The 230,686-nt window shown below is 67.3% G+C and carries 185 protein-coding genes, 1 tRNA gene, 1 other RNA gene and 1 pseudogene (2 of these 188 only partly in view); 86 read left to right on the top strand and 102 right to left on the bottom strand.

Annotated features, from left to right (window positions below; translation table 11 throughout):
- The 3 genes from BUF17_RS06920 to BUF17_RS06910 all read right to left on the bottom strand — a co-directional run.
- On the bottom strand, positions 1-1,503 hold the 5' portion of the coding sequence (locus BUF17_RS06920; RefSeq protein WP_073626879.1) for a hypothetical protein. 126 nt of this gene lie to the left of the window's left edge; the window shows 1,503 of its 1,629 coding nt (coding positions 1-1,503); the start codon lies at positions 1,501-1,503; its stop codon lies beyond the left edge, outside the window.
- A 79-nt stretch (positions 1,504-1,582) separates the two neighbouring features.
- Positions 1,583-2,536, bottom strand: coding sequence for a glycosyltransferase family 2 protein (locus tag BUF17_RS06915; protein WP_073626877.1), 954 nt, complete (start codon positions 2,534-2,536; stop codon positions 1,583-1,585).
- Positions 2,537-2,696: 160 nt separating this feature from the next.
- Complete coding sequence (locus tag BUF17_RS06910) at positions 2,697-6,953, bottom strand: glycosyltransferase (protein WP_073626875.1); 4,257 nt, start codon at positions 6,951-6,953, stop codon at positions 2,697-2,699.
- 1,357 nt (positions 6,954-8,310) lie between these two features.
- On the opposite strand from BUF17_RS06910, the gene BUF17_RS06905 reads away from it, so the two are divergent.
- Positions 8,311-11,619 carry an autotransporter domain-containing protein gene (locus BUF17_RS06905; protein WP_084564168.1) on the top strand — a complete coding sequence of 1,103 codons (3,309 nt, stop codon included), beginning with the start codon at positions 8,311-8,313 and terminating at the stop codon, positions 11,617-11,619.
- A gap of 86 nt (positions 11,620-11,705) precedes the next feature.
- Here the strand turns inward: BUF17_RS06905 and BUF17_RS06900 are convergent, their stop codons facing one another.
- Complete coding sequence (locus tag BUF17_RS06900) at positions 11,706-12,536, bottom strand: aldo/keto reductase (protein ID WP_073626871.1); 831 nt, start codon at positions 12,534-12,536, stop codon at positions 11,706-11,708.
- Between the two features lie 381 nt (positions 12,537-12,917).
- Here BUF17_RS06900 and BUF17_RS06895 point away from each other — a divergent pair, with 381 nt between their 5' ends.
- Positions 12,918-13,871 carry a LysR family transcriptional regulator gene (locus tag BUF17_RS06895; RefSeq protein ID WP_073626869.1) on the top strand — a complete coding sequence of 318 codons (954 nt, stop codon included), beginning with the start codon at positions 12,918-12,920 and terminating at the stop codon, positions 13,869-13,871.
- Between the two features lie 43 nt (positions 13,872-13,914).
- Here the strand turns inward: BUF17_RS06895 and BUF17_RS06890 are convergent, their stop codons facing one another.
- The 3 genes from BUF17_RS06890 to BUF17_RS06880 all read right to left on the bottom strand — a co-directional run bounded on the left by BUF17_RS06890 (position 13,915) and on the right by BUF17_RS06880 (position 17,952).
- The gene (locus tag BUF17_RS06890; protein ID WP_073626867.1) at positions 13,915-14,535 is read right to left on the bottom strand and encodes a hypothetical protein; all 621 of its coding nucleotides are present in this window, start codon (positions 14,533-14,535) and stop codon (positions 13,915-13,917) included.
- A gap of 69 nt (positions 14,536-14,604) precedes the next feature.
- Positions 14,605-15,987: a GGDEF domain-containing protein gene (locus tag BUF17_RS06885; protein WP_073626865.1), complete on the bottom strand. Its 1,383-nt coding sequence runs from the start codon at positions 15,985-15,987 to the stop codon at positions 14,605-14,607.
- Positions 15,988-16,224: 237 nt separating this feature from the next.
- Positions 16,225-17,952, bottom strand: a complete 1,728-nt coding sequence (locus BUF17_RS06880; RefSeq protein ID WP_073626863.1) for a cation:proton antiporter domain-containing protein — start codon at positions 17,950-17,952, stop codon at positions 16,225-16,227.
- A 295-nt stretch (positions 17,953-18,247) separates the two neighbouring features.
- Here BUF17_RS06880 and BUF17_RS06875 point away from each other — a divergent pair, with 295 nt between their 5' ends.
- The 4 genes from BUF17_RS06875 (at position 18,248) to BUF17_RS06860 (ending at position 23,665) form a co-directional block, all read left to right on the top strand.
- Positions 18,248-19,741 carry a carboxypeptidase M32 gene (locus tag BUF17_RS06875; RefSeq protein WP_073626861.1) on the top strand — a complete coding sequence of 498 codons (1,494 nt, stop codon included), beginning with the start codon at positions 18,248-18,250 and terminating at the stop codon, positions 19,739-19,741.
- Positions 19,742-19,930: 189 nt separating this feature from the next.
- Complete coding sequence (locus BUF17_RS06870; protein ID WP_084564166.1) at positions 19,931-21,229, top strand: multidrug effflux MFS transporter; 1,299 nt, start codon at positions 19,931-19,933, stop codon at positions 21,227-21,229.
- Positions 21,230-21,246: 17 nt separating this feature from the next.
- Positions 21,247-22,644, top strand: coding sequence for a guanine deaminase (guaD, locus tag BUF17_RS06865; protein ID WP_073626859.1), 1,398 nt, complete (start codon positions 21,247-21,249; stop codon positions 22,642-22,644).
- Positions 22,645-22,672: 28 nt separating this feature from the next.
- The gene (locus BUF17_RS06860) at positions 22,673-23,665 is read left to right on the top strand and encodes an antibiotic biosynthesis monooxygenase (protein ID WP_073626858.1); all 993 of its coding nucleotides are present in this window, start codon (positions 22,673-22,675) and stop codon (positions 23,663-23,665) included.
- Positions 23,666-23,690: 25 nt separating this feature from the next.
- On the opposite strand, the gene BUF17_RS06855 is transcribed toward BUF17_RS06860, so the two are convergent.
- From BUF17_RS06855 to BUF17_RS06830, 6 genes are all read right to left on the bottom strand, one after another.
- Positions 23,691-24,866, bottom strand: a complete 1,176-nt coding sequence (locus tag BUF17_RS06855; RefSeq protein ID WP_073626857.1) for an iron-containing alcohol dehydrogenase — start codon at positions 24,864-24,866, stop codon at positions 23,691-23,693.
- Between the two features lie 28 nt (positions 24,867-24,894).
- Positions 24,895-25,728 (bottom strand): ABC transporter permease, encoded by an 834-nt coding sequence (locus BUF17_RS06850; RefSeq protein ID WP_073626856.1) that lies wholly within the window; start codon positions 25,726-25,728, stop codon positions 24,895-24,897.
- A gap of 14 nt (positions 25,729-25,742) precedes the next feature.
- Complete coding sequence (locus BUF17_RS06845) at positions 25,743-26,612, bottom strand: ABC transporter permease (protein WP_073626855.1); 870 nt, start codon at positions 26,610-26,612, stop codon at positions 25,743-25,745.
- A 4-nt stretch (positions 26,613-26,616) separates the two neighbouring features.
- Positions 26,617-27,714 carry an ABC transporter ATP-binding protein gene (locus tag BUF17_RS06840; protein WP_175563632.1) on the bottom strand — a complete coding sequence of 366 codons (1,098 nt, stop codon included), beginning with the start codon at positions 27,712-27,714 and terminating at the stop codon, positions 26,617-26,619.
- Between the two features lie 92 nt (positions 27,715-27,806).
- Positions 27,807-28,976: an ABC transporter substrate-binding protein gene (locus BUF17_RS06835; RefSeq protein ID WP_084564162.1), complete on the bottom strand. Its 1,170-nt coding sequence runs from the start codon at positions 28,974-28,976 to the stop codon at positions 27,807-27,809.
- 79 nt (positions 28,977-29,055) lie between these two features.
- Positions 29,056-30,417 carry a glutamine synthetase family protein gene (locus BUF17_RS06830; RefSeq protein ID WP_073626853.1) on the bottom strand — a complete coding sequence of 454 codons (1,362 nt, stop codon included), beginning with the start codon at positions 30,415-30,417 and terminating at the stop codon, positions 29,056-29,058.
- Between the two features lie 89 nt (positions 30,418-30,506).
- Between BUF17_RS06830 and BUF17_RS06825 the strand changes: the two genes are divergently transcribed.
- Positions 30,507-31,367, top strand: coding sequence for a helix-turn-helix transcriptional regulator (locus tag BUF17_RS06825; RefSeq protein ID WP_210215401.1), 861 nt, complete (start codon positions 30,507-30,509; stop codon positions 31,365-31,367).
- Between the two features lie 13 nt (positions 31,368-31,380).
- Positions 31,381-32,181, top strand: coding sequence for a carbon-nitrogen hydrolase family protein (locus BUF17_RS06820; RefSeq protein ID WP_342185831.1), 801 nt, complete (start codon positions 31,381-31,383; stop codon positions 32,179-32,181).
- Here the strand turns inward: BUF17_RS06820 and BUF17_RS06815 are convergent.
- The gene (locus BUF17_RS06815; RefSeq protein WP_073626850.1) at positions 32,163-34,058 is read right to left on the bottom strand and encodes a glycoside hydrolase family 15 protein; all 1,896 of its coding nucleotides are present in this window, start codon (positions 34,056-34,058) and stop codon (positions 32,163-32,165) included. The two genes, BUF17_RS06820 and BUF17_RS06815, sit on opposite strands and share 19 nt — an antisense overlap.
- A 460-nt stretch (positions 34,059-34,518) precedes the next feature.
- Here BUF17_RS06815 and BUF17_RS06810 point away from each other — a divergent pair, with 460 nt between their 5' ends.
- Positions 34,519-35,472 (top strand): phosphate acetyltransferase, encoded by a 954-nt coding sequence (locus BUF17_RS06810; protein ID WP_073626848.1) that lies wholly within the window; start codon positions 34,519-34,521, stop codon positions 35,470-35,472.
- Entirely contained in the window at positions 35,469-36,695 is a 1,227-nt protein-coding gene (locus BUF17_RS06805; RefSeq protein WP_073626846.1) for an acetate/propionate family kinase, read from the top strand. The genes BUF17_RS06810 and BUF17_RS06805 overlap by 4 nt, the downstream gene beginning before the upstream one ends.
- On the opposite strand, the gene BUF17_RS06800 is transcribed toward BUF17_RS06805, so the two are convergent.
- A complete protein-coding gene (locus tag BUF17_RS06800; protein ID WP_084564158.1) occupies positions 36,660-37,541 on the bottom strand; it encodes an IclR family transcriptional regulator in 882 nt (293 codons plus the stop codon). The two genes, BUF17_RS06805 and BUF17_RS06800, sit on opposite strands and share 36 nt — an antisense overlap.
- 158 nt (positions 37,542-37,699) lie before the next feature.
- Between BUF17_RS06800 and BUF17_RS06795 the strand changes: the two genes are divergently transcribed.
- The 8 genes from BUF17_RS06795 (at position 37,700) to BUF17_RS06760 (ending at position 52,256) form a co-directional block, all read left to right on the top strand.
- Positions 37,700-39,154, top strand: a complete 1,455-nt coding sequence (locus tag BUF17_RS06795) for an NAD-dependent succinate-semialdehyde dehydrogenase (protein WP_073627250.1) — start codon at positions 37,700-37,702, stop codon at positions 39,152-39,154.
- Between the two features lie 67 nt (positions 39,155-39,221).
- A complete protein-coding gene (locus BUF17_RS06790; protein WP_073627248.1) occupies positions 39,222-39,644 on the top strand; it encodes a hypothetical protein in 423 nt (140 codons plus the stop codon).
- Between the two features lie 199 nt (positions 39,645-39,843).
- Positions 39,844-41,271 (top strand): aldehyde dehydrogenase family protein, encoded by a 1,428-nt coding sequence (locus tag BUF17_RS06785; RefSeq protein WP_073626844.1) that lies wholly within the window; start codon positions 39,844-39,846, stop codon positions 41,269-41,271.
- 233 nt (positions 41,272-41,504) lie between these two features.
- A complete protein-coding gene (locus BUF17_RS06780) occupies positions 41,505-42,806 on the top strand; it encodes a UDP-glucose dehydrogenase family protein (protein ID WP_073626842.1) in 1,302 nt (433 codons plus the stop codon).
- A 338-nt stretch (positions 42,807-43,144) separates the two neighbouring features.
- Positions 43,145-44,422 carry an NHLP bacteriocin system secretion protein gene (locus BUF17_RS06775; protein WP_073626840.1) on the top strand — a complete coding sequence of 426 codons (1,278 nt, stop codon included), beginning with the start codon at positions 43,145-43,147 and terminating at the stop codon, positions 44,420-44,422.
- A gap of 126 nt (positions 44,423-44,548) precedes the next feature.
- Positions 44,549-46,744: an NHLP family bacteriocin export ABC transporter peptidase/permease/ATPase subunit gene (locus BUF17_RS06770; RefSeq protein ID WP_073626839.1), complete on the top strand. Its 2,196-nt coding sequence runs from the start codon at positions 44,549-44,551 to the stop codon at positions 46,742-46,744.
- Between the two features lie 91 nt (positions 46,745-46,835).
- Positions 46,836-49,667: an NHLP bacteriocin export ABC transporter permease/ATPase subunit gene (locus BUF17_RS06765; RefSeq protein WP_210215400.1), complete on the top strand. Its 2,832-nt coding sequence runs from the start codon at positions 46,836-46,838 to the stop codon at positions 49,665-49,667.
- A gap of 177 nt (positions 49,668-49,844) precedes the next feature.
- Complete coding sequence (locus BUF17_RS06760; protein WP_073626835.1) at positions 49,845-52,256, top strand: phosphoketolase family protein; 2,412 nt, start codon at positions 49,845-49,847, stop codon at positions 52,254-52,256.
- A 64-nt stretch (positions 52,257-52,320) separates the two neighbouring features.
- Here the strand turns inward: BUF17_RS06760 and BUF17_RS06755 are convergent, their stop codons facing one another.
- The 3 genes from BUF17_RS06755 to BUF17_RS06745 all read right to left on the bottom strand — a co-directional run bounded on the left by BUF17_RS06755 (position 52,321) and on the right by BUF17_RS06745 (position 56,970).
- The gene (locus BUF17_RS06755) at positions 52,321-53,259 is read right to left on the bottom strand and encodes a 2-hydroxyacid dehydrogenase (protein WP_073626833.1); all 939 of its coding nucleotides are present in this window, start codon (positions 53,257-53,259) and stop codon (positions 52,321-52,323) included.
- A 238-nt stretch (positions 53,260-53,497) separates the two neighbouring features.
- Positions 53,498-55,798 (bottom strand): Orn/Lys/Arg family decarboxylase, encoded by a 2,301-nt coding sequence (locus BUF17_RS06750; RefSeq protein WP_073626831.1) that lies wholly within the window; start codon positions 55,796-55,798, stop codon positions 53,498-53,500.
- Positions 55,799-56,022: 224 nt separating this feature from the next.
- Positions 56,023-56,970 (bottom strand): hypothetical protein, encoded by a 948-nt coding sequence (locus BUF17_RS06745; protein ID WP_073626829.1) that lies wholly within the window; start codon positions 56,968-56,970, stop codon positions 56,023-56,025.
- A 296-nt stretch (positions 56,971-57,266) separates the two neighbouring features.
- Here BUF17_RS06745 and BUF17_RS06740 point away from each other — a divergent pair, with 296 nt between their 5' ends.
- From BUF17_RS06740 to BUF17_RS22855, 3 genes are all read left to right on the top strand, one after another.
- Positions 57,267-57,623 carry a hypothetical protein gene (locus BUF17_RS06740; RefSeq protein WP_210215411.1) on the top strand — a complete coding sequence of 119 codons (357 nt, stop codon included), beginning with the start codon at positions 57,267-57,269 and terminating at the stop codon, positions 57,621-57,623.
- A gap of 95 nt (positions 57,624-57,718) precedes the next feature.
- Positions 57,719-58,003, top strand: a complete 285-nt coding sequence (locus BUF17_RS06735) for a hypothetical protein (RefSeq protein WP_073626825.1) — start codon at positions 57,719-57,721, stop codon at positions 58,001-58,003.
- Positions 58,004-58,093: 90 nt separating this feature from the next.
- Entirely contained in the window at positions 58,094-58,267 is a 174-nt protein-coding gene (locus tag BUF17_RS22855) for a hypothetical protein (RefSeq protein WP_175563630.1), read from the top strand.
- Positions 58,268-58,298: 31 nt separating this feature from the next.
- Here the strand turns inward: BUF17_RS22855 and BUF17_RS06725 are convergent, their stop codons facing one another.
- Positions 58,299-59,240: a LysR family transcriptional regulator gene (locus BUF17_RS06725; protein ID WP_073627246.1), complete on the bottom strand. Its 942-nt coding sequence runs from the start codon at positions 59,238-59,240 to the stop codon at positions 58,299-58,301.
- A gap of 240 nt (positions 59,241-59,480) precedes the next feature.
- Here BUF17_RS06725 and BUF17_RS06720 point away from each other — a divergent pair, with 240 nt between their 5' ends.
- Both BUF17_RS06720 and BUF17_RS06715 read left to right on the top strand, forming a co-directional pair.
- Positions 59,481-60,413 (top strand): ring-cleaving dioxygenase, encoded by a 933-nt coding sequence (locus tag BUF17_RS06720; RefSeq protein WP_073626821.1) that lies wholly within the window; start codon positions 59,481-59,483, stop codon positions 60,411-60,413.
- Positions 60,414-60,550: 137 nt separating this feature from the next.
- A complete protein-coding gene (locus BUF17_RS06715; protein WP_073626819.1) occupies positions 60,551-61,201 on the top strand; it encodes an alpha/beta hydrolase in 651 nt (216 codons plus the stop codon).
- Positions 61,202-61,277: 76 nt separating this feature from the next.
- On the opposite strand, the gene BUF17_RS06710 is transcribed toward BUF17_RS06715, so the two are convergent.
- The gene (locus BUF17_RS06710) at positions 61,278-62,180 is read right to left on the bottom strand and encodes an SDR family oxidoreductase (RefSeq protein ID WP_073626817.1); all 903 of its coding nucleotides are present in this window, start codon (positions 62,178-62,180) and stop codon (positions 61,278-61,280) included.
- Between the two features lie 358 nt (positions 62,181-62,538).
- Here BUF17_RS06710 and BUF17_RS06705 point away from each other — a divergent pair, with 358 nt between their 5' ends.
- Positions 62,539-62,913: a winged helix-turn-helix transcriptional regulator gene (locus BUF17_RS06705; RefSeq protein WP_073627244.1), complete on the top strand. Its 375-nt coding sequence runs from the start codon at positions 62,539-62,541 to the stop codon at positions 62,911-62,913.
- Positions 62,914-62,922: 9 nt separating this feature from the next.
- Here the strand turns inward: BUF17_RS06705 and BUF17_RS06700 are convergent, their stop codons facing one another.
- The 4 genes from BUF17_RS06700 to BUF17_RS06685 form a co-directional block, all read right to left on the bottom strand.
- A complete protein-coding gene (locus BUF17_RS06700; RefSeq protein WP_073626815.1) occupies positions 62,923-63,345 on the bottom strand; it encodes an OsmC family protein in 423 nt (140 codons plus the stop codon).
- 364 nt (positions 63,346-63,709) lie between these two features.
- The gene (locus tag BUF17_RS06695; protein WP_244530789.1) at positions 63,710-64,540 is read right to left on the bottom strand and encodes a heme ABC transporter ATP-binding protein; all 831 of its coding nucleotides are present in this window, start codon (positions 64,538-64,540) and stop codon (positions 63,710-63,712) included.
- Positions 64,537-65,652 carry a FecCD family ABC transporter permease gene (locus tag BUF17_RS06690; protein ID WP_073627242.1) on the bottom strand — a complete coding sequence of 372 codons (1,116 nt, stop codon included), beginning with the start codon at positions 65,650-65,652 and terminating at the stop codon, positions 64,537-64,539. The genes BUF17_RS06695 and BUF17_RS06690 overlap by 4 nt, the downstream gene beginning before the upstream one ends.
- Before the next feature lie 74 nt (positions 65,653-65,726).
- A complete protein-coding gene (locus BUF17_RS06685; protein WP_175563629.1) occupies positions 65,727-66,755 on the bottom strand; it encodes a heme/hemin ABC transporter substrate-binding protein in 1,029 nt (342 codons plus the stop codon).
- Between the two features lie 432 nt (positions 66,756-67,187).
- Between BUF17_RS06685 and BUF17_RS06680 the strand changes: the two genes are divergently transcribed.
- Positions 67,188-68,372 carry a GGDEF domain-containing protein gene (locus tag BUF17_RS06680; RefSeq protein WP_175563628.1) on the top strand — a complete coding sequence of 395 codons (1,185 nt, stop codon included), beginning with the start codon at positions 67,188-67,190 and terminating at the stop codon, positions 68,370-68,372.
- A gap of 25 nt (positions 68,373-68,397) precedes the next feature.
- On the opposite strand, the gene BUF17_RS06675 is transcribed toward BUF17_RS06680, so the two are convergent.
- Positions 68,398-69,117, bottom strand: a complete 720-nt coding sequence (locus BUF17_RS06675) for a protein phosphatase CheZ (protein ID WP_175563627.1) — start codon at positions 69,115-69,117, stop codon at positions 68,398-68,400.
- Between the two features lie 187 nt (positions 69,118-69,304).
- Here BUF17_RS06675 and BUF17_RS06670 point away from each other — a divergent pair, with 187 nt between their 5' ends.
- The 3 genes from BUF17_RS06670 to BUF17_RS06660 all read left to right on the top strand — a co-directional run bounded on the left by BUF17_RS06670 (position 69,305) and on the right by BUF17_RS06660 (position 72,170).
- Positions 69,305-69,691, top strand: coding sequence for a response regulator (locus BUF17_RS06670; RefSeq protein WP_073626807.1), 387 nt, complete (start codon positions 69,305-69,307; stop codon positions 69,689-69,691).
- Between the two features lie 59 nt (positions 69,692-69,750).
- A complete protein-coding gene (locus BUF17_RS06665; protein WP_139282438.1) occupies positions 69,751-70,860 on the top strand; it encodes a hypothetical protein in 1,110 nt (369 codons plus the stop codon).
- 635 nt (positions 70,861-71,495) lie between these two features.
- Positions 71,496-72,170 carry a response regulator transcription factor gene (locus BUF17_RS06660; RefSeq protein ID WP_073626804.1) on the top strand — a complete coding sequence of 225 codons (675 nt, stop codon included), beginning with the start codon at positions 71,496-71,498 and terminating at the stop codon, positions 72,168-72,170.
- A 720-nt stretch (positions 72,171-72,890) separates the two neighbouring features.
- On the opposite strand, the gene BUF17_RS06655 is transcribed toward BUF17_RS06660, so the two are convergent.
- The 7 genes from BUF17_RS06655 to BUF17_RS06620 all read right to left on the bottom strand — a co-directional run bounded on the left by BUF17_RS06655 (position 72,891) and on the right by BUF17_RS06620 (position 82,239).
- The gene (locus BUF17_RS06655) at positions 72,891-73,469 is read right to left on the bottom strand and encodes a transglycosylase SLT domain-containing protein (protein WP_139282452.1); all 579 of its coding nucleotides are present in this window, start codon (positions 73,467-73,469) and stop codon (positions 72,891-72,893) included.
- Complete coding sequence (locus tag BUF17_RS06650; protein WP_175563626.1) at positions 73,420-74,628, bottom strand: flagellar hook-length control protein FliK; 1,209 nt, start codon at positions 74,626-74,628, stop codon at positions 73,420-73,422. The genes BUF17_RS06655 and BUF17_RS06650 overlap by 50 nt, the downstream gene beginning before the upstream one ends.
- A gap of 341 nt (positions 74,629-74,969) precedes the next feature.
- A complete protein-coding gene (locus tag BUF17_RS06645; protein WP_073626798.1) occupies positions 74,970-76,349 on the bottom strand; it encodes a hypothetical protein in 1,380 nt (459 codons plus the stop codon).
- Positions 76,350-76,951: 602 nt separating this feature from the next.
- Positions 76,952-78,355, bottom strand: a complete 1,404-nt coding sequence (locus BUF17_RS06635; protein WP_073626794.1) for a flagellar motor protein MotB — start codon at positions 78,353-78,355, stop codon at positions 76,952-76,954.
- A gap of 8 nt (positions 78,356-78,363) precedes the next feature.
- Positions 78,364-78,981, bottom strand: a complete 618-nt coding sequence (locus BUF17_RS06630) for a hypothetical protein (protein WP_073626792.1) — start codon at positions 78,979-78,981, stop codon at positions 78,364-78,366.
- Positions 78,978-80,615: a flagellar basal-body MS-ring/collar protein FliF gene (gene fliF, locus BUF17_RS06625; RefSeq protein WP_073626779.1), complete on the bottom strand. Its 1,638-nt coding sequence runs from the start codon at positions 80,613-80,615 to the stop codon at positions 78,978-78,980. Before fliF ends, BUF17_RS06630 begins: the two co-directional genes overlap by 4 nt.
- 286 nt (positions 80,616-80,901) lie before the next feature.
- Positions 80,902-82,239: a flagellin N-terminal helical domain-containing protein gene (locus tag BUF17_RS06620; protein ID WP_073626777.1), complete on the bottom strand. Its 1,338-nt coding sequence runs from the start codon at positions 82,237-82,239 to the stop codon at positions 80,902-80,904.
- A gap of 299 nt (positions 82,240-82,538) precedes the next feature.
- Between BUF17_RS06620 and BUF17_RS06615 the strand changes: the two genes are divergently transcribed.
- Positions 82,539-85,259: an O-linked N-acetylglucosamine transferase family protein gene (locus tag BUF17_RS06615; protein WP_073626775.1), complete on the top strand. Its 2,721-nt coding sequence runs from the start codon at positions 82,539-82,541 to the stop codon at positions 85,257-85,259.
- 281 nt (positions 85,260-85,540) lie between these two features.
- Here the strand turns inward: BUF17_RS06615 and BUF17_RS06610 are convergent, their stop codons facing one another.
- The 17 genes from BUF17_RS06610 to motA form a co-directional block, all read right to left on the bottom strand.
- Positions 85,541-86,368, bottom strand: a complete 828-nt coding sequence (locus tag BUF17_RS06610) for a flagellar type III secretion system pore protein FliP (RefSeq protein ID WP_244530810.1) — start codon at positions 86,366-86,368, stop codon at positions 85,541-85,543.
- A 248-nt stretch (positions 86,369-86,616) separates the two neighbouring features.
- Entirely contained in the window at positions 86,617-87,117 is a 501-nt protein-coding gene (locus BUF17_RS06605; protein ID WP_073626771.1) for a flagellar basal body-associated FliL family protein, read from the bottom strand.
- Between the two features lie 246 nt (positions 87,118-87,363).
- On the bottom strand, positions 87,364-88,065 hold the full coding sequence (locus BUF17_RS06600; RefSeq protein WP_073626769.1) for a flagellar basal body L-ring protein FlgH: 702 nt from the start codon (positions 88,063-88,065) through the stop codon (positions 87,364-87,366).
- Positions 88,062-88,679 carry a MotE family protein gene (locus BUF17_RS06595; RefSeq protein WP_139282437.1) on the bottom strand — a complete coding sequence of 206 codons (618 nt, stop codon included), beginning with the start codon at positions 88,677-88,679 and terminating at the stop codon, positions 88,062-88,064. The genes BUF17_RS06600 and BUF17_RS06595 overlap by 4 nt, the downstream gene beginning before the upstream one ends.
- Complete coding sequence (gene flgI / locus BUF17_RS06590) at positions 88,676-89,797, bottom strand: flagellar basal body P-ring protein FlgI (protein ID WP_073626767.1); 1,122 nt, start codon at positions 89,795-89,797, stop codon at positions 88,676-88,678. The genes BUF17_RS06595 and flgI overlap by 4 nt, the downstream gene beginning before the upstream one ends.
- A complete protein-coding gene (gene flgA / locus BUF17_RS06585; RefSeq protein WP_084564150.1) occupies positions 89,797-90,381 on the bottom strand; it encodes a flagellar basal body P-ring formation chaperone FlgA in 585 nt (194 codons plus the stop codon). The genes flgI and flgA overlap by 1 nt, the downstream gene beginning before the upstream one ends.
- A gap of 15 nt (positions 90,382-90,396) precedes the next feature.
- Positions 90,397-91,191 (bottom strand): flagellar basal-body rod protein FlgG, encoded by a 795-nt coding sequence (flgG, locus tag BUF17_RS06580; RefSeq protein ID WP_073626765.1) that lies wholly within the window; start codon positions 91,189-91,191, stop codon positions 90,397-90,399.
- Positions 91,192-91,228: 37 nt separating this feature from the next.
- A complete protein-coding gene (fliE, locus tag BUF17_RS06575) occupies positions 91,229-91,579 on the bottom strand; it encodes a flagellar hook-basal body complex protein FliE (protein ID WP_073626763.1) in 351 nt (116 codons plus the stop codon).
- Entirely contained in the window at positions 91,579-91,998 is a 420-nt protein-coding gene (gene flgC / locus BUF17_RS06570) for a flagellar basal body rod protein FlgC (protein ID WP_073626761.1), read from the bottom strand. Before flgC ends, fliE begins: the two co-directional genes overlap by 1 nt.
- Positions 91,995-92,429, bottom strand: coding sequence for a flagellar basal body rod protein FlgB (gene flgB / locus BUF17_RS06565; RefSeq protein ID WP_073626759.1), 435 nt, complete (start codon positions 92,427-92,429; stop codon positions 91,995-91,997). The genes flgC and flgB overlap by 4 nt, the downstream gene beginning before the upstream one ends.
- Before the next feature lie 94 nt (positions 92,430-92,523).
- Positions 92,524-92,982 carry a hypothetical protein gene (locus BUF17_RS06560; RefSeq protein WP_073626757.1) on the bottom strand — a complete coding sequence of 153 codons (459 nt, stop codon included), beginning with the start codon at positions 92,980-92,982 and terminating at the stop codon, positions 92,524-92,526.
- A gap of 1 nt (position 92,983) precedes the next feature.
- Entirely contained in the window at positions 92,984-94,048 is a 1,065-nt protein-coding gene (gene flhB, locus BUF17_RS06555; protein ID WP_073626755.1) for a flagellar biosynthesis protein FlhB, read from the bottom strand.
- Positions 94,049-94,105: 57 nt separating this feature from the next.
- Positions 94,106-95,140, bottom strand: coding sequence for a flagellar motor switch protein FliG (locus BUF17_RS06550; RefSeq protein WP_073626753.1), 1,035 nt, complete (start codon positions 95,138-95,140; stop codon positions 94,106-94,108).
- 38 nt (positions 95,141-95,178) lie between these two features.
- The gene (gene fliN, locus BUF17_RS06545) at positions 95,179-95,424 is read right to left on the bottom strand and encodes a flagellar motor switch protein FliN (protein ID WP_428977631.1); all 246 of its coding nucleotides are present in this window, start codon (positions 95,422-95,424) and stop codon (positions 95,179-95,181) included.
- Positions 95,425-95,631: 207 nt separating this feature from the next.
- Positions 95,632-95,934 carry a hypothetical protein gene (locus BUF17_RS06540; RefSeq protein WP_084564148.1) on the bottom strand — a complete coding sequence of 101 codons (303 nt, stop codon included), beginning with the start codon at positions 95,932-95,934 and terminating at the stop codon, positions 95,632-95,634.
- The gene (locus tag BUF17_RS06535; protein WP_073626749.1) at positions 95,915-96,844 is read right to left on the bottom strand and encodes a flagellar motor switch protein FliM; all 930 of its coding nucleotides are present in this window, start codon (positions 96,842-96,844) and stop codon (positions 95,915-95,917) included. Before BUF17_RS06535 ends, BUF17_RS06540 begins: the two co-directional genes overlap by 20 nt.
- A 2-nt stretch (positions 96,845-96,846) precedes the next feature.
- Positions 96,847-97,734: a flagellar motor stator protein MotA gene (gene motA / locus BUF17_RS06530; protein WP_073626746.1), complete on the bottom strand. Its 888-nt coding sequence runs from the start codon at positions 97,732-97,734 to the stop codon at positions 96,847-96,849.
- A gap of 151 nt (positions 97,735-97,885) precedes the next feature.
- Between motA and BUF17_RS06525 the strand changes: the two genes are divergently transcribed.
- The 21 genes and pseudogenes from BUF17_RS06525 to BUF17_RS06425 form a co-directional block, all read left to right on the top strand.
- Complete coding sequence (locus BUF17_RS06525; RefSeq protein WP_073626744.1) at positions 97,886-98,674, top strand: DUF1217 domain-containing protein; 789 nt, start codon at positions 97,886-97,888, stop codon at positions 98,672-98,674.
- A gap of 4 nt (positions 98,675-98,678) precedes the next feature.
- Positions 98,679-99,404, top strand: coding sequence for a flagellar basal-body rod protein FlgF (gene flgF / locus BUF17_RS06520; protein ID WP_073626742.1), 726 nt, complete (start codon positions 98,679-98,681; stop codon positions 99,402-99,404).
- 65 nt (positions 99,405-99,469) lie between these two features.
- Positions 99,470-100,825: a flagellar protein export ATPase FliI gene (fliI, locus tag BUF17_RS06515; RefSeq protein WP_073626739.1), complete on the top strand. Its 1,356-nt coding sequence runs from the start codon at positions 99,470-99,472 to the stop codon at positions 100,823-100,825.
- Between the two features lie 162 nt (positions 100,826-100,987).
- Entirely contained in the window at positions 100,988-102,199 is a 1,212-nt protein-coding gene (locus tag BUF17_RS06510; RefSeq protein WP_073626737.1) for a flagellar hook protein FlgE, read from the top strand.
- A gap of 58 nt (positions 102,200-102,257) precedes the next feature.
- Positions 102,258-103,667: a flagellar hook-associated protein FlgK gene (gene flgK, locus BUF17_RS06505; RefSeq protein WP_073626735.1), complete on the top strand. Its 1,410-nt coding sequence runs from the start codon at positions 102,258-102,260 to the stop codon at positions 103,665-103,667.
- 2 nt (positions 103,668-103,669) lie between these two features.
- Positions 103,670-104,695 carry a flagellar hook-associated family protein gene (locus BUF17_RS06500; protein WP_073626733.1) on the top strand — a complete coding sequence of 342 codons (1,026 nt, stop codon included), beginning with the start codon at positions 103,670-103,672 and terminating at the stop codon, positions 104,693-104,695.
- Positions 104,696-104,714: 19 nt separating this feature from the next.
- On the top strand, positions 104,715-105,062 hold the full coding sequence (gene flaF, locus BUF17_RS06495) for a flagellar biosynthesis regulator FlaF (protein ID WP_073626731.1): 348 nt from the start codon (positions 104,715-104,717) through the stop codon (positions 105,060-105,062).
- The gene (gene flbT / locus BUF17_RS06490; RefSeq protein WP_073626729.1) at positions 105,059-105,478 is read left to right on the top strand and encodes a flagellar biosynthesis repressor FlbT; all 420 of its coding nucleotides are present in this window, start codon (positions 105,059-105,061) and stop codon (positions 105,476-105,478) included. Before flaF ends, flbT begins: the two co-directional genes overlap by 4 nt.
- Before the next feature lie 67 nt (positions 105,479-105,545).
- Positions 105,546-105,962: a flagellar hook assembly protein FlgD gene (gene flgD, locus BUF17_RS06485; protein WP_073626727.1), complete on the top strand. Its 417-nt coding sequence runs from the start codon at positions 105,546-105,548 to the stop codon at positions 105,960-105,962.
- Positions 105,963-105,964: 2 nt separating this feature from the next.
- Positions 105,965-106,231, top strand: a complete 267-nt coding sequence (fliQ, locus tag BUF17_RS06480) for a flagellar biosynthesis protein FliQ (RefSeq protein ID WP_073626725.1) — start codon at positions 105,965-105,967, stop codon at positions 106,229-106,231.
- A gap of 176 nt (positions 106,232-106,407) precedes the next feature.
- Complete coding sequence (gene flhA, locus BUF17_RS06475) at positions 106,408-108,507, top strand: flagellar biosynthesis protein FlhA (RefSeq protein WP_073626723.1); 2,100 nt, start codon at positions 106,408-106,410, stop codon at positions 108,505-108,507.
- Entirely contained in the window at positions 108,504-109,259 is a 756-nt protein-coding gene (locus tag BUF17_RS06470; protein ID WP_073626720.1) for a flagellar biosynthetic protein FliR, read from the top strand. The genes flhA and BUF17_RS06470 overlap by 4 nt, the downstream gene beginning before the upstream one ends.
- 19 nt (positions 109,260-109,278) lie before the next feature.
- Positions 109,279-109,677 carry a hypothetical protein gene (locus BUF17_RS06465; RefSeq protein WP_073626718.1) on the top strand — a complete coding sequence of 133 codons (399 nt, stop codon included), beginning with the start codon at positions 109,279-109,281 and terminating at the stop codon, positions 109,675-109,677.
- 59 nt (positions 109,678-109,736) lie between these two features.
- A complete protein-coding gene (locus tag BUF17_RS06460; RefSeq protein ID WP_073626717.1) occupies positions 109,737-110,354 on the top strand; it encodes a rod-binding protein in 618 nt (205 codons plus the stop codon).
- A 9-nt stretch (positions 110,355-110,363) separates the two neighbouring features.
- Positions 110,364-110,786 (top strand): flagellar protein FlgN, encoded by a 423-nt coding sequence (locus BUF17_RS06455; protein ID WP_244530786.1) that lies wholly within the window; start codon positions 110,364-110,366, stop codon positions 110,784-110,786.
- Positions 110,786-111,280, top strand: coding sequence for a hypothetical protein (locus BUF17_RS06450; protein WP_073626715.1), 495 nt, complete (start codon positions 110,786-110,788; stop codon positions 111,278-111,280). Before BUF17_RS06455 ends, BUF17_RS06450 begins: the two co-directional genes overlap by 1 nt.
- 509 nt (positions 111,281-111,789) lie before the next feature.
- Entirely contained in the window at positions 111,790-114,597 is a 2,808-nt protein-coding gene (locus BUF17_RS06445; RefSeq protein WP_073626713.1) for a hybrid sensor histidine kinase/response regulator, read from the top strand.
- Entirely contained in the window at positions 114,594-115,064 is a 471-nt protein-coding gene (locus BUF17_RS06440; protein ID WP_073626711.1) for a chemotaxis protein CheW, read from the top strand. Before BUF17_RS06445 ends, BUF17_RS06440 begins: the two co-directional genes overlap by 4 nt.
- A gap of 13 nt (positions 115,065-115,077) precedes the next feature.
- Positions 115,078-115,455, top strand: coding sequence for a response regulator (locus BUF17_RS06435; RefSeq protein WP_084564146.1), 378 nt, complete (start codon positions 115,078-115,080; stop codon positions 115,453-115,455).
- 40 nt (positions 115,456-115,495) lie between these two features.
- Complete coding sequence (locus BUF17_RS06430) at positions 115,496-116,686, top strand: protein-glutamate methylesterase/protein-glutamine glutaminase (RefSeq protein WP_073626709.1); 1,191 nt, start codon at positions 115,496-115,498, stop codon at positions 116,684-116,686.
- Positions 116,683-117,540: pseudogene (locus BUF17_RS06425) on the top strand (CheR family methyltransferase); the annotation flags it as partial. The gene BUF17_RS06430 and the pseudogene BUF17_RS06425, both read left to right, overlap by 4 nt.
- Positions 117,541-117,919: 379 nt before the next feature.
- Here the strand turns inward: BUF17_RS06425 and BUF17_RS06420 are convergent.
- Positions 117,920-119,215: an amidohydrolase family protein gene (locus BUF17_RS06420; RefSeq protein WP_073626705.1), complete on the bottom strand. Its 1,296-nt coding sequence runs from the start codon at positions 119,213-119,215 to the stop codon at positions 117,920-117,922.
- A gap of 158 nt (positions 119,216-119,373) precedes the next feature.
- Here BUF17_RS06420 and BUF17_RS06415 point away from each other — a divergent pair, with 158 nt between their 5' ends.
- Positions 119,374-120,354, top strand: a complete 981-nt coding sequence (locus BUF17_RS06415; RefSeq protein ID WP_073626703.1) for an aldo/keto reductase — start codon at positions 119,374-119,376, stop codon at positions 120,352-120,354.
- 28 nt (positions 120,355-120,382) lie between these two features.
- On the opposite strand, the gene BUF17_RS06410 is transcribed toward BUF17_RS06415, so the two are convergent.
- Positions 120,383-121,003: a glutathione S-transferase family protein gene (locus BUF17_RS06410; protein WP_073626701.1), complete on the bottom strand. Its 621-nt coding sequence runs from the start codon at positions 121,001-121,003 to the stop codon at positions 120,383-120,385.
- A gap of 294 nt (positions 121,004-121,297) precedes the next feature.
- Between BUF17_RS06410 and BUF17_RS06405 the strand changes: the two genes are divergently transcribed.
- A complete protein-coding gene (locus BUF17_RS06405) occupies positions 121,298-122,104 on the top strand; it encodes a class I SAM-dependent methyltransferase (protein WP_073626699.1) in 807 nt (268 codons plus the stop codon).
- A 113-nt stretch (positions 122,105-122,217) separates the two neighbouring features.
- On the opposite strand, the gene metW is transcribed toward BUF17_RS06405, so the two are convergent.
- Positions 122,218-122,838: a methionine biosynthesis protein MetW gene (metW, locus tag BUF17_RS06400; RefSeq protein WP_073626697.1), complete on the bottom strand. Its 621-nt coding sequence runs from the start codon at positions 122,836-122,838 to the stop codon at positions 122,218-122,220.
- An 86-nt stretch (positions 122,839-122,924) separates the two neighbouring features.
- On the bottom strand, positions 122,925-124,133 hold the full coding sequence (metX, locus tag BUF17_RS06395) for a homoserine O-acetyltransferase MetX (RefSeq protein WP_073626695.1): 1,209 nt from the start codon (positions 124,131-124,133) through the stop codon (positions 122,925-122,927).
- 356 nt (positions 124,134-124,489) lie between these two features.
- Between metX and hisC the strand changes: the two genes are divergently transcribed.
- Positions 124,490-125,605 carry a histidinol-phosphate transaminase gene (hisC, locus tag BUF17_RS06390; RefSeq protein ID WP_073626693.1) on the top strand — a complete coding sequence of 372 codons (1,116 nt, stop codon included), beginning with the start codon at positions 124,490-124,492 and terminating at the stop codon, positions 125,603-125,605.
- Positions 125,606-125,652: 47 nt separating this feature from the next.
- Positions 125,653-126,600: a prephenate/arogenate dehydrogenase family protein gene (locus BUF17_RS06385; RefSeq protein ID WP_244530785.1), complete on the top strand. Its 948-nt coding sequence runs from the start codon at positions 125,653-125,655 to the stop codon at positions 126,598-126,600.
- Between the two features lie 9 nt (positions 126,601-126,609).
- Here BUF17_RS06385 and BUF17_RS06380 read toward each other — a convergent pair whose 3' ends face one another.
- On the bottom strand, positions 126,610-127,680 hold the full coding sequence (locus BUF17_RS06380; RefSeq protein ID WP_073626691.1) for a DUF2125 domain-containing protein: 1,071 nt from the start codon (positions 127,678-127,680) through the stop codon (positions 126,610-126,612).
- Positions 127,681-128,080: 400 nt separating this feature from the next.
- On the opposite strand from BUF17_RS06380, the gene dnaK reads away from it, so the two are divergent.
- From dnaK to BUF17_RS06350, 6 genes are all read left to right on the top strand, one after another.
- On the top strand, positions 128,081-129,985 hold the full coding sequence (gene dnaK / locus BUF17_RS06375) for a molecular chaperone DnaK (RefSeq protein ID WP_073626689.1): 1,905 nt from the start codon (positions 128,081-128,083) through the stop codon (positions 129,983-129,985).
- Between the two features lie 137 nt (positions 129,986-130,122).
- The gene (gene dnaJ, locus BUF17_RS06370) at positions 130,123-131,259 is read left to right on the top strand and encodes a molecular chaperone DnaJ (RefSeq protein ID WP_073626687.1); all 1,137 of its coding nucleotides are present in this window, start codon (positions 130,123-130,125) and stop codon (positions 131,257-131,259) included.
- A gap of 268 nt (positions 131,260-131,527) precedes the next feature.
- Positions 131,528-132,121, top strand: a complete 594-nt coding sequence (locus tag BUF17_RS06365; RefSeq protein WP_210215399.1) for a class I SAM-dependent methyltransferase — start codon at positions 131,528-131,530, stop codon at positions 132,119-132,121.
- 357 nt (positions 132,122-132,478) lie between these two features.
- Positions 132,479-133,051: an ATP-dependent protease subunit HslV gene (gene hslV / locus BUF17_RS06360; protein ID WP_428977628.1), complete on the top strand. Its 573-nt coding sequence runs from the start codon at positions 132,479-132,481 to the stop codon at positions 133,049-133,051.
- Positions 133,052-133,141: 90 nt separating this feature from the next.
- Entirely contained in the window at positions 133,142-134,446 is a 1,305-nt protein-coding gene (hslU, locus tag BUF17_RS06355) for an ATP-dependent protease ATPase subunit HslU (RefSeq protein ID WP_073626683.1), read from the top strand.
- Positions 134,447-134,874: 428 nt separating this feature from the next.
- Entirely contained in the window at positions 134,875-135,828 is a 954-nt protein-coding gene (locus tag BUF17_RS06350) for a DUF1402 family protein (RefSeq protein WP_073627224.1), read from the top strand.
- Between the two features lie 34 nt (positions 135,829-135,862).
- Here the strand turns inward: BUF17_RS06350 and BUF17_RS06345 are convergent, their stop codons facing one another.
- The 8 genes from BUF17_RS06345 to BUF17_RS06310 all read right to left on the bottom strand — a co-directional run bounded on the left by BUF17_RS06345 (position 135,863) and on the right by BUF17_RS06310 (position 147,340).
- Positions 135,863-136,531, bottom strand: a complete 669-nt coding sequence (locus BUF17_RS06345) for a potassium channel family protein (protein ID WP_073626681.1) — start codon at positions 136,529-136,531, stop codon at positions 135,863-135,865.
- A gap of 228 nt (positions 136,532-136,759) precedes the next feature.
- Positions 136,760-138,394: an ABC transporter ATP-binding protein gene (locus tag BUF17_RS06340; protein ID WP_073626679.1), complete on the bottom strand. Its 1,635-nt coding sequence runs from the start codon at positions 138,392-138,394 to the stop codon at positions 136,760-136,762.
- A 178-nt stretch (positions 138,395-138,572) separates the two neighbouring features.
- Positions 138,573-139,748 carry an ABC transporter permease gene (locus tag BUF17_RS06335; protein ID WP_073626677.1) on the bottom strand — a complete coding sequence of 392 codons (1,176 nt, stop codon included), beginning with the start codon at positions 139,746-139,748 and terminating at the stop codon, positions 138,573-138,575.
- Positions 139,749-139,752: 4 nt separating this feature from the next.
- Positions 139,753-140,856, bottom strand: coding sequence for a microcin C ABC transporter permease YejB (locus BUF17_RS06330; RefSeq protein WP_073626675.1), 1,104 nt, complete (start codon positions 140,854-140,856; stop codon positions 139,753-139,755).
- Positions 140,857-140,928: 72 nt separating this feature from the next.
- Complete coding sequence (locus BUF17_RS06325) at positions 140,929-142,842, bottom strand: extracellular solute-binding protein (RefSeq protein ID WP_073627222.1); 1,914 nt, start codon at positions 142,840-142,842, stop codon at positions 140,929-140,931.
- A gap of 20 nt (positions 142,843-142,862) precedes the next feature.
- Positions 142,863-144,833, bottom strand: a complete 1,971-nt coding sequence (locus BUF17_RS06320) for an extracellular solute-binding protein (protein ID WP_084564242.1) — start codon at positions 144,831-144,833, stop codon at positions 142,863-142,865.
- A gap of 254 nt (positions 144,834-145,087) precedes the next feature.
- A complete protein-coding gene (locus BUF17_RS06315) occupies positions 145,088-146,410 on the bottom strand; it encodes an MFS transporter (RefSeq protein ID WP_175563623.1) in 1,323 nt (440 codons plus the stop codon).
- A gap of 297 nt (positions 146,411-146,707) precedes the next feature.
- Entirely contained in the window at positions 146,708-147,340 is a 633-nt protein-coding gene (locus BUF17_RS06310; RefSeq protein WP_342185829.1) for a c-type cytochrome, read from the bottom strand.
- 225 nt (positions 147,341-147,565) lie between these two features.
- On the opposite strand from BUF17_RS06310, the gene BUF17_RS06305 reads away from it, so the two are divergent.
- Both BUF17_RS06305 and BUF17_RS06300 read left to right on the top strand, forming a co-directional pair.
- Positions 147,566-148,345, top strand: a complete 780-nt coding sequence (locus BUF17_RS06305) for a 3-deoxy-manno-octulosonate cytidylyltransferase (protein WP_073626671.1) — start codon at positions 147,566-147,568, stop codon at positions 148,343-148,345.
- A gap of 94 nt (positions 148,346-148,439) precedes the next feature.
- Positions 148,440-149,333 (top strand): prephenate dehydratase, encoded by an 894-nt coding sequence (locus tag BUF17_RS06300; protein WP_073626668.1) that lies wholly within the window; start codon positions 148,440-148,442, stop codon positions 149,331-149,333.
- A gap of 124 nt (positions 149,334-149,457) precedes the next feature.
- Here BUF17_RS06300 and hemF read toward each other — a convergent pair whose 3' ends face one another.
- A complete protein-coding gene (hemF, locus tag BUF17_RS06295) occupies positions 149,458-150,366 on the bottom strand; it encodes an oxygen-dependent coproporphyrinogen oxidase (protein ID WP_139282449.1) in 909 nt (302 codons plus the stop codon).
- Positions 150,367-150,871: 505 nt separating this feature from the next.
- Here hemF and BUF17_RS06290 point away from each other — a divergent pair.
- On the top strand, positions 150,872-152,779 hold the full coding sequence (locus BUF17_RS06290) for an ABC transporter ATP-binding protein (protein WP_073626666.1): 1,908 nt from the start codon (positions 150,872-150,874) through the stop codon (positions 152,777-152,779).
- Here the strand turns inward: BUF17_RS06290 and BUF17_RS06285 are convergent.
- On the bottom strand, positions 152,760-153,224 hold the full coding sequence (locus tag BUF17_RS06285) for a tRNA (cytidine(34)-2'-O)-methyltransferase (RefSeq protein ID WP_073627214.1): 465 nt from the start codon (positions 153,222-153,224) through the stop codon (positions 152,760-152,762). The two genes, BUF17_RS06290 and BUF17_RS06285, sit on opposite strands and share 20 nt — an antisense overlap.
- Positions 153,225-153,738: 514 nt before the next feature.
- Here BUF17_RS06285 and petA point away from each other — a divergent pair.
- From petA to BUF17_RS06270, 3 genes are read left to right on the top strand one after another with little or no spacing between them, the layout of a single operon-like run.
- Entirely contained in the window at positions 153,739-154,314 is a 576-nt protein-coding gene (gene petA / locus BUF17_RS06280; protein WP_084564142.1) for a ubiquinol-cytochrome c reductase iron-sulfur subunit, read from the top strand.
- A 14-nt stretch (positions 154,315-154,328) separates the two neighbouring features.
- Positions 154,329-155,597 carry a cytochrome b gene (locus tag BUF17_RS06275; RefSeq protein WP_073626664.1) on the top strand — a complete coding sequence of 423 codons (1,269 nt, stop codon included), beginning with the start codon at positions 154,329-154,331 and terminating at the stop codon, positions 155,595-155,597.
- Positions 155,598-155,602: 5 nt separating this feature from the next.
- On the top strand, positions 155,603-156,553 hold the full coding sequence (locus BUF17_RS06270) for a cytochrome c1 (RefSeq protein ID WP_084564240.1): 951 nt from the start codon (positions 155,603-155,605) through the stop codon (positions 156,551-156,553).
- A gap of 114 nt (positions 156,554-156,667) precedes the next feature.
- On the opposite strand, the gene recN is transcribed toward BUF17_RS06270, so the two are convergent.
- The 21 genes from recN to mscL all read right to left on the bottom strand — a co-directional run bounded on the left by recN (position 156,668) and on the right by mscL (position 181,708).
- A complete protein-coding gene (gene recN, locus BUF17_RS06265) occupies positions 156,668-158,338 on the bottom strand; it encodes a DNA repair protein RecN (protein WP_073626662.1) in 1,671 nt (556 codons plus the stop codon).
- Between the two features lie 189 nt (positions 158,339-158,527).
- Entirely contained in the window at positions 158,528-159,385 is an 858-nt protein-coding gene (locus tag BUF17_RS06260; RefSeq protein WP_073627208.1) for an outer membrane protein assembly factor BamD, read from the bottom strand.
- A gap of 461 nt (positions 159,386-159,846) precedes the next feature.
- Positions 159,847-160,818 (bottom strand): UDP-3-O-acyl-N-acetylglucosamine deacetylase, encoded by a 972-nt coding sequence (lpxC, locus tag BUF17_RS06255; protein WP_073626660.1) that lies wholly within the window; start codon positions 160,816-160,818, stop codon positions 159,847-159,849.
- A gap of 363 nt (positions 160,819-161,181) precedes the next feature.
- Entirely contained in the window at positions 161,182-162,954 is a 1,773-nt protein-coding gene (ftsZ, locus tag BUF17_RS06250; protein ID WP_073626658.1) for a cell division protein FtsZ, read from the bottom strand.
- 179 nt (positions 162,955-163,133) lie between these two features.
- Positions 163,134-164,456, bottom strand: a complete 1,323-nt coding sequence (ftsA, locus tag BUF17_RS06245) for a cell division protein FtsA (protein WP_073626656.1) — start codon at positions 164,454-164,456, stop codon at positions 163,134-163,136.
- Positions 164,453-165,346, bottom strand: a complete 894-nt coding sequence (locus BUF17_RS06240) for a cell division protein FtsQ/DivIB (RefSeq protein ID WP_244530807.1) — start codon at positions 165,344-165,346, stop codon at positions 164,453-164,455. The genes ftsA and BUF17_RS06240 overlap by 4 nt, the downstream gene beginning before the upstream one ends.
- Positions 165,343-166,266 (bottom strand): D-alanine--D-alanine ligase, encoded by a 924-nt coding sequence (locus BUF17_RS06235; protein WP_073626652.1) that lies wholly within the window; start codon positions 166,264-166,266, stop codon positions 165,343-165,345. Before BUF17_RS06235 ends, BUF17_RS06240 begins: the two co-directional genes overlap by 4 nt.
- A 103-nt stretch (positions 166,267-166,369) precedes the next feature.
- Positions 166,370-167,335 carry a UDP-N-acetylmuramate dehydrogenase gene (murB, locus tag BUF17_RS06230; protein ID WP_073626649.1) on the bottom strand — a complete coding sequence of 322 codons (966 nt, stop codon included), beginning with the start codon at positions 167,333-167,335 and terminating at the stop codon, positions 166,370-166,372.
- Complete coding sequence (gene murC / locus BUF17_RS06225; protein ID WP_073626647.1) at positions 167,335-168,753, bottom strand: UDP-N-acetylmuramate--L-alanine ligase; 1,419 nt, start codon at positions 168,751-168,753, stop codon at positions 167,335-167,337. The genes murB and murC overlap by 1 nt, the downstream gene beginning before the upstream one ends.
- Positions 168,750-169,883: a UDP-N-acetylglucosamine--N-acetylmuramyl-(pentapeptide) pyrophosphoryl-undecaprenol N-acetylglucosamine transferase gene (locus BUF17_RS06220; RefSeq protein WP_073626645.1), complete on the bottom strand. Its 1,134-nt coding sequence runs from the start codon at positions 169,881-169,883 to the stop codon at positions 168,750-168,752. The genes murC and BUF17_RS06220 overlap by 4 nt, the downstream gene beginning before the upstream one ends.
- On the bottom strand, positions 169,880-171,034 hold the full coding sequence (locus BUF17_RS06215) for an FtsW/RodA/SpoVE family cell cycle protein (protein WP_073626643.1): 1,155 nt from the start codon (positions 171,032-171,034) through the stop codon (positions 169,880-169,882). Before BUF17_RS06215 ends, BUF17_RS06220 begins: the two co-directional genes overlap by 4 nt.
- The gene (murD, locus tag BUF17_RS06210; protein WP_073626641.1) at positions 171,034-172,446 is read right to left on the bottom strand and encodes a UDP-N-acetylmuramoyl-L-alanine--D-glutamate ligase; all 1,413 of its coding nucleotides are present in this window, start codon (positions 172,444-172,446) and stop codon (positions 171,034-171,036) included. The genes BUF17_RS06215 and murD overlap by 1 nt, the downstream gene beginning before the upstream one ends.
- Before the next feature lie 10 nt (positions 172,447-172,456).
- Positions 172,457-173,539, bottom strand: coding sequence for a phospho-N-acetylmuramoyl-pentapeptide-transferase (gene mraY / locus BUF17_RS06205; protein ID WP_073626639.1), 1,083 nt, complete (start codon positions 173,537-173,539; stop codon positions 172,457-172,459).
- A 7-nt stretch (positions 173,540-173,546) separates the two neighbouring features.
- The gene (locus tag BUF17_RS06200) at positions 173,547-174,974 is read right to left on the bottom strand and encodes a UDP-N-acetylmuramoylalanyl-D-glutamyl-2,6-diaminopimelate--D-alanyl-D-alanine ligase (protein WP_073626637.1); all 1,428 of its coding nucleotides are present in this window, start codon (positions 174,972-174,974) and stop codon (positions 173,547-173,549) included.
- On the bottom strand, positions 174,971-176,449 hold the full coding sequence (locus tag BUF17_RS06195; protein WP_073626635.1) for a UDP-N-acetylmuramoyl-L-alanyl-D-glutamate--2,6-diaminopimelate ligase: 1,479 nt from the start codon (positions 176,447-176,449) through the stop codon (positions 174,971-174,973). Before BUF17_RS06195 ends, BUF17_RS06200 begins: the two co-directional genes overlap by 4 nt.
- Positions 176,450-176,543: 94 nt before the next feature.
- Positions 176,544-178,295: a peptidoglycan D,D-transpeptidase FtsI family protein gene (locus BUF17_RS06190; protein ID WP_073626633.1), complete on the bottom strand. Its 1,752-nt coding sequence runs from the start codon at positions 178,293-178,295 to the stop codon at positions 176,544-176,546.
- A 10-nt stretch (positions 178,296-178,305) separates the two neighbouring features.
- On the bottom strand, positions 178,306-178,839 hold the full coding sequence (ftsL, locus tag BUF17_RS06185) for a cell division protein FtsL (protein WP_073626632.1): 534 nt from the start codon (positions 178,837-178,839) through the stop codon (positions 178,306-178,308).
- Between the two features lie 3 nt (positions 178,840-178,842).
- A complete protein-coding gene (rsmH, locus tag BUF17_RS06180; RefSeq protein WP_073626630.1) occupies positions 178,843-179,880 on the bottom strand; it encodes a 16S rRNA (cytosine(1402)-N(4))-methyltransferase RsmH in 1,038 nt (345 codons plus the stop codon).
- Positions 179,877-180,338, bottom strand: coding sequence for a division/cell wall cluster transcriptional repressor MraZ (locus BUF17_RS06175; RefSeq protein ID WP_073626628.1), 462 nt, complete (start codon positions 180,336-180,338; stop codon positions 179,877-179,879). Before BUF17_RS06175 ends, rsmH begins: the two co-directional genes overlap by 4 nt.
- Before the next feature lie 428 nt (positions 180,339-180,766).
- Positions 180,767-181,155: RNase P RNA component class A (rnpB, locus tag BUF17_RS06170), an RNA gene on the bottom strand.
- A 103-nt stretch (positions 181,156-181,258) separates the two neighbouring features.
- Positions 181,259-181,708, bottom strand: a complete 450-nt coding sequence (gene mscL, locus BUF17_RS06165) for a large conductance mechanosensitive channel protein MscL (RefSeq protein WP_073627206.1) — start codon at positions 181,706-181,708, stop codon at positions 181,259-181,261.
- Positions 181,709-181,982: 274 nt separating this feature from the next.
- Between mscL and BUF17_RS06160 the strand changes: the two genes are divergently transcribed.
- From BUF17_RS06160 to BUF17_RS06145, 4 genes are all read left to right on the top strand, one after another.
- A complete protein-coding gene (locus tag BUF17_RS06160; protein ID WP_073626626.1) occupies positions 181,983-185,576 on the top strand; it encodes a NahK/ErcS family hybrid sensor histidine kinase/response regulator in 3,594 nt (1,197 codons plus the stop codon).
- A gap of 111 nt (positions 185,577-185,687) precedes the next feature.
- Positions 185,688-187,808, top strand: a complete 2,121-nt coding sequence (ligA, locus tag BUF17_RS06155; protein ID WP_073626624.1) for an NAD-dependent DNA ligase LigA — start codon at positions 185,688-185,690, stop codon at positions 187,806-187,808.
- Positions 187,809-188,025: 217 nt separating this feature from the next.
- Positions 188,026-188,670, top strand: coding sequence for a hypothetical protein (locus BUF17_RS06150; RefSeq protein WP_073626622.1), 645 nt, complete (start codon positions 188,026-188,028; stop codon positions 188,668-188,670).
- 277 nt (positions 188,671-188,947) lie between these two features.
- Positions 188,948-189,994: an AI-2E family transporter gene (locus BUF17_RS06145; protein WP_073626619.1), complete on the top strand. Its 1,047-nt coding sequence runs from the start codon at positions 188,948-188,950 to the stop codon at positions 189,992-189,994.
- A gap of 135 nt (positions 189,995-190,129) precedes the next feature.
- On the opposite strand, the gene BUF17_RS06140 is transcribed toward BUF17_RS06145, so the two are convergent.
- The 7 genes from BUF17_RS06140 to BUF17_RS06110 all read right to left on the bottom strand — a co-directional run bounded on the left by BUF17_RS06140 (position 190,130) and on the right by BUF17_RS06110 (position 196,193).
- On the bottom strand, positions 190,130-191,647 hold the full coding sequence (locus BUF17_RS06140; protein WP_073626617.1) for an alpha/beta hydrolase: 1,518 nt from the start codon (positions 191,645-191,647) through the stop codon (positions 190,130-190,132).
- A gap of 68 nt (positions 191,648-191,715) precedes the next feature.
- Complete coding sequence (locus BUF17_RS06135) at positions 191,716-192,165, bottom strand: RrF2 family transcriptional regulator (RefSeq protein WP_073627204.1); 450 nt, start codon at positions 192,163-192,165, stop codon at positions 191,716-191,718.
- Positions 192,166-192,405: 240 nt separating this feature from the next.
- Entirely contained in the window at positions 192,406-192,978 is a 573-nt protein-coding gene (locus tag BUF17_RS06130) for a GNAT family N-acetyltransferase (protein ID WP_073626615.1), read from the bottom strand.
- A gap of 121 nt (positions 192,979-193,099) precedes the next feature.
- Positions 193,100-193,175, bottom strand: a tRNA-Phe gene (locus tag BUF17_RS06125).
- 190 nt (positions 193,176-193,365) lie between these two features.
- Positions 193,366-193,896, bottom strand: coding sequence for a DUF2937 family protein (locus BUF17_RS06120; RefSeq protein WP_073626613.1), 531 nt, complete (start codon positions 193,894-193,896; stop codon positions 193,366-193,368).
- 201 nt (positions 193,897-194,097) lie between these two features.
- Positions 194,098-195,078: a WD40 repeat domain-containing protein gene (locus BUF17_RS06115; protein WP_073626611.1), complete on the bottom strand. Its 981-nt coding sequence runs from the start codon at positions 195,076-195,078 to the stop codon at positions 194,098-194,100.
- Between the two features lie 8 nt (positions 195,079-195,086).
- A complete protein-coding gene (locus BUF17_RS06110; RefSeq protein ID WP_073626609.1) occupies positions 195,087-196,193 on the bottom strand; it encodes a CobW family GTP-binding protein in 1,107 nt (368 codons plus the stop codon).
- Positions 196,194-196,378: 185 nt separating this feature from the next.
- Between BUF17_RS06110 and BUF17_RS06105 the strand changes: the two genes are divergently transcribed.
- Positions 196,379-196,912 carry a YbgC/FadM family acyl-CoA thioesterase gene (locus BUF17_RS06105; protein ID WP_084564140.1) on the top strand — a complete coding sequence of 178 codons (534 nt, stop codon included), beginning with the start codon at positions 196,379-196,381 and terminating at the stop codon, positions 196,910-196,912.
- Here BUF17_RS06105 and BUF17_RS06100 read toward each other — a convergent pair.
- A complete protein-coding gene (locus BUF17_RS06100; protein ID WP_073626607.1) occupies positions 196,909-197,976 on the bottom strand; it encodes an acyltransferase family protein in 1,068 nt (355 codons plus the stop codon). The two genes, BUF17_RS06105 and BUF17_RS06100, sit on opposite strands and share 4 nt — an antisense overlap.
- 337 nt (positions 197,977-198,313) lie before the next feature.
- On the opposite strand from BUF17_RS06100, the gene tolQ reads away from it, so the two are divergent.
- The 10 genes from tolQ (at position 198,314) to BUF17_RS06050 (ending at position 208,973) form a co-directional block, all read left to right on the top strand.
- Positions 198,314-199,027, top strand: a complete 714-nt coding sequence (gene tolQ / locus BUF17_RS06095; RefSeq protein WP_073627200.1) for a protein TolQ — start codon at positions 198,314-198,316, stop codon at positions 199,025-199,027.
- Position 199,028: 1 nt separating this feature from the next.
- Positions 199,029-199,481 (top strand): protein TolR, encoded by a 453-nt coding sequence (gene tolR / locus BUF17_RS06090; protein ID WP_073626605.1) that lies wholly within the window; start codon positions 199,029-199,031, stop codon positions 199,479-199,481.
- 3 nt (positions 199,482-199,484) lie between these two features.
- Positions 199,485-200,555, top strand: coding sequence for a TonB C-terminal domain-containing protein (locus BUF17_RS06085; RefSeq protein WP_073626603.1), 1,071 nt, complete (start codon positions 199,485-199,487; stop codon positions 200,553-200,555).
- A gap of 116 nt (positions 200,556-200,671) precedes the next feature.
- Complete coding sequence (gene tolB / locus BUF17_RS06080) at positions 200,672-202,078, top strand: Tol-Pal system beta propeller repeat protein TolB (RefSeq protein WP_084564238.1); 1,407 nt, start codon at positions 200,672-200,674, stop codon at positions 202,076-202,078.
- Between the two features lie 157 nt (positions 202,079-202,235).
- Positions 202,236-202,727, top strand: coding sequence for a peptidoglycan-associated lipoprotein Pal (gene pal / locus BUF17_RS06075; protein ID WP_073626601.1), 492 nt, complete (start codon positions 202,236-202,238; stop codon positions 202,725-202,727).
- Positions 202,728-202,918: 191 nt separating this feature from the next.
- Positions 202,919-203,563 (top strand): LysE family translocator, encoded by a 645-nt coding sequence (locus tag BUF17_RS06070; RefSeq protein ID WP_073626599.1) that lies wholly within the window; start codon positions 202,919-202,921, stop codon positions 203,561-203,563.
- Positions 203,564-203,942: 379 nt separating this feature from the next.
- Positions 203,943-205,073: a tol-pal system protein YbgF gene (gene ybgF, locus BUF17_RS06065; protein ID WP_073626597.1), complete on the top strand. Its 1,131-nt coding sequence runs from the start codon at positions 203,943-203,945 to the stop codon at positions 205,071-205,073.
- 5 nt (positions 205,074-205,078) lie between these two features.
- On the top strand, positions 205,079-206,503 hold the full coding sequence (gene tilS, locus BUF17_RS06060) for a tRNA lysidine(34) synthetase TilS (protein WP_139282435.1): 1,425 nt from the start codon (positions 205,079-205,081) through the stop codon (positions 206,501-206,503).
- Between the two features lie 140 nt (positions 206,504-206,643).
- Positions 206,644-208,569 (top strand): ATP-dependent zinc metalloprotease FtsH, encoded by a 1,926-nt coding sequence (gene ftsH / locus BUF17_RS06055; RefSeq protein ID WP_073626593.1) that lies wholly within the window; start codon positions 206,644-206,646, stop codon positions 208,567-208,569.
- A 155-nt stretch (positions 208,570-208,724) separates the two neighbouring features.
- Positions 208,725-208,973 carry a DUF1272 domain-containing protein gene (locus tag BUF17_RS06050; RefSeq protein WP_073626591.1) on the top strand — a complete coding sequence of 83 codons (249 nt, stop codon included), beginning with the start codon at positions 208,725-208,727 and terminating at the stop codon, positions 208,971-208,973.
- 89 nt (positions 208,974-209,062) lie between these two features.
- Here BUF17_RS06050 and BUF17_RS06045 read toward each other — a convergent pair whose 3' ends face one another.
- The 8 genes from BUF17_RS06045 to betB form a co-directional block, all read right to left on the bottom strand.
- Complete coding sequence (locus BUF17_RS06045) at positions 209,063-209,869, bottom strand: DeoR/GlpR family DNA-binding transcription regulator (RefSeq protein WP_073626589.1); 807 nt, start codon at positions 209,867-209,869, stop codon at positions 209,063-209,065.
- A 113-nt stretch (positions 209,870-209,982) separates the two neighbouring features.
- A complete protein-coding gene (locus BUF17_RS06040; protein ID WP_084564131.1) occupies positions 209,983-211,368 on the bottom strand; it encodes a M16 family metallopeptidase in 1,386 nt (461 codons plus the stop codon).
- 5 nt (positions 211,369-211,373) lie between these two features.
- Positions 211,374-212,882 carry a M16 family metallopeptidase gene (locus BUF17_RS06035; protein WP_244530780.1) on the bottom strand — a complete coding sequence of 503 codons (1,509 nt, stop codon included), beginning with the start codon at positions 212,880-212,882 and terminating at the stop codon, positions 211,374-211,376.
- A 662-nt stretch (positions 212,883-213,544) separates the two neighbouring features.
- Entirely contained in the window at positions 213,545-214,390 is an 846-nt protein-coding gene (locus BUF17_RS06030; RefSeq protein WP_073626585.1) for a hypothetical protein, read from the bottom strand.
- A gap of 253 nt (positions 214,391-214,643) precedes the next feature.
- Positions 214,644-215,117: a signal peptidase II gene (lspA, locus tag BUF17_RS06025; RefSeq protein ID WP_073626583.1), complete on the bottom strand. Its 474-nt coding sequence runs from the start codon at positions 215,115-215,117 to the stop codon at positions 214,644-214,646.
- A gap of 186 nt (positions 215,118-215,303) precedes the next feature.
- Positions 215,304-218,222 (bottom strand): isoleucine--tRNA ligase, encoded by a 2,919-nt coding sequence (gene ileS, locus BUF17_RS06020; protein WP_073626581.1) that lies wholly within the window; start codon positions 218,220-218,222, stop codon positions 215,304-215,306.
- Positions 218,223-218,531: 309 nt separating this feature from the next.
- Complete coding sequence (betA, locus tag BUF17_RS06015; protein ID WP_073626579.1) at positions 218,532-220,211, bottom strand: choline dehydrogenase; 1,680 nt, start codon at positions 220,209-220,211, stop codon at positions 218,532-218,534.
- Between the two features lie 33 nt (positions 220,212-220,244).
- Positions 220,245-222,353, bottom strand: coding sequence for a betaine-aldehyde dehydrogenase (betB, locus tag BUF17_RS06010; RefSeq protein ID WP_073626577.1), 2,109 nt, complete (start codon positions 222,351-222,353; stop codon positions 220,245-220,247).
- A 633-nt stretch (positions 222,354-222,986) separates the two neighbouring features.
- Here betB and BUF17_RS06005 point away from each other — a divergent pair.
- The 5 genes from BUF17_RS06005 to BUF17_RS05985 all read left to right on the top strand — a co-directional run bounded on the left by BUF17_RS06005 (position 222,987) and on the right by BUF17_RS05985 (position 230,489).
- Entirely contained in the window at positions 222,987-223,967 is a 981-nt protein-coding gene (locus tag BUF17_RS06005) for a choline ABC transporter substrate-binding protein (RefSeq protein WP_073626576.1), read from the top strand.
- A gap of 135 nt (positions 223,968-224,102) precedes the next feature.
- On the top strand, positions 224,103-224,954 hold the full coding sequence (gene choW, locus BUF17_RS06000; protein WP_073626574.1) for a choline ABC transporter permease subunit: 852 nt from the start codon (positions 224,103-224,105) through the stop codon (positions 224,952-224,954).
- Positions 224,955-224,978: 24 nt separating this feature from the next.
- Complete coding sequence (choV, locus tag BUF17_RS05995) at positions 224,979-226,214, top strand: choline ABC transporter ATP-binding protein (protein ID WP_073627194.1); 1,236 nt, start codon at positions 224,979-224,981, stop codon at positions 226,212-226,214.
- 452 nt (positions 226,215-226,666) lie between these two features.
- Positions 226,667-228,598, top strand: a complete 1,932-nt coding sequence (locus BUF17_RS05990) for an acetoacetate--CoA ligase (RefSeq protein WP_244530779.1) — start codon at positions 226,667-226,669, stop codon at positions 228,596-228,598.
- A gap of 463 nt (positions 228,599-229,061) precedes the next feature.
- Positions 229,062-230,489 carry a methyl-accepting chemotaxis protein gene (locus BUF17_RS05985; RefSeq protein WP_175563621.1) on the top strand — a complete coding sequence of 476 codons (1,428 nt, stop codon included), beginning with the start codon at positions 229,062-229,064 and terminating at the stop codon, positions 230,487-230,489.
- A gap of 94 nt (positions 230,490-230,583) precedes the next feature.
- Here BUF17_RS05985 and BUF17_RS05980 read toward each other — a convergent pair whose 3' ends face one another.
- Positions 230,584-230,686, bottom strand: partial view of an ABC transporter ATP-binding protein gene (locus BUF17_RS05980; protein WP_073626570.1) — the end only. Its footprint extends 1,760 nt past the window's final position; the window shows 103 of its 1,863 coding nt (coding positions 1,761-1,863); its start codon lies beyond the right edge, outside the window; the stop codon is at positions 230,584-230,586.

Raw genomic sequence — 230,686 nt, 5'->3', positions numbered from 1 at the left:
CCCGGGATAATCCTTCAGGTTCTCGAAGCCCCAGATCGGCCCCTCGAACGCGCGGATCGCGGCTTCCATCCGCGGCCTGAGCGTGCCCTCGGAATCCGGGCGCACGAGGTTGCTGTTCGGCGCGATCACCTGCACGCCGGCCGGAAGATCCGGGATGAGATAGGAGAAGGCCCCCGGGTCGAGGAACACCACCAGCGCGCCCGGCTCCACCGGCGGGAGGCTGATTTCGACGGCGTGGACGCTCGGGCGCGATCTGTCCCACCACGGATAATGGGTGCGCCACACGGTGGCGATCCCGACCACCACGACGGCGGCGATCCCGATGCAGGCCATCACGCGCCGGGGCAGCCAGGCGGCGACGGCCGCGCAGACCAGCACGCCGGAGAAGCACTCTATCAGCGCGCTGTAGCGGTAGATCGCGAACATCGCCTCCCACAGCCCGTAGGCGATGAAGAGCGCGAGCGCGAGCAGGCCGCCCGCCCGCCGCGAGGGTGGACCGGCGCGGCGGAGGCCGCCGAAGACGACCGACGCGAGCAGGGCCAGCATGGCGAGAAGCGCAAGCAGAAGCCGCGCGTCGCGCATGGCGAGTTCGATCGCCTGGTTGGAATAGGTGAACGCCCACAGCGCGGGGAAAAGCAGCGCGTGCGTCCAGGTCTGCGGCTTGAAGCGGTCGTCCGACCAGCGTCCGGCGGCCACCCAATCGGAGCGGAACACGTCGTTGAAGGCCGGGAACACCGGGTTTCCGGTGAGCTGATAGATATGCCACCACCACCAGCCGGCCACCGCGAAGGCGGCGATCACGCCGGCGAGGCCGAACACGAAACCGGCGGCGATGCCGGTGCGCCAGCGCGGCAGTTCGGCGACGATCACCGCCACGAACAGGCCCACGAACAGCGGCAGCGAGGTCAGCTTCAGCCCCACGGTCGCCCCCGCCAGAAGGCCGGCGAGGGCCACGGTCCACACCGGCAGGGCGGGGCGGTCGCGCAGCGGCACGCAGCCGAACCACACCGCAAGCCCGGCCAGGAACGGCAGGCCCTGCGGGATCTCGCTCATGGTGGTGCCGATGGTGGAGAAGCTCGCCGAGCCGGTGACGCCGAACAGCGCGGCCGCGCCCGCCAGCACGTCACGCAGCGGCCAGGACTGCGGCAGCACGCGCCGCCCCACCAGATAGACCAGGAGCGCGGCCACGGCATAAGGCAGCGCCATGATGACGTGCAGCACGGCGGGATGGTCGTTCAGGGCCTGCGTCAGCAGGAAATAGAGCCCGTCGAGGCCGGGGAAGAAATAGCTTTGCAGCCCCGCCGCCGCGATGTCCTGCGGCCGTCCGCCGGAGACGAGCGCGAAGCCGTTATAGCGGTGATAGATGCGCAGATCCGGCGTGCCGTCACCGCCGATATAGAGGCCGAACAATCCGAAGAAGAGAAGGTAGAGGCCAAGCCAGGCCCATGTGGCCGGTGCGATGCCGCCGGAGCGCGGGGCGGCGGAGGGGCGAGGCGTGGTCATCGGTGGGTCCGGAGGTTTCGGCCGGCCTCGGAGAGGCGCGCGACGGGCGATGCGGCGAGAGGCTTTGCAGCCGGAAAGGTCAGGGCTTGCGGCCGGGGGGCGGCACGGCGAGATAGGCGAGGGTCTTGGCCTCGCGCCGGCCGCGCGACACGCCATCGAGCACCAGCCCCGCATTCAGCGCCAGGAGGCTTGCGAGCGCGAGGCCCATGGCGAGCACGGCCGTCGGCAGGCGCGGCACCAGTCCGGTCCGGCCGAACTCCAGCACCACCGGAACGCCGAACGCCAGCGCCACGAGAAACACGACGAAGGCGATGGTCGAGAAGAATTGCAGCGGCTTCTCCTCGCGGATCAGATGGCTGATCAGCCAGAGGATTCGCAGGCCGTCGCGATAGGTCCTGAGCTTGGAGGTCGACCCTTCGCCGCGCTCGCGGTAGCGCGTCGGGCGCTCGCCGATGGGCAGGTCGAGTTCGAGCGCGTGGACGAGGAGTTCGGTCTCGATCTCGAAGCCGCTGCTCTTGACCGGGAACGACTTCACCATGCGGCGCGACATCGCCTTGTAGCCGGACAGCATGTCGTCGTTGCGCTTGCCGAACACGGCGCTGACGAGGCCGGAGAGCAGGCGGTTGCCGAACTTGTGCCCGCGCCGGAACGCGGCGTCGCCGACCGCCTCCCGGGCGCCGTTGACGATGTCCATGTTGTCGTTGACGAGCGTCTCGATCAGCAGCGGCGCGGCCTCGGCCTCGTAGGTGTCGTCGCCGTCCACCATCACGTAGATGTCGGCGTCGACGTCGGCGAACATGCGGCGGACCACGTGGCCCTTGCCCTGCCGCGTCTCGCGCCGGACGACGGCGCCGGCTTCCTCGGCAATCCGCACCGTCTCGTCGGTCGAATTGTTGTCGTAGACGTAGATCGTCGCGGTCGGCAGGCTGCGGCGGAAATCGCGCACCACCGCGCCGATGGCGGCTGCCTCGTTGTGGCAGGGGACCAGCACCGCGATGCTGTGGCTGGCGGCGATCTCGGCGATGGTGGCCATGACGTCCTCGAACTCAGAGATTGCTCCCCGGGGGCGGCGGGGTGCGCTGGCGGGCCGGCGGCACTGTCCGCCGCCGACCGTTCGCTGTCCCGGCATCAGCCATGCCTGACCGGCGCGGTCAAGCCCGGCGGGCCGGCGCGCCGGCCCGGGGCGAGCGCGCTCAGGAAATCAGCTCGAGGACGTGGCCGATGAAGCGGTCGGGGGTGAACGCGCGGGCGCGCTCGGCGGCCCGCGTGCCGATCTCGATCCGCTCCTCGTCCTTCTGCGGCCGCAGGATGGCGGCCGTGCGCATCGTCAGCATCTCCAGCGAATCGTAGAGGAAGCCGTCCTCGCCGTCGGTGATGATCTCGCGCGCACCGCCCGCATTGAGGGCGAAGGCGACGCAGCCGGCCGACATCGCCTCGGCGATGGCGATGCCGAAATGCTCCGCGAGTTCCGGATGCTGCTTGAGGTTCTCCTCGAGCCCGGTGCCGTGCCAGTAGATCGCGGCATCGCGGTAGAGCCCGGCGAGCTCGCTGTTGGAGCAGTTGACGTGGAACACCACCGGTAGGTCGGCGGCCATCGCCTGCAGGCCGTTGAGATAATCCATGTGTTCCGGCCCCGGGGTGGAGGAGCCGGCGAGATGGAATTCCACGTCGCCGCCGACGCGCTGCGCCAGCGAGCGGAACGCCTCGATCAGCAGGTCGTGGCGCTTGGCATGTCCGCCGACGAAGAAACGCCCGACGGTCAGGATCATCCGCTTCTTCTTCGCACGCGCGTCGCCCTCATAGGGCGGCACGGGCGGATAGAGGATGTCCGTGCGCACCATCGGCAGATTGTATCGCTGCATCCCCTGGAGCACGTTCCTGCGGGTGAAGTCGGAATTGACGAGCACGGCGCGGTAGCCCGTCAGCAGCGCCGGATCCGGCGTGCCGTCGGCCGGCAGCGGGAACGGGAACTGGCAGTGATAGTAGCTGTCGCGTGCCTGGGCCGGGATCGGCGGCGTGACGTGGTTGCCCATCACGACCTGGATATCGAACTCCGGCTCGTCGGGCAGGTCGAGTTCCGTGACGATCCGGCAGCCCGAAAGATCGAGGCCGAACACGCACGCGAGGTTCGTCAGCCGCAGGTGGCTGTAGGGATGCGGGGTCGCGATCGTGACGTTGAAGCGGGTGCTGAGCGCATCGGCCAGCGTCAGAAGATAGCGCTCGCCGCCGCCGGGCGTGAGATTATAGGGCGTATAGATCAGCGCGCGCCGGGCATCAGCGGGCGGCGCCGGGCGCTGCCGGGTCGCCGGGGTGAACAGCGCCCGGCCGGCAGCGAGGGTCTCCGGGCTGCGGTCTTCCAGGTAGTCGCCCCAGCGCGACAGGAACTTGCCGCGGTTGAGATCGCCGAGCGCCCGCTTGCGCGCCGAGGGGATCGCCTTCTCGTCGGTCGAATAGCCTTCGAGGTGAATGACCGTGACCGAGGGGATTAGCCAGACTTCCTGGCCGAGCGCGGCGAGCTTGAAGCAGAAATCGGTGTCTTCGTAATAGGCCGGCTCGAACGCCAGGTCGAAGCCGCCTGCATCGAAGAAGCTGTCGCGGTGGACGAGCAGCGCCGCGGCGGAGATGTAGTCCACCGCCTTGGCCGGCATGTTGCGGATCGCGGCCGCAGGCTTGCCGCGCAGCGAGCGGGCGGGAATGCCGCTCGGGTCCATGTTGCCGCCGGCTTCCTGGATGGTGTCGTCGGGGAACAGGAACACCGGCCCGACGGCGGCGGCCTTCGGGCGCTCCGTCAGCGCGGCGTGAAGGCCGGTCAGCCAGCCTTCCGGCACGAACACGTCGTTGTTGAGCAGGCACAGGAACCGGCCGCGCGCGTGCTCGGCGATGATGTTGTTGGCCTCGCCGAAATAGCGGTTCACCTCGAGCTGAACCAGCCGCACATCGGGTTCCAGCACGCGCAGCGGCTCGAACTCGGCCCGCCGGCTGCCGTTGTCGGCGATCAGGATCTCGTAGGTGAGGCCCTCGGTGTGTTCCCAGATGTGCTCCACGCACGTCCGGGTCATGTCGGCGGCATTCCAGTTGATGATGAGGATCGAGACGTCGGGGCGGTCGCCCCCGCTCCAGCGCCGCGCCTTGGCGCGCAGCTCCTCGAGCGGGCGGTCGAGGCGCAGTTCGTCGGGAATGCGCGCGCCGTTCGCCCGCGCGTTGACGAAGCTGTCGAGGGCGGCGGCGGTGACGTCCGCCGCCGTCCGCCATGAACTCGGATGCCACTCCGCGGCGATGCGGGCCTCGGCCTTGGCCAGAACATCCGGGTTCAGGACCGCGCGGCTCATCACCCGGTAGGCATCGTCGTCGTCGAGCGGGTCGAAATACCAGGGGAGGTTGCCGGCATATTCGCGGATCGGCTCCAGGCCCGACGAGATCGGCACCTTGCCGTAGGCGAGGGTGTCGGAGATCGACAGACCGTAGCCCTCGCTCAGCGTCGGGAACACGGTGAACAGGCACAGCCGGTAGAGATCGGCGAGTTCGGCGTCGGCCACGTCTTCCAGAATGGCGATGCGGCCGGCCTTTGCGAGCGCAGCGACGTTCTCGTCCGTGGTGCCGAGGCGAAGATCGTCGCGGCCGACGAGCACCAGCATCGGCACCTTGTCCGCCCCGAGGGTCTCGACCAGGCGGCGCCAGAGCCGCGGCAGCATCGCCTGGTTCTTGCGCTTGTCGATGGTGCCGACCGAGAGCGCGTAGGGCACGGTCACGCCGGGGCGCAGCGGCTTCGCGGCCTCGGGCACGGGCACGAGGCTCGGCCCGAACGGAATGGTGACGATCGGCTGCCGGCGCGCGATCTTCATCTCGCGGGCCCACGCTTCGATCTGGTGACGCACGAAATCGGTCGAGACGAACAGCGTGCTCGCCTTGCGGGCGACCGCGTCCATCCAGAGCGTGAAGCCCGCGTTGAACTCGGGGGAAACGAACTCCGGCTCGTCGATCGGGATGATGTCGTGGACGAGAACGCTGAAGGTGAGGCCGTTGCGCACCAGCCGCTCGATCAGCTCCACATAGTGGGCGTTCCAGATCACCCCGGTGAAGAGCACATGGTCGCCCGGGGCGGCCGACATGCCCTGGACGGGGATGCCGTCGCAGACCTTGCGCAGTTCTTCGATCGCCGGACCCGATCCGCGCCAGTTTCCGGCCGAGACCTGGGCGAGGCCCGCGCCGCCGGCCGTGGCGATGGCGGGAAGCCAGCGCGGCCGGGGCCGGTCCTCGACGCCGCCGCGGAACAGCTCCGCCGTGACGCGGCCGACGCCGGTGAGATGGCTGTGGTCGGACAGCCAGTCGATGGTGTCGCCCATGAAGAACCACAGCACCGGCTCGCGGCCCGCCGGCGACGTGGCGGCGGTGGCCGGGGCGGGAAGGGCGACGCGCGGCGGCGGGGCCTTCAGCCGGGCCAGGTTCGCGGCGGCCCGCAGGGCCCACCGCGTTTCGTGGACGAGGCCGGGATTGTTGCGCGCGAACCCGCGCAAGATCCGCGCGATGGCGGGAAAGCTGGTGGAGGCGGTGCGGACCGGGCGGGTGATGCGCCAGCTCACCGAGGCGCGTGTCGCATCGAGCACGGCGTGGGCCTCGGCGGCGGCACGCAGCGCCTCGTCCGCCCGCGACTGGGCCAGAGCGAGCTGGCGCTGGATCTGGCGGCTGGCGATGGCCGCCTCGCTCGCGCGCCGTTCCGCGGCCATGCTCCGCTCGGCGGCGACGCCGAAGGCGGTTTCGTAGAGCGAGCCGAGCCGGGCGAACAGCCGCTCGAGGCCCTGCAGGCCTTCGCCGCGCGCGGCCTCCGCAAGGGCCTGCAGGCCCGGTGGCACGGTGCCGACCGGCACGACGGCGAGGCCACGGCCCACGGGGAAGGCGGCAGGATAGGCGGCCAGCAGTGCCCGCCAGGCGGCGGTGCCGGGGGAGCCGGCCGACGACGAGGGAGCCGGCGCGATGTGCGCGACGAGCGCAACCGCATGGGGCGAAAGCGCGTCGCCGAGGGCTGCGATCTGCTCCTCCGCCGAGAGGCCATTGCCGGCGCCGTCCACCAGCACGAGGTCGACGGTGCCCGCCGTGGCGGAGACGTCGTCGGGCGTCTCGATCAGGTGCAGCCGGTCGCCGAGGCGGTCGGCGAGCCAGTGGGCGCGTGCGCCGCGCGAGGCGGGCGCGATGCGGCCGGCCTCCGGCGGGCAATAGAGCGTGGCCGCAGGCGTCCTGTCCGCGAGCATCGCGACCACGGTCGTCGGCTCCGGCAGGAAACTGACGATGCCGCGCGGCGCGAGGTGGGAGGACAGCCAGAGAACGAACGGGACGTGGGCATCCCAGGCATCGCCGACATAGCCGGAGGGCAGCGAGCCGGCGCAGGAAGACAGAACGTCGAGCAGGACGACCAGTTCGTCGTTGGTAACAAGGTGCTGATCGGAAGAAGACATCAGAAGCAGGGTCTCTCGTGTCGCCGACGAACCGGCCGGGGGAGCGCGGACGCTGGGGACGAAGGACGATCCGGGCGCCAAGTCAAGACCGTCGAGGACTTTTGGTTTCGAACGGCGAGGAAACGGCGCTGAAGGAACGCCCGCGGGACGGGGGTAAAGCGAAGGGCCGCGCCTTCGGGCGCGCCGCCCGTACCGGAACCTCGGCCGCAGCTCTTCCGGCAGAAGGCGGAACGGTTCCTCCTCGTCACGGCCAGTGCCCGAGACCGGCACCGCCGCCTGCGGCCGGCCTCGTCCGATCGCTCGATATCATTCCTGCGCCGTTCTTCGGGAAAACGCGACACTCTGGTCCGCTGGCGGACGTTCAAGCTGCAACCCATGCCCCGATCCTATCCGCTGCGTCTCCCGGTCACCAAGACGTTCGATAGATTTCACGCGCAAGTGTGGGGTGATAGGTGCGATATCGCAACAGTCTCGGAAATCCGCACGCGTTTCCCGGCGGGGCCGGTTTTTGACGTCGGGCGGGCTTTTCGCCCTCGCGGAGGCGGAAAGGCCGGGCGGAAGGCGGCCTGTCACGCTCGGATGGCCCGAATCCGGCCTCCGGCACCCTCGTCGTTCTACCGGTGAGGGCAATTCCGGCGCCTCTTCAATTTTGAAGCTAAATAGGGTGGCGGTCAGTTGAAAGAATTTGAAAGAAAAGAAACATTGTGAAAAAATGAGGAGGCACCCGTCGATTTTCACTGAGATTGACATTGCAGGGGGTTCTTATAAGGATGCCTCTGGGGCGATACACTGTGTCTTGGGGTGCAGGGTCTTTTATATGGACGTTGAAGGACGCGGGGGCGTTCCCCGGCCGCATGGCGGCTGCGGGGCTTGATCGTCGGACATGATGAATGCGGCCGTCCCGGTGCAGCGCGAGCCGTCGCGCCGGGCAACGGTGAGGCATGTCCGCGGCGCGGCCGGCGGGCGAGATCGTTCGTCCGCATGTCGCCCGGCCGGTTTCCGGTTCTGCCGGCCAGTCGTCTGGGTCGTCCAGACAAGGTCAGTCTGGACGAGAGCGCTTTCCGATCTGATGGAATCATCAGATCGACAGGAAATCGCTCCAGATTCAAAGGTTTGAGCATATCGTTGCCGTTCAGATCGGTTCGATCTGAACGGGATATGCTCTAGGTGCTTTCGACCAGGATCCCTCGGATCAAGGTCGTTGAGGCCAACGTCATTGGGCGCATGTCGCCGGGCCTGCGGGCTGCCGTGGCGACGTCCATTCATTGAGCATCCGTTCTTCGAACGGCGGGAAGGCGATGCGGCGCTTCTTCATGGGGGCATGAGGAAGCGCCGTTGTTGAAACTGGAGGCGGGGAATGCGCTCTATTCTACTGGCTGCTTCGCTGGCTTTGCTGTCCACGACGGCAATGGCCCAGACGGCGGGGCCCACCTACACATCCGTCTGGGATCTCGGCGACAGCCTGTCCGATACCGGCCGCACCTATGCCCGAACCAAGTACCTGAGCGGCCTCAAGGATGGGGCCGGCAACGCCTGGGAGCAGGTCAAGAGCCTGTTCGGTGGTTCGGCCAATCTCAGCCAGGACAGCATCACCCAGCCCGTCGGCAACCTTTACTATCAGGGCCGGTTCTCGAACGGACGGGTCTGGGTCGAGTATCTGAACTCGATGAACGGCCTGACCTACAATGCCGACCACAACCTCGCCTGGGGCGGCGCGGTGACGGGAACGGCGACCGACTCCAAGATCTACCTGGTGATCCAGCACCTCGAGCAGCAGGTCGGGCAGTTCACCGACAAGGTGAAGGGCACCGAGAAGTGCTTCATCTTCTGCGTCGGCGACAAGGCGCTGTCCACGTCCGAATATGGCGACCATCCGCTGGTGACGCTGTGGATCGGCGGCAACAATTTCAGACAGGTGATCGAGGATACCAGCTTCAACGACAGTCTGAGAACGTTCATATCGTCCAACACGACGTCCATACGGACGTATCTCAATAAGAAGGGTGACGATACTGCGTTCACCGACTTCCTGAACACGATGTACACGGGAACGACGCTGGGCGGTAAGCTGCTCGTCGAAAAGACCGATATCGTCAAGAACGTTCCGGACGACCTGCGCAAGATCAATTCGGCCATCGCTGGGCGGAACGACATCGCGTCCCAGGGCGTGACCTACTACGTGCCGACCATCGCCGACGTCAGCACCACCCCGAAGATGCTGCTTCAGGACGCCGACACACGCTTCGTCCTGAGCTCCGCGGTGAAGGATACCAACCGCTCCCTCAAGGAAGCGCTGTACGATCTGTCGGACGAGTTCTCGAAGGCCAATTCCAAGACCCGCCTCGTCATCGTCGACACCGCGGCGCTGCTGGACGAGGTGACCGCCGATCCGCAGGCGTTCGGGTTCGTCTATTCGAACAAGAACTGCGTCGATTCCGAGACCGGCAAATACACCAACGGCTGTTCGGCCGACAATGTCGGCGACTATCTCTACTGGGACCAGTTCCACCCGACGACCAAGGCCCATGAGATGGTCGCGGTCTACGCCCAGACCACCGACTGGCTGGAATACGGCGCCACCGTCAACCTGACCCAGCCCTATGTCGCCAATATCGAGATCCGCAACCAGACCTTCTCCGGCGTGATCAACGGGACCGGCTCGATGATCAAGAAGGGCGAGGCGGAGCTGACGCTGGCCGGCCTCAATTCCTATTCCGGCGGCACGCGCATCGACAACGGCACCATCCGCATCACCACCGACGAGAATCTCGGCGCCCGCTCCGGCGTGCTGACCATGCAGGGCGGCGGCATCGCCACCGGCGTGACCATGGCGATGACGCGCAACGTCGTCGTCAACAAGAGCGTCTCGATCGACAGCCCCTATGGCGGATCGAATTTCGGCGGCACGTTCACCGTGGATTCCGGCGCCGTCATGACGCTGCGCGACAACACGATCTCCGGCACGGGCGACATCCTCAAGAACGGCGCGGGCACGCTCGACATCCGCTCCGCCGTGACCGATGCCCGCACCCTCACCCAGGTCGACAGCGGCCTTCTCAAGATCAACGCCGCCGGGAACTACGTCACCCAGCAGCTCGTGGTGAATTCCGGCGCCTCCCTTGGCGGTTCCGGCACCATCGTCGGCACGGTGGTCAACAACGGCCAGCTGGTGCCCGGCAATTCCATCGGCACGCTGACCATCGTGGGCGACCTGATCCAGGGCGACAGCGGCGTGTACGGCCTGGAGGTCGATACCGCCCGCAGCGACAATCTCGTGGTGACCGGCAACATCGTGCTCGACGGCACGGTCAACATCATCACCGATCCGACGGACAAGCTGGACGGCCAGACCTTCACCATCGCGCGAAGCGAGGGGTCGGTGTCGGGCGAGTATGACGAAGTGACGGATCTGAGCCCGTTCCTGTTCGAAACGCTGCACTACGACCCGAATTCCATCAGCGTTTCGTTCACGCGCGACTTCACTGCCCCGGCCACGACGGCCAATGAAGCCGCAGTCGGCGCCTATCTGAACGGCATCTACCTGCCGATCGACCAGGGCGATCTCGACAACGTGTTCTATGCCCTCGACAACACCGTCACGGCCGCGGCCGGCGCCAAGGCGCTGCAACTTCTGTCGGGCGAGACCCTCGGCAACGGCATGACCGCCGATGCCCTGCAGCGCGGGCAGTTCACCCGGGCGCTGGAAGACCGCATCGCCGGCCGCCGCTTCGGCATCGGCCAGAGTGCCGTCACGGCCGCCACCACCGTCCAGGCGACCGGAGGGGCCGCCTCGGGCCTCGCGGGCGCGGTGCAGGCGGCGGATGCGCCGGATTCACGGTCGGTCTTCACCGGCGTCTCGACCTGGGCGCGCGTTCTCGGCGGCCCGGCCTTCGTGCGCGGCACCGGCGCGTTCGACATGACGAGCGTCGGCGTGCTCGTCGGCGTCGACAAGTCGTTCGGGGATTCGCTCATCGGCATGAGCCTTGCCTACGGCAACTTCAATGCCGACGGCAACGACGGCTCCAGCACCAGCGCCGACACCTACGGCGTGTCGCTCTACGGCTCGCTGCAGAACGGCCAGTGGTTCGCCGACGGCACGCTGTCCTACAACTATGCCGACTATTCCACCGAGCGTCAGATCACGTTCGGGACGCTGTCCCGCACCGCGATCGGCTCGCCGATCGGCAACGACCTCTCCGCCTCGGTCAAGGCCGGCGCGCATCTGTCGTTCTCGCAGATTATGGTGGAACCGAGCCTCGGCTTCGACTGGTACCGCATCGACCGCGGGTCCTTCTCGGAGTCGTCCGCCGGATCGGCGGGTCTCAGCGTGCGGTCGCAGACGATGGACCTCTACATGCCGTCGGTCGGGGCGCGTCTCGCCACCCGCTTCGAGGCCGGCGCCTTCACCATCACGCCGGAGATCGCCGCCCGCTACTACTACAATTTCGGCGATACCGACGCGAAGACCCAGGCGTCGCTGATCGGCGCGCCCGCGGGCTCGTTCGAGGTCGAGTCGGCCGGAATCGGGCGCAATATCGGCGTGCTCTCCGCCGGCATCGCCGCGGAAACCGCGCAGAATCTGCGGCTGACCGGCCAGTACGAACTGGCGGTGAGCGGCAGCTCCACCGCCCACACGTTCTCGGCCGGCTTCAAGTACACCTGGTAACGGCCGGGAACACAGGCAGGCGGCCTCCGGGCCGCCTGCCTTTCTTCGCGAAGGGGGATATCCGCGTCGGTTGCGCCCGGGATCCGTCAGAACGCCGCGGTCATCGGGTTGGGGCCGATGCGGCCGTCCTGCGCATCGAGCGCGGCGATGGCGGCGAGGTCCGCCTCGTCGAGCTTGAAGCCGAACACGTCGAAATTCTCCACGATGCGGCTCGGCGTGACCGATTTCGGGATCACCACGAGGCCGCTGTCGATGTGCCAGCGGATGATCACCTGGGCCGGGGTGCGGCCGTGCTTGGCGGCGATGGCGGCGATGGCCGGATCGGCGAGGAGGGTGCCCTGGCCGAGCGGGCTCCAGGACTGGGTGACGATGCCGCGTTCGGCGTGGGCCGCGCGCAGGGCCTTCTGCTGGAAGCGCGGATGCAGCTCGATCTGGTTGATCGCCGGCGTCACGCCGGTCTCCGCGATGATGCGGTCGAGATGCTCCACCTCGAAGTTCGACACGCCGATCGACCGGGCGCGTCCCTCTTCCCGCAGCCGGACGAGCGCCCGCCACGTATCGACGAACAGGCCCTTGCGGGGCGCCGGCCAGTGGATGAGGTAGAGATCGACATGGTCGAGCCCGAGCCGCTTCAGGCTCGCGTCCGCCGCCTTCAGCGTGGCGTCGAAGCCCTGGTCGGCGTTCCACACCTTGGTGGTGACGAACAGATCGTCGCGCGGAAGGCCGGCGGCGCGGATGCCTTCGCCCACGCCCGTCTCGTTCTCGTAGATCGCGGCCGTGTCGACGTGCCGGTAGCCCGCCTCCAGCGCCGTGCGCACGGCGGTGACGGCGACGTCGTTCGGGGTCTGCCACACGCCGAGCCCGACCTGCGGGATCGCGCGGCCGTCGTTGAACGTCAGATGAGGTTGCGTTGTCACGGATGTCTTCCTGAATGCTGTCGCAGTGGCGCGTGGGGGAACGGAAACCCGGCAGGGCGCAAGCGCCTCGCCGACGAGCCCGCACCGCCGGGAATGCCGCGAGGCGGCGTGATGGTCATGGCCGGGTGCCGGCGAAACACGCGAAGACCGTTCGCTTCGAACGGTGCGCGTGGCCATCGCCCCCCGATGGCGCCGCCGTCCCGCACTGGAACTTAACACCTGCATCCGGGAAGGAAACGGCCTCGACCTGAACGAAGCGTTGAGGAAAATTCAATGATACGGTCTTGAATTGCGCGAAAAACGGCCCATCACGCGGCATCGCGCATCGATCGCGCCCCATGTCTTCATCTTTCTTCAATGTCGCGGATATCGGAAGACGCCATGCTCCCCCTGTCCAGAACCGACCTCGGCGATCTCAGCGTGTTCATGGAGGTTGCGCGCTGCCGCAGCTTCACCAGGGCGGCGTCGCTGCTGGACGTTTCGACGTCCGCGCTCAGCCACGCGGTCCGCAATCTCGAAACCCGCCTCGGGGTGCGGCTTCTCAACCGCACCGCCCGCAGCGTCACGCTCACCGAAGCCGGCGAACGGCTGCTGGCACGCCTCGAAGCGGGCTTTCGCGAGATCGGCGAGGCGGTGGAGGATCTGAACCTGTTCCGGGAGGGGCCGGTCGGGCGGCTGCGCCTCAACGTGCCGAACGATGCCGCCCGGCTGATCCTGGCGCCGATCCTCGCCGACTATGCCCGGCAGTTCCCGGGGGTGAGCCTCGACATCATGGTGGACAACGCCATGGTCGACGTCTTCAGCGCCGGCTTCGATGCCGGCATCCGCTACGGCAACCGCGTGCCGCAGGACATGGTGGCGGCGCCGCTCGGCCGCGATCTCGCGTGGGTGACGGTGGCGAGCCCGTCCTATCTCGCCGCGCGCGGCCGCCCGCGGACGCCGGAGGACCTCCACCGCCATGCCTCGATCGGGCTCCGGCTCGGCGACGGCAGCCTCTATCACTGGGAACTCGGCGACGGCGAAAGCGCCCGCACGGTCGACCTGCGCAGTTCCATCGTCGTGAACGAGACGCAGCTCGCCATCGATGCGGCCTTGCGTGGCGCCGGCATCGCCTATTGCCTCGCCGCCCACGTCCGCGCCGAACTGGCCTCGGGCGCGCTCGAGCGCGTGCTGCCGGAGTGGACCTCCTACGGCCCCGCATTCCACGTCTATTATCCGAGCCGGCGGCAGGTTCCGGACGCGCTGCGGCGGCTGATCGAGCTTGCGCGCGTGGAAATGAGCCGGCTCGACGAGGCGACCGCCGCCGTGCTGGCGGCACCGGCCCGGCCGGGCTGACCTCCCGTCACGCTTGCGGTATCCGCCGGTCCGTGCCGCCGGCCTATCGCGCGGCGGCGCACCGCTTGGGGCCGAGGCGCTCCAGGGTCAGCGTCTTGAAGTCGAACACCGAGCGTTCCATCACGACCGGCCGCTGGTTCTGGGCCTTGAGCTTGTCGTAGTCCGGGCAGGTCTCGGGCGTGCCCTCGCCGACATAGAGCAGCAGCGTCACGTCGGTCGGCTTGATGAGCGGCCATTCGCGGTCGACATAGCGCGCCTGCCACACCGTGGCGCCGGTCGCGATGTCGCGGATGGTCAGCGTATTCGGTGCCGTGGGCGCCATGTCGTCGACAATCACGAAGCCGCGCGCCGCACCGAGCAGCCGCACGCCGTCGGCGGGGCCTGCGATGGCGATGTCGTCGGGACCGAGCCTCGTGCTGCAGAGCGTATCCCGGTCGGTCGGCTTGCGCGCGATGATGGTATCGCCGCCCTTGCCGTCCGCGGGCGGCGCGGCCACGACCGCATAGGGGCCGCTTTCGACGCAGCGCACGCCCGGCGGCAACCGCAGGGCCGCTTCCGCCGAACCCGCGGCCGAGGCCAAGGCCGCGACGGCGGCGAGGGTGGCGAGCGCGAAACGGGCGAAGCCGCGCGGCGTGACCGTGCGCGAGGGGAGCGGAATCGGCATGGCGATAGACCTTTCACGTCGTCGGGCGAAGCCGGCATCCGGTCGCGGACGCCACGGGCCTGCCTCGGCTCAGGACAGGGCGATCGCCTGTGCCGTCGCCGTCCGGTTGCGGCCCTGCTGCTTCGCCGCATAGAGCGCCTTGTCGGCGAGATCGATCAGATGAGTGTAGTCCGGATGGCCGTCGAAGGTCGCGGCGCCGATCGACACGGTGACGCGCCAGTCCGACCCATCCGGCAGGTTCAGTGTCTTCCTCTCGAGCGACTGCCGTATGCGCTCGGCGATCTCGATGCCCGCGGCGGCATTCGTCTCGATCAGGGCGATCAGGAATTCCTCGCCGCCATAGCGGAACACGAAGTCGCTGAGGCGCACGGTATCGAGGATCACGTCGGCGACCTGGCGCAGCACGAGGTCGCCGACCGAGTGGCCGGCGCCGTCGTTGATCCGCTTGAAATGGTCGACATCGAGCATCAGCAGGGTGAACGGCGCGCCGCCCTTGATCGCGATCGCGGTCTCGCGGCCGAGGATCGAAGGCAAAAAACGCCGGTTCAGGGTGCGTGTCAGCGGATCGCGGCCGCTTTCCAGGCCGGCGACGCTTTGGAACAGCTCGCCCAGCAGGAACTTGATCTCGTCGACCATCGTCTGGAGGCGGCTCGTCAGCGCCGACAGCGGTGGCCCTCCCGCCTCTCGCGCCTCCGCGATCTTGGGCAGCAGCACGCGGTCGATGTTCTGGAGGTTGGCGTTGATGGTCTCGAGCGACGGCGATCCCTGGAACATCAGCCCGGCACGGTGGTGCACCCAGAGCCCGAACGGCGATGACCCGATCGGGGGCAGGGCGCCGCCGGCGCCGCCATTGCCGAGCAGGCTGAACAGGATCGACTGGCTCCATTCCATCAGCGCGGCGCGCTGGCTCTCGCGATCGACGGTGCTGTCCTGGCCGATGGCGAACAGGCGGAAGGCCTCGTCCACCTCGGCACCCTGCGTGCTGACCGAGACATAGGCCTCGCCCATCAGGCACATGGCGTCGTCGATGCGGCTGTTGAGCAGTCCGAGGGCGCTCGCCAGTCCGTCGCGGTCGAGCGGGCTTGCCACGAGATCCGCCGCGAGGGCGTTTTTCAGGAACATCGTTCCCTTCATGACGAGGTGGGCCGGCAGCCGGACGCGCGCATGGATCGCGCCGATCGCGCGCTGATGCGCCTCGAAGGATACCCGATCGCCGTCGGGGTCAGAGGCCAGAAGCTCCAGCAGCCATCGCCGAAGGCCCGGCTTCAGCCGTTCCTGCACCATGGCATGGCTCAGGAACGCCGATCCCTCGGCGTCCTGCATGAAGGTGCCGTAGAACAGGTCGACCAGCGCATCCGCGTTCTCTGCCGCGATCCCGGCGAGAACGGATTGCGGATCCTGCGCGGCGGCGGTGGATGCACCGGCCGGATGATCGTCGGATATCTGGTCCATGATCTATCGGATAACCGTCTCTCGGGCGTGCCTCAACCCACCCGTGTTTGCCGCTGGTCCGATACCGCTCGCCAGCATTGCATGGCGGGGGGCGTTCTGCGCGGGAGGCCCGCGGCCGCGGGCCATGCGGCGGTTCAAGCGCCGCGTCTGTTGTGAGGGTTCGTGGCGACAAACCGCCGCCGGTTCAGGAAGTTGAGAGCCGGACGCTGCGTCCCGGCCGCTCGGGTGTGGCGCACGTCAGGCCGTCTCGGCGCGGTTCATGGCGCGCCGTTCGGTCGCCATGCGGTCGATGGCCGCGCGCAACGCCGGGTGGCGGGTCATGAACTGGTTGAAATCCCGCCGGTCGAGAACCTGGAACTGGCAGAAATCGACCGCGGTCACGTCGGCGGTACGCCGCTCGCCGGAGAGAAGCGCCATTTCGCCGAAGATCGCTCCGGCCTGGAGGGGAATGCGGTGGTCGCCCACCTGCACCTCCACCGCACCCGAGGAGATGAAATACATCGCGTCGCCCCGGTCGCCCTTGCGGATCACGCGCTGCCCGGGCGAGGCGGATTTCGGCCGGAACAGCAGCAAGAGCGAATCCTGATCGTGCTCGTCGATCAGCGACAGCATCGGGAACGTCTTGATGAGTTCCTCGATCTCCAGCTTGCGGGCATGTTCCCGCTCCTCGCCGCGGGCCTTGTTGCGCGCGAGGTCCTTCTCAAGCGCGTGGAAGCGCTTTTCGCCGAAGAAGGGCTTGCCGGGTGCGGGGGCGAACCGCTTCTGCAGCATTCCCGTGACGAAGAACACTGCCGGGTTGAGGATGATCGACAGGATGGAGCCGGCGAGCACGAGGTCGCGGCCCTCTGGCGGCATCAGGCCGTAGGAGATGCCGAGGGCGAGCAGGATGAACGAGAACTCGCCGATCTGGGCGAGGCCGGCCGAAACCATCAGGCCGGTCGAGACGGGATAGCCGAGCGCGAGCACGATGCCGAACGCGATCACGCCCTTGCCGACGATGATGAGCGCGAGCACGCCCAGCACCGCATCAGGCTCGCGGATCAGGATCGAGGGGTCGAACAGCATGCCGACCGAGATGAAGAACAGCACCGAGAAGGCGTCCTGCAGCGGCAGGGAATCGGCGGCGGCCCGGTGGCTGAAATGGGACTCGCTGAGCACGACGCCGGCGAAGAACGCGCCGAGCGCGAAGGACACGCCGAACACGGCCGCCGAGCCGTAGGCGATGCCGAGGGCGATGGCGAGCACGGAGAGCGTGAACAGCTCGCGCGAGCCGGTGCGCGCGACCCGGGCGAGGATCCATGGCACCACCTTCGGGCCGAGGGTGATGGCGAGGGCGGCGAAGGCGGCAACCTTGCCGAGCGTGATGGCGATGGTGAGGAGGATCGGCTGCGCGTCGCCCGCAGCGCCGTGGCCGGCAGCCCCGGCACTCTCGTGGCCGCCGAGCACGCCGGCGAAGGCCGGCAGCAGCACCAGCGCCAGCACCATGGCGAGGTCTTCCACGATCAGCCAGCCGACCGCGACGCGGCCGTTCGCCGTATCGACCAGGTTGCGCTCCTCCAGCGCCTTCAGAAGCACGACCGTGCTCGCGACCGAAAGGCTGAGGCCGACGACGATGCCGGCACCGAGGCTCCAGCCCCAGGACAGGCACATGCCGATGCCGAGCAGCGTCGCGAGCAGGATCTGGCCGACCGCGCCCGGGACCGCCACCCCGCGGACCGCGAGCAGGTCGGCGGCCGAGAAGTGCAGGCCGACGCCGAACATCAGGAGGATGACGCCCATCTCGGACAGTTCGCTCGCCAGCCCGGCGTCCGCCACGAACCCGGGCGTGAACGGTCCCATCATCACGCCGGCGATCAGGTAGCCCACGAGCGGCGGCAGGCGCAGCCGGTCGGCGATATAGCCGAACACGAAGGCGAACACGAAGCCGATGGCGAGCATCGCAATGAGAGTGACGTCGTGATGCATTGGCCGGTTCCCGGAACGTGATGCGCGTCGCCGCCTGCCAGGCCGGCTCCGGTCTGAATGCCGCCTGAAGGCCGTCGTCGCAAGGGCATCGCCGGCGTCGCGGCCATATTTTCGCCGCTTCCGGCGACAACGCGGTCCGTCGTTGCAGTTCTGCGTCGCCTCGCGGCCGCGAACCGGCCGGAGCCGTTTGGAAATTGCCGGCGGGAGCCGCGGCGGTCACAATCGCGGGCGCGAATCTTTTCTCAGGCATTTCCACCAGAACGCCCGCCTCTGCGAACGGACCGGAACGAACGTCATGACCGCCTATCAGGATCTTTCGGACCATTTCGGCCGGATCGCAGCGGTGTCGGATGCCCTCGGCATCCTGCAATGGGACAACGACGTGATGATGCCGGTCGGTGCCTCGGCCCGGCGTGGTGAAAGCCTCGCGGCGTTGAACGTGCTGCGTCACGGCATGACGACCGATCCGCGTCTCGGCGACCTGATCGCGTCGGCGGAGGCCGATACCGGCCTCGGCGTCTGGGAGCGGGCGAACCTGCGCGAGATCCGCCGCATCTGGACGGTCGAGACCGCGCTGCCGGCCGATCTCGTCGCCGCGTCCGCCCGGGCCGTCGCCGCGTGCGAGATGGCGTGGCGCCAGGCGCGCGCGGCTTCCGACTTTCCGGCCCTGCTGCCGCGCCTTGCCGAGGTGCTGCGCCTCCAGCGCGAGATCGCGGTCGCCAAGGGCGAGCGGCTGGGGCTCTCGCCCTATGACGCTCTCCTCAACGACTACGAGCCCGGCGGTCGCTCGGCGGACATCGATCTCCTGTTCGACGATCTCGCCGCCTTCCTGCCGGGCTTCACCGCCGAGGTGATGGAACGGCAGGCGCGCCGGCCGGCCGATCCGCCGCTCGAAGGTCCGTTTCCGGTGGAAACCCAGCGCGCCCTCGGCCTCAGGATGATGGCGGCGCTCGGCTTCGACTTCACCCGCGGACGGCTCGACGTCTCCACCCATCCGTTCTGCGGCGGCGCGGACGACGACGTCCGCATCACCACCCGCTACGACGAGGCCGATTTCGCGAGCGCGCTGATGGGCGTGCTGCACGAGACCGGTCATGCGCTCTATGAGCAGGGTCGCCCGGCGGCCTGGATGGCGCAGCCGGTCGGCCGCGCCCGCGGCATGAGCATCCACGAGAGCCAGTCGCTGCTGATGGAGATGCAGGCCTGTCGCAGCGCCGCGTTCCTGGCGTTCGCCGCGCCCGTGCTGCGCGAGGCGTTCGGCCGCTCCGGCCCCGCGTGGGAGGCGGAGGCGCTGCGCCGGCGGTTCACCCGCGTCGCGCCCGGCTTCATCCGCGTCGAGGCCGACGAGGTCACCTATCCCGCCCACGTCATCCTGCGCTACCGCATCGAGAAGGCGCTGATCGCCGATCAGATGCCGCTCTCCGAACTGCCGGCGGCCTGGAACGCCGGCATGGCGGCGCTTCTCGGCATCGTCCCGCCGAACGACCGACTCGGCTGCCTGCAGGACGTGCACTGGCCGAGCGGTGGCTGGGGCTATTTCCCGACCTACACCCTCGGCGCCATGACCGCGGCGCAGCTGTTCGATGCGGCGCGGCAGGCGGACCCCGGCATCATGGAGGCGATCGCCGGGGGCGATTTCGGCCCGCTCGTCGGCTGGCTGCGGACCCATGTCCATGGCCTCGGCTCGCTCTACGAAACCCCCGAGCTGCTGACCCGCGCCACCGGCCGGCCGCTCGACGCCTCGGTGTTCAAGGCGCATCTCCATCGGCGTTATCTCGACGAGGCCTGAGCCGGCTCATCATCTGCGGCGGAGATTCGATTGGACGGCGCCAACGTCGCGTGCCTAGACTGCCCCACGGCGAAAGCGCTTTCCGTCCGGATCGTGGTTCGCTCCGGACGATACAGGCTCTGCACGTACAGGCGCCGGACATACAGGCTCATGGCGCCATGGGGATGGCGCCGCGCTGGGGGGAACCGCATGGCGACAGAGCACCCCTCCGCCGGGGCCGCTGCGGCCTCGCCGGAGGTCCGGGTGACCGGCGGCGGCGACGCGGATGGCGTGCCCGCTGCGGTCCCGGTCAAGGCCGGCCGCCTGATCGTGCTGTTGCTGGCGCTCGTGCCCTTCAGCCAGATCCCGCTCGATGCCTATTCGCCCGCCCTGCCGCAGATGGTCGAGGCGCTGAATGCCAATCCGACGCTGATCCAGAACACGGTGACGGCCTACATGCTCGGCATGAGCTTCGCGCTCGTGCCGGCGGGGCTTCTCGCGGATGCGTTCGGGCGGCGCGTGGTGGTGCTCGCCGGCATGGTCCTGCTGATCGCGATGAGCGCGGCCTGTGCGCTCGCCGCCAGCGCGGAATGGATGCTCGCCTTCCGCTTCGTCCAGGGCCTCGGCGGCTCGGTCTGCCTCGTGGTCGGCTATGCCATCGCGGCGGACGTTTTTCGCGGCGCGAAGCTCACCTCGGTCGTCGGCCTGCTCGGCGCCGCCTGGGGGCTCGCCCCGGTGCTCGCCCCTGCGGTCGGCGGCCTGCTGGTCGACGTGATGTCGTGGCGCATGATCTTCGTCCTGATCGGGGCCATGGCGGCGGTGGTGACGGTCGCGGTCTATTTCGGCCTGCCGGAAACGCTGGCGCCCGCGCGCCGCACGCCGGTCGATCTCCGCAAGACGCTGTCGGTCGCCGGCACCGCGCTCTCCAACCGCAGCTTCGTCTGCTACACGCTGGTGTTCGGCGCGATGGCGAGCGCGCAGCTCGTCGTCGGTGTCGTCGCGCCCTTCCTCTATCAGGACGGCCTCGGCTTCTCGCCCGCCGGCTACGGCATCGTCGCCTTCCTTCTGGGCGGCGCCAATCTCGCCGGGGAACTCGGCTGCTCCTATTTCGCGGGCCGCGCGACGCCGCGGCGGCTGGGGTTCGCCGTGTTCGGCGTCTATATGCTCGGCGCCCTGGCGCTGTTCCTGTTCGGGCTGGCGTGGGGGACGGAGATCGTCTCGCTGTCCCTCGGCTGCGCGCTGGTGCTCGCCGCGTGCGGTCTCCTGTGCCCGCTGATGTATGGCATGACGCTCGGTCTGTTCGACCGCAATCTCGGCCTGATCGGCGGCATGACCACGGCGGCCTGCTACTTCATCGTGAGCGGGGCGATGGCCGTCGCCGCGGCATTGCCGGATCATTCGCCGGGGCCGATGGGCGGACTGTTCGTCGTCCTCGGCATCGTCGCCGGCGGGCTCCTGTTCGCGGGCCTGCCGAGGGCCGCTTCGCACCAACAAGCAACGACACCTTAACGGGGACATTCAGCGTCATGGGCGCCACCGGCATTCGCGGCACGTTCTTCGACTTCATCGACGATCCGTGGAAGCACCTCGGCCGCGAACAGGACGCGGCCCGCTTCCACGCCGACGGCCTGCTCGTCGTCGAGGACGGCATCATCACCGATTTCGGCGCCTACGATGCCGTGGCGCCCCGCCACGCGGGGCTGGAGATCACCGCCATCGAGGGGCGGATCATCCTGCCGGGCTTCATCGACGGCCACATCCATTTCCCGCAGACCCGCGTGCTCGGCGCCTATGGCGAGCAGCTCCTGCCGTGGCTGCAGAAGTGGATCTTCCCCGAGGAGCTGAAATACAAGGACCGCAACTACGCCCGCGACGGCGCCAAGCGCTTCTTCGACCTCTTGCTCGCCTCCGGCACCACCACCTGCCAGGCGTTCACCTCGAGCTCGCCGGTTTCCACCGAGGAATTCTTCGAGGAAGCGACCCGGCGTAACATGCGCGTCATCGCCGGCCTGACCGGCATCGACCGCAACGCGCCCGATGATTTCATCGACACGCCGGACAATTTCTATCGCGACAGCAAGGCCCTGATCGCGCGGTATCACAACAGTGGCCGCAATCTCTATGCCGTCACGCCGCGCTTCGCCTACGGCGCCTCGCCGGAATTGCTGCAGCGCTGCGAGCAGCTGAAGCAGGAGCATCCGGACTGCTGGGTCAACACCCACATCTCGGAGAACCCGGCCGAGTGCCGCGGCGTGCTGGAGCAGCATCCCGGCGCCGAGGACTATCTCGGCGTCTACGAGAAATACGGGCTCGTCGGGCCGAAATTCTCCGGCGGCCACGGCGTCTGGCTGTCCGACGGCGAGTTCAGGCGGATGTCGGCGAGCGGGGCGGCGGTGGTGTTCTGCCCGTGCTCCAACCTGTTCCTGGGTTCCGGCCTGTTCCGCATCGGCCGTGCCACCGATCCCGCGCACCGGGTGCGGATGTCGTTCGGCACCGACATGGGCGGCGGCAACCGCTTCTCGATGCTCAACGTGCTCGACGACGCCTACAAGGTCGGGATGTGCAACAACACCCTGCTCGACGGCAGCGTCGATCCCTCGCGGCAGGACGCGGCGGAGGCCGAGCGCAACAAGATGTCGCCCTATCGCGGCTTCTGGTCGATCACCCTCGGCGGGGCGGAGGGGCTCTATCTCGACGACCGGCTCGGCAACTTCAATCCCGGCAAGGAGGCGGACTTCGTCGCGCTCGATTGGAACGCCGGCCCGATGGCGCAGCCGTGGCACCAGTCGCTCGTCGTCGGCGACGGCGGGCCGAAGACGGTCGAGGAGGCGGCGGATCTCTTGTTCGCCGTGATGATGGTGTCGGACGAGCGCGCCGTCGACGAGACCTGGATCATGGGCAAGCGCCTCTACAAGAAGAGCTGAGCGCGCCGCCGGCGCGAGGGAGGCCGCCATGACCGAAGAGATCGCCGCGACGGGCACCCCGGATCCGGGCGCGCCCGTCGCGCTCGTGGTCCAGCGCCGCATCGCCGAAGCCGGCTATGCCCGCTATGCCCATTGGCTCGGAAAGGTCGCGGAACGGCTGGCGGGCTGGCCGGGCTTCGAGGGGCAGGAGGTGATCCCGCCGACGCCGCCCGCCCAGGTGGACTGGGTGGCGGTGCAGCGCTTCGCCAATGCCGCAGCGGCACGCGCGTGGCTGCAGAGCCGGGACTGCGCGGCCCTGGTGGCAGAGGTGCGCGACCTCTTCGTCGGCCAGGAGGACGTGCATCTCCTGACCGACGCCGGACCGCGGCGGGAGGCCACCGCCTCGCTGGTGATCTCGTTCAACGTCGCGCCGGAGCACGAGACGGAATTTCTGGCCTGGCAGCGCGAAATCCAGGCCGTCGAGGCCGACGTGAAGGGCTTCCTGCGCCACAAGATCGAGCGCCCGGTGCCCGGCGTGCACGACGAGTGGATCATCATCCTGTCGTTCGACAGCGACGCCAACCTGACGGCGTGGCTGGACTCGCCGCTGCGGAAGCGGCTGATCGACAAGGGCGCCCGCTTCAATGCGGACATCAATCTGCGGCGGACGAGCTACGGCTTCGATTTCTGGTTCCAGGGCCAGGACGGCAGGCGGCCGAGCAAGGCGGCGACCTTCAAGAACAACCTGCTCGTTCTGCTGGTGCTCTATCCGGTGGTCTATCTCTGGGGCTTCTTCGTCTCGACGCCGCTCCTGACCGGCAAGGGCATGCCGTTCTGGCTGGCGCTCTTCATCGGCAACCTCGTCAGCACGCAGCTGCTCGGCTGGTGGGCGGTGCCCGCCGCCTTCCGGGCGTTCGGCTGGTGGCTGGCGCCGGAACCCGGCCTGAAGCGCGACATCCTCGGCTATGCCGTGCTCGCCGCGCTTTATGCCCTCTCGATGGCCGGCTACGCCGCTCTGCTCGCGTGGAACTGGGGCGGCTGAGGCCGCGCCAGCCGTGACCCCGTTCTTACAGCCGTCCCTCGATCGCGTCGTCGAGGAGGCGGGCGGTGTTGCGGGCATCGAGCGGGACCGGGTTGCCGCCGGCACAGGGATCGGCGAGCGCCATCTCCACGATCCGCGGACGGTCGATCTCGCCGAGGCCGAGATCGGCCAGCGTCTCGGGAATGCCGAGTTCGGTTCTGAGCGCCAGGATCCAGTCGATCACCGCGCCGCCGTCGTGGGACGGCAGGTCGAGGAGGCGGGCGAGGTCGACGAGCTTCGGCTCGATCGCCGGCCGGTTGAACGCCACCACATAGGGCATCAGCACGGCGTTCAGCAGGCCGTGGTGGGCATCGTGCAGCGCGCCGAGCGGGTGGGCGAGGGCGTGGATGGCGCCGAGGCCCTTCTGCAGCGCCACGCAGCTCATGCCCGAGGCGATCAGCATCTGCGCCCGCGCTTCCATGTCGGTGCCGTCCGCGACCGCCCGGGTCAGGAACAGCTTGACGAGGCGCAGCGCGTTGAGGGAGAGGCCCTCCGCCATCGGATGGAAGCTCGGCGCGCTGTAGGATTCGAGCGCGTGGGAGAGCGCATCCATGCCCGTCGCCGCCGTGATCGCGGCCGGCAGGCCGACCGTCAGGCCGGGATCCATGATGACGATGTCCGGCATCATGCACGGGTGGAAGATGATGACCTTGCGCTGGCCCGCGGTGTCGGTGATGACCGACGAGCGGCCGAGCTCGGAACCGGTCCCGGCGGTGGTGGGGATCGCGATCACGGGCAGGAGGTGCGAGGTGTCGACGCGCTTCCAGTTGTCGCCCACATCCTCGAAATCCCACAGCGGCCGGCTCTGGGTGGCCATCAGGGCGATGGCCTTGGCGGCGTCGAGGCCGCTGCCCCCGCCGAGCGCCACCACGAGATCGTGCCCGCCCTCTTTCAGAGCGGCGACGCCCGCCGCCACGTTCTCGCCGGTCGGGTTCGGCTTGACGTCGCTGAACAGCGCGGCGTCGAGGCCGGCGGCGTTCAAGCGTGCCATGATGTCGGCGACGAGCGGCAGCCTGGCGAGGCCCTGGTCCGTCACCACCAGCGGGCGGCGGGCGCCCAGCTCGGCGATCGCGGCCGGCAGGTCCGCGATCCGGCCGGCGCCGAAGCGCACCGTGGTCGGAAAGCTCCAGTTGGCGGAAACGAACGGCGTAAAGGCAGTCATGACGTCCTCTCGGTCCGGCCGGGCCGGGTCATTCAGCGGGGGCGAGCCGGTTGCGGCGGGCGGCGCGGCGGCGGACGATGTCGGCCACCACCACCAGCACGATGGCCGGGATGCAGTTCAGCGTGGCGAGCGCGGGATAGATCGGCGACGAGCCGACGGCGATCCCGCTATAGACGAAGGTGGGCAGCGTGCGGATGGTGCCGCCGAGGCTGTAGGACACGTAGAAATTGCCCCACGACAGCAGGAAGGCGAAGCTCGCGGCGGAGAAGATGCCGGGCCACAGCAGCGGCAGCGTGATCTCGCGGAACACCACCCAGCCGCTGGCGCCGGCATCGCGCGCGGCGTCCTCCAGCGTCTCGTCGAAGCCCCACACCTGCACCGCCACGATCACGAGCGCGAAGGGGGTGATGTAGACGATGTGGCCGATGACGATGGTCGGCAGGCCGTTGGAGAAGCCGAGCCACTGCCCGAGCACCGAGAACCACAGCAGCATCACCACGCCGAGGAGAAGCTGCGGAAAAAGCAGCGGCGCGAACGTCAGCGCCCGGAATGCCTGCTGGAAGCGGAACCGGAACCGGATCCAGGCGATCGCCCCGGCCGTGCCCAGCACCGTGACGAATACGGTGGAGATCGCCGCGACCATGGCGGAGTTGGTGAGCGCGGGCAGGAAGTCGGGCTTGGCGAGCAGCGCCCCGTACCATTCGGTCGACCACGTTTCGATCGGCAGCGTCAGCATCCGGCTGCCGGTGAACGAGAACACAACCAGGGTGACGATCGGCACGTAGAAGAACACCAGAAGCAGCGCGACCGAGCCGACCAGCACGATGTCGATGAGGGCGCTCTTGAAGCGGTCTGAAACCATGTGCGCGTCCTCCCTCAGGGCCGGCCGGTGCCGCGGCGGCGCAGCGCGACCACGGCCGAGAGCGCCAGCGACAGGGCGCCGATGGCGATGAGCACCAGCGTCAGCGCCGCGCCGAGCGGCCAGTTCACCCGCGTCTCGAAGCTCTGGCGGATCAGTTCCGAGGCGAGCGGCGCCGTGCCGCCGCCCATCACCTTCGGCTCCAGGAAGGCGCCAAGGCTGAGAACGAACACCAGCACCGCGCCGGCATAGAGCCCGGGCTTCGCCAGCGGCAGCGTGATCTCGAAGAACGTCCGGATGCGCGATGCGCCGGCATCGTAGGCGGCGAGCTGCAGGTCGCGGTCGATGCGCACGAGCGAGAGATAGAGGGTGAACACCGGGTAGACCGCGAGATTGTAGACCATGCCGATCAGGGTCGCGGTCGGGGTGAACAGCAGGTTCGTCATCTGCGGCGGGAAGCCGACATGGGCGAGCGCCCAGTTGAGGACGCCGTTGCGGTCGAGCACCAGGATCCAGCCGAAGGTCTTCAGCACCGCATCCGTCAGGAAGGCGAACGTGATGAGGATGGTGACGTGGCGGCGCACCGACTGCAGCCGGGTCGCCAGCGCATAGGCCACCGGCAGCGCGATCAGGAGCGAGAGCACGACGCAGACGACCGCCATCCACACGGTGCGCAGCATCACGATCCAGTAGGAGGGTTTGCCGAAAACCTCCCGCCACACCGTCAGGTCCCACGTCCATACCAGCCGGTAATAGCGCGTGGTCTGGAAGGTCAGAACGCCCGTCATGGCGAGCGGCACCAGGAAGAACATCACCATCAGCAGCGCGAGCGGCACGGTGGTGCCGATCAGGGCCGGGTCGCGCCAGGATTTCGGTTCGACGCGCATCGGCTCACTCCTGCAGGATGAAGCAGTCGGCGCGGTCGAAGCCGACGGTGACGGCGTCGCCCACCTGGGCGGGCAGATTGGGCGTGCCGGAAAGGTCCATCACCACGGGCACCGCGTGGCCCTCGACGCGCACCCGGTAGAGGATCGAGGCGCCCTTGATGAAGAATTCCTCGACGACGCCGGAAAGCGTGGCGAAGGGCGCTGGCGCGCCGGCCGTCACGAAGCGCATTGCCTCCGGCCGCACCATCAGGAGGGCGGAGCCGCCGGCCACCCGCGGGGCGACGCGGTCACCCGGCACGGTGGGATCGGCGGCCTCGATGGCGGGCGAGCGGAATGCCGTCGAGCCGTCGGCTTGCCGTGCGATCGAAACGGGGAAGAGGTTGGTGTCGCCGATGAAGCCGGCGACGAATGCATCGACCGGGCTGTAATAGATCTCCGAGGGCGTGCCGACCTGCAGCACGTTGCCGGCGCGCATCACGCAGATGCGGTCGGCCAGCATCATCGCCTCTTCGAGGTCGTGGGTGACGAGCACGAACGAGGTGCCGAGATTGCGGTGCAGGTTCTTCAATTCCGCCTGGAGCGACTTCTTCAGCTTGGCATCGAGCGCGCTCATCGGCTCGTCGAGCAGGAGCACGCTCGGGCGCGAGACCAGCGCGCGGGCAAGCGCCACGCGCTGCTGCTCGCCGCCGGAAAGCTGCGCGGGATAGCGGCCGAGATAGGCCGGATCGAGGTGCATCAGCGCGAGCATGGCGCGGATGCGCTCGTCCGCCTCGCGCGCCGGCACGCCGGCGAGCTTCAGGGGAAAGCCGATATTGTCGCGCACCGTCTTGTGGGGAAACAGCGCGAGCTTCTGGAACACCATGCGCGTCGGCCGCCCGGCCGCCGGCACGCCGGCCATGTCGGCGCCGGCGATGCGCAGGCTGCCTTCCGTCGGGGCCTCGAAGCCGGCCACGATCTTCAGAAGCGAGGTTTTCCCGCATCCCGAGGGTCCGACGAGCGCCACGAACTCGCCGGTCCCGACGTCGAGCGAGACCGAGTGGAGCGCGCGGAAGGTGCCGTAATCCTTGACGATCCCGGTGGCTTCGATGATGGGGGTCTGCAACGGGCAATCCCTCTGGTGCTGCGGCCTGGTTCGAACGAACGGCCCGCCCGCGGCTGCAAGGCCGATGCGGGCGGGCCGGACGGCGCGGGAGATCAGCGGGCGGCGAGTTCTTCCTGCCAGATCGCCAGCATCTCGTCGACGTTCGGTGCGATGGTGTGGAACATGCTGTTGTCCCAGGCGTGCCACATGTAGTCCATCTGCAGCGCCGACTTCTGCTCGGGCGTGAACAGCGCCTCCGCCTTCTGGTTCGGCACCAGATTACAGGTCGCCTCGGTGATGGCGAGCTTCACCTGCACGTCCGGCGAGACGATGTACTTCAGGAACTTGTCGGCGACGCCGGCCGGCTTGCCGTTGTCGGTGAGGCCGGTCGCCTCCATCCAGATGATGCCCTGCTTCAGGCCGTCCTTCGGCTCGGGCACGATCGACTGGATGTAGTCGTGTCCCTGCAGGCGCAGCGACGAGGTGCAGTAGGTGCCGCCGCCGACGAGGCAGCGGAACGAGCCGTCGATCAGGCCCTTCTGCGCGACCGCGAGGTCGGCGACGATGGCGCGGGTGTTCTTGAAGGCCGCGCGCAGCACCTTGCGGACCTCGTCGAGCGCGTGCTGGTCGAGTTCCTTGTAGGGATCGACGCCGGCATAGAGCGCGAGCGGCATGATCGGCCAGTCGCCCCAGTCGAGCAGGCAGATCTTGTCGCGGTAGGCCGGATCGAACACCGGCGCGTAGCTCGACCAGGTCTCCAGCTTGTCGAACTTGGTGTTGACCGTCGGGCCGACCCAGCCCCAGCGGGTCGGCAGGCCGGTGGTCTTGCCCTCGAACTGGAGCGGGGCGAACGGCGCGCGGAACTGCGGGTAGAACTCGGCATTCTGCTCGGCGAAGCTGGCGTCGTCGATATAGCGGGCGATGCCGGCCGGTCCCATGCGGGCGATCCAGGGACCGTCCGACGACACGAGGTCGAAGTCGCGATAGGCGCCGGCCGCGAGCTTGGCGAAACCGCCGGCCGAATCGGTGATCAGGTCGACCGAGATCGAGACGTCGTTGGCCTTCTGGAACGGATCGAGGATGGCCGGGGAATTGTAGCCCTCCCAGCACATGTAGTTGATCGTCTCGGCCGCCGCGGCGCTGCCCCGGCCGAAGCCCGGCAGACCCGGCAGCGCGCCGCCCGCGGCAAGGGCGGCACCGGCGCCGAGACCCCTCAGCATGGTCCGGCGGGAGATCGGCCCCATCGATGCCGGACGCATTCCCTTCGATTGATCCTGTGTCATCGTCCTGTTCCCTTCTCGTCTCTGCAAGGTGGTCTCTGGCAAGGCCGTGTGGGCTCTCGTTGGAATCCGGTCGGGGCGGTCACACCACCTCGAGATAGCGGGCGATCTCCCACGAACTCACATGGCGGCGATACTCGGCGTCCTCGAAGCGGCGGGCCGCGGCGAAGGTGTCGACGAAGGCATCGCCGAAGAGGGCGCGGGCGGGGCCGGAGGCCGCGAAGCGGCTCGCGGCCTGGCCGAGGTCGGTCGGGAAGGCCGCCGAGGGTTCGGGCGGCATGGCATAGAGGTTGTCGGTGCGGCCAGCCGGCGGCTCGATCTCGTTGCGGATGCCCCAGAGGCCGGCGCCGAGGCACATGGCGAACGACAGGTAGGGGTTGGTGTCGGCGGAGGGCACGCGGAATTCCATCCGGGTCGCGGCCGGCGTGTCGTTGATCACGCGCACCGCCGCTGTTCGGTTCTGCACGCCCCAATTTGCGGCCGTAGGCGCCCATGCACCGGGCACCATGCGCTTATAGGCGTTCACGGTGTGGCTACACATGGCGAGAAAATCGGGCATCAGCGCCAGAAGGCCGCCGATGAAATGACGCGCGGTCCGGCTCAGTCCGTCGGGGTCGGAACCGTCGTGGAACACCGGCCGGCCGTCGCGGTCGACGAGCGAAACATGCAGGTGGCCGGACTGGCCGGAGAGGGCCGGCGACAGTTTCGACATGAAGGCGACGGTGAGGTCGTTGCGCAGGAAGAAACTGCGGGCGAAGTTCTTGAACAAGACTGCGTCGTCGGCGGCCTTGATGCCTTCCGCGTAAGTCAGCGGTGCCTCGAAGCAACCGGGGCCGAGTTCGGTGTGGATCGCGTCGATGGCGATGCCGAGCGTCGTCATGGTCTGCCGCAGGCCGTCGATCAACGCGCCATGGCGCGTCGCCGTCTGGAGCGAATAGGTGCGGTTGGCCTTGGCGAAGAAGTTGAGGTCGCTGAAATTCTTGGCGCGCAGGCTGTCCGGGGTCTCGTCGAGCACGAAAAACTCGAACTCGAACGCCGAGAGCGCCCGGAGGCCCAGGGCATCGAGTTCCGCCAGCATTCTCAGGCACTGGTTGCGGGCGGAGAGCGCGCCGAACGCGCCCTCGAAATCGGCGATCACCACCGCGGCCCGGTCGGCGAACGGGTAGCGCCGCACCGTGTCGGGGAAAAGCTTGGCGGGCCGATCGATATAGGCGCCGGAATCGTAAGTCTTTTCAGCGGTATCCCAGCAATAGAGCACCTCGCAGAACGGATAGCCGTCCTTCGCGAGCTTCACCGCCTTGGCGGCGCCGACCTGCTTGTGGCGGAACACGCCGTCCGGGTCGATGAGGCCGAGATGCACGTCTTCGGCGCCGAGCGCGTCGAGCCGCGCGCGCAGTTCTGTCGCTGCCTCGTCCCGCTCCGGTTTCGAGTTGCCGTCGGCCATCGGATCGCTTTCCCACATCACGTCGCGAGAACAGGCTAGGATGGGCGAACGAGCCTATGAATATCCCCCGAGATATAGACCGCGAAAAAATGTTTCCTCTTGAAACTGCTCGTTCCGTCTCTGCCCCGCTGGAAGTCCGGTCCACAGGGACCGTGCTGGCGGACTGGAACCGCGCGACCGGCGAGGCGCTGGAGACGTTGCAGACGCCTGCCTTTCCGCGTGCCCTGCAGACGGCTCTCAAGACCGTGATCGCCTACGACATCTCGATGGTGTTCGCCTATTCCGGCCGGGAGAAGCCCATCTGCCTCGACCACAACATGGAGGCCGAACGTGCCGCCACGGTGATCGAGGACTATATCCGCGGCCCCTACCTGCTCGATCCGTTCTATGCCGCCGCCGTCGGAACGGAACGGCCGGGGGTCATCCGCCTCAAGACGCTCGCGCCCGACCTGTTCTACAATTCGGAGTACTTCAAGCGGCACTATGTGCGCACCGACATCCGCGACGAGGTGGGGTTTCTCGTTCGTCCTTCGCCGGGCGCGGCGCTCGTCGTCAGCGTGACCCGCCCGATCGACCGGCCGGCCTTCTCCGCCCGGGACATGCAGATTTTCCAGGCCGTGGAGCCGGTGGTCCGCCGGCTCGCCGAATTCCACTGGCGTGACGTCGCGGCGCGGTTCGGGCCGTCGCCCGGCCCGGCCGGCGGCGGCCTGAAGGACGGCCCCATCGGCGTCGCGCTCGACCAGATGGCGGACGGCCGCCTCACACGGCGCGAAATCGAGATCACCGCGCTCGTGCTGCGCGGCCATTCGAACGCGTCCATCGCCGACCTGCTGAAGATCAGCGCGGGCACGGTGAAGATCCACCGCCGCAACATCTATCAGAAGCTTGACATCTCCAACCAAGCCGACCTGTTCTCGCGCTTCATCGGCCATCTCGCCCAGATCGGGTGAGCCAGCAGGGAACGTGAACGTGCTGATCGCGGTGTTGCAGATGCAGACGAGCCCCGGCGAGCCGGCGGAGAACCTGGCGGCGATCGCCCGGGCCGCGCGCGCCGCGGCGGCATTCGGCGCGGATCTCCTGGTGACGCCGGAGATGAGCCTCACCGGCTATGCCATCGGCACCGACGACATCGCCCGCCTCGCCGAGCCGCGTTCGGGCGCCATGATCGGGGCGGTGCAGACCATCGCCGAGGAAACCGGCGTCGCCGTGGTCGCCGGCTTTCCGGAGCGCGAGGGCGGGGCGGTGTTCAATGCCGCCGCTCTCGTCGCGCCCGGCGCCGAGCCGATTGTCTATCGCAAGGGGCACCTCTACGGCGACGCGGAACGCGCGGCGTTCGCACCCTCGGCGGCGCCCCCGGCGGTGTTCGCCTTTCGCGGCTTCAGGGTCGGGATGCTGATCTGCTACGACGTCGAATTCCCGGAAATGGTGCGCAGCCTCGCGCTCCAGGGCGCGGAACTCGTGATCGTCCCGACCGCACTTCCGGCGGGGGCCGCCTCTCGCCGGGTGTCGAAAAGCGTCATCCCCGCGCGCGCGCTGGAGAACCACGTTTTCGTGGCCTATGCCGGTCTCTGCGGCGACGAACGCGGCACCGCGCTTGAAGGCGGCTCCGCGATCGTCGGCCCCGACGGCGAGGATCTCGCCCGGGCGGGGGCCGCCGAGGCGCTCCTGTTCGCCCGCGTCGAGCCCGGCCGCTACGACGAGGCCCGGGCGGAAAACCCGTACCTCGCCGACCGCCGGCCGGATCTCTACCGGCTCGCAGACTGAAGCGTCTCGACCGGCGTGTCCGGATCGACAGCCGCTGCCACCGCCTCCACGACGACGGGCGGCTTCACCTCGGCAGGCTCGCCGGTCGCGACGCGCTCCTCTGCGGGCCCGGTGCGGCGCGCGAGGTTCAGAGCGGTGTTGATCAGCCCGATGTGGCTGAAGGCCTGGGGGAAATTGCCGAGCATCCGCCCCGCCACCGGGTCGTATTCTTCCGACAGCAGCCCGACGTCGTTGCACAGCCCGCTGAGGCGCTCATAGAGCCGCTGCGCGTCGCCGTAGCGGCCGAGCAGCACCAAGACGTCGGCGAGCCAGAAGCTGCAGGCGAGGAACGCGCCTTCGCCGGGCGGCAGACCGTCGTCGACCTCATGGGTCTCGTAGCGCAGCACCAGCCCGTCCTGGACGAGGCGGCTCTCGATGGCGCGCACGGTTCCGATCACTCGCGAATCGTCCGGCGGCAGGAAGCCCACGAGCGGAATCTGCAGCAGGCTGGCGTCGAGCACGTTGGAGCCGTAGGCCTGCACGAAGCTGCCGATTTCCGGATCGAACGCCTTGGCGCAGACATCGGCATGGATCTCGTCGGCAACCTTGCGCCAGCGCGCCGACAGCGTCCGGCCGAGCTTGGAATTGGAGGCGAGCCCTGCGGCACGGTCGAACGCGACCCAGGCCATCACCTTGGAATGGGTGAAGTGCTGGCGGCCGCCGCGCACCTCCCAGATGCCCTCGTCCGGCTCGCGCCAGACCTTTTCGAGGAAATTGAGCGTGACCTCGCTGAGTGCGCGCGTGCGCGGGTGCGGGGGGAGCCCGCCGCGCTGTGCCTGGGCGAGCGCGTCGGCCACCTCGCCGTAGACGTCGAGCTGGAGCTGGTCGGCGGCGGCGTTGCCGATCCGGACCGGGCGGGAACCGCCGTAGCCGGCGAGCCACGAGACCTCCCATTCGAGCAACTGGCGCTCGCCGGCGACGCCGTACATGATCTGCACCTGCTCCGGGGCACCGGCGACGGCGCGCATCAGCCACTCGCGCCAGGCCGAGGCTTCCTCGTAGTAGCCGAGCTTCATGAACGCCATCAGCGTCATGGTGGCGTCGCGCAGCCAGCAGAACCGGTAGTCCCAGTTCCGGGTGCCGCCGAGCGCTTCGGGCAGCGACGTGGTGGCCGCGGCGACGATGCCGCCGGTCGGCATGTAGGTCAGGGCCTTGAGCGTGATCAGCGAGCGCTTCACGGTCTCGGTCCAGCGCCCGACGCCCGGGCAGCGCGCGGCGAACCCGCGCCAGTAGGCCTCGGTCGCGAACAGGGCCGCCTCGACGTCCTGAGACCCGGGGCGCGGGCCATAGGAGGTGCCGTAGGTCACGGCGAAGGGCACGCGGTCGCCCTCCATCACCATGAAGGTGCCGGTCGAGTGCATGTCCTCGCCGGTGAGATGAACCGGGGTTCGCAGCACGAGGAGGTCCGGGCCGGCCACCGCGTACGTGACGCCGCCCTCCTCGTTGGTGACCCACGGAACCGTATGCCCGTAGCCGAACCGAACGACGAAGTCGGTCTCGAACTCGACATGGCCCCGCACGCCGACGACGATGCGCATCACCGTCGACGAACCGTCGGCGAGCGGCATGAAGTCGATCAGCGTCGCGACGCCGGTGTCCGTCTCGAACGTCGTCTCGAGAATGAGCGTGTCTTCCCGGTAGCGCCGGCTGATGCGCGCGTCGCCAGCGGTCGGCGCGATGCGCCAGCGGCCGTTTTCCGGCGTGCCCAGCAGCGCGGCGAAGCACGCCGCGGCATCGAAGCGCGGAAGGCAGAGCCAGTCGATGGAACCGTCACGCGAGACGAGCGCGGCAGTCTTGCAGTCGCCGATCAAGGCATAGTCTTCGATGGGCGAAGTCAACGGAATCCTCGCGGCATGGTTCGGGGTGGGAAGGACCGTCCTGCCGCGGCTGTCAGGCACCCGTGAAGCGCGGAGGCAGTCCGTTGAGCAGGAGAAACGTCTGAACGAGCGGATCGTTTCATGGTCCGGCGGCGAAATCGCGTCGGCAAAGCGGCATCCTCGTTGCCGCCGCGTCCGTGTCACCCCGTCGGGATGCCGGCTCGCTGCATTGTGATGTCAGGCGGGGTGCGGGCGGGAGCGCCGTAAGGAGGCATCGGCCATGTGCTTTTGCAAAAATCAATGTCGCCGCCGGATTTTGACGTAGCATTACAGGATGCAGGCTGGCCCCGTGCCTCGGGTCGCCTGCGGCGCGGCGCCCGGCCGCGCACCCACGATACACGCTGCCAGGGGGCGGGATTCGCCTCCACCGTGCCGGAACCGGTTTCCGGCCGTCGCCGCAGCCCGGCAGGAGAGCGAAGCCATGACCGCGACCAAAGGCGCCGAGCGCAAGCACGACCATTATGCGAGCCTCGTGGCCCGGGCACGTTCATTCGGCGCGCTGCGAACGGCCGTCGCCCATCCGTGCGACGAGTCCTCGCTGCGCGGTGCGCTGGAGGCGGAGGAAGCCGGCCTGATCGATGCCGTCCTCGTCGGACCCAGGGCCCGGATCGAGGCGGTGGCCGCCGCCTGCGGCCTCGACCTTTCCGGACACGAGATCGTCGACACGCCCCACAGCGTCGCCTCGGCCGCCAAGGCGGTGGAACTCGTGCGGCGCGGCGAGGCGGCGCTCCTGATGAAGGGCAGCCTGCACAGCGACGAGCTTCTGGCCGAGATCACCGCCAAGGAAACCGGCCTGAGGACGGGCCGGCGCATCAGCCACGTCTTCATCATGGACGTGCCGAGTTATCCCGAGCCGCTGTTCATCACCGACGCGGCGGTCAACATCTTCCCCGATCTCGAGGCGAAGCGCGACATCGTCCAGAATGCCATCGACCTGCACGTCGGCCTCGGCCTCGGCCGGCCGCGCGTCGCCATCCTGTCCGCCGTGGAGACGGTGACGCCGCGCATCCCGAGCACGATCGAGGCGGCGGCGCTCTGCAAGATGGCCGACCGCGGCCAGATTTCCGGCGGCGACGTGGACGGGCCGCTGGCGCTCGACAACGCCATCAGCGAGGACGCGGCCCGGATCAAGGGCATCGTCTCCCCCGTCGCGGGGCGGGCGCAGATTCTCGTGGTGCCGGACCTGGAAGCCGGCAACATGCTGGCCAAGAACCTGAGCTTTCTCGCCGGCGCGGATGCGGCGGGCGTGGTGCTCGGCGCCCGGGTGCCGGTGATCCTCACCAGCCGCGCCGACAGCCTGCCGACGCGGCTCGCGTCCTGCGCGGTGGCCGGGCTCTACGCCCACAGCCTGATGCAGAAGGGTATCGCCTCGTGACCGAAGCGCTGTTCGTCATCAATGCCGGCAGTTCCAGCATCAAGTTCAAGCTCTATGGCGTCGCCGGCGGCGATCTCGACCTGATCCTCGGCGGCGCCTTCGACGGCATCGGCTCGAAGCCACGCCTCAAGGTCCGCGATCACGACGGCGCGACGCTGGTCGAGCGCAGCTACGAGACCGCCGAGGTGCCGGATGCCGAGGCCGCGCAGCACGCCGTTTCGGACTGGCTGATCCCGCATATCGGCGACCTCCGCATCGTCGGCGTCGGCCATCGGGTGGTCCATGGCGGCCCGACCTACTCCCATCCGGTGCTGGTCGACGACGCGGTGATGAAGACGCTTGAAAGCTTCATTCCGCTGGCGCCGCTGCACCAGCTTTCCAATCTCGATCCGATCCGGGTGCTGCGGCAGCGCCGGCCGGACCTGCCGCAGGTGGCCTGCTTCGATACGGCGTTCCATCGCGACCACCCGGAACTCGCCGACCGCTTCCCGCTGCCGCGGGAACTCTATGACGAGGGCGTGCGCCGCTACGGCTTCCACGGGCTGTCCTACGAATATGTCCACGGTGCGCTCGCGGCGGTGGCGCCGGGGGTGGCGGCCGGGCGGGTCGTCGTCGCCCATCTGGGCTCGGGCGCATCGCTCTGCGCCATCGACGGCGGCCGCAGCATCGAGACGACGATGAGTTTCACCGCGCTCGACGGCATTCCGATGGGAACGCGCACCGGTTCGCTCGATCCCGGCGTGGTGCTGCACCTGATCGAGCAGAAGGGCATGAGTGCCGCCGAAGTCGGCCACATGCTCTATTACGAAAGCGGGTTGCTGGGCCTGTCCGGCATCAGCAACGACGCGCGCGACCTTCGGGCCAGCGCCGCGCCGGAGGCGGCGATGGCGCTCGATTTCTTCGCGCTGAAGGTGGCGCAGGCGATCGCCAGCCTGACCGTGTCGCTCGGCCGGCTCGACGGCCTCGTCTTCACCGCCGGCATCGGCGAGAACGATGCCGACATGCGCGGCCAGATCGTCGGGCGGCTCGGCTGGACAGGGCTTGCGGTGGACGACGCCGCCAACCGCGCCCACGCTCGCAACATCGAGGCAAAGGGCAGCGCCGCCCCGGTCTTCGTGATCAGAACCGACGAGGAGCTGATGATCGCGCGCCACACGCTGCGCCTGTTGCGGCAGGCGGCACCCGTCTCAGGCGCGGTTTCCGGGGCCGCCGAGGCGCCCTGAAAGGTCGTCCGCAATCGCACGGACCTGCGCGCCGACCTCGGCGAGCCGGCCCGGCGTCGCCTCGCGTTCGAGCAGGCTGACCGCGACGCCGGCAATGGCCTTGCCGGAGAAGTCCGCGACCGGTGCGCCGAGGCAGACCATGCCCTCGCGGATCTGGCCGTCGTCGACGGAATAGCCGCGCGCCCTGGCCGCCGCGAGTTCGGATTCGAGTGCCTTCAGGGATCCGACGCTGCGCGGCGTGAGCGGTGCCGGCCACGACCCCGCGAACAGATCGGAGAGTTCGCCCGGGGCGAGCGTCGACAGCATCGCCTTGCCGGTGGCCGCAAACGCCGCGGGCAGCCGCATGCCGATGCGGAAGGTGAACCCCAGCGGCGCGGCGCTGTTGCAGCAGGCGAGATAGATCACCTCGCTGCCCTCGCGCACGCTGAGGGTGATCGTGTAGGCCTCGAAGCCGGGCCGGCCCTCGAACAGGCGGCGGAACTCGCCCACGAGATCGAATTGCGCGAGGAAGCCGCTGGCCCAGTTCATCAGGTGCGGGCCGAGACGAAGCGTGGCCTCCGTCGTCCGCGCGAGGAGGCCGAGATCGACCATGGCGCCGATCAGGCCGTGGGCGGTGCTGCGCGGCAGCCCGAGCGCCCGGGCGATTTCTGCTGCGGTCGGTGGCGCGGGCGCGGCGGTCACGAGATCGAGGATGCGAACGGCACGCCGCAGGGCCGGTGCGGAATCGGCCGGTGCGGAGTCGACCTGTGCAGGTCGCGCGGCCGCGCTGTCGCCGGACGCCCCGCGGTCGCCAGAAGTCTGGTCTCCGGAAGTTCCGCCCCGGGAGGGCGTCTCGATCTCCGTCATCGCCGTGACGTCCTTCGGATTGTTCTTGTAGTCCCGGCTGCGAGCCGTGCACGGACGGCTCGCGCCCGTGCTTGACAGGGGAACGGAAAAGGCCGAACGTTCAATCAGTAGAACATAGTTCAACTAATTGAACAATGGCGATCTTGAAGGAGGATGCGGTGGTGCAACTCGCAAATCCGGCGCTGCTGCGCGACGGCGGACTGATCGACGGGGCGTGGCGGCAGGCCCGCAGCGGCGAGACCGTCGCGGTGACCAATCCGGCCGACGGCAGTGTGGTCGGGCCGGTGCCCCGTTTCTCGGCCCAGGAAGTGGAACAGGCGATCGAAGCCGCCGAGGCGGCGTTCGGGCCGTGGTCGCAGCGCGCCGCGCGCGAGCGCTCGGCCATCCTGAAGCGCTGGTTCGAGCTGATCGTCGCCAACGCCGACGACCTCGCCGCCATCATGACGGCGGAGCAGGGCAAGCCGCTGGCCGAAGCGAAGGGCGAGATCGTCTACGCGGCCTCGTTCATCGAGTGGTTCGCCGAGGAAGCCAAGCGCGTCTATGGCGACGTGATCCCCGCGCCGCAGACCGACAAGCGCCTGATCGTGCTGAAGCAGCCGGTCGGCATCTGCGCCGCGATCACGCCGTGGAACTTCCCGGCGGCGATGATCACCCGCAAGGCCGCGCCGGCACTGGCCGCCGGCTGCGTGATGATCGTGAAGCCGGCGGAGCAGACCCCGCTCACCGCGCTCGCCATCGGCCAGCTCGCCATCGAGGCCGGACTGCCGGCGGGCGTGCTGCAGATCGTGACGGGCGAGGCCCGCACCATCGGCGGCGTGCTGACGGCGAGCGACAAGGTGCGCAAGCTCTCCTTCACCGGCTCGACCGAAGTCGGCCGCATCCTGATGGCGCAGTGCGCGCCGACCATCAAGCGCGTCAGCCTCGAACTCGGCGGCAACGCGCCGTTCATCGTGTTCGACGATGCCGATATCGAGGCCGCCGTCGTCGGCGCCATCGCCTCCAAGTACCGCAATGCCGGCCAGACCTGCGTCTGCGCCAACCGTCTCTACGTGCAGTCGGGGATCTACGATGCCTTCGCCCGGCGCCTGGCGGAGGAAGTCGCGAAGCTGCCGGTCGGCGCGGGCACGGAAAAGGGCGTGCTGATCGGGCCGCTGATCGACGACGACGCCATCGCCAAGGTGGAGCGCCACGTCGAGGATGCCGTCTCCAAGGGCGCGCACATCGTGCTCGGCGGCAAGCGCCATCCGCTCGGCGGCACCTTCTACGAGCCGACGGTGATCACCGGCGTCACCCCCGACATGGTGGTGGCACGCGAGGAGACGTTCGGGCCGGTGGCGCCGCTGTTCCGCTTCGAGACCGAGGAGGAGGTGATCGCCATGGCGAACGACACCGAGTTCGGCCTCGCCGCCTATTTCTACACCGAGAACGCCCGGCGGACCTGGCGGGTGGCGGAAGCCCTGGAATACGGCATGGTCGGCCACAATACCGGGCTGATCTCCAACGAGGTGGCGCCGTTCGGCGGCGTCAAGCAGTCCGGCATCGGCCGCGAGGGCTCGAAATACGGCATCGAGGAGTACCTGGAGATCAAGTATCTCTGCTCCGCGGTGCGGTGAGCCCGCATTGACAACGCCGCCGCCCGCGCCGATGGATGCACGCGGGCGGCGACGGGAGACGATGACGATGTTCATGAAGGACGGCGTGGAATATCGCTTCCACCACATGGGCATCCCGGTGACCGAGCCGCGGCCGGGCGAGCGCTACAGCGCGCTGTTCGGCATGTACACGCGCGACAGCGACTGCCGGCTGATCCGCGCCCAGTGGCATCGCTTCGAAGAGACGAGCCCGCTGCATCCCCTGCTGCGGACCGTGCCCCACCCGGCCTTCAAGGTCTCCGACCTCGCGCGCGCCATCGAGGGAATGACGCTGCTGCTCGGACCCTACGAGCCGATCGCCGGCTTCCACGTCGCGATCGTCGAGGATGGCGGCATTCCGATCGAATTCATCGAGACCGAGCTGACCGACGACCAGATCTGGGCGAAGGCCGAGACCGAAAGCATCCTCTACGCCGACAACCCGCGCGCCGCTCCCGTGGCCACGGGCTGATCCTTTTTCCCGCTTGGGTCGTGCACGCCCGTGAAGCCGACCTGGACCGGGCGAGGGCGGCCATGCCGGAATGCGGTATTCCCGCTGTCACCGTCCTTATGCAAAGCTCCGATATCGTAAGCCGCCTTTCCGAATCCTTCTTCCCCGGCCGGAAGCCCGGGAGCGGCGCGATCGAACCGACTGATTGAGAGGTCCCGCGATGCGGCACGCACTGGAATTCTACATCGACGGCGAGTGGGTGGCTCCGGTCCGGCCGGCAACGCTGGACGTGATCGATCCTTCGACCGAGCAGCCGTTCGCCACGATCTCGATGGGCTCCGCCGCCGATGTCGACAAGGCGGTCGCCGCGGCCAAGGCGGCGTTCCAGACCTTCTCCATGACGACCAAGGAGGAACGGCTCGACCTCCTGCGCAGCATTCTCGACGTGTTCCGGCGGCGGGTCGACGAGTTCGGCGAGGTGATCTCCCGCGAGATGGGCGCGCCGCTCGCCTTCTCGAAGGAAGAGCAGGCCGGCGTCGGCATCGCCCATCTCTCCCAGACCATCAAGGCGCTGGAGGCGTTCGACTTCACCTACATGCAGGGCTCGACGCTGATCGCCCACGAGCCGGTCGGCGTCGTGGCGATGATCACGCCGTGGAACTGGCCGATCAACCAGATCACCTGCAAGGTCGGGCCGGCCATCGCCACCGGCTGCACCATGGTGCTGAAGCCGTCCGAGATCGCGCCGCTCGATGCCCTGCTGTTCGCGGAGGTGATGCACGAGGCCGGCGTGCCCAGGGGCGTGTTCAACCTCGTCAACGGCGACGGGCCGTCGGTCGGGCAGGTGCTCGCCGGTCATCCCGACGTCGACATGGTTTCGTTCACCGGCTCCACCCGCGCGGGCGTGATCGTGGCGCAGACCGCGGCGCCGACCGTCAAGCGCGTGCACCAGGAGCTCGGCGGCAAGTCGCCCAACATCGTGCTGCGCAGCGCCGATCTCGTGGCCGCGGTCTCCCACGGTGTGGTCCGGTGCTTCGAGAACAGCGGGCAGTCGTGCAATGCGCCGACGCGGATGCTGGTGCCGGCCGAGCGCATGGACGATGCCATCGCCGCCGCGGCCGCGACGGCGGCCAAGTTCAAGGTCGGTGCACCGGCCGATCCCGAGACCGATCTCGGCCCCGTGGTCAGCGAGGTCCAGTTCGACAAGATCCAGGCGCTGATCCAGGCCGGCATCGACGAGGGCGCCGAACTGGTGGCCGGCGGTCCCGGCCGGCCGGCTGATCTCAACCGCGGCTATTATGTGCGCCCGACCGTGTTCGCGCGCGTGACCAACGACATGCGCATCGCGCGCGAGGAGATCTTCGGCCCGGTGCTGTCGATTCTCGGCTACGAGACCGTGGATGAGGCGGTGGAGATCGCCAACGACACCGTCTATGGCCTCGCCTCCTACATCCAGGGCGACCTCGAGGAGGCGCGTGCGCTGTCGAAGCGGCTGCGCACCGGCGTCGTGCGCATCAACCGCTCGGCCTGGGACGGTGCCGCGCCGTTCGGCGGCTACAAGCAGTCGGGCAACGGCCGCGAATACGGCAAGTTCGGCATCCACGAGTTCCTGGAGATCAAGGGCGTCGTCGGCTGGGACGGAGTCTGAGAATCCCGGGCGCCGGTCGCGCTGGAGGCCCGGCGCATCGGCGCCGGGCGTGCTCGCCCCGTTGCCGGAACCGCGGCGTGCGTCCGCCATTGTAGTCCGGCCCGGGCAAGCGGGTGTCAGCCCGGGCCAACGTACCGCACGTCCTCCGGGATTCGCGCGATGCGTCCATTCCACAACCAGGCCCCGGCCTCTCTCCGGCCGGGAGACCCTCGAACCAACGGCAGTCTCCTGCGATGCGTATCGTCATGATTGGGTCTGGCTATGTCGGGCTGGTGTCCGGCGTGTGCTTCGCCGATTTCGGCCACACGGTCGTGTGCGTCGACAAGGACGCCGCCAAGATCGACGCCCTGAAGACCGGCCGCGTTCCGATCTTCGAGCCCGGTCTGGAGGATCTGCTCGCCAAGAACGTGCGCGACGGCCGTCTGTCGTTCACGACCGAAATGAAGGAGGCGGTGGCGGCCGCCGACGCGGTGTTCATCGCCGTCGGCACCCCGTCGCGCCGCGGCGATGGCCATGCCGATCTCACCTATGTCTACGGTGCCGCCCGCGAGATCGCCGAGGCGGTAGACGGCTTCACCGTGGTGGTGACGAAATCGACCGTGCCGGTCGGCACCGGCGACGAGGTCGAGCGCATCATGGCGGAGGCGAATCCCGCCGCGGATGTCGCTGTAGTGTCGAACCCGGAATTCCTGCGGGAAGGCGCGGCGATCTCGGACTTCAAGCGCCCCGACCGCATCGTCGTCGGCAGCGACGACGAGCGGGCCGTCGAGGTGATGCGCGAGATCTACCGGCCGCTCTATCTGAACGCCGCGCCGCTGTTCTTCACCACCCGGCGCACGGCGGAACTGATCAAGTATGCCGCCAATGCGTTTCTCGCGATGAAGATCACCTTCATCAACGAGATCGCGGATCTCTGCGAACAGGTCGGCGCGGACGTGCAGCAGGTGGCGCGCGGCATCGGCACCGACAACCGCATCGGCGCGAAGTTCCTCCACGCTGGACCGGGCTATGGCGGATCCTGCTTTCCGAAGGACACGAACGCGCTCGTCAAGACCGCCCAGGACCACGGCAGCCCGATCCGCCTGATCGAGACCACCGTTGCCGTCAACGAGACCCGCAAGCGCGCCATGGGCCGCAAGATCATCCAGGCTTCCGGCGGCAGCGTCCGCGGCAAGACGATCGCGATCCTCGGGCTCACCTTCAAGCCGAACACCGACGACATGCGCGACGCGCCCTCGCTCTCCATCATCCAGACGCTTCAGGACGCCGGCGCCTCCATCCGCGCCTACGATCCAGAGGGGATGGATCAGGCGAAACCGCTTCTCGCCGACGTGGCGTTCTGCTCCAGCCCCTATGAAGCGGCGCGCGGCGCCGAGGTGGTGGCGATCGTGACGGAGTGGGACCAGTTCCGCGCGCTCGATTTCGCGCGTCTCAAGACAGAGGTCGCCGAACCCGTGCTCGTCGATCTGCGCAACGTCTATCCGCCGGACGAGGTGTTGCGCCACGGCTTCCGCTATACCGGCGTCGGCCGGTAGAACACATCCCGTTCAGATCGAACCGATCTGAACGGCGAGGATATGCGTGAGCCTTCGAATCCGGAGCGATTTCCGATCGGTCGGAAAGCGCTCCGGTTCCGGTCGTCTGGACGGTTGCGCGGCCTGCGCGGACGGTTATCCTCTCACTCGGGGGCGCGGCGCACCTTTCGAACGGATGGCACGTCCGATCGCGAGGGGATTGCACCGATATTCAACGGTTCAGGCATATTCTCGTTCTTCGGGCCGCTTCGGTCCGAACGGAATTTGCTCTATGGGGGATGGCGCCGAGGGGGAAGCGGGCCATCCATGGATAACGGCATGCCGAGGCGGGGGCTCGCATGAGCGAGACGGCACGTTCAGACCAGTCGCTGTTTCGCAAGGAGGCGCTCGACAGGCTGCGCACGCCTGAGCAGGTCGACCGGCTGATGCATGTCGTCGGCCCGACCGGCTGGGTGCTTTTGCTGTCGCTCGCCTTCGTGCTCGGCTGCGCGGTCTACTGGAGCGTCGCCGGCCGCATTGCGACCTATGTCGAAGGCCGCGGCATCCTCGGGCCCGCCTTCGGAGAGCGGCGCGAGGTGGTGGCGCCGGCCGCCGGCATTCTACGGCAGGTGCTCGTCAAGACCGGCGACACGGTGAAGACCGGCCAGCTCCTCGCCAAGGTCGAGATGCTCGACGCCTCCGAAATGCAGCAGGACGCCCAGCGCACGCTGAAATCGATCGAGAACGAGCGGGCCCGGCAGGCGGCGTTCTGGACGTCGTTCATCGCCACCCAGACCTCGGATTTCGCCGCCCAGAAGGCGAGCCTCCAATCCCAGATCACCTGGGCGCAGCAGCAGATCGACGGCCGGCAGCAGATCCTGAACTCGTTGACCGACCTGCAGTCGCGCGGGCTCGCGACGGAAATCCAGGTGGAGAGCGCGCGCGACGACCTGATCAGCGCCTCCGCCAGCCTCGACGGCGCCAAGGTGCAGCTCCAGCAGCTCCAGGCCAAGCAGCTCGACCTCGAGAACCAGCGCATGACGGCGATGAGCGGGTTCGATGACCGCATTCTCCAGGCGCAGGAGCAGCTTGCCAACGCCAAGCTGCGGCTGGACCAGGGCGGCCGCATCCTTGCCGACATGGACGGCGTCGTCGTCGAGCGTGACGGCCAGATCGATGGGGCGGTAGAGCCGGGCTCGCCGATCCTCGCGATCCAGGCGCAGCGCACCGACCTCGAAGGCGTGTTCTTCGCCGAGCCGCTCCACGGCAAGGACATCCGCGTCGGCATGGCGGCGAACGTCGCGCCCTCGACCGCGCAGCCGGAGCGCTATGGCACCATCCGCGCCAAGGTGGTCTGGGTCAGCCCGCAGCCCCAGAGCATGAGTGCGGTCAATCTCCAGCTCGGCAACGCCACGCTGGCCCAGTCGCTCGTCGGCGACACCCCGCCGATCTCGTTCGGCGTGGTGCTGGAGCGCGATCCCTCCACGCCTTCGGGCTTCGCCTGGACATCGGGAAAGGGGCCGCCGACGGCCATCGAGACGGGGACGCTCGCCACGGCCAACGTCGCCATCCGCGAGGATGCCCCGGCGGTGCTCGTGATCCCGGCCCTGCGGCGGCTGGCCGGGCTCGATCAATGACGGCACGGATCGAGGCGATGCGGCCTGCCGCCGGAAGCCCGGCGCCGGATGATATGGCGGAGGGCCGGCCGTCCGCGCGCCCCGCGACTGGCGAAGACTTGCCGCCGGCGGGTGGAGATGCCGTCCATGCCGGCTGATCTGCGCCGCCTGCTGCCGTTCCGCCGCCGCGTGCGAACGCCGACCGTGCTGCAGATGGAGGCGGTCGAGTGCGGCGCGGCCTGTCTCGCCATGGTGCTCGCCCATTTCGGCCGCTGGGTGCCGCTGGAGGAACTGCGCGTCGCCTGCGGCGTCTCGCGCGACGGCTCGAACGCGCTCAACGTCGTCAAGGCGGCCCGCAGCTACGGCCTCGAAGCGCATGGCATGAAGGTCGACATGCAGGGGCTCGGCGCGCTCGCCCTGCCGGCGATCGTGTTCTGGGAGTTCAACCATTTCGTCGTGGTCGACGATGTGGCCGGCGACAAGGTCCACCTGAACGACCCAGCCCTCGGCCGGCGCACCATCAGCCGGCAGGCGTTTTCCGAAAGCTTCACCGGCGTCGCCATCGCGCTGAAACCGGGTCCCGATTTCCGCCCCGGCGGGAGACGGCCGCAACTGATCGGGGCGCTGCGCCGCCGCCTCGACGGCTCGCGCGATGCGTTCGCCTACATCGTGCTCGCGACGCTTCTTCTGGTGCTGCCCGGCATCGCCATCCCGGCGCTCACCAAGACCTATATCGACCAGTTCCTGGTGGACGGGCAGACGAGCTGGGTGCGGCCGCTCCTGATGCTCTATATCGCCGCCGGGGCGGTCAGCCTGGCGTTGACCTGGCTTCAGCAGCGTTACCTGCTGCGGCTCCAGGTCAAGCTCGCCGTCATCATGACCGGCCGCATGCTCTGGCACATGCTGTTCCTGCCGGTGGACTATTTCACCCAGCGCTTCGCCGGCGACCTGTCGAGCCGGCTGCAGGCCAATATCCGCGTCGCCCGCACGCTGTCCAGCGACCTCGCCATCAACCTCGTCGGCATCCTGACGCTGGTGCTCTACGCAGCGATCATGCTGGCCTACAGCCTGCCGCTCGCCGGGATCGTGGTGGGATTCGCCGCGGTCAATCTCGTGCTGATGCGCATCGTCTGGGTGCGGCTCGACAATTCGACCCAGCTGCTCGCCCAGAGTTCGGCACGGCAGGCCTCCGTGGCGATGAGCGGGCTCGCCGCCATCGAGACCATCAAGGCGACCGGTTCGGAGGGCGACCTCTATGCGCGCTGGGCCGGGTTCCAGGCCCGGTTCGTGTCGCTCTCGCAGGAGATCGGCTTCGAATCGCGCCTGCTCGGCGTCATGCCGGGTTTCCTCACCGCCATCGGCAATCTGACGGTGCTGACCTATGGCGCGGTGCAGGTGATGGAAGGCCGGCTTTCCGTCGGCGACCTGATCGCATTCCAGGCGCTGGCCGCGAGCTTCAACGGCCCGGTCGGTAACCTCGTCGGCCTCGGTTCCGTGCTCCAGACCGCCAAGGCTGACCTGCAGCGCATCGACGACGTGATGAACTATCCGGCCCGCCTTCAGCCGGGCGAGCGGCCGCAGGGAGAAACGCCGGCCGATCTTCGACTGGCGGAGGTGAGGCTCGCCGGGCTCGTGGAACTGCGCAACGTCACCTTCGGCTACAGCCGCCTCGCGCCGCCGCTGATCCAGGACCTGAGCCTGACGGTCCAGCCGGGCTCGCGCGTGGCGCTGGTCGGCCTCAGCGGGTCCGGCAAGTCGACCGTGGTCAAGCTCGTCGCCGGGCTCTACCAGCCGTGGAGCGGCGAGATCCGCGTCGACGGACGCCTCGTGCAGGACATCGACCGGCGGGTGCTGACCGGCTCCATCGCGGTGGTCGACCAGGAGATCACGCTGTTCGCTGACACCATCCGCGAGAACATCGCGCTCTGGGACCCGACCATCGACGACGTCGCCATCGAACAGGCGCTGACGGATGCCTGCCTGCGCGACCTCGTGCGCCAGCGCGAGGCCGGCATCCGTTCCGAGGTGACGGAGGGCGGACGCAATCTCAGCGGCGGCGAGCGCCAGCGCCTCGAAATCGCCCGTGCGCTGGTGCGCGCACCGAGCGTGCTCCTGATGGACGAGGCCACGGCCGCGCTCGACCCCATCACCGAGAAGGCCATTGACACCAATATCCGGCGGCGCGGCTGCGCCTGCCTCATCGTGGCGCACCGGCTGTCGACGATCCGCGACTGCGACGAGATCATCGTGCTCGACCGCGGTAGGGTGGTGCAGCGCGGCACACACGACAGCCTGAAAGCCGAGGCGGAGGGAGCCTATGCCAGACTCATCGCCGCCCAGTAACGAATTGCCGCCGGCCGGCCGGCTCCCGGCCGACAGGACCGCGGAAGACGGATTTCCGGAAAGTTTCGCCGCCGCGCCGCGTTCGCCGACGGTGTCCCGTGCCGTGTGCATCAGCCGGGCCGACGGCTTCTGGCGGGTGGACGCCGGCGGCGTCGACCTGTTCGCGGTGCGTCCCGGCGCGTCGGCGGCCTATGGGCCGTGGCATCCGCTCGGCCGCGTCGAACCCGGCGAGGCGTTCGGCGGCCTTGCCCCGCTGCCGGCGACGCTCGACCATCTCGACATCCTGGCGGTGCCGCTTCCCGGCACGCGGCTCGCCGACATGGCGCGGGATTGCGGCGACGGCTCGTTCGCCGCATTCGACGACTGGATCGTGCGGCTGTCGGAACTCGCCCGGCTGCCTCTGCGGCCGCGCGACGTCGCGGGCCTCGGCGCATTCGCCGGATCGGCCCCCGCGCCGGCCGGCACCACGCTCTGCGCCGCACGCGGCCTCGTGTGGCTTGCGGCCTCAGGGCCGGTGTCGGCGTTCGGGCAGCAACCGGTGGATGCCGCCGTGCCGCTTGCCCTCACGGGCCGGGTGTGGGCGCGGATCGCGGCCGACTGCACGGTGCGCGCCTGGACCTCGGCGGGTCTTGCCGTGGAAGGATTGCTGGAAGCCGCCGCCGGCCGGGCCGTCGTGGACGCGCTCACCCGTCTCGACGCGGAGCTCGACCGCGCCGTGGAGGGATCGGCCGCGGCCTTCCGGGGACGGGACGCCGCGGCGAAGCAGCGCCTCAAGGCGGCCTCGTCGCATCTTGCCTCGACGCTGCATCCCGGGAGCGCGGGGAGCGGCGACGAGGGCACGGGCGATGCGCTGCTGCGCTGCTGCATCCGGGTTGCCGCGCGCGACGGCATCGTGCTCGACGCGCGAGGTTCCGCTTCTCCGCGCGATGCCGACCTTGACGCTGCCCGGACCATCGAGGCGCGCGTCGAGCGGATCGCCCAGGCGGCCCGCGTGCGGATGCGGCGCGGCACCCTCTCCGAGAGCTGGTGGAAGGGCGATCACGGCTCGTTCGTCGCGGTGCGGGGTGACCGGCCGGTCGCCGTGCTGCGGGTCGGCCGCGGTTACCGGCTCGTCGAGGCGGATGGACGCAGCGAACGGGTGGATGCGGCCGTTGCGGCCGATCTCTCGCCGTCTGTCTACCTGTTCTATCGCCCCCTGCCGCCGACCGCGATCAACGGCTGGGGCCTGCTGCGTTTCGCGCTCAAAGGCAGCGTCCGCGAACTGGCCGTCATCCTCGCTGCGGCGAGTGCCGCCGCGCTGCTGGCTCTGATCACGCCCGTCGTTTCCGGCGCGATCTTCGACACCATCGTGCCGCGCGGACAATATGCGCAGCTCGGGCAGGTGACCGTGGTGCTCGCGGGGGCGGCGATCGCGACCCTCGGTTTCGGCATCGCCCAGGCACTGTCGCAGCTTCGCGTGCAGGGGCGCCTCGACGCCGTGGTGCAGTCTGCCGTCTGGGACCGGCTTCTCAACCTGCCGGTCTCGTTCTTCCGCGACTACGAGGTCGGCGACCTGACGAGCCGGGCGATGGGCATCAATTCGCTCAGCAGCCAGCTGACCGGCGCCACGATGAGTTCCCTGTTCGGCGGGGTGTTCTCCGTCGTCAGCTTCGGCATGATGCTCTACTACCAGTGGAAGTTGGCGCTGATCGGCTTCCTGTTCGCGGCGGTGACGGTGGGCGGCAGCGCCGTGTTCGCGCTCGTCCAGCGCAGCCAGCAGCGCGAACAGCTCGCCCTGCGTGGCCAGATGTCCGCCCGCGTGTTCCAATACATTTCGGGGATCGCCAAGATCCGCTCGGCGGGCGCCGAGAGCTTCGCCTTCTGGGACTGGGCGGGCCGCTTCGCCCGCGACATCGGCTTCCAGCGGCGCAGCGGCACCATCGTCTATTCGCAGGCGCTGTTCGGCACCTTCATGCTGCTCGCCTTCCAGGTGCTGTCGCTGATGATGTTCGCGTTCTTTCTCGACAAGATCAGCATGGGGTCGTTCGTCGCTTTCAATTCGGCGTTCGGCCAGTTCTTCTCGGGCATGTCCAGCCTCGCCGGGGCGGCGGTCACCGTCTACGGCCTCGCGCCGCTCTACGAGCGCACCCGGCCGATCCTGCAGGCGGTGCCGGAGATCGACGGCGCGAAACTCGATCCCGGCGAACTCTCGGGCCGTATCGCCCTCGACCATGTCTCGTTCGCCTATCCCGCGACAGAGCGCGGCGGAGCGGGCCGGCCGATCCTCGACGACGTGAACCTGAGGATCGAACCCGGCGAGTTCGTCGCGGTCGTCGGCGCGTCGGGGGCGGGCAAGTCCACGCTGCTTCGCCTGCTGCTCGGGTTCGAGCGGCCCGTTCAGGGCAGCGTGAGCTTCGACGGGCGCGACCTCGCGACCCTCGACCCCGGCGCGGTGCGCCGGCAGCTCGGCGTGGTCCTGCAGAACGGCCAGATCCTGCCGGGCTCCATCTTCGACAACATCGTCGCGAACGGACCGTTCGATCTCGACGACGCGTGGCGTGCTGCCCGCGTCGCGGGACTCGAGGACGACATCCGTGCCATGCCAATGGGCATGCAGACCATGATCAGCGAGGGCGCGGCGACATTTTCCGGCGGCCAGAAGCAGCGCCTGATGATCGCCCGCGCGGTGATCCGCCGGCCGCGAATCCTCTTCCTCGACGAAGCCACCAGCGCCCTCGACAACGCGACCCAGGCTCAGGTCTCCGCGGCGCTGGAACAAATGCGCACCACGCGCATTGTGATCGCACATCGCCTGTCCACCATCGTGCACGCCGACCGGATCGTCGTGCTCGACGGCGGCCGCATCGTGCAGGAAGGCCGCTATGAGGACCTTGCCGCCGCGCCGGGCCTGTTCGCGGCGCTCGCCCGGCGCCAGACAGCCTGAAGCGGCATCGCCGGACATCGCCCGGCTGGTTCTCGCCCAAACGTGAAGGCCCGGGGCTTACCGGCTTCGATTTTGCGTTCCATCATCGAACGGTCGCCCGGATTGCGTTTAGTAGCGGGGCCCGCGCGTTCTCACCGCGGTCGAGACAATCATCATCGGCGCAGCAGGGAGACTTTCATGAACGTCCAGACGCACACCGCGGCGTCCGCCGCTGACGGATCGACGCTCGACGATGCGGAACTGGCGCTGATCGACCGTTACTGGCGCGCGGCAAACTATCTTTCGGTCGGCCAGATCTACCTGCTCGACAATCCGCTCTTGCGCGAACCGCTCGATATCAAGCACGTCAAGCCGCGGCTTCTCGGGCACTGGGGTACCACTCCCGGCCTGAACTTCATGTATGTCCACCTCAACCGTGTCATCCGCCGCGACGATCTCGACATGATCTTCATCTGCGGCCCCGGTCACGGCGGCCCGGCGGTGGTGGCGAACGCCTATCTCGAAGGCACCTACACCGAGACCTATCCGCGGGTGACGGAGGACGAGGACGGCATGCGGGTGCTGTTCCGCCAGTTCTCGTTCCCCGGCGGCATCCCGTCCCACGCCGCCCCGGAAACGCCGGGCTCGATCCACGAAGGCGGCGAGCTCGGCTATGCCGTCGCCCATGCCTACGGCGCCGCCTTCGACAATCCCGACCTGATCGTCGCCTGCGTCGTCGGCGATGGCGAGGCGGAGACCGGGCCACTCGCTGCCTCCTGGCACTCGAACAAGTTCCTCAATCCGGTTACCGACGGCACGGTACTGCCGATCCTGCACCTCAACGGCTACAAGATCGCCAATCCGACGGTCCTCGGCCGGATGCGCGATGACGAGGTCGAAGCGCTGTTCACCGGCTACGGCTACCATCCGCTGTTCGTCGAAGGCCATGAGCCGGCGGACATGCACCGCAAGATGGCCGCGGCGCTCGATCAGGCGCTCGACGAAATCCGGACGATCCGCGCCAGGGCGCGCGACGAGGGCGTGAACGAGCGGCCGCGCTGGCCAATGATCATCCTGCGCAGCCCCAAAGGCTGGACCGGCCCGAAGACCGTGGACGGCAAGAAGACGGAGGACTTCTGGCGCTCCCACCAGGTGCCGCTCTCCGGCCTCGCCGGCAATCCCGCCCATCTGGAGGTTCTGGAAGGCTGGCTGCGCAGCTACCGGCCCGAGGATCTGTTCGACGATGCCGGCCGGCTGGCGCCCGAACTCGCCGCCATCGCGCCGGAAGGTCCGCGGCGCATGAGCGCCAATCCGCACACCAACGGCGGCGTGCTGAAGCGGCCGCTGCGCCTGCCCGATTTCCGCGCGCTCGCCGTCGACGTGCCGGCGCCCGGCCGCACCGTCGGGGAAGCGACGCGGGCGATGGGCGCCTACCTGCGCGAGGTGTTCCGCCTCAACGCCGACGCCCGCAATTTCCGCCTGATGGGGCCCGACGAGACCGCCTCGAACCGCCTCGACGCGGTGTTCGAGGTGACCGACCGCGTCTGGCTGGAGGACACCATCCCCGAGGACGTCCACCTCTCGCGCGATGGCCGGGTGATGGAGATCCTGAGCGAGCACCTCTGCCAGGGCTGGCTCGAAGGCTATCTGCTGACAGGGCGCCACGGGCTGTTCTCGTGCTACGAGGCGTTCATCCACATCATCGACGCCATGGTGAACCAGCACGCCAAGTGGCTGAAGGTGACGCGCGACCTGACATGGCGGCGGCCGGTCGCCTCGCTCAACTACCTGCTCACCTCCCACGTCTGGCGGCAGGACCACAACGGCTTCTCGCACCAGGATCCGGGCTTCGTCGACCACATGGTCAACAAGAAGGCCGACATCGTGCGGGTCTATTTCCCGCCGGACGCCAACTCCATGCTCTGGGTCACCGACCACATCCTGCGGACGTGGGACCGCATCAACGTGGTCGTCGCCGGCAAGCAGCCGGAACTGCAGTGGCTGACCATCGACGAGGCGGCGCGCCATTGCGACGCCGGCATCGGCATCTGGGACTGGGCTAGCAACGACCACGGCCATGAGCCCGACGTGGTGTTCGCCGCGGCCGGCGACGTGCCGACGTTGGAGGCGCTCGCCGCCGTCTCGCTGCTGCGCGAGGAACTGCCGGAACTGCGCATCCGGTTCGTCAATGTCGTCGACCTGATGACGCTGCAGTCGCCGAGCGAGCATCCCCACGGACTGGCGGAAGCAACCTTCGACGGGCTGTTCACCACCGACAAGCCGGTGATCTTCGCCTATCACGGCTATCCGCAGCTGATCCACCGGCTGACCTACCGCCGGCACAATCACCGCAACTTCCATGTCCACGGCTATCGCGAGGAAGGCACCACCACGACGCCGTTCGACATGGTGGTGATGAACGGGCTCGACCGGTTCCACCTCGCCATGCATGCGATCGACAGCGTGCCGGGCCTGGCCGTCCGGGCGGCGCCGGTGCGCCAGCGCTTCCGTGACCGGCTGATCGAGCACCACGACTATATCCGCGCGACCGGCGAGGACATGCCGGACATCTCGAACTGGGTCTGGCCCTACGGCGCCGGGCAGAGCTGAGCGGGATGGCGTGAAAAGGCGGGAGAGAACGAACTCTCCCGTCCCCGGCGCTTCTCCCGCCGGATCATACCACCGGGGTCGGCAGCGGCTCGCCGGCGAAGTGGGCGTCGAGATTGGCGAGCACGAGGTCGCCCATGGCGCCACGGGTTTCCGCCGTCGCACTGCCGACATGCGGCGCGAGCACCACGTTGGAGAGATTGATCAGTGCCTGGGGAACCTTGGGCTCGGCCTCGAACACGTCGAGCCCGGCGCCGGCGATGCGCCCCTCGATGAGGGCGTCGATCAGGGCATGCTCGTCCACGAGGGAGCCGCGCGCGATGTTGACCAGCGCGCCCGTCGGGCCGAGGGCATCGAGCACCGCCGCATCGACGATGTGGCGGGTGGACGGCGATGCGTTGGCGGCGACGATCAGGACGTCGGAGGCAGCCGCCAGTTCGGTGACGGTGGGGTGATAGGCATAGGGCACATCTGAAACAGGCGTGCGGGTGCAATAGGCGATCTCGCCGCCGAAGCCCTCGAGCCGGGCGGCGATGGCGCGGCCGATCCGGCCAAGGCCGAGGATGCCGTAGCGGCGCCCGGAGGCGCGGGTCGCAAGCGGGAATTCGCCGTTCAGCCACCGGCCGGCGCGCACGAAGCGATCGGCGGAAACGAGCCGGCGCGACAGCATCAGCATCAGCGCGACCGCGAGGTCGGCGACGTCGTCGGTCAGCACGTCCGGGGTGTTGGTGACGCGGTAGCCGCGGGCGCGCGCGAGGTCGAGATCGACCTTGTCGAAGCCGACGCCGTTGATAGCCACGATCTCGAGCGCGGGAAGCTGTGCGACGAGGTCGTTGCCGATGCCGGTGCTGCCGCCGGTGACCACGCCGCGGATGCGGGGTGCGACATCGCGCTGAAAGGCGGCCTTTTCGCCGTTGCCGGCGGGGCGATGAACCGTGAAGCGCTGTTCGAGCGCGCGCTCCTGGGCGGGCAGCAGCGTCGACAGAAGGAGGATATCGGCAGGCATCCGGGACGAACTCCGTGACGGGCGTCTGGCGCGACCGCACGGGTTCGTCGCCCGGTCGATGCGCTCTCAAATCCGGCGCCATAACGCGGCGCCGCGAGCCTTCCGTCCGGAATTCTCCGGAAACCGGAAGGGCGCACACCTTACAATGGATTGCCGTCTTGCGAAGGGGGGCGCGTTCATCGTTCTGGCGCCTCCCCGGCTTGGTGGATCGCTGCGGACGGCGGGCGCCCGATTGGGATCAGGACAGGCACCAGACGCGGTAATTGCCGTCCTCGACCACGGAACCTTCCAGTTCCTTCGCGAAACCCGGAAAGGCGCGGCCCCAGCTTTCGAGGGCGCGCAGATAGGACAGCCACGGTCCGTCCGCCGGGCCGAAGCTCTCGCCCGGCATGATGATGGGGATTCCGGGCGGATAGGGGATGACGCCGACGCCGGCCACCCGGTCGGCGAGGGCGTCGATCGGCAGCAGCTCCGCCTTGCCGGCCATCAGCCGCGCTGAGGCGCGCCGGGGCGGCATCCGGGGCTCGGGCAGGGTGGAGAACGCCAGTGCCTGGCGGCGGTCGATCCGCGTCGCGCGCATGTGCGCGAACATCTCATCGCAGAGATCCTTCAGCCCCATGCCGGCATAACGCTTCGGCGCCTCGGCGACGATGTGCGGCAGGGTCTGCTTCAGCGGCTTGTTCCCGTCATAGTCGAGCTTGAAGTCGAGCAGCGTCGACATCAGCGTGCCCCACTTGCCCTTGGTGATGCCGAACGAGAACAGGCACAGCACCATGAAGTCCGTCGTACGCGAGGGAATGATGCCGTAATTGTGCAGATAGGCGCTCAGCACCTCCGCCGGGATGCCGGTCTCCTCGAACTCGCCGTCGTCGCCCATGCCGGGGGTGAGGATGCCGGCCTTGATGGGGTCGAGCATGCACCAGCCGTCCGGCAGGCCGTCGAAACCGTGCCAGGCATCGCCGGGGTGCAGGATCCACGCCTCGGCATCGGTGGCGAGGAATTCCGGCGGAGCCTCCTCGAACGGCACAACGGTGCCGTCTTCGCCGCGGACGGTCGGTGCGTTCCAGGGCCGGAAGAACCAGTCGCCGCGGGCCTCGAACGCACGGTGGGCGCGGGCCAGCGCCTGCCGGAAGGCGATGGCTTCGAGAATGACCTCGTGGGTCAGCGCGTGCCCGCTCGGCCCGTCCATCATCGCCGCGCCGATCTCGTTGGAGGCGATCAGGGCGTAGAGCGGCGAGGTGGTCGTCTGTGCCATGTAGGCTTCGTTGAAGCGGGTGTGCTCGATCGGGTCGCGGCCGTTGCGGACGTGGATGTAGGAGGCCTGCGACAGGGCGGCGAGCAGCTTGTGGGTCGAGTGGGTGGCGAACACCGTCGGCCCGTCGGCCGGGTGGTCGGCGGGATCGCCGCGCATGGCATAGCGGTTGTCGTAGAGCGGGTTGAAGCGGGCATAGCCGAACCACGCTTCGTCGAAGTGGATGCGGTCCACGATGCCGTCGAGCCGCCTCTCGACTCCGGCGGCGTCGTAGCAGAGGCCGTCATAGGTGCAGTTGGTGACGACGGCATAGACGGGATCGTCGTCGCTCGCGAGATGGCGCAGGGGATGGGCGGCGAGCCGCTCCGCGATGGTCTCCGGTTCCAGCTGTTCAGGCGGGATCGGGCCGATGATGCCGTAGCGGTTGCGGGTCGGCACGAAGAACAGCGGAATGCCGCCCGACTGGATCAGCCCCTGTTCGATCGACTTGTGGCAGTTGCGGTCGCACAGGGCGAACTCGTTGTCGGCGACCAGCGCGCCCATGATGGCGCGGTTCGAGCCCGAGGTGCCCGTCAGGCCGGAATAGCTGAGGTGGGCGCCGAACACGCGGGCGGCATATTGCTCGGCCTCGCCGATCGGGCCGGAATGGTCCATCAGCGAGCCGAGCTGCTCGCGCTCGATGCCGGTGTCCGTGCGGAAGATGTTCTCGCCGAAGAAATCGAAGAACGCCCGGCCTGAGGGCGTCTTGGTGAAGGCGACGCCGCCCTGGTGACCCGGCGCGGCCCAGGAATATTCGGCGGTGTCGGCATAGTCGAGCAGCGCCTTGGTGAAGGGCGGCAGCAGGTCCTCACGATAGCGCTTCACCGCCGCCATGATGCGCCCGGCGATGAAGGACGTGGTGTCTTCCAGCATCCAGACATATTCGTTGGCGAGCTGCATCACCTCGACGGTGAGATCCTCGCCGCTGGTGCGGTCCTCCATCAGGATGACGGGGATTTCGGCGTTGCGGGCGCGGATGGTGCGCAGGAGGTCCATGCCGTCCTCCTCGCTCAGGCCCTCCTCGCGCTCGCGCGTCCAGTCGAGCAGGATGGCGTCGAGCGACGGGTCCGACACGATGGCGGCGCGCCCATCCTGGTAGGTCACGGCTTCAACGACTTCGATGCCGCGGCTTTCCAGCTCCTCGGAAAGGGCGCGGACCGCCCGCCCGCCGACGCTCGACGGCATCGCGAGCGTGTCGTCGACGATCAGAACCTTCGGCTTGTGCAGCTTGATGGTGCGGCCGAGCATCTTGTCCTGCCCTCGTCAGGTCCGTCGCGGCCGTTCGCGGGCCGGCGGGCGTTTCCATGTGGTTCCCGGCGGATAGCCCCGATTTGCATCGGTGTCGTGACAGTCGTTCAACAAGCCAAGAGAGCCCACGGGAGCAAGCCCCGTGCAGATCCGATCCACCACAACGCCCGGGTTGTCCCGGCGCGCCGGCTGTCCTGTGAACGGGGATCGGGGAGGCCGAAACGTCAATCGGCTTCGTGGCCGGTGGCGACGAGCGCGGTCGCCAGGCTGTCGGTGAGAATGGCGAACGCGTTGGCGAAGAAATCGCTGATCGCCTCGATCAGAAGCGGCTGAAGCACGATCGACCCCGCGGCTGATCCCCGCGCGATCAGCCCGGCTTCCTCGCCGGCGCGCAGAACCCCGAGGACGTGGCTGCGCGAGACCGAAAAGCGTTGGGCGAGGGCGGCGATGCTGATGCCGGCGCGGATGCCGCCGGATTCGACGCGCGCCGCAGCCGCCTCGGCCGAGCCGTCCTGGGGCGGGACCGACAGGACCAGCGAGACCGCGATCATCACGCCCGAATCACGTTCCGCGAACGCCCACAGCGTCGGGGCTGCATCGAGCACGCGGAAACCGGCGAGAAACCGCTCCACCGTCGCGCCCACGAAGGCGGCCAGGAACGCGTCGTCGTCGATCAGGGCGATGGTCGTGTCGGCGTTCGGCACGAGGGGGCGGATCGCGGTGAACAGTTTCCGCCAGCGGTCGCGGTGGATCGACACGAGCCGGTCGGTTGCCGACAGAGCCTTGATGCGCTTGTCCGGCGTCGGCCGCGGCTCGACGAGACCGAGGAGCTGCATGGTGGCGAGCACCGCCCCGGCGCGTCCCGGGCTGCAGATGTTCTGTTCCGTGCACAGCGCCTTGAGGCGCCCCGTCGTCAGCCCGACCTTGCTGTTGTCGAGCTTCCACTCGAAATGCAGGTGGAGTACGAGAATGGACAGCAGGAACCGGCCACGATCGTTGAGGATGCGGTTGAGAAGCCAAGAACCGCGGAATTGATTGACGAGAGTGGTGGCGCCGGCCCGCATCGCCTGATCGAAGCCGGGATCGGCGCGGAACCGCAGCTTCCGGGCTTCGATCGTCGGAAAGAGCGGGGTGTCGACGGTTGGGGCGGCAGCGCTGTTGGGAGTCGTCATAGAGTGATGGCGGCCCTGTACTACCGTTATCCGGTCGCCCCGGCGTTCCTGCGCGGGACCCGGACGACGGGCTGGCACCGAACCGGGCCTGCACCAGGGGCAGCTCCGGATTCGATCAATGTTCGCCATTGTAACGGCCTCGCCGCAGCCGTAACAGCCGAAACAGGCCGCTCGAGCGCCGATAGATGCCAATTCCGATCACAGTCGAGGGACACATGGCAATCTGGACCAAAAATCGGGACTCCGGTGCACGGGGAATTCCCGGCTTGCGAGCGCGGCGCCTGACGGCTGCGCGGCTGGCGAGCACTGCCTTCGCGATCTTCGGCCTCGCGGCGACCTCCTTCGGGGCGGTGCTGGTGAGCGCGGGCCCGAGCGCCGCGGTGGTGTATTGCACCGGCCCCGGCTACCCCGCGGGCTGCGTGGTGCGGCCTGCCGCGCCTGCGGCGCGCGCCGCCGTCCACTGCACGGCGCCCGGCTATCCTGCGGGATGCAAGGGCGGAGCGCCTGCGGCCCGCGCCACGGTGCACTGCACCCGGCCCGGCTATCCGGTTGGCTGCACCGGCGGCGCCGGTGCGCGCGGCGTCGGTGCGCCGGGCGTCGGTGTCGAGCCGTACAATCGCGGCGGCCCGGTCAACCGCGTCGGCGTCCGCTGATCTGCGGAGGGTGCCCTGTGGCACCCGCCTGTCCCGACCGGGCCAGCGGATCGCCGCTGGCGGGCCGTTCCTTATAGAGAATCAGGAGAGTTCCCATGACCTTGCGTGTCGTCGTTCTCGCTGCGGCGGTGGCCGCGATCATCGCTCCCGGCGCTGCGTTCGCCGACGCCGCCTCGGCCGGCGCGTGCGCGCAGAAGCTGGCGCCCGATGCCCGCCAGATCTATGACGCGACCGCGCCGCAGGTGACGCCCGGCGTCGACCTCAAGTCCGTCGTCACCACGGCCACGAAGAAGCTGGCGATGGCCGGCACCATCAGCCGTGGCGATGCCCGCTCTTCGGCGATGTCGGCGGTGCAGTGCCTGCAGCAATTGCAGAAATAACGTCGTTGCGGGAATAATGTCCGCTTAGCGGGCCGCCATCGCTCTCCTATGGGGGCGGTGGCGGCCCGCTGCATGTCGGGATCCTCGCTCATGGCCGCCATCGGATGCCTCGCCCCGCTGTTCCTGCTCGTCGGGGGTGCGCTCCTCGGCCATATCATGGCCGGCGCTGTGGGCGGCCTCTGGGGGGCGGGCCTCGGTTTCGGCTCCGGTATCGTGGTGCTCGGCGGTTTCCTCTGGCTGAGCGCCAAGATGAAATCCGGCTGATCCCGTCGGAAGCCGCTTCAGCCGGCCGTGTTCATTCCGCCGGTCGCGGGCCGTAGCCGTCGCGACTGCGACCCTCGATGACGGCCCGAAAGGCCCCGATCTCGGCGGCGAGAAAGTCGAGCAGGGCGCGGACGCGGGCCGCGTGGCGCAGGTCCGGGTGGGTGAGCAGCCACAGATCGGCCGAGAACGCCGGATCCGGTGGCGCAAGCCGCGTCAGCGACGGCCGGACATCGGCGATGAAGCAGGGCAGGTGGCCGATGCCGATGCCGCCTTCCACCGCCTCCGCCAGCCCGAGCACGGTGTTGACCTTGTAGGCCACCCGGTCCGGCGCGATGGCCGCCTTCACGAATTTCACCGCCTTCAGCGATCCCATGTTGTCGCCGAGCGAGACCCAGCGGCAGCTCGCCAGCATGTCCTCGTCCACGGCCTCGGGCATGGGAAAGTCGCTCGCCCGGCCATAGAGCGCCCAGGCGATCCGGGCCGCCCTGCGGCCGACGAGGGTGTCAGGCGGCTCGTCCGTCGCCCGGATCGCCACGTCGGCGTCGCGCCGCGACAGGTTGAGCGCCTGGTTGTCCAGAACCACGTCGAGCCTGATCGCGGGAAACGTGGCGAGGAAGCGCGCGAACAGCGGCGTCAGCAGATGGATCAGCAGCGAGTCGTTGGTGGTGACGCGCAGTTCACCGGCCGGCGCCGGCTCACGCCCCGCTAGGCGCCGGACGACTCCGGTAACGTCGCTGTCCACGCGCTCGGCAAGCGCCGCGATCTCCTCGCCGGCCGACGTCGGCACGTAGCCGGTGCGGCGGCGCTCGAACAGCGGCACGCCGAGCGCCTGCTCGATCTGGCCGAGGCGGCGAAACACCGTGGAATGGTTCAGGCCGAGGCGACCGGCAGCAGCCGGGAGGCTTCCCGCCTCCGCGACAGCCTTGACGAGCCGTAGGTCGTCCCAGGCAAGCGGCTTGAAGGTCTCGGTCATGCTTCGCTCCATTCCTGTTTCCGGCCAGCGGATCGGCGAGGGCGCTGCGTGGCATGACAGGCCGGCCGTTTGTGCCTGCAATGTTGAATGGCGCATCTGCAGGATCTGTATTGCAGGAATGCAATGAGTTTGCCATGGCAAATCGCGGCGATCGGCTTATTTCTAGGCTCAGTTCAACACGGGATGCACAGACGGCCGGAGATACTCCCGGGTTCTGCGCAGCCAAGCGGAGGTTTCGCCATGAGTCACAACGGTATTCACCACGTCACTGCGATCGCCGGAAATGCGCGTCGCAACCTGAAATTCTACACGGGGACGCTTGGACTGCGTCTGGTGAAGAAGACGGTCAATTTCGACGATCCCGGCACCTATCATTTCTATTTCGGCGATGAGACCGGTCAGCCGGGAACCATCCTCACCTTCTTCCCGTGGGATCACGTCGCGCCGGGCCGTCTCGGCATCGGCGAGACCCAGGAGACCGTGTTCCGCGTGCCTGAGGGCTCGATCGGATACTGGACCCAGCGCCTCATCGAAAAGGGCGTGTCCCATAGCTCGCCGGAGCGCCGGTTCGGCGAGACGGTGATCTCGTTCAAGGACCCGGACGGTATGCGGCTCGCGGTCGTCGGCGTTCCCGGCATCGAGGCGGAGCCCGCGTGGAGCAACGGCGACGTGCCGGCGGAGCATGCGATCCGCGGCTTCCACAGCGTCAGCCTGCTTCTGGAGGATTCCGCGCCGACCGGTGCGATCCTGACGGACGTGCTCGGTTTCGCCGAGGCCGCCCGCGAAGGCACGCTGGTGCGCTACAAGGCCGGCGACACCGCCATAGGCGGGATCGTCGACATCCGGGTGGCCGGCGGGTTCCTGCCGGCGCGGATGGGCGGCGGCTCGGTCCATCATATCGCCTTCCGCGCCGCCAACGACGCGGCCCAGGCGGAAATGGTCCGCAAGCTGCGCGAGAACCACCGCATCGCGACCACGGAACAGAAGGACCGCAACTACTTCCGGTCCGTCTATTTCCGCGAGCCCGGCCGGGTGCTGTTCGAGATCGCGACCGACGAGCCCGGCTTTGCCGTGGACGAGCCGGTGACGACGCTGGGTCAGGCCCTGAAGCTGCCGACCTTCCTCGAAGGGCACCGCAGCCACATCGAGCAGGTGCTGCCGGAGCTCGCCTGAGCGGTTTCGCCTCTGGTTGCCGGCGCCGGGATTCACCCCGGCGTCGGTCCCATCGGACGAACCTGTCGCGATGAAAGTGACGCAGCCGACCGGTCGACATTCTACCGGCGGCTGCCCACGGAAAAGGGAGACTCGCCATGAGCCTCGGGACTGATCGAACCGGCGGCGCCGACACGACGCTTTCCTTCGTGCACCGCTTCCTCCCCGCGGACAAAACCGGGCGCCCACCGCTGCTGCTGCTTCACGGCACCGGTGGCGACGAGAACGACCTCGTCGATTTGGGTCGCGCGCTCTCGCCGGGATCGGCGCTGGTGTCCCCGCGCGGCAAGGTGCTGGAAGGCGGAATGCCGCGCTTCTTCCGCCGCCTCGCCGAGGGCGTTTTCGACGAGGACGACGTCCGCCGTCGCGCCAGCGAACTGGCGGATTTCGTCACCGAGGCTCGCGAGGCCTATGGCCTCGGCGCCCCGGTGGCGGTCGGCTTTTCGAACGGCGCCAACATCGCGGCGGCGCTGATGCTGCTGAGGCCGGGCGTGCTCTCGGGGGCCGTGCTGCTCAGGGCGATGGTGCCCCTCGCCAAGCCACCGGTCGCCGATCTCGCGGGAACGCCGGTGCTGCTCCTCTCCGGCGCGATGGACCCGATCGTGCCGGCGGAGAACGCCGCCCGGCTCGCCGGAATGCTGGCGAATGCAGGCGCGGTGGTCGACCATCGCACGCTGCCGGCGGGCCACGGCCTTTCGCAGGCCGATCTCTCGCTTGCCACCGGCTGGCTCGCCAAACGGCCCGGCTGACGGGCCATAGCGGATGAAACGAGGGCCGGCGGGATATCTCTCCCGCCGGCCCTTTTGTGCCTTGCGGCGGGGAACGTCAGGCGGCGGGCAGGAAGGCCGCCTTGTTCGCCTCGAAGAACGCGCGCAGCGACTGGGGTTCGCGGCCGGTGAGCTGCCGGACAGCGTCGGTCACCTCCGAGGCGCGCCCGACGCGGGTGTTGACGTCGAACGATACCAGGGCGCGAACGAAGAAATCCGGGAAGCCGGCGCCGGCGAGCCCCTTGGCGAGGTCGTCGTCGGACACCTGGATGACCACGACCGGCTTGCCGAACACCTCGGCGGCAAGCGCAGCGATGCCCTCCGTCGTCAGTGCCTCCGGACCGGTGATCGTGTAGATCCGGCTTTCCGGATCGCTGGACGCTAGCGCCGCCGCGGCTGCCCGCGCGCAGTCCTCGCGGGTCACGTGGGTTACGAGCCCGTCGCCGGCCGAGGTGAACCACTGACCGGTCGCAAGCGCATGGGGGAGCGACAGCAGGAGGTTGTCCGAATACCAGGTGTTTCGCAGGATGGTCCAGCCGAGGGTGCTCGCTGCCAGCGCCTGTTCGGTGCCGTAGTGGTCGCCCGCGAAGGTGACCGGCGAGCCGGGTTCCGGATTCGGCAGCGAGGTGTAGACGACGTGCTTCACGCCCGCCGCTTCCGCCGCCGCGACCGCTGCCTTGTGCTGGCGCAGCCGCAGGCCCGGCTCGGCGAGGGCATCTGTGGAAATGAGCAGCAGGCGGTCCGCACCGGCGAGCGCCGAGGCCACGGCGGGGTCGTCGAAATCGACGCGGCGGGTCTCCGCTCCCTTCGCGGCGAGATCGGCGAGCTTCTCCGGAGAGCGCGATCCGGCAATCACCTTGCGGCCCTGTTCGAGCAGCAGCTCGACGACTCGCCGGCCGAGCTTTCCACCCGCACCGGTGACGAGCAGGGTTTCGGTGCCGGACTTCTGGGTTTCGGACATATGGTTCTTCCTCGGGTTCGCGCAGCCGGCAATCGAGGCCGGCGATGTCGATGCTCTCCGTTCGGCCCGCCGCACGAGCGTTTTCTCCCGGAGCGGTGCTGGTCTCAAAAAGAGAGTAGCGCTAAAATGATCAATGCCGCTTGCCTGTAAAGAAGGCAGTCTTGCGGGAGATAGTTACCTCGAGGGAACCACCATGAACCGAACCGCAGGCGCCGCCCGGCTCAAAACCGAGGCGGGAACATCCGGAGTTCGGGGCAGGGCGGGGGTGCGGCCGGTCGAAGCCGTCGAAACCACTGGAAACCGCGCGGACCCGGTAGCGCCGGCCGTCGATTTCGCCTCTCGTCTCACCGTCAAGTCCGTGCGGGAAGGGTGGCGGGAGAAATATCCCCACTATACCAACTGCCCGACGCGGGACGTGCTCGACCAGATCAGCGACAAATGGAGCACGCTGATCATCGTCACCCTGGCAGAGCGGCCGCGCCGGTTCGGCGAGCTTCGCCGGGAGATCGACGACATCTCTCAGCGCATGCTGACGCAGACCCTGCGCGACCTGCAGCGCGACGGGCTGGTGGCCCGGCAGGTGTTCGCGACCACGCCGCCGAGCGTCGAGTACAGTCTCACCCCGCTCGGGCGCTCGCTGCTGGAGCCGCTCGTGGGTCTGATGCACTGGGCGGAAAGCCGCCACGGCGAAATCCGCGCCGCGCGCGATGCGTTCGATCGCGGCGCGGAATGAGGCGTGGGCTCAGACCAGCGCGGCGTCGAGGGTGATCTCGGCTTTCAGCAGCTTCGACACCGGGCAGCCCGCCTTCGCCTTGCCGGCGAGATCGGCGAACGTCGCGGCGTCGGCGCCGGGCACGTTGGCACGCAGGGTCAGATGGACGGCGGTGATGGAGAAGCCGTCATCGACCTTGTCGAGCGTGACTTCGGCGGTGGTCTCCATGGACTCGGCCTTGAAGCCGGCCTCGCCCAGGATCAGAGACAGCGCCATGGTGAAGCAGCCCGCGTGGGCGGCCCCGATCAGCTCTTCCGGATTGGTGCCGGGCTTGCCTTCGAAGCGGCTGGCGAAGCCATAGGGGTAGCTCGCCAAAGCGCCGCTTTCCGTGGAGATCGCACCCTTGCCGTCCTTGATGCCGCCCTGCCAGACGGCGGATCCGTGCTTCTTCATGCTCGTCGTCCTGTCCTGATTTTCGAGGAAAGATGCCCGACTTCGGGTTCGTGCGGGCGACGGGAGGACCGCCACGACAAGGGTGACGGATCCGTGGGCGCAGCGTGGGAGCCCGGCTTTTTCCCGCAGCCGGCAAGAGCATATCCCGTTCAGATCGAACCGATCTGAACCACAAGCGCTCCAACCGTGCCGGTGGCGTCTCGCGCCGGGGCTGCATCCACGCGCGGATTGCACCCCGCCTTGCCGGACTCGTCAAGCCACGGTTCTGCGAACGCGCGACCGGCGAGGCGGTTCCCCCGGCGGCGCAGATTCGTCCTGTCGGGTATCCACGCGGGTGAAACGGCAAGCGGCGAAGGCGGTCCGGTCAGGACTGGAGCCGGCGGGCAATCTGCGGCAGCACGAAGGGACGGCCGTCCGGCGGCACCGTGGAGGGTGGCAGATGGACGGCGAACACCGTCCGCAGCAGGTCGAGCGTCAGCACGTCCGCCGGCGGGCCTTCCGCCGCCTTGCGGCCGTCGGCGATCACCACCATCGCGTCGGCATAGCGGGCGGCGAGGTTGAGATCGTGCAGCACCACGACGGTGGTGCCCCCAGCCGCGGCATGGTCGCGGGCGACATCCAGCACGCGGAGCTGGTGGGCGAGGTCCTGCGCCGCGGTCGGCTCATCGAGCAGAAGCACGCCCGGCCCGTGAAATCGCTCCCCGGCCCAGGACTGGCACAGCACCCGGGCGAGCTGAGCCCGCTGCCGTTCGCCGCCGGACAGCGCGTCGTAGAGCCGGTCGGCCTTGTCCCCGAGATCGACATGGTCGAGGGCGCGATCGATCATGTCCTCGGCGTCGTCCCGGGTCATGACGAAGCCCGGAACGGTGATGCCGAGGGCCGCGATTTCGCGCACGTTGAAGGGAAAGGACAGGCTGGAGGACTGCGGCAGCACGGCGCGCCTGGCGGCGGCCCGGCGGGGCGCGAGACCGGCAAGCGGCTCGCCGTCGATCAGAACGTCGCCGCCGCTGGGGCGATATTCGCCGGCGAGCTGCTTCAGGAGCGTCGATTTCCCTGCGCCGTTCGGGCCGACGATGGCCGTGAAGCTGCCGGGTCGGGCGGCGAAGTCGATGCCGTCGAGCACGGCGCGACCGCCACGCAGGAAGCTGACATTGCGCGCCTCGATCATCGCCGGGGGTTGGTTCGCGGAGATCACAGCAAGCCCCCCCGCCGGTTCATCAGGAGCCACAGGAAGAACGGCGCGCCGATCGCGGCGGTGACGATGCCGATCGGCAGTTCTGCCGGCGACACCAGGATCCGGGCCGCGGCGTCGGCGAACAGCAGGAGCGCGGCGCCGGCAAGTCCCGCGCCCGGCAACACCCAGCGGTGGTCGGGCCCGGTCGCAAGCCGCACGAGATGCGGCACCACGATGCCGACGAAGCCGATCACGCCCGACAGCGCAACCGACGCCCCGACCGCGCAGGCCGCGGCAACGATGGCGATCTTCTTCGCCCGCTCGATGGCGACGCCGAGATGCACGGCCTCCGCCTCGCCGAGCAGCAGCGCATTGAGCGGCCGTGCCACCAGCGGCGCGGCCACCGCCGCGACGATGAAGAACGGCAGCGCCGCGGCGATCTTCGGCCACGTCGCGCCGCCGAGGCTACCGAGGGTCCAGAAGGTGATGTCGCGCAGAGCCCTGTCGTCGGCCTTGAACACGATCAGTCCCGACAGGGCGCCGGCGAAGGCGCCGATGGCGACGCCGGCAAGCAGGAGCGTCGCGACCGAGGTCTGCCGCTCGCGGGTGGAGAGCGAATAGAGCAGCATCGTCGATCCGAACGCGCCGACGACGGCGGCGATCGGCACGGCCTCGTTGCCGAGGAAGCCGACCACCGGCGCGAGCAGTCCGCCACCGAGCGCGATCACGGCGACCGCGGCGAGGCCGGCGCCGGACGAGGCGCCGACAAGGCCGGGATCGGCAAGCGGATTGCGGAACAGGCCCTGCATCATTGCGCCGGTGACAGCGAGGGCGCTGCCGACGAGCAGCCCGAGCACCGTGCGCGGCAGGCGGATGTCGAGAAGCACCAGCCGCTCGCGCGCGACCGACGGCGCCACTTCGCCATCCGCGACAAGGGATGCGAGGACGCGGGGCAGGGCGTCGAGCGATATTCCCGTCGGACCGACGGCAACGGACAGAACGATCGCGACGCCGAGCAGGGCGGCGGCGACCGCGATGCCGAGCCGGGCGCGGCCGGACCGATCCCCGCGTCTTGTCACCCTTCCCGTTCGTCCGGCGGGTTTCGGGCGGGCAGGACGGCCGTTCGCATCCATCGCGGTGGCGGACGCCTGCGGAGAAGAAGGACGCCGCTCGGCGCCATCCTGGCGGGCATCGGCGCGCGCGACGGTCATGGCGTGTCTGCTGTGCAGGCGGGGTCGAGCGCGTGGCACAGTTCCAGCGCGGCCTCGGGGGTGCGCGGGCCGAAGCCCAGCAGCGCCAGCCCGTCCACTTTGATCAGCCGTTTACCCTCCGCGGCGGGTACCATACGGAAGGCCGGCATGGCGAACACCTCGTCGGCGGAAGCGCTCGCCTGGGCATGGGCCATCATCACCACGGCATCCGGTGCCGCCTCGACGATCGCCTCTTCCGTCATTCCCTTGTAGCCTTCGACGCCGGCCGCGACGTTCTCCGCGCCCGCAAGCCGGATCGCGGCGTCGGCGGCGGTGCCGGAACCCGCGACCATCGGCTGCCCGTTGCGCAGCGACAGTACGAACATGACGCGGACCGGCTTGCCGACCTTCGCCCGCGCAGCCGCGAGACGTTCGAAGCCGTCCTGCACATGTTTGGCGAGCGCCTCGCCCTTGTCCTTTTCCCCGATCACGTCGGCGATGAAGCGGATGCGGCTTTCGACGGCCTCCGGTGTCTTGGTATTGTCGATGATGACCATCGGCACCGTGGAGGAGGTGAGGACGTCCACCGCCGGCGGCGGGCCGACATCGCCCTCAGCCACGATCAGCGTCGGTGCTTCGGCCAGAACGCCCTCCGGCGCCAGGGAGCGCAGATAGCCGACATTGTCCTTGGTCTTCAGCGCTTCCGGCGGATAGAGGCTGGTCGAATCGACCGCAACGATATTGCCGCCGTGACCGAGCGCGTAGAGGATTTCGGTGACGGTGCCGCCGACCGAGACGATGCGGCTGGTGTCGGCGATCTCGACGGTCCGGCCACGACCGTCCGTGACGGTCTCTGCGGCCCAGGCGGGCGCTGTTGCGAGCGGTGTGAGGGCGGTGGCCGCGACGACGAAGGCCATTCCCACCAGCCGCCCGGACCGGCGACGCCCGCGGCGGGCGGTGGCAGCGCCGATGCCGGCAGCCGTCGCTCCGGGAAACTGGCTTGCCGCCATCGCGTGCGCAAGGAAACCGCTGCTGCTGCTACCCATGGGGAACTCTCGATCCGTTGGTCCTGCCGCCGGCAGCCGTATGCCCGCAGATGTGCGTGCCTCGCTCGGCGGCGGGATAATCATGGCTTACGGCTCCGGAGGAGGTCCGGATTGCCGAAAGGCGTTCCTCACTCCTAATCGCCTCACGCGCCCCGTGCAACATTTCTGCAAATCATTCGCAACTACTTAGAGAAGGTATAAACAGGGGCGCGGCTTTGGCTGGATGACGGCATTATATTGCCGGGAAACGCGCGCGAACGCCGGGCGGGCATCCTCATGCGATTTCGGCAGGGCAGCCCAACATGACCTAAATTTAACGCGGAATTCCGCCGCGATGCGCCAAGATCGTGCGCTTGGTCTCATGCGGTGCGCTGCGCACCTCGAGGTTCCGGGATGCGACTGGACTACTTCACCTTTGCGTTCACCGGCCTGTTGATCGCCGTCCTGATGGGCGGCGCGATGCTGGTATCGGCGCGCCACAGCAAGGATGGTGCCGCACTCGGCTGGTGGGGGGCAGGCTACCTGACGAACGCGCTGGCGATCGGCCTGTTCGCGATCCGCGGCAGTGTGACCGAGGCGGCCGTGATCATCGGCGCCAACGCACTGCTGCTGTCCGGATCGGCCTTCATCTGGTGCGGTTTGCGACGGTTCGAAGGCCGTCCTGAATCCTTTTGGGTGGGGCCGCTGGCGGTTCTGGTCTGGCTCGGACTCTGCGCCGTTCCGGCCTTCTACGCCTCCATCGCCGCGCGGGTCATCGTTGCGTCCCTGTTGGCGGCCCTCCTGTCGGCGATGTGGGCGTTCGAGCTGTGGCGGGGGCGCGACGAGCGGTTGCCGTCGCGCCGTCCGCTGATGGTGGTGGCCGCCCTTCACGCCACCTGCATGGTCGTGCGCATCGGCTTCGCGATCGACGGCCATCTTCCGTCGATCGAGGGAAGCGTCGACGTCTCGCACGTGAGCCAGGCCGTCGATCTCTCAATGGTATTCTTCGCCGTGATCGGCGGGCTGCTTCTCGTCTCGATGAGCAAGGAGAGAGCCGAGCGCGTCCAGCGCGACATAGCCCGGGTGGATGGGCTGACGGGCGTCCTCAATCGTGGAACGTTCACTGCAGAGGGAGGGCGCCTGCTGGCGACGGCGCGTCGTGCCGGAACGTCGGTTGCGCTCGTCGTGTTCGACATCGACCGCTTCAAGCGGATCAACGACACCTTCGGCCACCCGACCGGCGACCGCGTCATCCGCCGCTTTGCCGCCTGCGCCACCGAATCGCTGCGCGAGGGCGACATGCTCGGCCGCATCGGCGGTGAAGAATTCGCGGTGCTGCTGGCCGGCGCGGCACCGCAGGAGGCGATGGCCGTTGCCGAACGGATCAGGACCGCGTTCGCCGTCGCGACCCGTGAGCACGACGGTCCTGCGGCGACGACGGTGAGCGGCGGCGTTGCCTGCGCCCGGGCTCAGGACGCCGACCTGGCGGACCTTATGATGCAGGCTGATCGCGCGCTCTATCGTGCCAAGCGAATGGGACGGGATCGCATCGTCGCCGATACCACGATTGTGCCCATCGGGCCGACGACCGAGGCAGGCGCCGCACCCGTCCGGCCGCGGCCCGATTCGGTGGCCTGATCACGGCCGCGCGGAGCGACGATGATCAGGAAAACAGCGAGTCGATGTCGTCCTGGGACACGACGTCCTTGTCGGTGATCAGCGCCGGCCCGTTCAGCAGGGCCTCGTCGCCGGTGCGCTGGCCGAACGCCGTGGCGCCCTCCGGCTGCTTGTCGTCGTCGACGCCCCAGATCTCGATCATATGCTCGATGCGCTCTTCCACGAAATGGAGCAGCCGGACAACCTTGCTGATGCGCTGGCCGGTGATGTCCTGGAAGTTGCAGGCTTCGAAGATGCGGATGACCTGATCCTGGATCGCGGCAATCTCGCCCTGGTGCTCCTCGCTGACATGCTTGGAGATCCGGGCGGCCGCCTCGTCGATCCGTTCAGCGGCGCTGAGGATCGTGTCCGTCGCGCTTTCCGTGTCCGATACGACGGCATCGAGCTCGTCCGTGGCCCGGCTGAAGGATTCTGCTTCCTTGTCAGCACGAAGCGTCACGATCTCGTAGCGCGTCTTCTGGATCGCGTGCTGTATCTGCTCGATGTCCAGACGCAGCGAATCTTCTCCGCTACGCAATAACGCCTCGCGATCGCGCTTGCCGATCTGCTCGGTAAGCTCGCGCAACTCCATCAATTCCTGAAAGATTCGACCAAGGTGATCGGAAACCAGGGTACGTATCTCGGATTCGACGGATCGGCCGGGGGCGCCAAAACCCTCCTGGATCCCAAGAGTTTCGACGCGAAACGGTCTGCGGCCGCCCGACATTCCTACCCCCGCAGTTTCATCCATCCCATAGAAGGACAGCTTATCGTTGACCCGATTCCCGGGGAAGCCCTTATCGTGGTGCCATGCAAGCCTCAAGCAAGATTAGGCGGGCTAAAACTAGAGCGTTCATGCTGGTGATCGCTTCGTCATGGGAGCTTTGCCTGCTGAGCGCTTTCGGAGCGTGCCAATGGCCCTTGATCATTCGATGCCCATCCTCGTGGTCGACGACTATAAGACCATGATCAGAATCATACGTAACCTGTTGAAGCAGGTTGGCTTTGAGGACGTCGACGAAGCGTATGACGGGTCCGAGGCGCTTGCCAAGATGAAGCAGCGCACCTACGGGCTCGTGATTTCCGACTGGAACATGGAGCCGATGACGGGCTACGAACTCCTCCAGCGGGTTCGCAGCGACGAGGCTCTCAGCGAGACGCCGTTCATCATGGTGACCGCCGAGGCGAAGTCGGAGAACGTGATCGCCGCCAAAAAGGCCGGCGTGAGCAACTACATCGTCAAGCCGTTCAATGCCCAGACCTTGAAGGGCAAGATCGAGAACGTCTTCGAAAAGGCATGACGTGCCAGCGGCACGGGAAGCTCCGGAAGGGCGTCCGCGGACGCCTTGACGGGTCCTCCGTGCAGCCGGCGCGTGGCCGCGCCGGGTCTCTCCTTCCCTACGCCTTGCATTGCGTCCTGCTTCTTGTGGGTTCCGCCGGGTTTTCGCCGGCGTTCTCCGGCTTCGAACGCGACGCTGTCGCCGCTCGTCCGACGCTTCGTGACAGGCAGCCTGCGGCAGCCGTGGTGTATCCGTCGAGCGGCGAAAGCCGGCATGTTCTCGCCGTCGCCGCGACGGGAGGCCTCGCGACACCGGACGTTATTCCTGCCCCCGACCGTTATCCGGTCGAAGAAGAGCTTTCCGCCATTCTGGAAATGACGCCGGCGGACCGGAATGTCGTGTCCGAACTTCCATCCGGTTCGCGGCTCTCGGTCGTGGCATCCTCTTTCTTCGTGGGTGCCGGCGGCCCTGACTGCCGCCGTTTCTCATATGTCTATGAAGGTGTCGGCGGCGTGACCGCGGCCGTCGAGGGAGAGCGGTGCCGCTATTCCGCCGGCGTCTGGTTCGCGAGCCGGTCGGACCGGCTGCTGAACCCAACCGATGCGGAATCGGAGGGCGCAGCTGCGGACATGCCGGCAGAACCGTCGTTCCGCCCTGTCGGAGCGGCGGGACTGGTCCAGCCCGACCCGGGTTGGGGCGACGCGGTTCCGCCGGCCGGGCCGGTCGTCGGGACGCAATCCGGACCGGCTGCACCGCCGGCGCCGGAATCGGATGCCACTCCGCCCCCGCCTGGCGGCGATTCGCGGGGAAAGGGCGGCGGTGAGGTCACGGCCGTCGATGTGCCGTCCGAACCCGCATCGCCCTCACGGGCGGCGTCGGGGTCGGGATTGCCGAGGCGTATCATTCTTCCGTTTGCTGTCGACCCCCGGGGAGGCGGGCAAATGCGGGCGGAGATGCTCCGCCTGCTGCGATCGCTGATGTATCTGCCGGCGGCCCCCCCGAATCCCTCTCCCAGGTCGATCGAGGATGCCATCGCCGCCTTCGCGTCCGACGAGCATTTCAATCTTCCGGTCGCCGACGCGATACTGATCGAACGGCTTCGCGCTGCGGCGTCCCGCGTGAACGCCGCACCGAGATGTGCGACCGCACCATCTCCCGACGCGCTGCCGCTTTGCATCGGCCCACGTTGAGGTCGCGCGCACGCAGGTCGTTCGCGAGGGGTGTCTCCAACGGATCCGGAGCGCGTGCGAGGTGGTGTGAATTTGCTCCGATCTGGAAGCATTTGGAGGCCAACGGATGGTCTGCCAGCTTGCTTCGTTCCGAGCGTGCGACATTATGACCAAATGTGAACGGAGCATTCGAGCGGGCTTAAACGCGGCCGCTTTGCAGAAGGCTTTTGTTAACAGTTGCAAACTCGTGCCGGTCCGCCGGCGAAGACAGCTTGATGACAGACTGCCCGCTTTTCCCGCATGCCTCGGCAATTTGTGCATTGCGGGGTGACAGATCCGATGCCTGAACCGTGTGTTCTCGCGTCAAGAGAGAAAATTTTTCAGATATGACAACCCAAACGAGTGTGCCCGCTTTGGTTATTCGGGGCCGAAAGCGGCCCTCCAAGGTTGCGGCGAACGCCTGTCTCCATGAGTCTCATTCAAGTATAAGGCCTCTAATTTTGAATAAGCGAAATAAGACGCAAATCTCAATTTGACTCCTTTGGCGCTTCTAAGCGAAGATAAGTGACATTGGTTTCGGCCGTTTATGAAAGTCGCTGTCAAGAAGACGACTAAGAAACGCCAAGGCTGATGTGTAACATGTGCGGGGGCACGTTATGTATATTTTTATCGAACAGAGGCCTGAGGTCTCTGCTGCGTACGTATCTGGCTTTACAAGAGAGGGCTGGCCATCTCTTGGACTGCGATCCGAAGAGTTCAGGGAGTGGGTCGAAACCACTTCTGACCAAGATCTGAGGTCCGTTCAGGGATTTGTTCTTGGTGACTTCGATGGTCGTCAGAATTATCCCGATCTGATACGAACTCACAGCCGCGCGCCGATCATCGCCCTGAGTGAAGTTCGTTCTCTCGAGCAGACGTTGAAATTGTTCTCTGCCGGGATCGACGATGTTGTTCCTAAGCCTGTGCATGTTCGTGAGCTGATTGCTCGATCGGACGCAGTATGGCGCCGGCTCAACATGAATTCCGGGCCGAGCGTCAAAGGACGACTCAAAGTTCATTTCGACGGGCGTGATCCGGAGATTGACGGTGATCCGTTGCCTCTGCCTCGTCGTGAGCGTCTAATACTCGAATATATCGTCAAGAACAGTGGTCGCCGCATCACCAAGGCGCAGTTGTTCAATTCGATATACGGTATCTTCAATCACTCCGTGTCGGAGACTGTGGTTGAAGGTCATATGAGCAAGCTGCGCAAGAAGCTGCGGCAACGCCTTGGATATGAGGTCATCGAAGCGAAGCGATATCTCGGATACTGCTTCGTCGAGCCGTCATGATCGCCTAGCTTTTATAGAGCTGGCATAGAATTTCAGTATCGCATCGATTTATCCGAAGTTATTGCTTCTTTTCTCTGATCGTGAGCCGGGCCTCGTCGTGAGGCCCGGCTTTCGTCGTTTCTGATCGGACTTCGGGATGCCTGAAACCCGAGGCCCCGGCCCGTATCACCATGCCCCTCTGCCGGCGCGTTTGAGCGGGACTGGAGCCAGACGTGAACGCCGAAGCAAAACAGGTGTTCGGAATACTATCCTGTCATAAAATATTTATGTTGGAACTCTGATATTGTCGTTATCCTTTTGACCTGCCTCAAGGCGAGAATATTCCTGCATTCGATGGAGGAGCTATATTATGGCTGCGATGGATGTGATGCCTTTGGGGGAAGGCAGCACAATTCGCTCGTAGTCAAACGATCGCGGTGATGTTCTTGCGCGGTTTGTCGCTCGATTCAGAATGTGCCCGAGCTGCAGCCGAGCGAGCGTTGGCAGCGCTGCCCGATGCAGTGCAGCACATCCGCGGTCTTGGGACGACCTGCGTTTCGGACTGCCGAACGCTGTTACGTCTTGCAAACTTCGGCGAATGGTTCCCGGTGCGCGCCGACCTGGTGGTGCCGGGCACCGGCTCGTGCGCCCTCGGATCGGCATGTCGCGAACGGAGCGGAATCCGCCTCTTCGACGATGGCCTTCGCCTTGGCCTGACGATCTCGTCGGACGGTTCACATTCTATCGGCAGAAGGATTTTGACCGCGGCGTCCACGAGCCGAAGCCGGTCGCAACCAGATTGGTGATGACGGCGCAGATATAGCGCTTCTGTGCCGGATTGTTGTTCGGCCCCGCGTGGTATCGTGCGACCGCCATCGTCCAGCTGCCCTCTCGGGCCTTGAGCGTCTTCAGGAATCTCGCCGCATAGTCGACATTTGTCCGCGGCTCCAGCATCGCTTCCAGCGAGGGGAACTGGTCGCGGTGGAAGTAGTGATTGATCTGCATGCAGCCGAGATCGATCAGCTTCGCACCGCTCCGCCGTGCCTCGTTGAAGCGGCGTATCGCGTCGCCCCGACTGGTGGCGAAGTAGGACTTGCCCTCGATGTTCATCGCGTTCGGCTGCAGCGAGCCCTTGCGGCCGGTTTCCGTCAGACCGACCGCGTAGAGGATCGCGACGGGAACACCGTACCGCGCGGACGCGCGCGTCATCTCACGTTCACACACATTCTGCGCTGCGCTGGCGGCAGGCGCCGTGGCGAACAGGGTGAGGCTAGATATAAACGACGCCAGCAACACGGCCTTGAGTTGTTGGATCGGCATTCCCGTTGGCTTCTTTCTGTGTCGATTGGTCTTGCGGGCCATGGCCGCCTTGATGCTGCGGCTGGCCGTCCTGGCGCGGGCTGCCCCCATCGGATCCGGCATTGCCGTTGGAGGTGCCGTTGAAAGCGGGATTCGGTGCTGTGGCCACTTGCGGCCGGAGCGCCGAGCCCGCCGAGCCGACGTCGATCGAGACGACATCGGTGTCGTAGCCGGCCTCCCGCAGGATATGCTTGAGGGCATGGCTGTCGCTCGCGAGCATTTCCGCCGTTTCCGGCTTGCTGGCGCTGACACGCAGGTCGAGGGCGTTGCCGACAAGTCTTAGCCGGATGGTGACGTCGCCGAGGGCATCAGGCTTCAGGCGGATGTTCAGCAGCCGCACCGCGTCGCCGGACGCGGACACGTTGGACAACTCGCTGAGGCGCGCCGCGGCGGCAAAACCTGTTCCGGACTGTGCAGATGCCAGACTTCCCTGACCGCCGGCGGCGCGCGCGGCCGAAAGCACTTCTCGGGCGACCTGCGTCATCGGCGGTTCGAATCCCTGCGCATCGCTCTGATCGGATGAGCCCGCTTCCGCCGTGATGGTGTCGACGTCGGACGCGGCGCGTTCGTCCGATCCGGAGACGCCTGCCCGTTCTTCCGCGGTCCTCGCCGTCCTTTCTTCGGTGCCACGCAGCCGCGCATCGGCACCGCGCGCGGATCGCCGTCCCCCGGCGTCTCCCGTCCGGTCCTCCCGCGATGTCGTTCCGGCGGCCGAAGTCTGCTGCTGCGCGCCTGCGGTCGCCTGCCGGCCGACGTCGGTTGCGGCAAGCAGGGCCGTCAGATCGTTTCGATTGGCGATCGGGCGTGAGGCGGCTCCGCCGTCGGACGATCCCGTGCCATTCTGCCGCTCGGTCCCGCCAGTGCCCTGCGAGGCGGCCTCGGGGGCGAGCACGGGAGCGAAATGGGTTTCACGACCGAAGATCTCCATGCGGACGATCTTCGATGTCTCACCGCTGCCGCCAGCTCCCCCGCCGTCTGCTTCGAGGGCGGCGTCGGCGCCCGTGCCATCCTTGCCCTGGCGAAGCAGAGCGAGCGCCAGTTCCGCGTCGCTTGGGCCGGCACCGGTACCATTCTCGGCAGTATCGCCGGTCTGGCCTCCAGCCCCTTGCGCCGCGAGCAACTCGGCGAAGCCAGACGGAAATGCGACGAGCGGGGTGGTCTGCGCGGCCGCGGTCTGCTGCCCGCTGGCGTCGAGGCTCGTCGTCTCATCGGCATCGACTGTTCCGGCGCCGCTGCGGTCGCGTCCGCCATGACCGGAACCCGGCCGTTCGTCCGCATTACGGTCGGTCTCCGCCGCGTCGTTCTGGCCGTACCGCCGCTGTCCGAGATCCGAAAGGACGGAGCCGAAATCCGACCCTCCGGTCGTCCCACGCGCCTGGTGTCCGGCGGCCGAACCACTTCCGGCCTTGGCGGCCCGAACATCGCTTGGCGTGCTCGTGGGAAGGCCGACATCGAGTCTGGTCATTCTGGGGCGTCCGCTAGGAGTGAATCGACGGCGCTGAGAACGCTGCGGGCCTGGACCACCGCGGCCGGCGAGTCCGCTGTCGGCTGCGGCTGCGCCGTTCCAGCGTCAGCATTGGAGCCGCCGGCGGTCGCCGGAGCGGCAGCCGAACTCGCGGGCGCACCCGGTGCGGCGCCAGCCGGGGAGACAGGAGCGGCGCCAGCCGGGGCCGCCGGTGTAGCGCCAGCTGGGGCCACCGGTGCGGTGCCAGCCGGAGTGACCGGTGCGGCGCCGGCCGGGGTGGGCGGGGCGGCCGCGTCGAGCGGCGTGTTGGCGTCCGCGACCTGAGCGCCCGTCGTCTGGACGAGCTTGCCGTCCGGGATCGCAGCCGTGCGGATCAGCTCGGCGGCCTGGATCGCGGCCGCGCGCAATGCCGCGTCCTCCGGCGGCAACTTGCTGGCATCGGAGGCCTGAAGGCTGCCGATGCCGCGCTCCAGTCCATCCTGGGTCACTGCGAGTGCCGCCCCACGATAGACGAGGGCGCGGGCCTCATCCTCCGAACCCGGCGCTGCCGTATCAAGCGCCCGTTCCGATGCGAGGATCGCAGCGGGGGTCTTGCCTTGACTGACCGATGCCCTTGCGATTGTGAGGTAGAGTTCGCGCTGCGCATTGACGCGAAGCAGCTTCAATGTCTCGTCGAGACGGGCGAACTGCGCGGGATTGTCGATGTAGCTCATGCGCGTCAACGCCGCTGCAAAGCGCTGCCGGAAATTGCCGGCATAGACCGACCGGCTGAACCGCTGGAGATATTGCCGGGCCAGCATCTCGAACTTGGTGTTGTCGCCCGCCTGGCTGACGATGAGGATTTCCCGGCGAAGCGCCGCCTCCTCCACCAGAGTGCCCGGCGCCAGCAAGCGGCCGGTATCGAGCAGGGCGATGGTCTTCGCGGGGTCCTTCGCGGCGGAAAGCGCCGCCTGCGCGAGCGCGACCTGCCCACCAATGCTGGCCGGCAGAGCACGCGGATCGATATCGCGCAACAGCGGCTCGGCGACACTCTCCCGCCCCTCCGCGTAGGCGAGCGAGCCGCGCAGAAGGTTATCGTCGATCGCCGGCTCGATGCCGCGGTCGAGCAGCGTCCGCAATGTCACCGGGCTGCCGCCGCTGAGGATGAAGGCGACGAGCGCGTTGGCATTGCGCGCCTCCTTCCAGGCGTCCGGAGGCGCGGCCAGAAATTCGCGATCGATGCGCGAAAGCAGGACACGCTGGGCATTGAGCGCGGCGACGGACCCGGCAGCAATGTCGTCCTGGATGCCCTGCAGTGTGCGGATCAACTCGTAGGGTGCCGCGATCGCGGGTCCATCGCCGGCTGCGACGGCCGCCATCGCCTGCGGCGCCGGCATGGTGCCGCCGGGAAGCGGCCCGTTCGAAGGCGGAGGAGGAGTCGGCTCCGCCTCGGCCGACGCCGGGGCCGTGGCGGAAGGAGATGAGGCGGAAGGAGATGCGGCGGCCGCGGTGGCGCCGCTGTCGCTCGCCGGTTCTGGGGGCGGTGCCGCCGCTTCGGCCGGGAGGGCAGGGGGGCCGGCCGGCGTCACAGCGCGGCCATTATCCGGCGGCTGAACGGATGAAACCGCCGGTGCTTCGGTGCCGCCCACCGCCGCCCCGCTCGACACGTCGCCGGAGGGCGCCGGTGTGTGGGCCGGCGGCTGGACCGAGCTGGTGGCGGCTTCCGCTTGCTCGGCCTTGCGTGCGTCGTCCGCGGTGGGCCACGGCATCGTGGCCTGGCCGGAGGCGGGCATTCCCGCGACCGATTGGGGCGGCGGCGCCGCCGGCGCTGCACTCTGCCCGAACGCCGCCGTGCACCCGGCGCTGCCCACCGCGACGAGTGCTGTTGCCAGCAGGGCCGCGCGGAAGCCGCGATGAGGGCGCCGGAAGGGCGTTCCCCCGGCTGCCGCGCCCGGCGAGCGCATCCCGGCTTGCCATGCGCAACGACGAACGATCGGCTTCATTCCGGCACCTGCAGGACGATCTCGATCCGCCGGTTCTCGGCCGCGTTCGGATCGTCGGGGTTCTTCAGGTTCCGGTCCGCATGGCCTTCGATCTGCTCGATGCGTGCGCTGTCGAGCCCGCCACGGGTCAGCATGTAGTAGGCCATGTGGGCGCGAGCGGTCGAAAGGCGCCAGTTGTCGTAGGTCTCGGAGCGGAACGGCCGGGCGTCGGTATAGCCGCGGATCAGCACCTGTCCGGGGCGTTCCTTCAGCACCGCGGCCACGTTCTCCATGGCTTTCACGAGCTTCGGATGGGGAATCGCCGAACCGATCGGGAACATGCTGAAATCGAGATCGTCGGTGAGGTTGATCAGAAGTCCCTCGCTCGACGATGTGACCTCGACATGCGGGATCGCGGCGGTGCCGACCGACGTGCGCAAAGCGGCCGCGAGTTCCGCCCCGAGGGCGACGGCTCTCGCCTGCCGGTCGGCCGCACGCTGGGCGACCGCCGCCGCTGCCGCTGCCTCCGCCTCGGCGACCGCCGCGGCGGCGATATCGGCCGCTTCCGGATCGGGGGGGAGATCGCCGCCGGAGAGAGCCGCGGACATCGACATGCCCTGCTCGGCGATGTTGGTGGCGGCCTGCGCGCCTGCCCCCGGATCGTTCACGACCGCAAAGCCGTCGTTCTTGCCGGAAGAGCGCGCGTCGATGGCGGTATTCGCGGGCTGGGGTTGCGAGGCGGCCCCGTTTTGCGCCGTTGGATCGGGGGTCTTCCTCTTGGGGCCGTCGCGCAGCTGCCAATAGGTGGGATCGAACGGGTCGCGCTGCGCCTGGGCAGCGCTCGTCGCCACGCCTTCCTGTCCGACCACACCGATCACCACGTCGGGATCGGCCGGCGTGTCTGCCGGGGCGAGAGAGGCGAGCTTTGAGAGAACCGCATAGGGATCCTGGAACGCCGCGGCCTCTTCCTGGGACGTTGCCGCCTGCTGACCGATGGCGACCTTCACGACGCCGGTGGTATCCGGCCCGGCCTGCACCTTCTCACCGCCCGGCTTATTGCCGGTCGGCGACTTGTCGCCGTCGCCCATCTCGTGCCCGACGATCTCCTGTTCGTCGGCCTTCATCGGCTTCGGATCGTTGACGCCCTTTTTCTGCGTGGGACTTTCGGCGAGCGGCTTCGGGTCGTTGACGCCCTTGTGCTCCACCGGGCTCGCAGCGAGGTTGATCGGATTGAAGTAGTTCGCGATTTCCTTCTTCGCCTCGTCGTCAGTGGCGTTGATGAGCCACATGATGAGGAAGAAGGCCATCATCGCCGTCATGAAGTCCGCATGCGCGACCTTCCAGGCCGTATTATGCGACTCGTGTTCTTCTTCCTCGACGCGGCGGATAATGATCAGATCATGTTCGGGTGCGGAACTCATTCCGGTTCTCACTCGATGGCGTTGGCGAGAAGCTCGGACCAGATCCGCGTCTGCGTCTCGATCACGGTGCTGTCTACGATAACGCGGACGTCGGGCGTGTCCGCCTCGGTAAAGGTGATGGCGGCGGCATGACGGGCGAACCGCTCCTGAAGCGGTGCCAGCAGATCCTTCGGCCCGGAAATCGCCAGCGACTTGTGTTCGCCGGTTTCCAGCATGCCGGCCAGAAGATCGCAAAGCCCTTCATGCGCTCGTCTGCGGATGCCCTCATCGAGGAACGGCACAAGCGTGCGTGCGACGCTCGAAAGCAGCGATTCCTCAAGACTCGCCACGGCCAGCGCGAACCTGTCTGCCAGCCGCTCGGCCTCCTCCTCGCTCCAGCGGCGGCGCTCGTCCGCGAGCCGTTTGTCGAGCGCGGCGAGTTCCGCGGCCCGCGCAGCCTTGTTTGCGGCGCGTTCGGCCTCTGCCCCCTCGCGACGGCCGCGTTCGAGCGCTTCCGCCGTCGCGCGGGCAACGGCATCGGCGACGGCCTGCGCGACGCGTGCCTCGGTGACGGGAGCGCGGGACTCCTCACCCTTGGCGGAGGGCTCCTCGAAGTTCGGCAGGAAACGGGCGAGATCTTGCCTCATGCTGCGGTCTCTTCCTGACGCATCCATTGCTTCAGGATGGCCGCGACCTGCTCTTCGTCATATTCGACCATCTGCTCGAGCCGCTTCTGCGGCGAGCGGTTCATACGGCTCGTGAGGTCTTCGATCAGGTTCGGATTCTCGCTGGCGGGCAGCTGCGGGAAGCTGCCTTCGGCGAGTGCCACACTCTCCGGCCCCTCGATCAAGAGATCGGATCCGGCCGTTTCGGCCTGCGGCTGGGCCAGGATGGCGCGCACGGCCGGCTTCAGCCCGAACCAGATCAGCAGCACGGCCACGATGAGGATCGCCGCGGCATTGATGAGCGTACCCATCTGGCGCAGCAGCAGGTCCTTGATCCCGAGCGGGGGCACCGGCTCCATCGAATTGCCGCCTTCGGCGAAGCTGACGGCCGACACCTTGATCTGGTCGCCTCGCTCCGCATTGAAGCCGACCGCCGAACGGACCAGTTGCTCGATGTCCTTCAACTGGTCGTCGACCGGCACCGAACCGCCCTGGGTGCTCGCATTGACGAGCAGACGGTCGCGGTTGACGAGCACGGCGATCGAAAGTCGCTCCACGGTATAGCCGTCGCTCACGCGCTCGATCGTCTTGGCCGAGACCTCGTAGTTGGTCAGTTCCTCGCGACGGTTCGATTCCTCGGCGGAGTCGTTGCCGGCGGCACCCTGGACCTGTTCCTGCGGAATGTTCTGCTGAACCGTCGTCGGCGGCTGGCTTGCACGGTTCTGCGAGGTGTTGTTCTCGCGGACAACCCGCACCGAGCGCTCAACCCGCGAGTCGGGGTCGTAAATTGTCTCGCTCGTGCGCGTCTTGTCGGTGTTGAGCCTCGACGAAACGCTCACCTCGAAATTGTTGAGGCCGAGATAGGGCGTCAGCGTCTTGCGAATGTTCTGCGTCAGCTCGCTGTTTATCTGCTCCTCCAGGTGGGTCATCTTGCCTGTGGAGGTGCTGTCGGCCATGTCACCGGACGCAAGTACGCGGCCATCGGTGTTAAGAACGGTCACGCCTTCCGGCTTCAGGTCGGGGATGGCGGCTGCGACGAGATAGCGGATCGCCTGGGCCGACGAGGTGTCGTCGGCGCTTTCGGTGCGGATCACGACGGAGGCCGTCGCCGGCTGCTGTTCGGTGCGGAACGATCCGCGTTCCGGCAGCACGATGTGCACGCGCGCAGCCTTGATTCCCTTCATGCCCTGGATGGTGCGGGCGAGTTCGCCCTCGAGCGCACGCACCTTGGTGACCTGCTGCATGAACGAAGTGAGGCCGAACGAACCGAGGTCGTTGAACAGCTCGTAACCGGAATTGGTGTTCTGCGGCAGGCCCTTTTCCGCCAGAAGCATGCGGGCGCGGGCCGTGTCGCGATGGCCGACGAGCACGGCCGAACCATCGGCGCTGACGTCGAAGGGGATGCCGGAATCCTTCAGGACGCCGCCCATGCGCGTGACGTCGTCTCGGCTGAGGCCGGTATAGAGCGCCTCCCGCTCGGGTTGGCTCAGATAATAGACGCCGAGGCCGATCGCCAGCATGACGGCGAGTGCGATCAGGCCGAGTGCGATCAGGCGCCGTGTTCCGAGGTCGCGAATATTCGACCAGAGCTGTTCAGCTTGCGCGAGGCCCGGCATGGACACTCAGCCTCCTCAAACACGACACACTTGCAGTCACGACGCTTGCAGCGGCAGCGTCCTTCGGGGCGCCCGCGGCTTTCGAACGCCCGTGCGCTGCGCGATGGAGGCTGTCCGCTTGGCCGCCGTCGGAACAATCCGGGCGGTCATGCCGATCCTTGATGCCGAGTGTGTGCTCTGAAGCTTGTCCGGAGATTGCGCGCATAAAAAAGGACCGCGCCCGGGGAAGCGCGGTCCCGATTCCCGCCGCCCGTAGGCGGCGGGTGCGTTTCGGATCGGGATCCGATTACTGGAACAGCGACAGGATGTTCTGGCCGCTGGAGTTGGCGATCGACAGGGTCTGAACGCCGAGCTGCTGCTGGGTCTGCAGGGCCTTGAGGCGGGTCGACTCTTCTTCCATGTCCGCATCGACCAGCGCGCTGATGGCGTTGGTGTTGGCGTCGATGAGAGAGCCGACGAAGGTCTGCTGGCTGTCGATGCGGGTCGAAACCGTACCGAGAACGGTCGCGGCGTCGGTGGCCGCGCCCAGCGCCTTATCGACGACGTCGATGTAGCCGCGCAGCTTGGAGAGGTCCGTATCGTCGATGTTCGAGATGTTGATCGAGTCGACCGACATCGCGTAACCGACCAGGAAGCCGTCCTCATTCTTGGCAAGCGTGGTGTACTGCTTGTTCAGAATGCCGCCTTCACCGTTCACGCCGTCGTTCTTCACGATGGCCGCATTGTTGAGGCCGTCCTGGCCGGCAGAGAACAGGGCCTTCGAAGCGGTGTAGAGCGCTTCGGCGGCATCCAGCGCCGCGCGGTCGTCCGTGCTCTTGGCGCCCAGTTCGTACTTCGTCAGGGCGGCGTCGTAGTCCGCCTTGGCGGACGCCGCGAACTTCACCAGCTGGTCCGCATTGACCGAATCGCCGAAGGTCGAGGCGATCGTGGACGCGGCAAAGCCGGCCGTGGAAGCGGCCGCGGCGAACGTGGAGTAAGCGGTCTTGAAGGAGGCGAGAGCGGAGCTGTAGGCAGTGCCGAGGTCGGCGGCGGAAACCGCCGTCGCGTTCGTGGCCAGATCCACGCCCGTAGCGGCGGTGCCGGCAGACGTCGTCTTGTCGTAGAGCTTCACGCTGTCGACATCGACGTCGACGGTGCCGAGCGAGATCTGGCCGCCGGTGCGGGTGAACGAAGCCACCAGCTTGGCGACCGGGTTGTAGTCGCCCTCGGAGCTGTCGACCGAGAGCCAGTTCTCACCGGCCTGCGTGGCGGCCGAAGCCGAGTCGCTCAGGTCGGTCAGGATGGTGTCGATTTCCGACTGAATCTTGCCGCGGTCCACGTTCGCGGAAAGAGCGGTCGTCAGCTTCTTCTGCAGCTCGTTGAGCTTGTCGATAACCGCGTTCATGCCGGTGGTCTGGGTGTTGACCGTTTCGGCACCGAGCGCGAGAGCATCCTTCACGGCGCCGAGCTGGCCGTTGTCCGACTTGGTGGTGGTGGCGATCGACCAATAGGCGGCGTTGTCCTTGGCCGTATTCACCTTCAGGCCGGTCGAGATGCGGCTGTTGGTGGTGTCGAGGTCCTTACTGATCGACTTGAGGGTCGACAGGGCCACGAGAGCGGAGGAGTTCGTGATAATGCTGGTCATCGTAGTGTCCCGTTATCGAGAGATGAAGATGATCTTCAGGGACAGGCCGGGCTTTCACCGGCATGGCGGGGCGGCATCATGCCTTTGGACATTTCGGGCTGCGGCGTGAGAGCCGCGCCATTGCCTGCTGGAACATCGACAGCAGGCATCCAATCCACCATGGCCCCACCATGAGCGCGCAAGCTTGTGTGAAGCTTGCGCCAGACATCGCTGCCAGGCGCCGCCGGCGGTCCGCTGTCCTCAGGCTCGCGCAAGCCTGCAATCGGATGGTGAAGCCTTACGTAAAATAGGCGGCCCGCATGTCTCGTGAGAAAAAGCTGAAGCGTTTCAAGCCCGCGCGTCCCGGCGCCGGTGGTGTCGCGCCGCGGCCTGCCATGTCCGCCTCCGGTGTCGACATGAGCGCGGAGGCTTTCCTCAAGGCAGCTCTGACGTTCCACGACAACGGCGAAGACGGGAAGGCGGAAGAACTCTGCCAGATGGGGCTTTCGCTCCACCCGGGCGATGTTGGCTGCATGACGGCGCTGGCGATGCTGCGCCAGAAAAACGGCGACTTCGCCGCCGCGACGGAGCTTCTGGCGAAGGCGGGGGATGCCGGTCCCGCGAGTGGCGATGTCTTCCTCCTCAGAAACCGAACGCTTGTAGGCCTGGGGAGGCATGACGAGGCGCTGGAGGCCTATCGCAAAGGCCTGGCGACCGCACCGGAAAACGGTGATCTCTGGCGCGGCCTCGGCGCCGCGCTTCGCAGCCTCGGCCGCAATGAGGAGGCCGCCGACGCCTACAGGCGCGCGCTCGATCTCAGGCCGGACGATCTTACCATTCTCGCTGCGCTTGGCGATGCCCTGAAACAGATTCCCGATGCCGCAGATGAGGCCGTCGCCGTCTTCCGTAGGGCCGTCGCGCTGCGCCCGGATGTCGATGCCGGCCATCTCGTTCTGGCGCAGACGCTCGCCGACTGCGGACGGATCGAGGAAAGCATCGAGACGCTGAGGGCGGCAACGCTGCGGCCGTCGACCGATCCCAGCGTCTGGAACCTGCTGACGCAATGGTGCCGGACGGTCTGGGACTGGAGCGAACTTGAGTCCGACCAGGCGGAATTGCTGCGGTTGCTGAGAACGAGCGACCAGCCGGTGGACCCGTTCGTTCTGTTCACGCAGCCGTCCACGCCAGCAGATCAGCTCGAGAACGCCCGCAAGATGGCCGAACGGACGAAGCGTGGTGTCTGGCCGCCGCTCGGGCCGGCCGGCAAGCGGGGCGCCGCCGGGGACGGGCGCATTCGCATCGGTTATCTTTCCTCCGACCTGCATACCCACGCCACGGCGATCCTGATGGCGGAACTCTTCGAACGCCACGACCGCGGCCGGCTGGAGATCACCGCCTATTCCTGGAGCGTGGACGACGGCTCGCTGCTGCGGCGTCGCCTCGAGAATGCGTTCGACCGCTTCGTCGAGATCGGAAACATGAGCGACCGCGAGGCGGCGCAGCGCATTCGCGACGACGGCATCGATATCCTGGTCGATCTCAAGGGCTACACCAAAGGTGGCCGGTTGGGCATCCTCGCCCTGCGGCCGGCCCCCGTCCAGGTGAACTATCTGGGCTTTCCAGGAACGCTCGGCGCGGATTTCATCGACTACATCATCACCGATGCCATCGTCACCCCGATGGAGCACCAGCCGTTCTTCAGCGAGAAGATCGTCCACCTTCCGGACACCTACCAGCCGAACGACACCAACCGCCGCATCGCCGCCGACCTTCCCAACCGAGCCGTCTGCGGGCTGCCGGAGGAGGGCTTCGTGTTCTGCTGCTTCAACAACATCTACAAGCTCACGCCCGAGATGTTCGATATCTGGGCGCGGATCCTGATCGCCGTTCCCGGATCCGTGCTGTGGGTGTTGAGCGACCAGGAGCGGTCCGAGGACAATCTGCGCCGGGAAGCCATGATCCGCGGCGTCGATCCGGCCCGCATCGTGTTCGCCAATCGCGCGGCGCCGCCGCTGCACCTCGCCCGGCACCGCCTCGCGGATCTGTTCCTCGACACGCTGCCGGTCAACGCCCATACCACCGCAAGCGATGCGCTCTGGGCAGGGCTGCCGGTGCTGACCTGTCCGGGGGATACGTTCGCGAGCCGGGTCGCCGCCAGCCTTGTGACGGCCGCCGGGCTGCCGGAACTCGTCGTTGCCACGCTCGACGATTACGAGGCGATGGCCATCAGGCTCGCGACCGAGCCGGAAACGCTGTCGTCGCTGCGCCAGCGCCTGATCGGCAATCGCCTGACGGTGCCGCTGTTCGACATCGACCGCTATGCCTATCACCTCGAACAGGCCTATGAGCGGATGTGGGAGATCCACTGTGCGGGACGCCCGCCGGAGGCGTTCGCAGTGGAAGCTCTGCCGGTCGGAACCTCTCCACCGGAGCGCCAGGTGCCGACGGTGCGCTCGATCGAGGACGGGTCGATCCGCACCCGCCGGGCCGCGGACGACCAGTCGGCGCTGCTGTTCGCCGAGGGCATGCGGCATCATCAGGTCGGCCGTCTGATGGAGGCCGAGGACATCTACCGGCGGATTCTTGCATTCGAGCCGGGCCACTTCGACAGCCTGCATCACCTCGGCATCGTCTTCCACCAGACGGGGCGTAACGACGAGGCCGCTGAGATGCTGCAGCAGGCCCTGATCGCGAAGAACGATCACGGCCCCGCCTATAGCAATTTGTCGCTGGTGCTGCGCAAGCTCGGCCGTCTGGACGAGGCGGTGTCCGCCGGCGAGAGGGCGACGGGACTCGCGCCCGGTGACGCCAAGGCCCACCTCAATCTCGGGTTCGCATTGAAGGACGCGGGGCGGCTCGACGAGGCAACCGATGCCGTGCGAACGGCGGCCCGTCTCAATCCGGGGCTTCTGGAGGCACGCTACGAACTCATCGACCTTCTGCGCAAGCAGGACAATGTCCTCGAGGCGCTTCAGGTACTGAAGGAGACGATGCTCGTCCAGCAAGCCGCTGCCGCGCGGCAGGACGAGAGCGTGCACTGAGCGCAGCGCTTTTGCCCGCGGCGGGCGAAGCGCAGCGCGCGGAAGCCGGGACAATTCCGGATCGGGGGCTTCGGCCCCCGACTTCGTTTCGGTGGGTTGTCGGAATCACCGCAGCATCAGCGGTCCGATGGGCGCGAATCCTGCAGCGTGCCCTCCGCTCAGGTACATGCCATCTGGCGGGAAGAGCGGCCTCGGAAGATTCAAAGGCGAAGGGGTGTGCCGCAGTCAAATGATCCCATCTGACCGGAAGGTGCGCTTTTTTGCGTCAGTTCCGGTGTGCGTCAGTAATAGGAACGCACAAGGCCACCGATCAGCATGTTCCAGCCGTCGATCAGGACGAAGAACAGCACCTTGAACGGCAGCGAGATGATGGACGGCGGCAGCATCATCATGCCCATGGACATGATCAGGGTCGCCACGACCATATCGATCACGAGGAACGGCAAGGCGATCAGGAAGCCGATCTCGAAGCCGCGGCGCAGCTCGGAAATCATGAATGCCGGGATCAGGACGCGAAGGTCGACGGCTTCGGTCGGGATGAAGCTCGGGGCGGCAGGGGCGGAGGCGCGGGTGTCGCGGTCTTCCTCCTGCGCGCTGCCACTGGTTTCAGCCGCTGCATCACCGTCCGCTCCGTTGGCTGCGCCGGCGGCGCGGCGGCCCTGGTCGCGCGCGTTCGCCGCCAGATCGGTGAACAGCTGAAGGTCCTTCGGCCGCACCTCCGCCAGCATGAACTCGCGGAACGGGGCGGTGATGCGGTCGTAAGCCTGTTCCTCGGTGATGGCGTTCTGGGTGAGCGGCACGATGCCGTCCCGCCAGGCGCGGTCGAACGTCGGCGCCATCACGAAGAACGTCATGAACAACGACAGGCTGATCAGCACGAGGTTCGCGGGCGTACTCTGCAGGCCGAGGCCGGAGCGCAGGAATGAAAGCGCAACCGCGAAGCGGGTGAAGCTCGTCACCATGATGAGCAGGCCCGGCGCGATCGAAAGGACTGTCAGCAGCGCGAAGAGCTGGACGATCCGCCCGCTCATCGAGGCGTTGCCCGCGGGAAGCAGGTCCGCGAGCAGGTTCGACTGTGCGTGAGCGTCCGCGATCATCACCGGCAGCATCGCGACGACGAGCACGGCGAGGATGCGCCACCGCATGGCCATGGACCACCCGCCCGAAGGCATCCGCCGGGTCGCACGCACCGCGTCGCCGGGTGTCGCCGGTGCGAACGGTGCCTCGACGCTCACGGGGGAAAGATCGCCGGCGTCGGGGCAGGAAGCGGTTCTGGTGGACTGGGGCATGATGGGCAGGAGAGGTGTGGCTCGATGGCCGTTGCGGGAGGCGCGGTCGAAGGAAAGGGAGATCCGCCTCATTGCACCACGATCATTCCGATGACGAGTTCGCGGACGCGGTTGTCCGTCCTCAGCGCCACACGCTCGTTGAGGTCCTCGCGCAGGTGCTGAAGCGCGCTCGGTCCATCGAACTGTGACAGGGGGAGAGTGCGCAGATACGACATGAGATCCTGCCGTACCTCGGCCGCCGTCACCTGCGGCGCTTCCAGGCTGCCGTTCTTGTACACGATGGAGGCCTCCAGCCGGATCCAGGTGGAACTCGGAGACGCAAGATTGGTGACGATCGGGTCGAGCGGCTGCAGGCGGGCGTCGTTGCCGTAGACAATCTCACCAGGGACCTTCTTCGGCTTGGCGCGCTCCTTCTCCTCGAACGCCTTCTCGACGGTTGAGGCGAGATAAAGGCCGACCCCGCCGCCGGCAGCGGCCGCAACGACGGTGAGCAGCAGCAGCACCAGAATGATGGTGCGTCCGCCCCCCTTTCGCCGAGGCTTGTCCAGATCGGTCCTGCTCAGTGCCATCCGGGGCTCTCCCGCTGTGTCTTTCGGCGCGACCATGCCGCGGCCGATGCCGCCGGTTCCCGGCCCAGTTGGCGGAGATGCGTCCGGGGCTTGCCGGCCGCGGTCTCGTTCGCCTGAACATTAGATCGGACGAGGGCGCGCAGCAGCATGTTCCGTACAGACCGGATCGATCCGAACGACATGCTCAAGCTGTCGAATCCGAGCGTGCTCCTTCCGATCGGATGAGCCATCCGATCGGAAAGCGCTCTAGAACGGTGTGGTCTTGTCATAGACGCGCTGCGCCCAGCCAGGCTGCTGCACGTCCGAGATCCGGCCGCGCCCGCCATAGGAAATACGGGCCTCCGCGACCTTCTCGTAGCTGACGGTGTTCCGGCTGCTGATGTCGTAGGGCCGGACGATGCCGGCGACGGTCAGCACGCGCACCTCGTAATTGACCATGATCTCCTGCGAGCCGCTGATCACCAGGTTGCCGTTCGGCAGCACCTCGGTGACGATGGCGGCGACGTTGAGATTGAGCTTCTCGGAGCGGTCGATCGAACCCTTGCCGTTGCTGCTCGTGCCGCCCTTCAGGGTGACATCGGCGCTCGTCACGGGAAGCTGGAAGTTCAGGGCGCCGAGGCCAAGCCCGATCCCGGTGTTGATACCGCTTTCGCGGGAGCGATCGCTCTCGTTGTCGAACTCGGCCTTGTCGTTGACGGTGATATTGACCGTCAGGCTGTCGCCGACATGCGTCGCCCGCAGATCGCTGAACATGTCCCGGCTGTTTCGTCCCCAGGTCGAATTCGGCCCGCCGCCCGCGTTGCCGGAAGCGATGGCGATCGGCAACGGATCGCGCGGCGGCTGGATTCCGAAGCCGAGCGGCATCAGGTGAGGCTGGTCCATCGCATCCTTGCTGGACTGGCAACCGGCAATCGCCAGCAGGGCCGCGGTGACGATCAACATTCTCATCCGCGCATTCCTGTCGTGGGCGGCTTCTTGCCGGTCTGACGATCTGTCAGGCCGGACATGTAGCTGGCGACCTGCGCGGCCTTGGCGGCGTCCATCTCGTTGAGGATGGCGCTCGCGGCGCGCGGCTGCAGCTTGGCGACGATCGAGGCCGCCGCTTCGTCGGACATGGCGGTCAACTGCGCGGCGGCGGCATCCGGGCGCATCTGCGAATAGATCGCCACCAGAGATTCGTCGGCCTTCTTGAGGAACGCCTCGCGCCGGTCGAGCCATTCCTGGTACTCGGCCCGCTTCTGCTCCAGCGCCGCCACGCGCTTGTCGATCTCAGCCTCGAGTGCCTTCAGCGTCTGCGCCTGCCGCGCAAACCGAGCATCCGCCGCGGCATTGGCAATGTTGTTGCAATATTGAGCGGCGTTCTCGTCCATCGGCGAAGCAGCGACGACGGCCGCCTGCGTCCCGATCGCACCGGCGGCCGGAGCCTGCGGCGCGGGCGTCTGGGCGACCGCCAGTCCAGGGACCGCGGCAAGCGCCGTCGCCGCAATCAGCGCCGCCGTGGCGGCAATGCGGAATCCGCGACGGCGCGAAACGGAAGAGAAGAGGGCAGCGGAATCCGTCATTGTACGATGAGCTCCGCCTGGAGGGCGCCGGAGGTCTTGATCGCCTGCAGGATGGAGATCATGTCCGTCGGTTTCAGTCCGAGCCGGTTGAGCCCGTGCACCAGGGTCTGGAGGTCGGTTCCGCCCACCATGGCGAGGTGAGCGTCCTGCTGATCCACGGTGATGTTGGTGCGGGGCACGACCTGTGTGGTGCCGTTGCTGAACGGCCCCGGCTGCGAAACCTGAGGCGTCTCGGTCACGCGCACCGTCATGTTGCCGTGGGCGAGGGCAACCGTGGAGATGCGGACATTGTTGCCGATCACAACGGTACCGGTCCGCTGATCTACCACGACGCGGGCCGGGATATCGGGCTGGATCTCCAGTTCGCCGATTTCAGCGAGGAAGCGCGCCACGTTCACCTTCTTCGGCTTCTGGATCGTGACACTCGCGAGGTCGCGCTCCTTGGCGGCCTTCATGCCGTAGCGGTCGCTCGTGAAGGCGTTCACCGCGTCTACGATCAGCGCCGCGGTCATGAAGTCCGGGTTCTTGAGCTGCAGCACGATGGAATCGCTGATCGAGCCGGCGACCCGCCGCTCGACGAGCGCCCCGTTCGGGATGCGTCCCGCGGTCGGCACGCCCTGGGTGACACTTTCAGCCTGGCCCTGGAGGGAGAAGCCGGAAACCGCGATCGGCCCCTGGGCGACCGCATAGACAACGCCGTCGCCACCCGAAAGCGGCGTCATCAGCAGCGTTCCGCCCTTGAGCGACGTCGCATCGCCGAGCGACGACACGTTGACGTCGATCTGGGAGCCGAGACCGGCGAAGGCGGGCAGCGAGGCGGTTACGGTCACGGCCGCCACGTTGCGGGCCCGCATGTCGAGGCCCTGAACGTTGATCCCCATACGGTCGAGCATCGACTGCATCGACTGGCCGGTGAACGGCGTGTTGCGCAGCGTGTCGCCCGTGCCCTGAAGGCCCATGACGAGACCATAGCCGACAAGCTGGTTTTCACGGACGCCCTGAATGCTGGAGACGTCCTTGATGCGCGCGGCCTCGGCGGCTTCCATCGGCCACCCGGCGGAAAGCAGCAGGCCGAACAGCGCCGCCGCGCCTGCCAGCCGCGAGAACGGTCTGCGCATCACCGTCCTCCTACGCGAACGGTGCCGTCCGCCTGAACGACGCCGCTGATCATGCGGCCGGAATCGACATTGCGGACCTGAATGACATCGCCGACGCCGCCGGACTGCATCGGCATCACCTGAGCGGTGATGCTGAGGCCGTCTTCCACATAGGAGGCTTCGGTCGGCACGCCCCGGTTCACGAGCGTTGCCATGCCAAGGGCGTTGAGAGGGATCGGCTGCCCGGCCGCCAGCGTGCGGCGAGCGACCTTGCCGATCACCTGATCGCGACCGGAAAGCGCTGCATAGCGCTGCGATACGCCGGCCGGAAACTGACGGTCGATGACCATCGCCTCGGTGATGGTGTCGCCGGGATAGACCGTGACAGCGAGGACGGGCAGCGTCTCCCCGTCCGTCTGCGTCGCAGCCCCCGGCACGGCGTCGTATCGCTGCACCATGCCCTGCGGCGGAGCGCCCTGCGGAAAGATCGGCTGCACCGCGGCCGCCGTTCCGTTGCTGGAGGCGATCTCCTGGCCGAGGGCCGGAGCGGCGGCTGCCACGAACACGGCAAACGCCGCCGCAAAGGAGCGATACAAAAATGACATGGCCCTGGCCAGTGCTCAGCGGATGCCCTTCGATACGGTGCCGGCCATCTCGTCCGCAGCCTGGATGACCTTCGAATTCATTTCGTAGGCACGCTGGGCGGAAATGAGCTCGGTGATTTCCTTCACCGGATCGACGTTCGAGCTTTCGAGATAGCCCTGATAAAGCTTGCCGAAGCCGTCCTCGCCCGCGAACCCGGCAACCGCCTGGCCGGAAGCGGCCGTCTCGCGGTAGAGATTGTTGCCGAGAGGCTCCAGTCCGGCTTCGTTGGCGAAGTTCGCCAGCGTGACCTGGCCGATCAGCGTCGGCGTGTCGGGCTGGGCCGCCGTGGCGGCATAGACCTCACCGGACTCGTTGATCGTGATGGCCGTGGTATCCTGCGGGAAGGCCGGCAGCGGCGGATCGAGCGTATAGCCGTCCGAGGTCACGATCTCGCCGACGTCGTTCTTCTCGAACGCACCGGCGCGAGTATAGACGGTCTCGCCGTTCGGCCCCATCACCTGGAACCAGCCACGGCCGTTGATCGCGAGATCGAGTGGGTTGCTCGTCTGGTCGAGCGAGCCCTGGATGTGCAGGTTGCGCACCCCGAGGGTCCGCACGCCGAGGCCGACCCGCGCACCCTCCGGAATCGGGTTCTCGCCGACCCGGTTCGGCACGCCGGCCGCACGCTCGGATTGATAGAGCAGGTCGGAGAATTCCGCGCGGGCGCGCTTGAAGCCGGTGGTGTTGATGTTCGCGATGTTGTTTGCGATCACCTCGACGTTGGTCTGCTGGGCACTCATTCCGGTCGCGGCGATGCCGAGAGCTCTCATAACCATGTCTTCAGATCCTCACATCGTCGCGTCGCGATCAGATCGACATGCGCGTGACTTCCTGGTAGGCGGCGACAACCTTGTCGCGCACCGCGATCGCGGTCTGCAGCGATTCCTCAGCGACCATGATCGCCTGGACCGCCTTGGCGACGGGGACGTTGCCGGTCACGCCCGAGATGGCAGCGCCTTCACCGCTCTTCATCGAATCGACGAACCCGCGGGAGACCGAGGCGAGGACATTGGAAAAGTCCGATCCGACGGACGCGGCGGACGACGCCACGGAGGCGGCCGACGAGGCGACCGAAGCGGCAGACGATGCCGTGCCGGCGAGCTTCGTCAGGGTCGAGCTGTCGGTCAGCGAGCCAATGAGCGAGATCGGGTTCACCATTATCCGTTCCTCAGCAGATCGATCGTCTGGGAGATCATCGAGCGGGCCTGCTTCACGACCTGCAGGCCGGCCTCGTAGGACCGGTTGGCCTCGCGCATGTCGGCCATCTCGACGATCGGGTTGATGTTCGGCATCTTGACGTTACCGCTGCCGTCGGCCGCGGGGTTGCCCGGGTCGTACTCGACGAGGAACGGGGAATCGTCGACGCCGAAGCTCTTCACCTTCACCGAGGATGCGCCGAGCTTCTCGTCGAACATGCTCTCGAACTGCACCGTCTTGCGGCGGAACGGGTCGGAGCCGGAGGTGCTCCCGGTCGAGCGGGCATTGGCGACGTTCTCCGAGATGATGCGCAGGCGCATCGCCTGGGCATCGAGCCCGGAGGCCGCAATTCCGATCGTAGCCTTCAACGGATCAATCATGCGCCGGTCTTTGCTGTCGAGAGCAGCATCCGGTGGAATGACCGGATGACATTGTTGTCGAACGCGAAGGCCCCGCTGATCTCGGCGGCCTTGAGCATTTCCTTGTCGAGGCTGACCGAGTTGCCGGAGTGCGACACGTCCCACGTCCCGTCCCGGTTAACCTTCGTATCGCCGCTCTGGCTTCCGTCGAAGCTCATGTGCCCCGACTGGGTCTGCGCCATGACGAGCGCCGTCTTGTCGAGCACGTCGCTGAACGGCACGATGTCGATGGCCTCATAGCCCGGCGTGTTGACGTTCGCGATGTTACTCGCGACGGTCGTCTGGCGTGCCGATGCCCACTGGGCATGCCGTGCGGCAAGATCCATGAGATAGACGGGTTGCACGCGGTCAGCTCCATCGAGACGATCCGGAACACGGATCCAACTGCCCATGAGCGACGTTAGCGCGTCAAACTTGCTCGAAGCTGGTGCCTGTCGGCGGTCCGGAAAATGGCCCCGCCGTGCCGGGAACCGCTGCTCCAGAGGCTTAATGGGGGGGCGCTTTCGGAAGAACCGCCGCCTCCAGCGCGCTGGTCAGACGGCGCAGGTTTTCGTCCCTGTCGCCGGGCGGCGTCGAGAACAGCATCGCGCTGATGTCGATGCCGACGAATTTGCCCTGGAACACCACCTTGAAGAACACCGAGCACGGATGGGAAATCAGTTCGAGGTCGATGGTCACGGCCGGAACGGAGCCCCATTCGAAATCAACTGCCGCGCTGCGCCCATACCGGAGCGTTCCCGGACGAAGCGTCAACTCCGTCGAAGACGAGATGATATCCTCTATGTTCTCGTCCTGTTCCATGACGATGTACGAAATAAAAACACCTGCATTGACCGTATAGAGTTCGGCAAGCGTGCTGCGAAGTTTATAGCCAAGAATTTTTTCATAGGCGATGAATTCATCATCGCTCGTTCGCGTCAGAAGGAAATTATTATCTTTCAACATTCTATTTTTCGCGCGAATAGAGGAAATAGAGAATCTTTGCGACAGCCCGGTAGAACTCGGGCGGAATCCACTGGTCCACTTCCGTGGAATCGTACAATGCACGGGCGAGGGGCTTGTCCTCTATGATCGGAATGGCGTGCTTCGTCGCGATTTCGCGGATGCGCAACGCGAGGAGATCGGCGCCCTTCGCAACCACGACCGGGGCGCCGCCTTCCTCGCGCTGGTAGCGCAGCGCCACCGCGAAGTGGGTCGGGTTAGCGACCACGAAGGAAGCTTTCGGCACGGCGGTCATCATGCGCTGGCGCGCCCGGTCCTTGGCGAGCGAGCGCAGCCTGGCCTTGACCAGGGGATCGCCCTCGGTCTGCTTCATCTCCTCCTTGATGTCCTGCTTCGTCATCCTCAGATCGCGGCGCCATTTCACGCGCGACCAGACGAGATCGAGCGCGACCAGCACGATAATGCCGACGCAGACGGCCGAGACGAGGCGCGTCGCCAAGGAAAGCAGCAGAGCCGGGATCAGGACCGGATCGCTGAACATGGCATTGATGACCGCATATTGGTCGGTGTCGCAGAGAATGATGATGAGCACCGCGACGGCGGTGAACTTGAAGAGGGACTTGAGAAACTCGATGAGGCCGGCGCCGCCGAAGATGCGCCCCCATCCGCTCGCCAGCGAGATGCGGTTCCACTTCGGGCTGATGCGCTCAAGGACGAAGGCCGGGCTGTTCTGAAGCAGCGCAGCGGCAAGGCCCGCGACGGACAGCGTGATAATGGACGGCAACAGGAAATGGCTCGCGGCCATTGCCGTTTCCCAGAGCAGGGCGGTCGCATCGCTGCCGCTTTCAAGAGAAAATCCTCCAGGATCGTCGATAAAGCGGCTTAACTCGTGGGCAAGCGCGCCGATGCTCTGCGGAATCAGGAATACGAGGCAGACAAGCATGGCCGCCAGCGAGGCAAACAGCGGCGCTTCACGCGAGAAGGGGACGTTTCCCTTCTCGAGCGCCTGGGAAATTTGTCGGTCGGTCGCCTCTTCGGTCTTGCTCTCCTTGTCTTCATCGCCAGCCACGGGATCTCTCCTTGCGATCCGTACAGCGCATCGGGGGCACGGCGTCGGGCCGCCGGCTTACCGGTACAGCGCCCCGCCGTCGTCCTGATCCGAGTTCAGTTCGATCTCGCCGCGGCCGGCCATTTCCAGCGCGAGGTCCGTGATCATGCGGCGTGCTTCGGTGACGTCGCGCTGGGTCGCCGGCTGGCCCGTCGCCAGTTCCTGCTCCACCATGCGGCGCACGCGCGAGGCGAGCGACTGAAGGATGATGTCGCGGAAACCGGCATCCGTTCCCTTCAGCGCCATGACCACGCGGTCGTTCGGGATCTGGTCGAACAGCGCCGTGCGGGCCTTGGGCGTGAGATTGACGATGTCGTCGAAGGTGAACAGCAGGCCCTTGAGGATTTCTGCGGATTTCGGCCGCGTGTCCGACAGGTTCTGGAGCACGTTTTCCATATGGTCGCGCTCCATCTTGTTGATGATGTCGGCCATGCGGGCATGGGTGTCTGCGCCCATGTTGCGCGAGAAGTTGACGAGGAAGTCCTCATGGATGGTGCGCTCGATGATCTTCATCGTCGCCTCGACCAGGGGCTTCAGCGTCAGCATCCGGCGCATCACGTCATTGCGCAGGTCCGTCGGCAGGTGGCCCATCACCTTGGCGGCGCACGACGGCTTGACCTTCGACAGGATCAGCGCCGCGGTCTGCGGGTGTTCCTTGAGGATGTAGCTCGCCAGAGCGCCTTCCGAGACCGTCGAGATGCGATCCCAGATCGAATGATTGGCGTTGCCGAGCACGTCGGCGAGGATGTCCTGGATCTGCTCCGGCGGCAGCATGCCGCTCAGCAGCCGCTCCACTTCGCTGACGGTGCCGATGAGATTCGCGCCGGCGACGAACTGTGCGGCGAGGTCCTCGATCAGCTGCTCGATCTGGGCGGTTGACACCGGCTGCAGATCGGCGATCGCCCGCGTGATGACCTTCAACTCGTCCTGGCTGAAATGCTTCATGACCTGCACCGCAGCCGGTCTGCCCATGGTCATGAGCAACGCGGCAACGCGGTCCGCCCCTTCCAGAGGGCGGCTGACGGTCGTCTTGGTCGAAGCGGAGGCCGACATGCAACGCTTATCCGGTCAACGTGATGATACGGGGCCGCTCAACTCGAAATTTCCGAGCCGGGCGGCCCGATGATCTCGGTCAGCGACACGCCGAAGCGCGAATTGTCGTCCTCGACCACGACGACTTCGCCGCGGGCGATCACCCGGCCATTCACGACGATGTCGACGGGCTCGCCGACACGGTGGTCGAGCGGGACGATCGCGCCGCGCCCGAGCTTCATCAGGTTGGCCACGGGCATGGTGGCGGAACCAAGCACCACCTGCAGCAGCACGGGGATGCGCATGATCGATTCGACATTGCGCGGCCCGCCGAGCGGCTCGTCGGGGTTCGGCTCGAATGACTTGCTCCGGGGGCGGTCGTTGGGCGTCGCCATGGTCGTGTTGTCCTGCGTCCTAGTGTGCGTGTGGCCGCTATGCCCGGCCTGCAATATCCCGATGACCGGCCCGGCGCGGCCGGCGCGATCCCCCGGCGCGGTGGCGCCGCGCCGGCATTATGGCCGCGGAACCGGCTCGCCCGTTCCGAGAGCGGTGCGCCGGCTGTCGAGTTCGTCGACGAGGGCCTGCGCTCGCTCGATCTGGCCGGCCAGTGACGCGACCAATCCCTCGCCGTCTGCCTGCAGCCGCTCGATCGCGGTCCGCGCCGCATCCAGCGACTGCGCGGTCTGTGCCAGAACGATTTCGTATTCCCGATGATGCCGTTCGAGCTTTTTCAGTTTGGCGTAGGTCGTCAGGACCGAGATCGACGTGATGACGAGCGCAATCAGAAGGATGACGTCAACGAGGGAGGATATCATCGATATATTCCTGCTCGTAGCTGACGACGTCCTCGATCTTGAGCTTGTAGTTCCCTTCCGACTGGCCGAGGCTGCACCAGAACAGGGCCTGGTCGTTGCATTCGAGTTTGACAGGGCTGAGCGGCGTCGCCTGGAGCTGGATGATCTGACCGATGTGGAAGTCGGCGACCTCGCCGAGCTCGATCTGACGCTCCTCCAGGATCGCCCGCAGGCTGACCTCGGCGCGCTGCACTTCGCTGCGGATCTGCCGCGCCCATGTCGGGTCGCGCCCGGAGGATTCGCCGGAGACGACGCGCGCGAGCTGCTGGCGCATCGGCGTGAGGGCCGATTGCGGGATGATCACGAACATCTCGCCGCCGCGGCCGATAGCCTGGAGCAGGAATTTCGCCGCGACCGCAAGGTTGTTGCGGCGGCCGATGACCGCGAAGTCCATGCGGGTCTCGACGCGCTCGAACTTGAACTGCACGTCGCTGACCAGTGCGAACGACATCTGCAGCGCCTTGGCGATCTCCTCGAACAACGCCTGTGCGACGCGCAGCTCGATGTTGGAGAAGCTGCGCTCCTCGTCGAGCGGGGGTTCAGAGCCGTCGGAGCCGAACAGAACCTCGATGATTGTGAACACGAAGTCGCGGTCGAAGCCGACGATGACGTGGGTGTCCCAGGTGGGGACGTGGAAAACGCCCGCGATGGCGTTTGCCTCGTAGACCTCAAGGATGTCGCCGATGCGTCCGCTTTCGACGTGGCTCAGCGAATAATAAGCCTGCGAGGCCGCGAGATGCCGCAGGCTGTCGGCGCAGAACGCCGCCAGGCGGTCGAACACCACATGCAGCATCGGCAGCCGGTCGAGCGAAAGCCCGGCCGCGTCGAGCAGCATGTCGCGGATATCGTTGTGGGTCTGGGCGCCCGCCATGCTCAGGCGACCTTCTGTGCCGGCGCCGCACTGGTCGGCGGCGCGGAAATCGCCTCGCTTTCCACCTCATCGATGGTCGGGCGTTCGTTGGCAGTGATGGTCTTGCGGCCGTGCTCAAGCGCGATCTGCGGCAGCGCCCCGTTCATGAACGCGATCAGCGTCTGCTTGACGATGATGTAGGGCGAGCACTGCAGCTCGCGGGTGGTCTTGATCTTCTGTGCGAGCGGCCCGATGACCGCGTAGGACAGGAAAATGCCCACGAAGGTGCCGATCAGGGCCGCACCGATATAATGGCCGAGCACTTCCGGCGACTGGTCGAGCGCACCCATTGCCTTGACGATGCCGAGCACCGCGGCGCAGATGCCGACGGCGGGCAGCGCCTCGGCGACCGTCCCCAGCGCGGACGCCGGCTTGGTGCGCCCGCGCCGGATCGTGTTGATCTCCTGCTCCATCAGGCCCTCGATCTCGTGGGACCGGGCGTTGCCGATGATGATGAGCCGGACATAGTCGCAGATATATTGCGTGAGTTCCTTGTCCTTCAGGATGCTCGGAAACTGCCTGAACAGCTCGGAATTGTTGGGGTCGTCGATGTGGGCCTCGACCTCGTTGCGCGGCCGGGTGCGCAGGTCGCGCATCAGGGTGTAGAGCAACCGCAGCAGGTCGAGGAAGTCTTTGCGCTTCGGAACCGCACCCGTCATCGCCTGGAGCATCGCACGACCGGTATCCGCGATCACTTTCATCGGATTGGCGATGATGAAGGTGCCGAGCGCGATGCCCAGGATGATGACGAATTCCCACGGCTGCCAGATGACCGCGATATGGCCGCCCATCGCGACGAAGCCGCCGAGCAGCGAGCCGACGCCAATGACGAGTCCGATCAATACGCCCAACGTGCGAATCCTTTGCGGAAACCGAGAGACATAAAGGCTAGGCGCACTGGCTTGCGCGAGGCTGAAATCCGCCGTCATGCGCCACATCCGCCCCGTCAGTCTGGCGCAAGCTTGGTGGGTGATCCTCCTTCCAGGAGAAGGAGCGTGCCGGATGGTTTCGACGTTCGCGAACTACAACCTGATCGCCCGGAATCTCGACCGCACGCTCACGCTGAAGAAAGCGGAGCCGCTCGTTGCGCGCGATACCGACTATTTCCTTGCCAACATCGGCAACGTGAAGTCGGTCGATGACTTCATCAAGGACACGCGGCTTTTCAATTATGCGATGAACGCCTTCGGCCTCGAGGATATGGCCTATGCCAAGGCGTACATGCGCAAGGTCCTCGACGAAGGCATCGCCGATAAGAACAGCTTCGCCAATCGCCTCGCCGACGATCGTTTCGTCAACTTTGCCAAGACGTTCGACTTCGCCGCCAAGGGCGACAAGGTCACCTCCGACACCGAGGCGATGAAGAAGGTCACCGAACTCTACGCCCGCCAGGAGGTGGAGGAGGAGGCCGGCAACGAAGACGAGGGCGTGCGCCTCGCGCTCTATTTCGAGCGGACCGCGCCAACCGTTAAGTCGGCTTACGGCCTGCTGGCCGATCCCGCGCTCTGGCAGGTCGTGAAGACGGTGCTCGGCTTCCCCGACGCGATGGCGGGCGCCGACATCGACAAGCAGGCGGCCGCCGTGAACAAGCGGCTCGACGTGAAGGACCTGCAGGATCCCGAAAAGCTGCAGAAGCTGATCGGGCGCTTCACGGTCATGTGGGACGTGAACAACAACACCGATACCGATCCGGTCCTGACGCTGTTTTCGAGCGGCTCAGGCTCGGCGCAATCAACCGTCAGCACGGAGCTGGCGGCAACGCTGCACAATCTGAAGCGCGGGGGATACTGAGCCGATGCCGTCCAGCCTCTATGTCGCGCTCGCCGGCCAGGTCTCGATGAACCGCCGGCTGGAAACGATCGCCAACAATCTCGCCAACATGACCACGCCCGGCTACCGCGCCGAGGAGGTGAAGTTCGAGACGCTTCTGTCGAAGACCCGCGCTCAGAGCGTGGCCTTCCCGACCAGCGGCGAGACTTATATCTCCCGCCGGCCCGGACCGATCACTTACACCGGCAACCCGCTTGACGTGGCGACGGAGGGCAACCACTGGTTCGCTCTCCAGACGCCCGACGGCACCGTCTATACCCGCGACGGCCGGCTGAAGATGAACGAGATCGGCGAACTGCAATCGGTGGCAGGCTATCCTGTCCTCGATCCGGGTGGCGCGCCGGTCCGGGTGGATCCGCAGGCCGGACAGATCGTGATCGGTGACGACGGCTCGATCATGCAGGGCGACCGTCAGGTCGGCGGCATCGGGGTGTTTCAACTGCCCGACAACGCCAAGCTCTCGCGCTACGAAAATTCCGGCGTGATGTCCGATGAGCCCGGCGTGCCGCCGCAGGATCCGATTGGGGCCGGCGTGCGACAGGGCTACCTCGAGGGCGCGAACGTCAATCCCATCATGGAGATGACCCGACTGATCGCCGTAACGCGGGCGTTCGAGATGGCTTCCTCCGCCATGGGCCAGGGCGAGTCCACCCAGGACGAGGCGATCCGCTCCCTCGGCAGCCCGACCTGAGGTTCTGAGCCGGCATCCGCCGATCCACGGTCCGCGATCCCCGTGCTGACGAGGAGGAGGCGAACATGCATGCGATGGCGCGCCTCGAGGCGGCAATCAGCGCAGCTCTGGTCGATATTCCGGTCGTGCGCGTCGGCGGCGTCGTCAACGAGGTTGCGCCGACGCACTACCGGCTGAACGGCATCTCGCCCTTCGTCAAGCTCGGCGATCGCGTCGGCTATACCGACGGCGGTCGCGTCGCCCTCGGCGAGGTCGTGCGCATCAACGACGACGGCGCCGTCATCAAGCCGTTCGATGCCAGGATTTCGGTCGGGATCGGTGCCGTCGCCTTCCGCATGGGGGCGATGGCGCTCTCGCCGCATCCGAGCTGGAAGGGTCGCGTCATCAACGCCCTCGGCGAGCCGATCGACGGCCGCGGCGTGCTGATGCGCGGCGAGCGGGCGATGCCGGTCGATACGGAGCCGCCGCCGGCGATGACGCGGGCGCGCATCCGCAAGCCGCTGCGCACCGGTGTGCGCGTGGTGGATCTGTTCACGCCGCTGTGCGAGGGCCAGCGCATCGGCATCTTCGCCGGTTCGGGCGTAGGCAAGTCCACGCTTCTGTCGATGCTCGCCCGCGCCCAGGGGTTTGACAGCGTCGTGGTCTCGCTCGTCGGCGAACGCGGCCGCGAGGTCCGCGAGTTCCTGGAAGGCGCCTTGGCGCCTAACCTGTCCCGCTCGGTTGTTGTGGTTTCCACGGGTGACGAGAGCCCGATGATGCGCCGGCTCGCACCGCAATCGGCGCTGGCGGTGGCGGAGTATTTCCGCGATCTCGGCGATTCCGTGCTGCTGATCGTCGATTCCGTGACGCGTTATGCCCATGCGGCGCGTGACGTCGCTCTGGCCGCCGGCGAGCCTGCCGTCGCGCGCGGCTACACGCCAAGCGTGTTCAGCGCGCTCCCGAAGCTGCTGGAGCGCGCAGGGCCCGGCAGCGAGGGCGCGGGCAGCATCACCGGCGTGTTTTCCGTGCTGGTGGACGGAGACGACCACAACGATCCGGTGGCCGACGCCATCCGCGGCACGCTTGACGGCCATATCGTGCTCGACCGTTCGATCGCGGACCAGGGCCGGTTTCCCGCAGTCAACATGCTCGGGTCGATTTCCCGCCTCGCCGACCTCGTCTGGAGCAAGGACGAGCGGGAGCTGGTCCGGCGCCTGCGCGCCATGATCTCGCGGTTCGAGGACACCCGCGATCTGCGGCTGATGGGCGGCTATCACGCCGGCAGCGACACGGAACTGGACCAGGCGGTGGCGCTGGTCCCGAAAATCTACGACGCGTTGCGGCAGCATCCGGAAGGGGCGGCCTGCAAGGATGCGTTCGCCGACCTCGCCCAGGTGCTGCGGGGCGGGGCCCCGGCCGCGCAACAGCCTCGCACAAGCTAGTCGGCGTTAGCTGCTTCCATGGGGCGGAGCCGTGCGCGGGACTACCGTCACGCTCCATCCGGCGGCCGTCGTTACGCGGCCGATGGTGGAAACCGGCGCTTGGTCCTGCACGGCATCTGTGCCCGGGGCAGCGCGATGAGCGGCCAACGGGGGAGTTGAGCGATGAGCCTTTATGGTGTGCTGCGCACAAGCGTTTCCGGCATGAACGCGCAGTCGAACAAGCTCGGGACGGTCTCCGACAACATCGCCAACTCCAGCACAACCGGTTACAAGCGGGCATCCACGGAGTTCTCGTCGCTCCTGCTCGAGAACCAGGGAACCGGCAGCTACAATTCGGGCTCCGTCGAGACCAAGGTGCGCTACGCCATCAGCGACGAGGGCACGCGGACCTACACCACGTCTTCGACCGACCTGGCCATCGGCGGCGACGGCTTCTTCATCGTTGCCGACCAGAACGGCACCGGCGCGCCGGTGCTGACGCGGGCCGGCTCGTTCGTGAAGGACGGCGCGACGGGAAATCTCGTCAACGCCGCGGGCTTCACCCTGCTTGGCTACAACCTGACCGACGGCTCCGCCGGCGTGATCAACGGAACCCAGGGGCTCGTCCCCGTCAACATGTCGTCGATGAACATGATGGCGGAGCCGACGTCCTCTGGCGCGTTCTCCGCGAACCTGCCGGACGGCGATGCGGTCGGCGCGACGAAGACGAGTTCGGTCGTGATGTACGACAATCTCGGCAACGAGGTTCTGACCAAAGTGGAGTTCACAAAGACGGCTGCCGCCGACGCGACCGCGACGCCGCCGACGGGCGCGCAGTGGACGATGACGCTGACCGCGAACGGCACGACCACCACCCAGAACCTCGAGTTCAACTCGTCGGGCCAGCTCACGACCCCCAATCCGGCGACGACCAGTGTCGAGATTCTCAACGGCAACAATGTCAGCGTCGACATCTCGGGCTTGACCGCGCTTGCGGGCGACTATCAGCCGTCCGCGCCGTTCGACGGCTCGCCCCCGCAGAGTGTCGAGGACACGGTGATCGACCCGGACGGCGTGGTCTATGCGGTTTATGAGGATGGCAGCCGCAAGGCCGCTTTCCGCATTCCGCTCGCCACCGTGGCGAGCCCGGACAATCTGCAGCCGATGGCCGGCAACGTCTTCACCACGACCAACGATTCCGGCGGCATCCAGATCGGGACGGCCGAGACGGGGGCCTACGGCTCCATCGTTTCGGGCGCGCTGGAGTCCTCCAACGTCGATATCGCCAACGAGCTGACCGAGATGATCATCGCCCAGCGCGACTACACGGCCAACTCGAAGTCGTTCCAGACGGGCACCGAACTTCTCGACGTGCTCATGAACCTGAAGCGCTGATCCCCTCATCTATCGAGGTGATGAAGTCGAAACGTGACCCTGGCGCCGGAAGTGGATCATGAGTCTCTCGCTTGCCCTGAATACCGCCAAGTCCTCGATGGCGTCGGTCTCCGCGCAGATTTCGACGTCCGCGAAGAACATTTCCGGTGCGACGGACGCGACCTACTCCCGCAAGATTGCGGCCACGACCACGACGGCCGATGGCTCGGTGCGCTACACGACGGTGCGCCGCGCGCAGGACACGGCCCTCTACAACAAGATGCTCGGTGCGACGTCCAGCGCGGCTGAAAAGGATGCGCTGCTGAATGGTCTCGACCGCCTCGCCGATACGGTCGGCGACACCGAAAACGAGGGCTCTCCCGCGTCCAAAATCCAGGCGTTGGCGAACACCCTGACCCAGTACGCCAACCTGCCGAGCGACCAGGACCGTGCCGCAAGCGCCGTCACTGCCGCCAAGGATCTCGCCGCAACGCTTAACGATGCGACCTCGACCGTTACCTCCGTGCGTCAGCAGGCCGATGCCGACATGGCGTCCTCGGTCGAGAACATCAACGATCTGCTCGGCCAGTTCCAGGATCTGAACAACGCCGTCATCCGCGGTACGGTGGCGGGCGCTGATATCTCCACACAGCTCGACCAGCGCGATGCCGTGCTCGCCAAGATTTCGGAGGAGCTGGGCGTCACCACGGTGACGCGCGGCAACAACGACATGGCGATCTATACCGACAGCGGCGTGACGCTGTTCGAGACGACCGCGCGCAAGGTCGAGTTCAATCAGACCACGGCCTATTCGCCGGCGACCGTCGGCAATGCCGTCTATATCGACGGCGTGCAGGTCACCGGTGCCGGCGCCTCGATGCCGCTGCAGTCGGGAAAGCTGGTCGGGCTGGCGACGCTGCGCGACGAGGTGGCTCCGACCTACCAGGCGCAGCTCGACGAGGTTGCCCGCGGACTGATCGACACCTTCCAGGACGGCGGCGCGGACGGCCTGTTCACCAAGACGGGCTCCGTCACAGGTGTCGGGCTGGCAGGGGCGATCGTCGTCAATGCGGCGGTGGACCCGGATCAGGGCGGGAATCCCGTCCTGCTGCGCGACGGTATCAACACCGACTACAATCCGGACGACGCGGCGAGCTTCTCCGATCGCCTGTTCGCTCTCACAGGTGCCCTTTCGGCGACCCGAACCGATTATTCGGCTGCCGCCGGCATCGGCACCACGGGGACGCTTGCCGGCTTCGCTTCATCGTCGGTCGGCTGGCTGCAGAACCTGCGTTCCGATACCACCTCGTCCTCACAGTACCAGAACACGCTCCTCAGCAACGCGTCCGAGGCGCTGTCCAATGTGACGGGCGTCAACCTGGACGACGAGTACGCGCTGCAGCTGTCGCTTGAGCAAAGCTATACGGCATCCGCCAAGCTGATGAGCGTGGTGCAGAAGATGTTCGACGACCTTCTCAGCACGGTGTGATCATGCGGACCAGTTTCATCTCGACGGCCAACATGATCAACTCGACTCGCTCGAGCATTCTCAAGCTCCAGAGCGAGTTGACCAAGGGAAACAAGGAAATAACGACGGGCCGTTACGCCGACGTCGGACTTGAGCTTGGCTACAAGACGTCGACCAGTGTTTCGCTCTACAGCAAACTGGGTACGCTTCAGTCCCTGATCGACAACAACAAGGTCGTCGGGTCCACGCTGGAAACGACACAGGCGGTGCTCAACAACGCGGTGAGCGGCACGTCGTCTTTCCTGGAAATCCTGAACGGCACCCAGACGGTCATCGACCCTAACCTCCTCGTCGCGCAGGCTTCATCCGCCCTGAGCGACTTCTACAGCGGCGTCAACACCAGCAGCGGCGGCTTGTACCTGTTCAGCGGTATCAATTCCGACTCTCCGCCGCTGAACGATTTCGATGCGCCGGGTGGCCTCAAGGAGGCGATCGGCACGTCCTTCTCCACGCTGATCGGCGGTGGGTCTGCCGGCGACATCTCCGGCGACGATATGAAGACGTTCCTCGATGGGGATTTCGCCGCGCTGTTTTCGGACGCGAACTGGGGGTCGTGGTCGGATGCGTCGAGTTCCAACACCAAGACCCAGATCGGCCTGAGCGAGACGGCGACCACCTCGGCCAGCGCGAACGAGCCGGTGTTTCGCAACGTGATCATGGCCTACACCATGATCACGGAACTCGACTATCCCAATCTCAGCGCTGAGGCCCAGCAGGTCGTGCTCGACAAGACCGGCAAGCTGCTCGGCTCGGCGATTTCGGACTTCTCCCATCTCGAAGCGCGGCTTGGTGCCGTCCAGAACCGGATCGACACCTCGACCGACGTTCTGGATAACCAGAAGACCCTCGTCAAGACGCAGCTGAACAACATCGAAGGTATCGATGTTGCCGAGGCCAAGACGCGGGTCGATACGATTACGACGCAGATCGAGATGTCTTATTCGCTTACCGCGAATATAAAAAATCTCAGTATCTTGAACTATATTTAAAATATTCTCGGAGGTTCCTATGTACAGGTTCTCATACGCCGAGATCGTAGAGGACTCGAGCGACGAGGGCCGCTCCCGCGAGCGCATGGCCTTCGAGCATGCGATCTATCTGCTGGAGAAGGCGGAGCCGCGTGGACTGAAGTCCTCGGAGACCCTTGAGGCCGCGCAGTTCGTGCAGAAGATGTGGTCTTTCCTGATCTCGGACCTGTCGAGCGGCGACAACGGGCTTGCCGAGAGCGTCAGGGCCGATCTGATGTCGATCGGCCTTTGGGTCATCCGGCAGGCCGATCACCTGATCCACGAGCGGGCCGTGAGCCTCGATGCGCTGATCACCGTGCACCGAACCATTCGGGACGGCCTGCAATGAAGAAGACGATGCGCATCTCTTTGCGGGCCGGGGAGCGCATCTTCATCAATGGTGCGGTGCTCAGGGCGGAACGCAAGGCAACGTTCGAACTGCTGAACGACGCGACCTTCCTGATGGAGAGTCATGTCCTGCAGGTCGAGCAGACGACGACACCGCTGCGGCAGCTCTATTTCACCGTCCAGGCAATGCTGATCGATCCGCGCAATGCAGACAAGGCGCGGGCGCTGTTCGATGAGATGATCGAGCCGCTTCTGGCCGCCTTCAAGAACGAGACCATCCGGAACGAGCTGCAGGAAATCTGCAAGCTGGTGGCCAATGGACGGACGTTCGAGGCGCTGCGGGTCATCCGCAGTCTCTATCCGCTCGAGGAAGCGATTCTCGAAGGCGACCTGGATCGGGCGTCCAAGGTCGCCTGATGGTGTCGGCGAGCAACATTCACGAACGCGGCGGCGGACGAATGCCGCAGGGCAAGGACAAGGTGCGATGAGCGGTCTTACGGTCAACAGCACGACGGCGACCACAAGCACGGCGACGTCATCGTCGTCGTCGGCGGCGGGTACCTCCGCCTCGACGCTCGACTACGACGCCTTCCTGAAGCTCCTCATCGCGCAGATGAAGAATCAGGATCCCACCAACCCGATGGACTCGTCGGAATACATCGCGCAGCTCGCGACCTTCTCGCAGGTCGAGCAGACGATGAAGACGAACACCAAGCTCGATTCGCTGCTGACGTCCTCCGCGATCTCGCAGGCCGAGGGGCTGGTCGGGCGGACGGTGTCGTCGGACGACGGCAAGGTGTCCGGCGAGGTCAAGTCGATCAAGATCACCGACGATGGGCCGCTCGCCACCCTCAGCACGGGCGACAAGCTCCTGATTACCTCCGGCGTCACGGTCGCCTGACGATGAACGAGGCGGATGCTATCGATCTCGTCCAGTCCGCGATCTGGACGATCATCGTGGCGGCGGCGCCGGCGGTCGGTGCGGCGATGCTGGTGGGAATTGCGATTGCGCTGATCCAGGCTCTGACCCAGATTCAGGAAATGACGCTGACCTTCATTCCGAAGATCCTCGTCATCTTCGCCGTCGCCGCGGTCACGGCGTCGTTCATCGGGGCGCAGATCTTCGCGTTCACCGAGGAGGTCTACGGCCGCATCAGCACAGGGTTCTAGAGCGCTTTCCGGTCGGATGGACTCATCCGATCGACGAAAGGTCGCTTCAGATTCGAAGCTTTATGCATAACCCTGGGTACTGCGCCGAACCCGGCGCGCTGCGGCGGCCGGAGTGTGAAAGCCGGTTGGACCGAGCCGGCGCACGGTGAAGAGACGGGAAGGCAGGACGAGCAAGCATGGCCGACATCACGCCGAGCGTGTCCGCCCCGGCAGCCGAGCGCAAGTCGCTGCGCGACATCGCGTTCGCCGGCGGCATCACCGCCATTCTGCTGATTCTCTTCCTTCCGATTCCGACATTCATCATCGATGTCGGGCTCGCCTTCTCGATCGCGCTTTCTATCCTGATCCTGATGGTGGCGCTCTGGATCCAGAAGCCGCTGGAGTTCTCGTCCTTCCCCACCGTGCTTCTCATCGCGACCATGCTGCGCCTCGCACTCGGCATCGCGACCACGCGCCTGATCCTGTCCCACGGCGATCAGGGCATCTCGGCGGCCGGCCACGTCATCGAGGGCTTCTCGATGTTCGTCATGAGCGGCGATTTCGTCATCGGCATCGTGGTGTTCCTGATCCTGGTCACCGTCAATTTTCTGGTGATCACGAAGGGTGCCACCCGCATCGCCGAAGTCGGTGCGCGCTTCACCCTCGATGCCATCCCGGGCAAGCAGATGGCGATCGACGCCGATCTCGCGTCCGGGCTCATCGACGACAAGACGGCCCAAGCCCGCCGTCGCGAACTGGAGGAGGAAAGCGCCTTCTTCGGCTCGATGGACGGTGCCTCGAAGTTCGTGCGCGGCGAGGCGGTGGCGAGCCTGATCACCATCGCGGTGAACATCTTCGGCGGTATCATCATCGGCACGACGCGCCACGGCATGCCGCTCGCCGACGCCGCGGACGTGTTCACGCGTCTGTCGGTCGGCGACGGTCTCGTCTCGCAGATTCCGGCCCTGATCGTGTCGCTGGCTGCCGGCCTGCTCGTTTCCAAGGGCGGCACGCGCGGCTCGGCGGAGCAGGCCGTGTTCGGGCAGCTCGGCGGCTATCCCCGCGCCCTGTTCGTCGCCTCCTGCCTCATGTTCATGATGTCGCTGGTCCCGGGGATGCCGACGGTTCCGTTCGCATTGCTTGGGCTCGCGATGGCGTTCGTCGCCTATACCATCCCGCGGCAGATCGCCCAGAAGAAGATGGTCGAGGATACCAAGCAGCGGGAACAGCAGGCGAAGGCAATCGAAGATCAGCGGACGCGGGACGCCGTCAAGGATTCCCTCAAGGTCGACGAGGTCGAGATCAGCTTCGGCAAGCAGATCTCCGGTCACCTCAGCAAGTCGCATTCCGATCTGGCTCACCGCGTGGCCAAGATGCGCAAGAAGTTCGCGCAGCAATACGGCTTCGTTGTCCCGGACATCAAGATCGGCGAGAACCTGTCGGTTCCGTCCAAGAGCTACCAGATCAAGATTCACGGCACCGTCGTGGCCGAACAGGCCCTGCGGCTGAACGAGTTCCTGGTGATCGTCGGCGACGACAAGAAGCCGGATCTGCCCGGCGACGAGGTTCGCGAACCGGCGTTCGGCATGCGGGCGATGTGGATCTCGGAAGCCTATGGCGGTGAAATCCGCCGGGCAGGGTTCACGCCGGTCGACAATCTTTCGGTGGTGCTGACGCACCTGAGCGAGGTCATCCGCAACAACCTCGCGCAGCTTTTGTCCTACAAGGACATGCGCAGCCTGCTGGACCGGCTGGATCCGGAATACAAGAAGCTCATCGACGACATCGTGCCGTCGCAGATTTCGTTCTCGGGCCTGCAGGCGGTGCTGAAGCTCTTGTTGGCGGAGCGGGTGTCCATCCGCAACCTCCACCTGATCCTGGAAGCGATCGCCGAGATCGTGCCGCATGCCCGGCGCTCCGAGCAGGTGGCGGAGCATGTGCGGATGCGCATGGCGCAGCAGATCTGCGGCGATCTTTCGGAGAACGGCGTGCTGAGCGTCCTGCGTCTCGGCAACCGGTGGGATCTCGCGTTCCACCAGAGCCTGAAGCGGGATGCCAAGGGCGACGTCATCGAATTCGATATCGACCCGCGCCTCGTCGAACAGTTCGGCACGGAGGCCTCTCAGGTCATCCGTGACCGCATGCGCGACGGACGCATGTTCGTGCTCGTCACCGCTCCGGATGCGCGCCCTTACGTGCGCATGATCATCGAGCGCATGTTCGCCTCGCTGCCGGTGCTGTCCCACGTCGAGATCGCGCGCGGCGTCGAGATCAAATCGCTCGGAACGATCTCGTGAACGAGATCACGTCCACGGGGGTCCTTTCGGCCTTCGTGGTATTCTGCCGCGTCGGCGGCTGCCTGATGATCATGCCGGGGTTCTCCTACGGGCTCATCCCCGTGCGGGTTCGGCTGTTCGTGGCTTTCGCGGTGGTGCTCGCGCTTCTCGGCGTCGTGCCGGTCGACCGGATCGCCACGCTCGAAACGGTCGATGTCGGCGAACTCCTCCGGCTGATCGCCGTCGAGACCCTGGTCGGGGTGTTCATCGGCCTGATGGGCCGGATGTTCTTCATGATGCTGCAGACGATCCTGGTCGCCATGGTCACGGCGATCGGCCTCGGCGGCCTGCCGGGAACCATGCCCGACGACACCGAGATGCTGCCTGCCCTCGCGACCCTGATCTCGCTTGCCGCACTGACGATGCTGTTCGTCACCGACATGCACTGGGAGCTGCTCAAGGGCATCGCCGATTCCTACCGCGCGATTCCGCTCGGCATCGGCCTCTCTCCAGCGGTGGCGCTCGCAAGCATCACCGACCAGATGACGGATACGTTTCTGCTTGTGCTCAGAATCGGCAGTCCGTTCATCGTCTATTCCATCATCGTGAATTTTGCGGTCGGCCTGGCGAACAAGCTCGTGCCGCAGATCCCGGTCTACTTCATCACGACGCCGTTCGTGATCGCGGGCGGCCTCATGCTGCTCTATCTGACCATTGACGAATTCCTGCTCAACTTCATCGACGGCTTCTCGCGATGGGCCTTCGGCGGATGAAACGGGGGAGGGCCAGGCCGTGAGCAAGGCGACGAAGCGGGTTCGCCGCATCGTGAAGGTGCAGCAGGAGATGCACCGGTTGGCGGAATGGCGCCAGGCGGAACTCGTCCGCCGGGAAAACGAACTCAAGGCTGCCCAGGAGGAGATCGTCCAGGTCTTCAACGATCACGACAAGCTCTACGGCGTGGTCATCGAGCCTATGGCGCGCAAGCTGAAGTCGCTCGCCGGCGAGGAGACGCGGGTCGTCCGCGATCGCGAGGCCCAGGACCGCCGCGTCGTGGAGGAGGCCGTGCGCCTCAAGCGCGCGGAGCGGATGGCCGCGCGGGTCGAGGAAGACGCTCGCCACGCCGAGGAGAAGCAGAGCCTGCGCGACCTCATCGAGCAAATCGGGGGAACCGGCGGCGCAAGCTTCCCGTAAGCCCCATGTCGCACAGTGACGGCCATGATGCCGTTAGTTTTCGCGATGTAGGTCGATCCATGTCGGTGAGCATTCCATCGGATATCGTGCTCGACGTCGTGCACGCCGCGGACCCGCTCCGTTACCAAAGCGCGGCCGACCGCCTGTTCCGGGCCGGCCAGACCGGTGGCTCGGATGCGTTCCAGGATGTCTTCGACACGTTCGGCGCCGATGCCGGCCCCCGTCGGGCCGGGGGCTACGGCAGTCTCGATTCCCTCGGCGTGAGCGGACGGACGGTGCCGGTGCCCAAAGCCTGCTCACCCGAGGGCCAGGACGGAACGGAGCGTGCGGCGCTCAAGAAGTATCAGGCCTTCGAAGCGATGGCCCTGTCGAGCTTCGTCCAGGAGATGCTCCCCAAGGATGCCGAGGCGGTGTTCGGCAGCGGTACGGCCGGCGACGTCTGGAAGACGATGCTCGCTGAGCAGATCGGCAACCAGATCGCCGCCGCCGGCGGCATCGGCATCGCCAAGCAGCTTTTGAAGAGCCATCCGGTAGACGATGGCGAGGCCAGCCGGGCCGAGGCGACGCTGGGCCCGGTGTCGCTGTCTTCGGTGCTGTCGCAGCTGCCATCCGGCGGTTACCCCGACGACGCTTCGTCCGGCGCGGTCAAGGCGCCGGACAGCGAGGATCTTATCTGAGGAATGAGTATGGCGAACAGCGATCAGGCCCTCGTCGTCGTCCAAGGTGCCGCTGAGGTCCAGACCGGCCCTGCCGCGATTGCGCCGTTGCTGGCGGCCTTCGATCGTCTCGAGGACGTGCTGGATGTGGAAACGGCAGCGCTGCAGCAACGCGTCTCCGTCGACTACAACGACTTCGGGCTGCGCAAGAGCCGCAGTCTCCTCGAGCTGACGCGGATCGCGCGCGTCGTCGAGAGCAGCGGTCCGCTGCATCCCGACGTGGCCGCCCGCCTGCCTCTCCTTCAGGCCAAGCTCGAACTCAATCAGGAGCTCCTGGCGATTCATCTCGCCGCGGCGCGCGAGGTGGCCGAGGTGATCGCCGCCGCCACCCAGGCCGCGGAGTCCGACGGCACCTATTCGGCCACGATCGCCCAGCAGGGGGGAGGGCGCTGATGTTCAAGATCAGCGCGACCGCTCTATGGATTCTCGCGGTGGCGCTGATCTCGAGCTTCGGTGCGGCGTACTGGGCGGCCAACAACGACAACGCCAATCAGCCCGCGCCGTACCTTGAGGGACTCGAATACCGCAAGCTTCCGCTGCTCACGGTGCCGATGATCGTGAACGGACAGGTGGCCGGCTACGTGCTTGCCAAGCTCGTGTTCACTGCGGACGCGCGCACCCTGCGTGAGGTTCCGATCCAACCCGATGAATTCGTGACGGACGAGGCATTCACGGAAATATATACGAACGGGAAGATCGATTTCGGAAAGATAGACAAATATAATATACCCGAAATGGTTGAGAAAATCAAAACAAATGTCAATAAAAGATTGAATATTGACATTGTGCACGATATTCTCCTTGAGGGGATGAACTATCTCAGCAAAGACGAAATGAGGGAGCACGTAGTCGGAAGCTCCAGCGAGGCGGCGAGCGGCGGGGGCTGATCGCAGCCATAAGTGTTGATGCGGCTGCATCGCGCTTAGAGGGGGCGTGGAGAAAGTGGCGGAAAGGCGCGACGGGGTCGTCAGTGCGGCCGACCTTGCGGCCTCGGCTGCATATCCCGGAACGCGAGGACGTCTGGCGCCGATGTGCGGACACTGGACGATCGCTCGCTCCGTGGCGCCGGGTTGAAGTGCGAGTTGCGCCCGTCCGTCATGCTGCGCAGGCCTTCGGTCCGCGTCGATGCGAGTCCGGATCGTCTGAGCCCATTGCGGGGCGCCGCGCTGTCTTCATTCGTGCGTCGCCATGTCTGCCCGGCAGGGCAGGCTGGCAGTGAGCTCCGACAGCCTCTGGCTGAAGCGGTGCGGGTTTGAATCGGCATGAGGTTCGCGGCGGCGCAGCTGGCGCCGCACGGGGCTGACTGGATGCGGTGTTGGGATGTCTGTCGGCCCGGGGCGGGGCCGGCGGGTGCCGGTATGATGAACAATCGCTCGACGCAATCGAGAGTGAGGCTATGGACGAACTGCTCAGAGAGTTTCTGACCGAGACGAGCGAAAATCTCGATGTCGCTGACGCGGAACTCGTCAAGTTCGAGCGGGATCCGAACAATCTCGCCATTCTGAACAACATCTTCCGGCTGGTGCACACCATCAAGGGCACGTGCGGCTTCATCGGCCTGCCGAGGCTGGCGACGCTCGCCCACGCGGCCGAGACGCTGATGGACGAGTTCCGTCAGGGCGCATCCGTCACCACCGATGCCGTCAGCCTCGTGCTGCGCACGATCGACCGAATCAAGGCGATTCTGGCCGAGATCGAGGCGAGCGAGGGCGTGGAGCCCGAAGGGTCCGATGCCGATCTGATCGAGGAACTGGAGCGCATGGCGGCGGGCGCGGCGGAAGCGCCTGCGCCGGAAGCCGTCGCCGCGCCGGAGCCGGCCCCGCCGGAACCTTCGCGCGAGATCGCGGTGCAGGCTCCTGCAGCGAAAGAGCCTGAGGCGAAGGTGCCGTCCATCCAGGTGCTGGAACGCGAGCTTCAGCCGGGTGAGGTGTCCCTCGAGGAGCTGGAGCGTCTGTTCCTCGAGACCCCGCGCGATCCGCCGCGATCGTTCAAGGAACCGGCGCGTACCGAAGTCGTCCCGTCCAAGCCGGCCGAGCCTCCGCCTGCACCAGTGGCTGCGCCTGCACCGGCCCCGGTGCCCGAACCGGCGCAGGTCCACGCGGCCGATCCTGCGGCCGCGCGCAACGACGACCACAGCGGCGGCGTGGCGGGGCAGACCATCCGCGTCAATGTCAGCACCCTCGAGCACCTGATGACCATGGTTTCCGAGCTGGTGCTGACGCGCAACCAGCTCCTGGAGATCGCCCGGCGCCACGAGGATTCCGAGTACAAGATTTCGCTGCAGCGGCTTTCCGCGGTGACGGTCGAGATCCAGGAAGCGGTGATGCGCACCCGGATGCAGCCGATCGGCAATGCCTGGCAGAAGCTGCCACGCATCATCCGCGATCTCGCCAAGGATCTTGGCAAGCAGATCGAACTGGAGATGGTCGGTGCCGACACCGAACTCGATCGCCAGGTGCTCGACATCATCCGCGACCCGCTGACCCATATGGTCCGCAACTCCGCCGATCATGGCCTGGAGAGCACGCTCGAGCGCCGTGCCGCCGGCAAGTCGGAGATCGGCAAGATCAGGCTCGCCGCCTATCATGAGGGCGGCCACATCATCATCGAGGTGGGGGACGACGGTCGCGGCCTCAACATCCCGCGCATCCGCAGCAAGGCGCTGGAAAGGGGCCTCGCCACCGAGGCTGAACTCGCCAAGATGTCGGAAGCGCAGATTCAGCGCTTCATCTTCCACGCCGGCTTCTCCACGGCCGACAAGGTCACCAACATTTCCGGCCGCGGCGTCGGCATGGACGTGGTGCGATCCAATCTGGAGATGATCGGTGGCACGATCGACGTGCGGTCGAAGGCGGGCGCTGGCTCCGTCTTCCTGATCCGCATCCCGCTGACGCTTGCGATCATGCCGGCGCTGATCGTTCAGGCGGACAGCGAGCGCTTCGCCATTCCTCAGCGCGCCGTGCTCGAGCTCGTGCAGGTTCAGAACGGCTCGGAATATGCGATCGAGCACGTCAAGGACGCCCCGGTGCTGCGGCTGCGCGACAGCCTGCTGCCGATCGTGCGCATGTCGCATCTCCTGACGACCGGTTCGGCGGCCGGCGATTCCGAAAAGATCGAGACCGGGTTCGTCGCCGTCCTGCAGGTCGGCGCGCAGACATTCGGCCTTGTCGTCGATGCTGTGCTGCAGACGGAGGAAATCGTCGTCAAGCCGCTGGCCTCGGTGCTGCGCGGCATCGGGCTGCTGTCCGGCAGCACCATCCTCGGTGACGGTCGCGTGATCATGATCATCGACCCGAACGGGGTGGCTGAAGCGATGGCGAGCTCCATTCAGGGGGCCTCGCTCGACAGCGCCGGGGGGCGGGTGGAGATCATCGAAGAGATCGAGAACCGCACGGAACTCCTGCTTTTCCGCGCCGGCGATGCGGACCCCAAGGCCGTGCCTCTGTCGCTGGTCACCCGGCTGGAGGAGTTCGAGGCCGACAAGGTCGAGCGCACCAGCAACGGCCCTGTCATCCAGTATCGCGGCACCCTCATTCCGCTCTACTACCTCAACGACAAGGTGGAGCGCCGTGCGACCGGCACCCAGCCGATGCTGGTGTTCTCGGACAACGGGCGGTCGCTGGGTCTGGTGGTCGACGAGATCGTGGATATCGTCGAGGAGCGGCTCGATATCACGCTCGTCTCCAACAATCCGGGCGTGCTCGGCTCGGCGATCGTGGCTGGAAGGGCGACGGATCTGATCGACATCGCCCACATTCTGTCCGAGGCATTTGCCGATTGGTTCGAGCGTGGCAAGACCGACGGTGCCGGCCGCAGGCGCGGCCGCAACCTGCTTCTCGTCGACGACAGCGCCTTTTTTCGCGGGCTGATCACGCCGCTGCTTCATAGCGCCGGCTTCAACGTGACGGCCTGCGCCACGGCGAGCGACGCGCTGGAGCGGCTCAATGGCGAGCGCCGCTACGACATCATCGTCAGCGACATCGACATGCCCGGAATGGATGGCTTCGCGTTCACGAACGCCGTCCGCAGTCGTCCGCAGTCGCGCAGCCTGCCGATCATCGCGCTTTCGGGGATCTGCACGCCGGAGGCGATCGAGCGCGGACGAGAGGTCGGCTTTTCCGACTACATCGCCAAGTCCGACCGCTCGGGGCTGCTTGCCGTGCTTCGGGAGTTCGCCAACGTCATCGAGGAAGAGGCGGCATGAGCACGGAACTCGCCCTGAAATCCGATTCCGCGTCGCAGACCACACAATTCGTCAGCGTGCATATCGACAAGCAGCTTTTCGGCCTGCCCATCGATAGCGTTCACGAGGTCTTCGTCCCGGACAGTATCACCCCGGTTCCGCTGGCACCGCCCGAGGCGGAAGGCGTGCTGAACCTGCGCGGTCGCATCGTCACTGTGGTGAACATGCGCCGGTTGCTGAACCTCCCGCGGAACGAGAAGGCTGGTGGGATGGCCGTCGGCGTCGAGTTCAAGGGGGAGACCTATGGCCTCCTGATCGACGAGGTCGGCGAGGTTCTGACGCTGGAGAATGCCAACCGGCTGCCGAACCCGTCCAATCTCGATCCGCGCTGGGCGCAGATCTCGAACGGCGTCTACAGGCTGCCGGGCGTGCTGATGGTCATCCTCGACGTGGAACGTGCCCTCAGCCGGCTGACGGTCGTCGCCTGAACCGGCAATAGCGATGGCGGATATGACGAAAACCTGCCTTGTAGTCGACGATTCGAGAGTGGCGCGCCTCGTCGCGCGGCGCATCCTCGAAGAGCTGTCGTTCATCGTCCAGGAAGCCGAGGACGGGGAACAGGCGCTCGCGCTGTGCCGCGAATCACTGCCCGACGCGATCCTGCTCGACTGGCACATGCCCGTGATCGACGGCCCTGCCTTCCTCCGAAGCCTGCGCCACTCCCAGGGTGGGGAGCGGCCAAAGGTGGTTTTCTGCACAAGCCAGAATGATCCAGAGCAAATCGCCGCTGTTATCCAGGAAGGCGCAGACGAATATATCATGAAGCCCTTCGATCGTGATATCTTGCGAGAGAAGTTCGCAGGCGTCGGACTTGTTTAATTCTACAACAAATATTTCAATATAACTGAAGCGAGTTGTTATGACGGTCGCCAGTCCGGAGACTTCGGATACCACCTCTTCCCGGGAGCCTATCCGCGTCATGATCGTCGACGATTCCGCCGTGGTACGCGGAATTATCGGCAACTGGTTCGCCGGCGATCCGGGGTTTGCGGTGGTCGCGTCCCATTTCAACGGGCGCCGGGCCGTCGACGACGTTACGAATTCCAAGCCAGACGTGATCATCCTCGATCTCGAGATGCCCGAAATGGGCGGCCTCGATGCGCTTCCGCTCATTCTGGAGCGCAAGCCCGGCACGGCGGTGATCGTCGCATCCACCCTTTCCCAGCGCGGGGCCGAGGCCAGCATCTCGGCACTCAATCTCGGTGCGGCCGACTACGTGCCGAAACCATCCGCGGCGACCAACAAGATCAATTCGGCCGAATTCCGGGCCGACCTGCTGCAGAAGGTGCGCGAACTTGGCCTGAAGGCCCGCCGCCGGATCGAGCGGACGGCGGCTCCTCGTCCCACCCCTGCGGCGACGGTCGGCGTTGCCGCCACCGCGCCCGCTCCGGCGCCCGTCGCCAAGCTGGCACCGCAGCCCATTGCGAAGCCCCGCATGCCGGAGGCGCTTCGGCGGCCCTCGACCGCCCCGGTGCGCGCCATCGTCATCGGCAGTTCCACCGGCGGCCCGCAGGCGCTGTCGAAGGTGTTCACGGCGCTCGGCCCGGCCATGGCCGGGGTACCGGTCCTCGTCACCCAGCACATGCCGCCGACCTTCACGACCATCCTCGCCGAGCACCTGTCACGCTCGGCCGGGCGTGACGCCCGTGAAGGTACGGACGGCGAAATCGTCGTTCCCGGCCGGATCTATGTGGCGCCGGGAGCGCGCCACATGCTGATCACCCGCTCCGGACAGGATGTGGTGATCCGATTGTCGGATGCTCCGCCGGTGAACTACTGCAAGCCGGCTGTCGATCCGCTGTTCCAGTCCGCTGCGGCGGTCTACGGCGCGAACCTCTTGGGCGTCGTGCTCACGGGCATGGGAACCGACGGGGCCAAGGGCGGCCAGGCAATCGTCGCAGCAGGTGGGACGATGATCGCGCAGGATGAGGAGAGCAGCGTCGTGTGGGGAATGCCCGGCGCCATGGCTGCGACGGGTGTCTGCAGCGGCATCCTGCCGATCGACGAAATCGGACCGAAGCTCGTCGCTTTCCTCGGGGGGCGTCGATGATCGCGCTGGCGGATTACGAGTTCTTTCGCCGCCTGCTCAAGGGACGGTCCGGCCTCGCGCTGCCGGACGACAAGCAATATCTGCTCGAAAGCCGGCTGACGCCGGTGATGGACCAGTTCGGCATTCAGGGCTTCGCCCAGTTGGCCCAGCGCCTCCGGGGTCCGGACGCGCGCGAGATCGAGGATGCGGTGGTCGACGCCATGACCACCAACGAGACGTTCTTTTTCCGGGACAGGTCGCCGTTCGAGACTTTCACCTCGTTCGTGCTGCCGAGCATCGCCCGCGCCAGGCCGGCAGGTCAGCCGCTGCGCATCTGGTGCGCGGCAGCCTCCACGGGGCAGGAACCCTATTCGCTCGCGATGTGCCTGCGGGAGAACGCGGCAATCATCGGCGGCCGCAAGGTGGAAATCCTGGCGACCGATATTTCTCACGTCGCGCTCGAACGGGCAAAGGCTGGCATCTACTCGCAGTTCGAGGTGCAGCGCGGTCTTCCGATCCAGCATCTGCTGAAATATTTCACGAAATCTGGGGACCAGTGGCAGGTCAACGCGGACATCCGCGCCATGATCACCTACCGATATCTGAATCTCCTGGATTCATTCGTTTCTCTCGGTCGCTTCGATATCGTCTTCTGCCGGAATGTCCTGATCTATTTCGATCCGCCGACCAAATCCGATGTGCTGGAGCGCATCTCGAAGCTGATGGCGCCGGACGGCCACCTGTTCCTGGGCGGTGCGGAGACCGTCGTCGGTCTCACGGATTGTCTGCGGCCGAACGGCGATTATCGCGGGCTTTATCACCTCAAAGGCAGCACCGACGGCGCGGACGCCCCGGCATATCGGATTGCCGCCCCGGCGCCATCCCCGGCGCCGCCCGCCCAGCCCACGGCCGCTTTCCCGCCGCCGCAACCTCATCCGGCTCGTCCGGCCGATGCGCAGGCCCGGCAAACGCACCGTCCGCCGCGCTATTTTCCGCCGCGCGGTGCGAATGAATTCGGGGGCTGAAACCCATCCCGTCCAGACCGGAGTGATCTGAACGGCGGAAGGTATGTCCGCAGCCTGGTCAAGCCGTCCGGGTGGGCTTGATCAACGGCGAGGTTTCCGCCGCCTCAGTGGCTCCCGCGCGCGACAGCGGCTCGCGCCGGTGACTTTGCCGGGCGCGCCGTCTCTTCCGCGATGACGGCTTGGTGCCCGGCCTTCGGTCGGGACACGGCGTGCCGGACGGGGCTCCCCGTCAGCCGCCTTCCACCGGTGCGTAGCGCCAAGGTTCCAGCGCATCCGGACGGCCGGGCAGCGACAGCCGGGTGGTGCGGGGCGGCGTTTCGGCGATGATGCGACCGCGGCGGAACACCGCCAGACGATTGGCCTTGAGGCGGATCGCCTCGATGGGGTCGCGGGCCTCCAGCAGCACGAAATCCGCGTTGCAGCCGGGCGCGATTCCGTAGCCCTCGAGGCCAAATGCTTTCGCGGCATTGGTCGTCACCGCCTCGAAGCAGGAGACGACCGCTGTCCGGCTGGTCATCTGCGCGGCGTGGACGCCCATGTGTGCGACTTCCAGCATGTCGGCGTTGCCGAACGAATACCACGGGTCCATCACGCAGTCGTGGCCGAAGGCGACGTTCACGCCGAGGGCCATCAGTTCCGGCACGCGGGTCAGCCCGCGGCGCTTCGGATAGGTGTCGTGGCGTCCCTGCAGCGTCATGTTGATCAGCGGATTCGGAATGCAGTGCAGCTCCGCTTCCGCGATCAGTGGCAGCAGTTTTGACACGTAGTAGTTGTCCATCGAGTGCATCGACGTCAGATGCGAGCCGGCGACGCGGCCCTGCAGGCCGAGGCGCTGGGTTTCGCACGCCAGCGTCTCGACATGGCGCGAAAGCGGATCGTCGCTCTCGTCGCAATGCATGTCGACGCGCAGGCCGCGTTCGGCGGCGATCTCGCACAGCACCGACACAGAGCGTGCGCCGTCCTGCATCGTGCGCTCGAAATGCGGGATGCCGCCCACGATGTCGACGCCCATATCGAGCGCCCGGATCAGATTCTCCATGGCTTTCGGAGCGCGGAACAGCCCGTCCTGCGGGAAGGCGACGAGTTGCAGATCGAGATAGTCCTTCACCCGGTCGCGGACCTGCAGCAGCGCCTCGACGCCGACGAGGCGGTCGTCGCAGATGTCGACATGGGTGCGAACGGCAAGCAGCCCCTGGGAAACGGCAAGGTCGCAATAGCGCAGCGCGCGTTCGACGACGGCGTCGACAGTCAGGATCGGCTTCAGCTCGCCCCACAGCGCAATGCCTTCGAGCAGCGTACCAGACCGGTTCAGCCTCGGCAGCCCGAGCGACAGGGTCGCGTCCATGTGGAAGTGGATGTCGACGAACGGCGGCGAGAGCAGCCGCCCGCCACCGTCGACGATCCGGCCGGCTTCCGCGTCGATCCCGACCTCCACCGCCGCGATGCGTCCGTCGGCGACGGCGACATCCACGCCGGTCCTCCCATCGGGAAGGTTGACGTTGCGCAGGATCAGGTCGAACGGCATGGCGGCACTCCGGCAGGCGGGGGATTTGAGGCGGCCGCACTACAGCATGATCGAACGCACCGGGAAACGGCTTTCCGGCATCCCGGCCCCTTGCGGGCGGTGGCGGCCGCGATCAATCTGCCATCCCGAATCACAACCGCGACAAGAGGAAACCCCCCATGCAGCAGCGCACGTTCGGCCGTCTCGGCCGCTCTGTTTCCGAAATCGGCTTCGGTGCCTGGGCCATCGGGGGAAGCTGGGGCGAAGTCTCCGATCGCGACGCGGAGGCAGCGCTCGAGGCGGCGCTCGACGCAGGCGTGACGTTTCTCGATACCGCCGACGTCTACGGAGACGGCCGTTCGGAACGCCTGATCGCCCGCGTCCTGAAAGCGCGCGGCCGGCCCGACGTGATGGTCGCCACCAAGGCGGGACGGAAGATCTCGCCTCATGTCTCGGCCGGCTATACGCCCGAGGCGCTGCGCGGCTTCGTGGAGGATTCGCTGCGGCGTCTTGAAACCGACGCGCTCGACCTCGTTCAGCTGCATTGCCCGCCGGTCGAGGTCTATTACCGTCCCGAGCTCTTCGAGGAACTGGACCGGCTTGTGACGGCCGGCAAGCTGAAGGCCTACGGCGTCAGCGTCGAGAAGGTCGAGGAGGCGATCAAGGCGCTGGAATATCCGATCGCCAGCGTGCAGATCATCTTCAACATGTTCCGCCTGCGGCCAGCCGAGCTCTTCTTCGGCCTCGCCAAGGCCAAGGGTGTCGGCATCATCGCGCGCGTGCCGCTCGCGAGCGGCCTGCTCACCGGCAAGCTGTCGGCATCGAGCACGTTCGCGGCCGACGACCATCGGCAGTTCAACCGGCACGGCGAGGCGTTCGATGTCGGCGAGACATTCTCGGGCGTGCCCTACGACGTCGGGCTGGCGGCGGTGGAGGAGGTGCGCGCGGTGATCGGCAACGTGCCGATGGCGCAGTTCGCGCTGCGCTGGATTCTCGCGTTCGATGCCGTCACGGTCGTCATCCCCGGCGCGCGCAATCCGGCTCAGGCCGCGTCCAACGCTGCTGCGGCCGACCTGCCGGCTCCCACGGACGAGCAGATGGCAGCGATCCGCGCGATTTACGACGCGCGGATCAGGCCTTACGTCCACCAGCGCTGGTAACCGGCGCTGGCGGGTGACGCCGCGCTGTTCAGGTGAGCGGCGTCATCACACCCAACCGGTAGGCCGGCCGTTCGGTCAGGCCCTTGTACCAGGCCTCGAGATGGGGCATGGCGGGCCGCTCGATCGGCAGGCCGAACCAGCCGTAGGCCACGCTGCCGAGCGGTATGTCGCCCATCGTGAGATGGTCGCCGCCGAGATAGGCGTCCTTCGCCAGTGCCGCATCGGCGATGGCCATCAGGCGGGCCGAGGCCTCGAAGCTGCGGTCGATGGCGGCGGGATCCCGCTTCTCCGGCGGCGTGCGGACGAGGCCGACGAACATCGGCCCGAAGGCCGGCTGCAGGCTGCCGGTGACCCAATCCATCCACTTGTCGGCCTGCGCCCGTGCCGCGGGGGCTTCTGGCCACAGCCGACCGGCGCCGTAGCGGGCGGACAGATAGCGGACGATGGTGTTCGATTCCCAGATCACCGCGCCGTCGCTCTCGATGACGGGCACGAGGCCATTGGGATTGAGGGCGCGGAAGGCCGGGTCGTTGACGACGCCGAACGCCCCGCCAGCGTCGATCTGCTCATAATCGAGCCCGAGTTCCTCAGCGCACCAGAGCGCCTTCCTGACATTGGTGGAATTGCGCCGTCCCCAGATCCTCAACATGCTCGTCCTCGTTCGTTTTCCGGGTGGAGTGATGCCTCGCTGGGCCGGCGCATCCTATGACCGCAACGCTCCGATCCGAAGCGTGACTTGATGGTCCGGTGACGTCGTCTTCGGCACCGTCCTTGCGGTTCGATGCCGGCCCGCGAGCCGGACGATCTCGCCGTCGTGACCGCGATGCTGCCCTTTTCGCATGGCCTGCTCTAGTATGTTGACGCACGAAGCGCCACCTTGGCGGGGCGGCAGGTCAGTCCGGTCGGACCAGGCTCGCCGCCGCAGCGGACGGGTTGCCAGTCGATGCCTCTCGACGTGATCGAGCTCAAGACCTTCTACGATACCGCTCTCGGCCAGACGGTTCGCGGGCTGGTGTCGGCGCGGTTGAAGGAAATGATCGCTGGCGGCAGTGGCGGATGTGCCGTCGGCCTCGGATTCACGCCTCCCTTTCTGGAAACATTCGGTGCCGGTGCCGACCGCGTGCTGGCACTCATGCCGGCGCGCATGGGCGTCTGCCGCTGGCCTGTCGAGGGCGGCAACCGCGCCGCGCTCGTGGAGGAGGACGAGCTTCCTCTCCCGGACGCTTCTGTCGACCGGCTGTTGCTGATTCACGGCATCGAGGAAGCCGAGACGCCGGAGGCGATGGTCCGGGAGATTTGGCGGGTGCTCGCACCGGGCGGCCGGCTGATCGCAGTGGTGCCCAACCGCCGCGGGCTCTGGGCCCAGGCCGATACCACGCCGTTCGGCAACGGCAGGCCCTACAGCCGCGGCCAGCTTGAACGTCTGCTGACAGCGGCAAAGCTTGCGCCCACCGGCTGGAGCGAGGCGCTGTTCCTGCCGCCCCTCAGCCTGCGGGCGGTGGTGGGCTCGGCTCGCGCGCTTGAGAAGATCGGCCGCAGCATCACGCCCGCCTTCTCCGGCTTGATCCTCGTGGAGGCGGAGAAGCGGATGTGGCAGGCGCTGCCGAGCGATGGCCGCGCGCTTCGTGTGCCGCGCCTGGTGCCGGCGATGGCGGACCCGGTCTCCCATTTCGCGCGCCGCCGCCGCCGTGTCGCCGCGATGACGTGGCCTGCGATGTTCGACGGCGACGAGACCCGCTCCCGCGACTGACGCGGGCATCGACGCGCGGGGACGCACACACACCTCCGCCCGCCGGCTGCTCGCCCCCCTGGTCGTTGCGTCCCATGTCCGGAAGACCGCGCCCCGGCGTTCGGGCCGATGTCCTACCGCCGCAGCACGAACACCGCCTGCTCGCCGAACACGTTCCAGAACACCCACGGCGCCCGGAACGGGATGCGCTGGCCGGCGGCATTCAGCGCCACACCCTGCTCGATCACCGCGTTCATCTCCTCGGCGAGGCTGACGAAGTCGCGGATGGTGCAGAAATGGATGTTCGGCGTGTCGTACCAGGTGTCGGGCAGGTTCTCCGTCACCGGCATCCGCCCGAAGAACATCAGCCGGCAGCGCACGCGCCAGTGGCCGAAGTTCGGGAACGACACCACGGCGCGCCGCCCGATTCGCAGCAGATGTTCCAGCACCCGCCTCGGCTCTCTGGTCGCCTGCAGCGTTTGACTCAGGATGACATAATCGAAGGCGTCGTCGGGATAGTCGGCGAGGTCGGTGTCGGCGTCGCCCTGCACGACCGGCAGGCCGCGGGAAACGCATTCGTTGACGCCGGCCTGGGAAATCTCGATGCCGCGCCCCTCGACGCCGCGCCGCGCGGCGAGATAGGCAAGCAGCGCGCCGTCGCCGCTGCCGACGTCGAGCACGCGGGAGCCCGGCTCGACAAGGTCGGCGATGACGCGGAGGTCGACCCGTGGTTCGGGAAGATGCAGGTTCGCCATGGTGTTGCGTCGTCTGCCCGTGTGGTTGCGGTACGCGCCGGTGGGGTGATGGGCGCGGGAATGCTTTCGTGGCCTTGCGCCCGCCGTCAGGAAGGCTCGGCCGGCGGGGCGATGCCGCGCGCCTTGGCGGCGCCGGTGAGGAAGCCCCGCACGGTGCGGAACATCTCCGGCTCGTCGAGCAGGAAGGAATCGTGGCCGCGGTCGGTATCGATCTCCACGAAAGAGACGTTGGCCGCGGCGGCGTTCAGCGCGTGCACCACCATCCGGCTTTCCCGCGTCGGGAACAGCCAGTCGGAGGTGAACGACACCACGCAGAACCGGGTGCGCGTTCCCGTGAACGCGCGCGACAGCACCCCGCCATGGTCGGCGGCGAGGTCGAAATAATCCATCGCCCGCGTCACGTAGAGATAGGAATTGGCATCGAAGCGGTCGACGAAGCTGAGGCCCTGGTGGCGCAGGTAGCTTTCCACCTGAAAATCGGCGTCGAAGCCGAACGTGATGTTGGGCCGGTCCTGCAGGGCGCGGCCGAACTTCCGCTGCAGCGCCAGCTCGGACATGTAAGTGATGTGCGCGGCCATGCGCGCCACCGACAGCCCCTTTGCCGGTCGGGTGCCTTCCTCAAGGTAGCGCCCCGCGCGCCATTCGGGATCGGCCATGATCGCCTGGCGACCGACCTCGTGGAACGCGATGTTCTGCGAGGAGTGCCGGGCGCCCGCTGCGAGCGGAACCGCGGCGAACACGCGCTCCGGCTGGCTCGCCGCCCATTGCAGCACCTGCATGCCGCCCATGGAGCCGCCGACGACGGCAAACAGCGTGTCGATGCCAAGCCGGTCGACCAGCATTTCCTGGGCGCGCACCATGTCAGCGATGGTCACGACGGGCAGATCGAGCGCGTAGGGGCGCCCGGTCAACGGATTGGTCGTGGCCGGTCCCGTGGTGCCGAGGCAACTGCCGAGCACGTTCGAGCAGATGACGAAGAACCGGTCGGTATCAACCGGCTTGCCGGGACCGACCATCAGCCCCCACCAGCCGGGCTTGCCCGTCACCGGGTTGACGTTCGCGACATGCTGGTCGCCCGTCAGCGCGTGGCAGATCAGGATAGCGTTGGACTTGTCGGCATTGAGCGTGCCGTAGGTCTGGTAGGCGATCTGCCACGGCGCCAGCGACGCGCCGGAGGTGAGCTGCAGCGGCTCATCGGTGCCGAACATCGCGACGAGGCTCGAGGGCTGGTCGGCCTCGCGGTGGCGCGGCTCTGCCGCTGCCTGCGTATTGGTCCAGTCGCCTTGAACGCCCATTGGCGGACAGCCTCCGGCCGGGTGCCCGCCCGCCGTCCGGGGCATCAGCCCCGCGGCCATGGCGCAACGCACCCCGGCTCCGCTCGTTTGAAAACCCGCGCCCCGCGCGCCTGTTCGATCGGGCGACGGCGGGGGGCGGACCTGTGCCAGCGCATAACCGCCGGCCGGACCCGTTCGCGTAGGAGGGTGTCCGTCGGCTGTCAATCTTTTCTTTGCTTTCGCCCGGTGCGTTCCTTAAGAGTGCGCGGCGAGCGCGCGGGCCCGTCCGGGGAGGATGGCCGCCCGGCGCGCAGGCCGCATGGGCGTCGTGACGGGCGCCGGCGCGGCCGGCCTCCCGCCCGACGGACCCATTCGAGATGAACGCCACCACCCGCCCCGATCGCCCGGCACCGAAGCCCGGCATCCTCGAGATCGAGCCCTATATTCCGGGCAAGTCCACCGTTGCCGGGGGCGGCAAGGTCTACAAGCTGTCTTCGAACGAGACGCCGTTCGGCCCCTCGCCGAAGGCTGTCGCTGCCGCCGGCGCGGCCCTCGGTGCGCTGGAGCGCTATCCCTCTCCGGGTGCGCGGGAACTGCGCGAAGCGATCGCAGCGCGCTATGGCCTCGACCCGGACCGCATCGTCTGCGGCTCGGGCTCCGACGAACTGATTGCCCATATCTGCCAGGCTTATCTTTCGCCCGGCGACGAGATGGTGCAGACCGTCCACGGCTTCAACATCTATGCCATCGCCACGCTCGCGGCAGGCGGCCGCCCGGTTTTCGTCGAGGAACGCGATCTCGTCACCGATATCGACGCGATCCTGGCCGCGGTGACGCCTCGCACCCGGCTTGTGTTCATCGCCAATCCGAACAACCCGACCGGCACCTATCTCTCCGCGTCGGAACTCGCCCGTCTCGCGCGAAGCCTGCCTCCCGGCGTGCTGCTCGCGATCGATGCGGCCTATGCCGAGTATGTGCGCCGCGACGACTATGGCTGCGGCCTCGAACTGGCTGCGACGATGGCGAACGTGGTCGTGATGCGCACCTTCTCCAAGATCCACGGCCTGGCGGGTCTCCGGATCGGCTGGGCCTACGGTCCTGCGGACGTCATCGGCGTGCTCCACCGCATCCGTTTGCCGTTCAACCTGTCGACGCCGGCGATCGCCGCCGCCATCGCCGCCCTCGAAGATACCGCGCATGAGGAGAAGTCCGTCCGCCACAATCTCGAATGGCTGGCGCGGTTCACCGATGCGGTCGAGGGGCTCGGGCTGGTGGTTACCCCTAGCGTCGCCAATTTCGTGCTGGTGCATTTCCCGAACGTTCCCGGGCGCAGCGCGGCCGATGCGGACCAGGCGCTCCAGGCCGTCGGCGTGATCACGAGGCGCATGGAAAGCTACCGCCTGCCCGACGCGCTGCGCATTTCCATCGGCTCCGAGGAAGCCATGCTCGCTGCCATCGCAGCGCTTGCGGATTTCCTCGGCGTGCCGGCGTGAACAAGGCCGCGACGCCGATGACGCCCGCCCCCGACAAGGATTCTCCCGTGGTTTCGTCTTCTTCACCGGCTACCGGGCCGCTGCCGTTCGGACGGCTTGCCATCGTCGGCGTCGGCCTCATCGGCTCGTCGCTCGCGCGCGCGGCGCTGGCGCGCGGGCTTGCCGGCGAGGTTGCGCTCGCCGATGCCGATCCGGCGGTCGTGGCGCGCGCCGCCGAACTCGGCATCGGCACCAGTTTCCATGCCGATGCCGCAGAGGCGGCGGCGGGCGCCGATCTGGTGATTTCGTGCGTGCCCGTCGGTGCGTGCGGGCTTGTCGCCGAGGCGATCGGCCCGGTGCTGAAGCCCGGTGCCATCGTCTCCGACGTCGGCTCGGTCAAGGCGGCCGTGGTGGAGCGGATGTTGCCGCACCTGCCGGAGAAAGACCGCTTCGTGCCGGCGCACCCGGTGGCGGGCACGGAGTTTTCCGGCCCCGATGCCGGTTTCGCAGACCTGTTCGAGGGACGCTGGTCGATCCTGACGCCGCCGCCCGGCACGGCGGAGGAGGCGATCTCTACAGTCGCCGCGTTCTGGGAAGCGTGCGGCGCCAACGTCGAGACCATGACGCCGGCGCACCACGACCTCGTGCTGGCGATCACAAGCCATCTGCCGCATCTCATCGCCTACAACATCGTCGGCACCGCCGCCGATATCGAGGAGGTCACGCAGTCGGAGGTGATCAAGTTCTCGGCCGGCGGCTTCCGTGACTTCACCCGCATCGCCGCCTCCGATCCCACGATGTGGCGCGACATCTTCCTCAACAACAAGCTGGCGGTGCTGGAGGCGCTCGGCCGCTTCTCGGAGGATCTCGCGGCCTTGCAGCGGGCGATCCGGTGGGGCGACGGCGACGCACTGTTCAACCTCTTCACCCGCACCCGCGCCATCCGCCGCTCGATCATCGATGTCGGTCAGGACACGCCGTCGCCGGACTTCGGCCGCCGGCCGCCGGGAAAATAGCGCCGGCCGTCAGATCGGCGCGGTGCCGATCGGGATCGGCGGCAGCCGCCCGACGGGGATGAAGCCGACCATCACCCGGCTGGCGTCGAGCGTGATCTTGAGCGTGCGGCTCGGCTTGCCGTCGGTCTGGCCCGGCTGTCCGAAGGCCGAGACGGCCGCCACCACCGGCGCCGCGAGGCCTCTGGCCCGCGGGTCGACCGCCGCGATCGCGGCCGCGAGGCCTTCGGGGTTCACGAGCGAGACGTCGACGTTGCCGTCGAGACGCCCATCGGGGCGGATACGGAGATTGCCGGTCGCCTCCAGGGCAGCGTCGCCGGAGCGCAGGCCGACGCGGGTGAGATCGACGGGCAGTCCCTCCGGCGGCACCGCCACGCCACCGCCTCTCAGCGCGTTGCCGCCGTCGCGGACGGTGAAGATGATCCCGAGATCGAACGGAGCGGTCGCCGCCTTCGGCTTCACGCCGCTCATGGTCAGCGCGACGTCCGTGCCGCCCGCATCGTCGGGCGTGTTGCGCACGTGGAGTTCGGCGAGCGTCGCCTTCATCGGCCCAGCGGCGAAGGCGGGGGCCGTCACGGTCGGCTCATCGATCGAAAGCGCACCCTGGATCAGGAGGCCGTGGTCGAAATGAAGGCTCATGCGGCCGAGCGACCATGCGGCCTGCACAAGCGGGGATGCCGGGTCGCCGATCTCAAGCGGTCCGGAGAACTCCGCGACGATGCGCTCGGGATCGTAGACGCGGGCAGCGGCGGAGACGTGGCCGAGCGCGACCGGCGGCAGATTCGGCGCGGTGATCGCCGCATCGCCGCAATCGAGCGCGAGATAGAACGGATAGCCACCCACGGTGCGCGGTGCGCACACGAGCTTGATGCCATCGGCCGCGACCGGCGCATCGAGCGTCGCATCCGCCGACCGCTTCAGCGCGTCCGCCGCGTACCACCAGAACCCCGACCATGCCGCCACGGCGACGACGAGCACCGCCATCGCCGCGATCACCTTGCGTTTCATGCCGGACCTGCGCGGCGCGGAAAGGGGAACATCCCGCGCGCCGGGATCGGTGTGTTCGGCAGGACTTTCCGGCATGGAATGCTCCTTCGTCACGAACGGTGAACCTGCATCGCCGCAAGGGTGGTTCGCAAGCGCCGGGCGGGTCGCGTCTTGCGGCGACACGCCCCGGACGGCGCTTCCGGAACCGCATTTCGGCCCTTGCGGAACCGGTCCGCGCGGCCGATCTTCTCATCGTTCGTTTCGTGGGCGAAAGGATGGCCCCGCCGGGTCGCGGATTTGCCGTTTCCTTCGCCTGCGACAAGGGGTGCAGCGCCTTGCGGCCTCCGGCACCCCCTCTTATATAGCCTCCAAGCACGGCGTTCCTCACGTCCGGGCGCCGTGAAATCTCAAATGTTTGGGGACCAGCCGGGGTGAGCCCGGCTATGGGTCGAAGGCCTCTCCGAGGATTCGGCCGGTCTGCCTGAAGGAGAACGATATGGGTAAGGTCATAGGAATCGACCTCGGCACGACCAACTCGTGCGTTGCCGTGATGGACGGCAAGAACGCCAAGGTGATCGAGAACGCCGAGGGCGCGCGCACCACGCCTTCGATGGTGGCGTTCAGCGACGATGGCGAGCGTCTGATCGGCCAGCCGGCCAAGCGCCAGGCCGTCACCAATCCCGAGAACACTTTCTTCGCCGTGAAGCGCCTGATCGGCCGCCGGTTCGACGATCCGATGGTGTCCAAGGACAAGGGCCTCGTGCCCTATCACATCGTCAAGGCCGACAACGGTGATGCCTGGGTCGAGTCCGACGGTAAGAAGTACTCCCCCTCCCAGATTTCCGCCTTCATCCTGCAGAAGATGAAGGAGACGGCCGAGGCCTATCTCGGTCAGCCGGTGACGCAGGCCGTCATCACCGTTCCCGCGTACTTCAACGACGCCCAGCGCCAGGCGACCAAGGATGCCGGCAAGATCGCGGGCCTCGAAGTGCTGCGCATCATCAACGAGCCGACGGCGGCGGCGCTCGCCTACGGCCTCGACAAGACCGACAAGTCCAAGACGATCGCGGTCTACGACCTCGGCGGCGGCACCTTCGACGTGTCCGTTCTCGAGATCGGCGACGGCGTGTTCGAGGTGAAGGCCACCAACGGCGATACCTTCCTCGGTGGCGAGGACTTCGACATGCGGCTCGTGGGCTACCTCGCCGACGAGTTCAAGAAGGACGCCGGCATCGACCTGCGGAACGACAAGCTCGCGCTGCAGCGCCTCAAGGAAGCGGCCGAGAAGGCCAAGATCGAGCTGTCCTCTGCGACCCAGACCGAAATCAACCTGCCGTTCATCACCGCCGACGCTTCCGGCCCGAAGCATCTGACGCTGAAGCTCACCCGCGCCAAGTTCGAGGCGCTGGTGGACGATCTCGTCCAGAAGACCATCGAGCCGTGCCGCGCCGCGCTGAAGGACGCCGGTCTCTCGGCCGGTCAGATCGACGAGGTCGTCCTGGTCGGCGGCATGACGCGCATGCCGAAGATCCAGGAGATCGTGAAGCAGTTCTTCGGCAAGGAACCCCACAAGGGCGTGAACCCGGACGAAGTCGTGGCCATCGGCGCCGCGATCCAGGCCGGCGTGCTCCAGGGCGACGTCAAGGACGTGCTGCTGCTCGACGTGACCCCGCTGTCGCTCGGCATCGAGACGCTCGGCGGCGTGTTCACCCGTCTGATCGACCGCAACACCACGATCCCAACCAAGAAGAGCCAGGTGTTCTCGACCGCCGAGGACAATCAGACCGCGGTGACCATCCGCGTGTTCCAGGGCGAGCGCGAGATGGCCGCGCACAACAAGATGCTCGGCCAGTTCGACCTCGTCGGCCTGCCCCCGGCGCCGCGCGGCGTGCCGCAGATCGAGGTCACGTTCGACATCGACGCCAACGGCATCGTCAATGTGTCGGCCAAGGACAAGGGCACCGGCAAGGAGCAGCAGATCCGCATCCAGGCTTCCGGCGGTCTGTCGGATGCCGACATCGAGAAGATGGTCAAGGACGCGGAGGCGCACGCCGCCGAAGACAAGAAGCAGCGTGAGCTGGTGGACGCCCGCAATCAGGGCGAGGCTCTGGTGCACTCGACCGAGAAGTCGCTCGCTGAGTTCGGCACCAAGGTCTCGGCGGCCGATCGTTCGGTGGTCGAGGGCGCTCTTGCCGACCTGAAGTCGGAGCTGACGGGCGAGGACGTCGAGGCGATCAAGGCCAAGACCAACGCTCTTGCGCAGGCGTCCATGAAGCTCGGCGAGGCGATGTATGCCGCTTCGCAGGGCGGAGAAGGCGCCGACGCCTCCAAGCCGGCCGACGATGTTGTCGATGCCGACTTCGAGGAAGTCAGCGACGACGATCGCAAGAAATCGGCCTGATTTCTGCATGGTCCCCTGGTGAACGGCCGAAAGGACGTTCGCCGGGCGGGTGAACAGCGATGCCGCGCGGTGTGACGGACCGCGCGGCATTTCGCAGTCTGAAAACGCCACGTTGAGCGATTTTCGAGCGGAAGCGAATGGCCAAGCGCGACTATTACGAGGTGCTCGGCGTCGGGCGCGATGCGGATGAGAAGACGCTGAAGAGTGCGTTCCGCAAGCTCGCCATGGGGTGCCACCCGGACCGCCATCCGGGGGATCCGGAAGCCGAGACGCGGTTCAAGGAACTCAACGAAGCCTACGATGTGCTGAAGGACACCGACAAGCGGGCGGCCTACGACCGCTTCGGCCATGCGGCGTTCGAGCACGGCATGGGGCAGGGCGGGGCAGGGTTCGGCAACGACTTCGCCTCCGCCATGTCCGACATCTTCGACGAGTTCTTCGGCATGAGCGGGCGTCGCGGCGCCGGCGGTGGCCGGGGCGGCCGCGAGCGCGGCGCCGACCTGCGCTACAATCTGGAAATCGGGCTCGAGGAAGCGTTCGCAGGCCGGACGGTCGAGGTGCGGATCCCGGCTTCGATCACCTGCGACGAATGCAGCGGAAGCGGGGCGCGGGCGGGAACCTCGCCCACCACCTGCCGCACCTGCAGCGGCACCGGCCGCGTCCGCGCCGCCCAGGGCTTCTTCACGCTGGAGCGCACGTGCCCGACCTGCCAGGGGCGCGGCGAGACGATCTCCGACCCCTGCCCGAAATGCGGCGGGGCCGGCCGCATCACCGAGGAGCGTTCGCTTTCGGTCAATATCCCGGCCGGCATCGAGGACGGTACCCGCATCCGCCTGTCTGGCGAAGGCGAGGCCGGTGCGCGGGGCGGCCCTCCGGGCGATCTCTACATTTTCCTCTCGATCCGGCCGCACGAGTTCTTCCAGCGCGACGGCTCCGATATCTATTGCCGCGTGCCCGTGCCGATGACGACGGCGGCGCTCGGTGGCGAGATCGACGTGCCGACGATTTCCGGCGCCAAGGCCCGGGTCCGCATTCCCGAGGGCACGCAGACCGGCCGGCAGTTCCGCGTCAAGGGCAAGGGCATGCCGGTGATGCGCACGGCGCAGTTCGGCGACATGTACATCCAGGCCGTGGTGGAGACGCCGCGCAACCTGACCCGGCGGCAGCGCGAGATCCTCGAGGAGTTCCAGCACGAGAGCGGAGCCGATCCCCAGACCGACGAGCAGGGCTTTTTCGCCAAGGTGAAGGATTTCTTCGACGGTCTCGGCGGTTGAGGGAGCGGACTATTCGCGGCGGCGGTCGGTGATGGGCGGTGCTGCAGGCCGCCCCTCCTGTGGGTGGTCGGCCGACAAGAGTTCGAAGGCGCCGAAATTCCGCCATCGAACCTCAATGTTCTTACGTCACTGTGGCGGATGCCTGCGAATCGCCCGACCAATGGGTCATCGCGGGCCTCATGCCGGCCTCGCTCGGGGTTGTCCTGCGCAGTTCCCGAGGCAATGCCGCTTCACACCTTCGCTGGAATTGATGGGCCGGGATATCTCCATGAAGACTGGTGTCAGCCGTCTCTCGCACAAGGTCGCCGACGAGTTCCGCTTTCTGAAGGCATGGGCGAGCAACCCGCTCACCACCGGGGCGGTCGCGCCTTCGGGCCCGGCGCTGACGAAGGCGATGGCCGCTGCCGTCGAGGTCGACAGGCCCGGGGTGATCCTGGAACTCGGGCCCGGCACGGGGGTCATGACGGAGGCGATGCTCGCCCGGGGGATCCCCGAGAGCCGCATCGTCATGCTCGAGTACAGCCGTGATTTCTGCAAGCTCCTGCGTGAGCGTTTCCCCGAGGCGACCGTGATCGAGGGTGACGCCTACGCCGTCAAGGCGACGCTCGAGAACCCGCCGAACGGGTCGATCGCCTCCGTCATCTCCAGCCTTCCGCTGTTCACCCGCCCGCCGGCCGCCAGGCAGGGGCTGATCGCAGACTGCATGGATCTGCTGGTGCCGGGCGCGCCGTTCATCCAGTTCTCGTACGCGCTGGTGCCGCCGGTCCCGGCCGAGCGTGGCGGCCGCTTCACCGTCTCGCCGAGCCCGTGGATCCTGCGCAACGTGCCGCCCGCGCGGGTCTGGACCTACCGCGGCGTCTGAGTTCGCGAGGCGTCCGTCTATGGGGGCGGAGTGCCGCCTCGTGGTGCACGGCAGTCCGGCCTCGCAGGTCAAGCCCGGATATCTGCACGTGCCTGCGGACGTCATGTGGGCGCTGCCGGTCTTCGACTTGTGCCCTGCTTGCCCTCGGCATCGTATGCTGTGAGGGACCTGCGGCGAACGACTTGCAGCAGGCGTTTGCCGGCCTACATAGAGGCGGAAAACCGGCCGCTCCGGCCGGATAATCTGTCAGCCGCGACGAGGCGGCCTCTTCCGCTTCGTGCCGCTCACCCCCTCCGGCGTTTCCCGACGCAGACCGGTTTCCGCGGCGGAAGGCGCTCCAGACGAGTGCTGTCCCACATGATGTCATCCTCAACCCAGGCCGCCGACCGCATTCCCCAGTGGCACGGCACGACCATCGTGACCGTTCGCAAGGGCGGCGAAGTGGTCATCGCCGGCGACGGTCAGGTCAGCCTTGGCCAGACCGTGATCAAGGCGACCGCGCGCAAGGTGCGCCCGCTGTCGAAAGGCGACGTGATCGCTGGGTTCGCGGGCGCGACGGCCGACGCATTCACCTTGCTGGAACGCCTGGAAGCGAAGCTGGAGCAATATCCCGGCCAGTTGCTGCGCGCCTGCGTGGAACTCGCCAAGGACTGGCGGACCGATCGCTACCTGCGCCAGCTCGAGGCGATGATGATCGTGGCCGACAAGACGTCCACCCTGGTCCTTACCGGCACCGGCGACGTGCTCGAGCCCGAGGGCGGCGTGATGGGCATCGGCTCGGGCGGGCTCTACGCCCTCGCGGCGGCCCGTGCGCTGGCCGATACCGATCTCGATGCCGAGACGATCGCCCGCCGCGCGATGGCCGTGGCGGCCGACATCTGCGTCTACACCAACGGCAATGTCGTGGTCGAGAAGCTGCAGGCGGCCTGAAGACGACCAGCCCGCGGCGCGCGCTCCGTGTTGAGGTGCGCTGCGGCCGTTCTCGTTCAGGTGCGCCGTCCGGAATATGAAAGGGTCGTCATGACCGACTTATCCCCCCGCGAGATCGTTTCCGAGCTCGATCGCCATATCGTCGGCCAGGCCGATGCCAAGCGTGCCGTCGCCATCGCGTTGCGCAACCGCTGGCGCCGGCTGAAGCTCGACGGAGCGATGCGCGAGGAAGTGCTGCCGAAGAACATCCTGATGATCGGCCCGACCGGCGTCGGCAAGACGGAGATTTCCCGCCGTCTTGCCAAGCTCGCCGGCGCCCCCTTCCTGAAGGTCGAGGCCACCAAGTTCACCGAGGTCGGCTATGTCGGCCGCGACGTCGAGCAGATCGTGCGCGATCTTCTGGAGGTCGGCATCACGCTCGTGCGCGATGCCCGGCGCAAGGAGGTGCAGGCCAAGGCCCACCTGCAGGCGGAGGAGCGGGTGCTCGATGCGCTCGTCGGTCGCTCTGCGAGCCCGGCGACGCGCGAGTCCTTCCGCAAGAAGCTTCGCGACGGCGAACTCGACGACAAGGAGATCGAGATCGAGGTTACGGCAACCCCGCAGATGCCGAGCTTCGACATCCCGGGTGTGCCAGGCGGCAGCGTCGGGGTGATGAATCTCGGCGAGATCCTGGGCAAGAGCTTCGGCGGCCAGAAGAAGCTGCGCCGCACCACGGTGAAGGAGTCCTACGAAGGACTGATCGCCGAGGAATCGGACAAGCTCCTCGACCAGGATGCCGTGGTGCAGGAGGCCATCCACCTCGTGCAGGAGGAAGGCATCGTCTTCATCGACGAGATCGACAAGATCTGCGCCCGTCAGGGCCGGACCGGCGGCGACGTCTCGCGGGAAGGCGTGCAGCGCGACCTGCTGCCGTTGATCGAGGGCACGTCGGTCAATACCAAGCACGGCACGGTGAAGACGGATCACATCCTGTTCATCGCTTCCGGCGCGTTCCATGTCGCGAGCCCGTCGGACCTTTTGCCGGAACTTCAGGGCCGGCTGCCGATCCGCGTCGAGCTGAAGGCGCTCGACAAGGCCGATTTCCGCCGCATCCTCACTGAGACCGAGGCGAGCCTGATCAAGCAGTCCGTCGCCATGCTCGGCACGGAGGGGGTGAAGCTGGAGTTCACCGACGAAGCCATCGAGGCTATTGCCGAGATCGCGGTCGGCATCAATGCGACCGTGGAGAATATCGGCGCTCGCAGGCTGCAGACGGTGATCGAGCGTGTCCTCGATGATATCTCGTTCACCGCACCGGACCGCAGCGGCGATACCATCGTCATCGACGGTCCGTTCGTGCGCAACGGTGTCGGTGATCTTGCCAAGAACGCCGATCTCAGCCGGTTCATTCTCTGAGTTCATCCCGGCCGATCGGGTTGATCCGGTCGGTCGGGCTCGGCGCGGCACAGTCCGGCGGGCGCTTTCCCGGTTGTCTGTCTCGAAAGCCCGGATGCGTTCCGCCGGTCGTCGATGGGAGCGTGTGGGCAGGTGGTGCGGTGCGGCGGTTTCGCATCACCGCGTCGCAATCGGCTATCGGTGGGTCGAAGCGGCTCCGGCAGTCCCGGGCGCGTCTTGCCTTTCATTTTCGTCCCGGCCATATGAGCGTCCGGGACCGCCGCCATTTGGCCAGGCCGCGGCCGTCCTGGTTTGATCGGGATGGTGTCATGCTGCCTTTGCAGCCTCTTCAGTCGCTCGACAGGGCGGCGAGCGGGCGTCGTGTGATGGGGTGGAGCGGCGTGCTGACGATCGCGGCGCGGGTCATCATCGCCCACGTGCGTACAGCGATGGCGTTCGTGGCGGCGCTCCTGCTCGCCACCGCGTGCGTAGCGCCACTTTCTGGCGCAGCCGCCGGTGTGATCGTGGTTCCGCCCGGCAACGGTTCCCAGCAGCAGCCGACCGTGGACCGAAATTCGGTGGCGCGCACCCGGGAAACCGGCGGCACGTTCGAGGGCAAGTATCAGCAGATCTACCGCCTGCTTCAAAGCGACCGGGCGCTGATGGCGCGGATCAAGAGTGCTGCCCAGCGCTTCGGCATCGATCCGGTGCACATGCTCGGCGCCATCGTGGCGGAGCACACCTTCAACGTCGACGCCATCGATTCCGCCCAAGGCTATTATATCAAGGCGATGGCCTATCTCGGCACGCCCATCCTGTTCCAGTACAAGGGCGTGCCGGTATCGGAGTTCGTCGCCAAGGAGCAGTTCGACCGGTGTCGCACGTCGAAGGACGATTTCGATCTGTGGGATTGCCGCGAGGAGGTCTGGCGTGACGTCTTCCGCGGCAACACCGTTGATGGCGTCTCCTATCCCGACGATCGCTTCGGACGCGTGTTCTTCCAGCCGCTCTATGCCGGGCAGACCTTCGGTCTCGGCCAGCTGAGCCCGATCGCCGCGCTGTCGGTGGCCGATATCGTCCACAAGCGCAGCGGACTTCCGCTGATCGACATGGACCACGCGCCCGAACTCTACAGCACCATCATGGACCCGGCGACGTCGCTCGAATATCTCGCCGCGTTGATCCGGCTTTCGATCGATTCTTATCGCGACCTCGCCGGCTTCGACATTTCGAAGAATCCCGGCCTGACGGCGACCCTCTACAATGTCGGCGATGCGCGCGATCGCGCCCGCAGGCTTGCGGCAACCAACCGCCAGTCCGGTGCAACGGCCTATCCGCAAGTGAACTATTTCGGCTGGTTCGTGAACGAGAAGGAAGACGACCTTCGCCGTCTGCTGCAGTGATCCGGCCGGGCGTTCCACCGGTTTCCGGGCCCGCTCAGTCCGAAACGCCGTCCCCGGCCGTGTAGAGGTTGGTGAGCCGCGCCACCAGGATTGCGACATAGAGCACACCCACCATCTGTTCGACGACCGCGAACGACTGTGCCTGATGGCTGTAAGGCACGATGTCGCCATAGCCGGTGGTGGTCAGCGTCACGAAGCTGAAATAGAGAAAATCGTAGAGCACGACCCCGTTTTCCGCCAGCCGCGTGCTGAAGCCGAACGCCGATGGATCGAGTTCGTGGATCAGATCGAAAACCAGCGCCCAGAAAAAAGCCATTGCCATATAGACGACGAGCGAGGCGAATAGCTTGTCGAGCGTGATCGCCCCTGCCCTCAGCACATATTTGAGCGTGCTGTAGATCGCGAAGAGATAGAACAGGCAGAAATAAAGCGTCGCGATTGTCGTGACCTTCGGCACCTCATAGATGCGCATCAGGTCGAGCACGATGGCGACCACCGCGATCGCGGCAAGCGGCCACCGCATCCGCCGCGAATTGTGGGCGATGCGGATCGCGAGCAACACCAGCGTCAGGTCGATCAGTGAGATCGTGGCGACGCCGCTGTGGAGCTTCTCCAGACTCGGATAGAGCAGCAGGCAGCCGATCATGGCCACCGTCATGGACATATAGAGGTGTTCCTGGATGAAGCGGCGGACAACGCTCATGAGGGGAAGCCGATTCCCGACCGTCGGTCGAGGTGCGTGAGAAGGGCCGCTGCGGGCGGGTGAAGCGGGGCGACGATCTGCCGACCGTGTCACCACCATATTCGTGTCGCCTGCACGACGCTATCGGGCTCGCGAGTGCCGCTGAGACCTTCCTTCGAATGGCAGTACAGAACGGGAGGAAAAACACATCTCCCGCTCAACCGACCGACGATCTCGGCGGACCAGGTTTCAGTCAGCGACAGTGCCGTTGGACGTGGCCTGAAGGTCGAAGGCGGCCCCGATCAGGGCGCGGGTATACTCGCTTTGCGGGTTGGCGAACACCTCGGCGGTCGACCCCTTCTCGACCACCTTGCCCGCCCGCATCACGATGATTTCGTTGGCGAGCGCACGCACCACCCGCAGGTCGTGCGAGATGAACAGATAGGCGAGCGAGCGGCGAGCCTGGATTTCCCGCAGTAGGTCCACGACCTGTGCCTGCACGCTTTTGTCGAGCGCGGAGGTCGGTTCGTCGAGCACGAGGAAGCGCGGCTCAAGCACCAGCGCTCGGGCGATGGCAATACGCTGCCGCTGTCCGCCGGAGAACTCGTGCGGGTAGCGGAACCGGGTCTCGGCATCGAGGCCGACCTCGTTCAGCACGGAGACCACGCGACTGTCGCGCTCCTCATGCGAAAGGCCCGGCGCATGGACCTTGAGCCCCTCGCCGATGATGTCGGCAACGGACATCCGCGGCGACAGAGAGCCGTAGGGATCCTGAAACACCACCTGCATGTCCCGCCTCAGCGGGCGCAGGTCGTTCCACGAGCGGCTGTCGATGCGGTTGCCGAGAAAGACGATCGGCCCCTCGGATGAAATCAGCCGTAGCAGCGCGAAGCCGAGCGTCGTCTTGCCGGAGCCGGATTCACCGACGACGCCCACAGTCTGTCCCTCGCGTACCACGAGGTCGATGCCATCGACGGCCTTCACGTGATCCACCGTCCGCCGCAGGAATCCCTGCCGGATCGGGAACCACACCTTGAGCCCGCTCGCCTCCACCACCGCGGGCGCGTCCGGGTTCGCCGTTGGCGGCTCTCCCTTGGGCTCCGCCTCGATGAGGTGGCGTGTGTAGGGATGTTGCGGGTTGGCGAAGACGTCGGCGACCTTGCCGTGCTCGACGATCCGGCCATGGGTCATGACGCAGACCCTGTCGGCGACCTTCGAAACGATGCCGAGATCGTGGGTGATGAACAGGATCGCCATGCCGAGACGGGATTGCAGGTCCTGCATCAGTGCCAGGATCTGGGCCTGAACGGTCACGTCGAGCGCCGTCGTCGGCTCGTCGGCGATGAGGAGATCGGGCTCGTTGGCGAGCGCCATCGCAATCATCACGCGCTGGCGCTGGCCGCCCGAAAGCTGATGGGGATAGGCGTCGAGCCGCTTGGCAGCATCGCGAATACCGACGGCATCGAGCATCTCGAGCGTGCGCGCGCGCGCCGCGCGCTCGCCCAGGCCCCGGTGAACGCGGAGGATCTCTCCGATCTGGCGGGCGATGGTGTGAACCGGGTTCAGCGAGGTCATCGGCTCCTGGAACACCATGGTGATGTCCTTGCCGCGCACCTTGCGGATTTCCCGGTCGTCGGCCGACGTCAGGTCGCGATCCTTGAACAGAATGCGGCCTCCCGCCACGAACGAAGGCGGGCTCGGCACCAGACGGAGGATCGACTGCGCGGTGACGGACTTGCCCGACCCCGATTCCCCGACCAGCGCCAGCGTCTCGCCACGCGCGAGATCGAACGAGACATGGTCGACCGCAACGTTCACCGAGCCATCCTCGCGGCGGAAGTGAACGGAAAGGTCCTGAATCGAGAGGAGAGGTGTCGTCGTCATCTATCGTCCAGCCTCACGGCCACTCTGGTCGCCGTTGTCCGGTATCCTCGTCGATGAGGCGGAGGGGGCATCGGTTCAATATTGTATGTCAGCATACATGAAGCAATTCCGAATGGTCCGTCTGGCCGATCACCTTCTGGTAAGGCCTCGACCGATAACCCACAGTTCCGCCGATGGTTCACTGAAAAGTCTTGCGTGGATCGAACGCATCTCGAACGGCCTCGCCGACGAAGATCAGCAGCGACAGCATGATGGAGATCACGAAGAAGCCGGTGATACCGAGCCAGGGGGCCTGAAGATTGTCCTTGCCCTGGGACAACAGCTCGCCGAGCGAAGGCGAGCCGGGCGGCAGCCCGAACCCCAGGAAGTCGAGTGACGTCAGCGTGGTGATCGAGCCGTTGAGGATGAACGGCATGAAGGTCAGCGTCGCCACCATCGCGTTCGGCAGCAGGTGACGGATGATGATGGTGCCGTTGCCGACGCCGAGGGCGCGGGCGGCATTGACATATTCGTAGTTTCTGGCGCGCAGGAATTCCGCCCGGACCACGCCCACGAGCGACACCCACGAGAACAGCAGCAGGATGCCGAGCAGCACCCAGAAGCTCGGCACCAGCACCGACGACAGGATGAGCAGCAGGTAGAGCGTTGGCACCGAACTCCAGATCTCGATGAAACGCTGGAACAGAAGATCGGTCCAGCCGCCGAAATAGCCCTGCACCGCGCCGGCCGCGACGCCGATCACGGACGAGAGGATACTGAGGACGAGCCCGAACAGCACCGAGATGCGGAAGCCGTAGATCAGGCGCGCCAGCACGTCGCGTCCCTGGTCATCGGTGCCGAGCCAGTTCCAGTTCCACGCCGTGCAGTTCGGATCGTCGACCCCGCCCGGCATCTGCGAGCAGCGTTCGGCACGGTCCATCATCCACGACGGCGGCGCCGGGGCCGGCACCGGAATCTCGTTGTTGACGGTGCGGTAGGAATAGCGGACCGGCGCCCAGACCATCCAGCCATTGGCACGGATCTCGTCCTGAATGAAGGGATCGCGATAGTCCGTCACCGCGAGAAAGCCGCCGAACGTCGATTCCGGATAGTCGACCAGCACCGGAAACAGTGTCTCGCCCTTGTAGGAGACGATGAGCGGCCGGTCGTTTGCGATGACCTCGGCGAACAGGGTGACGACGAACAGCACCAGGAAGATCACGGCCGACCAGTAGCCGCGCTTGTGGGCACGGAAGATCTGCCAGCGCCGCCGGTTGATCGGCGAGAGGCGGCTGCGGCGCACCGGTGCCGGCGGCGGCTGCAATGCGGCAGGGGCGGCCGTCGGCGGAGTGAGCGGAAGGGGAGAGGCGTTCATCGGCTCAGACCTCCCGGGTGTCGAAGTCGATGCGAGGATCGACCCAGGTGTAGGTCAGGTCCGAGATCAACCCGAGCACCAGGCCCATCAGCGAGAAGATGTAGAGGGTGGCGAACACCACGGGATAATCGCGGTTCACGACCGATTCGAAGCCGAGCAACCCGAGACCATCGAGATTGAAGATGGTCTCGATCAGGAGTGAGCCGGAAAAGAAGGCGGCGATGAAGGCGCCGGGAAAGCCGGCGATCACGATCAGCATCGCGTTGCGGAAGACGTGGCCGTAGAGGATGCGCCGTTCTGTCAGGCCCTTCATCCGCGCGGTCGTGACGTATTGCTTGCGGATCTCCTCGAGGAACGAGTTCTTGGTGAGGAGCGTGGTGGTGGCGAAGGCCGAAAGCGACATCGCCAGGATGGGCAGCGTCAGGTGCCAGAAATAGTCGGCGATGCGTGCCGGCCAGGACAGGCTCGCCCAATTGTCCGACACGAGGCCGCCGAGCGGGAACCAGTCCAGGAACGAGCCGCCGGCGAACAGCACGATCAGCAGCACCGCGAACAGGAAGCCCGGCACCGCGTAGCCGATGATGATGACCACCGATGTCCAGATATCGAAGCGCGAGCCGTCGCGCACCGCCTTGGCGATGCCGAGCGGGATCGAGATGCCGTAGGAGAGGAGCGTCATCCAGAGCCCCAGCGAGATCGACACCGGCATCTTCTCGGCGATTAGATCGAGCACCGAGATGTCGCGGAAGTAGCTGTCGCCGAAATGGAAGGTGGCGTAGTTCTTCATCATCAGGAGGAAGCGCTCGAGAGGCGGCTTGTCGAAGCCGAACTGTTTCTCGAGCTTCGCGACGAAGGCGGGGTCGAGCCCCTGCGCGCCGCGATATTTCAGGGCGCTGCCACTCGTCGTGCCGGACGAAGCGCCCGGCGAACCGGCAAAGTCGCCAGCGCCGCCGCCGACGCGGGCGGAGGTGTCCGTGCCGGTCAACTGCGCGATGACGCGCTCGACCGGACCGCCCGGCGCGAACTGCACCACCACGAAGCTCACGGCCATGATGCCGATCAGGGTCGGGATCATCAGCAGGATGCGGCGCAGGATATAGGCCGTCATCGGCGAAGGCTCCAAGCTGTCATCGGGCCATCGTCTCCACGTTCGGCGAACGGGCGTTCGCGGCGTCCATGCTCAACCACCCTGTCCCGGTCCCGCCTTCCCGGGATCGCTCCACCACGTCAGCTCTGGCGGGAATCCGTAGCGCGGCGGTTCCGCCGGGAAACCGAAGCGGTCCCAGTAGGCGACGAGATAGGTTGCGCGATACCAGTTCGGCACCCACGGCACGATGGCCCTCAACACGCGGTCCAGCGCCCGGGCGGCCGTGGTCATCTCCGCGCGGGTCGGCGCCGAGATCATCGTCTCGATCAGGCTGTCGACCACCGGATCGGAGATGCCGGCGAGATTGTTACTGCCCGGCTGCGCGCCCGCCTTGGAGCCCCACATCGTCCGGATTTCCTCGCCGGGGGTGGCGGAAAGCGAGAAGCGGCGGATGGTGGCATCGAAATCGTAGTCGCGCACCCGCGACTGGTACTGCACGGGATCGACGACCCGCTCATTCGCCTCGATGCCGATCAGGCGGAGGTTGCGGATGAACGGCTGCACCACCCGGCTGAGGCTCGGATCGCTGTCGAGGAACTCGATAGTGAAGGGGCGCCCGCCGGCATCGACAAGCTTGCCAGCCGCATGGGTCCAGCCGGCCTCCGCCATCAGGCCGGCGGCCTGGCGCAGGAGCTTCCGGTCCTGGCCCGAGCCGTCGGAGACCGGTGCCGTTACCGCCGGGCCGAACACCGCCTGGGGAAGACGGTCGCGGTGCGGCTCCAGCAACGCCAGTTCGGCGGCGTCGGGCTCGCCCTGCGCCATCATGTCGGAGTTCTGGAAGAACGACTGGGTCCGGGTATAGAGCCCGTAGAACAGCGCCTTGTTCGCCCATTCGAAATCGAAGCAGAGGCCGATGGCCTGCCGCACCCGGACATCGGCGAATCGTGGTCGCCGCATGTTGAGGAAGAAGCCCTGGGCGCCTGCGGGCCGCTGATCGGGCAGCGTCGCGCGCTTGACACGCCCGTCGCGCGCCGCGGGAAAATCGTAGCCCGTGGCCCAGTTCCGCGAGATGAATTCTTCGCGGAAGGTGACCTCGCCGGTCTTCAGCGCTTCGAAGGACACCGTCATTTCGCGATAGAATGGAATGCGGATCACATCGAAATTGCCGAGGCCGCGGGACGCCGGCAGATCGCGGCCCCACCAGTCCGCCACGCGCTCGTATTCGATGAAACGGCCCGCTTCGAGGCGCCCGACCTTGTAGGGACCCGAGCCGAGTGGCGGCGACAGCGTCGAGGCGCCGAACTCCCGGCCGGAATAATAGGCCCTGGAGAAGATCGGCAACTGCGCCACGAACTGCTGCAACTGCCGCGTCTGCCGGCCGGAATAGGTCACGACCACTGCCTTCGGGCCGTCCGCCTCGGCTTTCACCATCTCCCGGATGGTCTCGCTGATCTGCGGATGGCCCTCAATCTTGAGGATCGTGAGCGAGAACGCGACGTCGTCCGCGGTCAGCGGGGAACCGTCGTGAAAGGTCAGCCCGTCGCGCAGCACGAAGCGGCAGACGTTGCCGCTCGCATCGATCTCGACGGTCTCCGCGGCGAGACCGTAGATGGCGTCGGGCTCGTCGAGCGCCCGCGTCATCAGGCTTGCGAACACGAGTTCCATCCGTGGCGGCGCGTCGCCCTTGAGCACGAAGGAATTCAGCGTGTTGAAGGTCTGGACATTCTGGTTGTAGCCCCAGGACGGCGGCATGAACACCATGCGTCCGCCCTTCGGCGCGTCCGGGTTGACCCAGTCGAAATGGGTGAAGTCGGCCGGATATTTGAGGTCGCCGAACACCGACAGGCCGTGGGAAGGCCCGGCCGGGGCGGCTGCTCCCGCCGCCGGCGCGGACTGGGCGAATGCGCGTGCCACGGACAGCGGCCCGAGGCCGCCCACGGCGAATCCGGCCGCCGCGGCGAGCACCGTTCGCCGGCTCGGTTCGAACGACGCCAGCCGTCCGCGCATCATAGGCCGGTCCTGCCCGCTCATTGGGGAATGCGCCCGATCGCCGCCGCCTTGGCGTTGTCGTACCACCACACCGTCGGGAAGCCATCGGAGTAGTAGGGCAGCGGATCGGGATGGGAGAACCGGTTCCAGCGCGCGACGCGCGTGGCCGGCAGCGTCCAGCCCGGGATGACATAGTCCGAGGCCATCATCACCCGGTCGAGCGCGTGGGTGGCGGCGACGAGGTCCTCGCGGTCCTTGGCGTAGATCACTTTCTCGATCAGCTTGTCGATCGCCGGGTTCTTCACGCCGCCATAGTTCTGGGAGCCGGCCTGATCGGCGGCATCCGAACCGAAGAAGCCACGCTGCTCGTTGCCGGGCGAAAGCGATTGCGGCCAGCCGGTGTAGATCATGTCGAAGTCGCGGGCCCGCACGCGGTTGACATATTGCGACGAGTCGACCGTCCGCAGCGTCATGTCGATGCCGATGCGCGCGAGGGACTGCTTGAACTGAAGCCCGACGCGCTCGAAGGTCGGGCCGTTCAGCAGGAACTCGAAGGTGAACGGCGCACCGGTCTTGGCGTTGACGAGCTTGCCGCCCTTCTGCACCCAGCCCGCTTCATTGAGCAGGTCGAGTGCCTGTTTCAGGTTGTCGCGCTCTGCGCCGGGGTTCTCGGCGACCGGGTTCGCATAGGGCTTGGTGAACACGGAGTCCGGGATAGAGCCGGGCGGAACCTCGGCCTGAACCTCCTTCAGGATCGCGAGTTCGCGGCCCTCCGGCAGTCCGCTCGCGGCAAGGTCGGTGCCGTAGAAGTAGCTGTTGATGCGCTGGTACTGTCCGAAGAACAGGATGCGGTTCATCCGCTCATAGGCGAGCGCGAGATTGAGCGCGCGCCTCACCCGCGGATCCTGGAACTCCGGCCGCCGCAGGTTCGGGATGAAGCCGACCATCAGTCCGGAGCCGCGGCTCGGGAACAGCTCGAGGATCACCTTGCCGTCCTTGACGGCCGGGAAATCGTAGGCCGTCGCCCAGGTCTTGGCGGTCGCCTCGACACGCCAGTCGAACTGGTCGGCCTTGAAGGCTTCAAGCTCCGACGTGTCGTCGCGGAAATAGTCGTAGCGGATCTGGTCGAAATTGTTGGTGCCGACGTTCACCGGCAGCTTCTCGCCCCAGTAGTCCGGCACCCGCTCGTAGGTGATGGTACGGCCGGGAATGGCGGACTTGATCCGGTACGGCCCCGAGCCGAGCGGCGGCTCCAGGGTGCCGGCGGTGATGTCGCGCTTGTTGCCCTTCGCGTCGGTCCCCTCCCACCAGTGCTTGGGCAGCACCAGGAGCTGGCCGAGAATGTGCGGAAGCTCACGGTTGCCGGCCTGATCGAAGGTGAACGTCACTTCGTCAGGACCGGTGACCTCCGCCTTGGTGACGTGGCGGTAGTAATATTCCTGCTGCGGGTTGTTCTTCGTCAGCACCTCGAACGACCACACCACGTCCTCCGGCGTGATCGGCTTGCCGTCCTGCCAGCGCGCTTCCGGCCTCAGCCGGTACTTCACCCAGGAATAATCGGCCGGATAGGACAGGCCGGACGCGATCAGGCCATATTCCGACGAGGACTCGTCGAGGCTCGGCGTCATCAGCGTGTCGTAGATCAGGCCGATTCCGGCGGCGACGGTGCCCTTCGAGATGACGAAATTGTAGGTGTCGAACGTGCCGTCGGCCGGCAGGCGCACGAGGCCGCCCTTCGGCGCATCCGGATTCACGTAGTCGAAGCGCTTGAAGTCGTCCGGATATTTCGGCGCGCCGATCAGGGCGCCGCCAACATGCCAGGCAGGGGCTGCATCCGGGTTTGCCGGCGTCGCCTGTCCGGTCGCGTTCTGGTCGGTCGTGGTCGGGGCAGCCTTGGCCGGGGCGTTCTGGGCCGGAGCATCCGCCGGAGCAGGGTCCTGGGCGAAGGCCGGACTGCCGGCGAAGGCCAGGGCGAGGCAAAGGACGGAGGTCTTGATCAGGCTGCGCATTCCGTTCCCTTCGAAGATGTCGACCGTGACGAGATCCACGTCGGCCGTCTGCGGCCAGAACGGCGACCGCAAGCCAGCGACATGAAATATCGTGCCACACTTCCTAAGATGACATCTTCGGAACCGAAATGGGGCAGGGCCGCACTGAAATGCGGACATGACGAAAATTTAACACGGGCCCACCGGGATGCCGCCGAGCCCGTTCGCGTTCGGAATGGACGGACCCTGCGGGGAGGGCGCCGCCCGCCGCCGCTTCAGGCTTCCGCCGCCTTTGCGGCTGCTTCCGCCGTTGAGTGGATGTGCTCGGAACGGCTGACTTCGGTCAGCATCATCGCTGCGACGAGGCCGATGCCGGACAGGATCGGCAGCAGAAGGATGGCATAGTGATAGGCTTCGGCGGGATAGGTGACACCGCCGGGCGTCGCCGTGCCGAACAGGTCGAGCAGTTCGCCGAAGGCCCATTCGCCGATGCCGCCGATCAGCATGATGATCATGTTGGTGGCGGCGATCGCGGTTCCGGTCACCTTGGCGGGGTTGTGCTCGACGGCCGCGGCGAAGCAGACCACCTGCGAGGTCGAAGCGAACCCGAGCAGAAGCATGACCACGTATGCAATCGGCAGCGACATCGACGGCAGCATGGCGATGATGAGCGTCATGAAGAGGGTCGCGATGCTCGCGCCCATCAGCATCCGCCGGCGGATGCCGTAGCGGTCGGAGACGTAGCCGGCCACCGGGCCACCCACCAGCCAGCCGACATACATCATCGAGATCGCGCCGGTGGCGTCGAGCTTCGTGCCGCCGGTGATGGCGGAGACATATTCCGCGCCCCACAGCGCGCCGAGGATCGAGAGCGGCATGTAGAGCGTCGCCCCGACGATGCCGATATACCAGCTCTGGGGGTTGGAATAGACGATCCTGAGCGCTTCGATGATCGACGGCTTCTTGACGTGCGGGACCGCGTGCGCGGCAGCCGGTCGCGGCTGGCGACGGGGGACGATCACCAGGATGAGGACCGTGATGGTGATGCCGACGAAACCCGCGAACAGCAGCGCGGCCTGCCAGCCGAGCGTCTCCACCACGGTCGCGATGCCGGCATTGCCGATGATCGCCCCGGCCATCCCGAGCGAGGTGGTAAGGCCCGACAGCAGCGCCAGCATGGAGCGGGGAAACCACTCGGCGGCGACATACATCGTGCCGACGAAGGCGAACGCGGACCCGAGACCCTGGCAGAAGCGGGCGGCGACCAGCAGCGACGGCGAGGAGCCGGCGATCTGCAGGAAGGCACCCGCGGTGCAGATCAGCGCGGAGATCACCAGCACGTTGCGCGGCCCGAACCGGTCGATCACGGTGCCGGACAGGAGCTGCATCGGCGAATAGATCATGTAGTACGTGCCGGCCGCAGCACCGAGAGCCGCCGCGGTCAGCCCGAAATGGGCCTGGAGTTCGGGCTCCATGGAGGACGGCGCAACGCGCACGAAGAACTCGTAGAGATAGAACAGCGCGGCCGTTCCCCACACGATCCAGCCCCGTAGCGAGACGGCGCCCTGAAAGCCGCCTTCGCGTTCCTCCGTGATCATGATGCCCCTCGTCTTTTCGCTGCGTCGCGTCCCCGTGGAATAGTTCGACGCCATTCCGCGTTTGAGCGCAATGGCTTTTCGACGGCCGTCACGCGCGGCAAAGCGGCCCCGCCGTTCGGCATGTCCCGGGGTGGTCGCGTCGAAGCGAGCGGCAGCGCAGCCATGCCGCACGCACTCAGGGCATTTCAGCCGGATCGTGATTCGCCGACGGGCCTCTCGCCCGCATCCTCGCACGCCGCCCGGCAACGTCGCGCCGGGCGAAACACCCCGGCGAGGCGGGGTGTCTCACAGGATGGATTATTGAGCCGGTGCTGGCTGGCCTTCCGCCGGAGCGCCGTTCGCGGGCGCGTTTCCGCCGGATGGGGCGCTTCCGTTCGGCGCGGCGCCTGCGGCACCGGCGTCCTCGACCGGCGGCAACGGCTCCGGATTGTCGGCGAGCGTGCGCAGATAGGCCAGCAGATCCGCGCGATCCTGGTCCTTCTTGATGCCCGCGAAGCCCATTGCCGTACCCGGCACGAAGGTCTTCGGGGCCGCAATGAAGTGGAACAGGTTCTCGAAGGTCCAGTGCTGCTTGCCACCGTCGGAGAACTTGGTCATGCCGGCCGAATAGGCGAACCCTGCATGCTCTCCGACCGGACGGCCGACCACGCTCCACAGATCGGGGCCGACCTTGTTCGGGCCGCCCTTCTCAAGGCTGTGACACGCCTGGCACTTCTTCGCCTGCGCCTCGCCGGCCGTCACATTGGCCTTGGCAAGCAACACCGGCAGCGGAACCTGCGGTTCCGCCGGCGCACTTTCCCCTGCGGCCGGTGTCTCGGCAACGGCGATCTCATAGCCAGGCTTGGCGGGTGGTGCACGATGAAAGATCACATCGGACAGGACGCCGATGCCCATCGCAAACACCAGCGTCCCAAGGACCGCGCCGGCCATCTTGTTCATTTCGAACGAGTCTATCACGGCTTGGGTCTCTCTTGTCAGACAGGCCGGTGACTGCTTGTTTTTTTGCCTCCCGCGCCCTTTTGGAGCGCATCCCGAACTGATAACCGCTTCAACTCGGCTCTGTCCATGCCTATAAGGCTGGCGCGGCGTGAGACAATTCGACACCGAAACCAATCCGTGGCGGGTTCGGGATCGCGCCGGAGGAAAGAAGACCCCATGGCGTCCCGACCGATCCTGCTGATTCCGGCCCGCATGGCCTCGACCCGGCTGCCGGGCAAGCCGCTCGCCGACATCGCGGGCCTGCCCATGATCGTTCAGGTTCTGCGTCGCGCCGAGGAGGCCGATATCGGTCCCGTCGTGGTCGCCTGCGACGATGTGCGGGTGCACGAGGCGGTCGAGGCCGCGGGCGGCCGCGCCGTGATGACGCGCAGCGACCACGAATCGGGGTCCGACCGCATCTTCGAGGCCTTGGGACTGGTGGATCCCGAGGGAGTCCATGACGTCATCGTGAACGTGCAGGGCGACCTGCCGACGATCGAGCCCGCGCCGATTCGTGCCGCCGCCGCCCTGCTCGACGATCCCGCCGTCGATATCGGCACGCTGACCGCGGAAATCCGCGTTGAGGAAGAGCGCGCCAATCCGAACGTTGTGAAGGTCGTCGGCGCACCTCTGTCAGCCGAGCGGCTGAGAGCGCTCTATTTCACCCGCGCCACGGCGCCATACGGGGAAGGGCCGCTGTTCCATCACATCGGCCTCTACGCCTACCGGCGTTCGGCGCTCGCCCGGTTCGTCTCGCTGCCGCAATCGGCGCTCGAGAAGCGGGAGAAGCTCGAACAGTTGCGCGCCCTCGAAGCCGGCATGCGCATCGATGTGGCCGTGGTCGATACCGTTCCCTTCGGCGTCGACACGCCGGACGATCTCTCCCGCGCGCGCGACATGCTGGCGGCGGCATCCGCAGGTACCCGATTTAGCGGGCGGCGTCCCGGCGCCGCCTGACCCGCGACAAGCCTGAGCCGGTCCCCGGGGACGCCGGCTCGCCGCCTGCATCGAGAGGCCGCCACGCGCGCCTCGCCATCGAAGAGAAGCCCCAATGAACACGCCGAAACGGGTCGCCTATCAGGGGGAACCCGGCGCCAACTCCCATATCGCCTGCCTCGAGGTCTATCCCCAGGCAGAGGCCGTGCCCTGCGCCACGTTCGAGGACTGCTTCGCCGCGCTCGAAAGCGAGGCGGTCGATCTCGCCATGATTCCGATCGAGAACTCGGTCGCCGGCCGCGTCGCCGATATCCACCACCTGCTGCCTGCGGCGCGCGCCTTCATCATCCGCGAGCACTTCCTGCCGATCCATCACCAGCTGCTCGGTCTGCCCGGCGCAACGCTTGCCGACATCCGCACGGTGCAGAGCCACGTCCAGGCGCTCGGCCAGTGCCGGCGCCGGCTTCGCGCGATGGGTTTCGAGGCCGTGGTCGGTGCCGACACCGCCGGCTCCGCACGCGAGATCGCCGCGGCCGGGGACATCAGCCGCGGCGCGCTCGCCTCCAGGCTTGCCGCCGAGGTCTACGGTCTCGACATTCTGGCGGAAGATGTCGAGGACGAACGCCACAACACCACCCGGTTCGTGGTGTTCTCCCGGGAGGAGGTCCGTCCGGCGCTGAACGCCGGTCCTGCCGTCACCTCGATCCTGTTCCGGGTGCGCAACGTCCCCGCCGCGCTCTACAAGGCGCTCGGCGGTTTCGCCACCAACGGGGTCAATATCACCAAGCTGGAGTCCTACCAGCTCGCCGGCAAATTCTTCGCCACCCAGTTCTATGCCGACGTCGAAGGCCACATCGAAGACCCCGCTGTGGCACTCGCGCTTGAGGAACTGGCGTTCTTCTCGGCCGAACTGCGTGTGCTCGGCGTCTATCCGGCCGCCCCGTTCCGCGAGGCGATCCGCGAGCCGGAGGAGAACCGGACACTGCGGCCGTCGCCCGCTGCCGAATGAATGACAAAATGCGGGGGACACCGTCCCCCGCACCCAGGCCCCCGCCCGTTCTCACCCGAAGGAGGGTGCCTTCTGGGGATTCGTTGGCCGCCCTCAGATCGGATCGATCCGAACGCGCCTTGTTCTATGGCCAAAGCACCGTCGGCGGCATGGAGGACAGGATCGCCTCCACATTGCCGCCGGTCTTCAGCCCGAACAGCGTGCCGCGGTCGTAAATCAGGTTGAACTCGACATAGCGTCCGCGGCGGATGAGCTGTTCCCGGCGCTCGGCCTCCGTCCAGGGCTTGGCGAAATTGCGCCGGACGATCTCCGGGTAGATCGCGAGAAACGCTTCGCCCACCGCCCGGGTAAAGGCGAAGTCGCCCTCGATGTCGCCCGAATTCAGGTTGTCGTAGAAGATGCCACCGATGCCGCGCGGCTCATTGCGGTGCTTCAGGAAGAAGTAGTCGTCGCACCACGACTTGAAGTGGCCATAATCGGCCATGGCGTGGCCTTCGCACGACCTGCGCATCGCGGCGTGGAAGTCGACCGAGTCGGCATCTTCCTGGGTGCGGCGGGCATCCAGCATCGGGGTCAGGTCGGCGCCGCCGCCGAACCACGACCGGCTGGTCGCCACCATGCGGGTGTTCATGTGCACGGTCGGGACGTGCGGGCTCCAGGGGTGCACGATCAGCGAGATGCCCGAGGCCCAGAACCGCGGGTCCTCGGTGGCACCGGGGATCTGGCCCCGGAACTCCGGCGAGAACACACCGTGGACGGTCGAGCAGTGAACGCCGGCTTTCTCGAACAGTCGGCCGCGCAGCACGCCCATGATGCCGCCGCCGCCGGGCGTGCCGTCCTCGTTGGTGCGCTCCCAAGGATCGCGGGTGAAGCGTCCCGCCGGCCCCTCGACCGCGCCACCAAGGCCGCCCGCCTCGTCTTCCAGGTCTTCGAGAGCCTTGTGGATGCGGTCCCGCAGGTCTTCGAACCACGCCCTGGCGCGGGGCTTCAGCGCCTCTGCCTCCGGGGAGGCGGCAGGTGCGCCGCGGGCCATCATGTCGGCACGGTGGCCGCGGTCACGCTCCGGGCTGACCTGCGCCAGCGTGTTGTCGACCCCTTCCGGTTCGCTCGCCCGCGCCTTCTCGGCCGCGGTCATCCCGCTCGTCATGATCGTCGTTCCCTGTCTTCGCGGTCGCGCGCCGCCGGTGCGGATGCGTGTGGGCCTCTGCCTGCGGGCCGCGCTCTGCGGACGATGCAAGCGCTTGCAGCGGCCTGGCGTCGTTGATCCGACGCAAAGAAGCCACGCACTGCGACAATCGCGTCGCCATCCTCACCCCGCCAATAGACCATCGCCGCGCGAAGTGCGAAACGGTTTTCGCCGCCTGTTCCCGGTGCGAATCCCGAAGCGTGCCGCCCCGCGAGGGTGCGAAGCCTTGGCGTCACGGTGCCGACGCAATCGTGCGGCATCACGGCGATCTTCTGGAAAATGCATTCCTTCCGGCACCATGCCGTCCTGCGCGGAGGCGTGGCGGCCGTTTTCGTTTCTTGGAGACCCCCCGATGATCAACCGGCTGCTGTCCTGGTTCGAAGGCCGGATCGATCCGTTTGCTGCGGGAAGCGGCGGGCAGCCGCCGGCCGGCCTGATGGCGTTCTACTGGTACTTCGTCCGTCAGGCGTGGGTCTGGTTCGCCATGGTGCTGCTGGCCGGTGCGCTGGTGGCGATCGTCGAGGTGGCGATGTTCCGCTATGTCGGCTCAATCGTCGACCTTCTCGGCACCACCACGCCCGAGAAGGTGTTCCAGGAGCACGGCGAGACGCTTCTTTGGATGCTGGCGGTGGTGCTGTTCGCCCGGCCGTTCGCCACGGTGTTTCACGATCTCGTGGTGCGCCAGGCGATCCTGCCGCCGTTCACCAACCTGATCCGGTGGCAGTCGCACCGTCACGTGGTGCGCCAGAGCATGGCGTTCTTCCAGAACGACTTTGCCGGCCGCATCGCCAGTCGCGTGATGCAGACCGGCTCGTCGCTGCGTGCCTCCGTGGTGGAGACGGTCGATGCGCTGTGGTTCGCAGGCCTTTATGCCGCGAGCGCGCTCGTGCTGTTCGCCGATGCCGATATCTGGCTCGCGATGCCACTGTTCCTTTGGGTGATCGGCTATATCCTGCTGCTGCGCCATTTCGTGCCGAAGCTGCGCGATCTCGCGCGCGTGCTGTCGGAGCGCAACTCGCTGCTGACCGGCCGCATCGTCGACGGCTACACCAACATCATGACCGTCAAGCTGTTCGCCCACGCCGAGCGTGAGGATGCCTACGTGCGCGAGGCGATGGGCGAGCACGTCTCCGCCTTCCGCAAGCAGCTACGGTCGGTGACGGCCATGACGGTCTCGGTCAACGTGCTGAACTGTCTGATGCTCGGCGCCACCGGCGCCGTGGCCGTGCTGCTGTGGCAGGCGGGCGTGGTCGGGCTCGGCGCCATCGCCTTCACCACCGGCCTCGCCATCCGCATCGTCAACATGTCCGGCTGGATCATGTGGGAGGTGACCGGCATCTTCGAGAACGTCGGCCAGGTCCAGGAAGGCATGATGACCATCGCACAGCCGCTGACGGTGGTCGACCGCCCGAACGCGCCGAAGCTCGATGTGCCCCGTGGCGAGGTGCGGTTCGAGAACATCACGTTCCACTACGGCCGCAGCGAAGGCATCATCGAGCGCTTGTCGCTGACGGTGAAGCCCGGCGAGCGCATCGGCCTCGTCGGCCGCTCCGGCGCCGGCAAGTCGACACTCGTCTCGCTGCTGCTGCGGTTCTACGACCTCGAGGGCGGCCGCATTGTCATCGACGGCCAGGATGTCGCCGACGTCTCGCAGGAAAGCCTCAGGGCCGCCATCGGGGTCGTCACTCAGGACACCTCGCTCCTGCATCGGTCCGTGGCGGACAATATCCTCTACGGACGGCCGGACGCCGCGCCCGAGGCGGTTGAGGCGGCGGCCGAGCGCGCCCATGCCACCGCCTTCATTGGCGACCTCGTCGACCCCAAGGGCCGGCGGGGGTACGAGGCCCATGTCGGCGAACGCGGCGTGAAGCTCTCCGGCGGCCAGCGCCAGCGCATCGCCATCGCCCGCGTGCTGCTGAAGGACGCGCCGATTCTGATTCTGGACGAGGCGACCTCCGCGCTCGATTCCGAGGTCGAGGCCGCGATCCAGGACGATCTCGACGCGCTGATGGAAGGCAAAACGGTGATCGCCATCGCCCATCGCCTGTCCACCATCGCCCGGATGGACCGGCTGATCGTGCTCGACGGCGGTGCCATCGTGGAGGACGGCAGCCACGAGGAACTGATCGCGCGAGGCGGCCTCTACGCCGACCTGTGGCGGCGCCAGTCCGGCGGCTTCATCGCCCATGAGGGGGGGAACGCCGACGGCGAGGCGGAGAGCGGCAGGTCCGGCCCGGTGCTCATGTCCGGCCGGGCATGAGCCCGGTCTGGCGCAGCGCCTCTCCGGCAACGATGGCGCACGACACCGCGACATTGAGCGAGCGCATCCCCTCGACCATGGCGATGCGCACCCGGCCGTCCGCGGTGGCGTGAACCTCGTCCGGCACGCCGGCCGATTCGCGGCCGAACAGCAGCGTGTCGCCGGCGCTGAAGGCGAAGGCGTCGTGGCGCACGGCCGCGCGGGTCGTCAGCAGGATCAGCCTTCCTCCGCGCCGCCGGCGGTCCTGCTCGAAGGTCGCGAAGGAATCATGCAGCGTCAGGGCCGCCCGGGACAGGTAATCGAGGCCTGCGCGACGCAGCGCCTTGTCACCGAGGTCGAAGCCGGCCGGCCCGATCACGTCGACGCCCAGGCCGAGGCACGCCGCCGTGCGCAGGATGGTGCCGGTGTTCTGCGGAATGTCGGGCTGGTAGAGCGCGATGCGCATGATGTCCGAGGATGTTTTCAGGCCGGCCGGCCTGGCGGCCGAATCGGCCGGGTGGCGGGAGCGCGGCCGGCATTGATCGAGATCAGACCGGTCTTGCGACATTCGGTCCGTTCTCCGGCCGAACACTGGACAAGTTCTATGAGGGATGCAAACAATCGACGACCAAGGCCGTGTTTCGCGTAAAACCGCGCAGGGACTGGACGGAACGGGTGGGGCGTTCGGCGGTTCGGCTTTTTGCCGGGCGGTGTGAACAGCACCGACTGACTCAATATCCGTTTCCAGGCAGGCGTGGAAGGATCGAAGGCCGGGATCGTCACCCGGCCTCGCAAGACGTTTCACGGTCTGGACGACGCGGCGCACGCCGGTCCGTACGGGATTCGCGGTCGGCGGCTCATTGGCGCCGGCATGATTCGTTCCCAGGGACCGGTTCGATAACAAGCGGCGGCCGCGCCGACGGGTAACCCGCCGCTGAAGCAGGCGGGATCCGAGCTGACGGCACTGGGAGGAGCCGACCTTGTCGAGCGTGGAGACATCCGAACCGACCCCTGAACCGACCCGCCGCGACTTCCTCTACATCGCCACCGGCGCGTTTGCCGCAGTGGGCGTCGGGGCGGTGGTGTGGCCGCTGATCGACCAGATGAACCCGGACGCCGCGTCGCTGGCGCTGGCGACGAGCGAGGTCGACGTATCGAGCGTTGCCGAGGGTCAGTCGATCATCGTCAAATGGCGCGGCAAGCCTGTGGTCGTGCGTCATCGCACCGCCAAGGAGATCGAGGAGGCGAAGGCAACGCCCCTCAATCAGCTGATCGATCCCATCGCGCGCAACGCCAACCTGCCGGACGACGCGCCGGCGACGGACGCGAACCGCGCCGCGCCCAAGGCTGAGCAGTGGCTGGTGATGGTGCAGATCTGCACGCATCTCGGCTGCGTGCCGCTCGGCCAGCAGGGCGAATATGATGGCTGGTTCTGCCCCTGCCACGGCTCGGAATATGACAGCGCCGGCCGTGTCCGCCGCGGTCCGGCCCCGGAGAACATGGCGATCCCGCCGTTCAAGTTCTCCGAGTCCGGCACGTCCGTGACGATCGGCTGAGGGGAGGGAACGCAATGTCGGGCCATTCCACCTACGAGCCGAAGAGCGCACCCGCCAAGTGGCTTGAGAAGCGCCTTCCGATCATCAGCCTGGTCCATGGCCAGGCCATCGCCTTTCCGACGCCGAAGAATCTCAACTATTTCTGGACCTTCGGCGGCATCCTCGTGTTCATGCTGGTGGCGCAGATCATCACCGGCGTCGTCCTCGTGATGCACTACGCACCGAACACGCTGGTGGCGTTTTCCGGCGTCGAAGCCATCATGCGCGACGTCAATTATGGCTGGCTGCTGCGGTATCTGCACGCCAACGGCGCGTCGATGTTCTTCATCGCCGTCTACATCCACATCTTCCGCGGCCTCTATTACGGTTCCTACAAGGAGCCCCGCGAGGTGCTGTGGATCCTCGGCGTGATCATCTTCCTGCTGATGATGGCGACCGGCTTCATGGGCTACGTGCTGCCCTGGGGGCAGATGTCGTTCTGGGGTGCGACCGTCATCACCAACCTGTTCTCCGCGATCCCGATCGTGGGCGAGAGCGTGGTGACGTGGCTCTGGGGCGGCTTCTCGGTCGACAACGCCACGCTCAACCGCTTCTTCTCGTTGCACTACCTGCTGCCGTTCATGATCGCTGGTGTGGTCGTGCTGCACATCTGGGCGCTGCACATCGCCGGCAACAACAATCCGACCGGCATCTCCGTGCAGTCGAAGCAGGATACGGTGACGTTCCATCCCTACTATACGACCAAGGATGGCCTGGCGCTCGTCTGCTTTATGATCTTCTTCGGATGGTTCGTGTTCTATATTCCGAACTATCTCGGCCATCCGGACAACTACGTTCCGGCGAATCCGCTGGTGACGCCGGCGCACATCGTTCCAGAATGGTACTTCCTGCCGTTCTACGCCATCCTGCGCTCGATCCCCTCGAAGCTCGGCGGCGTCATCGCGATGTTCGGCGCCATCGCCGTGCTGTTCTTCCTGCCGTGGCTCGACACGTCGAAGGTGCGTTCGGCGACCTTCCGGCCGCTCTACCGCACGTTCTTCTGGATCCTGGTGGCTGTCGCGGTGCTGCTCGGCTGGCTCGGTTCCAAGCCGCCGGAGGGCATGTACGTCATCCTCGGGCGGATCTGCACGGCCTACTACTTCATCCACTTCCTCGTCATCCTGCCGCTGCTGGGGCTGTTCGAGACGCCGAGTCCGTTGCCGGCCTCGATTTCCGAATCGGTCCTGAAAGGCGGAGGCGGCCGGCCTGCCGGTTCCGTTGCCGCGCCTGAAAGCAAGGGATGAGCCACATGATCTCCGCAGAAGAGACGGGCTCGGCCGTGTTCCGGCTGGACGCCCTCGAGAGCGAATGTTCGCCGCGTCGTCCGGCCCTCCGGGCCGGACGCGGGTTCGCAGCCCGCGCCATCGCCGCCTTCGGGCTCGCGGCGGCGCTGCTTGTCGCGGGGCCGGCCCTCGTGGCGCCGGCGGCCGCCCAGGAAAGCCACGGCCCGACCGTGAAGCGCCAGGACTGGAGCTTCGCCGGCCCGTTCGGCCGCTATGACGAGGCGCAGCTCCAGCGCGGCTTCCAGGTCTACCGGGAGGTCTGCTCTGCCTGCCACGGACTGAAATATGTCGCCTTCCGCAATCTCGGCCAGCCCGGTGCGCTCGGCTACAACGATGCGCAGATCCGGGCGCTCGCGGCGCAGTATCAGATCCAGGACGGACCGGACGGCAGTGGCGACATGTTCGAACGGCCCGGCCGGCCGTCGGATCATTTCCCCTCGCCGTTCCCCAACGACGAAGCGGCGGCCGCCTCCAACAACGGCAAGGCCCCGCCGGATCTGTCGCTGATGGCGAAGTCGCGCGCGGTGGAACGGGGCTTTCCCTGGTTCGTGATCGATGCGATCACGCAATATCAGGAAGCCGGGCCGGACTATATCTACGGGCTGCTCACCGGGTACACCAATCCGCCCGCCGACGTCACGGTGCCGCCCGGCCTGCACTACAATCCGCACTTCATCTCCGGGCACTTCCTGGCGATGCCGCCGCCCTTGTCCGACGGGCAGGTGGAATATTCCGACGGGGCACCGCAGACCGTCGACCAATATTCCCGTGACGTGTCGGCCTTCCTGATGTGGGCGGCCGAGCCGAAGCTGCAGGAGCGCAAGCAGCTCGGCTTCAAGGTCATGGCCTTCCTGATCGTGTTCGCCGGCCTGCTCTACTTCACCAAGAAGAAGATCTGGGACAAGGTCGCGCACTGAGCGGCCTCTCCGGCAGGATACGTTTTCGCGAGATAAGAATGCCGACCGGATGGCCTCATCCGGTCGGCATTTTTCGTTCGGGAATGACCAGCGCTTCGGTGACGTGCAAGACGGTCAGTGGCTGCCGGCCAGCAGCCGGTCGGCGGCGGCGCGCGCCTCATCGGTGATGGTCGAGCCCGCGAGCATCCGGGCGATCTCCTCGCGCCGCACGGCGTCATCGATGGGAATGACGCGGGTGGAGACGCGATCCTCCTGCCCATGAGCCTCCTTGGCGATCAGGAGGTGCCCGTCGGCCCGTGCCGCCACCTGGGGCGCGTGGGTGACGGCGATGACCTGCACGCCGCCGGCAAGCCGCGACAGCCGAAGACCGATCGCCTCGGCAACCGCTCCACCGACGCCGGTATCGATCTCGTCGAACACGAGCGTGGGCGCTGATCCGCGATCCGCAAGCGCGACTTTGAGCGCCAGAAGGAAGCGCGAAAGCTCGCCTCCCGACGCGACCTTCATCATCGGCCCCGGCCGCGTGCCGGGATTGGTGCGCACCCAGAACTCGACCTGGTCGATGCCCTCCGGCCCGGCGGCAGCCGGATCGGAGGCGATTTCGACGAGGAAGGCAGCGCGTTCCAGCTTGAGCGCCGGCAACTCGGCCGCGACCGCCGATTCCAGCGCTCGTGCGGCCACCATGCGGCGGCGGGAAAGATCGTCAGCCACGGAATCATAGGCCGCGCGCGCCTCGACGACGGCTGCTTCCATTGCGGCAAGACGTTCCTCGCCGGCATCGATCTCGGCAAGCTCCCCGGCCATGCGCTCGGCGAGCGCCGGCAGGGCATCCACCGGCACCTGATGCTTGCGCGCGGCTGCCCGCAGCGCGAACAGCCGCTCTTCGGTCCGTTCCAGCGCGCGGGGATCGAATGCCACGGCGACAAGGGCAGCCTCCAGCCCGCCGCGCGCCTCCTCCAGCGCATCGAGGGCGCGGCCGAGCGATTCGGTCGGTCCGTCGACAAGACCGGGCGCCTCGGCACGCTTGCGGTCGAGGCGCTTCATCACGCTGGCGATTTCGGGGATCGGCGATCCTGAGCCATCCAGAGCGTCGAAGGCATCGCGGAGGTCGCCGGCGATCTTCTCCGAGCGCATCATGTCGGTTCGGGCGGCGGCAAGCGCCTCCTCCTCGCCGACTTCGGCGCCGAGCGCCTCCAGTTCCTCCACGGCGGCGCGCAGATAATCGACCTCCCGCCGCGCCGCTTCGACCTTCTCGCGGTGGCGCACAAGCGCCGTTTCCGCCGTGCGTCGCGCCGTCCACGCGGAGGAGACCGCCGCGCACGCGGCTTCAAGGCCGCCGAAGGCATCGATCAGGCTGCGATGGGCAGCGGGATCGACGAGCGCACGCTCGTCGTGCTGTCCGTGGATTTCGACCAGCGCGGCGCCGACGGTGCGCATCAGCGCGACGCCGACCGCCTGATCGTTGATAAAGGCCCGGGTTCGCCCATCGGCGGATTGCACCCGGCGCAGGATGATCTCGCCGTCTGCGTCGACGGCGTTCTCCGTCAGGATGGCGCGGGCGGGATGGCCGGCCGGTACGTCGAACACGGCGGCCACCTGACCCTGGCTCGCACCATGGCGAACGAGGCCGGCATCACCGCGGCCACCCAGGGCGAGTGTCAGCGAATCGAGCAGGATGGATTTGCCCGCACCCGTCTCGCCGGTCATCACGGTGAGGCCGCGCCGGAAGCCGATCTCCAGCCGGTCGATCAGCACGATATCGCGGATCGATAGCTCGACGAGCATCCGCCGGTGTCCTGCTTCTTGCGACTTCTTCCGGGAGCCCGGCCCCTTCGTGCGGCTTCCACCGCACGCTGAGGACAGGCTCGTGCCCTTGATTCACGCGCTGACCTGCTGCCGGGCAGCGACGACCTTCCATCTCGCCCCGCCGCGAACCTTGCGGAGCTCTGGATCGGCCCGATCCGGGCCGCCTCCTCAGAGCAGCTTGAAGTTCTTGAACGCCTGGCTGATCCAGCTGCCGGTGTTCTCCACCGGTGAGTAGCCGCCGGTCTTCAGAAGCTCGTAGGAGTTCTTGTACCAGCTCGAATCCGGGAAGTTGTGGCCGAGCACCGCGGCCGCCGTCTGGGCCTCCGGGATCACGCCGAGAGCGTAGTAGGCTTCGACGAGGCGGGCGAGCGCCTCTTCGGTCTGCCGGGTCGTCTGATAGTTGGTGACGACATCGCGGAAGCGATTGATCGCCGCGATATAGTCGTGACGGGCGAGATAGTAGCGCCCGATCTCCATCTCCTTGCCGGCGAGCTGGTCGCGGATCGTCGCCATCTTCGCGCGGGCATCGTCGGAATATTCCGAATCGGGGAAGCGGTTCACCAACTCCTGGTAGGCGTCAAGCGCCTTGCCCGTCAGCTCCTGATCGCGGGTGACGTCCGGGATCTGGCGGTAATAGGACTGCCCGATGATGTAGAGGGCGTAAGCCGCATCCGGGCTGCCGGGATAGAGCGTGAGGAAGCGCCGTGCGGAGTTGATCGCTTCCTGATACTTGCCGTTGGAATAGTAGGCAAAGGCGGAGTTGACGAGCGCCTTGCGGGAATATTCCGAATAGGGGTAGAGGCGATCGAGCTGCTCGAACTTCTTGGCTGCGTCCGCCAGGCCGCCAGCCTGCATCAGGCCGAGGCCCTGGTTGTAAAGCTGCTCCGCCGGCGGATCGTCGATCACCGCACCCGGATCGGGCTTGGAACCGCATGATGCGACGGCAAGCCCACCGGCCACGATGGCGGCGAACGTGCTGAAGCCCGCGAGCCGGCGCGGCCGGAGCGGGGCGGGGCACGGCGACATGCTGACGCCCTCGTCACGCGCGCGAGTTTCGAGCCTCGTCACCATTCCAATCCTCCGAAGCCGGCAGCGACCGGACGCCTCCGGCCCGGATCGTCAATCGTTCTTGCCTGTCCCATCCGCGTTCTTACCGAGGCCTGCGGCGGAGCAGGAGCCGTTTCTTACACCGGCCGGACGCCACGGTCACCCACTCAAACCCGACACGGGACAGATCAACCTGCGTCACCCGCCAATGCAGCAAATCCATGGCGGCGCGGCATTTCCGCGGCCCGAAGGCTGGGTGATTCGCGTGGAAAAGAAAAGGGGTTAACGGGAGGGCGCACGCAGGGCGCTTACGATCCGGCAGATACGAAAACGCGCCCCATCGGGGCGCGTCTCAAAACGAGTACTCGTGTTTGTGGATTGCAGGGGCTTGTCCGCGTAGCCGCAATCGGCGCCGCGCACGGATTCTGCGATCCCGCCCGTCAGGTGCGCTCGGGGCCGTAGGCCGGACGGGCGAGGCCCACCGCGAGGCCGGCATGGACCTGCACCGGCTCCCGGCGCGGCATGCTGCCTTCCACGATTTCGAAGGCGGTTTCGTCGGCGAACAGCGCTTCGACGATCGCGGCATTGATCCGGTGACCGCCCTTGTAGGAGCGGTAGAGCCCGACGATCGGCATGCCCGCGAGGGCGAGGTCGCCGATGGCGTCGAGCGCCTTGTGACGGACGAACTCGTTCGACCAGCGAAGCCCTTCCGGGTTCAGCACGCGCTCGCCGTCGAGCGCCACGGAATTCTCCAGTGAGGAGCCGCGGGCGAGACCCTTGGCCCACAGCCGCTCGACATCCTGCAGCCGGCCGAAGGTGCGGGCGCGGGCGATTTCGGTGCGGAAGAACTCGGGCGTGAGGTCGAAGGAAAGCTCCTGCCGGCCGATGATGGCGAGCGGGAAGTCGATCTCGATCTCGAAACGGGTCTCGGCAGACGGATGCAGTTCGCCCCAACCATCGCCAATGGCAACGCGCACCGGCTTCAGCACGCGGACCTGACGGCGGCGGGCCGCCTGTGCCACGATGCCGACGCTTTCGAACGCTTCGATGAACGGAGCCGCGCTGCCATCCATGATCGGCATTTCCGGCCCGTCGACCTCGACAACGACATTGTCGATCTCGTAGGCGCGCAGGGCGGCCATCAGATGCTCGATGGTGGAGACGGACGTGCCATCAGCGGCGGAGACGACCGTGCAAAGCTCGGTGGAGGTGACCGACTTCCAGGTCGCCTCAACACCCTTGCCGGTGCCGGCATCGGTGCGGACAAACACGATGCCCGTGCCGCTTTCCGCCGGGTTCAGGACGATTTCTGCAGGCGCACCGGAATGAACGCCGATCCCGGAAAGGCGAACCTGACCGGCCAGCGTCTTCTGGTAGAAGCTGCCCTTCTGGAAATTCGTGCCGCGCGCCATTTCCACTGTCCCGAACCCACCCCGTCGTTACACACCAGGGAACGCGACGTCCGCACACACCGGACAGACGCCACCCCAAGGGACACGGGCGATGGACGGGGAACAAACGCCGCCTCGGATCCCTTCTGTGACGGGATCAAACTACCGGGCGGTCAGGAAAGCGCAAAATCACGCTTGATTACCGGCTTGTAACGCAAAATAGCCGTTACATTCCAGAGGGTTGAGGCGCATTCTCGCGCCGTGTGGCCGGTTTTTGCAACATCATCTGCAACAAACCCCGCGGCCGATGCCGACCGCGGGGCGATTCTGGTCGTGTCCGCCGGACCGTGCCGGCGGATCGCTTGGCCTCAGTTCGCCTTGGCCTCAGTTCGCCTGACGGCGAAGGAAGGCCGGGATCTCGAGCTGGTCGTCCTCACGGGAGGGCGCGCGGCTCGTGGGGGCGTCGGCTTCGACGCCGCGGGGACGATGGTAGGAGTCCGGGCTCGCCGGCGGCCGCTGGGCGGGGGCGGGACGGCGGGTGAACTCGCTCGCCGGGGCAGGGGCCGGGCCGGCGGCCGGCTGGCGGGCCGGGGGCGCATAGGCCTGGTGCGCAGGCGTCTGGTGCGACGGAGCCTGTGTGCGGGGCTGGCGGCTCGGCACCTCCGCCTCGCGGGTCTCCGCGTGGTCGTCACGGCGCGACAGGCCGTTGGCGATGCGACGCAGCAGGCTCACCGGGCGGCGGTCCTCCTCGGCCTCGGTACGCGCGGCCGGGGGGGCGCTGCGCTGGGCGATCTCGCGCTGGGCGTGGGGCGGGAAGTCCTCCATGCGCGGCACGCGCGGAGCCGGCGCGGCCTGCTCGACAACCGGCGGCACGAACTCCGCTTCCTCGGTCTCCGCATAGGCGGACACTTCGTCGAGCGCCTGCTCCAGGTAGCCCGCCTCGGCATCCGTCGCCGGATAGGCCTCGGCGGCCTTCGGCGCATCGGTGTAGCGCTGGTCGAGGCCGGCCTCGACGGCGGCAAGGGCCGTGGCGCGGGCGAGCTCGGCGGCGCGGAGCTGCGCGGCCTGGGTCTGCGCCGTCGGCGACGGCTGGCGGACGGGCTGGGACGGCGCCGGCTGGGCCTGGGCGGCGCGGCCGCGCATGTTCAGTTCGGCCACCCGCGGATCGGTGTGCTGCGCTTCCTCGCGCAGGTCCTTGTCGATGCCCGTGGCAACGACGGAGACGCGGATGATGCCCTCGAGGTTATCGTCGAAGGTGGCGCCGAGAATGATGTTGGCGTCCGAGTCCACTTCCTCGCGGATGCGGGTCGCGGCCTCGTCGAGTTCGAACAGGGTGAGGTCCTTGCCGCCGGTGATCGAGATCAGCAGGCCGCGGGCGCCCTTCATCGAGGTCTCGTCGAGGAGCGGGTTGGAGATCGCCGCCTCGGCCGCCTGCATGGCGCGCTTCTCGCCGGAGGCCTCGCCGGTGCCCATCATCGCCTTGCCCATGCCGCGCATGATCGAGCGCACGTCGGCGAAGTCGAGGTTGATGAGGCCTTCCTTCACCATCAGGTCGGTGATGCAGGCGACGCCCGAATAGAGCACCTGGTCAGCCATCGAGAACGCATCGGCGAAGGTGGTGCGCTCGTTGGCGATCCGGAACAGATTCTGGTTCGGGATGACGATCAGGGTATCGACGCTCTTCTGGAGCTCCTCGATGCCTGCCTCGGCGATCCGCATGCGGCGGGCGCCTTCGAAATGGAACGGCTTGGTAACGACTCCGACCGTAAGAATGCCCATGGCGCGGGCGGCCCGGGCAATGACCGGGGCCGCACCCGTGCCGGTGCCGCCGCCCATGCCGGCGGTGATGAACACCATGTGGGAACCGGCCAGGTGGTCATTGATCTCGTCGATCACTTCCTCGGCGGCAGCGGAGCCGACCTCAGGCTGGGAGCCGGCGCCGAGGCCCTCGGTGACGGCGATGCCCATCTGGATCATGCGGTCGGCGCGGGTCAGCGCGAGCGCCTGGGCATCGGTGTTTGCGACGACGAAGTCGCAACCCTGAAGCCCGGAGGCGATCATGTTGTTGACCGCATTGCCGCCGGCGCCGCCGACGCCGAACACGGTGATGCGGGGCTTCAGTTCGGTGATGTCGGGCATCTTCAGATTGATGGTCATGGCAGCCTCGTGTTCCTTGCCCGCATCGCCTGCGGAGGTCCGTCCAGTCTTGGTGTTCGCTCCGGTCGCCTGAGCCTGTGGCCCGGGGCCGTTTGCCGTCCGTCTTGAGCGTCCGTCCGAGGTATCCGGTGGTCGCTCGTGTCTGATGCCGCCTGTCGGCCGGTCCTCGTCCTCGTCCATCAGAAGCCGTCCTTGAACCAGCGCCCAACGCGCGCGAGATAGCCGTCGGTTCCCGTCAGGGCCGACCGCACGGGGCGCACCGGCACCTGCTCGTACTGCACCACCTGCGGATAAACGATCAGCCCGACCACGGCGGCGAAGGCGGGGCCCTTTGCGGCCTCGGGCAGCCCGGCGACGCCGAGCGGCCGGCCGAGGCGAACCGAGCGGCCGAGCACCCGTCGGGCCACTTCCGGCAACCCGGTCAGAAGGCTGCCGCCGCCGGTCAGCACCACGCGGCGTCCGATGCGTCCGGCGAAGCCGGAGGCTGCCAGCCGGTCGCGGACGAGTTCGAGAATCTCGTCGACCCGCGGCCGGATGATGCGGTTGAGATGCGCGCGCGGCACCTGATGGGCTGACCCGGCATCTTCTTCGCCCACCGGATGCACCGTCAGCACATCGCGCTCGTCGGACGAGCCGGCCAGCGCCGTGCCATGCAGCGTCTTCAGCCGCTCGGCATCCTGAACGCGGATCGACAGGCCGTTGGCGATATCGAGCGTGACGTGGGCGCCGCCGATGGCGATGGCGTCGACGTGGACGAGATGCTTGTTGTTGAACACCGCGATCGAGGTGGTGCCGCCGCCGATGTCGACGCAGGCGCAGCCGAGTTCCGCCTCGTCGTCGACGAGGGTGGAAAGGCCGCTGGCATAAGGCGTCGCTACGACAGCCTCGACGTCGAGATGGCCGCGACCGACGCTGAGCAGCAGATTGCGCAGCGGCGCGGTCTCGGCGGTGACGACGGTGAGATCGATGCCAAGGCGGCGGCCGAGCATGCCGCGCGGATCCTGGATGCCGCGGCTGCCGTCCAGCGTGTAGCCGACCGGCAGGGTGTGGACGATGGTGCGGCCGTCGTCGACTGCGTGCCCGCCGCCCGCCGCCAGCACCCGGCGGATGTCGCCCTCGGCGACGGTGCCGCTGGAGACGTCGACGACGGATGAGTAGGTCGCGCTCGACAGCCGCCCGCAGGTGACGGTGACGATCAGGGATTCGACCGTGACGCCGGCCATGCGCTCGGCGGAATCGACCGCGAGGCGGATCGCCTGTTCGGCCGCATCGAGATCGACGACGACGCCCGACTTGATGCCCCGGGCACGCTGGTAGCCATAGCCCAGCACCTCGATCGCGTGGGTGCGGCCATCGAGGATGTCGCCGTCGAAACGCGGCTTCAGCCGGGCGATCAGGCAGGCGACCTTGGTCGAGCCGACATCGAGCACCGTGACGAGCGACGAGCGCCGATGGGGCAGGGGCTTCAGGCGCATGGAGGAATCGGAACCGATGCGGATCATGTATCGGCTCCCTTGGATTTCGACGTCTTCTTGGCGAGGGCTTCGCGGCGGGCATCGGCGCCGGTCTTGGTCAGGCGCACGACCATGCGGTCCGGCAGGCGGAGATCGACGACGGCGATGTCGCGCTTCAGGAGGCCGTTCTCGGCGTCCAACTGCACCACCGAGGCGAGGGCCGTTTCCGGATCCTTCTCCGGCAGGCGAATCACGACGCCGTCCTTCAGCACGACATCCCAGCGGCGGTCGCCGATGCGCACCAGGCCGCGCACCTGCTTGCCAATCCCAGGTTCGGAATCGACCATCGCGAGCGCTTCGCGGGCCTTGGGCGGCGCGCCGTCGCCGGCAACGAGCGGCAGCGGATGTTCGGCCGGATCGACGTCCTCGGCGATCACGCGGCCCGTGCTGTCGATCAGGAAATAGCGGCCGTGGTTCAGCCACAGCGCAAACGGCGTGCGCTCCGTGACCGTCACAGAGAGTGTGCCCGGATAAAGCTTCTGCACCGAGGCTGTATCGATCCACGGCAGTGCCATCACCCGGTCGCGCGCCTCGGCGGCGTCGAATGCCACCAGCGACACGCCGGGGTCGATGCCGAGGGCGGCGAGCAGCGCCGAATCGGACGTTTCCGCCTGACCGCTCATCTTGACCGCGGTGATCGCGAAGCCGGAATTGGCCGTCGCGGCATCGACCACGGTCGACCAGTGGCCGCCGACGGCAATGGCGTAGACGAGCGTCAGCCCCAGGAACGTGACGGCGCCAGCAGTTCCGGTTCCGCGCGGTACCGCTTCCAGCTCCGCGATCATCGCGGAGAAGAAGCGGCGCCGACGCGACCGGCCGATCGGCAGGCCGCCGGCCCCTTGGGACCAGGCATTGCCACCTCTGGACTGCCGCCTCACCGATCGCAACTTGCGTCCTCCACCATCCATCTGACGAGTTCCGGGAACGTCATGCCCTGATGGGCGGCGAGTTCCGGGACCAGCGACGTCGCCGTCATGCCGGGCTGGGTGTTGACCTCAAGGAGGACGAGTTCGTCCGTTTCGTCGTCGTAGCGGAAGTCCGCCCGCGACACCCCTCGGCAGCCCAGCGCGCGATGCGCTTCGACGGTTAGTTTTTGGACATTTTGGTAAATATTCGGTTTAACTTTTGCCGGCAGCTCGTGGCGCGAGGCGCCCGGGACATATTTGGAATCATAGTCGTAGAAGGCGTGGCCCACCGGCACGATCTCGATGATGTCGGTGGGCGAATCGTTAATGACCGCGCACGTCAGCTCCCGCCCGGGGATGTAGCGCTCCGCCATCAGAATGTCGCCATAAGGCCAGTCCTCCCGGTAAAGTTCCTGGGGAGGATGGGCGGCGTCCGCGCGCACGATCAGCACGCCGAAACTCGATCCCTCGGTCAGCGGCTTCAGCACGTAGGGCGGCGGCATCACATGGGATCTGGCGGCTTCGGCGCGCGAGACGATCAGGTGATTCGCCAGCGGCAGGCCGGCGGCGGCGAACGCCGCCTTTGCCTTCGCCTTGTTCATCGCGAGCGCGGACGCGAGGATGCCGGAGTGCGTGTAGGGAATCCGCAGGATTTCCAGCACCCCCTGCACCGCCCCGTCCTCGCCGAAGCGGCCATGGAGGGCGTTCAGAGCGACATCCGGCTTCAGATCCGCCAGCACCTGACCAATGTCGCTGCCGACATCGATCGGCGTGACGTGCCGGAAGCCCGCAGCCTCGAGCGCGGCGGCGCAAGCCTTGCCGGAATTCAGCGAGACCGGCCGTTCGCTGACCCATCCGCCCATCAGGACGGCGATGTGCATCGCTTCGCTCATGACTTTCTCGTCCGGCTCCCACCTGCCGCGCGGCTTTCGCCGGTGGCGTTCTTTCCAGTCTTCTCAGGCGCCTGCCGGCCGATGCCGCCACGCGCGTCTTCGTTCAGGCCGCTGCCGTATCGATGAACGGCTCGATCGCGGTGCCATCCGGCATTCGGCCGATGCGTTCGATTTCCCACTCCAGCCGGATGCCGGAGGTGGCGAGAACGCGCGCCCTGACGGTCTCGCCGAGGCGTTCGACATCGGCGGCGGTCGCGCCTCCGGTATTGATCAGAAAATTGCAGTGCAGTTCCGAGACCTGTGCCCCGCCGACCTGCAGACCGCGACAGCCGGCGGCATCGACGAGCCGCCAGGCCTTGTCGCCCGGCGGGTTCTTGAAAGTGGAGCCGCCGGTGCGGCTCTTGACCGGCTGCGTCGCCTCGCGGGATGCGGTGATCGCGTCCATCTCGGCGAGGATCACGTCCTTGTCTCCCGGCGTGCCGCTGAACGTGACTTCGGTGAAGATGAAGTCAGGCGGCACGGCGGTGTGGCGGTAGGAAAAGCCCATGTCGGCGGCGCTCAGAACATGGAGGCGGCCGGCGCGGTCGAGCGCGCGGGCGGACACGAACCGGTCCTTCACCTCGCCGCCATAGGCGCCGGCGTTCATCTTGAGTGCGCCGCCGATGGCGCCCGGAATGCCGCGCAGGAACGCGAGCCCGGCAAGCGAGGCATCGGCCGCGGCACGCGCGACCTTGACGTCGGCTGCGCCGGCACCGGCGCGAATGTTGTCTCCGTCCACCGCGATCATCCCGAACGGCCGGGCGGACAGGCGGATCACCACGCCGGGCACGCCGCCGTCGCGCACCAGCACGTTCGAGGCGAGGCCGAGGACCGTCACCGGCACGTCGGCCGGCAGGGCGGCGAGCCCGACGGCAAGGTCGGCTTCGTCGGCCGGCACGAACAGAACGTCCGCCGGTCCGCCAGTGCGGAACCAGGTGAAGTTCGCGAGCGGGGCGTCGGGCGTCAGCGTGCCGCGCAGCGGGGTTGCCGCTACCGACTGCATCGCCGCGATGAGGCCCTGTCCGTCCATCACGCCTCCGGCTTTCCGTCGAGGGCTTCGAGTTCCTTCGGCAGCGCGTAGGCCCACTGCGTGATGGAACCGGCACCGAGGCAGACGACGATGTCGCCCGGCTGCACCTTGCCGCGCACGAGGCCTGCGAGATCGGCGTGGGAGGGCAGGGCGACGGCATCGCGATGGCCGCTGGTGCGCAGCCCCTGCACGAGGGCATCGCGGTCGATGCCAGGGATGGGCGCCTCGCCGGCCGCATAGACGTCGGCGACGATCACCGTCTCCGCGTCGTTGAAGCAGGTGCAGAAATCGGCGAACAGGCTCTGCAGCCGCGAATAGCGGTGCGGCTGGACCACGGCGACCACGCGTCCCCGCGTCGCTTCCCGCGCCGCCTTCAGCACCGCCCTGATCTCCACGGGGTGATGGCCGTAGTCGTCGAAGATGTCGACGCCATTCCATGTGCCGGTATGGGTGAAGCGCCGCTTCACACCCGCAAATCCGGCAAGGCCATGGCGGATCTCGTCCGACGCAATGCCGAGACGGTCGGCGACCGCGATGGCGGCCGTCGCGTTCGAAACATTGTGCCGGCCGAGCACAGGCAGCGCGATGTCCGCGATGGTCTTCGTCGCGCCTGTCACGCGGTCATGGATGGTGACGGAGAAGGTCGAGCCGCGCGCGCCCATCTCGACATTGTGGCACCGCACGTCGGCCTGCGGGTTGAAGCCGTAGGTGATGATGCGTCGGTCCTCGATCTCGCGCACGAGGCTCTGCACCTCAGGATGATCGAGGCACATCACGGCGAAGCCGTAGAACGGAACGTTCTCCACGAACTGCTCGAACGCCGCGCGCACCTTCTCGAAGGTGCCGTAGTGGTCGAGGTGTTCCGGGTCGATATTGGTGACGACGGCGATGTCGGCCGGCAGCTTGAGGAAGGTGCCGTCGGATTCGTCCGCCTCCGCCACCAGCCACTCGCCGCCGCCGAGGCGCGCGTTGGTGCCGTAGGCGTTGATGATGCCGCCGTTGATGACGGTCGGATCGAGCCCGCCGGCATCGAGCAACGTCGCGACCAGCGACGTGGTGGTGGTCTTGCCATGGGTGCCGGCGATGGCGACAGACTGCTTGAGCCGCATCAGCTCGGCCAGCATCTCCGCGCGGCGCACGACGGGCAGCAGCCGTAGGCGGGCAGCAACGAGTTCGGGATTGTCGCGCTTCACGGCGGAGGAGACGACGATCACGGTCGCCTGGCCCAGATTGGCCGCGTCGTGGCCGACCGCGACGGGAATGCCCTTCTCGCGCAGGCGCGCCACGTTGGCGCTCTCCGAGATGTCCGAGCCCTGCACCGGGTAGCCGAGATTGTGCAGCACCTCGGCGATGCCGCTCATGCCGATGCCGCCGATGCCGACGAAATGAACAGGGCCGATGTCGCGCGGCATCTTCATGGGATTCTAGCTCCGTTCGGGCGCCGGCGGGCGGTTTCCTCGACGAGATCGGCGAGGCGCGCCACGGCATCCGGCATCGCGATCCCGCGGGCAGCGGCAGCCGCCTCGGCGAGGCGTCCGGGCGCGCCGGCAAGGGTTGAGATTTCGCGCGCGAGCCGGTCCGGATCGGCGGAGAGGTCGCCCTGCGGTATCGGCCATGCGGCGCCGACACCGGCGAGCACGGCGGCGTTCACGGCCTGGTCCTGGTCGCGGGCATGGGGCAGCGGCACGAGGATCGAAGGCCGGCCGATCACCGAAAGCTCGGCGACGCTGGAGGCGCCCGAGCGGCACACCACGAGGTGGCTAGCGGCGATGCGGGCCGGAAGATCGGTGAAGAACGGGGCGATCTCGGCTGCGATGCCCATGGCGGCATAGGCGGCCGTCACGCGCCCGATGTCCTCGGGCCGCACCTGCTGGGTGAGGCGGATGCGGGCGCGGAGCACCGGGTCGAGACGTTCCAGCGCCGGCGGCACGAGGTCGGCGAACACGCGCGCGCCCTGGCTGCCGCCGAAGACGAGCAGGTTGAACGCGCCGTCCGAAGTCGGAGCCGAGTAGGGCACCGCAGCGGCGGCAATGACCGCAGGGCGCACCGGGTTTCCGGTCAGCACCAGCTTCGATGCCCACGCCTCGGTGCCCTTCGGCGAAGCGAAGCCGGTGGCGATGCGCGTCGCGCGCTTTGCGAGGATGCGGTTGCCCCAGCCGATCACGGCGTTCTGCTCGTGCAGGATGGTCGGTACGCCGCGCACGCTCGCCGCGAACAGCGGCGGCACGGTCGGGTAGCCGCCGAAGCCCACGGCCACCGCCGGCTTCACCGCGCCGATCACCTTCAGCGACTGCAGGAAGCCGAGGCCGAGCCCGGCGGCGGTCTTCGCCAGCGCGAGCGGCGAGCGACCCGTCACGGTCGCGGCCGACACGATGTGCACCTTCCGGGCCGGGAACGCGGTGCCGTACTTGTCGGCGCGTTCGTCGGTGACGAGGTCGATCGTCCAGCCCCGTGCGGTCAGCGCGTGGGCCAGCGACTCCGCCGGGAAGAGGTGGCCGCCGGTTCCCCCGGCGGCGAGCAGCACCGTGCCCTTGGCCGCGTCGATCATGCCGTGCGCTCCCGCCGGGTCATGACGATCGGACGGAACGGCGCATCGATGCGTGGGCGGCGCCGCGTCAGGGCCAGCACGAAACCCATTTCGAGCGCGATGGCGACCAGCGAGGAACCGCCGTAGGAGATGAAGGGCAGGGTCATGCCCTTGGCCGGCATCAGGTGCAGGTTCACCGCCATGTTGATGGAGGCCTGGACGCCGAACAGGATGACGAGGCCGGACGTTGCGAGCCGCACGAACGGGTCGGGCTCGTCGCGGGCGTGGCGGAGGCCGCGCAGGATGATGAAACCGAACAGCGACACCAGCAGCATGCAGGCGAGGATGCCGAACTCCTCGGCGGTCACCGCGAACACGAAGTCGGTGTGGGCGTCGGGCAGGATCTGCTTCATGCTGCCCTCGCCGGGACCGACGCCGAACCAGCCGCCGGCGGCGAAGGAATCCATCGCCGTATCCACCTGGAAGGTGTCGCCGGATCCGGGATCGAGGAAGCGGTTGATGCGGCCCGCGACGTGGGGAAACACGAAATAGGCGCCCGCAAGGCCGCTCGCGCCGAGCGCCGCCAGCACGACCGTGAAGATCCACGGCAGGCCGGCGAGGAAGATCATCGCGCACCACGTGATCGACAAGAGCATCGCCTGACCGAGGTCGGGCTGCGCCACCACGGGGGCGAGCGTCATCGCCAGAAGGAAGGCGGCGATGGCCTTTCCGGGCAGGCCGGTGCGCTTGGCGCCTTCCGAAAGCGCGAATGCGATCAGGATCACGAATGCCGGCTTCAGAAACTCCGTCGGCTGCACCGACATGCCGGCGAGGTTGAGCCAGCGCCGCGAGCCCTTGACCTCGGCGCCAAAGAACAGCGTCGCGATGGTGAGCAGAAGCATCACGCCGTAGAGCATGAAGGCGGTCGAACGCACCTGCTTCGGCGTCAGCATCGAGATCGCGACGAGCGTGAAGGCGGCCGGAACGGCGAAGAACGCCTGCCTCTGCACGAAATGGTAGGTGCCGGCGCCGATGCGCTCGGCGACCGCGGGGCTTGCCGCGAACGAAAGCACCACGCCGCTCGCCAGCAGGAACAGGAGCGTGAACAGCAGGTAGCGGTCAATGGTCCACCACCATTCCGATACCCGGCTTCGGTCGACGCGCGAGACCATCAGGCACCTCCCATTTCGATGCCGGCGAGGCCGGAAACCAGCGTGCGGAACACGTCGCCGCGCTGTTCGAAGCTCTTGAACTGGTCGAACGAGGCGCATGCCGGCGAAAGCAGTACGACCGGCTCGGCAGCTCCATCCCCGGCGGCATCGCGGGCCGCGGCGGCGACCGCCGCATCCAGCGTCCCGTTCAATTCGAACGGCACGCGACCCTCGAGGGTGGCTGCGAAGTCTGCGGCGGCCTCGCCGATCAGGTAGGATTTAGCGATCCGGCCGAAGAACGGCGCGAGGTCGGCGATGCCGCCTGCCTTCGGAACGCCGCCGGCGATCCAGTAGATCCGCTCGAAGCTCGCCAGCGCCTTCGCGGTCGAATCCGCGTTGGTCGCCTTGGAATCGTTGATGAAAAGCACCTTGCCGCGCCGACCAACCGTTTCCAGTCTGTGGGCGAGGCCGGGAAACGTCTTCAGGCCGTCGGCGACGACATCCGCGGCAAGACCGGCCGCCCGCACCGCTGCGATGGCGGCGGCGGCGTTCTGCGCATTGTGGACGCCGCGGAGCGAGCCGATTCCGGCGAGCGGATACCGCGCCCGCGCCTCGCCGTCGCGCAGTTCCACGATGGCTTCGCCGTCGAAGCGATAGCTGAGGCCATGGCCGCCGAGATCGCGCGTCGCCGAGATGGCGATGGTGGAGCCACCGGGTTCGCGTCCGGCACGGGTAAGGTTCGCGAGGAAGCGGCCCTCCTCTTCGTCCACGCCGATGACGGAGACGCGCGGTCGCCCGACCTCGAACAGCCGGCGCTTGGCGGCGAAATAGCCACCGCGGCCGCCGTGACGGTCGTAGTGATCCGGCGTGAGGTTGAGGAACACCGCGATGTCGGGTGAAAGCTGGCGCGCCTGGTCGATCTGATAGGAGGAAAGCTCCAGCACCACCACGTCGCCCGGCGCCGGCATGTCGAGGTCGAACACCGGCACGCCGATATTGCCGCCCATCTGCACCGCGCGGCCCGAGGATGCGACGAGGTGCCGGGTGAGCGCCGTCGTGGTCGACTTGCCGTTGGTGCCGGTGATGGCGATCACGGTGGCGCCGGAATGGGCGATGGCGGCGAAGAACAGGCCGATCTCGTTGTCGACCGGCACGCCTTCGCCCCAGGCGCGCTCGATCACCCGATGCGGCTTCGGATAGATGTGCGCGGCGCCGGGGCTCGCGACCAGAAGATCGAGAGCGGGCCACGGGCCTGTCGCGAGGTCGGTCTGGACCGCCCCGACGATACCGAGGCGCTCGACGGCACCTTCGTCGTCATCGTGCACATAGACTTCGGCCCCGCCGGCCGCTGCGGCGGCTGCGACGGAACGGCCGGCCCGGCCGAGGCCGAGCACGCCGATCTTCGCGCCCTTGAGGGAAACGAGCGGGATCATCCGGCCGTCCTCACCGCAGCTTCAGAGTGGAGAGCCCGATCAGGGCGAGCACCATGGCGATGATCCAGAAGCGGATCACGACCTGGGGCTCCGTCCAGCCGAGCTGCTCGAAATGGTGGTGGATCGGCGCCATCCGGAACACGCGCCGGCCGGTGGTCTTGAACGAGATCACCTGGATGATGACGGAGAGCGCCTCGATCACGAACAGGCCGCCGATGATGACGAGCACCACCTCATGCTTCGCCGCCACCGCGATGGCGCCGAGCATGCCGCCGAGGGCGAGCGAGCCGGTGTCTCCCATGAAGATCGCGGCCGGCGGAGCGTTGAACCACAGGAAACCGATGCCGGCCCCGATCATCGCCGCGCACAGCACCGCAAGCTCGCCGACGCCGCTGACGAAGTGGATCTGCAGATAGTCGGCGAACACCACGTTGCCGGCGAGGTAGGTGATGACGCCGAAGGAGCCGGCCGCGATCATCACCGGCACGATGGCGAGGCCGTCGAGCCCGTCCGTCAGGTTCACGGCATTGCCGGCGCCGACGATCACCAGAATGGCGAACGGCGCGAAGAACCAGCCGAGATTGATGATCACGTCCTTGAAGAACGGCACCGCGAGGGATGTCGCGAGGTGCGGGGCGGCGAGATGGCTCATCACCACGGCGGCCGTGCCGGCGATCAGCGCCTCGATCAGCAGGCGCACCTTGCCGGAGAAGCCCTTGTGGCTCTGCTTCGTCACCTTGAGATAGTCGTCGTAGAACCCGATCATCCCGAAGCCGAGTGTGACGAGCAGCACCACCCACAGATAGGGGTTGGTGAGGTTGCCCCAGAGCAGCGTCGAGACGACGAGGCCCGAGAGGATCATCAGCCCGCCCATGGTCGGCGTGCCCCGCTTGGCGAGGTGGCTCTGGGGGCCGTCGGTGCGGATCGGCTGGCCCTTGCCCTGCCGCACCCGGAGCGAGGCGATGATCGCCGGCCCGAACAGGAACACGAACAGGAGGCCCGTCATCATCGCCGCGACCGTGCGGAAGGTGATGTAGCGGAACACGTTCAGGAACGAGGCGTGTCCGCTGAAATCGGCGAGGAAATAGAGCATCCTCTTTTCAAACCCCCGAACCGACCGCGGTCCCGCCCGCGAATCGGGTGCAAAGATGGGCGACGACCGGTCCGAGCCGGCTGCCGTTGGAAGCCTTGATCATGAGGACGTCGCCCGGCGCGAGGTCGGCCTCGATGGCCGGTTCGAGTTCGGCGGCGGTCTCGGCACGGGCGCCGCGCAATGAGGCGGGCAAGGCGTCGTAGAGCGAGGCCATCAGCGGTCCGGCGCAATGGACGCGGTCGATCCCGGCGGCCTCAATGTCCGCGGCCAGCGCAGCATGCAGCGCCGGGCCGTCGGCACCGAGCTCGCGCATGTCGCCGAGGACCGCGATCCGCCGCCCTCCCGGACCGACGGGTGCGAGCGCCAGCACCTCGAAGGCGGCGCGCATCGACGTCGGATTGGCGTTGTAGCTTTCGTCGATCAGCATCGCGGTGCCGCCGGCAAGCTGCAGCACGTGGCGTTTGCCGCGGCCGACGGGCGCCGAAAATCCGCCGAGCGCGCCGAGGGCAACCTCGAGATCGGCGCCGACGGCATCCACCGCTGCCGCGATCGCAAGGCTGTTCATCACAAGATGACGGCCGGGAGCGCCGAGCTCATAGGCGAGCCGCCGGCCGAAGAGCTCGATCTCGACTTCCGAGCGATCCGCTTCGAGACGGACGTCGACGAGACGCACGTCGGCAGCGGCATCGGTACCGAAGCCGACGATCCGCGCGCCGACGGCCCTCGCCGCGGCCGCCAGCCGGTCGAAATGGCGGTTGTCACGGTTGAGGACGGCGGTGCCGCCCGGCTCGAGGCCGAGGAAGATCTCGGCCTTGGCGTCGGCGATGGCCTCTTCGGATGAAAAGAACGCGGCATGTGCGGCGGCGATCGTGGTCACGATCGCGACGTGCGGGCGCACGAGCCTGACCAGCGGCGCGATCTCGCCCGGTGCGCTCATGCCGATCTCGAACACGCCGAAATCGGTGTCGGTCGGCATCCGGGCGAGCGACAGCGGCACGCCCCAGTGGTTGTTGAAGGACGCGGCCGAGGCATGGGTGGAGCCGCAGGCCGAAAGCGCGCGGCGCATCGCCTCCTTGGTGCCGGTCTTGCCGACGCTGCCGGTGATGGCCACGATCTTGGCCGCCGATCGCCGCCGGGCCGCGGCGGCGAGGTCGCGCAAGGCTGCCAGCACGTCCGGCACCACCAGCTTGGTGCCGGCATCGGCGAAGGAAGACAACCGTTCGGCGGCGACCACAGCGATCGATGCGCCGCTCGCAAGCGCTGCGGTGACGTAGTCGTGGCCGTCCAGTCGCTCGCCGGTGATCGCGAAGAACGCGTCCCCTGGCTGCAGGGTGCGCGTATCGATGGAAAGCCCGGTGACGACACCGTCGCCGGCCGGCACCAGCCGGCCGCCGGTGGCATCGACCATGGCGTCAAAGGTCCACAACGCGGTCATCGGGCGGTCTCCGGCGAGGAAGGGGCCGCGTGTGCGGCGAGTGCACGAAGCACCGCTTCATGGTCGGAAAACGGCAACACGGTTCCGCCGACGATCTGGCCGGTTTCGTGGCCCTTGCCGGCGACGACGAGCACATCGTCTGCGCCGAGCATGGCGACGCCGGCGGCGATCGCCTTGTCCCGATCACCGATCTCGATGGCACCGGGCGCGGCCGCCAGGATGGCGCGGCGGATGTCCGCAGGTTCCTCGCTGCGCGGGTTGTCGTCGGTGACGATGACCGTGTCGGCGAGGCGGGACGCGATGGCCCCCATCAGCGGCCGCTTGCCCCGGTCCCGGTCTCCGCCCGCGCCGAACACGACGACCAGACGGCCGGGCGTGATCGGCCGCAGCGTGGTCAGCACGGCTTCGAGGGCATCGGGCTTGTGGGCATAGTCGACGAACACCGGCGCACCTTCGGCCGTGCGGCCGACGAGATCGAGGCGGCCTGGCGCGCCTTCCAGCCCCGCAAGCGCATCGAGCGCAACGGCGGGCGTGATCCCGACAGCGATGGCGAGGCCGGCGGCGGTCAGCGCGTTCGCGATCTGGAAATCGCCGAGAAGGGGCAGGAACGCGGTGTGGACGCCGTCGGCGGATTCGATCGTCAGCCGCTGGCCCGTTCCTTCGGGTGTCGCGGAAACGAGGCGAAGCGTCTCGCCGTTCGCCCCGACGGTGACGAGCGGCAGGCCCCGCTCGCGGGCGGAGGCGACCACCTCGCGGCCGCCCGGCGCGTCGGGGTCGACCACGACGGGCGCGCCTTCCGGCAGCAGTTCGCGGAACAGGCGCAGCTTGGCGGCGAGATAGTCCTCGACCGTCGGATGATAGTCCATGTGGTCGCGGCCGAGATTGGTGAAGGCGGCAGCCGTCAGTTCGACGCCGTCGAGCCGGCGCTGGTCGAGCCCGTGGCTGGAGGCCTCCATCGCCACATGGGTGATGCCCTCGCGGGCAAGCCGGGCGAGATCGGCGTGGAGCGTCACCGGATCCGGCGTCGTCAGGCTGCCGTAGACCTTGGATGCGGCGGTGACGATGCCGAGTGTGCCGAGGCTCGCAGCCGGATGGCCGGCGGCTTCGAAGATCTGGCGGGTAAAGGCGGCGACCGAGGTCTTGCCGGCCGTTCCGGTCACCGCGACGATGGTCTCCGGCTGCGGTGCGTTAAGCCGCGCGGCCATCAGCGCGAGACGGCGACGGGGATCGGCATCGCGCAGCACCGGCACGCCGAGGTCCGGCGGCACCGTCGATTCCAGCCCGACGAGCACGGCCGGCGAGCCGGCCTTCACCGCGGTCGCGGCGAAGGCGGCACCGTCGGCATGCGTGCCCGGCAAGCCGGCGAACAGCACGCCCGGCCCGGCCTTGCGGCTGTCCGCCGTCAGACCCGCGACAGCGACGCCGCCTTCGGCGGGGCTGGAGACGAGATCCGGGGCGAGGTCGGCGAGGCGCATGATGTCGGTCGGCTTTCAGTAAGGTTAACGGCGGCTGTCGGGTCAAACCCGGCTGCGGTTTTTTGGGCCGGCAGCCGGGGCGGTCTTCGTTGGATCAGTCGTTTCCGGCGAGCGTCTTCATTCCGGCCATGGCCCCTGCCTGGGTCATCGGCCCGGAAGCCAGGATCTGCTCGGCCGGCATGTCGACGCCCGGCTGGATGCCGAGCATCGGCATGATGCGGCGCAGGATGTTGGCGGCGAGCGGCACGGCATTGGCGCCGGAGGACCGTCCCGCGCCCGGCGTCTCCGGACGGGGGTCGTCGATGGTGGCCAGCAGCAGATAGCGCGGGTGGTCCATCGGGAACGCCGCCATGAACGAGTTGACGTTCTGGTCCTTGGAGTAGCGCCCGCCGATCACCTTCTCGGCGGTGCCGGTCTTGCCGCCGACGTCGAAGCCCGGGATGTTCGCGCGCCGGCCCGAGCCCTTCTCCGCATTGAGACGGAACAGGTAGCGCATCATGTCGCTGGTATGCGGCTGGACGATTCGAACCGCGATCTTGTCGGCCTCTTCCTTGGTGCGGGGGAAGAAGGTCGGCGGAATGTAGCGGCCGCCGTTCATCAGCGCGGCGCCGGCGGAGGCGGCCTGCATCGGGCTCACGGAAATGCCGTGGCCGAACGCCGTGGTGGCGACGGTGATGTCCTTCCAGCTGCGCGGCACGATCGGTGCGCCCACCTCCGGCAGGTCGGTCTTCAGCTTCTGAAGAAAGCCGAAGCGGCCGAAATATTCCTTCATCGCGCCGCCGCCGATGGAGAGTGCGATGCGGCCGGTGCCGATGTTGGACGAGTAGATGAAGATCTCGGGAACGGTGAGCGGGCGATGCTTGCCGTGGAAATCGTGAATCGCGAAGCGGCCGATCCTCAACGGCACGGAGGCGTCGAACACCGAGTTCACACTGATCTTGCCGACATCGAAGGCCGCGGCGATCGTGAAGGTCTTGAACACCGAGCCGAGTTCGTAAACACCGGCGGTCGCCCGGTTCATCTTGTTCTTTTCGAGCGCCTCGACCGGATCGTTCGAATCGAAGTCCGGGACGGAGCTCATGGCGATCACTTCGCCGGTCTCGACGTCGAGGACGATGCCGATGGCCGCTTCGGCGCGATAGCGCTCGACCGCCTGCACGAGTTCGTCGCGCACCGCGTGCTGGATGCGCAGGTCGATGGAGGTCTTGACCGGCTCGAGATTGCGGGTCTGGGCGAAGCCGAGCGCGTGCAGGTCCGCGAGGCCCTGGCCGTCGACTTCCTTCTCCAAACCCGCGATGCCCTGGTTGTCGACGTTCACGCCGCCGAGGATGTGGGCCGCGACGTTGCCGCCGGGATAGAAGCGCCGGTTCTCCTGAAGGAAGCCGATGCCGGGAATGCCGAGATCGTAGATCTGCCGCTGACGGGCCGGCGAAAGCTCGCGCTTCAGCCAGATGAACCCTGCCTTGGAGGCGAGGCGGTTGCGCGTGGAGGCATCGCCGAGTTCCGGAAGCACGCTCGAAAGCAGCTCCGAGGCCTCGTCGGCGTCCAGCACCTTGCGCGGCTCGGCAAACAGCGACACCGAGCGGATGTCGGTCGCGAGGATTTCGCCGTTGCGGTCGACGATGTCGGGGCGGGCGGCGGCGACGGCATCCTGCGCCGAACGCCAGGCGGTCGCGGCATGGTCCGGCGCCAGCGCGAGCTGGCCCAGCCGACCGACGAACACGACGAACAGCAGCGAAAAGCCGAGCATCGCCAGTCCGATGCGGCCACGGGTGGAGTCCTGCGCGGTCTTGCCGAGGCGCCGGATATTGGGAAGCATGGCGCCGGAGGTCATGGTCAGGCTCATCGCGCGCGCCTCACTCTGTCGCCGACAGCGGATTGCCGCCGTCTTCTTCTTCGGTGTCGTCCTGGGCCGCCGCAGCGGGATCGTTCGGCACGGCGCCGATCGAGCCCGTCACCAGCGCGTCGATGGCGTCGCGGTGGACGGGGGCAGGGTTGGCTGCCATCTGGCCGCCCGCGGTCTGTCCGCCGGACGCGCGCGCCTGGGCACCGTGGCTCGCGCCTTCCGCGGGGATCTCCGGCTCGGGCGGCCGTTCCGGAATGTCGGCGAGCGTGCCGATCTGCTTCGGATCGAGGAACTGGAGGTGCAGCACGTCGCCGTAGCGCATGGCGATGCCCTGCAGCCGCGAGGGCTGGTCGAGCAGCGCCCATTCGGCCTTGAGGTCGGCGATCTTCTCGTGCTCGCGAGCGATCTCGCGCTTCAACTTCGCCAATTGGGAAGCGGCGTGCGCGCTGTCGCGCTTCTCCTCGAACGCGAAGGCGGCGACCACGATGGTGGCGAGCGCGAGAAGGACGCTGAGAAGGCGGCCATAAGGGAAACGACGCATCATCGCTCAGCCTCCCGTGCCGATGATCACGGATGGCACGCCGAAGGCGTCGGGATCGACCGGGCGTGCCGGTGCGCCCGTGCGCTCGGCCGCGCGCAGCTTTGCCGAGCGGGCGCGGGGATTGGCCGCGACTTCCTCGGACGAGGGAGCGACGACGCCACGCACGGCGACGCGGAAGGTCGCCGGCGGCACCTCGGCCTCGGGCAGGTGGCGCGATCCGCCGGCCCGCTCGCGCGTGCGATCGGCCAGGAAGCGCTTCACGATGCGGTCTTCCAGGCTGTGGAAGGCCACCACCACCAGCCGTCCGCCGGCCGCGAGGATGCGTTCGGCCGCGCCCAGCGCTTCGACGAGTTCGTCGAGTTCGCGGTTGACGGCGATGCGCAGCGCCTGGAACGTGCGGGTGGCCGGATGAATGCCGTCGCCGGATTTCGGCACCACGCGTTCCACCAGCCGCGCGAGGTCGGCGGTGCGCGAGAACGGCAGCTCCTTGCGGCGCTCCACGATCGCACGGGCGACCGCACGGGCGCGCCGCTCCTCGCCATAGAGCCCGATGATGCGGGTCAGCGTGCCGATGTCGGCATCGTTCACGAGATCGGCGGCGCTCATGCCGTCCTGGGACATCCGCATGTCGAGCGGACCGTCCCCGCGGAACGAAAAGCCGCGTTCGGCCTCGTCGAGCTGCATCGAGGAAACGCCGACGTCGAGCACCACGCCGTCGACGGTCGTCCGCCGGCCCGCAAGGACAGCCCGGGCGTGTTCGTCGAGCGCGGAAAAGCGGCCGTGGACGAGGGTCAGGCGTCCGCCGGATGCGGCTTCGACCGCGCGACCGGCCGCGACGGCGTGGGGGTCGCGGTCGATCGCGATCACCTCGGCTCCGGCGGCGAGAATGGCACGGCTGTAGCCGCCGGCACCGAACGTGCCGTCGATCACCACGCGTCCCTCGAGCGGGGCGAGCGCAGCCACCACCTCGTTGAGCATCACGGGCCGGTGGCGCGCATCGGCGGAGGGAAGGGAAGAGGGGGCCGCGGGAGCGCCGGTCGTCATGAGCGTTCTCCTGCTGCTGCGGCGCCGGACTGGAACATCGCCAGCGCGCGGCGCATGGCTTCGGCACGGTGGGCTGCGAAGCGCTCCGGCTCCCAGATCTGGAACTTGAAACCCTGGCCGACGAACACGAGTTCGCTGGTGATGCCGGCATGGGTCTTGATGGATTCACTCAAGGTGACGCGTCCCTCGGCGTCGATCTTCAGGACTTCACTGATGCCGAACAGCGCGGTCGCGACGAAATCGTGCTCGGCCGTCAGCGATTGAAAACCGCCGAGCCGCCGTTCGATCTCGGCAATGAGCTGGTTTCCGCCCGCATCCACCGCTGGCTGATGCGGCGAGGGAAAGCAGTAGAGCCCCTCGAACCCATCCCGTCCCAGCACGGCGCGAAACGGCGCGGGGACGGAAACCCGCCCCTTGGCGTCGAGCCGCATCGTGAAGTGGGACACGTATCCGTGCATCGCCTCACCTGCCCGGCCAACAACACGCCAATAGATCGCGTTGCGACGCGGGACCGACCGGGGAACGCCGGAGACCCTCGGCAAAGGACGCAACAAGAACGAAATTCGGCGCGGGCGGTGTGGCGAAATCAGTCCGATACCGAGCGCTGAAGGTCCGCCCGACCGCCTCGATCCGATGGATTTTGGGATAGCATGGGAGGTCATGGGCGTCAATGGACCGATATGGATTCCACCGCCACGCGGCGACCTCAAGCACGTATCACGAACAAGGTTGAAACCGCGTAAATCCATGCCCTTGTGGTCGAAACCTCGGGCAGGTCCAGATGTTGTGTGCATGGGCGGATCGAACGCACGCGAACGCCGCCGGCGGGGCGTCCGGCCCGGCGCAGGGTGGGGAAATGTTCGCGGAATGAACCGAGAAAGGAGAGAGTGCCAGCCGGCCTGTAAGCCGGGTTCTGTAAGGCGGGCCCATGGGACCCGCGCGACGGCCATTCATCTGGGACGCCCGTTGCCGGACGCCTCTCGCGACCTACCCGGGCGGCTGGCCCGGAAACGGGCTGGGGTCGCCCCCGCGCCGCCCCTATTCGGTCTTGCTCCCGGTGGGGTTTACCGTGCCGTCCCCGTTGCCGGGTCCGCGGTGGGCTCTTACCCCACCCTTTCACCCTTACCCGCGCATGCGCGGGCGGTTTGCTTTCTGTGGCACTTTCCCTGAGGTCGCCCTCGCCGGGCGTTACCCGGCACCGTGTTTCCGTGGAGCCCGGACTTTCCTCCCCGGCGACCTTTCGGTCCCTGCCGGAGCGGCCGTCCGGCCGGCTGGCGCCATCCGCTTAAAGCAAAAGCGCGCCGGAGGGAAATCCGGCGCGCGCGAAGGGGCATGAAAATGTGTCGTCCGGGCACCTGCCCGGCAAACGGGCGTCGTCTTACGGCTTCGGCGCGGCCTTCGCGGCCAGAAGGTCGCGGATCTCGGTCAGCAGCACGACCTCGCTGCTGGGCGGCGGCGGCGGCGCGGCCTTCTTCTCGCCCTCCGCGATCGCGCGCATCTTGTTGATGCCCTTGACGACGACGAAGAGCGCCACCGCCACGATCGCGAACTTCACCACGGCATTGAGGAACAGCCCGATGTTCAGCGTCACGGCACCGGCGGCCTGGGCGGCAGCGAGGCTCACATAGGGCCCGGGCGGCGTGCCGTCGCGGAGCGTGACGAACATGTTGGTGAAATCGACGCCGCCGAGCGCAAGCCCGATCGGCGGCATCAGGATGTCCTGCACGAGCGACGAGACGATAGCCCCGAACACGCCGCCGATGATCACGCCGATGGCGAGATCGAGCATGTTGCCCTTGATGGCGAAATCGCGGAATTCCTTCAGAATGCTGCTCATCGTCGACCTCTTCTGCGGGTTCCGTGGTGCCGGGCGTTGCCGCCCCGCGTGATATTGTGAGGGCCGGCTCGCCGGCTGTCCACCTGAGGCGGCCCGCCTGACGCTCTCCGCCTGAACTCATGGACAGCGTGCGGGCGATATGGTCCGATTGCGGATCAAGTCAGAACGCAATGTCCGCGAACGGACATGCAACCTTCGGCTGCCGATGGTCCTTAGGGACGATCATGTCACTCGGCACCCGGAGCGGGAGGGCACACGCGCTGTCATGCTCCAGGTCTCGATCATCCTGGTCGTCATCGTCGGCTATATCGGGCTCCTGTTCACCGTCGCGAGCTACGGGGACCGGCAGGCGGCGCGCGGGCACGGCCGGGCCGCACGCGGCACGGGCCGCAGCTCGATCTACGCGCTGTCGCTCGCCGTCTATTGTACGTCCTGGACCTTTCTTGGTTCCGTCGGCCTCTCATCGACCAGCGGATTGTCGTTCCTGACGATCTATATCGGCCCGGCGCTGCTGTTCACCGTCGGCCGTCCGCTGCTCGCCCGCGTGATCTACCTCGCCAAGCTCGAACGCATCACGTCCGTCGCGGACTTCGTGGCCGCGCGCTACGGCAAGAGCCAGGTGGTGGCGGCCGTCGTGACGCTGATCGCGGTGGTCGGCTCGATCCCCTATCTGGCTCTCCAGCTCAAGGCCGTCTCGATTTCCGTCGAGACGCTCGTCGCCCATCTGGGCGGGCCTGAGATGGCGGCCGCCGGCGCCGGAGCGGCCCGGTTCGGCGACATCTCGCTCCTGGTCGCGCTCGCCATGGCGGCGTTCTCCATCCTGTTCGGCACCCGCCATGCCGATGCGACCGAGCATCAGGAAGGCATGATGCTGGCGATCGCCGCCGAGTCGGTCGTCAAGCTCTGCGCCTTCCTCATCGTCGGCACCTATGTCACCTTCGTCATGTTCGGCGGCGCCGGCCCGCTGATCGCCGACCTGATGGCCCATCCCGACATCGCCGCGGTGTTCGCCTCGCCGCCGGACGGCGGTCCCTGGATCGTGCAGCTCGCACTGTCCTTCGTCGCAGCCCTCCTGCTGCCGCGCCAGTTCCACGTCGCCGTGACCGAGAACACAGGACCGGCTGAACTCACCCGCGCCGCCTGGCTGTTCCCGCTTTATCTGCTGGCTATCAACCTCTTCGTCGTGCCGGTGGCGGCCGCGGGCCTGCTGACCTTCGGCGGCAGCGTCGATGCCGATACCTTCGTGCTCGCCCTGCCGCTCTCGACCGGGGCCAACGGTGTGGCGCTGATCGCCTTCGCGGGCGCGCTTTCCGCCGCGACGGCAATGGTCATCGTCGAATCCGTCGCCCTCTCGATCATGATTTCCAACGACCTCATCTTCCCGCTGATGTTGAGCCGTCGCGAGCGGAGGTTCGGGGTGTCGCCAGCGGCAGGCGGCACGGGCGGCAGCGGCGCGGACATGGGGCGCCGGCTTCTTCTCGTCCGCCGCGCGGCCATCGTCGCGGTGATCATGCTCGCCTACGGCTATTATCGGGCGGTCGGCGGTGCTGCGGCGCTCGCGCAGATCGGGCTGCTCGCGTTCGCCGCTGTCGCCCAGATCGCACCGGCCTTCTTCGGCGGCATGGTGTGGCGGCGGGCGACCGCGCGCGGCGCCATCGCCGGCATGGTGTCGGGCTTCGCGCTTTGGACCTACACGCTGCTGTTGCCGAACTTCGTCGCCACGGGCCTGCTGCCGGAGAGCCTCATCACCGATGGTCCGCTCGGCATCTGGCTGCTTCGGCCGCAGGCGCTGTTCTCGTTCACCTTCGATCCGTTCATCCACGGTGTGTTCTGGAGTCTCGCGGTCAACCTCGCCGCCTATATCGCGGTGTCGCTGATGCGCCCGCCGGAGTTGAGCGAGCGGCTGCAGGCCTCCCAGTTCGTGCCCAGCGATCTCGGCCCCGTGCCGAATCTGCGGCTGTGGCGGACCGCGGTCACCGTCAGCGACCTCAAGGCCACCATCGCGCGCTATCTCGGCGAGGCCCGTACCGACGCTGCGTTCGAGGGCCACGAGCGCGGGCGGGGCATCCTGCTGCAGCCGAAAGCAGCGGCCGATGCCGAACTGCTGCGGTTCTCCGAGCGGCTGCTGGCGAGCGCGGTCGGCTCCGCCTCGTCGCGGCTGGTGCTGTCCTCGCTGATCCGGCAGCGCGATCCCGCCGCCAAGCGCGCCTACAAGCTGCTCGACGACGCGACCGCCGCCATCCGGCACAATCGCGACCTGCTGCAGACCGCGCTGGAGCAGGTCCACGAGGGCATCGCGGTGTTCGACAGCGAACTGCGGCTGTCATGCTGGAACCGCCAGTTCCATCGGCTCCTCGACATCCCGCCCGAGATCGTGGAGGTGCGCACGTCGCTGCGGGCGATCCTTCACCAGATCGCCGAGCGCGGCGATCTCCAGTCCAGCGATCCGGCCCAGCGCAGCGCGGAGGCCATCATCGAGACGCGGCTGGCCGATCTCCTGTCCGGCGCCGGCACCACGCTCGAACGCCGGCTCGCCTCTGTCGGCCGCATCGTCGAGATCCATTCGAGCCCGATGCCGGACGGCGGCGTGGTGCTGCTGCTCGCCGACATGACCGACCGCGTGCTCGCCGCGGAAGCCCTGGCGCGCGCCAACGAGACGCTGGAGCGCCGGGTTCGCGAGCGCACCGCCGAACTGGAGCGCCTCAACCGTGAATTGACCCGCGCCAAGGCGGCGGCGGACGAGGCCAATATCGGCAAGACGCGCTTCCTCGCCGCCGCCGGTCACGACATCCTCCAGCCGCTCAACGCCGCCCGGCTCTATGTCTCCACGCTGGTCGAACGGCTTCGCACCTCGGAGCAGGCGCCCCTCGTGGAGAAGATCGAGGCGTCACTGGAATCGGTCGAGGAGATCATCGGCGCGCTTCTCGACATCTCGCAGCTCGATGCCGGTGCGCTGAAGCCGGAGATCACCGCCTTCCGGCTGGAAGACATCTTCTCGACCCTGCGTGTGGAGTTCGAGCCGATCGCCCGTGCCCGGGGGCTCAGGCTCGTCATTGTGCCGACCTCGCTCTCGGTGCGGTCCGACCGGCGGCTGGTGCGCCGGCTTCTCCAGAACTTCGTCTCCAACGCCATCAAATACACCGAGCGCGGAGGCGTCGTGGTCGGGTGCCGGCGCCGGCACGGCCGGGTCGCGATCGAGGTGGTCGACACCGGCATCGGCATTCCCGGGTCGAAGCTGGACGAGGTTTTCAAGGAATTCCGCCGCCTCGATACCGGCCAGGCCGCCGGCCGCACGGTTCACGGCCTCGGTCTCGGCCTCTCGATCGTGGAGCGCATCGGCCGGATGCTCGACCTGCCGATCAGGGTATGGTCCCGGACCGGAAAGGGCTCCCGGTTCGCGGTGGAACTGCCATCCGCGCCGACGCCAGCCCCGGCGCTGCCTGCGGCGCCGCCGGCCGCTCTTCCGGCTGCCTCGCGGGGCCTCGATATTCTCTGCATCGACAATGAGCCTGATATTCTCGACGGCATGACATCCCTCCTCACCGGGTGGGGCCACCGGGTGCTGGCGGTGTCCGGTCTCGAGGCCGCGATCGCCGAGGCCGACGTGCGCGGCTTCGTCCCGGAGGTCATGCTGGTCGACTTCCATCTCGGAGAGGCCAACGGGATCGACGTCATCGCGGCGCTGCGGGCCCGCTGGGGCGCGGCGCTGGGTGCGGTCCTGGTGACGGCAGACCGTTCGGCCGACCTGCGGGCGCGGGCACAGGCGCTCGGCATCGCCATCATCAACAAGCCGGTGAAGCCGGCGCCGCTCAGGGCCGTGCTCGCGCGCCGTGGCCGGCTCGCCACCGCCGCGGAATGAACCCGAGCTTGCCCACCGGTACCGGTCACTGTCCTGGTGCGGCGGATGCGTGCGGCACGCTTCCGTGCTAATTCGCCCTGATCAGATCACTGCCGAATGCGAGAGACATCCATGCCGTCGACCCCTTCCGCGCTGCCTGCCGTCGAGGCGCTGAGCGAAGCCGAGGCCGGCCGCGAGCATGCCGCGCTGGCGGAGGAAATCCGCGGCCACGACCGCGCCTATTATCGCGAGGACGCGCCGACCGTCTCCGACGCGGAATACGACGCGCTTCGGCTGCGCCTGCTGGCGCTGGAACGACGCTTCCCGGCGCTCGCGACGCCTGAAAGCCCGAGCCGTACGGTCGGTGCCGAGCCGGCGGTGGAATTCGGCCAGGTCCGGCACCGCATCCCGATGCTGTCGCTCGACAATGCATTCGCCGATGAGGACGTGGTCGATTTCGAGGCTCGCGTGCGTCGCTTCCTGAGGCTCGCGCCCGAGGACGAACTCATCGTCACCGCCGAACCCAAGATCGACGGGCTTTCGCTGTCGCTGACTTACGTGAATCGCAGGCTGGAGATCGCCGCGACGCGCGGCGACGGCACCACGGGCGAGAACGTCACCGCCAATGCCCGCACCATCGACGACATTCCGGACACCCTGCCGGAGGATGCGCCGGACATCGTGGAAGTCCGCGGCGAGGTCTACATGGCCCATGCCGCTTTCGCGGCACTGAACGCGCGCATGGCCGGAGCCGGCGGCAAGGTGTTCGCCAATCCGCGCAACGCCGCCGCCGGGTCCCTGCGCCAGCTCGATCCGGCGATCACGGCTTCGCGGCCCCTGAAGTTCTTTGCCTATGCCTGGGGCGAGATGAGCCGGGTGCCGGAGACGACCCAGTTCGCCATGGTGCAGCGTTTCGGCGCGTGGGGCTTCCAGGTCAATCCGCGGATGCGGCGATGCTCGACCGTCGCCGAACTCCTCGCCGTCTACCATGAGATTGAGGAGAACCGCGCCAACCTCGGCTATGACATCGACGGCGTGGTCTACAAGGTCGACCGTCTCGATCTTCAGGCGCGGCTCGGCTTCGTGTCCCGCAGCCCGCGCTGGGCCATCGCCCACAAGTTCCCCGCCGAGCAGGCGACGACCGTGCTCGAAGGCATCGAAATCCAGGTCGGCCGCACCGGCGCGCTCACGCCCGTTGCCAAGCTCAGGCCGGTGACCGTGGGCGGCGTCGTCGTCTCCAACGCCACGCTGCACAATGAGGATGAGATCCGCCGCAAGGATGTGAGGGTCGGCGACACGGTGGTGGTTCAGCGCGCCGGCGACGTCATCCCGCAGATCGTGCAGCCGGTGCTCGACAAGCGACCGGCCGACGCGGTGCCGTTCGTCTTCCCGACGACGTGTCCGGTGTGCGGCAGCCACGCGGTGCGAGAGGTCAACCCACGCACCGGCCGCGAGGACGTGGTGCGCCGCTGCACCGGCGGTCTGATCTGCGCGGCGCAGACGGTCGAGCGGCTGAAGCACTTCGCCTCCCGGCATGCCTTCGATATCGAAGGCCTCGGCGACAAGCAGATCGAGGCGTTCCATCGCGACGGCCTCATCAACGGCCCGGCCGACATCTTCACGCTGGAGGCGCGCGATGCGGTCTCGCTGAAGAAGCTCAAGGATCGCGAAGGTTTCGGGCCGACCTCGGTCCGCAACCTGTTCGCGGCCATCGAGGCGCGCCGGAGGATCGCGCTCCACCGTCTGATCTTCGCTCTCGGCATTCGCCATGTCGGCGAGAGCACGGCGAAGCTGCTGGCCGGCGCCTACGGCACCTGGGCGGCGTTCCAGAGCGCTATGGAGGCTGCGGCCGACCACGGTTCGGAAGCCTGGGCGGACCTCAACACCATCGACGGCATTGGCGAGGTGGTCGCGCAGGCAGTGGTGGATTTCTTCGCCGAGGCCCACAATCGCGAGGCGCTGGCGGCATTGCTGGCGCAGATCGAGCCCGAGGCGGCCGAAGCACGCGCGGTGGGCGATTCGCCAATCGCGGGAAAGACCGTGGTGTTCACCGGCTCGCTGGAGCGCATGACCCGTGATGAGGCCAAGGCCCGCGCTGAGGCGATGGGGGCGAAGGTCGCTGGCTCGGTTTCGGCGAAGACGGATCTGGTGGTCGCCGGTCCGGGCGCGGGTTCGAAGCTGAAGAAAGCCGCCGAACTCGGCATCGAGGTGATCGACGAGGACAGCTGGGTCGCAATGGCCGAGAGGGGCTGATCGGCCGGCTGCGGCGCGGGACGGCGCGCTTCGCCGGTCCGGCTTGAAAGGGCGCCCTGCGGCCTTACTGCTGATGTCAGGCTGCATCGGCGCCATGCCGTTGCCCGGATTGGCGTGGCAGAGTTCGCGGCGGAACGTTCGGGCGCCTCCGATCGGCGGCGGCGCCGCGCTCGCACCGGCGGCTTCCGGGGTAGGGGACTGGTTCGGAATGGAACATATGACGCTCTCACATCGCAACGTTCGCCGCCTGCCCGGCGTCGGTGTCCTGCTGCTGGCCGCCGCGCTCGCCGGCACAACGCCGTTTGCAGCTCTTGCCGGGGATGCCGCCCCCGCGCCGGCGTCCGGCGCACCGGCCCCTGCCGCGACGCCGCCCGCTGCCGCCCCGGCTCCGGCGAACCCGGCAGCCCCAAAGCCGGCGAAGGCCCCGGCCGACTATGTCAACGACACGCCTGGCGACCTGCTCGCAGCCATCTACGAACCCTATCTCGACGGCTCGCCGGATAGTCCGGCCGTTTCCGCTTTCGATGCGAGCCGTCGGAAGGCCTATTTCACACCACGGCTTCTGAAGCTGATCGAGGCTCTCGACCGCGGCGGAGCCGCCGAGGGCGGCGTGCTGGGCCGGCTCGGCTTCGATCCGGTCATCGACGGCTTCGACGACGACCTGTCGAACTTCGCCCTGAGTCAGCCGGTCGAGGTCGGCGGCACGGCGATGTCGTCCGCCACCTTCAGCGTCAACGGCATGCCGAGCGAGATCGTCTTCATCATGATCAAGACCGACGGCAAGTGGCGGGTGGACGATATCGAGCGCATCTCGGACGTCGCGCCCTGGTCGCTCTCCTCGCTCCTGTCCGCCGACGGCTGAGATCGGCGGCCTGTCATGACCTCCAGGCTTCCCCGCCGACATAAGCAGTGGGCGTCCGTGCCCGTCGTCCGCGCAGGCCCCGCGTCGGCCTGAATTCGCGCGCGTTCGCAGGCGTGCGGCATGCAGGCGCTTACGATTGGCTCAGCGATGCCGCATGGTCGTCCGAGAGGTCTCGGGGCAGGGGCGATTCGGGCGGGCGTGCCGCCCCTGCGCTGCCGTCGTGCCGGTTAGGGACCCGAGCGGGGTCTCGTGAGACGGACCCTGCCGGGGAGGGCGCATGTCGACGGATGTCTCGACCAAGGTGATGATCGGCATCATCGCCGCCATCATGATCGGCGCCTGCCTGTTTCTCACCCGGTCGTTCCTCGCTCCGGTCGCGTTCGCGTTCTATCTCGTCGCCGTGGTCTGGCCGGTGCAGCGCCGGCTGCAGCGTTGGATGTCGACGGGGTTCGCGGCGGTCGTGACCGTCCTTGTCTCGCTCGCGGTCGTCGGAGCGATGCTGAGCCTGGTGGTCTGGAGCTTCCGCCGCGTCGGCGCGTGGCTTCTTGCCAATATCGGTCGTTTCCAGGCGCTCTATGCCCAGGCCGACGCGTGGTTCGAGGCGCATGGCTTCGTGATGGCCGGCCTGATCACTGAGAATTTCGACGTCCGCTGGCTGCTCAGAGTGTTTCAGGAAGTCTCCGGGCTGCTCCAGAGCCTCAGCAGCTTCCTCGTGGTCATGTTCCTTTTCATGATCCTCGGGCTTCTCGAAGTCGGTGTCTTCCGCAGCCAGCTCGCCGCCTTGCGCCGGTACGATGCCGGCCGTTTCCTCATCGAAGCAGGGGCCGACATGGCCGGCAAGATGCAGACGCACATGCTCGTGCGTTCCGTCGTCAGCCTCGCCACCGGCGCCGTCGTCTGGGCGTTCACGCTCGCCTCCGGGCTGGAACTTGCGCTCGCATGGGGGGTGATTGCGTTCGCGATGAACTACATCCCGTTCATCGGCCCGTTCGTCGCCACCTTGCTGCCCACGCTGTTCGCGCTGATCCAGCTCGAATCCTGGCGGATGGCGCTGTTCGTGTTCCTCAGCCTCAACGTCATCCAGTTCGTCTCGGGCAGCTATCTGGAGCCGCGCATCGCCGGCAAGGCGCTGGCGATCTCGCCCGTGATGGTGCTGCTTGCAATCTTCCTCTGGGGCTTCCTCTGGGGCATTGCCGGCATCCTGCTGGCCGTGCCGTTCCTCATCGCCGCGCTCACGCTGTGCGCTCACGCGCCGTCGCTGCGCTGGGTCGCGGACCTGCTCTCCGGCCAACCGCGTGAAGACACGAGGCCGGATGCGGCGTGATCCTTTCGGGCGTGGCCGATCTTAGAGCATATCCCGTTCAGATCGGATCGATCTGAACGACAAGGATATGCTCAAGCTTTTGAATCTGGAGCGATTTCTTGTCGGTCTGATGATTCCATCAGATCGGAAAGCGCTCTAGTCCGGGCTGGCTGCGGACGCGGGAGCCTCGGGCGGCGGCAGATCCGCCGCGATCCGCTCCGCCATGTACGGGAAGAACGGGTTCGACTGCATCCGCATGATGAAGTCCATGCCGACCACCAGCGCCCGGCTTTCCCCGCGGGAGGAGAGCGTGCCGAGCGAGATGCCGAAGTCCTCCGCAGGCGTCTCGGCCGGATCGAGGCCGTAGAGCCCATCCGACAACGGAAACGGCACGGCGATGTGGGATAGCGAATAGACGTCGTGGGGATAGGTGAGCGGCAGAGGAATCGCGGTCGTGCCCGTCGCCCCGGCTTCTGTGACGAGTGCCTCCATGTCCGGCGTCGCGCGGTTCCGGTTGGTGACGACGATCGACCGGAACGGCCGCGGCGCGGGGGGCAGCAGGTCCGACAAGGCAGCGAGCGTGCTCGGGCGAAACATGGCGAGCGAATCGACGTCGGCATTACGGTTGATGTCGAACAGCACGAGTTCGCTGCGCGCCTCGGCCAGCACGGCGTGGAGCGCGTCCACGACCGCTGCCGTGCTGACCGTGGTGTCGAGGACGGAGAGAAACGTCTGGACCGGTGGGAACTCCTTCAGGCTGTCGTCGCCGGCGTGGCTGGCGATGGCCTCCTGCACGGCCTGCGTCAGCAGGTAGGATTGCCGCGCGGCGTTCACCGGGAAGGAGTTGTACTTGAACGGGTTGAACTCGGGCAGGATGTTGAGCCATGCCGCCTTGGCGAAGGCAGGCAGCACCGCCGGAAGGGCCGCGAGCCCGGCGAAACGGGCGAATTCCGTGACGCCGACCATGGGTGACAGCAGAACAACCTTCGCCGGCCGCGGCAAAGCGCTGTCGTCGAGGCTGTCGAGGGTATAGAGCAGAGCGAGCGCACCGCCGTTCGAATAGCCGACGATATGGATCGGGCCGTCCGGCCCCGCCAGCCGCCGGGCCTCGCGCATGGCGAGGCGGGTCGCGGCCATCCAGTCCTGCCACGTGCCCTCGGTGAGGCCTCCCGGTACGGTGCCGTGCCCCGGTAGGCGCACGCCCACCGCGACGAAACCCCGTGCCGCATAGAGATCGGCGACATGGCGCAGGCTGTAGGGCGAATCCGTCAGGCCATGGAGCAGCACCACGGCTCCGCGCACCGCTCCGGACGGCATCATCTCATAGGAGCGGTTCCAGTCCTTCGCGAAGCCGGGCGGGTAGATACGGCTGCCGCTGAAATAGCGGTTGATCGGCGTGCGGTCCTCGGTGTCGAGCTTCTCCGTGACCTGCGTCCGCACGCTCTGGAACGCCTTGTCCTCCGCAGCGAGGTAGGTCTGCCAGTCGCCGTGGTCCATCTCGGCCACGGAGAGTTCGTGCGGTACGAAGCTGTGCCACGGCTCAAGCGGAGGGCCGCGCTCGACATCCCATATGCGCACGGCGAGGAGCGTGACGAGGACCGCGGCCGCGACCAGACCGATCCGTTTCGCGACGGTCAGGAGACGCTTGAACATCGGCCGCCGGCGCGCTGGCATCGTCTGGCATCTCCGAAGGCGGGCCGAAAGAGGCGGTTGCCCGCCGCGCCGCGGCCGGAACGGTCGGGTCAGATATCGTAGACCATCGCCCGGCCGGCCGTCTGCGCCTGCTCGCGCATGTCGGCGATGGAAGCGCGGTCGAGCACCTCGGCCATGGCGTCGCGGGCCTGCAGCATCATCAGCCGGACGGAACAGGTCGAGACGTCGGCACAGTCGTCGCAGGGCAGGTAGGCCGTGCGCGAGGCGCAGCCGATCGGCGCCAGCGGCCCGTCGAGCACGCGGATCGCCTGGCCGACCATGATCTCGCCCGCCGGCCGCGCCAGCGCGTAGCCGCCGCCGGGGCCCTTCTTGCTGCGTACCAGTCCGGCATTGCGCAGGTCGTTGAGAATGGCGTCGAGGAACTTCTTGGAAATGTTGTTCTGCTCGGCGATCTGGGCGGCGAGCGCCGTCTGCCCTGCCGGCAGGCCGGCCAGGTGAACCAGCGCCTTCAGACCGTACTTTCCCTTGTTGCTGAGCATCGAACCGATCCGTCCGCAGAGGCGGGCCATTCCCGTCAGGCCGCGGGAAGCGCTTGCACGAGTTTAGGAAAAACAGCCGCCGGAGTGCAACATGGCGGCGTACCGCCGGGCGTGGTCTACGCGGCGCGGGTGGCCTCGGCAACCGGATATCATCAATTCCCGCGCCGTTTCTAGAATAATGATCCTCGCGGCCCGCCCGGTTGCCCGGCGCAGCCGCCTCCCGGGCCCACTCGTCCGTGCTCAGGCCTCCGCTGTGGAGGAGATGGTGCGGGAGAACAGCAGTGTCTCCCGGCCGTCCATGACGGCGGAACGCCGGTCGCGGAAGCCGGCCTTCTCGGCGACGCGGATGGAAGGCGCGTTGGCCGGATCGATCAGGCAGACGCTGCGGGAGAACCGCCGCTCCCCGTCCAGCCACGTCAGCGCCGCCGTGAGGGCTTCAGTGGCGTAGCCCTGCCCATGCGCCCATGGCGCAAGCGCCCAGCCGGCTTCGGGCAGGCCCTTGATCGAGGGTTCCGTGTCGCGGTGGAAGTCGGCGAAGCCGAGATCGCCGGCATAGCGGCCGGATGCCTTTTCGCGAACGGCCCAGTACCCGAACCCGAGCAGCGGCCACAGGCCGCGATATCGCAGCAACCGCAGCCAGGATTCACGCGGTGTCGCGGGCTTGCCGCCGAGGATGCTGTCGACGATCGCAGGGGCCTGCCACATCGCGGCGAGCGGTTCGAAATCGCGTACGCTGTGGCCGCTGAGGAACAGTCTCTCGGTCTCCAGCACCGGCGGCACGGACGTGGACCCGATGATCTGATCGTCGTTCATGCCGACATCCCAATGCGTGCGGCCGTACGGGATCGCTTAGCACAGAAAGGCGCGATCGGACGCGAAGCCCGCAGATCGGGGCGGCCGGGAGACGAGCGGATGATGATCTTCAAAAGGGAAGTGGTGCCCAGGGGCGGAATCGAACCACCGACACTGCGATTTTCAGTCGCATGCTCTACCAACTGAGCTACCTGGGCGCTCGCGACAGGCGGAAGCCGTCTGCAGCGGACGAGCGGCTTATAAGGGCTTCGGCGCGGCCTGTCCAGCACCGAGGAAACATTCTGCTTCGTTGCTGTGGGTAACGATCGCGGCGGCGGCACCGATGGCCGAAGAACGCTGGAAATGCTGGCGAAAACGCGACGCAACGCGGCGGCCGCAAGAGCGTGATCAGCCGTAGCGCGGCCGGCCGCCGCGGACACGGCGAAACACGCCGGAGCACGCCCGCCCGCCGAGAGCCATGGCGATGAGCGCGAGGAAGAAGCCGGCGCCCGCCGCGACGAAGCCTTCGATCGTCACGGGAACGGCCGGCTCGAAATCGTCGAGCGTGCCGTCGACGAGCGCCGGGTCGTAGTGGGTCGCGATGGCGGCAACGCGCCCGAACGGGCCGGAGGTGCGATAGGCCTGGTCCTGCGCGGAAAGATCGTCGTAGCGGTGGATGGTGCGCTCCATGCTCGCCGCCCTGTCCTGGATGAACAGATCCGAACTGATCCGCATCTGGTCGAGCGCCTGCTTGCGGTCGAGGTCGTTGCGCTTGGCGTCGGCATCGAAATCGGCGACCACGGTCTTGAGCTCGGCCAATGCGCCGCCGAGCCGCTGGCGATATTGCTGGCCGAATTCCGGGGCTTGCGAGAACACGATGCCGACAGCGCCGGCGACCGCGATCGCTCCGGTGCGCCTGACGGTCTTGAACGAGGCCATCCGTCTTCCTCCTCTCGCGCTCGCTCGGGCCGAGGCTGCGGGAAGGAACAACCCGCGGCTCACGGGACCGATCCCCCCGCATCAGGGATGTTCACCCGCAGCCCGCGCGAGAGCAAGGACGCATGCCCGGCAGATGTTGTCCGGGAGATCTCGCCATGCGGACAACGGCGATGCCCGCAGATCCGGGCTCAACAGTTCCAGTCAGCCGCCGATATCGATGATCCCGGCTGCGCCCGTCTCTGTTCCGAAGGCGAGGTTCAGTCCGTCGCGGCTCCAGGCGAGCGCAGACACGGTGGTGCCGTCTGCCGGGCGCAGCATCACCGAGGCGCCGTCCGACATGCGCGCGGCCAGAATGGCACCATCGGAATAGCCGATGGCCGTGACATCGTCGCTTGGATGGCAGGCGACGGCCGTGGCGACGCCGTCCTGCCGGAAGCCCAGTTCCGCCGGCGGCTTGCCCATCGGGCCGTCCTTGAAGTGGAACGGCCAGAGCACCGCGGCATTGGCGCCGGCGGTCGCGAGAAACCGGCCCTTCGCCGACCAGGAGATCGAGCGCACCTTGGTCGGATAGCCGGTCATGCGCATGTGCTTGCCGTCGGCGAGCCGCCAGCCGTGCAGGGCGTTTTCCTGCATCGTGGTGACGAGATAGCGGCCGTCCGGCGAGAAGGTCGCGCCGGTATGCATGCCCTTCCATTCGAGAGACTGCGACGGTGCGTCGGTGGCCGCCCACCAGAGCGTCACGCCGTCATAGCGCGCGACGGCGAGGCGCAGGCCCTTGGGGGCGAAGGCGAGGCCGCCGACCGCGCGAGGATGCTCGAAGGCGCGTTCGCTGCCGTCTGCCAGCTTCACCCATGCCGTCCGGCCGGATGCGAAGGCGACGGCGCCGCCCGGCCCGGCCGCAAGGCGGTCGATCCACTTGCGGTCGCGCGTCGCCACGGTCTCGGCCTTTCCGTCAGCCGCGATGCGCACGACGCGCCCATCGTCGCCGCCGGTGACGAGCGCACGGCCTTCAAGGTCGGTCACGGCGGCAAGCAGGCCCCCGTTATGGGCGGTAACGGCGATTGGCTCACCGCCCGAGGCGAGCCGAACCGTGCCGTCGCCAAGGGCGAAGGCGGGCGTGTTGCCCAGGAAGGCGGTGGTGACGACGTAGGCGTCGAAGGCGAGGGGGCTGAGCGACGGCACGGCGATCCTCAGGCGGCGGAGCAGGCGGCGAAGCCGGCTTCGAGCTTGGCCCGATCAAGATCGCGGCCGATGAACACGAGGCGGCTTTGGCGCTTTTCGCCGGGTGCCCACTGACGCTGGTGGTCGCCCTCGATGATCATGTGGACGCCCTGGATGACGTAGCGCTGCGGGTCGCCGGAGAACGACAGGATGCCCTTGAGACGCAGGATGTTCGGCCCCTGCTCCTGGGTCACCTTCTGGATCCACGGGAAGAACGTGGTCACGTCGAGATCGCCGGCCGAAAGCGAAACGCTCGAGATGCCCGCCGCCTCGACATGGTCGTGGTGGTGATGATGGTGATCATGATCATGATCATGATCATGATCGTGGTGATGATGGTCGTGGTCGCAATCGGGACCGCAGGTGTGATCGTGGTCGTGCCCGGCCTCTTCCAGGAAATGCGGATCGAGGCTCAGGATGCGGTCGAGGTCGAACGAGCCGCGGTCGAGCACCGCACTGAGCGGCAGCGCGCAGCGTTCCGTCCGGTGGATGGTCGCGAACGGGTTGATGGCGCGGATGCGGGCCTCGATCGCCGCGAGTTCTTCCGGCGTGACGAGGTCGGACTTGTTGAGGACGACGATGTCCGCGAACGCGATCTGCCCTGCGGCTTCGGCGGTGTCGGCGAGGCGCAGCGCGAGGTGCTTGGCATCCGCGACGGCGACGACCGAATCGAGCGCGGCGGCGGCGCGAACGGTGTCGTCCATGAAGAAAGTCTGCGCGACAGGGGCCGGGTCGGCGAGGCCGGTCGTCTCCACCAGAATGGCGTCGAACGCGCCGCGGCGCTTCAGGAGGTTCTCGACGGTGCGGATGAGGTCGCCGCGAACGGTGCAACAGATGCACCCGTTGTTCATCTCGAACACTTCCTCGTCGGTGTCGACGAGCAGGTCCGCATCGATGCCGATCTCACCGAACTCGTTGACGATGACCGCGTAGCGCTTGCCATGGTCCTCGGTGAGAATGCGGTTCAGGAGCGTGGTCTTGCCGGCGCCGAGGAAGCCGGTCAGCACGGTCACCGGGATGCGGGCATCGGGAGCGGAGGCCGACACGGTGGCGTTCGACGTGGAGGCGTTCGACATGGGGTCGTTCCTTGGATGCGAACGAAGTCGTAAACGTTCGGACGATGTCGCGGGGGATTCGAGCCTGGCAGGGGCGGGCCGCATCCCGTATGGGCATCTCAAATAGTCTTTGCGAGGCGGCGGGGGAAGATGCCGGTGCCTCATAATGTCCCCCCGCCCTCGCGCGGACGCCGGCGGAGTACACCATGACAGAGCAGTCCGGTCCCGATCGCGATCCGCATGCCGGTCACGGACCGGGGGCCGGGTACGGCATCGCGGGCAGCCTTGCCGCCGGCGGTCACCGGCTGCCGGTGCGCATCTATTACGAGGACACCGACTTTTCCGGCATCGTCTACCACGCGAGCTATCTGCGGTTCCTGGAGCGGGGACGGACCGACTTCCTGCGCCTCATGGGCATCGGCCATCGAGAACTCGCGGATGGGCGGCACGGCGAGCCGCTGGCGTTCGCCGTGCGGGCCATGACGCTCGATTTCCTTGCTCCGGCGCGGATCGACGACGTGGTCGTGGTCGAGACGGCATTCAGGTCCGTGGGCGGTGCCCGGCTCGTGCTCGCCCAGAGAATCGTCGTCGGGGAGGGCGCCGGCGGTGGAGCGGGCCGCGTTCTGGTCGAGGCCGAGGTGACCGTCGTCGTCATCAGTCCCGAGGGCAAGCCGCGGCGGCTTCCTGCGGCGCTGAGATCCCGCCTCGGCGGTGCCGGTGCACCGCCGGAGGCGCCTTAGTCGCGCACGCCGCCGAGCGCCGCCTCGCGTCCTGCGGGTCGCTGCTTCCACCAGCGCATCAGCCGGTTGTGGACCGGCTTCTCGAACGCCTCGTAGACGACGAGCGAGCCGGCCACGCTGCCCACGACGATGAGCACGCCATAGAGCCAGTCCGGCACAAGCGCCTCGAAGCCGGGGATGCGCATCACCATCGCGCGCACCGCGAGGATGGCGAACAGGTGCGTGATGTAGAGCGAGTATGAGGCGTTGCCGAGATAGACGAACAGGCGGGTCACGCTCCCCTTCGCCTCGATGGGCGGTCCCAGCACGGCCGCCGCGACCAGGATCGCGGCCGGGATGCCCCAGTGCAGCACCCGCTCCGCGCCGGTCGGCGTCACCTGCCACGACAGCAGGCCCGCCGCGACGAAGGACGCGGCCACGAGCGCGATCCGCGGCAGGCGGCCGAGTTTCACCCCGTGGCGCCACATCAGCGCGATCCACATGCCGAACGCGAATTCCAGTACGATGGGCTCGAACCAGGTCGAGAACGGCGGCGGCAGCGAGACCGCCCGGTCGAGGACGACGAGGGCGACGAGCAACGCCGTGACGGCGCTCACCGCATAGAGGCGCGGCAGCACCAGCGCGCAGGCGAACAGGACGTAGAACAGCATCTCGTAGTTCAGCGTCCAGCCGACGGTGATGATCGGCCCGAGGGTGCCGTCCTGGGGAACGAACAGCAGGGAATGGGCGAGGCTCGACCACGTCACCAGCTCTGTGCTGCGCGAGAACGCCAGAATGGCGGCTGCGAAAGCCAAAGTGGCGGTCCAGTAGAGCGGCACGATGCGCATCAGGCGGCGGGCGAGGAAGTCCCCGATCGCTCCCGGTCGCTCGAACATGCGCTGCGACGACACCACCATGATGAAGCCGGAGATGACGAAGAAGATGTCGACGCCGAAACCGCCATATTCGATGCGCGGATAGGCCGGATCGACGACGCCGGTGCGGTTCACGACCGAGATGTAGGCGTGCAGCACGACGATGAGCAACGCGGCGATCGCCCGGAGAATCTGGATCGAAACGAGCATAGCCGTGGCCCTGCATGAATCGCCGCGGCGGGGCGGTCGTGATTCGCCATCTACGGTGAAATGCAGCGGAGCCGCAAGGAAACACTGCGTTCGGGTCGCCGGCAGTGGCATCGGAAGCACAGGCGCCCATTGCACATGCGATTTCGACGCAAGATCCAATTTTCGACACGATTGACGGGAAACACAGACCTCGATTCTTTAGGCGCGGATCCGACTCGTGCCGCGTCAGGGTGCCGACGCGGCGGGTCAGGTCCGAAACGGTGCCGAAGACCGTTCGGGGTCGCCGCCCACCACACTCGTTCTTGTTCACGACCACCATCACGAGGTCGATCAGACCATGAATCCCGCTGACGTGGCCAGCGAAGCGCTCGCCGCTCCGACCGGCGATATTTCGCTGATCGGTCTGTTCCTCCAGGCCCACATCATCGTGAAAGTCGTGATGCTGGGCCTGCTGTTCGCCTCCATCTGGTGCTGGGCGATCATCATCGACAAGCAACTGCTCATCACCCGCACGCGGCGGCAGATGAACATGTTCGAAGAGGCGTTCTGGTCCGGCCAATCGCTTGAAGAACTTTATCGCAGCCTCTCCGGCCGGGCGAATGCCGGCCTCGGCGCGCTGTTCGTCGCCGCGATGCGCGAGTGGAAGCGGAGCCATGAAGGCCAGCGTCCGGCGCTCGCCTCGCTCACCCAGCGCATCGACCGCGTCATGAACGTCTCCATCGCGCGGGAGATGGAGCGGCTGGAAAGGCGGCTGCTCGTGCTCGCGACCGTCGGTTCGGCCGGGCCGTTCATCGGTCTGTTCGGCACGGTTTGGGGCATCATGACGTCGTTCCAGGCGATCGCCGCTTCCAAGAACACCAACCTCGCGGTGGTGGCGCCCGGCATCGCGGAGGCGCTGTTCGCGACCGCGCTCGGCCTCGTCGCCGCCATCCCGGCGGTCATCGCCTACAACAAGCTCTCGGCGGAAGTCGGCGAACTCGGCGGCCGCATGGAAGGCTTCGCCGACGAGTTCGCGGCCATCCTGTCGCGGCAGATCGACGAGCGGATGTGACATGGGTGCCGGTGTCGACATGGGCGGCGGCGGTGGCGGGGGACGGCGTCGCCGTCGGTATCGCCGCCGGGTGATGAGCGAGATCAACGTCACGCCGCTCGTCGACGTGATGCTGGTGCTGCTTATCGTCTTCATGGTGTCCGCGCCGCTGCTGACGGTCGGCGTTCCCATCGATCTGCCGCAATCGCGTGCCAAGCCGATGCAGGACGATCAGGAACCGATCACCGTCTCGATCAAGCCGGACGGCGAGATATTCCTCCAGGACACGCCGATCACGGCGGAAGAACTGGTTCCTAAGCTGCAGGCCATCGCCACGCAGGGCTACGACGAGCGCATCTTCGTGCGCGGCGACAAGAGCTCTGACTACGGCACCATCATGCAGGTGATGGGACGGCTGAGTGCGGCGGGCTTCCGCCGCATCGGTCTCGTGACCTTGGAGGAGCAGGGCGGCTGATCGATGCGTCTCGATCCCGGAGCCACCATTTCGACCGTTGCGCACGTCGCCATCCTGGTATGGCTGACGGTGGCGTTGCCGTCGCCCGATGCGCTGCCGTCCGCGCCGGTCGACGCGCTGCCGGTCGATCTCGTGCCGATCTCCGATGTCACCAACATCCACAAGGGCTCCAAGAGCGCGCCGAAGACCGATGCCGCGCAGGCATCGCCTGTCGAGACCGCGCACAAGGACCGTCCCGGCGAGGATGTCGGCGACGCGACCAAGACGCTCGATGCGCCCCCGACGCCGAAGCCGGCCGAGCGCGCCGTGACGCCGGCGACCGAGGCACCGCCGCCGCCGCCGTCGCCCGATCCCGCGCCGGTTACCGATCCCACGCCGCCGCCTCCGCCGCCGGCCGAGCAGCAGGCCGCGGCGAAGCCCGCCGCCGAGCCTCCGCCGCCGCCCGCCGAAACACCGGATCCGGCCCCGCCCGAGCCGACGCCCGATCCCGCGCCTCAGGAAACGCCGCAGGACGCCCAGCAGCAGGCGAACGCCACGCCCGCGCCGCCGAAGCCCGTCGTGCCGCAGGCCAAGCCGACGCCGCCGAAACCGACGCCCAAGTCCGACGCCAAGAAGACCGATACGACGCAGAAGCCGGACAAGGCCGAGACCAAGAACTTCTCGGATAACATCGCCGCGCTTCTGAACAAGGCTGCGCCCTCGGGCGGCGGCACGGCATCGGCGAAGGACCCCGTCGCGCTCGGCGCCCCGAAGGGCAAGGGCAGCGGCAAGCTGAGCCAGACCGAACTCGACGCCCTGCGCGGCCAGATCGCCCAGTGCTGGCGCTTCGAGGGTGGCGTGATGGATGCGAACGATCTCGTGGTGCGGCTGGAAATCCACCTGAACCCCGATGGAACGCTCCTCGGCACGCCGAAGGTCGTGAACTCGAGCGGCAATCCGGCGTTCCAGTCGGCGGTGCTGAGCGCCCGCGTTGCGGTGCTGAAGTGCCAGCCCTACAAGCTGCCGCTGGAGAAATACGACACCTGGAAGGATGTCATCGTGAATTTCGATCCGCGGGAGATGATCGGGGGCTGATCCGACCTTCTGCCACGTGACCCATTCGCTCCTCCCTGCCGCGGGCCGTGCCGGCGCGGGGAGGGCCTCAACAGCTTGAACGTTCGATGCGCAAACTTCTCGGGGACAGCTTCACCATGACCACTCATCTCGCGGCGGTGTTGCCGCGCTCCGCCGAAGGGCTTCGACGGGCCGGACCCGGAACCGCTTTTGCCGGCGTGGGGCTGGAAGCACTGCGCGCCGCCCGGCGGTTCGCCGTGGTTGCCGCCGCCACGGCCGCGCTCGCGCTCGGCTTTGCGCAGCCGGCATCGGCGCTGGTCGAGATCGACGTGACGCAGGGCACCGTCGAGCCGCTGCCGATCGCGCTGCCGAACTTCCTGAGCCAGGGCGATATCGGCGCGCAGATCACCGCCGTCATCAGCAACGATCTCGCCCGCACAGGCCTGTTCCGTCCGGTCGACCCGGCCTCGTACATCCAGAAGATTTCCGATCCCAATGCTGCGCCGCAATTCGCGGACTGGCGGGCGATCAACGCCCAGGCGCTCGTCGTCGGATCGGTCGAGACAGTCGGCGGCAATCTCCAGGCCAACTTCCGTCTGTGGGACGTGTTCGCCGGCGAACAGATGGCCGGCCAGCAGTTCACCACGACGGCCGCCAACTGGCGCCGCCTCGGCCACATCATCGCCGATGCCATCTATCAGCGGCTGACCGGCGAGAAGGGCTACTTCGACACCCGCGTCGCTTTCGTGTCCGAGACCGGACCGAAGATCAACCGCGTCAAGCGCCTCGCCATCATGGATCAGGATGGCGCCAACGTGCGCTATCTGACCGATGGTGCCAGTCTGGTGCTGACGCCGCGGTTCTCGCCGACCAACCAGGAGCTCACCTACATGAGCTACGGCAAGGCGGACCCGCAGGTCTATCTGCTGAACCTGGAAACCGGCCAGCGCTCCATCCTCGGCAACTTCCCGGGCATGACGTTCGCCCCGCGGTTCTCGCCCGACGGCAGCAAGGTCATCATGAGCCTGCAGCAGGAAGGCAACGCCAACCTGTACGTGATGGATCTGCGCAGCCGCGCCACCACGCGCCTGACCAGCACACCGGCCATCGACACCAGCCCGAGCTACTCGCCGGACGGATCGCAGATCGTGTTCGCGTCCGACCGTGGCGGCAAGCCGCAGCTCTATGTGATGCCGGCCAGCGGCGGCGGCGGAAACCGCATCTCGTTCGGCGACGGCAGCTATTCGACGCCGGTCTGGTCGCCGCGCGGCGATCTGATCGCCTTCACCAAGCAGACCGCCGGCCAGTTCCAGATCGGCGTGATGAAGCCGGACGGTTCCGGCGAGCGCATCCTGTCGTCGAGCTTCCACAACGAGGGGCCGACCTGGGCGCCGAACGGCCGTGTGCTGATGTTCTTCCGCGACACCGGTGGTGCCAATGGCGGGCCGCAGCTCTGGTCCGTCGACGTCACCGGCCGCATGGAGCAGCGCGTGCCGACGCCCGGTTTCGCCTCCGATCCGGCGTGGTCACCGTCGCTCGATTGACACGCTCGAACCCTTTTGCGCAGCGGCCGCCGCTTTCGGCCGCTGCCGTCTTGACCCGGGCCGGCTTCTCACGGATTAACCATCGAGACGCGCGGCTTGTTTCCGGTTGTTGGACAGTGCGCTGCCGGCCCCCGGCATTCTGAGGAGTGACCCTGACATGATCGCCACCCTGGCGCACGCCCGCGCCTTCAAGTTCGCCGCTGCCTTTGCCGGCGTTCTCGCCGTCGCGGCCTGCGCCGACAAGAACCAGCAGTCCGTGACCAGCGCCGGCACCGCGACCCCCGGGTCGCCGCAGGACTTCGTCGTCAATGTCGGCGACCGCGTGTTCTTCCTCGTCGACCAGACCGACCTGTCCGACGCCGCCCGCGCCACGCTCGACCGTCAGGCGCAGTGGTTGAACCGTTACACCCAGTACACGGTGACGATCGAAGGCCATGCCGACGAGCGCGGCACCCGCGAATACAACCTCGCGCTCGGTGCCCGCCGCGCCACCAACACCCGCAATTACCTCGCCAGCCGCGGCGTTGCGGCCAACCGGATGCGGACGATCTCCTACGGCAAGGAACGCCCGGTCGCGGTGTGCGACGACGAGTCGTGCTGGTCGCAGAACCGCCGTGCTGTGACGGTGCTGAACGGCGCCGGCAGCTGATCGCGGCTGTGCAGGCCGCTGCGGATCGGTAACGAGCCGCGCGGCTTGCTGTGCATACTTCCAGCGGGCTGCCGCGCCGGATACCGGCCGGCGGCCCGTTCTGTTTCCGGTACCGGCGGAACCGGCTATGCTCCGCCTTAGGCTCCTGCCGCTGTCTCTGCGTGCGAGCCTGATGAGGCAGGGAGCTTGCGATGCTTGAGTTCTTTCCGGTTGCCTGGACGTCCTGGGTCGCCTTCGCCGGCGCGTCGGCCGTGCTCGTCCTGATCCCCGGTCCGACCGTCCTGCTCGTGGTCTCCTACGCCCTCGGGCAGGGCTGGCGTACCGCCCTGCCGATGGCGATCGGCGTCGCGCTCGGCGATTTCACGGCCATGACTCTGTCGCTCGCTGGTCTCGGTGCCGTCCTCGCTGCCTCGGCGACCGTCTTCACCGCCGTCAAGTGGATCGGCGCCGCCTATCTCGTGTGGCTCGGCATCAAGCTTTGGCGGGCCGGCGGCTTGGCGGATGCAACCCCGCGCACCGATCGGTCGGGCGCGCTGCGGATGCTGGCCCACGCCTGGCTGGTCACCGCGCTCAACCCGAAGGGCATCATCTTCTTCGTCGCGTTCCTGCCCCAGTTTCTCGACCGCTCCGCACCGTTCCTGCCCCAGATGCTGGTGTTCGGCGCCACCTTCATTGTGCTCGCCTTTGCCAACGTGATCGGCTACGCGCTGCTCGCCTCGCGGGCGCGCCGCGCGATCCGGCGGCCCGGCGTCCTCAGTCTCGTCAACAAGGTCGGCGGCGGCCTTCTCATCGGTGCCGGCGTCGCGACCGTCGGTCTTCGCGCCTCCCAGGGCTGAGCGGTCCCGCGTCCGAACAAACTTTGGACCAAGTCCGATTCGATTGATGAAGCCTTAACGGTCCATCGGCTGCGACATCGGCTGCGACATGGACTGTGATTGGCGAACGAACGGGGGCCCGAAGGCTTGAGCGCCTGAAGGCTCGGGCTCTTCTGCCGACGCGCCGGACGCTGCGCCGCGGCGACACAAATCGCTCTTGATTAAAATGCCGGACCGTTGCCCGATCAGGTCGTTCATTCAACCGGACAGGGGTCCAAGGGGTAGCGAGGCAATGGTGGCGGTATTTGGCGGAATGCGGGCGGCGGCTCTGCCCGGGCGGGGGCCTGCGGGCGAGCAGGGGGGTGCCCGGCCTGGAGGCGTCCTCGCGGAAAGGGCGACCGTGCGTTCGACTCGGCGGGCGGCGTATCGCCGTTCGGCTGCGGCTATCCTCGCGGCGGCCGGGCTGTTCCTTTCGGCCGGTGGCGCTTCGGCGCAGCTGTTCGGAAACAACAACACGGCGAACCAGCTCAGCAACATGTCGGTCCGGCTCGATACGACCGAGAGCCAGATGCGCGCGCTGAACGGCCAGATCGAGCAGCTCAATCATCAGATCATGCAGCTGCAGCAGCAGATCCAGCAGATGCAGGAGCTCAACGAGTTCCGCTTCCAGCAGCTCGAAGGCGGCAAGGGTGGTACGCCCGCCAAGCCGATGAAAAAATCCTCGCTTGAGGGCGCCCCGCCTGCGGGCGGCGCCGGCACCGATGTCGCCGCGCTGCCGGCGGACGGGTTCTCCGCCCAGCCCGAAGCCGCTCCGCCCACACCGGGCGGAGCCGGTCCGGTCGGCACCTTCCCGGCTGCCGAGCCCGCCGGCAATACCGCCGCGGCGCCGGCGGTGCCGGGCAGCGGCCCCCTGGACCTGACGGCGTTGATCCGGGCGAACGACCCCTCGGCCGATGCCGCCGCGGGCGCCCCGCCGGCAGACCCGGCTTCAACCGCGGGGCTGCCCGACACGGGCGCCGTCGCGGCGGCACCGCCCACGAATCTCGGCACCTTGCCGGCCTCGGACGTTCCTGGCGTCGGCTCGCCGACATACACGCCGCCCGCCGGCACCCAGGTGGCGGCCGTGCCGGGCCCGTCTTCGGCGCCGGCGACGCCGCGCACTGCCTATGACGAAGCCTACGGCTATGTGATGCGGGGCGATTACGTTCAGGCGGAATCGGCGTTCCGCCGCTTCCTCGCGTCCTATCCCGGCGACAAGCTGGAACCGGACGCGCAATATTGGCTGGGCGAGAGCCTCTATTCGCGCGGCAACTATCGCGACGCCGCGACGGCCTTCCTCGAGGGCTACACCCAGCATCCCGAAAGCCGCAAGGCGCCCGACAGCCTGTTCAAGCTCGGCCTGTCGCTGAACGGCATGGGCGAGAAGAGCGCCGCCTGCGCCTCCTACAAGGAACTCTTGACGCGCTATACCTCCGCGTCCGCCGCGCTGCGTGATCGCGTCCGCGCGGAGCAGAAGACCGCCGGCTGCTGACGGCCGTGCCAGAGACGGAACAATCCGCGGCCGGCACGTCCGCCGCCTCTGCGTCCGGAGCTCCGGCTCCCGTCCGCGACGATGAACTCGACGCCCTTTTTGCCCCGCTGAGCGCCCATCGAAGCGTGCTGCTCGCGGTGTCCGGTGGCTCCGATTCAACAGCCCTCGCCTTCCTGTTCGCCCGCTGGCGCAGTCTCCGCGCCTGGATGCCGGACGACACGGCGCGTCCCGTTCCTGCAGCCCCGCCCGTTCCCGCCGCCGTCGTTGCGACGGTCGACCATGCCCTCCGGCCGGGTTCGGCCGATGAGGCGAAAGCCGTCGGCGAACTAGTGGGCCGCTTCGACCTGCCCCACCGCATTCTCGTCTGGCAGGGCGAGAAACCGACATCGGACCTTCAGGCAGCGGCGCGCGATGCCCGCTATGCCCTGCTGCTCGAGGCGGCGCGGCACTGCGGCGCCACGGCGATCGTCACCGCCCACACGCTCGACGACCAGGCCGAGACTTTTCTGATGCGGCTCGGGCGCGGCAGCGGGCTTGCCGGGCTGTCCGCGATGCGGCCGGAGCGCCAGCTCGACGAGTGCGTGCTCGTCCGCCCGCTGCTCGGCATCGACCGGGAGCGTCTGCGGGCGACGCTTCGTGCCGCCGGCATCGCGTGGAGCGACGATCCGTCGAACGAGAACCCGGCCTTCGCACGCGTGCGGCTTCGCAGGCTGATGCCGCTTCTGGCCGCGGAGGGCCTGACCGCCGGCCGGCTCTCGGCGACTGCCGCCCGGCTCGCCCGCGCGCAGTCCGTCATCGACGATCTCGTCGCGGATCTCGCCACCCGCACCGTGGAGCGCCACCCGGGAGGCTTCGCCGCCATCGATCTGGTGGCGCTCTCACAGGCGCATGAGGAGGTCGCGCTCCGGTTGTTCTCGCGCGTCATCTCCGATGTCGGCGGCGGCTGGTACGGCCCGCGTCTCGAACGGCTCGAGGCCGCGTTCCGGGCGGTCACGGCGCCGCTCCCCGATGGTGGGGGACGCCCGCCCGCGCGCACGCTCGGCGGCACCGCCATCATCCGTCGTGGGACGCGCCTGTGGATCCATCGCGAGGCCGGGCGGGACGGTCTGCCGAGCCTCGCGCTCGCGCCCGGTGAGACGTCGATGTGGGACGGTCGCGTGAGCGTGTCGCTTGCGTCTCACGCTCCGCATCACATTGTCGTGGCTCCGCTCGGTCCCGGCGGCCGCAAACTGACCGGGATCAAGGCGAAGGCGGGCGTCACCCGCGATGGTGATCTGCCTCCGGCGTCCGCCCTGGCGACCGTTCCCGCCGCATGGGCGGAGGGGACACTGGTGGCCGTGCCGGCGCTGAACTTCTATTCGGCGCCGGCCTGGGCCGACCTCATCGGTTTCGGGCCGTGGCCGCGACACGCCGGAGCGCGCGGGCGATAGGCGGGCCTTCCGGCAAAGACCGGTACATTCTGGCCGGGATAGGCGTCGAATCGGTCCTTTTACCGGGCTTGGCATTGCCTGCCGTCGCACCTATGTTTCGGGAGACAAGCGGGGGATGCACCCGCGGCGAAGGGTCGGTCATGAACAACACTTTTCGGAACTTCGCGCTGTGGGTGATCATCGGTCTCCTGCTGATCGCGCTGTTCCAGCTTTTCCAGAGCCCCGGCAATCGTGCCGCCTCGACGGATGTTCCGTTCTCGCAGTTCCTGAGCGACGTCGACGACGGCTCTGTGAAATCCGTGACGATCGTCGACCAGCAGATCTCGGGCACATACGCGCGCGGCGGCTCTTTCCAGACCTTCGCACCGCGTGACGCCAGCTACATCGACAAGCTCGAAGCCAAGGGCGTGACCATCACGGCGAAGCCCGCCGGCGAGAACTTCTCGCTCATCGGTGCGCTGATCTCGTGGTTCCCGATGCTGCTGATCCTCGGCATCTGGCTGTTCGTGATGCGCCAGATGCAGGGCTCGGGCGGCAAGGCCATGGGCTTCGGCAAGTCGAAGGCCAAGCTCCTGACCGAGGCCCACGGCCGCGTTACGTTCGACGACGTCGCCGGTGTCGACGAGGCCAAGGAGGATCTGCAGGAGATCGTGGACTTCCTGCGCGACCCGCAGAAGTTCCAGCGTCTCGGTGGCCGCATCCCGCGCGGCGTGCTGCTGGTCGGCCCGCCCGGTACCGGCAAGACGCTCCTGGCGCGCGCCATCGCCGGCGAGGCCAATGTTCCGTTCTTCACCATCTCGGGTTCCGATTTCGTCGAAATGTTCGTCGGCGTCGGTGCCAGCCGCGTGCGCGACATGTTCGAGCAGGCGAAGAAGAACGCGCCCTGCATCATCTTCATCGACGAAATCGACGCGGTCGGCCGCCATCGCGGTGCCGGCCTCGGCGGCGGCAACGACGAGCGCGAGCAGACTCTCAACCAGCTCCTCGTGGAGATGGACGGCTTCGAAGCCAACGAAGGCATCATCCTGATCGCCGCGACCAACCGGCCGGACGTTCTCGACCCGGCGCTGCTGCGTCCCGGCCGCTTCGATCGCCAGATCGTCGTGCCGAATCCCGATGTCGTCGGCCGCGAGCGCATTCTGAAGGTGCACGCCCGCAAGGTGCCGCTGGCGCCCGACGTGAACCTCAAGACCCTCGCGCGCGGCACTCCGGGCTTCTCGGGCGCCGATCTCATGAACCTCGTCAACGAGGCGGCGCTGATGGCGGCCCGCCGTGGCAAGCGCCTGGTGACGATGGCGGAGTTCGAGGACGCGAAGGACAAGGTGATGATGGGCGCGGAGCGCCGCACGCTGGTGATGACCGAAGGCGAGAAGCGCCTCACGGCCTATCACGAGGGCGGCCATGCCATCGTCGCGCTGCACGTTCCGGCGACGGACCCCGTGCACAAGGCGACCATCATTCCGCGCGGCCGCGCCCTCGGCATGGTCATGCAGCTGCCGGAGCGCGACAAGCTCTCCATGTCCTACGAGCAGATGACGTCGCGCCTCGCCATCCTCATGGGCGGCCGCGTGGCCGAGCAGCTGATCTTCGGCAAGGACAAGGTGACGTCCGGCGCGGCGTCCGACATCGAGCAGGCCACCAAGCTGGCGCGCGCCATGGTGACCCGCTGGGGCTTCTCGGACGATCTCGGCACGGTCGCCTACGGTGACAACCAGGACGAGGTGTTCCTGGGCATGTCCATGGGCAAGCAGCAGAACGTTTCCGAGGAGACAGCCCGTAAGATCGACGCCGAAGTGCGCCGCCTTGTCGAGGAGGGCCACGCCGAGGCGTTCCGCATCCTGACCGAGAACGGTCACGAGCTGGAGACGCTCGCCCAGGGGCTGCTCGAATACGAGACGCTCTCGGGCGACGAGATCCGCAACCTGCTGAACGGCATCCCGCCGGTGCGCGACAGCGGCGACGAGCCGTCGCCGCCCCGCCAGTCGGCGGTGCCGACGGCCGGCGGGCCGAAGCCGAGCCCCAAGGGCGACGGTACGGGCGACATGCACCCGCAGCCTCAGGCCTGACTTCCCGCGTCGTTCGTGGCGCATGAGACAGACGAAAGAAGCCGGCCCCCCTCGGGCCGGCTTTTTTGTTGTCCTTGCCTTTCTTGTTGTCCCGGCCCGAGAAATCGGACAGCTTTTTCTTTAAAATCGGGCGCGTGCCGAAGGGGAGGTGGCGAATGCTGGAACTCAGGCCCAGTTGCGAATGCTGCGACCGTGACTTGCCGCCCGAAAGCGGGCTTGCCCGCATCTGCAGCTTCGAATGCACGTTTTGCGCCGGCTGTGCGGAGGGCGTGTTGGCCGGTCGCTGCCCGAACTGTGGCGGCAATCTCGTGGCGCGGCCGATCCGCCCGCCGGCCGCGCTCGCGCGTCATCCGGCCTCCACCGTCCGTGTCGTGAAAGAACGGGGCTGTACCGCCGTCGCCTGAGGGGGCGATGTTCGGGCGCGGGGCGGACACGGATCGTAGAAGAGGGCATGGAGGGCCCCCGGGCCGCAGCGCGTGGCCGCTTTCGGCCTTCAGGCCGCGTCGTCGGCGACGATCGTGCTTTCGTCGAGCGGCGCCAGGGCCTCCACCACCTCGACCTCGTGACGCCGGCAGAGTTCGCCGAAGGCAGGCGAGGCGAGGCGGTCGGTGACGAAGCAGGATATCGCCGCGATGTGGCCGATGCGGATCGGCGCGGTCCGCTCGAACTTCATGCGGTCGGCGACGAGGATCGTCCGGCGCGCATTGCCGATGATCGCCTGGGAGACCGGCACCTCGCGATAATCGTAGTCGAGCAGCCCGCCGTCGTCATCGATGGCCGAGGCGCCGATCACGGCGGTATCGACCTTGAACTGGCGGACGAAGTCCGCGGTCGTCGAACCGACGACCCCGCCATCCGACCGGCGCACCGGTCCGCCGGCGACGATCACCTCGATGCGCGGGTGGCGATAGAGCAGGTTGGCGACGTTGAGATTGTTGGTGATGACCAGGAGCCCGTCGTGGTCGACCAGCGCGCGGGCGACTTCCTCGGTCGTCGTGCCGATATTGAGGAACAGCGACGAGTTGTCGGGAATGAGCCGGGCGGCGGCCTCGCCGATGGCGCGCTTCTCCTCGGCGGCGATGAAGCGCCGCGCCTCGTAGCCCACATTCTCCACCCCCGAAGCGATCACCGCGCCGCCGTGGATGCGCGACAGCACGCGCCGCTCGCACAGATCGTTCAGATCCTTGCGGATGGTCTGGGGTGTGACGCCGAAGCGGGTTGCGAGCTCATCGACGCCCACGCGCCCCCGTGAGCGGGCGAGGCTCAGAATTTCGCGCCGGCGTGGCGGCAGATCGTGCACGGTCCGGCCTCCTGTCGTGCTCCGCCTTCGGCCGAGTTTAGACCGGATCGCCCCTCGGAGGAATGGCGGCGACCCGGACTCGGGCCGCCGCCGCCAGCCGCTTGTGGACGGCGTCAGGTCGGCTTGCGCACGTCGCCGGTCAGCACGACGGTCGGCGCGCCGGCATCGAGGATGCGCTTGGCGGCGCGCCGCACATCCTCGAGCGTCACCGCCTCGACGAGGCTGTTGCGCTTGTCGATATAGTCAATGCCGAGATTGTCGAGCTGGATGCCGAGCAACTGGCCGGCGATGCCGCCGGAGGTGTCGAAGCGCAACGGATAGGAACCGGTGATGAAGCGCTTGGCGTCCGCCAGCTCCTTCTCGGTCGGTCCCGTCTCCGCCATCCGGCGGATTTGCTCGCGGATCAGCTTCAGCGCTTCGGCGGCATTCTCCGGCTTGGTCGCGGTGCCGCCGAGGAACATGCCGGCGTGATCGTAGGCCGCGAGATAGGTCTCGATGCCGTAGGTCAGACCGCGCTTCTCGCGGACCTCCTCGAACAGCCACGAGGTGAAGGTGCCGCCGCCCAGGATATGGTTCATCACGTAGGCTGGAATGAAATCCGGATCACTGCGCAGCACGCCCGGTCCGCCGAACTGGATGATCGTCTGCGCGGCCGGCATGGCGCGTTCGCGCTCGAGGTCGGTCTTCGGCACCACGTTCGGCACGGGCGTCAGGTCGGCCTTCTCAGGCAGGGCACCGAAGGTCTTGTCGAGCAGCTTTCCAAGCGTCTCGGCGTCGATGGCGCCGACCACCGCGACCACGAGATTGTCGCGGGCGAAGGTGCGCCCGCGGAACGCCTTCAGATCGGCAGCCGTGAGCCCGGACACCGTCTCCACCGTGCCGTCGGCCGAGCGGCCATAGGGATGATCCGGGAACGCCGCCGCGCTCCACAGCCGGCCTGCGACGTCATTCGGGTCCTCGTCGGAGGCACGGATGCCGGCGACGATCTGAGCGCGCATGCGCTCGATCGGCTCCTGGTCGAAACGCGGCTCGGTGAGCGCGAGACGCAGGAGGTCGAAGGCCTGGTCCCGCTCGGACGCGAGCGTCGTCAGGCGGCCGACGAAGTTGTCCCGGGTGGCGGAGAAGCCGAGGCGGACGCCGAGGGTCGTCAGCTCGTTCTGGTAGAGCGTCGAATCCAGCGGTCCGGCGCCTTCGTCGAGCATCGTCGACATCAGGTTGGCCAGGCCCTCCTTGCCGGCCGGGTCCTGAGCCGAGCCGGCTCCACGGAAGGCGAAGTTCATCGTCACCAGCGGCACGGAATCGTTCTGGACGAGCCATGCCTTGATGCCGCCCGGGCTCGTCACCGGCTCGATCTTCATTGCGTCGGCGGGCACCGCATAGAGCGAGGCGGCGGCGAAGCCGGCGACGACGAGGGCGGTGCGGGTGAACTTGCCGAATTGCGTTTCCAGAACCTGCACGGCGCCGGACGCGAGACGAAGGGGATTGACGAAGCGCGACATCGGAATCAGCCCTGCTGGTTGATGGAGGTGAGCGGGGAGACCGGGGCGCCGCCGCCCTTGCCGCCGGGCTTGGGCAACAGCACGCCCGTTGCGGCCGGCTCCTTGCCGAGATAGCGCTGCGCCACGGCCTGCACCTCCGCCGGGGTGACCGCCGCGATGCCTTTGGGCCAGTTGCGGATGGAATCGATGGTCTCGCCGGTCGTCAGGCCGGTGCCGAAGGCCCGGGCGAGCGAGGACTGGCTGTCCTGGGCGTAGATGGTGTCGGCGATGATCGAGCGCTTGGCGCGGTCGACTTCCTCTGCGGTCGCGCCCTTGGCGATGAGATCGGCGAGAACGCCGTCCATCGCCTTCTCGGCGTCCTCCGGCTTCACGCCGTCGCGCGGCATGACGTAGATCGTGAACCGGCCCTCGTCGAGGCTGCCCGACTGGTAGCCGGCACCGGCATCGGTGGCGGGCCCGCCGTTGCGAACCAGCGCGTCGTACATCCGGCTGGTGGAGCCGCCGCCGAGCACCTCCGCCAGCACGGCGAGCGCGGCGGTTTCCTTCGGATCGTGGGCGGTCGAGGTCGGCACCAGCCAGGCCTGCTGCACCACCGGCTGCGACACACGCTCGTCGCTGAGCGTCACACGCCGCTCCGCCTGGAGTTCCGGCACGGGCGGACGCACCCGCTCGCCCGGCTCGGAGCGGCGCGGAACCTTGCCGTAAGTCTCCTCGGCGAGGCGCTTCACCTCGTCGGGCGTCACGTCGCCGGCGACGATCAGCACCGCGTTGTTGGGCGTGTAGTACTTGTCATAGAAGGCAAGGGCGTCCTTCGCCGTCAGCGCCTCGATCTCGGGCCGCCAGCCGATCACGGGAATGGCGTAGGGATGGGTAACATAGAGCGCCGCCGACATCGCCACGGCGAGTTCCGCGGAAGGGTCGTTTTCGATCCGTTGGGCGCGTTCCTGCAGCACGACCTGCTTTTCCGGCGCCAGGATGGCATCGGTCAGCACCAGGTTCTCCATGCGATCCGCCTCGAACTCCATCATCTGCTTCAGGTTCTCTTTGGAGACCTGCTGATAGAAGGCGGTGTAGTCGTTGGAGGTGAACGCGTTCTCTTCTCCGCCGATGTCCGACACGACCTTGCTGAACTCGCCGGTCGGATGGGCCTTCGTGCCCTTGAACATCAGGTGTTCGAGAAAGTGGGCGATGCCCGACTTGCCGGGTGGCTCGTCCGCGGCACCGGCCTTGTACCAGATCATGTGGGTGACGACGGGTGCGCGATGATCCGGGATCACCACCACCTGCAAGCCGTTGTCGAGGGTGAAGGTCGAGAGTTGCGGCGCGATCTGCGGCGCTTCGATCGGCGGCGCGGCCTGCTGTTCGGCGCGAACTTCGGCGGGCGCAACGGAGAGGCCCGTGGCGACGACGAGGGCGGCGACGGCGCTGAACCCGACGCTGCGCTGGCGCCGAACCCGGTGCGGGTCGGTCTCGGCCGTGGCGGACATCGAGCGAAGGAAGCCGGAACGTGGCACTGTGGACCTCTGAAGGTTCGTGGGCGGATGCCCGGACGACGATTTTCGGCGAGCCGTCCGGCTCGGACCGCTGGACGGCAGGGCCGCTCATGCGCGCGTAAGTCCGGGCTCATCGTCCGGACGTGAGATCATTCTCCATGCCACCGGAAGACGAACTCTCCCGATGAGAGGGCGGGATCCCGAAGCGGATGGCGGCGCCGACGCAGCTTCGACAAGCTTTGTGGCGCCGATGCGCCCGCAAGCTGAATTCTTCGTAATGTTGGGGATGCCGGGTGGCCGTGATCTCAAGCCGGCGGCGGGCGGCGAGCGCCAGAGAACATTCCGTACGGCTCAAGCCGATCGGAACGAGAAGGATGTGCACAAGCTTTTGAATCCGCAGCGATTTCCCGGCAGACGGATGATGCCGTGCGATCGGCGAGCGCGAAGCGGGCCGGGCCCTTCTGACCTTCGTCGGGCCTCGCCGCGGTGTTTCCGGGGCCGTGGTGAAACGCGGGGCTTTGCGGCGAATGAGCGGCAGCTAGTTCGTGCCCCTTCGATCCGCCGCGGGCCGACAACGCTGCGCCTGCCCTGCGGCCGTGCCGCACAACACTGGCCCCCGGCGACCGGCCGCCCCAGGGGCGGACCGGCGCGTGGTGCGCCGCCGCCTGTGAGGATCCCGCCGGTTACTGGGTCGCCGTGGCCGAGGTGCCGGACGTCGACTGCGAGCTGTCCTCAACCCACTCCGGCTGATCGGACTGGCCGCCCTTCGGCTTTGCAGTCGGGTTCACCTCGGGCGTCGAGGACTTGTATTGCTGGAAAACGTTCTTCTTGTAGGCCGGCACAGGCGCGTTCGGTGCCGGCTGCAGATAGGCCGTCGGCGGCTGCACCAGATATTTGCGCTCGGCGTTCGCCCCGATCCCGACCGTGCCGTCGTCAGCAGTCTCAGGCTTGTTGAGCTTCTGCGAGGCCATCTCGTTCGGGGTCAGCGTGCGTCCGGCCTGACGCGCCTCGGAGCCGGCGGCACTCACCGGACCGCCCTTCACGAGGCCGCCGCCGGGAATGCGGGCCGCCTGCATTTCCTCCGGCGTGGAACGCGCGGCTTCCGAATCCATCATGGCGCTCGCAAGCGCCGCCTTCGGAGCGGTGGCTTCGGCTTCCGCTTCCGCCGCCTTCTGCTTGTCGGGATCGTTCGGCCACGACTGGGCGGAGGCCACCAGCTGCTCGTTGCTTTCCGGTGCCGGCAGGTTGTTCAGCGACGGCGGAATGGCAAGCGGCGAGCGGGGAACGTAGGCGATCGGAGCCGCCGGCGGATCGATGATGCCGGCACCGGTCAGGATGCGCTTGGCCAGCATGCCGCTGCCCGATCCCTGCACCGGCTCGGCCTTGACGTCGTCGGCATAATAGTTGCCGTTCACCACGGAGGTGCAGCCGCCCAAGGCGAGCGCCGCGCCCGCCACGAACGCCAAAGCGACGGGACTGGCGAGCCTGGTCATCGTGGACGAAGCGGGAGCGCCGCGGCTGGCGAACATTCGACGAGGGCTCAAGACTTCAGGCTCCGTTTCGTTCGTCCGTCCATGGCAGCAGGGACTGGTGGGACGGGCTCCGCATTCCGCGATGCCGAATCGCAGCCTCTGCAGATCGAGGCACGACAAGCGCGGGAAGCAAACCGTTGCTTTGCGGCATCAATACGACATCCGACGCCACACCGCGAGGGGGACGTGCATCCGGCACAACCCCGTCGGTTCTGCGCTTCGACCGAAAAGCGCGTCGGGACGGAGAGGCTCAGTGCGGCTTGTCTGTCCGACGCGATCCGATCAGCGCATCGAGCAACAGCCCGGCCGCTCCGGCGACGATCGCGACATCCGCCACGTTAAAGACGTACCACGAGAAGCTGCCGACGTGGAAGTGAACGAAATCGACGACTGCACCGTAGGCGATGCGGTCGATGCCGTTGCCGATGGCGCCGCCGATGACGAGGCCGAGCGCGGTGCCGACCAGCGGCCCGCGCGCACGGCGGAGCCAGATCGACAGCGCGATTACGGCGACGACCGTGATCGCCGCGAGCCCCCAGCGGCCGACGGCGCTGTCCTGCTGGAACAGGCCGTAGGAGATTCCGCGGTTCCAGACCAGCACGATGTCGAGGAAGGGCGCCAGGCGGTAGCCGCCGGATTCGAGGTCGGCGATGTTGAGCAGCGCCAGCTTGGAAAGCTGGTCGAGCAGCAGAACGATGACGGCGATAGCGATGCCGAGGCGCATCGACGGCTTTGCGCCTGGGGTCGCTCCGGCTTCGTGCGGGCGGCTTCGGGGGGCTGCCATCTCTTCCAGGGGTCTCCGAATGTCCGGGTTGCAACGCCGTGGGCTGTCCGATCGGCGGGAATGCGCCCCGGCGAGCGTCGGAAGCGGTGGGCGACATCATCCGATGCCGCCCACACGAGCGTCGGTTCAGGCGGCCTTGCGGCGTGCCTCGAATTCCCGCATCGCCGCCGCGTCGCGCGGCGACAGGTCGGGATAATCGGGGTCGGAGCCGACCTCCGGCAGGATCTTCCACGACCGCGCGCACTTCGTTCCCTCGGCACGGCCGGGCACCACCGCAACGGCCGCCACGTCATCGAGGCGGAAGGCCTCGGCCGGGGCTTCAGAGGTGACGAGCGTCGCGCCCGACGTGATGGCGATCTCGGCGAGATCCACGCCCTCGAACGCGGCGGCAAGCGCCGGGTCGGTGACATGGACCACCGGATGCGCCTCCAGCGAGGAGCCGATCCGCTTCTCGCGGCGCTCGATCTCGAGCGCGCCGGTCACGACCTTGCGCACGAGACGCACCTTGCGCCACTTCTCGGCCAGCGCGTCGTCGCGCCAGCTTGCCGGAACCGCGGGGAACTGGCGCAGGTGAACCGAGCCGTCCTCCGACGGATGCCGCGACAGCCAGCTTTCCTCGATGGTGAACGGCAGCAGCGGCGCCAGCCACGCGGTGAGGCACGAGAACACCTTGTCCACCACCGAAAGCGCGGCGCGCCGGCGCACCGACGACCACGGATCGCAGTAGAGCGCGTCCTTGCGGATATCGAAATAGAACGCCGACAGGTCGACGATCATGAACGACGTCAGCTGCGAGACGATGCGCTTGAAGTCGAACGCCGCGTAGCCTTCGCGCACGATGCCGTCGAGTTCGTGCAGCCGGTGCAGGATCAGCCGCTCCAGTTCGGGCATCTCGCTCTCGGGCACCTCGGTGCCGTCGTAATGGGCGAGGGTGCCCAGCATCCAGCGCATCGTGTTGCGCAGCTTGCGGTAGGTGTCGGCCGTGGTCTTCAGGATTTCCGGCCCGATGCGGCTGTCCTCGGAATAGTCGGCGGACACGACCCAGAGCCGCAGGATGTCGGCGCCGTACTGCTTGATGACGTCCTGAGGCGCGACGGTGTTGCCGAGCGACTTCGACATCTTGCGGCCGTCCTCGTCCATGGTGAAGCCATGGGTGACGACGGTGTCGTAGGGCGCGCGGCCACGGGTGCCGCAGGATTCCAGCAGCGAGGAATGGAACCAGCCGCGATGCTGGTCGGAGCCCTCGAGATAGACGTCGGCCGGCCATTTCAGGTCGCCGCGGCCTTCCAGCACGAAGGCGTGGGTGGAGCCGGAATCGAACCAGACGTCGAGAATGTCGTCGACCTTCTCGAACTTCGCCGGATCGTGCTCGGGCGCTAGGAAGCGCGCCGCGGCGCCGGCCTCGAACCAGGCGTCCGCGCCCTCGGCCTCGAAGGCGGCGAGGATGCGGGCATTGACGGCGGCATCCTTCAGGACCGTGCCGGTTTCCTTCTCCACGAACACCGCGATCGGCACGCCCCAGGCGCGCTGGCGCGACACCACCCAGTCGGGACGGGCTTCGATCATGCCGCGCAGGCGGTTGTGGCCGGCTTCCGGCACGAAGCGCGTGGCGGCGATGGCGGCGAGCGCGCGGGCGCGCAGCGTGTCCGTGGGGCCGTTTTCCAACGGCTTGTCCATGGCGATGAACCACTGCGGCGTGTTGCGGAAGATAACCGGCTTCTTCGAGCGCCACGAATGGGGATATTGATGCTTGATACGGCCGCGCGCCATCAACGCGCCGGCCTCGCGGAGCGCGGCGATCACGGCGTCGTTGGCGTCGCCCTTCTCGCCCTTGTCGGTGAGCACCCGCTTGCCTGAGAGGCCGGGCGCCTCCTTGGTGAGGAAGCCGTCGGCGTCGACGGTGTAGGGGATGCGGCTTTCGATGCCGCGCGCCTCGATGGCGGCCTTGTTCGCCATCCAGACCTCGAAGTCGTCGGTGCCGTGACCCGGTGCGGTATGCACGAAGCCGGTGCCGGCGTCGTCGGTCACGTGGTCGCCGGCGAGCAGCGGCACCGCGAAGCCGTAGCCGAGGCCGGCAAGCGGATGCGCGGCGGTCACGGCGCCCAGAGCCTCGGCGGAAACGTCGGCGCGGCGCTCGAACGCGGTAACGCGCGCGGCCTTGAACACGGCTTCCGCCAGGGCGTCGGCGAGCACCAGCTTCTCGCCCGCCTTCACCCAGTTGTCCTCCGGCGCATCCGTCACCTCGTAGAGGCCGTAGGAGATGCGCGGCGAGAACGCGATGGCGCGGTTGCCGGGGATGGTCCAGGGCGTCGTGGTCCAGATCACCACGGCGGCACCCGCGAGCTCCGCCGGGCCAGCCGTCACCGGGAACTTGACGTGGATCGTGTCCGACTGGTGGTCGTGATATTCGATCTCTGCTTCGGCAAGCGCGGTCTTCTCCACGACCGACCACATCACGGGCTTCGAGCCGCGATAGAGCTGGTCGGAGACCGCGAACTTCATCAGTTCGCCGGCGATGACCGCTTCAGCCTTGAAGGCCATGGTGGTGTAGGGGTTGGTGAAGTCGCCGACAACGCCGAGGCGCTGGAACTCCTCGCCCTGCACGCCGACCCAATGCTCGGCGAACTGGCGGCATTCCTTGCGGAACTCGACGACCGGCACTTCGTCCTTGTTCTTGCCGGCGGCGCGGTACTTCTCCTCGATCTTCCACTCGATCGGCAGACCGTGGCAGTCCCAACCCGGAACGTAGTTGGAATCGAAGCCCTCCATCTGGCGCGAGCGCGAGATCACGTCCTTGAGGATCTTGTTGAGCGCGTGGCCGATGTGCAGGTTGCCGTTGGCATAGGGCGGGCCGTCGTGAAGCACGAATTTCGGCTTGCCCGACGAGGCCTCGCGCTGGCGGCGGTAGAGGTCGAGCCGCTTCCAGCGGGCGATGAACTCCGGCTCGCGCTGGGGCAGGCCGGCGCGCATCGGAAAATCGGTCTCCGGCAGGAACAGCGTGTCGGAATAGTCGCGGGCGGTGGACTCGGACTTGGTGTCGGTCATGATCGGTCGTCTCGGGTTCGGCGCGGGCGCCCGCATCTGGAGCGCTGCCGGCCGGGGAAGGGCGCGTCTGTCGGAGGGGCGGTCCGGCATGGCCGCCGCATCCCAGGAACCCCGACCCCCGCGCACGAGACGATGGCCCCGTGCCTCACGCGGAGGCCGGGCCGGTAATTCGCAGCCGGATCGAAAGGCGCCGTTTTCCAGACATGGCCGGCGTTCTAGCAGCACGGCCGCGCGGAATAAAGTGGCGTGAAAAACGGGAACGGCGAGGGCCGTGCCCTCGACCGCGGCTCGGCACGCTCCGACGCGCGCTCAGCGCTGCGTCGTCACCCAGTTCTCCGGCGCCTCGAACGGCGCGTTCGAGGGGGCGAGCATCGTCCGCCCGAGGATGTGGTCCGAGGCCTTCTCGCCGATCATGATGGTCGGCGCGTTGAGATTGCCCGTCGTCACCCGCGGCATGATGGAGCTGTCCGCCACCCGCAGCCCCTCGATGCCGATGACGCGGGTTTCCGGATCGACCACCGCCATCGGATCGGAGCGGCAGCCCATCTTGCAGGTGCAGGAGGGATGGTAGGCGCTTTCCACCTTGGCGCGGACGAAGGCGTCGATGGCCTCGTCGGAGGTGACGTCCGCGCCTGGCTGGATCTCCCTGCCGCGATAGGGATCGAACGCCTTCTGCGCGAAGATCTCGCGGGTGAGACGCACGCAGGCGCGCATCTCCACCATGTCGTCCTCGTGGCTCAGATAATTGAACCGGATCGACGGATGCTCGCGGGGATCGCGCGATTTCAGCCGCACCCAGCCGCGGCTCTTCGATCGCATCGGGCCGACATGGGCCTGGAAACCGTGCTCGCTCGCCAGTCCCTGGCCGTCATAGGTCACGGCGATCGGCAGGAAATGGTACTGGATGTCGGCGTAGCGCACCCCCGGCCGGGACCGGATGAAGCCGCAGCTTTCGAACTGGTTGGACGCGCCGAGGCCCCCCTTCGTCAAGAGCCATTCGGCGCCGACCCTGGCCTTGCCGAGAAGGTTCGCCTGGCCATAGAGCGTGATCGGCTGGGTGCAGGCGACCTGGAAATAGAATTCCAGATGATCCTGCAGGTTCTCGCCGACGCCCGGCAGATCGTGGACCACGGGAATGCCGAGCGCGGAGAGTTCCGCCGCCGGCCCCACGCCGGACAGCTTCAGAAGCTGCGGCGAGTTGATCGGCCCGCCGGAGAGGATGACCTCCCGGCGCGCTTTCACCACATGCTCCGTGTCGCCCTTGAGATAGGCGACGCCGATCGCGCGCTTGCCCTCGAACAGGATGCGCGTCGTCAGCGCGTGGGTGCGCACCTCCAGGTTCGGTCGCGACATGGCCGGCTTCAGGTAGGCGTTGGCGGCCGACCAGCGCACGCCGTTCTTCACGGTCATGTCCATGCGCCCGAAGCCTTCCTGCCGGGCGCCGTTGATGTCGTCGGTCGCCGGGTAGCCGGCTTCCTTCGCCGCCTCCACGAACACCGAATAGAGCGGGTTTCTGAGCGGACCGTATTTCGTCGCGAGCGGGCCGGAATCGCCGCGCCACGCATCGCCGCCTTCCTCCCGCGTCTCGGCCCGGCGGAAATAGGGCAGCACATGGCGATAGCCCCAGCCGGCCGCGCCCGCTTCCTCCCAGCCCTCGAAGTCGAGCGGATTGCCGCGCACATAGACGAGGCCGTTGATGGAAGACGACCCGCCGATCACCTTGCCGCGCGGGCAGTGCATCCGCCGCCCGCCGAGCCCCGGCTCCGGCTCGCTTTCATAGTGCCAGTTGTATTTCGGCATGTTCATGGGAATCGACAGCGCCGCCGGCATCTGGATGTAGATCGAGCGGTCCGAGCCGCCATATTCCAGCACCAGCACGCTGTTCTTGCCGTCCTCGGTCAGCCGGCTCGCCAGCACGCAGCCGGCCGAGCCCGCCCCGACGATCACGTAGTCGAACATCTCGCCGCCAGAAGCCGTCGCCGCCGCCATGACTGTCCCCACTTCCTGCCGCTCGCCGACGCCTCAGTAGGGCGCTTCGACGGGGCCGAGATTGACGTAGACGCTTTTCAGCTGGGTGTAGTGCTCGACCGCCGCCCGGCTGTTCTCGCGCCCGAGGCCGGATTGCTTCACGCCACCGAACGGCAGCTCGATGGGCGTGATGTTGTAGTGGTTGATCCAGCAGGTGCCGGCCTCCAGCGCCGCCACCATGCGGTGGCCGCGGGCGAGATCGCGGGTGAAGACGCCGGCCGCGAGCCCGAACGGCGTATCGTTGGCACGCCGGATCACCTCGTCCTCGGTCTCGAACTCGAGCACTGCCATCACCGGGCCGAAGATCTCCTCGCGCACGATGGCCATGTCATCGGAGCACGCGGTGAACACCGTCGGCGCGACGAACGCGCCCTTGTCGAGCCCGCCGGCGGTGACGCGATGGCCGCCCGTCAGGACGGTGGCACCCTCGGCCTTGCCGCGCTCGATATAGCCGAGCACCTTCTCCATGTGGTCCTGCGAGATCAGTGCGCCGACCTGGGTGCGGGGATCCCGGGGATCGCCGACCACCATCTTCTCGACGCGCACCTTGAGGCGGGCGAGGAAGTCGTCGCGCACTGCCTTGTGCACGAACACGCGGGTTCCGTTGGAGCAGACCTCGCCGGCCGAATAGAAGTTGGCGAGCAGCGCGCCCGAGACCGCGTCGTCGAGATTGGCGTCCTCGAACACGATCAGCGGGGATTTGCCGCCGAGTTCCAGCGTGACGTGCTTCAGCGTGGCGGCGGCGTCCGCCATCACCTTGCGGCCGGTGCCGACCTCGCCGGTCAGCGACACCTTGGCGATGGCCGGATGGCGCGTCAGCAGCCGTCCGGTATCGGCGAAGCCCTGCACCACGTTGAACACGCCGTCCGGAACGCCGGCTTCCGTCATGATCTCGGCGAGTTTGATTGCGGTCAGCGGGGTCAGTTCCGCCGGCTTGAAGATCATGGCGTTGCCGCAGGCAAGCGCGGGCGCGGATTTCCAGCATGCGATCTGGATCGGATAGTTCCACGCGCCGATGCCGGCGACGATGCCGAGCGGCTCGCGCCGGGTGTAGCCGAAGGCGGACGGGCCGAGATCGACGTGCTCGCCGGTCAGCGTCGCGGCGAGGCCGGCGAAATAATCGAGGCAGTCGGCGCCCGAGATGACGTCGACCACCGAAGTTTCCTGGATCGGCTTGCCGGTGTCGCGGGTCTCCAGCAGCGCCAGTTCCTCGTTGCGCGCGCGCAGGATGTCGGCGACGCGCTTCAGGATGCGGCCGCGCTCCGCGCCGGTCATCGCACCCCAGATCTTCTGCCCGGCCCGGGCGGCGGCCACGGCCGCCTCGATCTCGGCTTCGCCGGCGATCTCCAGCGTGGCGAGGACCTCGCCGGTGGCGGGGTCGGTGGTGGTGAAGGTCCGGCCGGACTGCGAGGCCACGTGCCGGCCGCCGATATGGTTCATGATGGGTCCTTTCGGATGGGCAGCGGGCGGCGTGGCGGTCTGTGTGCTCGCCCTCACGGCGGCGAGGCGCATGTCGACGAACGACGAGGCGATCGCCCGCGCGCTGGCACCATGGTCGTCGATGTCCGTGACGAGCGTCTGTCGCAGCCAAAGACCGTCGATCATGGCCGCGATGGAAACCGCGATCGCTTCCGCTTCGCGGGCCGGCACCAGCCGCTTCAGGGCATGGCGCAGGTTGGAGAGCATGCGCTTCTGGTAGACGTTCTGCACCCGCTTGAAGCGCGTGGAGTGCAGCACCTCGCCCCAGAACGCGAGCCAGACGCTGGAGGTGCGGCGCTCGAACTCCTCCGGCGCGAGCGTGGCGTCGATCACGGCCTGGATGCGTTCGCGAGGGTTGCGGGCGGTCGCGAGCCGGTCGGCCGCGATCCGTCCGAGCCGGGTCGCCATATGGCGCAGGGTCGCTTCCAGAAGGCCGTCCTTGTCGCCGAAATAATGGGCGACGAGCCCCGGGGAAACGCCGGCGCGGCGCGCGATATCGCCGAGGGTGCAGGCGGAAAAGCCGACATCGGCGAGCGATTCGATTGTGGCGTCGATCAGCTGACGCCGCCGCCCGTCCTCGCTCTCGCTCCGTCCTTCGCTGCGTCCTGCCGCCGTTTCGCGCATCGCCGCCGCCGTCCCCCAGAATTCAGTTGCAGATGCCGCACAAGATCCGGTTGCATCATCGCATTGCGTGGCCGCCCGGCACGGCGATCCGCTGCGTCTTCGTCGATGGCGACGGGCTGTCCGCGACTCTGATTGAACGGGCAATCAAAGTCCAGTCGCCCGAGCCGCCGCATGCGACCGCCAGAGCGGCCGTTCCGGGCTTGGCGCCATTGTGCCGTGATCGAATACCGAGGGAAATCGCAATTTTTAGACATTGAACGACTAAACAATGTGCGTGACAGCGCCGCCGGTTTAGCCTTGAATGAGTATTCAACGGGGTGGGCGATATGTGCCACCCCGCAACAAAAGGACGGCACAAAGCCGTCCGGGGAACAGCGGCGGTCTTCCGCCAATCGCCTCTTGAGGCGGCGCTGCCGGGCCGGAAAGCCCGGGACGCGGGCGGGTTGTAATCGTGCTGAAGCGAAGGGCTGCGAAGGTGGCCCGCGTCGTGCCGTGAGGGTCCCGCCGGACTGCACCGGCCCCCTCCCGGCAAGTGCCTGCGGGTGCTTGCGCGCCCTCGGGCCGGCCGCTTCGGCCTGGCTTGATTCGGGATCAGCGGCCGCCTGAGGCCGCTCTCAGGAGGGGAAGTCTGCGATGATGACGTTCGGACATTTCGAGGCGCGGCTGGCGAGAGCCGTCGGATCGGTGCTGGCGGCGGCGACGATCGCCACAGCGGCCCTTTCCGGTTCCGCGATGGCCGCCGATCCGGCCACCTGCAAGACGGTGACCTTCGCCGATGTGGGCTGGACGGACATCGCCGCCACCACCGGTCTCGCCTCGACGATCCTGAAGGGCCTCGGCTACGAGCCGGAGGTGCAGGTGCTGTCGCTGCCGGTCACCTATGCCTCCATGAAGAACAAGGATGTCGACGTCTTCCTCGGCAACTGGATGCCGTCGCAGGATGCCGACCGCAAGCCGTTCGTCGACGACGGGTCGGTGGAAGTCGTCGAGGCCAACCTCGAAGGGGCGAAATACACCCTCGCGGTGCCGAACTACACCTATGAAGCCGGTCTCAAGTCATTCCAGGACATCGCCAAGTTCAAGGACCAGCTCAAGGGCAAGATCTACGGTATCGAACCGGGCAACGACGGCAACCGCCTCGTGCAGGAAATGATCGACAAGGATGAGTTCGGCCTGAAGGGTTTCGAACTCGTCGAGTCGAGCGAGCAGGGCATGCTGGCCCAGGTCGACCGCGCCGTGCGCCGCAAGGAGCCGGTGGTGTTCCTCGGCTGGGCGCCGCATCCGATGAACGAAGCCTACGCCATGCAGTACCTGTCCGGCGGCGATGACGTGTTTGGGCCCAACTTCGGCGGCGCGACGGTCTTCACCAACGTGCGCAAGGGCTACCTGCAGGAGTGCCCCAATGTGGGCACGCTCATCAAGAACCTGAAGTTCACCCTGCCGGTCGAGAATCAGGTGATGGGCCTCATCCTCAACGACAGCAAGGCGCCCGAGGAGGCGGCGGCCGAGTGGCTGAAGAAGAATCCCGGCGAGCTCGATGCGTGGCTCGCGGGGGTGACGACGTTGGACGGCCAGCCGGGTCTGCCGGCCGTCAAGGCCAGCCTCGGCCTCTGATCTGACAGGTTCCGCCTTTCTGACAGGTCCCGCCTTTCTGAAAGGGCTTGCCTTTCTGAAAGGTCCTGCTTTGGCCGCGGGCGGCTTCGGTCGTCCCGCGGCCCGCGGCGCCCGCCTCGTGAGGAGACCCTGCCTATGTATGCCTGGCTGACGGAGCACAAGATTCCGCTCGGTTCCTGGGTCAAGGTGTTTGTCGACCTGCTCAACGACCATGCCCAGGGCTTCTTCGACTTCGTCTCCCTGGTGCTCGGCGCGCTGATCGACGGCCTGACGGATCTTCTCCTCGTCGTGCCGCCTCTGGCGCTCGTCGCGGCGTTCGGCGCGCTGGCCTACCTGCTGCACCGCTCCATCGGCCTCGTGGTGTTCACGGTCGTCGCGCTCCTGTTCGTCATCAATCTCGGCTACTGGCAGGCGACGCTGGAAACGCTGTCGCTCGTCATCTGGGCGACGGTGGTGTGCGTGGTGATCGGCGTACCGATCGGAATCGCGGCGGCCCACCGGCCCTGGCTCTACACCGCTATCCGGCCGGTGCTCGACCTGATGCAGACGATCCCGACCTTCGTCTATCTCATCCCGACGCTCGTCCTGTTCGGCCTCGGCACGGTCCCGGGCCTGATCTCAACGGTGATCTTCGCCATCCCGGCGCCGATCCGGCTCACGCAGCTCGGCATCGCCTCGGTCCCGTCCGGGCTCTACGAGGCCGGGCAGGCGTTCGGCGCCACGCCGCGCCAGCTTCTGTTCAAGATCGAGCTGCCCCATGCCATGCCCACCATCATGGCGGGCATCACCCAGTGCATCATGCTCAGCCTCTCGATGGTGGTGATCTCGGCCCTCGTGGGGGCGGATGGCCTCGGCAAGCCGGTGGTGCGCGCCCTCAACTCGGTCAACATCAGCATGGGGTTCGAGGCCGGCGCCGCGATCGTCGTGCTCGCCATCGTGCTCGACCGCATCTGCAAGCGCCCCGAGCGCAAGGCGAGGAAGGGCTGAGGGATGACGCTGCCGACCTTCGACATGAAGCCGGTCTCGCCCGGCGCGACCCATCCCGCCGAAGCCGGCGGCACGCGCGAGACAGCGGTCGAGTTCCGCGACGTCGATATCGTGTTCGGCCCGCGCCGGAAGGAAGCGCTCGCGATGATCGACGCGGGGGCGACCCGCGACCAGATTCTGGCCCAAACCGGCTCCGTGCTCGGCGCCGCCGGGGTCAGCCTCACGGTTCATCGCGGCGAGATCTGCGTGTTGATGGGGCTTTCCGGCTCCGGCAAGTCCACCATTCTGCGCACCGTCAACCGACTGAACGAGGTTGCGCGCGGCGAGGTGTTCGTGTCGCATCGCGGCGGCCTCGTCGACGTATCGCGCTGCGAGCAGAACACGCTGCGCGACATCCGCATGCACACGGTCTCGATGGTGTTCCAGCAGTTCGGATTGCTGCCCTGGCGCACCGTGCGGGAGAACGCCGGCTTCGGGCTCGAACTGCGGGGCATGTCGGCGGCGGAGCGCAACCGCGTGGTCGACGAGAAGCTCGCCATGGTCGGGCTGACGGCCTGGGCGGACAAATACGCGCACGAACTTTCCGGCGGCATGCAGCAGCGCGTCGGCCTCGCCCGCGCCTTCGCCACCGACGCCGACATCCTCTTGATGGACGAGCCGTTCTCGGCCCTCGATCCCCTGATCCGCGACAAGCTGCAGGACGAACTCCTGTCGCTGCAGAAGTCCATCCACAAGACCATCCTGTTCGTCAGCCATGATCTCGACGAGGCCCTGAAGCTCGGCAACAAGATCGCCATCATGGAGGGCGGTCGCGTCGTGCAGGCCGGCACGGCGGAAGACATCCTGCTCCGCCCCGCCAACGAATACGTCGCCGAATTCGTCAAGCACATGAATCCCCTGAACGTGCTGCGTGGCACGTCGGTGATGCGCCCGGTGGAGCACCTGCCGCGCGTCGACGGCGCCGTGCTGCTCGACCGGGACGGCCGGGTCCGCCTCGAACTCGATCCCGACAACCGGCCGCTGTCGGTCAGGATCGACGGCCGGGAAGGGCGCCTTGGCACTGCGGAGGGCGACGGCGCGCGCCTCGCCGAGCCCTGCGACATCATCGTCGCTCCCGTCGACCTCAAGCTCAACGTCGCCATCGGCCTCAAGCGGCAGAGCGATCACGCGATTCTTCTGGTGGATCAGCTCGGCCGCCTCGCCGGGCTCTGCGACGACGACGAGATCTATCGCTGCCTGTTGCGGCGAAGCGAGCCCTGAACGAACGTCAACGGCCTTGCCCGTGCGGCCGCATGGCCGCAGGTCCACGATCGTCTCCCGATCCGTCGCGCTGTCGGCGTCGTCCGCCCTCGCCGCGTCCCGCGCGCGCGGCAGGGAGGCGACGACTGTGGCGGGGCGTCCGCGCGGAGCGGAGGCCGCATTGCACCCGCCACCCGTTCCGCCGCCTTTCGCCGTCTCGCTCTTGAGGGGGGCGGGGCGCGAATGTTATTTCAGAATCAAGAAGCGTCGTTCGCCGGGTTTCGTGACCCGTGCGATACAAGACGTCGTCAGTGAACGTGAGGAGCCTGCCGCGTCGCCGGACGAGGCAGGATTTGAAGCGCCTTGGCCGCGGGCCGCGCGTCCAGATCATCGAGGAACGTCCGGGTAGCACCATGAATCATCATTCGACGGCCGGATCCGGGACGACAGCGTCGGACGAGAAGCCGCTGTGGATGCCCACGGCGAAGCAGATCGCCGACGCCGCGGTGACGCATTTCGCGGCCGAGGCGGAGAAGGTCGCCGGCCGTCCGCTGCCCGATTACGATGCCCTGCACGCCTGGTCGATCGAAGATCGCGCGGCATTCTGGGATCTCGTCTGGGAGTTCTGCGGGGTCGTTGGCGACAAGGGCGAGCGCCGCCTTGTTGATGACGCCATGCCCGGTGCGAAGTTCTTTCCCGATGCCCGGCTCAATTTCGCCGAGAACCTGCTGCGGCGATCGGACGATGGTGACGCCATCGTGTTCCGTGGCGAGGACAAGGTGAACCGCCGGCTGAGCTGGCGCCAGCTTGCCGAGCTCGTCTCGCGACTCCAGCAGGCTCTGAAGGCAGCCGGCGTCGGCATCGGCGATCGCGTGGCCGGCATGATGCCGAACATGCCGGAAACCGCGGCGGCCATGCTGGCGACGGCCTCGCTCGGCGCGACTTGGTCGTCCTGCTCGCCAGATTTCGGCGAGCGCGGCGTTCTCGACCGCTTCGGCCAGATCGAGCCGAAGGTGCTGTTCGTCTGCGACGGCTACTGGTACGCCGGAAAACGCATCGAGGTCGCATCCAAGGTGAAGGCGGTGGCGGAGCAGCTGCCGACCCTCGCTGCGGTCGTGGTGGTGCCCTACCTCGAGATCGCAGAGGCCGTGGCCGCCGACGTGCCGCGCGCCACGTCGCTCGATCACTTCATCAAGCCCTACCAGCATCGGGAACTCGAATATGTGCGCGTGCCCTTCGCGCAGCCGCTCTACATCATGTTCTCGTCGGGCACGACGGGCATGCCGAAGTGCATCGTCCATTCGGTCGGCGGCACGCTGCTGCAGCACCTGAAGGAGCACATCCTCCAGTCGGACGTCCGCTCCGGCGACAGGGTGTTCTACTTCACCACCTGTGGCTGGATGATGTGGAACTGGCTGATCTCTGGCCTCGCTGCCGAGGCGACGCTGCTTTTGTTCGACGGATCGCCGTTCCATCCGACGCCCACCGTGCTGTTCGACTATGCAGAGGCCGAGCGCATGACGCTGTTCGGGACCTCGGCGAAATATATCGACGCGCTCCACAAGAGCGGCGCCCGTCCGCGCGAGACCCACAATCTCTCGACGCTTCGGCTGATGGCCTCCACCGGCTCGCCGCTGGCGCCTGAAAGCTTCGAGTTCGTGTACGAGGCCATTGCCCCGCACGTGCAGCTCGCCTCGATTTCGGGCGGAACCGACATCGTGTCTTGCTTCGTGCTCGGCGTGCCGACGCTGCCGGTGTGGCGCGGCGAGATCCAGCGCCCCGGCCTCGGCATGGCGATCGAGGTGTGGAACGATCAGGGTCAGCGGGTCTTCGAGGAGAAGGGCGAACTCGTCTGCACCAGGGCCGCGCCCTCGATGCCGATCGCCTTCTGGAACGACAAGGACGGCGCCCGCTACCGCGCGGCCTATTTCGAGCGCTTCCCGGGTATCTGGTGCCACGGCGATTTCGCCGAGATCACCCGCCATGGCGGCGTGGTGATCTACGGCCGTTCGGATGCCACGCTGAACCCGGGCGGCGTGCGCATCGGCACCGCCGAGATCTACGAGCAGGTCGAGATCATCCCGGAGGTGCTGGAGGCGATCGCGATCGGGCAGGACTGGGACGGCGATACCCGCATCGTGCTGTTCGTGCGGCTCGGGCCGGGCGTGGTGCTCGACGAGACGCTCGAGAAGCGCATCCGCACCCAGATCCGCACCGGCGCCAGTCCGCGCCATGTGCCGGCGAAGATCCTGGCCGTGGCCGATATCCCCCGCACCAAGTCCGGCAAGATCACCGAACTCGCCGTCCGTGACGTGGTCGCCGGCCGTGAGGTGAAGAACAAGGAAGCCCTCGCCAATCCGGAGGCGCTGGAGCTCTATCGCGACTTGGAAGCCCTCAGGAGCTGAGTCGGCTCGCAACCTTCAGGGGCCGGCGTTTCGGCGTGAAAGCGCCGCAATGCCAGGCATTTCAAGATCTGCCAGTCCGCCCGGCAGACGGGCGGCCTTGCTTACCGAATTCTGCGTCGGAACCGCGCCGGCAGACCCCGGCGAATGGTTGCTGCTGCGCCTCCTTGATATGCAACTACCGCGTTTTCATCTCTTCAAGATGGTTGCATTGTCTCTACAAGCCTCGGGTAAGCTTCGACCGACTTGTCGATATTAAAATCTTCGCCTCTCTGTATATTAAGACCCACAAGAAGCGGCCGATAAAGCGCGCGCTGGCAAACTGCTTGCCTGTTACTGCGAGGGCCTGGGGTTTGGAATGACCGTCGTCCAGGATAAGGACTGGCGGGTATGAGGTCTTAAGATGGGTTTGGAGTCGTTTATAGCCTTCCGCGGGGCCTCGAGCGCTGCGGATGTCGATACCGCCGTGCTTGACGACCTGCCGGTCGCCGTCCTGCTCTGCGATCCCGTCCGCTTCGTCATCGTCTACGCGAACGCACAGGCGCGCTGTCTTCTGAAGACGCTCGAAGCGGTGCTTCCGGTCCGACCAGAGGCGGTGGTCGGCTCGTCACTCGACCTCTTTCCGGGCCTGATTCCGTCCGATGCGGCGGCTCGCCGGAAGTTGATCGCCGCGACCGCCCCGTCCGGTGCCGTCAAGGTGGAACTCGGCGATGAAATCCTGGAGTTCCGCCTTTCGGCCGTGCGCAGTGCCCGCGGCGAGTGCCGCGCCGTGCAGCTGACGTGGGATGTCGTCACGGCAAGGGTCGAGCGTGACAGGAAGAACGAACTGTTCCGCCGCATGATCGAGGTCGTGCCGGTCAACGTCATGACCTGCGACCTCACCGATTTCCGCATCGACTACGCCAACCGTACCAGCGTGGAGATGCTGCGGCTGGTCGAGAACGACCTGCCGATCAAAGCCGACGACCTCATCGGCACATCGATCGACGTGTTCCACAAGGTGCCCGGCCGCATCCGCGCGATGCTGGCCGATCCGAAGAACCTGCCCCATGTGGCCGACATCAAGGTTGGGGCGGACACCCTGCGGCTGCACGTCGTCGCGATCAGGAATGACGATGGCGCCTATCTCCGCCCGATGGTGACGTGGTCGCTCGTGACCGAGAGCATCAAGGTCGCCAACAGCGTGCGCGGTGTCATCCAGGCGATGAACGATACCTCCGCCGAGATGCAGACCACGAGCGGCCGGCTGCTGAAGCTCAGTGAGGCGGCCGAGGAATCCGCCTCGGCCGTGTCGTCCGCCGGTGTGGAGATGTCGGCCTCGTTCGAGGAGATTTCCAGCCAGATCCGGCGCGCGACCGGCATGTCGCGCGATGCCGTGCAGCAGGCCGCATCCGCGAACGAGCGTGTGGGGTCTCTCGCCAACAGCATCGAGCTGATCGGCGCCGTCACGGTGCTGATCGAGGCCATCGCCTCGCAGACCAACCTGCTCGCGCTCAATGCCACCATCGAGGCCGCACGGGCCGGCGACGCCGGTCGGGGCTTCGCGGTGGTCGCCCAGGAGGTCAAGGCGCTCGCAGCCCAGACCGCCCAGGCCACCCGCGACATCCGCGACCAGATCGCCGCCATTCAGAGCACCAGCAATGGTGCGGCAAGCGCGGTCGCCGAAATCGCCGACTATATCGGCCAGATGAACGACGTTCTGGTGGTGCTTTCCGCGGGAGTCGAGGAGCAGGCTGCCACGAACCGCAGCGTCAGCGACATGATCGTCGGTGTCTCCAACGCAACGGCGGAGATTCGCACGGTGGCGCTGTCGGCGCGTACCGTGGCGGACGAGGTCACCGGCTTCTCGGGCCACCTCGAGAACGAGGTGGCCGTGCTCCTCAACGGCGCCTAGCGCATATCCCGTTCAGGTTGCCCTGATGCGGGCAGGCCTGAAACCGGCGGCGCCGGTACGATGGCGCTCGGCAGGCTCCGTGCCGGAATGCGCTTCAGGCGGGCGCGATCTCCGACTCCGGGTTGGTGTCACGCCCGTCCTCGTCGCGTCCGTCGTCGTCGCGCCCGGCCTGGAACTGCAGCCGGTGAAGCCTCGCG

This window comes from Pseudoxanthobacter soli DSM 19599 (genome assembly GCF_900148505.1).
Classification (GTDB): domain Bacteria; phylum Pseudomonadota; class Alphaproteobacteria; order Rhizobiales; family Segnochrobactraceae; genus Pseudoxanthobacter; species Pseudoxanthobacter soli.
This window is presented reverse-complemented; position numbering and strand designations above follow the sequence as displayed.

Bases quoted from the DNA above. Each gene is read 5' to 3' on its own strand.
- BUF17_RS06345 (WP_073626681.1), bottom strand. From the start codon at position 136,531: ATGAGCGTTGTCCGCCGCTTCATCCAGGAACACCTCTATATGTCCATG.
- BUF17_RS06770 (WP_073626839.1), top strand. From the start codon at position 44,549: ATGCCGGCTGATCTGCGCCGCCTGCTGCCGTTCCGCCGCCGCGTGCGA.
- choW (WP_073626574.1), top strand. From the start codon at position 224,103: ATGTATGCCTGGCTGACGGAGCACAAGATTCCGCTCGGTTCCTGGGTC.
- BUF17_RS06745 (WP_073626829.1), bottom strand. From the start codon at position 56,970: ATGACGACTCCCAACAGCGCTGCCGCCCCAACCGTCGACACCCCGCTC.
- metW (WP_073626697.1), bottom strand. From the start codon at position 122,838: ATGGCGAACCTGCATCTTCCCGAACCACGGGTCGACCTCCGCGTCATC.
- BUF17_RS06340 (WP_073626679.1), bottom strand. From the start codon at position 138,394: ATGACGACGACACCTCTCCTCTCGATTCAGGACCTTTCCGTTCACTTC.
- BUF17_RS06600 (WP_073626769.1), bottom strand. From the start codon at position 88,065: ATGAGAATGTTGATCGTCACCGCGGCCCTGCTGGCGATTGCCGGTTGC.
- BUF17_RS06895 (WP_073626869.1), top strand. From the start codon at position 12,918: ATGCTCCCCCTGTCCAGAACCGACCTCGGCGATCTCAGCGTGTTCATG.
- fliN (WP_428977631.1), bottom strand. From the start codon at position 95,424: ATGCGCATCCCCGTGCTGCTGCAGGTGGTGCTTGGTTCCGCCACCATG.
- flaF (WP_073626731.1), top strand. From the start codon at position 104,715: ATGTACAGGTTCTCATACGCCGAGATCGTAGAGGACTCGAGCGACGAG.
- BUF17_RS06750 (WP_073626831.1), bottom strand. From the start codon at position 55,798: ATGCTCGGCCGCACCATCAAGCTGCACAAGCCGAAGGTTCTGATCGTC.
- BUF17_RS06535 (WP_073626749.1), bottom strand. From the start codon at position 96,844: ATGGCGGGCGCCCAGACCCACAACGATATCCGCGACATGCTGCTCGAC.
- BUF17_RS06915 (WP_073626877.1), bottom strand. From the start codon at position 2,536: ATGGCCACCATCGCCGAGATCGCCGCCAGCCACAGCATCGCGGTGCTG.
- BUF17_RS06885 (WP_073626865.1), bottom strand. From the start codon at position 15,987: ATGGACCAGATATCCGACGATCATCCGGCCGGTGCATCCACCGCCGCC.
- BUF17_RS06775 (WP_073626840.1), top strand. From the start codon at position 43,145: ATGAGCGAGACGGCACGTTCAGACCAGTCGCTGTTTCGCAAGGAGGCG.
- BUF17_RS06825 (WP_210215401.1), top strand. From the start codon at position 30,507: ATGTTTCCTCTTGAAACTGCTCGTTCCGTCTCTGCCCCGCTGGAAGTC.
- BUF17_RS06430 (WP_073626709.1), top strand. From the start codon at position 115,496: ATGACGGTCGCCAGTCCGGAGACTTCGGATACCACCTCTTCCCGGGAG.
- BUF17_RS06405 (WP_073626699.1), top strand. From the start codon at position 121,298: ATGCCTCTCGACGTGATCGAGCTCAAGACCTTCTACGATACCGCTCTC.
- BUF17_RS22855 (WP_175563630.1), top strand. From the start codon at position 58,094: ATGGCCGCCATCGGATGCCTCGCCCCGCTGTTCCTGCTCGTCGGGGGT.
- mraY (WP_073626639.1), bottom strand. From the start codon at position 173,539: ATGCTCTATTTCCTCGCCGATTTCAGCGGACACGCCTCGTTCCTGAAC.
- BUF17_RS06135 (WP_073627204.1), bottom strand. From the start codon at position 192,165: ATGCTCAGCAACAAGGGAAAGTACGGTCTGAAGGCGCTGGTTCACCTG.
- flgC (WP_073626761.1), bottom strand. From the start codon at position 91,998: ATGATTGATCCGTTGAAGGCTACGATCGGAATTGCGGCCTCCGGGCTC.
- BUF17_RS06215 (WP_073626643.1), bottom strand. From the start codon at position 171,034: ATGGTCTCGCGCGTCGACCGAAGCCGGGTATCGGAATGGTGGTGGACC.
- BUF17_RS06175 (WP_073626628.1), bottom strand. From the start codon at position 180,338: ATGCACGGATACGTGTCCCACTTCACGATGCGGCTCGACGCCAAGGGG.
- flgD (WP_073626727.1), top strand. From the start codon at position 105,546: ATGAGCGGTCTTACGGTCAACAGCACGACGGCGACCACAAGCACGGCG.
- rsmH (WP_073626630.1), bottom strand. From the start codon at position 179,880: ATGACGACCGGCGCTCCCGCGGCCCCCTCTTCCCTTCCCTCCGCCGAT.
- tolR (WP_073626605.1), top strand. From the start codon at position 199,029: ATGGGTGCCGGTGTCGACATGGGCGGCGGCGGTGGCGGGGGACGGCGT.
- BUF17_RS06190 (WP_073626633.1), bottom strand. From the start codon at position 178,295: ATGAGCCTGACCATGACCTCCGGCGCCATGCTTCCCAATATCCGGCGC.
- murD (WP_073626641.1), bottom strand. From the start codon at position 172,446: ATGATCCCGCTCGTTTCCCTCAAGGGCGCGAAGATCGGCGTGCTCGGC.
- BUF17_RS06285 (WP_073627214.1), bottom strand. From the start codon at position 153,224: ATGCGCATCGCGCTCTACCAGCCCGACATTCCGCAGAACACCGGCACC.
- BUF17_RS06140 (WP_073626617.1), bottom strand. From the start codon at position 191,647: ATGCCAGCGCGCCGGCGGCCGATGTTCAAGCGTCTCCTGACCGTCGCG.
- BUF17_RS06755 (WP_073626833.1), bottom strand. From the start codon at position 53,259: ATGCCTGCCGATATCCTCCTTCTGTCGACGCTGCTGCCCGCCCAGGAG.
- BUF17_RS06855 (WP_073626857.1), bottom strand. From the start codon at position 24,866: ATGACTGCCTTTACGCCGTTCGTTTCCGCCAACTGGAGCTTTCCGACC.
- BUF17_RS06310 (WP_342185829.1), bottom strand. From the start codon at position 147,340: ATGGCCGGCGCGGTCCTTGGGACGCTGGTGTTTGCGATGGGCATCGGC.
- BUF17_RS06845 (WP_073626855.1), bottom strand. From the start codon at position 26,612: ATGCGCGTCGAACCGAAATCCTGGCGCGACCCGGCCCTGATCGGCACC.
- BUF17_RS06410 (WP_073626701.1), bottom strand. From the start codon at position 121,003: ATGTTGAGGATCTGGGGACGGCGCAATTCCACCAATGTCAGGAAGGCG.
- recN (WP_073626662.1), bottom strand. From the start codon at position 158,338: ATGCTCGTCGAGCTATCGATCCGCGATATCGTGCTGATCGACCGGCTG.
- BUF17_RS06890 (WP_073626867.1), bottom strand. From the start codon at position 14,535: ATGCCGATTCCGCTCCCCTCGCGCACGGTCACGCCGCGCGGCTTCGCC.
- BUF17_RS06875 (WP_073626861.1), top strand. From the start codon at position 18,248: ATGACCGCCTATCAGGATCTTTCGGACCATTTCGGCCGGATCGCAGCG.
- BUF17_RS06710 (WP_073626817.1), bottom strand. From the start codon at position 62,180: ATGTCCGAAACCCAGAAGTCCGGCACCGAAACCCTGCTCGTCACCGGT.
- fliQ (WP_073626725.1), top strand. From the start codon at position 105,965: ATGAACGAGGCGGATGCTATCGATCTCGTCCAGTCCGCGATCTGGACG.
- BUF17_RS06460 (WP_073626717.1), top strand. From the start codon at position 109,737: ATGTCGGTGAGCATTCCATCGGATATCGTGCTCGACGTCGTGCACGCC.
- BUF17_RS06810 (WP_073626848.1), top strand. From the start codon at position 34,519: ATGACCGCGACCAAAGGCGCCGAGCGCAAGCACGACCATTATGCGAGC.
- tolB (WP_084564238.1), top strand. From the start codon at position 200,672: ATGACCACTCATCTCGCGGCGGTGTTGCCGCGCTCCGCCGAAGGGCTT.
- BUF17_RS06070 (WP_073626599.1), top strand. From the start codon at position 202,919: ATGCTTGAGTTCTTTCCGGTTGCCTGGACGTCCTGGGTCGCCTTCGCC.
- betA (WP_073626579.1), bottom strand. From the start codon at position 220,211: ATGGCGGCGGCGACGGCTTCTGGCGGCGAGATGTTCGACTACGTGATC.
- dnaJ (WP_073626687.1), top strand. From the start codon at position 130,123: ATGGCCAAGCGCGACTATTACGAGGTGCTCGGCGTCGGGCGCGATGCG.
- lspA (WP_073626583.1), bottom strand. From the start codon at position 215,117: ATGCGCCTCGGCATCGCTATCGCCGTCATCGTTCTGCTGCTCGACCAG.
- BUF17_RS06910 (WP_073626875.1), bottom strand. From the start codon at position 6,953: ATGTCTTCTTCCGATCAGCACCTTGTTACCAACGACGAACTGGTCGTC.
- flgB (WP_073626759.1), bottom strand. From the start codon at position 92,429: ATGGGCAGTTGGATCCGTGTTCCGGATCGTCTCGATGGAGCTGACCGC.
- BUF17_RS06040 (WP_084564131.1), bottom strand. From the start codon at position 211,368: ATGTCGCGCTTCGTCAATCCCCTTCGTCTCGCGTCCGGCGCCGTGCAG.
- BUF17_RS06110 (WP_073626609.1), bottom strand. From the start codon at position 196,193: ATGTCGAACGCCTCCACGTCGAACGCCACCGTGTCGGCCTCCGCTCCC.
- tolQ (WP_073627200.1), top strand. From the start codon at position 198,314: ATGAATCCCGCTGACGTGGCCAGCGAAGCGCTCGCCGCTCCGACCGGC.
- hemF (WP_139282449.1), bottom strand. From the start codon at position 150,366: ATGGCCCGCGGCGCACCTGCCGCCTCCCCGGAGGCAGAGGCGCTGAAG.
- fliF (WP_073626779.1), bottom strand. From the start codon at position 80,615: ATGCCGGGCCTCGCGCAAGCTGAACAGCTCTGGTCGAATATTCGCGAC.
- BUF17_RS06785 (WP_073626844.1), top strand. From the start codon at position 39,844: ATGCGGCACGCACTGGAATTCTACATCGACGGCGAGTGGGTGGCTCCG.
- betB (WP_073626577.1), bottom strand. From the start codon at position 222,353: ATGCGCGAAACGGCGGCAGGACGCAGCGAAGGACGGAGCGAGAGCGAG.
- BUF17_RS06455 (WP_244530786.1), top strand. From the start codon at position 110,364: ATGGCGAACAGCGATCAGGCCCTCGTCGTCGTCCAAGGTGCCGCTGAG.
- BUF17_RS06100 (WP_073626607.1), bottom strand. From the start codon at position 197,976: ATGCTCGTTTCGATCCAGATTCTCCGGGCGATCGCCGCGTTGCTCATC.
- BUF17_RS06315 (WP_175563623.1), bottom strand. From the start codon at position 146,410: ATGATCACGGAGGAACGCGAAGGCGGCTTTCAGGGCGCCGTCTCGCTA.
- pal (WP_073626601.1), top strand. From the start codon at position 202,236: ATGATCGCCACCCTGGCGCACGCCCGCGCCTTCAAGTTCGCCGCTGCC.
- ileS (WP_073626581.1), bottom strand. From the start codon at position 218,222: ATGACCGACACCAAGTCCGAGTCCACCGCCCGCGACTATTCCGACACG.
- BUF17_RS06620 (WP_073626777.1), bottom strand. From the start codon at position 82,239: ATGACCAGCATTATCACGAACTCCTCCGCTCTCGTGGCCCTGTCGACC.
- BUF17_RS06870 (WP_084564166.1), top strand. From the start codon at position 19,931: ATGGCGACAGAGCACCCCTCCGCCGGGGCCGCTGCGGCCTCGCCGGAG.
- dnaK (WP_073626689.1), top strand. From the start codon at position 128,081: ATGGGTAAGGTCATAGGAATCGACCTCGGCACGACCAACTCGTGCGTT.
- BUF17_RS06660 (WP_073626804.1), top strand. From the start codon at position 71,496: ATGTATATTTTTATCGAACAGAGGCCTGAGGTCTCTGCTGCGTACGTA.
- BUF17_RS06365 (WP_210215399.1), top strand. From the start codon at position 131,528: ATGAAGACTGGTGTCAGCCGTCTCTCGCACAAGGTCGCCGACGAGTTC.
- BUF17_RS06655 (WP_139282452.1), bottom strand. From the start codon at position 73,469: ATGCCGATCCAACAACTCAAGGCCGTGTTGCTGGCGTCGTTTATATCT.
- lpxC (WP_073626660.1), bottom strand. From the start codon at position 160,818: ATGGCGCGCGGCACGAATTTCCAGAAGGGCAGCTTCTACCAGAAGACG.
- BUF17_RS06700 (WP_073626815.1), bottom strand. From the start codon at position 63,345: ATGAAGAAGCACGGATCCGCCGTCTGGCAGGGCGGCATCAAGGACGGC.
- BUF17_RS06880 (WP_073626863.1), bottom strand. From the start codon at position 17,952: ATGCATCACGACGTCACTCTCATTGCGATGCTCGCCATCGGCTTCGTG.
- BUF17_RS06275 (WP_073626664.1), top strand. From the start codon at position 154,329: ATGTCGGGCCATTCCACCTACGAGCCGAAGAGCGCACCCGCCAAGTGG.
- BUF17_RS06525 (WP_073626744.1), top strand. From the start codon at position 97,886: ATGGTTTCGACGTTCGCGAACTACAACCTGATCGCCCGGAATCTCGAC.
- BUF17_RS06120 (WP_073626613.1), bottom strand. From the start codon at position 193,896: ATGGCCTCGTTCAAGACCGTCAGGCGCACCGGAGCGATCGCGGTCGCC.
- flhA (WP_073626723.1), top strand. From the start codon at position 106,408: ATGGCCGACATCACGCCGAGCGTGTCCGCCCCGGCAGCCGAGCGCAAG.
- BUF17_RS06725 (WP_073627246.1), bottom strand. From the start codon at position 59,240: ATGACCGAGACCTTCAAGCCGCTTGCCTGGGACGACCTACGGCTCGTC.
- BUF17_RS06850 (WP_073626856.1), bottom strand. From the start codon at position 25,728: ATGGTTTCAGACCGCTTCAAGAGCGCCCTCATCGACATCGTGCTGGTC.
- BUF17_RS06320 (WP_084564242.1), bottom strand. From the start codon at position 144,833: ATGCGCAGCCTGATCAAGACCTCCGTCCTTTGCCTCGCCCTGGCCTTC.
- flgI (WP_073626767.1), bottom strand. From the start codon at position 89,797: ATGCGCAGACCGTTCTCGCGGCTGGCAGGCGCGGCGGCGCTGTTCGGC.
- murB (WP_073626649.1), bottom strand. From the start codon at position 167,335: ATGGACGGACAGGGCCTCATCGCGGCGATGCAGTCGGTAGCGGCAACC.
- BUF17_RS06435 (WP_084564146.1), top strand. From the start codon at position 115,078: ATGGCGGATATGACGAAAACCTGCCTTGTAGTCGACGATTCGAGAGTG.
- BUF17_RS06380 (WP_073626691.1), bottom strand. From the start codon at position 127,680: ATGCCGGAAAGTCCTGCCGAACACACCGATCCCGGCGCGCGGGATGTT.
- flgF (WP_073626742.1), top strand. From the start codon at position 98,679: ATGCCGTCCAGCCTCTATGTCGCGCTCGCCGGCCAGGTCTCGATGAAC.
- BUF17_RS06645 (WP_073626798.1), bottom strand. From the start codon at position 76,349: ATGCCGGCGCCGCAGGCGATGGCGGCCGTCGCAGCCGGCGATGGACCC.
- BUF17_RS06085 (WP_073626603.1), top strand. From the start codon at position 199,485: ATGCGTCTCGATCCCGGAGCCACCATTTCGACCGTTGCGCACGTCGCC.
- BUF17_RS06610 (WP_244530810.1), bottom strand. From the start codon at position 86,368: ATGCTGCCGGTGATGATCGCGGACGCTCACGCACAGTCGAACCTGCTC.
- BUF17_RS06005 (WP_073626576.1), top strand. From the start codon at position 222,987: ATGATGACGTTCGGACATTTCGAGGCGCGGCTGGCGAGAGCCGTCGGA.
- BUF17_RS06305 (WP_073626671.1), top strand. From the start codon at position 147,566: ATGGCGTCCCGACCGATCCTGCTGATTCCGGCCCGCATGGCCTCGACC.
- guaD (WP_073626859.1), top strand. From the start codon at position 21,247: ATGGGCGCCACCGGCATTCGCGGCACGTTCTTCGACTTCATCGACGAT.
- BUF17_RS06690 (WP_073627242.1), bottom strand. From the start codon at position 65,652: ATGGATGCGAACGGCCGTCCTGCCCGCCCGAAACCCGCCGGACGAACG.
- BUF17_RS06235 (WP_073626652.1), bottom strand. From the start codon at position 166,266: ATGAGCGAAGCGATGCACATCGCCGTCCTGATGGGCGGATGGGTCAGC.
- BUF17_RS06685 (WP_175563629.1), bottom strand. From the start codon at position 66,755: ATGGGTAGCAGCAGCAGCGGTTTCCTTGCGCACGCGATGGCGGCAAGC.
- BUF17_RS06300 (WP_073626668.1), top strand. From the start codon at position 148,440: ATGAACACGCCGAAACGGGTCGCCTATCAGGGGGAACCCGGCGCCAAC.
- BUF17_RS06195 (WP_073626635.1), bottom strand. From the start codon at position 176,449: ATGCGCCTCGCCGACCTCGCCCCGGATCTCGTCTCCAGCCCCGCCGAA.
- BUF17_RS06220 (WP_073626645.1), bottom strand. From the start codon at position 169,883: ATGATCGACGCGGCCAAGGGCACGGTGCTGCTCGCCGCCGGGGGAACC.
- BUF17_RS06030 (WP_073626585.1), bottom strand. From the start codon at position 214,390: ATGTTCGCCAGCCGCGGCGCTCCCGCTTCGTCCACGATGACCAGGCTC.
- BUF17_RS06720 (WP_073626821.1), top strand. From the start codon at position 59,481: ATGAGTCACAACGGTATTCACCACGTCACTGCGATCGCCGGAAATGCG.
- BUF17_RS06450 (WP_073626715.1), top strand. From the start codon at position 110,786: ATGTTCAAGATCAGCGCGACCGCTCTATGGATTCTCGCGGTGGCGCTG.
- flgA (WP_084564150.1), bottom strand. From the start codon at position 90,381: ATGTCATTTTTGTATCGCTCCTTTGCGGCGGCGTTTGCCGTGTTCGTG.
- BUF17_RS06200 (WP_073626637.1), bottom strand. From the start codon at position 174,974: ATGACCGCGTTGTGGACCTTTGACGCCATGGTCGATGCCACCGGCGGC.
- BUF17_RS06350 (WP_073627224.1), top strand. From the start codon at position 134,875: ATGGCGTTCGTGGCGGCGCTCCTGCTCGCCACCGCGTGCGTAGCGCCA.
- BUF17_RS06270 (WP_084564240.1), top strand. From the start codon at position 155,603: ATGATCTCCGCAGAAGAGACGGGCTCGGCCGTGTTCCGGCTGGACGCC.
- BUF17_RS06550 (WP_073626753.1), bottom strand. From the start codon at position 95,140: ATGTCGGCCTCCGCTTCGACCAAGACGACCGTCAGCCGCCCTCTGGAA.
- BUF17_RS06630 (WP_073626792.1), bottom strand. From the start codon at position 78,981: ATGAGGCAAGATCTCGCCCGTTTCCTGCCGAACTTCGAGGAGCCCTCC.
- BUF17_RS06105 (WP_084564140.1), top strand. From the start codon at position 196,379: ATGACAGAGCAGTCCGGTCCCGATCGCGATCCGCATGCCGGTCACGGA.
- BUF17_RS06670 (WP_073626807.1), top strand. From the start codon at position 69,305: ATGGCCCTTGATCATTCGATGCCCATCCTCGTGGTCGACGACTATAAG.
- BUF17_RS06260 (WP_073627208.1), bottom strand. From the start codon at position 159,385: ATGTCGCCGTGCCCCGCCCCGCTCCGGCCGCGCCGGCTCGCGGGCTTC.
- ftsZ (WP_073626658.1), bottom strand. From the start codon at position 162,954: ATGACCATCAATCTGAAGATGCCCGACATCACCGAACTGAAGCCCCGC.
- BUF17_RS06440 (WP_073626711.1), top strand. From the start codon at position 114,594: ATGAGCACGGAACTCGCCCTGAAATCCGATTCCGCGTCGCAGACCACA.
- BUF17_RS06150 (WP_073626622.1), top strand. From the start codon at position 188,026: ATGACGCTCTCACATCGCAACGTTCGCCGCCTGCCCGGCGTCGGTGTC.
- murC (WP_073626647.1), bottom strand. From the start codon at position 168,753: ATGAAGATGCCGCGCGACATCGGCCCTGTTCATTTCGTCGGCATCGGC.
- BUF17_RS06635 (WP_073626794.1), bottom strand. From the start codon at position 78,355: ATGAGTTCCGCACCCGAACATGATCTGATCATTATCCGCCGCGTCGAG.
- BUF17_RS06510 (WP_073626737.1), top strand. From the start codon at position 100,988: ATGAGCCTTTATGGTGTGCTGCGCACAAGCGTTTCCGGCATGAACGCG.
- BUF17_RS06835 (WP_084564162.1), bottom strand. From the start codon at position 28,976: ATGACACAGGATCAATCGAAGGGAATGCGTCCGGCATCGATGGGGCCG.
- BUF17_RS06605 (WP_073626771.1), bottom strand. From the start codon at position 87,117: ATGGCACTGAGCAGGACCGATCTGGACAAGCCTCGGCGAAAGGGGGGC.
- BUF17_RS05990 (WP_244530779.1), top strand. From the start codon at position 226,667: ATGCCCACGGCGAAGCAGATCGCCGACGCCGCGGTGACGCATTTCGCG.
- fliI (WP_073626739.1), top strand. From the start codon at position 99,470: ATGCATGCGATGGCGCGCCTCGAGGCGGCAATCAGCGCAGCTCTGGTC.
- BUF17_RS06860 (WP_073626858.1), top strand. From the start codon at position 22,673: ATGACCGAAGAGATCGCCGCGACGGGCACCCCGGATCCGGGCGCGCCC.
- BUF17_RS06905 (WP_084564168.1), top strand. From the start codon at position 8,311: ATGCGCTCTATTCTACTGGCTGCTTCGCTGGCTTTGCTGTCCACGACG.
- fliE (WP_073626763.1), bottom strand. From the start codon at position 91,579: ATGGTGAACCCGATCTCGCTCATTGGCTCGCTGACCGACAGCTCGACC.
- BUF17_RS06675 (WP_175563627.1), bottom strand. From the start codon at position 69,117: ATGTCGGGCGGCCGCAGACCGTTTCGCGTCGAAACTCTTGGGATCCAG.
- BUF17_RS06325 (WP_073627222.1), bottom strand. From the start codon at position 142,842: ATGCGCGGACGGCTGGCGTCGTTCGAACCGAGCCGGCGAACGGTGCTC.
- BUF17_RS06445 (WP_073626713.1), top strand. From the start codon at position 111,790: ATGGACGAACTGCTCAGAGAGTTTCTGACCGAGACGAGCGAAAATCTC.
- BUF17_RS06800 (WP_084564158.1), bottom strand. From the start codon at position 37,541: ATGACGGAGATCGAGACGCCCTCCCGGGGCGGAACTTCCGGAGACCAG.
- BUF17_RS06780 (WP_073626842.1), top strand. From the start codon at position 41,505: ATGCGTATCGTCATGATTGGGTCTGGCTATGTCGGGCTGGTGTCCGGC.
- ftsA (WP_073626656.1), bottom strand. From the start codon at position 164,456: ATGATCCGCATCGGTTCCGATTCCTCCATGCGCCTGAAGCCCCTGCCC.
- BUF17_RS06760 (WP_073626835.1), top strand. From the start codon at position 49,845: ATGAACGTCCAGACGCACACCGCGGCGTCCGCCGCTGACGGATCGACG.
- BUF17_RS06420 (WP_073626705.1), bottom strand. From the start codon at position 119,215: ATGCCGTTCGACCTGATCCTGCGCAACGTCAACCTTCCCGATGGGAGG.
- BUF17_RS06715 (WP_073626819.1), top strand. From the start codon at position 60,551: ATGAGCCTCGGGACTGATCGAACCGGCGGCGCCGACACGACGCTTTCC.
- BUF17_RS06330 (WP_073626675.1), bottom strand. From the start codon at position 140,856: ATGACGGCCTATATCCTGCGCCGCATCCTGCTGATGATCCCGACCCTG.
- BUF17_RS06145 (WP_073626619.1), top strand. From the start codon at position 188,948: ATGTCGACGGATGTCTCGACCAAGGTGATGATCGGCATCATCGCCGCC.
- BUF17_RS06790 (WP_073627248.1), top strand. From the start codon at position 39,222: ATGTTCATGAAGGACGGCGTGGAATATCGCTTCCACCACATGGGCATC.
- ftsL (WP_073626632.1), bottom strand. From the start codon at position 178,839: ATGATGCGTCGTTTCCCTTATGGCCGCCTTCTCAGCGTCCTTCTCGCG.
- hslU (WP_073626683.1), top strand. From the start codon at position 133,142: ATGACCGACTTATCCCCCCGCGAGATCGTTTCCGAGCTCGATCGCCAT.
- BUF17_RS06290 (WP_073626666.1), top strand. From the start codon at position 150,872: ATGATCAACCGGCTGCTGTCCTGGTTCGAAGGCCGGATCGATCCGTTT.
- BUF17_RS06130 (WP_073626615.1), bottom strand. From the start codon at position 192,978: ATGAACGACGATCAGATCATCGGGTCCACGTCCGTGCCGCCGGTGCTG.
- flbT (WP_073626729.1), top strand. From the start codon at position 105,059: ATGAAGAAGACGATGCGCATCTCTTTGCGGGCCGGGGAGCGCATCTTC.
- BUF17_RS06595 (WP_139282437.1), bottom strand. From the start codon at position 88,679: ATGACGGATTCCGCTGCCCTCTTCTCTTCCGTTTCGCGCCGTCGCGGA.
- BUF17_RS06615 (WP_073626775.1), top strand. From the start codon at position 82,539: ATGTCTCGTGAGAAAAAGCTGAAGCGTTTCAAGCCCGCGCGTCCCGGC.
- BUF17_RS06160 (WP_073626626.1), top strand. From the start codon at position 181,983: ATGCTCCAGGTCTCGATCATCCTGGTCGTCATCGTCGGCTATATCGGG.
- BUF17_RS06500 (WP_073626733.1), top strand. From the start codon at position 103,670: ATGCGGACCAGTTTCATCTCGACGGCCAACATGATCAACTCGACTCGC.
- hslV (WP_428977628.1), top strand. From the start codon at position 132,479: ATGATGTCATCCTCAACCCAGGCCGCCGACCGCATTCCCCAGTGGCAC.
- BUF17_RS06735 (WP_073626825.1), top strand. From the start codon at position 57,719: ATGACCTTGCGTGTCGTCGTTCTCGCTGCGGCGGTGGCCGCGATCATC.
- flgK (WP_073626735.1), top strand. From the start codon at position 102,258: ATGAGTCTCTCGCTTGCCCTGAATACCGCCAAGTCCTCGATGGCGTCG.
- metX (WP_073626695.1), bottom strand. From the start codon at position 124,133: ATGGGCGTTCAAGGCGACTGGACCAATACGCAGGCAGCGGCAGAGCCG.
- BUF17_RS06335 (WP_073626677.1), bottom strand. From the start codon at position 139,748: ATGAACGCCTCTCCCCTTCCGCTCACTCCGCCGACGGCCGCCCCTGCC.
- flgG (WP_073626765.1), bottom strand. From the start codon at position 91,191: ATGAGAGCTCTCGGCATCGCCGCGACCGGAATGAGTGCCCAGCAGACC.
- BUF17_RS06050 (WP_073626591.1), top strand. From the start codon at position 208,725: ATGCTGGAACTCAGGCCCAGTTGCGAATGCTGCGACCGTGACTTGCCG.
- ligA (WP_073626624.1), top strand. From the start codon at position 185,688: ATGCCGTCGACCCCTTCCGCGCTGCCTGCCGTCGAGGCGCTGAGCGAA.
- BUF17_RS06830 (WP_073626853.1), bottom strand. From the start codon at position 30,417: ATGGCCGACGGCAACTCGAAACCGGAGCGGGACGAGGCAGCGACAGAA.
- BUF17_RS06560 (WP_073626757.1), bottom strand. From the start codon at position 92,982: ATGTTGAAAGATAATAATTTCCTTCTGACGCGAACGAGCGATGATGAA.
- hisC (WP_073626693.1), top strand. From the start codon at position 124,490: ATGAACGCCACCACCCGCCCCGATCGCCCGGCACCGAAGCCCGGCATC.
- choV (WP_073627194.1), top strand. From the start codon at position 224,979: ATGAAGCCGGTCTCGCCCGGCGCGACCCATCCCGCCGAAGCCGGCGGC.
- ftsH (WP_073626593.1), top strand. From the start codon at position 206,644: ATGAACAACACTTTTCGGAACTTCGCGCTGTGGGTGATCATCGGTCTC.
- BUF17_RS06415 (WP_073626703.1), top strand. From the start codon at position 119,374: ATGCAGCAGCGCACGTTCGGCCGTCTCGGCCGCTCTGTTTCCGAAATC.
- BUF17_RS06540 (WP_084564148.1), bottom strand. From the start codon at position 95,934: ATGATATCCTCCCTCGTTGACGTCATCCTTCTGATTGCGCTCGTCATC.